Below are 230686 nucleotides of genomic sequence, written 5' to 3'. Positions count from 1 at the left end.
CGAATATGCTTATGAAGGAGAAAACACGGAAGGCCTGTCGCCGGAGAAGGCTCCACTGGTGGAAAACTACAAGTATTGCCGGAAGCCTTTGAAGGAAGGATATCTCTATGTTTACAACGAGAAGGGTAAGCATCAGGGAATCTGGTATGAATATGAAATCGTATATGGCAGACTCGTTATGGTGGTATGGGAAGGAGAAGACAAGGATGTACGACAGCCGAAATCGGGTACGAAAGCCGTAGACAGCCTGATAGTAGACAGGAAGGGATGCGTGAATATCGCTTATTCTCCTATACAGTGGTCTGCCAAATATACGCGGGAAATCATGGACAGCGAGCAACTGCGCAACCGCAGGATGCAGAAGATAGATATCGAAGAGTGGTTCCGTTGCTTCTCGCTGCCGGACACTGTCGATATAGATAATGCTTCGGTCGTGTTGACTTGCTCTGGAGACGACGGTGATATCACCAACAAGAACAGAGTGATGAGGGACATACGGATAGATAAAAATGCGCAGGATAAAAACTGGTCACTCTACGTCACTCTTCACTCTCCGCTTGATTGCGCTGAAGACGTATGCAGGGACATATACAAAAATAACAGGGAGTTAAGCCAACTGATAACGCCATCGGAAGATTTTAAGGACACAGCATCGGAACGTTTCCTGCTACAGGCTCACGCCATCGCATTTTATCAATTGCTCTACGGTAAGGAGAGGGATAATGATAAGTTAAAGAACTTGCAGGATGCTATCGTATCGGAAGATTTCCTGAAAAAAATGCTGGATGTGGAAAAGAGGGGAGTGATTAAGAACAGGATTAATGAACGAAGAAAATCCCTTCTACAGTTTATAGACAGCGATTATTACAGGATGGTAATGGAAGAGCTTGGCAAACAGACTCCGGACAACCGGAACCGCATGGATGAGATGATTATCAACCAGCATCTCACCTTACAGATGGATCCTTCTTCAATGGACAGGCATCTGGATGTCAGTTCTCCCCCACCACCGGTAAATAAGGATATCAATGCTTATCTGAACTGTATCAAAGAAGAGGATACACACCCTGTTTCAGAGTATATTTTTCAACCGATCGCCTTGGATGAGGTGGAGGATATGGAACTCGTAATCAAAAACCAAACAGGGTTGTTTTCTTTGGCTACCATTGCGCAAAGGGCGGATATTATTTCTGCAAATACACAGTCGGGAGTGGCGGGAACAAAAATCGAATATACTCACAATGTCACTCAGACAGTGACTATTCCTAAAAAATGGCTCAGTAAAGTATATATCTCACAAAAAGCCATCGGCGGAATAAAACAAGATATATGGATAGTGGATAAAATGGAACTGACCGAGATACTTGAAAAATTAGGCAGGACACGTACTAAAGCTTATGTAGGCGGTATGGGAAGAGGGAGAATAGGTGAAGTAGGAATACCGGTTTGCGAAGTTGACAATTATGTGTTGGAAGGGTGTATCAAGTTAAATGCTAAAATAGATCCTCAAAAATCCGCACTGACAAAGATTAATAGAAAACTGGAAAAGCTGTTCTTCTGCAAGCCGTTACTGTTATTGTCAGGGACTATTGCTTGTTTTAATTTGATGGGGACGCTGAATGGAAAAACAAAAACGTGGATAGAAAGGATTTCTATTGGTGTAAATGCCATCGCAGTAACAAGTGAAATAACCTGGTTTAGTTTAAAATATACCGAGATACATGTCGGGGGAAATAAAATAGACAAAGCTGTCGGGATTACAGGAAATGTCAATTTGGCTCTTACTATCATAGCCAATCTAGCCGATGCATTCAGAACTTATAATACGAGAGATATGGATACTTGTACCGCATATATCATTTCTGCTGCAAGTTATTCCGCAGCATTATATTTCTCGACAGGCTATGGGCTGCAAGCCATGGGGAGATTTGCCCTGCAAACAGGCATTAAAGCAACCAGCTTATCAAAAGGAAACAGTGTCTTATTTATCGCCATAGGAGCTATAATATGTTGCTATATTATTCCTGTATATTGCCAGGATATTCCAATTGTCGCCTATCTAAAGAACTGCATCCTATGTAATAAGGCAGAAAAGAAGATCAAAAATTGGAAATCATTATATTCGAAAAGCTTATTCGATGCATTGTTAGAAAGAAAAGACGACATTATATCATCCGGTTTTATAGAATGGAAAAACATAAAGACCTCTTATGAAGAATTTTTATTGCTCACAACTATTTCGGAAATAACACCTGAATATGATGTATCATATAAAGCCTATTTGGGGTATAACATAGAATATGAAAAGATTAATAAAATAACAATTAAAAGTAACTTCTCACGTATTTATTTCGATACCCGAATAGAGTTTTACCTTATAGTATTCTATCGGCGAACGCCAAATAGTGAAATACAGAGTAGAAAGTATGAGAAGAAAGATTTTCACAGTTCAGATTTCCACATAGAAATGGAAAAAAATTATATTCTAATTGAATTGAAGCATGTATTTTCCAATTTGGAAAGTTATATTCAGGAAGCTGACCAGGTAAAAGGATTTATCTGTCAACGACTTCTGTATGCCGATGGAACAACTTTTCCCTATGATGACAAGTTTCTAACGGCTAAAGTCAATATAAAGTCTGCTGCACAAAAAAATTCCCTAACACCAATAGCCAAGATGTTTGAGGATGCCAAAGATTATGATGAATATTGTAATCATCAGAACAAAACAATGATAAGCATGGAAGAATTAAAAGAACTAATTTATAAAAATGGATTAATATGAACTGGTTTAGAAAAAAGACAATTCATAGAGAAGGACGTGAAGGAGGCAGAAGGATAACACTTTTTCCTTCCGAGAATACTTTTGAGGCCATAAATGCTTTTGGAAAAAGTATTGACGACGAGAAACTGATTATTGATAATACATGGTTAAGGGGTGAAAGCCTTGTGGCAAGTATTATTTTTTTTATTATAGACAGTTATTTCGTAGATATAGTTATTGATATTTTATTTGCAATTAAAGAATTTTATGATGTGCAGGTATTAGCCATAGCATTATCCATATCTCTACTTTTTGGTATTTTGGGAATTAAATACTTACTACGTCCCAAACGACGTTTTACATTCAATCGCTTGACAGGGATTGTAAATGTTCCCAAACGAGGATTTAAAGGTTGGAGAGGCGCAACAAGAGCTGTCCGGTATGAAGAGACGGATTTTGTTATCGCAGGATGGCGTTCCTTTTATACCAGTATAGATGACCCGGGAACACCTTTTTTATTCAGACCTCCATTATTCTACTCATTTGACAGAACCGGTACTACATTATATGAGGCAGGGAGCTTTATTGACTGGTATATGGACAAAAACAGGCAGTTACCACCGGGAAAGGAATTAGATCCATACAGGATGAAAGATTACCTGCGTAGAGAAGCAGAAGGGTTTCCGGAACCATTGTACCCGGCATTAGTAAAAATACCCGATAGAAAAATAAATCCGGCAATGAAAGAAGAAATAAAGAAAATAAAGAAAACGAAGAAAGCACCTAAATAATTTTCAATATGACAGGTTCGATAGAAACCATTAGAGACATGGTTAGAAAAAAGACAATTCATAGAGAAGGACGTGAAGGAGGCAGAAGGATAACACTTTTTCCTTCCGAGAATACTTTTGAAGCCATAAATGCTTTTGGAAAAAGTATTGACGACGAGAAACTGATTATTGATAATACATGGTTAAGGGGTGAAAGCCTTGTGGCAAGTATTATTTTTTTTATTATAGACAGTTATTTCGTAGATCTCCTTTTTGATGTTATATTTTCGATTAAAGAGTTTGATGATGTAATACTATTAGCCATGGTATTATCTGTATCTCTACTTTTTGGTATTTTGGGAATTAAATACTTACTACGTCCCAAACGACGTTTTACATTCAATCGCTTGACAGGGATTGTAGATGTTCCCAAACGAGGATTTAAAGGATGGAGAGGCGCAACAAGAGCTGTCCGATATGAAGAGACGGATTTTGTTATCGCAGGATGGCGTTCCTTTTATACCAGTATAGATGACCCGGGAACACCTTTTTTATTCAGACCTCCATTATTCTACTCATTTGACAGAACCGGTACTACATTATATGAGGCTGGAAATTTTATAGACTGGTTTATGGACAAAAACAGGCAGTTACCACCGGGAAAGGAATTAGATCCATACAGGATGAAAGATTACCTGCGGAGAGAAGCAGAAGGGTTTCCGGAACCATTGTACCCGGCATCTGTAAAAATACCCGATAGAAAAATAAATCCGGCAATGAAAGAAGAAATAAAGAAAATAAAGAAAACGAAGAAAACATCTAAATAATTTTAAATATGACAGGTCCGATAGCAACCATTGGAGACATGCATACATGTCCCATGGTGACAGGAGTAGTACCTCACGTGGGAGGTCCAATAATAGGTCCGGGATGTCCCGGTGTAACAATAAACGGCAAGCCGGTCGCCTTGATGGGCGATATGTGTACGTGTTCCGGTCCTCCGGACACTATAGTCACAGGGTGTCCCGGCATAACCGTAAACGGCAAGCCTATCGCAACCATTGGGGACATGACTGCCCACGGTGGAGTCATTGTGACAGGATGCCCCGGAGTGGCCATCAGTACAGCGACTCCTGTTCCCCCCGTTATGATACCTATCAGCCAGATTCCCTTTCCGAAAATATCCGCCCCAAACAGAATGAAAGCGGTACTTACCGGAAAGGGAAAGCAACTGAAAGAAGCGGAAGCCAGACAGGAACTCATTAGGGATATGTCAAATACGCCTACTCCGAGTATATTCAACCTGCAATGGATACGAAAGGAAACACCCATTCAGGAAGGGTATTCAAAGGAAATACTAGTGCTGCATGCCGATACAAACGGGTACGCTGAAGGGGAAACGGTGCAACTATCTGTTCATGCTACACAAGGCGATGAACAGATTATTAAAGAGTTCTCAGGAGTAGTGAAAAATGGAAGTATAGATATAGAATGGGAGGTTGACACAGATAGTGTAAAACCTTAATATTAAGTGAGATTAAGTTCTCTTTTAATTAGAACCAAGTTAATGAAGAGTGTGCTATTAAAAAAATATTGTTCATAAAATAAAAGTAATATTATGATAATAAGAACAACTACAGAAAGAATGGATGTTGAATTAGATACTGAAGAGAAAGTCATATGGGTGATTCAACGATGGAAATGCCGTTTTGTTTCAGAACGGTATCGTGACAAATGGAAGGAGCAGGAAAAAAAGAACTTTAGGATAAATACAAGGGGCTTTATTGAAGCAATATGGGGAAAAGCCGCCCATTTTACTGTTGAAAGTTGCTCGGGTAATAAATTTAATGTGATGTATGGAGGAACAGCATTTTTAGTTAAAGTCAGATTAGAGTTTGTTGAGGCAGGGGAACATTGGACAGCCGTAATTTATAAACAATACAATCCTATCCAGTACGGATTTGTAAGTTGGTTTCATAGGGAGATTTATTTAACAGAGAAGCCTTGGACAAATCCATTGGGAGTAAGGAATCCTGATGGTTCTGAAGCAGCTATGCAAATTATTGTTGCTCATGAGTTCGGGCATACAATAGGCAATTCTGGGGATCATGTGATGGGATCTGGCAAGAATCAATATACAGGAGACGAGTACAAACCGGACAGTGTATTTTATAAAGATAAATGCAGTATAATGAATGAAGGCTCCGAACTTCGTTCGCGCCACTTTATATATTTACGAGATCTTCTACATTCTATGGTACCGGGAACTCAATTCTCTTTGACTATGGGAGGAGTCGTAGATCTAATTCCATGGGATTAATGGCATGATGGAGTGATTAAATTTTGATTTATATTATCCATCTGCTTCCCTTTATTGTATTTTTTTTGTTGCTTTTGGGCTGATTTTCGAGCCAAAGTCCTTTCCTAGCCTATTGTCGTGCAGATAATAGCTTGTATTTTCATGCACAAAAACAATGCTGCATCTTTGCATCGTTAACGTTAGCGAAGTAATAAACAACAGTATTCATTAAAAAAGAAAGGACGATTATTATGGCAATTAGATTTAGAAGAGTAACGCGCTTGTGCAATCCGGCAGAAAAGGATGGAGCAACTAAAGTGTATCCATCAATTTCATACAAGTATGACACCAGTGCCACTTTAGAAGAGTTTGCTAAAGAGATTTCAATGGCATCAGGCGTAAGCGAAGGTGACGCATATAGCATACTGAAAGATTTCCGTGCACTACTACGCAAGATTCTGTTATCCGGTCGTTCGGTAAACATCAAGGGATTGGGATATTTTTTTCTTGCAGCCCAAAGTAAGGGAACGGAAAAAGCTGAAGACTTCACAATGGCAGATATTACCGGCCTGAGAATATGCTTCCGCGCCAATTCGGATATCCGAATCCATACAGGAACGAATACACGTACGAATGGACTTACATTTAAAGACCTCGACCTTATCAAAAAGAACAGCAATAACGCTGGTGAACCCGGAATCGGGGATGATGACCCAAATCCGGACGATGGTTCGGGAGATGATGAAACACCGGATCCGGCTGCTTAAGGGATGAAAAGGCGCTAGCTTTAAAACTGATGATAAGAATGGGGCTTCGGTCCCATTCTTTCTTTATAAATAACCACATAAATATTTGAGTATGCAAATATCTACAATGCTCGCTATCATTACCGCCATGGGTGGTTTGGAAGCTGTGAAATGGATAGTACGTTATATTACTTGCCACAAAACGGATGCACGGAAAGAAGAAGCTTCTGTTAATAGCCTGGAAGAGGAAAACCGCCGCAAAAAGGTGGATTGGCTGGAAGAACGCCTTACCCAACGTGACGAGAAAATAGACGGGCTTTATATTGAACTACGAAAAGAACAGGAAGAAAAAATCGACTGGATACATAAGTGTCACGAAGTGGAATTAGCACAAAAGGTATCGGAAGTCAAAAAATGTGAGATCAGAGGATGCGCGAAGCGTATGCCTCCTTCAGACTACTAACCAATCGATTAATCAATAAAAAATGCCATGAGAAAAATAGACTCTATTATAGTACACTGCTCGGCTACGAAAGCCGGACTGGATTTTAACGCTTCGGATATTGACCGCTGGCATCGTGAACGTGGGTTCGACGGTATCGGATACCACTATGTGATCCGTTTGAACGGGATGTTGGAGAAGGGACGGGACATTGCTTTGGTCGGTGCTCATTGTAAAGGTTGGAATGAAAGAAGTATCGGAATATGTTATATAGGCGGGTTGGCTGCGGATGGTAATCCGGCAGATACCCGGACTACTGCACAGAAACGGGTGCTATACCAGTTGATTATGGATTTGCAAAAGGAATATGACATACTTCAGGTGCTGGGACATCGGGATACTTCACCGGATATGAATGGCAATGGAGTGATTGAACCTTATGAATATATAAAATATTGTCCTTGCTTTGATGTGAAGGAATTCATGAAGAGTGGACGGGAGTTATTATTCATATTGCTTATTAATCTTGCTATCCCCCTGTTGTCTTCATGCCAAAGCACGAAGAAGATTATCTCCGATAGTCATATAACGCAAGAGGATTCAGTATCTACGGTAATCCGTGGAAAAAATATGGTTAATAAGAAAACTGCTTCCGAAGAGATGTCGACTCTGATCACGGAACTGAAGGAAGAAACCACTATCCTACTTCCTGTAAATGACTCACTCATGATGAAGCAGGGAATCATAATTAGGAATGTGACCCAAAGAATACAGGAAAAAGAGACTAAAGGCTTCAACAGTGAAACGTTAGCGAAAGAGGATTTTTTATCGGGACAGTACAAAGTAAAGGTACGCAAAGAAGAAGAAGCAAAAAAAGAAACTGCAAGTGTAAAACTGCGGAATGGATGGTGGAACCTTTGTCGGATATTATGCATCATCATTATTTCATTTGCCTGTTATATTCGCTTTCGGAGAAAAAAAAGGACTTGATATTTCCTAAAAAAGAAGATAAAAAGTAATGCTTCGTGTACAAATATCTCATGCTATTTATTTATCTTTACCATCAATTCTAAATTTAAACATAAACAGTATATGGAAATTTTATTTTTGCAATACCCGGCATGCAGTACCTGCCAAAAAGCCAAGAAATGGTTAACAGAAAATAACATTGAGTTTACAAACCGCTTGATTGTAGAAGAAAATCCTACGGTAGAAGAGTTAAAAGCATGGATTCCCCGTAGCGGCCTGCCTATAAAGAAATTCTTCAACACTAGCGGATTAGTTTATAAAGAGTTGAAACTGAGCGAGAAGCTACCAGGCATGAGTGAAGAAGAACAAATAGCCTTACTGGCAACAAACGGCAAGTTGGTGAAACGCCCATTGGTAGTGACAGACAGCCTTGTCCTGATCGGTTTTAAGCCCGATGAGTGGGAAAAATTAAAATAATTCAAAACTTATTTACCCGAAGATTTGGAGATTCAAAAGTTTATACTACCTTTGCAGCCGCAAACACGGGAGTAGCTCAGTTGGTAGAGCACCGGTCTCCAAAACCGGGTGTCGGGAGTTCGAGCCTCTCCTCCCGTGCAAGATCAAACAGCTGTAAGTTAATAACTTACGGCTGTTTATCGTTTACAGGTCGGACATAATTCGGACACCAATAAACAAAAAATTAGGCTCCCATTTCATGGGAGCCTCTACTTTATCAAATTTTGCTTCACGCCAATGAAGCAGTAAAAGAAGGAGTATCGGCTTCCTTCTAGCTGTGTTACTTTACTTGATGTTTAATATGGTTTCCGATAACTTATTCTTTATATCATTAAGTGCAAACTTCAATATTTCCAATTCACTTTCAGTAAAAGCACTTGGTTTTCCATTCACTATATTCCCGTTTACACGCTGTGCAAGCCAACTACGATCCTTTTGAAAATAGTGTCGCGCTATATAGGACAAGGAAAGAACATCACATAGTTCACCCATGTCAGTACGAACATTAACGTCTACACGCTTTCTTCGTTCTCGTACTTTCCGCATTTCATCACTTAGTATCCGCCCCGCCTCTCTTCGTTCGTCAAGAGGAATCTCCGCATTTAAATCTTTCCAGATCTTATCAAACTCCTCACTACCCTCTTTAGTACGTAACAGGCTAAATTTAGAAACTAAGTTTCTAATTTTGTTCTCTACTTCCTTATTCATATCTCACTTTTATAATAAAAACAAAGAAGATGTTGATAAGGTTGATGAAAGGGAACCTATAATAAGGTTCCCTAACTTTCATTCTTCTTTGAGATCATCAGCAATCATAATGATTATACTAAATAACTCATCATAGAATTCCGATTCTGAGAAAATCAACCCATCATTAAGGATTTCTTCTTCGTATCGGATGAGGAATCTCAAATGATCAAGCATTTCCTCACGGTCATTTAGACCTTCAACCTTATCAAACATCTCTGTGTCGTAACACGCTACAAAGTTAATAACGTTTTCGTTATTACCCAACAAATAAGGTATTATTTCCAGTAATAACCATCTTTTTAACACCAATGATTACCTGCGGTTTTTCTTTTATACTTTATTTACTCATTCCTTTAGCAGTCTCAACCAAACGGATAAATTCTCTTCTATATCCTTTATCATCATTGTTCAGTCCTTGTTTTGCCAGGTTTATCACTTTGTCATAACTGGCATTTCCTTTGAAGTCAGAGTCCCGGAGCAACTGTCCGAACATCGCTACGGCAGAAGCAAAACGAAAATCGGAAGATACATTATTTCCTTTGTTATCAACGAATGGAAGTTCCATTCTCTTGCTGATATCTTTATCCGGGGCTTTGTAGCGCAGCTTCACAGTCAGGAGCTCATTAGAGCCTGTTGGCTTCACTGTTACTTTCCCTTTCTTCTGATATTTCAAATCATCCACTCTCCCTACATAGTTATTCTTCACCCCTGTGGGAATTACTTCGTAGAAAGCAGTGACTGTATGTCCTGCACCCATATCCCCGGCGTCCTTCGCGTCGTTATTGAAGTCTTCATCTTTCAGCAGGCGACTTTCGTAACCTATTAAACGGTATGCCTGTACTTGTGAAGGATTAAACTCTACCTGTAATTTTACATCTTTCGCAACTGTATGGAGAGTAGCACCAAATTCACCGACCAAGACACGGTTGGCTTCTTGTAAATTATCTATATAAGCATAGTTTCCATTACCCTTTTCTGCCAAAACCTGCATCTTTTTATCTTTATAATTTCCCATTCCATAGCCCAATACGGTAAGGAACACTCCATTCTTCCGTTCTTTCTCTATCAGTTGTTCCAGTCCTTCTGACGAAGAAACACCTACATTGAAATCACCGTCGGAGCAAAGAATGATACGGTTATTGCCATTAGAGATAAAATTTTTCTTTGCTATTTTGTATGCCAGCAAAATACCGGCACCACCTGCGGTAGAACCGCCTGCCGTCAGTTCGTCTATCGCTTCGCGAATCTTCTGTTTGTCGCTGCCCGGAGTTGCTTCCAGTTTCACACCTGCACTGCCTGCATAAGTCACGATAGCTACTTTATCTTTATCACGTAAGTTATTGACCAATAATTTGAGAGATGACTTCACCAATTCCAAGCGATTGGCTCCCCACATAGAACCGGAGACATCAATAAGAAAAACTAAATTGGATGCAGGCAGATTATCCGTAGGAATTTCTCTCGCTTTCAATCCGATACGTACCAGGCGGTGAGAATCATTCCAGGGACATTCTCCGGATTCCATGGTAATCTTCACAGGGTCACTGCCGGTCGGTTTCGGGTAATCGTATGAGAAGTAATTCACTAGTTCTTCCGTGCGGATAGCATCAGCAGGCGGCAGTTCCCCTTTATTGATAAAACGGCGCATATTACTGTAAGAAGCGGCATCCACATCAATGGAGAAAGTTGAAAGGGCGGCATCCGATACATTCTTGAAGCCGTTCTCCTGAATCTGACCGTATTCCTCCGTATTTGCATTATCATACATGACTGCCGGGGTTGGACAAATTGCCATATAAGAGCCGGTCATTGCTTTAGTTTTCATTGTGCCATAACCCACTACCATACATTCTTCCAATACAACATTATCCGCTTTCAACTTCACATTCAGTTGTGCTAATTTAACTACTCTTTGTTCCTGTTGGTATCCGATGTAATTGAACAACAGCGTTTCCCCTTTTTTAGCCTGAATAGAATACTGACCATCCATATTGGTTATTACACCATTGGTAGTTCCCTTAACCAGGACTGAACAACCAATAACCGGATTTCCGGTTTCCGCTTCCGTCACCGTGCCCGTCACTGTAATAGCTTGTGCACTCACTGTACCCAAAGAAACAACTGCCATTAGCAGTACGAGCATCATCGCTCTGAATTGATTTACTTTCATAACTTTATCGTTTTAAAATGTTACAATTAACTCGCTTTTACTATAGAGATGCAGATTTCACACAGATTCCACAAACCAATCAAACTTTTTTTTATCTTATCGCAAACAGGCGTATTTCAAAATTCTTCCTCATTCCTTTGCAACTCTTAATATGATGTGTATATTTGCGAACAATAAACATCCACAAAAAATGAAAGACGAAGTAGATGGACGGCGGGAAATAGCCTCACGAAACACTGCCTGGGCTAATATTATTGCCCGCAAACTCACTCGATGGGGTATCACCCCCAATCAAATTTCCATGATGAGTGTATTTTTTGCTCTGATGGGTTGCGTTCTGCTTATCAGCACAGTTATCTATCCCGATTTTAATAAATATGTAGCCTATATTCTGTTTATTGTTTGTATGCAATCACGGTTGCTATGCAATTTGTTTGATGGAATGGTGGCTATCGAAGGGGGAAAGAAAAGTGCTAACGGCGACCTTTACAATGATATGCCCGACCGCTTTGCCGACGCCCTGTTCATCATTCCTGTGGGTTATGTCGCAGGTGGATTCGGGATAGAATTGGGATGGCTGGCTGCCCTGCTTGCCGTGATGACTGCTTATTTCCGTTGGATAGGAGCTTATAAAACACAACAGCATTTCTTTAACGGCCCGATGGCAAAGCAACACCGCATGGCGTTACTGACATTTGCCTTTGTAGTCGCCACTTGTACCCTGCATTGGGGATATGAACAAATGGTATGTCTGATTATTCTCATAGTTATGAATATCGGCCTTATCGCCACTCTTATATATCGACTATACCTCATGTCACACACATCAAATCATGAAATAAAATGAAAGAACTACTAGATAAAATCTTTCCGACGCTGAGCGATGAATTAATCATCGTCATCTCTCTCATTATCGGATTACTTGCCACAGCGAGCATCCTTCTTTTTCTTGTAAAGAAGCTATCTCCGAAAACTAACATCAGCGAACTCACCGCCCGCACCCGTTCCTGGTGGATTATGGCGGCAATGTTTATCGGTGCCGTATTTATCAGCTATGATATCTCTTATTTCTTCCTCGCCTTCCTCTCTTTTATAGCCTTCAGAGAACTTTATTCTGTATTGGGATTCAGAGAAGCAGACCGCGGGGCACTGTTTTGGGGAATACTGGCTATTCCTATCCAATATTATCTTGCCTATATAGCCTGGTATGGAGCATATATCATCTTCATTCCGGTAGTTATGTTCCTCGTACTCCCTTTCCGGCTCGTCCTGAAAGGAGAGACACATGGCATCACCAAGTCGATGGCACTATTGCAATGGATACTGATGCTTTCCGTATTCGGTATCAGCCATCTTGCCTATCTCCTCTCGCTTCCCGAACTGCCAGGCTTCAATGCGGGCGGACGCGGATTATTGCTATTCCTTGTATTCCTTACGGAAATCAATGACATCATGCAGTTCGTATGGGGAAAACTTTTCGGACGACATAAGATTCTGCCTAAAGTAAGTCCCAACAAGACATGGGAAGGTTTCCTGGGCGGTGTAATCAGCACTACCATTATCGGTTATTTTCTGGGCTTCCTCACTCCGCTTTCCGGTCCTAATGTAATCCTGGTAAGTGCACTCATTGCCATTGCCGGATTCTCGGGAGATGTGGTTATCTCCGCCATCAAGCGGGATAAAGGAATCAAGGACATGGGAAACAGTATCCCCGGACACGGCGGCGTATTCGACCGCATAGACTCTCTGTCCTATACCGCTCCCGTATTCTTTCATTTAGTGTATTACATTGCTTATTAGGCGGAAACGATGAAAAAGAGATTCATTCAATCTGCCGTTATGCAGATTATATATAAAGGTATTTGCCACTGGTTCCTGAAGTTAATCGTAGGAGTCCAGTTCACTGACTGCCGGTTTCTCAGAAAGGAAAAGCAATTTATTATTCTTGCCAACCACAACAGTCATCTGGATACCTTGAGCCTGTTATCTTCCCTGCCCGGCAATCTTTTGTGGAAGGTAAAGCCCGTAGCCGCAGAGGATTATTTCGGCAGAACCCGCTTTCAAGCTTCGATGAGCAATTATTTTATCAATACGCTTTTAATCAGAAGAAAAGGAGAGAAAGATTCGGAACACGACCCTATCCGCAAAATGCTTGAAGCCATTGACGCCGGATATTCACTCATCCTTTTCCCGGAAGGAACAAGAGGAAAACCGGAACAAATGGGAAAGATAAAATCCGGCATAGCCCGCATCCTTTCCCTGCGTCCTGAACTGAAATATGTCCCTGTATTTATGACGGGGATGGGGCGTTCCTTGCCCAAAGGAGAACTCTTACTGTTACCCTATAAAGCATCCATCCATTACGGCACGCCCGCATTAATAAAGAGTACGGATACGCAGGAGATTCTGAATCAGGTAACAGAGGACTTTGAAGAAATGAAAGAGAAATATCAGGTTATTATAGAAGAAGACGAAGAATAGATGCTGTTTTTCAAAAGAAACATATCGAAGCTATCGGACGAAGAGTTACTTATACATTATATTAAGTCCGGGGATACGGAGTATTTCGGTGAATTATACAACCGATATATCCCGTTATTGTATGGACTTTGCCTGAAATATCTGCAAGATGAAGACCGTGCGCAGGAAGCTGTGATGCAGTTGTTTGAAGACTTATTGCCGAAAATGGTCAATTATGAGATAAAGATCTTCAAGCCATGGCTCTACCGCGTAGGCAAGAATCATTGCTTGCAGCTTCTACGGAAAGAAAACAAGGAAATTCCGTTAGATTATAGCATTAATGTTATGGAATCCGACGAATTTCTGCATCTATTAAGTGAAGAGGAAAGTTCGGAAGAGCAATTGAAGGCATTGCATCACTGCCTCGAAAAGTTGCCCGAAGAACAACGGCTCAGCATTACGCGTTTCTTTCTGGAAGAGATGTCCTATGCAGACGTTGCCGAGCAGACCGGATTTACTCTGAACAATGTGAAAAGCTACATCCAAAACGGAAAGCGAAACTTAAAAAATTGCATTAAGAAACAGACCCTATGACACTATTGGACTACATACGAGGACTCCGCAAAGGAAAAGAGGCACACCGGCTGGAAAAAGAGTCGATGAAAGACCCTTTTCTGGCTGATGCTATGGATGGATACAGCCAGGTGGAAGGGAATCACGAAGAACAGATAGAGAAACTGCGGATGCAGGTTTCAGCTCATACAGCAAGGCATACGGACTCTTCAAAGAAAAAGAATTCGTATGCCATCACTTGGAGCATTGCTGCTTGCCTGGTGATTGGAATCGGTATCAGCACTTATTTCCTGTTCCTTAAAAAGAGTATGGCAGATGATGTGTTTATTGCTAAAGAAGATATTCCTTCGGCAGTGTTCGAGCCTGTCACCCCGAAAGAGGAGACTTCCTCTCTGGCTGAAGCGAAGATGAAGCAAGATTCTACTCATGAAGTTATCGTAAAGCAAGCAGATAAAAAGAATATAGTAGCCAAAAGCAAAACGACTCCTAAACCGCAAAGTGCACCGGTAGCAGCAACACCGGTTATAGAAGAAGCTACCGGAGAGGAAACTGCCGGACAAGCGATAATGCTGGAAGAAACAATAGTAGCGGATACAGATACTTCTCGCTCCAAGGTTCATCAGATAAAAGTGGCAAAAGCAGCCATTCCTAACCGGAATCTGATTAAGGGCAAAGTGACGGATGAAAAGGGACAACCAATCATTGGAGCCAGTGTAGCATATACCGGAACGAATACAGGTACAATCACAGACCTCAACGGTGAGTTTGCATTGAAGAAAGAAGAAGGCAACAAAGAACTGACAGCACAGTTTATCGGTTACGAACCGGTGGAAATACCGGTAGATACCAGCCGGACAATGTTGATTGCCATGAATGAGGATAAGCAAACGCTTGACGAAGTGGTGGTAGTGGGAACAAAAGATAAATACCAGACTCCGCAGCCGGTAATAGGCAAACGTAAATATAAGAAGTATTTGGAAGAAAATCTTATTCGCCCGAATGATGAAAAGTGTAAGGATGTGAAAGGCGAGGTAGTTCTTGCTTTCTTTGTTGACAAAGAAGGAAAGCCACAGAATATCACTGTCGTTCATGGTTTATGCGAATCTGCCGATAAGGAAGCAATCCGGCTTGTCAAAGAAGGTCCGAAGTGGACGTTCGGAAACCTTCCGACAAGGGTAACGGTACAGTTCTGATTTCCTATATCAGTTCATAACTCGCCATTTGTATCGGCATATCCAGATTATGAAGAACTTTCTCCAACAGGATACCTTCGCGGTTGTCATATTCATAACCGAAAGTGGCGCGGATACCTTGCAGGATAAACTGCGTAGCACGGTCTAATGCCATCGGAAGGCTGTCCCCCTGCATCAATGAACCGGTAATCACGCTGGTAAAGGTATCTCCCGTTCCGGGATAATGGGCGGGCAGATAAGGGCAGGTCACTTTCCAATAGCGGTTTCCCTGGCGGTTGTATGCATAAACGGAAGTTTTATGTGGTTCATCATGTACGGGGACACTGGTAATGATAACGACTTCCGGACCCTTATCGGATAAAAGCCGGAGATATTCTTTCAATTCCTCATCCGTATTATCTGCCTTATAAGGTCTGTCCAGCAAATAGAACAGCTCCGTCAGATTAGGAGTAATCACATCTGCCTTAGTTATCAGGTGACGCATTTCTTTTACCATCTCCATATCAAAGTTGGTATACAGGCGGCCATTATCCCCCAATACCGGGTCGGCTACTACCAGGCTATCCGGCTGGCGGAAGTCTTTGATAAAATCGGAAACAATCTGTATCTGCTTCGGAGAACCGAGGTATCCGGTATAAATGGCATCGAATTGTACTTCCAGCTTCTTCCATCCAGCTATAATCTTCGGCATTTCATCAGTGAGGTCTAAAAAGGAAAAGCCGGGATATTGTGTATGATTGGACAACACTGCCGTAGGAAGCGGACAAACCTGAAAGCCCATTGATGAAAGAATAGGAATAACGACAGTCAGAGATACGCGCCCCATCCCCGAAAGGTCATGGACAGCAGCTATTTTCTTTACTTTATTGGCATACATATTATTTATATTTAAACAGTTTATTCTTCTGAATCAATGAGCTAAAACAGAGGCTCTATTTACACCAAACGGAGCCTCTATTTGTGGTAAACAGAGGCTCCGTTTTATTGTAACAGAGCCTCTGTTTTGTTTGTGCTAACAAAAATAAAGCTCCATTGTTTTAAAACCAAATTTATTTTAGAATAATAAACAGGATACTACATTAATATTACTAATACATCCCGCGCACCATGCGCTCCCATCACCAATGCCTGCTCGATGTCGGCTGTCTTGGAAGGACCGGAGATGAACGTACCGAACTTATATTCCTGTCCGTCCAGTTCACGGTAAGCATCATACATGGTATTCACTATTTTATTCCGGTCGAGCAGGATAACCAACTTCTCCGAAATAAAATAAATAGCTTTATACTTCACTGTCTGCGGAATCCAGATGGCTCCGTTCTCGGCTACGCCGATTTCCCCTTTCACCACTGCCACGTCCGTACCGTCCAATTCTTTCGGGTCGTCCAGGTTATCGGGATTGAAAGTAGCGCAAGAGATGTCCGGCAATACGGAAGCAATGCGCATAGCATCGGGATATGTCCTGCGTATCACGGCATTCACATCTTCCCCTTCGCCTAGTATGACCGCTGTGCCGCCAACCGCACGGCTGATAGCACAAAACTGTTCTATCTTATCCGGATATGACAATCGTTTCATATCCGCTATATCCGGTTTATCATAACGTACTTGCGTATTCTTGCGAATACTGGCTAATATTTCTTCTCTACTGCTCATTTGGATTCCTCCTTTCCCTGTACCTTGTTTTTCTTCCACATTTCATTGAATGACTCTTTTGCAAATTCCGGCAGTTCGCGCCCTTTGCCCCAATCATCGAAATCATTGTATTTCATAAAACGGGGCAGGCTGTTTATCACCGGGGCTGCCCACAAAGCAGCGTTGAACAACGCCGGACGTTCCATCAGGAACTTCATACCGCCGGACATTATCTTCTTTCCTGTATTTGCCTTTCCAAGCCCGTCCAAATCCTGACGCCATTTATAAATCTGTTCGGCCAAATCGACTTTCACCGGACAGACGTCGGAACAGGACATACACAATGAACAGGCAGAAAGATTATCATAATACTTCTCCGGATTATGCGCCATTCCCAAATTGATTCCGATAGGACCGGGAATGAAATAAGTATAAGAGTATCCGCCACTCCGGCGATATACAGGACAGGTATTCATGCAGGCACCACAGCGGATGCAGTTCAGTGTCTTGATATGGTCGGGCTTGGAAAGCAAAGAACTCCGCCCATTGTCTACAATGATGATATGGTATTCGCCACCTTCACGCGGACGACGGTAATGAGAAGTATATGTCGTCACCGGCTGTCCGGTAGCCGAACGCGCCAACAACCGGGTAAACACGCCCAGCGCATCCAAATCCGGTACAATCTTTTCCATACCGAAAGCGGCAATATTCAGTTTCGGATACGAAGTGCCCATATCGGCATTGCCTTCATTCGTACAGACAACGATGTCTCCGGTAGAAGCCACGGCGAAATTGGCTCCTGTCATGGCAGCTTCGGCATTGAGGAAGAGATGGCGCAGATTCTTGCGGGCAGCATGAGTCAGGTATGTCGGGTCAAAGTTTCCTTTTTCCGTTCCCATTTCTTTCTCAAAAAGTTCTCCTACCTGCTCCCGCTTGATGTGGATGGCAGGCAGAACGATATGGCTGGGCTCGAGATGCATCAATTGCAGGATACGTTCGCCCAAATCGGACTCCACGACGTCAATGCCACGCTCCATCAGGAAAGGATTCAGTCCACATTCTTCGGCAAGCATCGACTTGCTTTTGATGAAATGGTGCACGTTATGTTCGTTCAGTATCTCGTAGACGATGGCACAGTATTCATCGGCATCCTTTGCCCAATGAACGATGGCACCGTTGGCAGTAGCATTCTTCTCGAATTCCAGCAAGAGTTCTTCGAGGTGGCTGTTGGAATACAGTTTCAGTTCACAAGCCTTGTTGCGCAACTCTTCCCATTCGGGAACTTCCTTACTCATCTTATCCCTTTTGGCACGGACCATCCAAAGGGTTTCGTTATGCCATGCTGCCATCTTGCTGTCCTGCAAGAACTTTTCGGCAGCTTTTGAATGTTTGGTACTCATGATTGCGACGCTAGAATTTCTACAATATGGATAATCTGAATAGGCAGGTGCTCCCGTTTGATGACTCCTTGCATATGCATCAGGCAAGAACTGTCCGCTCCGACAATGTATTCGGCTCCGGTAGCCATGTGGTCTTTTACCTTATCCCGCCCCATGCAGACGGATACTGCTTGTTCTTCCACGGCAAACATACCGCCGAAGCCACAGCATTCGTCAATATGGCTGGGCTCGAATACCTCGATGCCTTCGACCAGGTCGAGCAAATCACGCAATTTATTATAATAAGGAATATTTAACTCTGTGGGAGCCGAAATAAACAGTTCGCGCACTCCATGACAGCTATTGTGAATACTGACCTTATGAGGAAAGCGAGCAGGGATTTTCGAAGGTTTCAGCACATCGTGAATAAAGTCACATATGTCATAAATCTTTCCCGCGCTCTGGCAGACATGACCTTCTTTCTCAAGGATGCCGGGATGGTTCTCTTTCACAAAAGCCACACAACTGGCGGAAGGACCGACAATGTAATCGTACTTTTGGAACAAATCGTCAAAACGGAGTGCTAACTTCACCGATTCGTCTTCAAAACCGGCATTTGCCATCGGTTGTCCGCAACAGGTCTGGTCTAACGGATAATCGACGTCTACTCCCAAACTTTTCAATAGTTTATACGATGCCACTCCCACATTGGGATAGATAGCATTGATATAACAAGGAATAAACAAACCTACTTTCATAACTATATTATGTAATAATTTAAGCTTCTTCCGCTACATCCGTCTATCAGTCTAGCGGATGTCGATTAATTTGTGTGTTTGCAGGCTGAGTCTCCATTTGGGATGTCGCATTACACAGTCCACTGTAGAAGCAGTGTTATTACAAGAACAAGGCTGAAGGAAAAAATGTTCGGCAGGAAGTAGTTCATAAATACTTATATTTTGTCCTTCATAGACTACTTTCACTTCATCCATCCGGTCAAGAGCCAGTTTCACGCCTTGTTTGGGCGAGCAGGTCACCCAGTCGATAGCTTCGGGCAAGGGGCGTGTACCGTTCGTTTCGATACAAACATATTTACCTGCCCGGTGCAGGCGGTCGATAAATTCGTCGTCTATCCACAAAGAGGGTTCACCACCCGTCAAGATGACGGTAACGGCAGGATATTTTTCTACTTCGGAGATAATTTCGTCGTCAGTCATCATTGTTCCTTCTTCGTGTTGTGTATCGCAAAAATCACATTTCAGGTTGCAGCCGGAAAAACGGACAAAGATAGCCGGGGTTCCGGTGTGGTATCCCTCGCCCTGCAAACTGTAAAAGATTTCATTAATCTTTCTCATCGTCGTATGTATTTTGTTTGCTACTCTTTCTCTTCTCCTGTTGTAGAGTCTTTCTCGTAGATGACAATGTTTCCTTCCGACTCCTGCACCTCTACTTTATAACATTGGGGAATCTGTTTACAAACCCATCGGGCGATATTCTCGGCGGTGGGATTAAAGGGAAGTACTTCGTTCAGATTCTGATGGTCGAGTTTCTCCATGACCACTTCTTTGATGCGGGTAAAATCGACCACCATTCCTTCGGAATTGAGTCGCGTGGAACGACAATAAACGGTGATAATCCAGTTGTGACCGTGTAGACTGGCGCATTTACTGCGATACGGGAGTACCAGCTTATGGGAAGCTGAAATCTCCATGCGTTTGATTACTGTAAACATTGCTGTATGTATTTTAATAGTTACACGCATCTAATGTCACCTCGATGCAACGGCAAAGGTAATACAAAATTGAGTTTTCATTCAGCAATGACAGTTATTTTTTCCTATTTTCGTACTATCTTTGCCGCATGAAAACTCTGTATATTGTTTTAGGAAGCATTTCCCTGGCACTCGGTATTCTCGGCATCTTTCTGCCGTTATTGCCCACTACCCCCTTTCTGCTACTCACGGCCGCCCTTTACTTCAAGGGTTCGCCCCGATTATATAACTGGTTGTTGAACCATCCGCATTTCGGCCCTTATATCCGTAACTTCCGCGAGAATAAAGCAATTCCACTACGAGCCAAGATTATCTCACTTGTACTGATGTGGGGGACAATGCTGTATTGCATATTCTTCCTGATTCCTTTTATATGGGTAAAGATTCTCCTGGGATTGATAGCCGCAGGAGTCACTTATCATATTCTTTCTTTCAAGACATTGAGGTAGTCGGAAAGTCCCTGACGGGCATCTGCAAGTTTATCTTCCCAATGTTTCACGGAATTCTGGCCGATAATGTCAGTGACGTATTTCACGGAGATAAACGGAATTTCTTTCGAGCGACAGACGAATGCCTGCGCATAAGCTTCCATATCCACCACGTCTCCGGTGACATGAGTCAGTTCGGTCAAAAAACCATCGCCTGTATTACAGATTCCATTCTCCGTCCAGTGTTCGCAATATCCTTTTGCTTCAAGCAAAGCCGTAGAGTCGATTTCACATTCCATTCCCAATCCTGCGAGCTTCTGCATATCACGGTCTACAAACTTCCGGCAGACGAAGATATCTCCTACCTGATGGTTGACTGTTCCCGCACTTCCGATATTTAAAACCAAGTCGGGTTGTACCTGACGAATCGCTTCTGCCAAATGAAAAGCGGATTTTACTTTGCCTATTCCTGTGCGGATATAGTACGGTTCTACATCAGGCCACTTTATCTCTACAAATTCGCCTTGGACGGCGTAGGTTACTAATATTTTCAACATAGGTTTCCTTCATTTTATTGAAATGCAAAGATATATCTTTTCCTGAGCATTACTGGTTTTACAAAGTAATTATTGCCACAGAACTCCCCTCTTTCTCTCGTCCAACCCGCTATTTTGCGCTAAAATACACATTTTATCCCGAAAAGTTTTTGTAATATCAGAGTTAATCGTATTTTTGTGTACAATTTTGGTGTAGTAATGACAGAAGAAGAAAAAAAGTTATTGAATACCTTTGAGACGCAGCTACGGCATTTAATCTATCTGCACGATGAGTTAAAGCGTGAAAATGCGGAGCTGAAGAAACTTCTCGATATTGAAAAATTAAAGAATGAGAAGGTACAGGCGCAATACGATGAATTGGAAGTCAGCTACACAAACCTAAAAACAGCTACGGCAATCAGCCTTAACGGCAGCGACGTAAAAGAGACGAAGCTGCGATTGTCTAAATTAGTGCGTGAAGTCGATAAATGCATCGCTTTGTTGAATGAATAAGAAGAAGATGTATGAACGATAAAATAAAGATAAACCTGCAGATAGCAGACTCAAACTACCCGTTAACCATCAACCGTGAGGAAGAAGAAATGGTGCGGGAAGCCGCCAAGCAGGTAAATATCAGGCTTAATAAGTACCGGGAAGTTTACAAGAACCTCGAACCGGAAAAGATTATTGCCATGGTAGCCTATCAGTTCTCGTTAGAGAGACTGCAATTATTGCAACGTAATGATACCAGCCCCTATACGGAGAAGGTAAAAGAGCTAAATGAATTGCTGGAAGATTATTTCAAAGAGGAATAAACCAGACCGGCTATTCGCTGATAAGAGAAAAACAACCACGCACTGCACAATATCCAAGCAAGAACCTGCTTAGATATTTGGCGGTGCGTTTTTATTTATATATTAAATTAAATGTAGAATGATAGCAATAATAGCAACAGCAATTGCTTGCTTCATCGTAGGTGGAGTCTTTTCATACATACTATTCCGGTATGCTCTGAAATCCAGATACGAGAATGTCCTGAAAGAAGCAGAGACGGAAGCGGAAGTAATTAAGAAAAACAAGCTGCTGGAAGTGAAGGAGAAGTTCCTGAACAAAAAGGCAGACCTTGAAAAGGAGGTAGCCCTGAGGAATCAGAAGATTCAGCAGGCGGAAAACAAACTGAAACAACGCGAAATGGTGCTCGGACAGCGCCAGGAAGAAATCCAGCGCAAGAAGATGGAAGCCGAAGCTGTCAAAGAGAACCTGGAAGCGCAGTTGGTGATTGTCGACAAGAAGAAAGAAGAACTGGATAAACTGCAACAACAGGAAATTGACAAGTTGGAAGCAATCTCCGGTTTGTCTGCCGAAGAAGCGAAAGAACGTTTGGTGGAATCACTGAAAGAGGAAGCTAAAACGCAGGCTCAGTCATTCATCAACGACATCATGGATGATGCCAAGCTGACTGCCAACAAGGAAGCAAAACGTATTGTCGTTCAGTCTATCCAAAGGGTAGCTACGGAAACTGCCATCGAGAACTCTGTTACAGTATTCCATATCGAATCTGACGAAATCAAAGGACGCATTATCGGACGCGAAGGACGTAATATCCGTGCACTGGAAGCAGCCACAGGTGTTGAAATCGTTGTAGACGATACTCCTGAAGCTATCGTGCTTTCAGCTTTCGACCCGGTTCGCCGTGAAATTGCACGCCTGGCCCTGCATCAACTTGTTACTGACGGACGTATTCATCCGGCACGTATCGAGGAAGTAGTAGCTAAAGTACGCAAACAGGTGGAAGAAGAAATCATCGAAACCGGTAAACGTACTACAATTGACCTCGGTATCCACGGTTTGCATCCTGAATTGATTCGTATTATCGGTAAGATGAAATATCGTTCTTCTTATGGCCAGAACTTGTTGCAGCATGCGCGTGAAACAGCCAACCTTTGTGCTGTGATGGCATCGGAATTGGGACTGAATCCGAAGAAAGCAAAACGTGCAGGTTTGCTGCATGATATAGGTAAAGTGCCTGATGAAGAACCGGAATTGCCACACGCATTGCTGGGTATGAAGCTTGCAGAAAAATATAAGGAAAAACCGGATATCTGCAACGCTATCGGTGCTCACCATGATGAAACGGAAATGACCAGTTTGCTGGCTCCTATCGTGCAGGTATGTGACGCTATTTCAGGTGCACGTCCGGGCGCACGCCGCGAAATCGTTGAGGCTTATATCAAGCGTTTGAACGATCTCGAACAATTGGCTATGGCTTATCCGGGTGTAACAAAGACATATGCAATCCAGGCAGGACGCGAACTTCGCGTAATCGTTGGTGCAGATAAGATTGATGATAAGCAGACTGAAAACCTGTCGGGCGAAATCGCTAAGAAGATTCAGGATGAAATGACTTATCCGGGACAGGTGAAGATTACCGTTATCCGTGAAACACGTGCGGTCAGCTTCGCTAAGTAAGACCAAAGACTTAAAAAAGAAATCAAAGATAGAAGGGCGAAGCGATTCGCCCTTTTTTAATAAATGAGTATTCCTTTTTAATAACAGCAAACACTTTTCATTTCTTTCCTTTTTATTCATCAACTTATGAAAAAATACCAATTCGAAGTTTGTGCCAACTCAGTAGAAAGTTGCCTCGCTGCACAAGCAGGTGGAGCCAACCGTGTAGAATTATGTGCGGGTATTCCCGAAGGTGGAACAACACCTTCTTACGGAGAAATTTCTATGGCTCGTGAAATACTGGATACAACCCGGTTGCACGTCATTATCCGTCCTAGAGGTGGAGATTTTCTCTACTCGCCTATCGAAGTAAAGACAATGCTGAAAGATATAGAGATAGCCCGGAAACTCGGAGTTGACGGAGTTGTTTTTGGATGCCTGACTGCTAATGGAGAGATTGATTACGCCGTCATGCAAGAGTTAATGCTAGCCTCACAAGGCTTGTCTGTCACCTTTCATAGGGCTTTCGATGTTTGCTGCAACCCCAAGGAAGCACTGGAACAAATTATTGAACTTGGTTGCAACCGGATTCTGACTTCCGGTCAGCAGGCTACTGCCGAACAAGGTATTCCCTTACTCAAAGAGCTGCAGGAGCAAGCAGCAGGAAGAATTATCCTACTTGCCGGATGCGGTGTGAACGAAAAGAATATTGCCCGAATCGCCCAGGAAACAGGGATACAGGAGTTCCATTTCTCTGCCCGCGAAAGTATTAAAAGTGAGATGGAGTACAAGAATGAATCAGTATCCATGGGCGGCACTGTACATATCGACGAATATGAACGAAATGTAACGACCGCCCGGAGAGTTATGGATACGATTCAAGCTATATCTTTATAATTCAATCTATATTTTATAAATAAGGTATGACTGTGATATAGATGCCTGTAATAATAGCCGAAGTAATTACGCCCGAGATATTGGCTCCCAAGGCATCCCCCAAAACAAATGAGTCCGGATTGTCTTTGCTGACAATCTTTTGGGCTACTTTGGCGGTAGTAGGCACACAGCTTACGGCGGCAATGCCAATCACCGGGTTATAATTCCCCCGTTTGATAAAATACATGATATAACCGCCCAAGATTCCACCGATACCGGAAAGCAGCAAGGCTACGACACCCAAAACTAATAATTTAAGAATCTTCGGGTCGAGCAGTAGATGTGCGTCACAAAGCACACCTAATAATAGTCCCAACATAAAGGTAGAACCGTAAAGCAACGGCCCGCTTACAAAGTCATAAATATGCTTCATACCGGATTCGCGAACGGCAACTCCTAGAAATAAAGAGAAGAATAAAGGAGAAGCAACCGGGAACAAGAAACAGAGAACTGCACAAAGAACAGCGGAGAAAGCCAGTTTCACTTTAGCGTCATAGTTTTTCGGTGCTTTCTTCGTCACCATTTTGATAGACCGGAAGCGTTTGGGAACCAGAAGTTTCACCAGATAAGGGTAGCCACCGTATGTCAGTCCCAAATAAAGATAGGCTACCACTGTGATAGGAACAAACAGATGTTTTGCCAAAGCCAATGAAGTGAACAATACCATCGGGCCATCGGCGCCACCTACCATGGCAACAGAGGCACTTTCTTTCAAAGTCAATCCGAGAGCGGCGGCAATAGGCACTGTTAGGAAAGTTCCCAACTCTGCACATAGGGCAAGAAAGATACTTGCAAATGGTTTCTGAAGCAGGAAGCCGACATCCAGCAGTGTCCCGATACCCATAAAGACAAAACAGGCTATCAGCCCGTTACTGAACGTAAGTGTGTAGACAGGTTGCAGAAAGTCTATCTGCATCGTATTCATCAATGCGTCGGTATCCGAAAGCATCGGGTCGAGAAAAAGGTTACCCAATGTGCCGTCGGGCATAATCAGTGTTCCACAGTTGATGGCTACCATCCCCAGTCCCATCGGAATCATAACCATAGGTTCGAGTACGCCTTTCCAACCCAGATAAATAAGTAACAAACCAAGAAGTACCAAAAAGATTCTGGCAGAAGCAAGAAACCAGCCGCTTGCCATCATTGTACCAATGCCTTGAAATAAAGTCGCGAAATCTATATTTTCCATAATGAGTGTCTTTTTTATTATTTGTCAGTGGCTGACTTCTTTGAGTTTTTCTTGTTGATATGCGCCCGTTCTTCTTCCTTAAGAAAGAACTCCCGGGTATCTCGGGGATAATAATAATCCAGCAGGGTTTCGTCCGAAGCTCCGGGGCTTACGCCATGATAATAACCTGCATAACCGGTAAAATTACGGTTGATGCCACGGCTGAAGTCTTCACGGTAATCTCCCATAACTTCTTCCGCTTCAAGCGGTATCTGCCTGACGAGCCTTTCCACTTTCTGACGATGCTGCCGCCAGCGATGCAGACGAAGTAACTCCAACCGATGGGAACTATAAAAATCAAATGAATCGGCAGCATAAGCTATTAACTTAATAACTGCCGCAACGAAAAAGCCTATGAGAAAGGTCAACCCCATCATAGCCAACGTAGATAGTAATAAATGAATCATAGTAGTATAAAAAAACAGATTGTATAATCATTCATGCACACATACGACATGCCCGGAAATTTATATCATTCGGACCTGTTAAACATATTTGTGCAAATTCTCAGGAATACTCAGAAAGAAAGAATGGCTAAATCAAGATATGTGCCAAGGTATAAATGTAGTACCTATTAGAATATTTCAGATAATTAGTGTCGGAAAGAAGAATCTTCCTTTTGTCTTCGGGCAAACGGAAAGAGCGTAAACTTAACAATTGGACAATGACGGGAATATCATTAAACTTCAATGTCCGCACAGGAGTGATGTTTCGTGGAAGCGAAAAGGTAGTCAGGATTCCTAAAGAATGGCTTTCTTCGGGGGTTGAAGCGAGTGTTGTAGTAGCTGAAATATCACTATCCACAGAGATTACGGCCGTTTCCCGAAATCCCTGAGCATCTTCCTTATGGGTCGACAGACTACCCCCAATAAGTAAAAATGCAAGTGACAGTATGCACAAAAGATACTTCATCATAACTCTCCTACAAACGTAACAATTAATTCGCATAAAAGTGCGCTCTATATAGAGAATTAACGATTATTGCATACTGTCACACGATATTACTACCTGCTACTTCTTCTTTATCTATGCTTTCTACAATCCATGAACGGTTTTCATTAATTGTTCACCCAAGCCGATGGTATATCCTTGAGAAACAAAGACTACACGGTTGAATGTATCGGCGATAATAAACATGGGAAGAATATTCTGATTGGAGAGATTCATAGATTTAGCGATTTGTTGCTGAATACTATTATCCATATCTATACCATAAGTAATGGTAGATGGTAATCCTTGAAACTCAGCGGCATGGAACTTCTTATATTGTTCTTCGGATGGAAAAAGAAAAACTATTTTCCTGCCCCATTTCTCAAAATCACTACCCAAGGCAGCTATATCTCTTAGTGCATGATTAGTAGGTTCCTGCCCTACTCCCAACACACCAACAACAAAATAGCCTCTTCCACAAGTTTGAAGAAGGCTCTGTGCTGTAGATAAGCTATCGTTCGACACAGGAATATACAGTGATTCCGAATTGAAATTTCCAATCACCTGTACCTGTTCGTCACTTTCTCTCATCACCAAATCAACGGTTGTTGTCTTGCCCGGCTCTATAGTGAAGAAAGTTACTTTGGAGAGTACGGCACCGCTTGCCATACGCGTTCCGGTGACCAGCATATAATAACCGGTATCCAGTTGAGTGCCATTCTTCAACAGATTTGACCATGTAGTACCTGCACCCATATCGGCATCCCCTTCGTCATAGTTCAACAATTGGAATACACCGTCCTTGAATTTGGAAAGAGTAAAGTGGGAATAATACTTCGGATCGGGTAATGAACGGATTGGTTTGTAAGTGGCACGCAACAGTCCGGTAGCAGCCTGCGCCGGCGTACTTTCCGCAAAATCCACATCTATAGTATGTCCTTCTTTATTCATATACTGTACTTTTCCCGTCACCTTATCTATTTGAGCAGGTATGCCGAAAGTACGAGCCATTGCCACAAAGAAAATATCACGTGACTTTTCATCTGCAACACGAGCTTTCCATACTCCTACCGGAGAAATAGGGATACGCTGGGAGTTCAACTCATTATTAATCTTAATCTCTTTCTTACACCATTCAACCAAACGGGATGGCTCTTCTACAAAAGATTCTACCTCTTTTTGTGGAAAGGCACTATTGAAAAAACAGCGGTAAGCGGTCAACATTTCATTTTCTACACGCGGATTGACCAATTCCGCACTAGCCTGTACTCCCAACTTCTGAAAATCAGGAGTCTCAATTAAATAATCCATCAAGTCAATCAGTTGTACATCCCGCCAGTCTTTGGCAGAAAGTTGTTGCAGCAATGCCAAAGCGAACTCTTCTTTCTTATCCACAGTAGCCAGTTCCATAAAAGCAAGCAATGTCCTATAGTTTCCCCGGGAAGCAACCAGCATCTTTACCATTTTCTCTTTATCTTCATTGCTTAGGTTGAATTTGGCAAGTGCATTTTTCGCACGCTCTTCAGTCATCATAGTTGCTACATAAGCATTGCGAATAGAATCTTCCTTGGCCAGTCGTAAATCATTCTCTTTACGTTGTTCCGGGGTTACTTCCGGCAGGTTCACTCCTTCCGCGGGTGGAACAATATCCAAATCGAGTGCATATGATTCCCCCTCTTTCTTATCCAAAGCGAGAACCAACTTGTCATCTTTGCCAAAAGACAGTTTAGCATAACCGAATTTACCATCTTTGGAACCCCATACCAACATATCCCCCTTTCCGGCTGTCAACGAAACCTGACCGTCCGCACCGGTATATTTAGTGGCAACCGTATAAAACTCGGCATAATTATAAACTTTGAAATCCACTTTCGCACCAGTGACAGGCTGACCGTCAGCATCAGTCACCATAACCACCGCCTTTCCCGTAGGAGCATAATTATCTATCACATTAATCTCGGTATAATTCGGAGTCTCAAGCATAATCTCTTCCGGCCCGTTATAACGACCGAAAACCTTTGTATGCATCAACATTCCACGGCTTGCAGGCGCATTGAACCAACCGAGGTTCAGCACCGGTTCGGGTTCACAAGCACCAAAGAAATACCACTTGCCATCTGCCCAGGCTTCTACCCAGGCATGGTTATCATCCGTATGTGCCCAACGGGGAGTATATACCTGACGGGCAGGAATCCCGACGGAACGTAAGGCAGCAACAGTGAAAGTAGACTCTTCTCCGCAACGTCCATAGGCCGTTTTCACCGAAGCCAGCGGCGAACTGGTACGGGCATCACTCGGACGATATACCACTTTCTCATGGCACCAGTGATTTACCTCTAAAATCGCATCCTTCATCGAAAGCCCTTTCACGCGTTCCTTCAGTTCTCCATAAAATACTTCCCGGGATTCATCCAGATTCTCATTATTCACACGGACAGGCAGTACAAAATGCCGGAACAATTCATCGGTAACAGTCTTTCCCCAAGGCATTTCACGACGGGCCTGCTCAGAAAGGCGAATATTTCCCAGGTAGTATTCACCGGGATAATCTGCAATATCCCCTATCGGCATATATGCATACAGAAACATCAGCGCTTCGCGTTCGGAGAGACTCAAACTATCTCCCGAAAGGATGGCAAACAGATTCCCATCGGGAAGAGCCTGTTGTTTCTGCTCAAAATCCTGAAGTACCTGATTACGATAAGCTTCTTCTTTCAAAAAATGAGATTCACTGCATGAAAATAATAGTACAGAGAAAAACGGGACAAGCAAAAGACGGACGAGTGTTTTCATATTTATGTGTTAATTAAATAAACGATAGTCAAATAAATATGCATACTAAAGTACACATTCACAAAATTACAAGTTTTTTTTCTGAAAGACGGCACAAGTAGCTGTAAATGTTTGTAATAGGTTTGTAACATCTACTGTGTTCGAACCTCTCTTAAAAAGAAAAATCAAAATAAAAAGAAGATTTCTATGTTTTACAGCATATAATTCAAAAACATTTTGTACCTTTGCAGTGTTAATAAAGAAAACAAGATGTAAAACCGCTCTTCAAAACGTGGAGGGCAAAAAAAGAGGAAACAAATTATGAAAAAGAATGCAAATGAAAAAATTATGATGTTACAGTACCGTATTAAACGCTATCAAGCAATGGGAAATGGTGCAATGTGCCAAACCTTGAACGGTAAACTTCAAAAACTGCTGTCACAGCAGGTTGCCATGTAAATAAACACACTAATTATATTAAATTGAGCGAGGAACTTTCGAGTATCCTCGCTTTTTTTATACTTTTGTAGCTGAATAGATAATAAAACACATATATCATGAAGAAATTATTAATGTCGGTTGCGTTGCTTCTCTTAGCTGCAACCTCTTTTGCACAAACACCCGGTTATGAATTCACAACCGTTGTATCCCACAAAGCGACTCCCGTCAAGGACCAGGGTTCCACAGGTACTTGCTGGTGCTTTGCCACCACTTCTTTCATGGAGTCCGAACTACTTCGTATGGGCAAAGGAGAATACGATCTCTCGGAAATGTACATCGTCCGTCAGAAGTATATGAATCAGATGGAAGATAACTATCTCCGTCGCGGAAAGGGAAATATCGGAGAAGGCAGCCTGGCGCATACATTCACAAATGCCTACAAGCAAGTAGGTATCGTTCCCGAAGAAGCATATTCCGGTTTGCTCAATGATAGCAAAGACCATAATCACGGAGCACTGACACGCTATTTCAAAGCTTTGGTGGATGCCAATATCGCTTCCAAGAAGCGTACGCCTGAATATAATGCTCTTATCAATAATCTGTTTGACACATACCTGGGCAAGCTTCCCGAGAAGTTTACTTATAAAGGAAAGGAATATACTCCCCAATCTTTCACAGAAAGCCTGGGGCTGGATATGAATAACTACATCGAGTTGACCAGCTTCACCCATAAGCCTTATTACGAAACTTTCTCACCCGAAGTTCCCGACAACTGGGAAAACCAGCCGATGTATAATCTTCCTTTGGACGAGTTGATTGGTGCTATCGACCACGCACTGAACAGTGGATATACCGTATGTTGGGACGGTGATGTCAGCGAACAGGGTTTCTCTTATAAGAACGGAATTGCCATCAACCCGCAGGTGGAAGATGTAAAAGACTACTCTACTACCGACCGTGCCCGTTTCGAAGCAATGCCGAAGTATCAGCGTATGGAAGAAGTATTCAAGTTTGAACATCCTTATCCTGAAATCAACGTGACACCGGAAATCCGCCAGGAAGGTTATGAGAAGTTTGTGACAACCGACGACCACCTGATGCATATCACGGGCATCGTAAAAGATCAGAACGGAACCAAATATTATATTACCAAGAATTCCTGGGGAGCGGAAGGAAATAAATTCGGCGGTTATCAGAATATGTCCGAAAGCTATGTACGTGCCAAAACAATCAGCGTCATGGTACACAAAGACTCTCTCCCGAAAGAGCTGAAAAAGAAACTCGGGATTAACTAAAAGAGAAGATAGAAAAGAGATAGGGCGACAAAGTATCACTACTTGATCGCCCTATATTTTTTATTAACTTATTATTTTAAACCCCTTTTCTTTTATTTCTTTTTCAATGTCACATCACTGATTTCTACAACACCGCCTTTATTCAGCGAAAGGATGGCTACATAGCAATCCTTCAGGATAGCAGCGTCATCGTCCGTATCAGATACTTCCAGGTCGGCATTGGCTTTCTTGCTGCTGATAGCATTCACTACTTGTCCCATATCGTAGTAAACCACTACTTTAGTCCACTTATCAGCATCTTTAATCTTGAAGTTATATTGTGCGCCTGATGCGTTCGGCTGTGCATCGGCATCGTAGTCTCTGCGCATGAAGAAGGTAGTGTTATACTTACCGTTATCATTCTTTTCTTCGTTAGTCTGCTTGATGTACACACTTACCGGAGTACCTGCCTCTTTTGCTTTTGCGTAGAAAGTAAGGACATAGATGCCTTTATCCAATCCGTCTGTAATACGTTGTCCCAGGAATGCTTTGTACCAGGAGATGTTCTTTGCAGCACCCGAGTTGTCTATTTTCATAGCATTAGGATACTTTGCGTCGCCGGTTTGTTCCCAAGCGATGGCAGTTGCTCCGTCGGCTTCGTTATTCATGATAAACCATTCGCCGGCAGTAGCCTTGTTGGCATTGGTCACCTTGTTCGTTACTTCTGTGGCAAACTTTTCGTTTTTAATCAGATTTTGAGCGCTTACAGTCACTCCTGCAATAGCCAAAAGGCCGGCAAATAATACTTTTTTCATCTTACTGTGATTTAATTAATTATACCAATATTTCTTCTTCTAATTTTTAATATCTACTTCACTTGTTGGATAACAAATCCATATTTTCCAGTCACCTTCTTTTCGTCCGTCTTCAGTGTGATGCGGTAAATCTCCTTGCCCCATACGTTAGACAAGCGCGGATCATCTAATTTAATAGTTTCCAGTCCGGCTTTAAACTGAGGTGGATAATGCATTTCTACCTTTTGGTCTTTTACTTCAATCCGAATCTTTCCGGCTGATGGGAAAGTAACATTCCCCCAAGTTAAGAAATTCACTTGATTAGGGGTAATAGCCTCATCCAAGGTATAAACATCACCGATAATGAGCTTATTATCATCAAGTGCATAAGCACGAACCCAACTTTTCACTTTCGCCTCCGCCGGATAAACGGCAGCTATATCCGTAGAGAAAACACGTTTCTTCTCGTTGCAAACCGTATTTGTAGCCTTATACTGCTGCCCGAATTTCTGTGGTACACCGTTAATCATCGGCAAGTTGTGATAATTGCTTTGCATCGTCCAAATCGTATAACGGTCTTTGCTGAATGTCTGTTTTGTATAAGTACCTACGCCTGCATCAATAATCACAGGAATCGTATTAACATACAAGGAGAATGTTCCTACATCATTATGATTGTGGCTTTCATTATTGAATCCGCCTTTGGTAGCAACAAACATACCATTCTTATTCTTCATGTAGCAGAATTCCGTTTCGGGATACCAAGTCACGTCCGGCATATCATGTTTCGGAGTTGCTTTCGCCATATCATTGCAACAAAGCAGGGATTGAAGCGAACGGAAAGCATCATTGCCCATTGTAGCATACGGCTTCCTGCCATTCAGCAAGTATGCTGCAAAATGCATCATTTCATCGCTGTTTACGGCTTTACCGAAACGGTAAATCAACAGAGGATCGCCACCGCCTTTTGCCGAAGCATCAGCAAAATTCACTACCCAGCCATCACCAACGTAAGAGCGGGACATATATTCTCCCATGCGGCGAATCATCGGTTCGTTAAAAAGAGATATTTTACCACCTGTACCATCGGAAAGGATTTGAAGATAGTCATAGAGTTTGCCGGCAGCATGTCCCCAGTAAGATGTTCCCTCTTCGCAAGCCCCGTCGGATTTCACGAAATTAATGAACTTATCTACCGACTTCATGGAACGATAAACCGCTTTTGCCAATTTCTCCTTATTGTTTTCCATCAGGAAGAAACATTGCAGGGCGTTGGAGTTACACCAAGGATTCCAGTTATTGATAATTTCTCCCGGATTCCAGTTAAAAGCCATCCACCACATATCATCGTCGTTCATATAAGGGTCGAGGATACGTTCTTTGATAACTTTACGCATTTGCAGGGATACGACGGGATTAATCTTATCGAATGGCTTGCGGAAGAAATAGTGTACCCAAGCCATCAAAGCTCCGTAGCCACCTGAGCCAAGGTCGATAATCTGTTCGCGGAAGTCGGGAAGAGAGCGTTTGCTGCTTTGTCGGGGTAAATGTGCGGACAAGACCCATGAATTCATTTCGCAACTCATATAAGCTCCGTTCAGCAGTTGGTCGATAAAGCGTCCTTTGCCTTCGGCCAATTCGGCAAGCATCAGAGTATTGAGTGCCTGACGGTTGGCATCATAAGGGACTTCCATCACTTTCCGGTTACCGGTGCGTTCGTATTCCAGATAGGCAGTGGCAGGAATCAGTTGCCATTTGTAGTTGAGGAGTTTCTCACCGGCTTCGATAAGACGTTGTTTGTTAGGTCCCATCAGTGAGTCCCAGGCGGCGCGGTCTGTGTAAGCAGGATAAGGCACCCAGGCTTGTTTCATTACTAACACGTTTTTCAACGTAGTTTCGTCTGCCGCTTTTTGCAGCATATTGCGTTCAGTGTAAGCGTTGGCTTTGAAAGAAAAACTTCCTAAAGCTGCTACTAGAAGAACACAAAGCAAATGTTTCATTCGATTCATGGTATTTTATTCATTTAAGCAGTACAAAGATAGTGCATCTCTAAAAAAACAAGGTGAGCAAATCATACGAACCTGATGACAAAAAAGTACATACTTCAAAAATCGTACTACTCCCAGTCACTAAATTCAAAACTCAACTGCTCCCACGTCCGATGTTGCTCGTCCGTTTCTTCTTTCGGATTGGAGACGGAGAGCCCGATAAGCCGGATTGGGTGTTGCGCATATTCCACACTTTTAAGTAATTCCTTTGCAAGCGGAAGTACCTTGTCCAAAGTTGTCAGTTCCTGTGATTGAGTAATGCTCCGGGTTATCTGGCTAAAATCATGGAACTTGATTTTCAGTGTAAGGGTATTCCCCTTGAAGTCTTTACGGTTCAGACGTTCAATCAGTTCTACCGCCACGTGATACAGTTCGATAATGACAGAAGAATGAGCCGAAATATCCCGTTCCAACGTACGTTCGCACCCGATGGATTTACGGATACGGACTGCTTCTACCGGACGCTCGTCAATACCTCTCGCACATTCATAGTAAAGTGCTCCCACTTTGCCAAAATGTGCAGTCAGCATCTCAAGAGAGCATTTCCGCAATTGAAAACCGTTGCCAATACCTAGCATATGCATCTTTTTGGCAGTCACAGGACCTACTCCCCAAAATGATTCGATGGGAAGGCGTGCGATAAAATCAAGAGCTTGCTCCGGATGAATGGTGCACAATCCATCCGGTTTACGATAATCCGAAGCTATTTTTGCCAGGAATTTATTATAGGATATTCCGGCAGACGCTACCAAGTTCAGTTGTTCGCGAATCTTCTGTTTAATCTCTTTCGCTATATCCACAGCTAAGGAAATGCCTTTCTTATTTTCTGTTACATCGAGAAAAGCCTCATCCAAAGAGAGAGGTTCGATAATATCGGTATATTCATGGAAAATCTCATGTATCTGCCGGGAAACGGATTTATAAACGTCCATCCGCCCATGCACAAAAACCAACTGCGGGCAGAGCCGTTTCGCTTTCTGCGAAGACATAGCTGAACGCACTCCATAGCGCCGGGCTTCGTAACTGGCAGCAGCCACGACTCCCCTCTCTTCCGCATGACCCACCGCCAATGGTTTGCCACGAAGTTCCGGATTATCACGCTGTTCTACTGAAGCGTAGAAGGCGTCCATGTCGATATGTATAATCTTTCTTTGAGACATCTTTGGGAATTAGCAGAGCAAACTTACTATATTTTTTCGAATAATCATCATTCTTTAAACGACAGACAGGATAATCATAATAAAAAGTTATTTCACCCCAGCATCGGTAAGAACAAAAATTATGTGTAGATGAACTTGTTGAAACCTGTACTGAAATAAGCCGAACCATGTATTAGACTTACTCATGTCTCCTACATCATTTCATTGAGTGTAGTACTTGTTCCGCTCAATTCTACTACTAAATAATAAAAGTAAAAAAACGCCTTCAGCTTTCAGTTCTTCCAAAAAGCCCCTTTTCATCGAAAGTTTTGGCTGAAAGCGAACCTGAATGCAGAAGTGTATGTCATAGTATAATTTTAGTTCCCTTTTTTGATACTATACCTGTTTGAAACAGAGACTCTGTTTTAGCGAAACGGAGCCTGCATTTCATGTAAACAGAGCCTCTGTTTCCTCAAGATAGAGGCTCTGTTCTGTTCAGCCCACGTGCCGATGAATTTCAGTCGACAGGTAAGCGGTTCTAAGCCCATATGTCACCCGCTTTCACCTATGTGGTGAATCTATATACCCCGCCTGGTGGACATATAGATTCAGTATGGTGAGTATATATGTCCACCATGCTGAATATATAGATTCACCGGCAAGGCTGAAAGCGCTGAATGCACTATCCCTTGCTTACAGCATATTCCTGCAGGGGATGATTTTTTCCACATTCAGCCGCTATCTCCTTCTATCAAGGCGTTTGCTGACAAAACTGAAACGACTGAAACCGGATAATAACATGAATATCTACAAACTATCTCTCCTTAACAACGCTTCAAGAAAGTAGTAATCAGCATATGAGATAGGGACGTCTATTTCGTCTTTCGATGGCATGTTGCCTACAGAGTGCAACAGCAGAAAGCCTTTATCCTTCCCTTCTTCCACCAAATAGTTCTGTAAGAGACTTGCTAGAATCCGGTCAGCCCATGTCACATACTGTTCTTTTCGATTTGAATCGTACGTAGCCATTTCATACAATGCTGAAGCACAGATACATGCTGCGGATGCATCACGGGGAGAATCGGGTATTTTCGGATCATTAAAGTCCCAATACGGAATGAAGTCCGACGGCAAATTAGGATGAGTGAAGATAAACTCAGCTATATGTTGTGCCTGGCGAAGGTATTTTTTATTTTTCGTGTACCGGTATGACATAGCAAAGCCATACAATGCCCAACTTTGTCCGCGAGCCCATGCAGAAGAGTCATCATATCCCTGATGTGTCTGTTTAAGTCGTGCCTTTCCTGAAATGGTGTCATAGTCTACTACATGCCAAGAAGAATAATCCGTACGGAAATGATTTTCCAAAGTAGTTGTGGCATGCGCATTGGCTATATCATAAAAGGTTTTGTCACCAGTCAGCAGAGATGCCTCGAAAAGAAGTTCCAGATTCATCATATTGTCTATAATAACCGGATACTGCCATTTATGCCGATTGAAATCCCATGACCGGATTACTTTCAAATGTGGATTATAACGGCTGGCAAGACTATGGGCAGCTTTCAACACCACCTCACGGTATTCGTCACTTCGGGTTTCTTTGTAGGCATTACCTGAAGAGCAGAATACTTTGAAACCAGTATCGTGAGAGAATACGTGGTCTTTGGCCTTTTTTACGGGTTCGGTGTATCGAATGGCAAGTTCTTTCAGAGCGTCGTCCTTCGTATAGTGATAAGCCATCCATAGGGAACCGGGAAAGAATCCTGAACACCAGTCTGCCGGATTGACTAAACGGAGACTACCGTCCTTATTGAGACAACGAGGAATTACAGCACCCTTTTTCGGAGAAGTGGAAATGATACTGTCTGTGCAAAGTGATGCATATTTAAGTTGTTTGTCTACATAAGAGAAAGCGTCTCTTATCGGGTCCGGGGCTCCGTAAAGCAGACGGTTACGGTCGTTCAACCCCTGCTTGCTATATTGCTTATATAGTTTCAGATAGTCTTCCCGTGAGGGTGCTATATCAGCCATGCGGTAAAGCTGTTTGCATAAAGCCTGTAAACTATCTTCCCATCCGCTTATCTGCTTATAAGGCCATGCAGACACGTCTTTCCCTAAATAAGGAGTTAGAAAATCAACTGCCTTGCAGACATTTCTTCCATCAGGAGAGGTTGCCTTGCAAAGCTCGATTCCCTGATTACGGGCAATGGCGCACATGTCTACGAAGAATTGGAGATTATATACAGAGTAATGAAAAGCCAGGGTTCGGTGTAGTTCCCGAGGTTGGCTCCCGTCAGGTTGTATTTGTTTGTAAAGCCGGCGGGCAGGGAATTCATTGATAAGTTGTCGAGCAGTAACGGTGTCACCACAAAAAAGGAGAAATACAGTGAGCTGCATATCATACGTGGTGCCATGATTGTTGCCTTGTGTTCGCTCCACCTTACCTAAGTCGCTATTTTGCCACCATGCGGCAAAGCAGGAGAACCATTTTTCCAGCCCCGAACGGTCTTGAGCGGTATAACTTCGTGAACCTTCGAGCAACTTGACAGCATTTAGCATAGTTACAAAGGAATAGCTATCAATAAGTCCCGACGGCCTTCCGCTATCACCCTGTGTGCCGGGAACGAACTGAGCATAATTCAGGTTGGGATTCATCCGTGTCTTTTTATCGAGAAACCAAACACGAAGTAACTTCACAGCCTTACGGGCATAACGTTCTTCACCACTGTAATACCAAGCCAGAGACAATGTTGTCACATTGCCCGCCATCTCCCCTAGAGGAATACGGTCATAGTTCTCCAACTCAGGATTGGATTCACCGTCACGATAGATATAAGGCAGCCCATTTTCCTTTCTTGGATCAGGCCAAAAATAACGACTTAAACTGACATAATCGTGAGGATCTTTACCAGGAGCCGCTTTTTGCTTGAAAGTAACGGAGTAAAAAGGTGCTTCCATTGCTTTCTCGGCATCGTCTATCAATTGACGGTAAGCATTCGCATAGGTGAATGAATGAATTTCTTTTTTTATTTCTTCCAATTTATTTCTGTCCCATATCCACTGAGCATGCATAGAGATACTGAAGCAGGAGATACAAAGGAAGAGAGAGAATGCTTTTTTCATAATTATGAGCATTATTATTATTTCATTTAAAGGTAAAATGACATTCCTATTTACCGGAGACTTCCAATCGGAAAGCAAGTGGTTCATCACCACCTACGTATTTACGAGGAACGGTAAGGATAACTTTATTATCTTTTATTGTCCATTTCACCTGTTGTCCGGAAGCCAACAACTTTATTCTGCTATTTTTCGCAGGGATATTTCCTTCCCATTCTATACAGTCAGGTATTCTCTCACCTTCCGACAGAGCATAAAGCGCATAAAGCGTTTTTTCCGTTTTTGTTCGCAGTAAACCACACTTTTCCAGAACGATAATTAGAGGTGATACGGGTATTGTATATACCTTCTCCATTCTTTTGCAGCCAACATCCTATCTTGGTAAGACGTTCTATGGCAGGCTGTTCGATAGTACCGTCCGCGGTGGGTCCTACCCCAAGAAGCAGACTGCCACCTTTGGCAACCACTTCCATAAGCATGGAAATAACTTGATTGGGAGTTTTGTATTTGGCGTTCTTCACCCATCCCCAGTCTGAGGTCAGGGTAATACAGCTTTCCCATGGAAAAGGAAGTTGTGTCTCGGGTATCGACCGCTCGGGAGTTTGATAGTTTTCATATCGACCATGTATGGTACGGTCCACTATCAATATACCGGGCTGCTTTTCTCTTGCCATATTGGCTATTCGTGGCATATCAATATCCTGTTTGTTGCGGGGAGACACCCAACCGCCGTCCAACCAAAGGATATCTATCGGCCCATAGCCGCTCATAAGTTCTTCGATTTGGTTATAAGTAAAGTTTTTGAAAGCTTCCCATTTTTCGGGATGGCGATCAATCTTGTAGTTTACGTTTCTGTTAGGAGTTGCGAAATAATCCCACCAATAATCCTGGTTATGCCAATCCGGTTTGGAAAAGTAAGCACCCGTCATGAAACCCGCCTTATGAAAAGCGTTAAATACATGGCGGGCAACATCGGCTTTGAGATTCTCCTTAAAAGGACCTTTCGCGATGGAAAAATCTGTATATCGGCTGTCGAACATACAGAAACCGTCATGATGTTTGGTGGTGAACACCATATATTTCATTCCCGCCTGTTTCATGATATCAGCCCATTGCGTGGGGTCAAAATGGATGGGATTGAACTGCCGGCTCAGTTCGTTCCAATACCAATTCTTGAATTCTTGGTAGTTGTTATGTCCATAGCGGCTGATCCAGTCTACATCTTCGGAACAGAGTGCCCACGATTCGACGATACCGGGCACACTATACAGCCCCCAATGGAAGATAACTCCGAATTTCTGGTCTTGCCATTGGTCTAACTTTTTCAATACTAATGAGTCCGTAGGCCATTCATAGTTATGTGAGCGTTCATGTACGAAAAGCTCTTGACTCTTTGATTCTGTCAGACAAAATAATAAAATAATAAATGATATAAATTTGTTCTTCATATAATAGAATGTTTTTCAGAATTAAATCACCCTGTAAAGTTATGCTTTATCTGTGAAAATAGAAAACAATTAATATATAATGTAAGTGTATTCGGAGTTATCTTTTTATTAAACGAACTTCTTCATCATAGCCATAACTTACTTTTTAAGTGCATCATTCAGTACTGTCCTGATGTCCGGAGAAGATGGGCGGGGAGCATTGGCAGAAATCAGATTTCCATTCTTATCTACTAAAACGAAGCGCGGAATACCACTGATTTTATAAGGTTTCATCAACTTTTCAGAAGCGTCGTCGCCTGCGAATATCTGAATCCCCGGCAGCTTTTCCCGTACGAGAAACTCTTTCCATTTTTGCATGTCTTTGCCTTTGTCTACACTGACACCGATAAATACAATATTGGCATTGTCTTTATATTCAGCTTCCAGCTTCTTTAAGTGAGGCATTTCTTTTTGGCATGGACCGCACCACGTAGCCCACACATCCACATAAACCACTTTCCCTTTGAAATCAGACAGAGCATGAGGTTTTCCGTTCACGTCTGCAAAAGTGAAATCTATCGCAGGATCTCCTTTGGTATTTTTAATGAGTGAGAATCTTTGCTCTTTGAGCCTCTGTCTTTGCTCGTCCGTCGTAAGGTATTTGCTATACAAATCGGCATATTGGTCAAACACGACCAGCACTTTCTTGTTTTTGGCATACAATAAGACCAATTCGGCCCTGACTATCGGGTCTGCCGCATTCATCAGTTCTTCATTATCAATAATGCCGGCTTCGGGAGAAGCTGTAAGGTCATTCCCTGTTTTTATATTCTTGCTTTCGCCTGTCCATACCGGAAGAATTTTACTTCGCCCCACAAGTGACAAGCCATGTGGGTAATCCAAAACAAAAGGATCAGCCAACATCTTCTTTAAGTCTATTTTCCTGAAATAATCCGGGAAATCTTCTCGGCGGGGATGTGCCGTGCGAGGAGCAAATAAAAAATTCATGGCTATATCAAGAAGATTCAACTCTCTGTACTTGATGAATGTATTGTTAAACACCTTGTTCGGAGTGTTTATTTTATAATTCATCTCCTTTTCTGTTTTTTCGAGTAAAGGAAAGAAATCAAGGTATGTAGCACGCGAACGCTTCCGCATCTCTTTCAGAGGGGTGGTGAGTTGTTCCCAATTGGAAAGTTCCTTATTCTCCGGCGTATTTTTGCCTGTCAATTCATAACTGCCATCGGTTATCTTCACAGAAAGCTTATCACCCGGCTTAAAATAAAAGTTGTAATTATCAAGTATATAAAATCCTTCCTTAGCGGGATAAAAGGCTAAAATAAACCGGCCGTTTTCATCCACCCTAGAGGATGCCACTTCTTTATAATTACTGTTTTCAATGGCAAATAATTTGATATTTTTAGATTTGCCTTTTTCCCAAACTCCTTCCACAGTGGAAGATATTTGTGCGCTCACTGAAAAAGTGAGCATAAAAAGTGCAAAACACAGAAGACTTCTTTTCATATTCAAAACATTTTATCTATTATATTATCATATATCGAATCCACATTCAATCGGATGCACCTGTATGCATCCTGTGGCTTAGCCTTAAATGAGTGGATCAGGTTGCGAATCATTAACTGTCGGAGTGATTAATCCACCCTTATATACCACATCTATCACTTCGCCTACTCCAGTGAAAACATTAGTCTTTTCATTTTCTGTTCCGGCTAAAGGAAGCAGGCGAGGCACCAGATCGTTTTCCGTATAATTAAACTGGAAAAACTCCATTTTGCCATTTTTCCCCTTGGGCAAGTTAGGATTCACTGTGCCGACAATTACTGTTCCATATTTTGAGCCTCGCGATTGCTGTATTTTCAACCAGTATGAGGAATTCATACTTCCAAGATTATGGTCATCTACAGATTTCATGCAAGTAACCTCTGTATATCCGTCTTTTGTGAATTTGCCGGTTACATCTTCATAGCTGCCCTTGCCCCCGGCATCCCAAAAGCCATCGTCTTTCCCTTGAGGCTTCGACTGGTTGTTTACAGTCAATCCCTGCAATTTAAATTTGTAAATGGTGTTGTCATCCGTTACACAGTATAGGGTCAATGCTCTCTTAAACCAGATTTTAATATTCTTATTCGTCAACACAGAGGGGAAATAAAACCTGCTGAATCCGGCTGTTATCACCCCGTTATTGTCTGTTCTGAACAGCACACCCCGATAGTCCCCTTGAGAACCTTGGAAAATAGCGAAATTATCTTGTACTACCGAATGAGAGGTGCTATTATAGGTCCGGCTCCGGATGTCATCAGCCAAATATACCAATTTCTCGTGAGGGTCTGCCACTTCCGCGTCAGTGAACATCATTTTATCATTAAGCTCTGTTTTGATATCCTGTGTGTAAAAGATATCATTACGTTTATCAGGCTTATTAAACTTATGAAAGACAAATTTCTTATCAGTCTCATTGTACAAGACGCTGACACCGTTAGTATTGTTTGCATTCATAGCAACGAACGGAGCCGGTTTGTAATGCTTCGTTTCGATTATTTGTCCTTCATCATTATATACAAGCATACGGTTGATCGGTTGATCGATATAATACCAGGAACCACTCGTGTTTTGAAAATACCAGTCGTCGTTATACAGGAAATAAGCACGCGTCTGGATTCCTGCCGTATTGGGGCCTCTCGCCACTATTTTTTTGGCTACTACATTCTGATTGGCCAACGGAGACCATGGCTCTATTATGGATGAAATGGAATATTTGTCATCATATGAATAATCACCGGGAGCAAGCCGGGTTGTAATTTTGTCCGTCAATACATAAAATGCGTAATTATCCCGCCCTACTTCGGGTGCTGTGATGTCCCATAACGCTTCGATACCATAAGGTTCGGCCGAAAGGTCCAGATTCTTGATACTGCTGAACAAATCAGTCACTAAATGATATTTCAATTCATTCTTAGCTACTACATCAACATCAAATCCGTTTTCTTTTTTACATAAAGCCACATATCCGTATTTTGCACGGGAATGTACGCTGACCCTAAACATCCATATTCTCTTGACTCCGGTTTGGTTATTGACTGCTTCAAAAGTGAATGAATAGACTCCCGATTGAGATGTGGTTTCCATACCCCATTCTTCCGCCATAGGGTGCATAAGATCTTTCTCTTCTGAAATAACTTGAGCGTCTTCCGGTTTGGTCTTACCTCGCAGATAACCGTACCATTTGAATGAATAATCCGCCTGATCGTCTGATATGAAAGCTAATTCCGGTATTAATACCAGATTGTCGCCCGCTTCTACAGTAACATTGTAAAACTCCTCGTTTTCTCCTATGCTGATATAATCACCGGTGGCATCTTTCACCTTAAACTCTGCTATGTCAATATCATTAATTTCCGAATAATCATAGTTCCCTTTGTCTTCGTTGCATGAAAAGAAGAACAAGAGTACGCTCAGCAAGAGTACACTCCTATTGAATAGATTAAATTTCTTTTCCATATTACTTCTTATTTATTTATCTACCTTAAACTTTTAATTTACTGCCGGTGTATGAAGTGTATTCCACCAAACTCCCCATTGAATGGGTTCCGGATATTTATCTTCATTATCTTGTAAATAGAATTGCACCAATGCTTTCCATCTGGCGAATATTTTTGTTCCACCAAATCTACTGTTGAATATCCTTTCGGCTTTCTTGTAAATCTCTTTATCGGGCTGTGCATCCAGTTCTTCTTGGGTATACTCTAAAGAGGCAAGTGACAGTCCGGTAGCCGCCAGAAATATTTCTAGTTTCTGAGGGGTATATTCTCCCAGATAAGCCTTCATTCCGACTCTTGAACTTTCATGATAGAATTCTTCCCACATGCGTGGCGGAACATTTATTGAGGAAAAATAAAAGACTCTGAATTCCGTACTGTTTTTGATCTCTTTGTCTCTATTTCCTTTTTGCCTGTTATAATCTGTAAGGAACATATCATTTTCCAGTAGTTTAAGATAGGCAATCAGTGTATCCCCATTGTTTTTCAATTTGCCGGAATTCAATAGTTGTACTTGAACGATACCTTTGCTTGCTCCCGCTGCTACAAATGCCTGCTTGATTATAAAATCGGCTCCTTTTTTTGCCATATATTTTTTCCCATCGGCAATGACTGTGTCTTTAAGCTGCACATTGATAGGACGGTCGATATCGGCAATCCCCCCCAATAATGAGATTTCAATATCAATAATAGAGTCTTCTTTAAATTCAACAGTGTTCATCTCTTTTAAATTCACATACATAGAATCTACTTTGCCATTATCTCCGTGTTTAAAGTAGACCCGATCCTGCACGGAATAGCTTACTACCTGTTCATGTTCGCATGCAATCAAAAAGGCAGCCAATAAACTTAATACTATATATTTTTTCATAATCATGCATCTAAATGTTAGTTTCTATAGTCGGTATGTCTATGATGTACGCTTTTTCTTTATCCTGAATTTGCAACATTGAATTTGCGGTATTCGAATCACAGAATGTATTCTGTTGTCGTCTTTTGTTGAAGAAAAACAATTGTCCTTCCCCGGCAAATTCACAGTAATATTCTTTCCGGATAAAATCCATTAAAGCATTTTTAATTTCGGGATCACTGGTATCGATTGGGTTGTTGGAATGACCGAAACGATAGATTTCATTGACCATTCTGCGTTCCATATGTTCATTGAACATTGCTACGGCATCATCGTAAAGCCCGGCTTCAACTTTAGATTCGGCAACAATGTAAAACATCTCTGCCAAACGGATAAGGGGCTGTTGGTATGCTTTTGATTGTGTTGTTGAGTTTGCCGGCTCTTTAAAGCGTTTTTGGACAAAAACCTTGGTCACCCCACTCCCTTCGCCAAATATATTGGTACCTGTCCCTACGTCTGTTCCGTTATTTTCCGTCCAGCACTCTCTTCTGAAATCACCGAGTGCCACATCCGGATTATCATGCCCGGAAGGTTTGGCAAACATATAATTATTCAGCATTTGTTGGGACACAAAATAACCGCTTAATACTTTTGACCCATAGTAACGGCTATTTCCGTCTGTGTACATATTTAAGTAGTGGATTCCAAATATCACTTCTGAGAAGAATGTATAGTCAGCTTCACGTAAAGCTGTATGCCATTGGAATGGTTTTCCTTCTCCTACCGCCTTAAGTACTTCTTCGGCAGCCACAACCGCTTCTTCGGTATTACCCATATATTGCAATACTCTGGCCTTAAGCGCCAATACGGCATAGTAGTTCATCCTGCGGTTTCTATTCATATAAAAATCATCGATTACCAAATCCGCCGTGACAGCATCAGGATTGGTTAGTATAGGATCTGATTTTTCCAACAGGCTTTCTGCCGTCCGAATATCTTTCAGCAGTTTCTTAAAGAAGTTCTCTGTGGTTTCTTCCCGTAAAGAATACAATTTATTGACTATTTCTTCTGATTTGTCGGTAAAGTCCAAATCATTATAAGGCAACCGCTCTTCCTGCAAGTTTTTCGGTTCATAAGTTTTGCCGAAGATTCTGAATAAATCAAAATGAATATATGCGCGGATTGCATAAGCTTCTCCTAAAAGAATATTCTTTTTGTCGGTATCTATCGGGAGATTCATCTCTGCGATTGACTTAAAGTAATTGTTTATTCTGAAAGACAACGTGTATCCACTTTTCCATATAGCGCTGAAAATAGATTCGATATTGGCTTCTGTGTATCTGTGGTTGCTCAATTCTTCAATCATCGTAGCCGCATTTTCAGAGGTGTTGATTCCCCTGTCATTATATACAAAACGATTGGCCATAGCTTCGATAGCGGTCTGACTTAAATAAGCGCCGTACAAATTGGAAGACATCATTTCACGGTAAAAACCATTCAGTACTCTCTCCGTACCTTCGAGCGTAGTAAACTGGGTCTTTTCTGTCTCATTTCCCAATTGTGCTATATCAAGCCAATCGTTACAACTTGCAAACAGCATACCCAGCAATAGAATGAGATTATATTTGATTGCTTTCATTTTTCTTTCATTTGTTTAAATTAAAATCTTGCACTGATACCTGCCGAAAATGATCGTTGGAAAGGATAATCCAATCCACGTTCCTGCTTCATGGAACTTATCACGAATAACTCCTGCATGGAAAAATGGACTCTGAAATCTTTGAGATACAGTTTCTTGATCCACTTGTCTTTGGTGAAATCGTAGGAGATTTTAAAGCTTTCTCCCCGAAATTGATTGTCTTTTTGTATGAAACGGGATGAAACCGGCGTATTGGGAGTAGAACCTGCCACGATATTCTTAAATTGGGCAATGTCTCCGGGTTGTTTCCAGCGGTCATACAAGGCACGACGGTCTTGATTATATACCAAAGAAGTTTTTCCTATGTTTTCCACTTTTTGATACAGAGCTCTGTTGAAGTTGTAAGCACCCAATTTGTAACGGAAGAACATAGAAACTTCCAATCTTTTATATGTGAAACTTGTATTGAACACTCCTTGAATATCCGGACTACTATTTGCAATAGGCACACGGTCGTCCGCATTATAAGTGAATGTAGGCTTACCGTCTTTAGTTAAGAATATTTCGTTTCCGGTGGCAGGATCGATTCCTAACGAACGTACCGCCCATAGGGTGGAAGGACTTTGTCCATCTTCATATTGGAGCAGTGAATTGATGTTCTGACTGGCGTTTGTTCCTTCTTCTTCAGAAGCTCTTTGATATGCCCGGTTCAGTTCTGCCAGTTTATTATCAAAATTGCCATACTTGGAAGATGTTGTCGAACCGGTTAATCCAACGCGTAGGAAAATCCGTTCTTTTGTATTTCGGATGATGTTATAATTGATTTTAAACTCCATTCCTTTCGTATCCAGAAAGCCTACGTTGATAGGGAGACTTCCCACACCAGTAGAAGGGCGTTGTGCCAGACTAACTACCAAAGGATTTGTTTTTGTCTTATACACATCAAATGTAACATTCAAACGGTTGTTGATCGTTGTAAAGTTCAAGCCTGCCGAGAATTTCTTGGCAATCTGCCATTTCAGGTCGGGATTAGCATATTGGCTCAAATAAGAAGCCAAGCCGAAAACATCATTGCCGGGATAGTATTGGTAAACATCCTCATTTACATTGCTTACATTCTGGTTACCGTTGATTCCATACGTCGTTCTGAGTTTGAATTCCTGCAACCATTTCCAACTTTCCGCAAAAGCTTCCTTGTGTATATTCCATCCCAATCCTACAGACCAGAAATCCTGAAATTTCTTGTTTTTCCCAAAAGAGTTTGCCCCGTCTAAATTGTAGTTGAAGTCAAAGAGGTAGCGATACTTATAATTGTAGTTGAACGCCAACAAGAAAGAAGCCGATCTGTTCTTTCTTATGTTATATCCGGGTTTGCCGTTTTCCGGATAACCGGTAGCATAACTTGGAATCCCCATCACTCCTTCGGGAAAACCGGTCACTGAGAAGTTTTTACCGTTTTTATTCATTTCTTCTATGGCAGCTCTTCCTATAAAGGTCAAGTTGTGTGACTCCAGAAACGATTGCCCGTAGCTGATGCTAGTATTGGCACGATATCCCCAGTCCGAATTGTACGAACTATTATAATTTCCTTTTTTCGTATAATCGGTTTGATCTCTATAATCACTGTGACGCGGATCTTTGAATGATTCCGAGTCCGCTTTGGTTGTAAAAAGGCTTAACGATGCCTGCCATCTCCATTGGTCGTTTATGAACCAGTCGAATGAGGTATTATTGGTTAAGTTGAAAGAGCTGCTATTGTTATACCCAAAAAGCATCGCATTATAATAAGGATTGACAGCAGAGGCTGAATGGGTATCGGTCTGACCGTTCATGATTTTAATCTCATCCAACATCATTGGAATGGTTCCGTCGTCATTTTGCATTCTAAAATACGGATTCGCATTGGCAAAGGACTGGAAAGAGCCCCAGTTGCCATTGTCCGAATTGGTAATGCCCACGGTCAAGTTGTTGGCGATATTTACTCTACCGGTACGATAGCTTACCCGTACGTTTCCACCGAATGATTCACGGTCGGAGCCTTTCATGACTCCTTCTACTTTTCTGTAATTAACACCTATCTGGTATAAAATAGATTTGGAACCACCAGAGATATTTAAAGAGTGGTCATGTGTGAATGCAGTCCGTATGGGTACTTTAAGCCAATAAGTGTCTATGCCCTGTGCCAAGCGTGCCAGATTATCATTATAAAGTTTGATATTACTGCTGTTATTCAGGAAATCATTCAAATCTCCATAACGTCCGGCCAGTGCTTCAAACTCTAGTTTTTCCTCTGCATTCATCATGCTGTATGCACTGAGATCGGCTATTGCAAGTTGGAAATTTGCGCTATAATTGACCATCAATTCACCTTCTTTAGGCTTTAAGGTTTCTACTACCACTACACCATTGGCACCTTTTGCACCGTAGATAGCGGTAGAACCGGCGTCTTTTAGTAAAGTAATGGATTCTATGCGGTTAATGTCCAAGTCATTAATGGTTTCCAGTGTAGTCTCAAACCCGTCCAAGATATACAAAGGTTGATTGGAGTTGGCACTGTAATCATCGATGTCGGTTTTAAAGTCGACCGTAGTACCTCCGCGCATGGTTATGGTAGACATGGTATTAGGGTCTGAACCTGCCAGATTGTTATCCATTATTACAAAGGATGGATCCAGGGACTTTAATGCCTGAACCAGGTTTATACCACCTACGGATTTTAATTCCTCTTGACTGACAGTGGTATATGAACCCGTAAATCCCAGTTTATTTCTTGAAATAATACCGGCATTTATCACGACTTCATCCAACATTGCATTAGGCTCCAAAGTAATCCTATAATATGAAGTTCCTTTTTGGAGTTTTATTTCCTTAGTTGTCATACCAACGTATGAAACAACTAATATTCCCGGGTCTTCAGCAGCAATCGTGAATTTCCCGTCCATATTGGTAGCCGTGCCGATTCCCGTATTCTTTACTTGAACAGTCGCTCCAATAATCACTTCTCCTTTCTCATCCCTGACAAGCCCCTGGATTAGTTGCTTCTGTTTAGCTTGTTGCGGAACTACTTTCTGTTCGCCTGCACTTTTTTTCAGAATAATCTGACGGTCATTTATTTCATAGGTGATAGCCGTTCCTTTCAACACCTGTACTAGGATTTGCTCCACACTCTGCTTCTCTACTTTTACAGATACTTTTTTAGATGTATCAAGTAGATCTGTACGATACATAAAAATGAATTCACTATGTTTTTCAATATACTGAAAAATCGCTTTAATAGAAGTTTGTTTAAATTCAAAAGTGAATTTTTGATTTTGTGCGTATAGGGAATTGCTCGAATAACTCCAGACAGAAGTCAATAAGAATCCCAGTACAAACATAATTTTCGTTAATCGATTCATTATGATTGCGTTTTTCAACTTTATTTCCATAATTTTGTAAGATTGATATAATACCAGAATCTGGTGTTTTTCACTTGATCCGGGCAATATTTGCGGTATTGCCCGGATTGTTAATTAGATAAAATTTTCATGTTATCATACGTATTCCTTTTTTAAGATTAAACATTCAGTTTCAGATTTTATTGTACGATTGTCTCTAGAGGCGTTAACATATAAGCATTCTCCTGTTTTGAGAATGAGAATCTCCCTGTAACGGATATTCTTTTCAGTGCTTCATCTATTCCACATTCCAAATCTATTTTACCCGCTATTTTTATATCTGAAATATTATCTGCACAATGAATATCAACTCCGTAATACCGGCTCAATTTTGCCAGAATTACATTCAACGGATCATTATTCAAAGACAATATACCTTTAGTCCAAAGTATATATTCTTCTGCATCTACCGAAGATTTTTCAATCAATCCGTCAGATAAAATTACGGCTTTGTCATCAGGAGAAAGAGACATCTCTTTGCCCGATTTGCTTTTCACATTTACTTTGCCACGTAGTAAGACAACTTCTGCATTTTCGAATGTGTTACTATAAGCCTTTATATCAAAAGCAGTTCCCAACACCTGTACTTCAAATTGTGCTGTTTTCACGATAAAAGGAGCAGACTCATCCCGTTTTACATCAATAAAGATCTCTCCATCTACAAAGATTTCACGTTTTTTTTTCTCAAAATGCTTGGGATAAATCACTTTTGTACCTGCATTGATATGCAAACTAGAACCGTCAGCAAGAATCAAACGGGTATATTTACCTTTAGGAACAATTATCTGGTCATATAGGTCTTCCGTTGTATTCTTAGCAACCTTTTCTTTATCCACACTCACAATTCCATCTTGTGAATAAGCTACCGTAGCTCCTTTCTTCACATGAAGAACTTCTTCCTGAGAGACAATTAAACGGATATCCTCTCCTTCTATAGTTTCATTTGACATTTGGGCTGCTACTACGGAAATATCCGGCTTATCATTCAAAGAACACCATTCAACTCCCACCCATATACAGCCAACAAATGCAGCAGCAGAAGCTAATGTCACAAGTATATATTTCTTTTTCCTTCTTTGTTTTTTCTTTTCAATGCCTTCTTTTATTTTACCCCATATCTCAGCCATTTCCTCTTGAGAAGGAGTTTCATTCTGCATTTTAAAATAATTTATAAGATTGCGTATAGTGTTTCTGATATCCATTCTATTATATTTCATTTTTATCCTCTTTTATAATTAGAATGGCATTAAAAGAAAAACCTACTCACTAATCGAGCATTTTTTTCAAAGAAAGTTTAGGAGAAGTGCAGTCGTTTTTATATTCATCTAATAATCAGGATGATATAATCACTATTATCTTATAGATAATACTATTTTTATAAGGAACAATTGACATATACCTAACGCACATGCATCTTGAACCATTAAACTACGTAATTTCGCCAAGGCCCGACTGGATAAGTTCATTGATGATTGTATATTCATATTCATGACATCGGCAATCTCTTTATACGAAAGGTCTTCCACATAACGTAAATAAAGAACAGTCTTTTGATTTGGAGATAACTGCGAAATTGCCTCTAATAGACGGTGAGCCAACCATATATCACGATCATTTTTAGGAAATAGCTGATCAAACAGGTCTTCATTGACCGGAATATGGAAAACTGAATTATCCAATGAATCGGCCTCTTTATCTGACATCAATTTATAAGTAAGATTATTCCTTAAAGCCCTTAACAGATAAGAGCGAACTGTTACGCTGGTAACATTGATACGAGTATTCTGATATAAATTTATAAAAAGGTCTTGAATACAGTCTTTTACCAATTCCCTGTCTGTACTACACCTCAAGCCATAATTCAACAGAAGAGGGTAATATCTTTGATAAAGTATCTCCAAAGCCTTTTGATCACCTTTTATCAAAAGATTCCACAGAACTTTATCATCCATTTTATTAGAGGCGGTCATGCTTTCGTTGTTTTAATTGTAATGCATTGCAAATATATTCCAATATTCAAAAACAAAAAACTTTTTTATTATAATTAATCATGATAGCTTTAGAATTCCGGCAATCATTAGTACTTCAAATAGTTGGGAGAGTAAAAGAGGGGGCATTAAAAAAAGAAAAGTTCCTGAATTATTAAAATTCAGGAACTTATCAAACCTATTATTTAGACTTTGTGGAGCTGGAGGGAATCGAACCCTCGTCCAAACGAGGAAATCATAAGCTTTCTACATGCTTATCTTTGCCTAAATTTTCGTGCAGGAACAGAACCAAAGCCATCAATTCCTGCCTTATCCTCTAAAGTTTCATCAAAAGTGCGAGGCCGCCTTTGACTATCCCCGATGTGACTGCACCACTGAACCGGAATGCTTCGGAGCAACAGCTTCCGAGTGATGTCTCGTCCTGGCACCTAGTGCCTGGATTAAGCTAATCTACTGTGATTCGATTAAGCAGCAAGAGCGTAATTAGTTTCGCCAGATAAAATTTTGATAACTGAGATTTAAGTGGAAATTACCGACCCACTGCATGCTTACCTACCATTTCTGCCCGCTGTCAAATCCAGTCAACCCCAAATTCTTATTCGTACAGAATAGCGATTGTTCAGAACGCTTTCCAAGGGTACAAAGATAGGAAATGTTTTCGGAATTACGAGAAGACGTTAGCAAATATTATATCAAAGCACTATCTTTACGGGGTAAATTTATTCTTAACACAAAAAAATATTATGAAGAAACTTTTACTTACCAGCTTATTTCTAGGAAGTTGTGCACTCCTCCCAGCACAGAAAACGACTAGAATACCTGCTATTTATAAACCCGTCCGTACGGAAATGTACAAGAAAGGATGGATAGACTTCAATAAGAATGGAGTCAAAGATACCTACGAAGACCCGACAGCACCTATCGAAGCACGTATAGAAGATTTGATCGGCCAAATGACACTGGAAGAGAAAACATGCCAAATGGTGACTCTTTACGGATACAAACGGGTCTTGAAAGATGATTTGCCTACTCCCGAATGGAAAAACCAGCTTTGGAAAGACGGTATCGGAGCTATTGACGAGCATCTGAACGGTTTCCAGCAATGGGGACTTCCACCATCGGATAATGAATATGTATGGCCGGCCTCTAAACATGCCTGGGCGCTGAATGAAGTGCAACGTTTCTTCATTGAAGAAACACGGCTCGGAATTCCTACGGACTTTACGAACGAGGGTATTCGGGGAGTAGAGAGTTATAAGGCTACCAACTTCCCTACCCAACTGGGATTGGGACATACATGGAACCGACAACTTATTCATCAGGTAGGAATGATTACCGGACGTGAAGCACGCATGCTTGGATATACCAATGTATATGCCCCGATACTCGATGTAGGACGCGACCAGCGGTGGGGACGCTATGAAGAAGTATATGGGGAATCTCCTTATCTGGTTGCGGAATTAGGTATAGAAATGGTGAAAGGTATGCAGCACAATCACCAGGTAGCAGCTACCGGAAAACACTTTATCGCTTATAGCAACAATAAAGGCGCACGTGAAGGAATGGCCCGTGTAGACCCTCAGATGTCACCACGTGAAGTGGAGATGCTCCATGTCTACCCTTTTAAAAGGGTTATCCGCGAAGCGGGATTGCTCGGTGTGATGAGCTCTTATAACGACTATGACGGCTTTCCGATTCAGAGCAGCTATTACTGGCTGACTACCCGCTTGCGCGGTGAAATGGGATTCCGTGGATATGTGGTTTCGGACAGTGATGCCGTAGAATATCTTTATACCAAACACGGGACTGCCAAAGATATGAAAGAAGCCGTTCGCCAAAGTGTGGAAGCCGGACTGAATGTGCGTTGTACATTCCGCTCTCCGGATTCGTATGTATTGCCGTTAAGGGAGTTGGTGAAAGAAGGCGGATTGAGCGAAGAAATTATCAATGACCGTGTACGCGATATTCTGAGAGTGAAGTTCCTTGTCGGCTTATTCGATAATCCTTATCAGACTGATTTGAAAGGAGCTGATAAAGAAGTAGAAAAGAAAGAAAACGAAGAAGTCGCTTTGCAAGCCTCCCGCGAATCTATCGTACTCCTGAAAAACGAGAAGAATGTACTGCCGCTGGATGCCTCAAGTATCCGAAAGATAGCAGTCTGCGGGCCGAATGCGGATGAACGTTCGTATGCGCTGACTCATTACGGCCCTTTGGCAGTAGAGGTTACTTCTGTCCTAAAAGGTATTCAGGAAAAGATGAAAGGCAAAGCGGATGTACTTTATACTAAAGGCTGCGACCTGGTAGATGCCAACTGGCCGGAATCCGAATTGATTGACTATCCTCTGACGGATGAAGAGCAAAAAGAAATAGATAAAGCTGTCAGTCAGGCAAAACAGGCAGATGTAGCTGTCGTAGTGTTAGGTGGTGGACAACGCACGTGCGGAGAAAACAAATCCCGCAGCAGTCTCGACTTACCCGGCCGCCAACTTGATTTACTAAAAGCGGTAGTGGCTACCGGCAAGCCTGTCGTGTTGGTTCTTATCAACGGACGTCCCTTATCTATCAATTGGGCAGACAAGTTTGTCCCAGCTATTCTTGAAGCATGGTATCCGGGGTCTAAAGGTGGGATAGCAGTAGCAGATGTACTCTTTGGAGATTATAATCCCGGTGGTAAACTGACTGTAACTTTCCCAAAAACCGTAGGTCAAATACCCTTCAACTTCCCTTGCAAACCCTCTTCCCAGATTGACGGCGGCAAGAATCCGGGAGCGGACGGCAATATGTCTCGCGCCAACGGTGCATTATATCCTTTCGGATACGGGCTAAGTTATACCACTTTCGAATATTCCGACTTGAAAATCTCTCCGGCCATTATCACTCCCAACCAAAAGACTTATGTCTCTTGTAAAGTGACCAATACCGGAAAACGGGCAGGAGACGAAGTGATACAACTGTATGTGCGTGATGTACTGAGCAGCGTCACTACTTATGAGAAGAACCTCGCCGGATTTGAGCGGGTACATCTGAAACCGGGCGAGACAAAAGAAATCACTTTCCCCGTCGACCGCAAGGCACTGGAGTTATTGAATGCCGATATGCATTGGGTAGTAGAACCGGGTGATTTCACATTCATGCTAGGAGCCTCTTCTACGGATATTCGCCTGAACGGAACGCTGACTGTTGTTGAACCGGGGCAAACACCTGCTGCAAACACTACCAAAGACAGTAGTCCTGTCAGCGCCAGCACCAACGCAGAAACAGCAGATAATGTAATTGATAATAATTTAACTACGTCCTGGGAAGGCAATAAAGGAGATTACATTACCTTTGCCTTACAGAACGGAGCCAAAATAGACGGAGTATCCATTGCCTTCTCCCGCGAGAACGGACTGGAGACAGACTTTGAGATACAACTGTCCAGTGGCGGCGGACAATTCCTCACTGTATATTCCGGCACTGTGAAAGAGTACAACCAACTGTTGGACTTCCGCTTCAAAGGAACTACCGCCAGCGATTTACGCATTGTATTAGGTAGTGACCGGGTGGGAGTAGCAGAGGTAAAACTGCCTCAATTAAAGAAATAATAATCAATACAAGAACAATCCATATGATAAAATTTATCGCCACTATCTGTATAATCAGTATGACCACCATCAGTTGCACATCAAAAAAAACTGCCCGGACTGAAAGTTCCGAACCAGTGAATCAAGAGTTAACAATGCTCGTAGGTACATATACCGCAGGAGACAGTAAAGGAATTTACAGCTTTCGTTTCGATGAAGAAAACGGAACAGCCACTGCACTCAGTGAAGCAGAAGTAGAAAATCCCTCTTATCTCGTACCTTCTGCCGACGGGAAATTTGTGTATGCAGTCAGTGAGTTCAATAATGAACAGGCTGCCGCCAACGCATTTGCCTTCGATAAGGAAAAAGGGACTTTCAAATTGCTGAATTCACAGAAAACCGGTGGCGAAGACCCTTGCTATATCATTACGAATGGAAAGAATGTGATAACCGCCAATTATAGTGGCGGCAGCATCTCCGTTTTTCCCATTGCAAAAGATGGTTCACTCCTGCCCGCTTCCGATATTATAAAATTCGAAGGTTCGGGAACTGACAAAGAACGGCAGGAAAAGGCACACTTGCATTGTGTCCGTATCACTCCGGATGGTAAATACCTGTTTGCCGATAATTTAGGGACAGACCAGATACATAAGTTTATCATTAATCCGGACGCAAATACAGAGAACAAAGAACGTTTTCTCAAAGAGGGTTCTCCTGCCGCTTTCAAAGTGGAAGCCGGTTCAGGCCCCCGACATCTGACATTTGCCCCGAATGGCAACTATGCTTATCTGATAAACGAACTTTCGGGCACGGTAATCGCTTTCGAATATAAGGATGGAAACTTGAAAGAGATTCAGACAATAGCCGCCGATACAGTCGGAGCAAAAGGAAGCGGTGATATTCATATCAGCCCGGACGGTAAGTTCCTATATGCCAGTAACCGGCTGAAAGCGGACGGTATCGCTATCTTCCGTATCGACTCCGAAAACGGGAAGTTAACGAAAACAGGTTATCAACTGACAGGAATTCATCCGCGTAACTTCATCATTACACCGAATGGAAAATATCTACTGGTGGCTTGCAGGGATAGTAATGCGATTCAGGTGTATGAAAGGGATGCAGATACGGGATTACTATCGGATATACACAAAGATATAAAGGTAGACAAACCTGTCTGTCTAAAATTTGTGCCGTAACTTACGGTATAACTAACAAAAAAAGCTAGCTACAGCCTATTCAGACAAGGGATTATTCTCACCACAGTGGGAAAAAATACTCATTGCAATGAGAAAAAATTCTCACTACTATGAGTATTTTTTCTCATAGTAGTGAGAATACTTGAGAATTTTTGATAGGGAGTTCACTTGACTGTCAACGGAACAATAAATCTATTCTTTCTACAACAACTCCCTTATTCTTCTGATTTCCGATATTGTACAATTCCTCTCGAAGTGAAACTTGAACAAAGTCGATAATCTTCCAATCCAACGCAATACCATTATTCTCTTGTGCAGAAGCCGGATACCAATAAGGATTCACTCCCGGCCAATCCTGCGGTAACATAGCCGCCTTAGTCGGTACAAGGTCGGATACCGGAATCAGAATATCCGATGCTTCAGCTTTCAAATTAAACGCAGCACCATATCCTCTTCCCTCTTTATCTACAAAATTGCAAATGGCTTTATCAGTATTGTTCAATCCATAAGCGCGAATACGAATATATGCAGGAGCCGTCTTACTTTTACTCCGACAAGCTATCCGATCACCTATATAATGGGAAAAAGTCACATCACAAGGAGCTATATAATCTTCCTTTTTCTCCAAATCAGGAACAGAAAGCTGAAAGGCAGGCAGCAATTCCGGTCCTGATACTACCGAGCTGAATTGTGATTCAGGGCTCCTGAACGTGCGTGTACGACGGATATGCTTCCAATTGTCCTGTGGTCCTAAAAGAGACAAAGGAGTTGTTTCGTTTATCAGACGCATGGCGTAAGTAGCTTGTTCATAATAGTCCCACCGTTCAGGAGTGCAATACGTCTTTTCCGGAAACAAGATTGTATCATCTCCCGTATCTATGCCGAAATGATACTCATAATCCCCCTTAGCAAGCCAGCTTATATCGGCTTTCGCCGTATAGAAGAAGCCGTCTTCCGCCGTCATCGGTATGCGCTTGCATCCCCAAGGTTTCAGCATCAGATAAACATCTACCTGTTGAGGACGTTTGGGGCCGAACACCTCACACCGGAATGTCACCTCTTTATCAGCAGTAAACTCTGGCCATGTATGATTGGCTATTTTCCACTCTTTCATCGGAGTCTGATAGAAATCTTTGGCAGGAAGTTCTTCCCTGCTAACTATCTTTCCATCTGACAGCAGATATTTTCCGGGCAATACAGTCATTTCAGTTTCCAGACCGGGAAGCTTTATTTGAATGTTCCGTTCATTGTACGCTGATTTTCTTGACACCCTGTGTTTATTCAGCATTTTATAAGGATCATCTATATCCATTATATCAGGGTAGATTTCCAGTTGCCAAGTATTATCATCCTTTTTGTCAAGAAAATAAATACCTGTTCCCGAATAACGGACTACCGGAGAAGAGCCTACCCCGGCAATATGCTTCAATGCTACCGGATTTTTGGGACGGGCGGACGTAGTATTTGAATAATAGAACATATCTCCGGAGTTTAATTCGCTCAACTGCTCATCGTAATTCACCCGGAAATCGCCGAAAGTTCTGTTGTCCGGATAATACCCGAAGTGTTTGCCACGCGGGATACGACGCATCACTTCAGCGGCAATCATACTGCTTACCGCCTTTGAAGGAGTAAAGACCATATTGAAAAAATGAGTCTGCCAACCTAAATTCATCGGGGCTGTACGCAGCATATCATAAGAAAAGATGGCAGCAAACTGGATACCGCCCCTACGGAATTCACGTGCCATAGCCGGGAGCATAAAACCGGTAGCCATATCCGTTGCATCAAATTCATAAACGATTTTTGCTTTTCCGCGTAAATCAGGATAAAGCATCTGCTCGTAACGGTCAACGAACAACAAGCCGTTTCCTTCAATGGAATAATTGTTATTCAACGCACTCGGATACCAGGCATGAGTAGAACCTTGTATATCCGATTTCCGAATAGCAGGAGCTACACGGAAGTCCTGACTGACATTGTAGAAAGTCAGTTTTTTACAGCCCGTACTGCGGATTGCCTTGCACATCCGGTTGATATAACGCACCATACCGGAAATGTCTTCCGGGAATTGGGTCGGTTCGTTGATAAGTTCGACAAACAGAATGTTCGGTTCATCCTTCAGGCAGCGACCGGTGTAAGGATTACGATGATTGAGCAGTTGCTTCATGTAATTTTCCTGTGCACGAATAGCTTGCTCGTTGTGTATCAGTGTATTTTTAGGATAATATTTGGCCAGACCGGTATTTGTTGTATCACTCATTTCCGGCCATTGCGAATTATAGGTCACGATAGGGCTAAGCAACATATAAATATCCCGTTTATCCGCTTCGGCAATCAGATAGTCCAACAGATGCAAATGTTCATTCTCTTGCAGATTACCCTCACGATCCGTATTCTGATAGTCTCCCCAAAAGCAGAGACGTAATCCGTCCCAGTTCATTCGCTTGAAATGTTCCAGGTCTTCCACAATCATTTGCTTACGTTCACCGCCAACATAACCTGCCGCACGAAAATCGCAAGCAGAAGGCAGGCAATAATTGGCACCGAACAAGGCTACTTCCTTTTTATTCTCCGTCCAACGTACCACGCCTTGCTTGTCCATATATACCTTCTCGGCACAATACCCCATTGTGCTGAGAAGAGTTACTAATAATATTAATAAGCTTTTCCTCATAAACTTATGAACTATTTACTTATCCTCACTTGATATTGAGGAATAATCTCCACGTTCTTAATTTCAAGCACTTGGTTATTTCCTTTAAAGTCAGGAATAGCAGACTGGGGCAAATCTTGCAGACAAGTAGCATCCGAACGCAAAGGACGGAAGTAGAACGACATAGCTTCTTTGTTCATCATCTCTTTATGGCGGTGAAGACCAATCATCCATGGTTGGGCATGCCAGAATTCATCCTGTACCATCTTTCCACCGAGGAAGGCCATTGCCACATCACCCGTGTAATCTATCTTCATGAAGTATTCATTCACTTGCGGGGTATGAACGGTATCACTGAAAGCTACGGTAATACGACGAGTGGTTATCTTCTCTACACGACATTCGGGGCTGACAGGCTGAACCTGTACTGTTTGTGATTGCCATCCTTTTGCCGAAGGGTACAAGATATAATCAAAGGCGTTATTTCCAAGTTGTTGCAGGGTGATACCTTCTGCCGTCGGTAATACGGTAGCTGTCGTTATCAATAGTTGCCCGTCCACCTTGATGGCATTAAGTGCCTGTTCATGATTCAGTGTCGTAATTTTTATTTTCTTACCGTTACGGGGTGTGACAGTAATAGTACTTTTCAGACCGCTTGTGACGGTGTATTTAGCCTTACCTTTGACGGTGCGGGCATCAAAACAATATTCCGGTTTCATACCTTCCGGGGCGAAGAAAATATAATGGTCGATACCGTTATCATTGATTTTCATCAGAGGTTGTGCCGTTGCATAACGGAGTCTGGCACTTCCGAGCATCAAGTTGAATGGCAGAACCATGCTTTCATCTTTCGGCAATGTAAAAGTTCCCTGTTCAGGTATGCGTAGTGTTTCATTCCGAAGATTCAGTTGCAGTTGCAGACCGTCCATATCATGCCGCAATGTGTCATGGTCCTGAAAGTTTATCATGAAAATGAATCCGCTGTCGTCTTTCATCCGGGCAGCATAACGCAAGTCATCACGATTTTCGGGTGTCATTTTATCCCAACCTTCCGGTAATACGGTTTCCATAGGAGCAAGATTACTGCCGAAGTCGGCAAGAAACGAATGGATGGTGCGCAGGTAACGATAAGACGGATGCTCCAGTCCGAATTCGCCAAGAGGAGCCTGGAAATCATAGGAAATCTTGGGCATACCCATCGGCTCATCTTGATAGCTTCCTATGTTATCTTGACGTAGCGGAGTGCTTCCTCCGTGATACATATAATATCCAATGCCGTTGCTTCCGCTACCGAGCGTACGAATCATCAACGCCTGTGCCGCACGTGCCGTAACGATAGGTCTGCGTCGGTAAATCATCTGTATTCCTGCACCCATTTCCGCACAGAACGAAGGAAATCGTTCTGCGTCGTAACGCACCGGAGCATAATCAGGCACACGGTGTATGTCTTTGAACATGCAGAACGGCGACATTTGCGGTTCTTCCCAGAAAGGATACGTGTAGGCGGATGTCACGGGGATTGCTTCATTGTCGATAACAGCCGCATTTCCCCAGCCGGTAGCTGTATAGAACGGAGTGATAATACCTTCTTCTTGTGCCATTTTTTTAAGGGTACGCATATGTTCCTCTCCAAGTTCGGCGGTAGTGACTTTCTTGTCCATCACACTTACGCCAATCATAGCATAGTCTATGTCATAACTTGCCACTGTAAAGTCCAACGGTTCGCCGGGATAATTCACTCCCCAGGGAGATGCAGAATGCTGCATCTCATTTTCCAACTGGCAACCGATGATCGGACCGCCATCCTTATAATACAATCCTTGCAGTTGCCGGCCTATCTCGCCATAAAGTCTTTTTACATAAGAGAGATATAAGGGTTGATTGCTACGTACATCCACCGGACGGGCGAAAAGCCAATCGGGTATGGAGCCGTTACGTATTTCACCGTGGCAGAAAGGACCTATGCGTACTATTACCGGCATGTCATGTTTCTTGCAAAGTTCTATAAAATGGCGTAAGTCTTTATTGCCGCTCCAGCAGAACCTGCCTTCCTCTTCCTCATGTAATCCCCAGAAAATATAGGTTGGCAATACATTCACCCCACCGGCTTTCATCTTTACAATCTCCTGTTCCCACTGTGCACGGGGATAACGGGTAAAGTGGAACTCTCCCATAACAGGTATCACAGGCTTTCCGTCGATAGACATATAATAGCTGTTTACGGAAATATTTCCACCCGACGGGTTACTGCCCCCCATCTTGAGGTGTCCCGTATATATAGTCTTCTCTTTCGCCGGAGCGGAAAGCTCATAAATCTGCTGTGCATGAAAAGTGGTTGCATATAGAGCAAACGCTAAAGCTGCATAAATTTTCTTCTTCATAATATGTGTTTTTAATGATGTAATTCTTATGTATAAGTCTTATTACTATCTATCATAATCATTTTGCTTGATAGCCCCTTTCGACTCATCAATAAAACTCTGTGGAATCCAGAAACGGTTGTGTCCTTCGTGCACATTGAAATAGCCGCGACCTTCGGATTTATTAATGGCATCAATGCGATTATTGGCATATTCCACATACTTTCCGAAACGAATCAAATCTTGACGGCGAAGCCCTTCGAGATAGAACTCATGACCGCGCTCCAAAAGGATGGCTTCATTGAAGCTTTCACCGGAAGCTGTTTGAGCATCCTCCAGTTCCGGCAATCCGGCACGCTTGCGTACACGGTTTACCAAACCGACGGCTTCCGTCGTAGGACTGCCCTCATTACGGTTGATACACTCGGCAAGTGTCAACAGCACATCAGCATAGCGATAGATAACCACGTCAATGCCGCTTTGTCCGTCTTTCATATCCGGATCCATACCGTATTTCAAGGGTAGCGCACCTTTTGCCAACTGAGCGCTGTTCGAGCGGTCTATCTTTTCTCCATTTTTATTCGTATAAGCAGTCACTACGTTCTTCAGACGCAAATCGCCTTCTTCAAATGTACCATAAAAATCCCAAGGCATTACATATCCACCCCAACCGGTAGCCTTTTCAGCCCAAGGATAATCGGCGGGAAGCACTTCAGCAGTCATGTAGTTGGAGTACCAACTGGCGGTATTATTACAGGCCAATTGCAGAATCACCTCATTGTTGCCTATTCCCTCTTTGGAGAAGATATAGTTATAATCAGGTTGCAGGCTGTACACACGTCCTTCCATCTCTAACAATTCACGGGCTAAAGTTTCCGCTTTATCAAAGTAGCCTTTTATCATGTAATATTTCAACAGAATCATACGTGCCGCCCCTTTCGTCATACGTCCGCGTGTCTCCGCCACTTCGGGCAAATCACGGATTGCATCGCGCAAGTCCGTTTCCATCATCGCGTCATATTCTTCTTCCGTCAGACGGGGAAGATAGACAAAAGTCTGCGGGCCGTCCAACACCTCATCCGAAGCCACCGGCACAGGACCGAACATATCATAAAGGTAAAGCCCCATCCATCCGCGCAAAGCCTTCGCCTCACCTGAATAAAGCGCTTTTGCGTCTTCACTCACCGGAGAGTTTTCAATACGACGAATGGTATTACGTGCTTTCGAAAGAAAATTATAACGCTCGAAATTTGAGTAAGCATGATTCTGAATACTGCCTCCCACAGTAGCATACCACTGCTGGAAATAAAGTTCATCTGACTCCCACGCCCAGCAACACCAAAGCACATCAGTCGTCATATCACCTATTACTTGATACCCCATATAATCTGCCGAATAAACAGCCTTGAAATCACCGGGATTAAAATCATAGTAAAGCGAGTTTACCGCCAGTTTCAAGTCAGTCTCCGTCTTAAAGAAGTTTTCCGGAGAGATTTCGGTATAGTCCAAACGTTCCAGTTCACAGGAAGTCATCGATAACAGCATCAAGGCTGTTGCTATATATTTCATTGTTTTCATACCCAGTATATATTAGAATTTCACATCCAGACCAATAGCAAATGAAGACTGATTCGGATAAGCTCCGATACCGTTTCCAGTTTCAGGATCCATTCCCTTATAAGGAGTAAATACGGCCAGATTGCGCCCCGCGGCATACAGCCTGACTGAACGAATCTTATTCTTAAACCATTGGGCAGGGAAAGTATAACCAATTGACACATTATCCAAACGCAGATACCAAGCCTTTTCGAGGAAAAAGTCACTCTTCTTGGGGTCAACGCCCGAAGAAGCTTCCGCCACACCCGGCAATGTACCCATAGGATTGGCAGGCGACCAACGGTTCTTCACCTCATCCAAAACATTGACGCCATACGTTATGTCTTCGATACCATAAATGGACTGCAACTTAATATCGTTCACCTTCCATCCGTTCAGCGAACCATAGAGGTAGATGTTGGCGTCCCAGTTTTTCCAGCGGAAAGTGTTGTTGATACTGAAAGGAATCGGAGTACTATTTGCCAGTACCACCATGTCAGCTTCGTCGAGCACGCCATCCTCTCCCGTTGTACGGATATAACGTCCTTCACTATCACGCATTTTTTCTCCCTTCTCATCGAGTTTGTAACCGTTCAAATCCTGATACAGAATAGCTCCGGCACCGGATTTCTGGAGATGGTTGTAAGTGTGGTCCATCTGAATCAGACCATTCGTTCTGTATCCGTAGATGTTGTCCCATCTTTCCACATAATCCTGGTAGACAGCAGGAATGAAGTCCGGGTCGCGTTTTGTTGTGTGATTACGGTAATAGGAGAAATTGATGTCGGTAGTCCAACCAAAGTTCTTATTATCGAAATTCACGCTGTGGATACCAATATCTATACCACGGGCACGATAAACGGTCGCCGAATTGTAATCTATCTTCTTCACTTCCTGATAGGACATCAAATTTTTCTCCAGAATGACATCCTTACGCAGACGTTGGTAGAGGTCGACAGACCCGGACAGACGGTTGTTGAAGAAACCGAAATCAATACCGAAGTTATAGTCGGTCAATGTCTCCCATTTCAATTTATCATTGCCCAGTTTGGAGATAGCCATACCGTTTACCAGGCTTCCGTTAGGTGCAAATGCACCTTGCGAAACTTTATAATAGGTATTGATACCGGTGAGGTTACCCGCATTACCAGTTTGCCCCACACCCGCACGGAGTTTCAGGTTGCTCAACCAACCGATATTCTTCAGCCAGTTTTCTTCATTCATACGCCAGGCTGCCGATACTCCCGGAAAAGCGCCCCATTGATGCTCCTTCGAGAAGTTGGACGAACCGTCTACGCGAAGATTGACAGTCAGGATATATTTGGATGCCAGCGAATAATTCAGACGTGCAAGGAATGAAGCCATCTCACTGGCTCCCTTATACGAGCTGATAGTCGGTTTTTCCTGCTCACTTGTCCCGATATTGTTCATCAAAGAACCGTCATACGGGAATTGTGAAGCGACAATACCCATCCCTTCCCAAGACGACTTCTTATATTCAAAACCAGCCATCAGGTTCACGTCATGTATTTCATTGAATACTTTCGTGTAATTGGCAATCACATTGAACAAGTTCATTTGAGATTTCGCGTTTTGCTTGGAAGCCTGACCATCCACACTATATCCTTTTTTGGTCGTGGTAGGAATGTATTGGTCGGCCTGCACATCTTTCATATCAAAACCGACAGTAGCTTTCAGCAACAAGTCCTTGATAGGCCGGAACTCCAGATAACCACTGACAAAAAGGTCACGGCTCACTGTCTGGTCAGTAATATCCAATAACGAAACCGGATTCGGATAGATGTCACGAATCGGATTAACGGAATATTTACCCTCTTCATCACGTATCGGTACGGTAGGAATAAATGTCATAGCCGAATATATCAATGCTGAATTATCCTGCCGGGCATCACCCAACGGTACATCATGATATTTTATCTGCGAGAAAGTAGAATTAATACCGGCTTTCAACATACGGTTGATAGTCTGGTCAACATTCAAACGCCCGGTGATACGGTTCATCGAGTTATTCTTTGCGATTCCCTGATGGTCATAATAACTCAATGAGAACAAGTATTTCGTGGCGTCCGTACCAGCAGAAACCGAAAGATTATGTTCATTAACGATACCTACACGGGTTACTTCATCCATCCAGTTTGTTCCATCACCTACGAAATTAGCAATCTGCCCGTCAGTATATTTCTTTTCATCCCCACGCCCCAGTTCATCAAACACTTTATTCTGTTCAATCATGAAATCACGTGCCTTCAAGAAATCCGGCGCATCCTTGATATACTGGAAAGCAACCGAACCGGAATAAGAGATATCGGGCTTACCAGTTTTTCCTCGTTTGGTGGTAATCAGAATCACCCCGCCCGAAGCATCCGAACCATAAATAGCAGCAGCCGAAGCGTCTTTTAAAATATCAATTGTCTCAATATCATTGGGATTAAGGTTAATCAGGGCGTTGTCTTTTTCACCGCCACTATATGCCGTTCCTGCTGTCACTGTTTTTGTTGACAACTGCGGCACACCGTCAATGACGATCAACGGACTTTGTCCCGAAAGTCCACCACGAATGGAGATATTCATCGAACCACCCGGATTGGCACTGTTTTGTGTGATATTCATTCCCGACGAACGTCCACGCAACATGGAACCTACCGAAGCAGATGCAGCCGTCGGCAATTCATCGGCTTTTACGGAAGCTACCGCACCGGAGATACTACTCTTTTTAGTCGTACCATAGCCGACTACTACAATCTCATCCAATGTTTTAGTATCTTCTTTCAAGATAAACTCCATCGGTGTAGCGGACACTTTCTTCTCTTGAGAAATGTAACCGATATACGAAACGGTAATCGTTGCTCCCGAAGGTACGTCCGACAAGCTGAACTTACCGTCCAAATCGGTAATGGAGCCGTTGGTAGTACCTTTCACGACTACACTCGCACCAATAATAGCTTCACCAGCCGGGTCTTTCACCAGTCCCTTCACTTGGATATGTTGTGCCATCAGTGAAGTTGCCAATAACAGGAAGGTAAAAAAGAATCCTGTCCTCGCACATATTGAATATATTGTTTTCATAGTTGTTCTCTTTTTATTCTGTTACTTTCTTGATTGTAGCCCAAAGAATAGCTGTATCGAAGGTGATTTGCACTGCACCGTCATAGTCGCTTGCATAGCTTGCCACACTGCCACCTGCGCTTGTAGTATCTTCCCACCAGCCGCATCCGGTTGTGTCGCCCCAATAGCGGAGAACATATCCCCAGTCGGACACACGGGCTGCATAGTATTGGCGCGTACCTGAATAACTGCCGATTTGGTGCAAAGTATAAGTATAGCGATATCCATTACGCGCCATCTCTGTAGCAGGCGTACCCCAATCGGCAAAATCACTGAAGCCACAGCCGGACACTGTGAGCGAGCCTGTATAGGTTGTCGCTGAAGTTTCTAGTTTCCACATGCTATAAGTATGTGCCTGCAAATCAATCCAAACGCCATAATAACCTGACTCAGCAACCGTAACAGGTACCACATAATCATTGTTATTCATCAGTTTTGAATTAACGTAAGGACTTACACCGAAGAGGTCACCGTCCATTGTCTTCTCCGCCGTAAAATAGATTTGAAAGTTCGCCTTGTCTGCATAAATTTTTCCTTCATATTGGTATTCTCCCTTGCGGGTCATCGGTGCATAGTAACCGTCGAGGTAGTCGTCAGCTTTCTCTGAAGCATTAACCACCCACATTACAGGGTAATCTTCGAATGGGTCTTCCTCCTCTGCCAACATAACAACAACCGTAGTAGTGACAACAGTTTCATTGTCTCCGGCATCCGTTATCGTCAAAGTGACAGGAAATTCTCCCGTAGTAAAATCAATAGTACGTTTCAATTCTCCACTACGCCCGGTTACTTTTACCGTCTCATCTATTTGCATACTGGGGATTTGAAGACGAATATCTTTCAACTCGCGGTCATCGGTGAACTTCACATTCAGATTCCAACTTCCTTTATTTGCAACCGCGTCGAAATCCACTGCTATCCGCGACGGCAGTTGAGTTTGCATAACCGGACTCTCCATATCCGCTACATAAGTCAACAGCACCTTTTTCTTGCTTTCCCGACCGTCTACGTCCCGGATAGTAATCAATAAATGTTCTTCAAAACTAGCGTTTTTCGGCACAATGAGTTGATAATCATAATTAAATACTTTAGGCTTTTGCACACCCAATTCATACACCTTATGAATCCCCCATTGTTCACAACTTAATGTGACACTTTCCAATCCTACATAATTAGATGCGGTTCCTGATACCAAAACGGTGTCACCGGGAAACGTCTCTATCTCATCACTCATTACATAAAGACCGGGAGCCACATCTTCCTTATCATCATCGCAACCGACAACAAAATACATAAGTGCCAGCAACAAACTGATTTTTCCGAATCTACTTAAAATATTCTTCATGGCATCTTCCTTTTAGTTGTTATATTTGAATGCATCCAATACTTCCAATCTATTTCCTTCATAACCAAACAAGGTGGTATTGCTCACATAATTCTTGGCACCCAGTTCCCATCCCATGCCTTCCACTTCGATGAAGATAGGATCCCAATAAAGAAAACCAAGTATGCGGCAGTCTTTCGCTTGCTTTATTTCTTTGATTTGTTCAAGCATGAAGTTTTTCTGTCCAAGCGGGGAGAAATCCAAATACGGCCCGTTGTCCGACAACTGTCCCTGAGTTCCGTCAGGCAAAGTCTTGTCCCAGCTATATCCTGTTTCCATAATCAAAATATCCTTATCAAATTTGGCTGTGATATAATCCGCCCATTCACGCATTTGTGCTGCCGTATTTTTCGTCCAGAAAGGATAATAAGAAGTACCGATTATATCATATTTCGTATTTCTTTTTTTCAGTTCACCATAATACCAGTTATACAAGTCTTTATCTCCGGCACCTGCCGAGTGAATAATGACCTTTGAATCCGGTGATACAGCTTTCACTGCATCATAACCAGTATTGAATAGTTCGGAAAGCTGTGCAAAATTGTCACAACTTCCATCCGGATATAACATGCCGGCTTGTACTTCATTACCCAACGAGACAAATTCGGGAGTCGTCCCCTGTGCTTTCATCTTATTCATGAAATCAAAGGTAAAATCGTAGAGTGCTTTTTTAAGTCCTTCAAAGTCGAGCCCTTCCCATTCATGAGGTTTGTTCTGGTCTTCTCCATTTGTCCAGTAATCACTATAATGGAAAGTCAACTGTATCTGCATACCGGCTTGTTTGGCTCTTTTTGCCAGCCGCAAAACATCTTCCGGCCCTGAAATACCTGCGGGCAAACGGTTGGAAGGAGAATAATCCGGATTTCCCGGGTCATTATACAGACGGAGACGGACAATGTTGAAACCATTATTCTTCAATATTTCGATACAGTCCTTTTCTTCACCGTTTTCATAGAATTTTCCACCCATCTGCTCCACGTAAGTCAGCTGTGAGATATCACCGCCTTTCAGCAAATTATACTCCTTCTCTGTTTTCTTCAAACGCAGTCCGTCAAAGCGACTCCAGTTTCCTTCAGCCGATTCGCTGTGGATTTCAATATCACATTTACCGCCTTCTACTTTTATTCCACGCACATAGGAGCGAACCCAGGTAGAGGGAGATGCTTGTAATGAAGTCATTTTCTTAGTATCAGCACCGGCTGCCACATAACAGGATATTTGTCCTCCGGTACTCTTATAATAGAACTCAAGGTCATAAATACCATCTTCCAAACCGTTGACAGTCTGACGGGTGGATACCGTATATGACGCAGTTGCTCCATAATGTAAAGCATAGTTGCCTTCACATCCCCCTTGCACCACTTTTGCAGCAGAATAATCCCCGTTTACTGTCCAACCTTTAGGAGAAGCTATTTCGGCAGCGTCTTCTTCAAAACTTCCGTTAGGTACTTTCACCACTGTAACAGCAGGTTCGGGGTTAGCGACTGCTACCGGGTCGTCCGAACATGCAGCCATACTGCACACAACGGAAAAGCTAATTGCAATAAAGCCTGTGATTTTCATGATTAAACTGTTTTTAATATTTCTCATGTCATTGTTATTTAAGGTTTATATAAAAAGGAGCTTGTGACGATGCTTACAATAAAACATCGTCACTAAGTTGTCCTATCCTATCAGGCTCCGGAAAGCCTGAATCCCCTGATGATTAATATCCAATCTTTCTACCTCACTTAATAACCGGAGGGATTTCTCCTTCTGGTCCAGTCCCCAATATCCTAATGCCATCATATATTTGCAGTGAATTACGTTTCTTATCGTCAAGTCATCCTCCCAAATCAACAAGTCGGGTAGCGACACTGCAAAATAATCCATTTTAATCTTGTCAAACAAGTGTTTTTCGCCGTAAGAGGTCAATTTATGAAAGCGGCCGTTAGCCTCATCCACACGCCCGAGTTTCAATAATGCCAAACCTTGATAGAATATTTTATCGGGTTTCGCATCGTTGTAGTACATAGCAGCAGCCGGTTCGGTAGGCCCGATGATTGCCTGTTCCCAACACTCCACAGCCTTGTCATGTTGCCCCAATCCTTCGTAGGCACAACCCAGGAAGTAGTAAAAATCGTTTTCCTGTGCACCATACAATTTGCCTTCACCAAGATGATGCGGATATTCCAGGCATTCTTCCAATAATGTGATAGCTTCCTTATAATTACCGGCTACCAATGCCTGTTTTGCTAATTCCACACGTGCCAGTTGATACTGGGCAGGCACTTTTCCTTCACCGCCCTCCCAGGGATGGAAGTTATGCGCATCCAATACAGCTTTCGCCTTTTCGTACTCTCCCGTCTGATTCAATAAGGTGATTTCTTCCAATATGAGGTCATCACGCTGCTTAATCAAATCAGGATATTGTTGTAGGAAAGCAAGACGTTCTTTGTGTGAACGACGGACACGTTTGTAAAGTTGGTCGAGTTCCATCAAGATACGTGCGTCGGTTGAGTCAAGGCGGAAAGCACGTTCCATACACTCGATGGCTTTTGCCTCCTCATTTTTCTTATTGAAGAATGCCAGAGCCAGGTTACGCCATACAGTCGGGAAGCTATCGTCCAGTCTTGCGGAAGTTTCCCATGCCTCCATAGACAAGTCGTACTGGCGCTTGTCGTAGTAAAGATTGCCCAAATAGTAAGGAGCTCTCGCATCGTTCGGATTTTGTTCCATGGCACATTGCAAGGCAAGAATTGCTTCCAACCGGTTGGGAAAACAGTAATCGGGACATGCCTTGACTGCATCGTCAAATGCTTGTTTCACTCCGGGCAGTCCTCCCTGATGCAGGCACCAACCCAAGTAATAGTAAGTCATCGGAGTAACAATACCCTCGGCAATAGCTATATTCCATAAGGAAGCAGCTTCCTGCCAGCAACCTGCGGCACAGTAGTCGAGAGCTATTTCATCATAGTTGTGAGGTTCGCCACGCATCATCTCTTTCATGACAGACAGTTCATCGGCTACGTTCGTAATCAGGTATTTCTCATAACGACAGCCAAAGTTGAATTTATCAATAGCCAATGAATCTTCAATCAGTTGCAGGGCCTCTTCGGTTTTGTCCATCCGGCGGAGAATAGCAGTTTTCAGAGCACGGGCTTTATGATTATGCCAGTTGCGGATAAGCGAGCGGTCTATTTCGTCCAGTGCATCCTCCAAACGACTTTGCATGGTAGAAATCTGCGCGCAGGCAAAGTATCCCGCATCCTGCCAGGCGGCATTCCAACAAGATTTATAGAAACGGTCGTAAGCCTCATTATAGCGTCCTTGGTATTTCAGAGCAAGACCGAGATTATAAATCGGTTCTCCGTCGTATGGATTCGGATTGCGTTTCTGTAAAGTCTTTACGGCTGTAAGCAGGTATTGCTCCGCTTTATGGAAACGGCCTTTACGGATATACCACAGACCAAGCGCGTTGTTATTACGCACATCAATCGGATCACGGCGCAATGCTTCTTCGTAGTATTCTACGGGATTGTATGTGGCGTGTCTGTACTGTTCCAAGTGTAAGCCGGTCAGATAAAGCTGTTCGGTAGTCTTTATTTCTTCCGGGAGCAGGGCTGCTTCAGCAGCGTCAGGAATCGGCTTCACTTCTTCCGGTTCCGCATGCCAATAAAGTAATTCCTTTCCGTTTGCTGTGATTTCAAGAATCAGTTTATCGAGTTTCTCACCTTTCACATTTACTGTTTCATCCAGTAGTTCTTCCGGGGTGATAGTCACTTCCTTACTATAATATACTTTACCGTCTTCTCCTTTCAACACAACATTTACCGTTTGGCGTGAGGTAGCAAATATCTTGAAACGAACGCTGTCCTCCCCTTCCGGTTCAATGTTCATCAACAAGTCTCTGCTGGCATTCTTCACCACTCCCAATTCCCGGTAAGGCAGGAAATATTGAACGAAGTTCTTTTCTTCGTAAGGTTGCAGCCAGGTAAAGTCCGGTTGGTTTTCGGTATATACACCTGCCATTAGTTCAATGTATGGCCCGTCCTCGTCAGTCAGGTTACGATCCCATGCGCGACCGAAATCACCATTTCCCCAAGTCCATTGTTTCTTGCCCGGAGAAATGTGGTGGTTGGCTACATGAAGCATGCCGGCACGGGTATCGTTCTCATATCCGCCCTCGAAGTTAAAACGGGAGTTGACGGCCATATAGGAAGTAGGAACCTTGATATTCTTATAGTTCGAGATATCTACTCCGGCAGAATAGTCCATCTTGTAGTACGTACCCGTTGCGATGGGGAAACTGGACACGGCACGTTTTCCATGGTCGAACACGGCATTGATATCGGGCGGGAATACACTCTGATAATAGTCGTTCACCGCTACGGCAGGGTTTGCCCACCACAGGAAGGTCTGCGGCACTTCGGTACGGTTGTAAAGCACCCCTTTGATTTCAAGAAAAGCATGTCCCGGACGAAGCGTAAAACCTGCCATTCCTTTCTGGTGGAACATACGTTCCATTTCATTCACCCATACCGTGACACTTCCGTCGGCATTTTCTTCAATAGTCGTATCTACGGGCATGTAGGTGCTGGGGCGGTGATGTTGAGGCCAGTTAAACTCAATGCCACCTGAAATCCACGGTCCCGCAAGCCCTACCAGAGCAGGCTTTATCACATGGTTATAATAAATGAAATGACGTTCCTTTATTTTATCGTATGCCATCTGTACACGTCCGCCTAGTTCGGGCAGAATCATGACCTTAATGTATTCGTTCTCGATAAAAATAGCATTGTATTCCTTATCCACTTTCTCATCGGACATCGATTCAATCACAGGATAAGGATATACGACCCCGCTGCTGCCTTGATACACACGCTTCTCCAAGAAGATTGGATTCTTCTCTGGTTTGCCTACTTCATAAGTAGGAATAACCACTTTTTCTTTCCATGCTTTTACCATCGTATTATTGATTATAAATTTGTTTTTTTATTCGTTGACAAAGAGATCAAGAGACAAAGAGGGTCAGGGACAGAGAGATCTTACATTCTCCCTGCCTGATTGATGATGTTATCCAATACCTATTTACTTACTTGTTAATTTGCCAACCTATTGTTTTTTTATTTGATTAAATCCTTTTCCAATGCTTCCAGTGATTTGCCTTTCGTTTCGGGCAACGCACGGAAGAAGAACAAATAGCCGACAGCACAAATGGCCGCATAAATCCAGAATGTACCGCTGCTTCCCAATAAATTATTCAGTAGCGGGAAAGTGTATGTCAGCGTGAAACTACCTACCCACAAAGCAAACGTACAGGTTGCCACCGCAACGGCACGCACCCGGTTCGGGAAGATTTCGGCAAGCAGCACCCAAGTGATAGGTCCCAATGACATTGCATAGCAAGCGATAGCCAGAACTACGAGTACCACCATAAAGAATCCGCTTACTTCGAAGAAATAACAAGTGCCAAGAATGAGATAAATGCCTGCCAGCCCTCCGGCTCCCAACAGCATCAAGACACGACGTCCCAAACGTTCGACTGTATAGATAGCCACAAAAGTAAAGATTACATTTGCCACACCCGTCACCACAATATTAAAGAGAACATCTCCCAACGAATATCCTGCAGACTGGAATATCTCCTGCGCATAATTGAAGATTACATTCGTACCGCACCATTGCTGGAATACAGCCACAATAATGCCTAAAACAAGTACCTTGCGGAACGGACGACTGAATAATAGCCGCAATCCTCCTTCCGACTTCGAAGAACCGGTTTCTTCCACCAGACGAAGTTCCTGGTCGGCATAATCGTCACCGCCTATTTTACTAAGCACATTCCATGCTTTCTTTTCTTTTCCTTTCATCGCCAGCCAGCGGGGACTTTCGGGGATGAAGCATGCCAACAACAAGAATATCGCAGCAGGGAAGGCAGCCGCCCAAAACATCCATCGCCATCCCATCTGCCCGTTCCATGAAGCACAAATATCCACAGGGGAAAAGTCAGCGGGAATAGGTTCTGCAATCAGCCAGTTAGTGATTTGAGCGCCCAGGATACCGAGTACAATCGTCAATTGATTCAGCGAGACGAGTTTTCCCCTGATTGACGTAGGAGCTACTTCGGCAATATACATGGGAGAAAGTCCCGAAGCGATTCCGATTCCGATACCGCCTAAAAAACGGGCTGCCAAAAACCAACTAAATGCGGAAAACGCTCCGGTAGCGTAAGCGGAAGACAAGAATATGAAAGCAGAAATTATCAGGAGAGGCTTACGTCCATAACGGTCTGCCATCATGCCTGCCACCATAGCGCCAATCAAACAACCGAGCAAAGCCACGCTCATGGCAAGTCCCTGCATGGCAGGTATATCAGCAATATCAAAATAGAGTTCGTAGAAAGGCTTCGCTCCCCCTATCACCACCCAGTCGTAGCCAAAGAGAAGTCCGCCCATCGCAGAGACTAAACATATAAAATAGACAAACTTTTTATTATAACTTTTCATACCATTAGAAGATTGATTAATTGATACTGCAAAGATAGAGCATGTCAAGAGCATAAAAAATAGAATTTCATTCGATAAAGATGGACAATCTTATTTTTTGCAGTTTATTTGATAGATAAGATACATTGTTATATATTTGCGCAGAACAGTCGAATCATATACTATGAGATTATGGTAAAGTTGAAAGATGGATTTACCGGGGAAAGAGCTTTAGTGCTTCCCCGCATTATCGTTGACAAAATGGAAGAAGACCCTCTCACTTCCATGCTACACATTACTGACATCGGATATTATCCGAAAGCCAAGCATCATTTCCGGGAACGGAAAGAGCCTGTCAACCAATATGTATTTATCTATTGCATAGACGGAGCCGGATGGTATCGCATCGGTGACCAGGAATATACGGTATCCGCCAACCAGTATTTTATCCTCCCTGCGGGAGTTCCCCATGCCTATGCTTCCGACAAATCGTGTCCATGGACTATCTACTGGATACACTTCAAAGGTATCCTTGCACCGTTTTATGCACAGGAAGCCGGCAGACCGATGGATATTCAGCCCGAACTACATTCACGTATCAGTACCCGGATTAACCTGTTCGAAGAAATATTCAACACACTGAAAAACGGATATAGCAATGAGAACCTGCGCTATGCGTTCTCCATGTTCCATTTCTACCTGGGAACATTACGGTATATACAGCAATACCGTAACGCCGCAAACAATGATTCACAGGAAGACGAGAATATAAGCGAACTGGCGATTCATTATATGAAAGAAAACATGGAGAAACATCTCACCTTACAGGATATAGCCGACCAAATCGGGTATTCTCCTTCTCATTTCTCCATGTTGTTCAAAAAGAAAACGGGGCATAGCCCACTGACTTACTTCAACCTATTAAAGATACAACAAGCCTGTCTGCTGCTCGACACAACAGACATGAAAATTAACCAGATATGCTATAAGATAGGTATAGAAGATACCTATTACTTCTCCCGCCTGTTCAGCAAAATCATGGGAATGTCGCCACGGGAATACCGCAAGTCGAAGAAAGGGTAATTACATCCCCTTTTCTATCGTCAGCACGAACTGGCGCAGATACACTTCCTGTTCCTCATTGCCCGTATTGGTAAACCGGACAAACTTCACCGGAGCTTTCTGCAATCCCGCTGTAAGCTTGCTGCCTTTTTGTTCCAGGTCTATCGCCTTCCATTCCTTACCGTTTACGGAGATTTCAAAACGTCCCCATACAGATGGTTCTTTCTTTCCGAAGTCGATTTGTATACTCTCTGCCGGATAAGTATTATCCAGTTCTATTTCAAGCATTTTTCCCGCTCCCCATTTCACCACTTCATTGGCGGGTGAAATAAGCACCCGGTTCACTTTTACTTGCAGCGGCAGGTTCTTTATTTGTTCCACATCACTAATCAGTTTATGCGGCATATAGTCTGTTATAGCATCCAGAGAAGTTCCGTTCTTTTGATTATAGCGTTCGACGGTAATTGCAAAGGTACGGTCAATCAGTGGTTTTATCACTCTTGTAGCCGTCTTTACTCCCGGTTGGTAGGGATTCTGATTATATGTCTGGTCAATGTCAAACATTTGTTGCTGTAAGGCTTTCACATGGTTGTACTTCCGAAGGAAATAAGAATGAGAGAAGTCACCCCAGCTCTTTACCATATTCAATACCTCTTTTCCCGTTTCAGCCAGCAGTCTGAACTGATACAGCCAAGGGGTTATCTCTTGAATCAAGGGTTTATTTTCTGTATTAATCAACAGAATATCAGCGGACTCTGCCATGCGTTCGAATGTATTCTGCAATGCTTCGAAATCCGCCGTTTCGTATTTTCCATTCTCCACATAGCCCTTAAGGAAACGTTCGACAGCAGGTTGAATGTCCTGTGATTCTTCACGGCGGTACAGATGTCCGTTGACACCCAAGTCGGAATTATGTATAGCGAAACATTCAAGCTCTTCCGCAGCATCCGGCAGGATAGTACGGATAGCATCTTTCCACGTCTGCCAGGTATCATACTTCGTTGGGTTCCAGGCATAGCTTGCCACACTGTAAATAGCAATTTTAGACGCTTCGGCATGCTCCATCGGGTTTGTGACGAAGCCGGACATCTGACCGGAAATCGTGGTGTCGTTACCATAAACCGGACCGAGAAGCAGATGGTCGCGTACATAATCGGATACAGGGAAATTCCACCAAATGTATGCCGGACGTTTGATGCGTTCGTTAATCCAGGAGATGCCGTCACGGGTAATGTCGGAGACTACACGGTCGCCCGTCCACATGATTTGGATGGAAGGGTTCAGTTTCTCTCCTAAGGTAGTCAGGTAGTTACCTTTCGGGTTCGACCAGCTTTTATTATATTCGGTGGGACACATGATAAGCGGAGTCACGTCCGGTTTCGTCTGTACAAAGTTCTCGTCGATATAGTTCAGAAGTTCCGCCTGCTTCTGCGGATTGGTTCCTTCGCCGGAAATATCATCAAAGAAGACGGCGAATGAACGGACTCCGAGTTGGTACATTTTCTCGAACTTAGTCAGCAGTATATCGCGGTCCTGCTGATTCCATTTGATATCCTGTCCCGGATGGATGGCCCATACAAAATCAACTTCATTGCTATTGGCTACCGCTACCAGTTCCTGCAACTGCACAGCTTCCTTTTCGGGATAAGGCAAACGCCAATTAGGGGCGCTGTGATACGGGTCGTCTTTCGGACCGTATATATAGGTATTCATTTTGTTTTTGCCATAGAACTTCAGTTGGCTGAGACGCGCCTGATGACTCCAGGGAGTCCCATAAAATCCTTCCACTACACCCCGATAACGGACGGAAGGATAATCCTTAATCTCCACTTCCGGCAATTTTCCATCTTTCAGCAGTTGCGCAAAGGTCTGTAAAGCATAATAGGTACCCCGTTCGTCACTTCCAGCCAGTACGATTTCCTTGTCGGTCACTGACAGATAATAGGCTTCATCACGATTAGGAATCAAGCGGCTATACTTCCGTACACTCTTGTCACCTTTCTCACCGATATAGATACGGAGCCCTTGTTTGGTGCTTTGCTTACCTGGAAGCAGTTCTTTAAGGACTTCCACAGCATGCGGACTTGCTTCTTTTTCACCTTCCAGTTGATAGATGGCAGGCAGGTCGATGGTCTTGTCACGGGTAATAAGCTCTTGGGGAGCAGGTTGTAAGTTAATATTCTGCGAAAATGCAGTTACGGCGCATAGGAGACAGGCTCCCAGAAAATAAATCTTGTTGTTCTTCATAAGTAGTAATATGGGGGTTAGTTATTAGAACATAAACAGTTACACAAAGGAATACAAATTAATCAAAAATAGCAAGTTTATCGGATATAGATAATACAGAGTTTAAGACAAAAAAAGATTTATTACTTTCATTGTCCGTTCACCAACCATAAAGATGCACTCTTCATTACTTTTTAATCTGATTATTCTGTGCGACACGGTTATCGGGAGTATGCGTTTTCACAACAATCCCATTCCCGTTTTTCGTACACTTAACGCATCCTTTCCGCAAGGTCTTTTCTTTCATGTCGAAGATAAGGTTCGGGTTGAAGTGCTGTCCGTTGATACGGGTTTCAAAGTGTACGTGCTCCGTAGTGGCACGACCGGTACGTCCCGTCAGTCCGATAGGCTGTCCGGCTTTTACGGTATCGCCGCTTTGGACGAAGTTCTTGAAGTTATGGCTGTAAAGAGTTTCCAGTCCGTTGGGATGGCGGATGACAACCAAGTTTCCATACGCATAATACGGTTTCGACATGCGCACTATGCCGTCGAAAGCAGCACGAATCGTATCTTTCGCGCACGTTTTGATATCTGCGCCCGAATGTCCCCCACGAGTTCCGTAGGCAGAGATTACTTTACCGCCAGGCAATGGAAAGGCATATTCGTGTTCCTGCAAAGAATCCAGATGCAGGTAGAGATGGTTGCTTTTAGCAAATAATCCGGGAGTAGCCACCCGGACATCTTTTATCTCCCTGGCAGAGAAAGGAGATTTATTCTGTGCGTGGATGATAACAGGTAATAATAAGACTGTAAGTGAGATAAGTATGTTCTTCATGTATTTTTTCTTTTTTCAAATGCGGCAGAGGTGATTATTCAAAGAATAAAAGCTCGCTGCCATCCGATTCCGCATAGTCTTTCAATAAGGACTGAATCATTTCAGCAGCTTCTTTCAAACCTTCTTTTCCATTGTAACCGTTGACGATAGCAAGGATATGAGTAGTCCCGATATCCATCTTTGTACGCTCATGGTCGCTTGTAGGCGTTCCGATTCCGCCAAAAGAATCACGATATACGGGCAGCCCTTCGATATTCAACACTCCGCGTCCGATGCCTTCGAACGGTTCTTCCGCTTTTCCGATACCGAGTTCGAGATGCGTGCCTTGTATCTTATCGGCATCGAAACCACCGATAGAGTGCCCCGTGCGGAGAGAAACAAGATTGATAAGGTCTACCAACGTATCAATCTGATATAAAGGAATCCCACGCATCAGGCGACGACGCAAAGCCTCTGCCGACGGACGGTAACGTCCGGGGTCTTTTCCGCAACGCTTGTACGCTTCGCGGGTGGCTGCAATTACCGGTTGACGTTTAATGTCTTCCATTTGCGTAGTGGAAGTCAGTTGTTCGGTGAAAGTATTGATTTCCTGCCAAAGACCTTCGCAGTAAGCAGTGTTCTTCACTGCGGCATATACGGCTGCCCCGGCAAAAACCGGACATGCATCCTTTATTTCCTGAGATACTTTTATTTCAAACATAACTTATCATAAACCAATTATCAGCGTAAAAAGACAAAGTTACAGACGCCGAATCTTACTTTTTAATCATTATTCCCGACAAGATACGACCGGAATCAATACCCAGTCTGCGTGCCGAAAAGAATTCATCATGATGAATATAGGTGCAGATGCCGGCTACTTCAATCTGTTCCGCAGGCACTCCCGCATCAAGCAGTTCAATCCGGTTGGCTTCCCACAGGTCTATATGATATTTGCCCGTTTCCTTCTTTTTAATAGAGATGGCGGACATGTCAAAGCCGCTTTCCTTAAAAGCTTTATAAACCTCATTACCCACTTCAAAGGATTCAAGCGAGATGCTCGGACCGATACAGGCTACCACATCTTCACCTTGAGTTCCGAAATACTGGCTCATATGGTCCATAACATTGGCAACGATATGCTTCACCGTTCCTTTCCATCCTGCATGGACGGCAGCTACTACATGTTTTCTTTTGTCGTATAGCAACACAGGTACGCAATCCGCCGTCGTGACACAAACACAATATCCCGGCACATTGGTAATCAATGCATCTACTCCCCGCAGAAGGTGCCGTCTTATTTCCAATGAGTCTTCAAGAAAAGATTCATTGATTATCAGACTGGCGCAACCATGCATCTGCTCCGGAATAAATAATTCCTTAATCTGATGCTTCATGATTTGAAACAACCAACTCTGATTGCGATAGACATTCATGCATGAGTCATTGGTATAAGGCGAGCAGTTGAATGAGGCATAAGCTCCCGTACTTATACCTTTGTGACGTGTAGTGACGAAATGAGCTACTTCGGGATATACATCCAACGATTTATATCCCTTCAACTCATTATTTTTCGTAAGTGTAATCATTTATCTTCCCAATCTTCTTCTTCGTATTCATAATCGAGGTCATCATCCTCATCGTCCACGTCTTCGCCATACTCATAGTCGATGTCTTCATCTTCGCCCATGTCTTTAAGTTCCTGTTGCAGACGGCTCACGTCCTTCGGACGGTGAACGATTGCTTCTATCTTGTTGCTTTCCTTGTTCAATTCTTCCCAAAGAATGTCCTTCAATACGGAAATTCCCAAACCGGAAACAGAAGATATGAATACGTGTGGTATGCCTTCGGGCAGTGTAGGTTCAATCTCGTCCATCAATTCCTGGTCGAGCATATCGCTCTTGGTGATAGCCAGCACACGTTGTTTGTCCAGCATTTCAGGATTGAAGGTACGCAGTTCGTTCAGCAAGATATCGTATTCTTTACGAATATCGTCGCTGTCTGCCGGAACCATGAACAGCAGTAATGAGTTACGTTCGATATGGCGCAGGAAACGCAGTCCCAAACCTTTGCCCTGACTGGCTCCCTCGATAATTCCCGGAATATCAGCCATCACGAAAGATTTTCCACCATGATAGGAAACGATACCCAGATTCGGTTCGAGCGTAGTAAACGGATAATCGGCGATTTTTGGTTTTGCCGCCGAAATGGAAGAAAGTAGTGTAGACTTTCCCGCATTGGGGAAACCTACCAAACCGACATCGGCAAGCAGCTTCAACTCCATGATAACGGTCATTTCCTGCATCGGTTCTCCCGGCTGCGCGAAACGCGGAGCCTGACGGGTTGCCGTCTTGAAATGGCTGTTGCCCTGACCGCCGCGACCGCCTTTGAGCAGAATCACTTCCTGTCCGTCTTCCGTCACATCACAAAGATACTCTCCAGTCTCGGCATTGTAAACCACCGTTCCGCAGGGTACTTCTATTATTTTATCCGCGCCGTCTTTTCCGAAGCTACGCCCCTTGCTTCCCGATTCGCCATGACCAGCCATTGCATGACGGTCATACTTCAAGTGAAGCAATGTCCAGTAGTTGCGGTTACCGCGCAGGATGATATGACCTCCTCTTCCGCCATCGCCCCCGTCGGGACCTCCGTTAGGACAATATTTCTCGCGCCTCATGTGCGTAGAGCCTCTTCCGCCCTTACCCGAGCGACAGTATATCTTTACGTAATCAACAAAATTCGATTCAGCCATATTCTTTCAGTTAGTTAAAATGGTCGGTAGCCAAAGCGATATACTCCGGCTACCGACTTATTTGTTTATTATTACAATTTGTCTACTGCTTCGCAGATTTCTGCAAAGATACCTTCCATAGTACCCAGACCGTTGATGTGTTGGTACTTCTCTTCGTTCTTGTACCAGTCGATTAGCGGTGCAGTCTGTGAATGATATACATGCAGACGTTTTTTGATAGTCTCTTCGTTGTCGTCCGCACGACCGGAGTCTTTGCCACGTTTGATAAGACGTACCATCAGTTCCTCTTCGGGAACATCGAGGTCTACCATAACCGAAACATCCTGTCCTCTTTCAGCCAACATTTTCTTTAATGCTTCCGCCTGTGCAATTGTTCTCGGGAAACCGTCGAAAATCACACCTTTGCTATCCTTGAAGCTATCGAATACGCTTGCCAGAATATCAATCATCAATTCGTCAGGAATCAATTGACCTTGGTCGATGTAACCTTTAGCAGTTTTACCCAGCTCTGTGCCGTTCTTGATTTCTGCACGCAATACATCTCCCGTAGAGATGTGGTTGATTCCATACTTTTCTACAATACGTTCGCTCTGTGTTCCTTTTCCAGAACCCGGAGCACCGAAAATTACAATGTTCAACATCTTGTTATTTACAATTTAACGATTTACTATTTACCATTTAACTGGTACCTATTTACTATTAATCTACTACTGTATAAATGTCGGGATAATTACGCCCGAAGCCGTCATAATCGAGTCCGTAGCCTACGATGAAGTCATTCGGGATTTCCATCGCCACATATTCAATGTTCAAGGCTACTTTCAGTTTTTCCGGTTTTACCAACAGGGAAGCGATATGAATTGATTCGGGATTGCGCGTGCCCAGTGTATCCAACAAGCGTTGCATAGTCAGTCCCGTATCCACAATATCCTCTACAATGACCACCGTACGTCCGGCGATGTCTTCATTCAGACCGATAACCTCTTTAATCACTCCGGTGGAAGTCACCCCTTGATAAGAAGCCAGCTTCACGAATGAGATTTCGCAAGGAATTGTGATATGCTTCAACAAATCAGCGGTAAACATGAACGAACCGTTCAACACACTAAGGAAAAGCGGATTCTTACCTGCCAAGTCGCGGTTAATTTCGTTCGCTACGCGAATCACTTCTTTCTGAATATCTTGTTCCTTAATAGAAACGGTAAATAGCTTGTCTTTTATCTGAATGGTATCCATAACCGGTAATTTTAAAAAAGTTGTCGCAAAAATACAATTTTTTATTCTACCCCGTGCATCATCTTCTGCAATTTCTTCAATAATTAATATACCGATAAAATCTCTTTCATTTCTTGGCGTAACAAGTATGTATCAAATTAAAGTGCTTGAAGGCGGTTATGGTTCTTCTACTTTTGTCATTATAACATCAATAGGAACAGAAAAGCCAATAGGTGTAGCATCAGGTAGCACCATATCCGTATCACCCAAATCTCCTTCCGTATAGTCCCATATGCCTTCTTTCTCATTTAATGTCCAATGAAGTTTATTAGGAGTTATCAGCTCCATTTTTCCTCCCACTAATCCTCCGCCATTAAAATGTTGTTTACGTTGATCGTAAAAAACAAAACCTACAGCACTAGGGGTTGTTCCACTAGCTGCTAGATAAATATTATTTTCTGGTGCCCTACCATTATCCCAAACAGAAGGCATCGGTTTGATATAGTCTTCTTTTACAACTCCATTGACACTAAGATAATATCCTCCAAAAAGATTTTCACCACTAGCAAAATGCCCTACCCATGTTCCCTTTTGTAGCTTAATCTTAAATATACTATCATTATTTTGATATATCCAGGTTCCTACAAAAGAATCATAATTCGCCTGAGAAAATACGCTTGTATATGTAAATAATAAGACTAAAACTATATATATTCTTTTCATCTTAATAAGTTGTTAATTATATGTTCGGCAAATGATCTGAATGAATCCTCCGAATCAATCATCAAAGATGATTGATTATTTTATAAGACGAACATAACATCAAGTTGTAATCGCTTATTTTATTTTTTACGGACAAGTTAAAGCTAAATATCTGTCTACTTATATAAACTATAACCAAAAGAAATATAATCTAAAAGGGGTACGTTTCTCCATGCCCCCCTTTATTGACCAGAGATGGATGGTAAATGTGCCGTTATATGCGGTGAAGAGTTATATTCAGTCTTTACAAATTGAATAAATAACAGAATGTTCTGGAATTTAAAATAGAGTTGGTCGGCAGGAATAATAAATAAAATAGAGAGCATGTCAAAAGTCTTCAGTGATGAGTTTTGACATGCTTCTCTATTTTTAAGTATCTTCGTTAAATATAATGAAAGGGTTAATTATAACCAGTATCCCAATAGAGGCTTTACTGATTCCAACCTTTACCTGGAACAAAGGTACAATATTGAATTTCGACTCCCATAATGCCACCGGATGTACTGGAAATATTTCTAACTACATAAATGCCTGTATAACAGTAATCCAGTTCACCATGATTATTATTTGGACATCTTGTTATATATGCCTGTCCAGGCTTACATGCTACCTTAGACGCCCAACCACTTTCAAGAACTTCGTTAGTGTTAATAACCCCTAAACCACTTTTTTTACCTAGAGATATTATTTCTGCACTGTAAAGTTTCTGTCCAACACTTATATTCATTGCAGCATTCCAAAAATTGTTAGTAGAAGATTCCCAAGCCAAATATCCATAGCTTTTTCCACCGATAAATACATGAACTAAATTATTTTCGGTTGTTAAATTAACCGTTATCGTCCCTTCCGGAGCATTTCCAGAACCACCCTCATCGTCATCATCTCCACAACTTACTGTAACTAATGATGTCATGACTATCATACACATCATCCAAAACCATTTTATTTTCATTATTTAATCAAGTTTTGTTTGCTTTGGTTCCTCAAGCGAGTAAATAATTTGTTTTTCTTTGTGTGATAAGGCATAAATACAAAAATGACGTGGAACCGAACTTTATCATTACCGAGGCTCTGGAATGCCTGTACTACCAATAAAGTTAAGCCCACGTCAAAGAAACGCAGGCGTTATAACTCTATATTCTTGGTAATACATTGAATTTTCCAGATTCCGGTAACTAAGAATAAAAGCTAACGCTTTTTATAAATATGTCTTTTTAATTGCTTCTTTTTAATTTACCATAGGCTATTACCTTTAGATTGTTCACCACAAAAATATAAAAAGTAAGTATTGATTGCAAATATTCGACTACTTTATTAAAGTACAAGAGAAAGAAAACAAAAAAACAGCACGAGTTACCGGCTAATTTTATAATTCACAGAATGAATATCAAGAGAAAAGAATGAACTACGAAAAGACTAGTAGAAGATAGGGAATAATAATATTTCAAGCGCAGATACTCCCACCTATCCACTTCATTAAGTTTTCAACAGCGTAAATAATCAAGTGGAGTCCACCTTAAATGTAAATTAGTCATCACTTTAGCCAAAAGTAAATTCGACATTTTCGATACTGGCGAAGAGCATTCCTTCCCTTTTTCTCAAAAAGATTTTACTTTCCCTAGCCAGCCAACCAATAGCAAGAGCTACGTCTTCAAAAGTCAAACCTAACTCACGGCACAAATCGAAGATTGAAAGTTCACCCTTTTCATTTAAGATGCGCCATACTTTTCCTGCATTCAAGCCAATTTTTGTCTTTTCCATAATGCAAACTTTTAGGAGATTAAACAATCTATTATTTATGATTTAATCATTGTGAGCATAGGAAAATAATGTTATTCGCATTACCTACTTACAAAGATAACATTTTTTTCGAAAAATGCAAATAACCAAAAGCAATCGTAGCAAAAGTTTGTTTCACTTCTCGTTTCAGTTTTGATTCTTTTCACCACAGAGGACACAGAGGACGCAGAGGTTATGATTATCTCTGAATTAGAACTCTGTGTCCTCGGTGGTGAAATAGTTTATTTCCGTACAGTAATGAATAATTAATTGATGCTTCCTGCTTTCACAATTGAGCATGATTAGTAAAGCTATTTCGTAATTAGTTTCAACCCTGTTTGAAACACTTTGTTTCTCGGTGTGAAACGAAGTGTTTCATTGCTTGAAACGAAGTGTTTCACACCGAGAAACAGATAGTTTCACTGGGAGAAACATTTTTTGAAACTAACCGCATACATGTGAAGTTGTTGCTCTTTAGCCGCAATCCCTTTATTCATCGGATAAACAGGATAAAGGTGATGTGGGAGATAGAAAGATTGAGAATAAATATCCAGTGGGAAAATGCAGTTGCTTCCTGTAAAGATTCAATACCATACTGAAATGAACTGTTTCACGACAAAGGACACAGAGTTCTAATTCAGAGATAATCACAACCTCTGTGTCCTCGGTGGTGAAATAGCTCATTTTCGCACAGTTTTAAACTAACTTTTAATGTAGTCAGCCTACCCATAGACAATCCAGCAATATCTTACACCCTATCCAACCGAGATTTACAAGTTTTCTTCCCGCAACAAACGGGAAAAGTCAGAAGAATCATGTACATTTGTGGTTCGAAAACTAAAAGAACATTGTAATGAAAATATTTCCAAGCAGCAGTATCAAGAAATTAGACGCTTATACCATTGAGCACGAACCGATTGCGTCAATAGACCTGATGGAACGTGCAGCAACAGTACTAACCAAAGCTATCACAGACAGATGGGGTACGGAAACACCCGTCACTGTTTTTGCAGGACCGGGGAATAACGGTGGAGACGCCCTTGCCGTAGCCCGCATGATGGCTGAAAAAGGATATAAAACAGAAGTATATCTCTTTAATACGAAAGGTAATCTTTCGCCCGACTGCCAGACGAATAAAGAACTGGTGGAAATGATGGAAGAAGTGACATTCCACGAAATCAGTACTCAGTTCGTACCGCCGGTTCTGACACCGGACCATCTGGTGATTGACGGATTATTCGGTTCAGGACTGAACAAACCGTTGAGCGGGGGATTCGCGGCCGTAGTGAAATACATCAACTCTTCTCCTGCTATGGTAGTAGCCATCGATATTCCTTCGGGACTGATGGGAGAAGAGAATACGTTTAACGTCAAAAGCAATATTGTGCGTGCAGACGTTACTTTCAGCCTGCAACTGCCGAAACTTGCTTTCCTCTTTGCAGAAAACACCGAGTTCGTAGGAGAATGGGAATTGCTGGATATCCAGTTGAGCGAAGAGGGAATCGAAGAGACGGAGACAAACTACGAAATGCTGGAGATTGAAGAAATCCGCTCGCTTATCAAGCCCCGCAAGCAATTCGCCCATAAAGGAAACTTCGGCCATGCACTGCTGATAGCCGGTTCGAAAGGGATGGCGGGTGCATCCGTATTGGCTGCCCGTGCTTGTCTGCGTTCCGGTGTAGGATTGCTCACCGTGCACGCTCCGATATGCAACAACGACATTCTGCAAACTTCCGCACCCGAAGCAATGGTAGAGACTGACGCCAGCGAAAACTATTTCGCCGTACCTACCGACACTGACGATTACCAAGCTGTCGGCATCGGCCCGGGACTGGGACGGAACGAGGAAACGGAAGCTGCCCTTATTGAGCAACTGGAACATTGCCAAACTCCCGTCGTACTGGATGCCGATGCACTGAATATTCTCGCCAACCACCGCCACACACTTACACACCTGCCGAAAGGCTCTATCCTCACCCCTCACCCGAAGGAATTGGAACGGCTGACCGGAAAATGCCAGGATTCTTATGAACGCCTGGTGAAAGCCTGCGAACTGGCTCACGCCGCCCATGTCCACATTATCCTGAAAGGTGCTTATTCCGCCATTATCACTCCCGAAGGCAAATGCTACTTCAATCCGACAGGGAATCCGGGAATGGCAACCGGTGGCAGTGGTGATGTACTGACCGGGGTTATCCTGGCATTGCTGGCACAAGGATATCCTACCGAGGAAGCTGCCAAAATAGGCACTTATATCCACGGATTAGCGGGAGATATAGCCCAAAAGAAACAAGGCATGATTGGATTGATAGCAAGTGATATCGTCACCTGCCTGCCCACAGCCTGGCGACTTGTAAGCGAATAAAAGTTAAGAACTTACAGTTTTTTCAATAACTTCATTAACTTTGTTTTCAAAACCAGTTAAAAGAGAACCGAATATGAAAAAGTTGATTATAGCAGCGGGGCTACTTATGGCAACTTCCGCTTATGCACAAACCGAAGTACTGACAGGCGTCACCCGTGGAAAGGACTACGGAGTGGTATATAGCCTTCCAAAAACCCAGATAGAACTTGAAATTAAAGCTAATAAGGTTAACTATACCCCGGGTGAATTCAGCAAATACGCCGACCGCTACCTGCGATTGAACAATGTATCCGCCGACCCCGAAGTGTACTGGGAACTGGCTAGCGTAAAAGTAAAATCGGTAGGAGTGCCGAACAGCGAAGCTACTTACTTCGTAAAACTGAAGGATAAAACGGTAGCCCCTCTCATGGAACTGACCGAGAATGGCTTGGTGAAATCTATCAACGTGCCTTACAGTCAAAACAGCTCCACGAAGAAAACTACCCCGACCACTCCTGCTCTTCAAAAGAGCGCGAATCCCCGCGACTTCCTGACCGAGGAAATCCTGATGGCAAGCTCTACCGCTAAGATGGCAGAACTGGTAGCCAAAGAAATCTACAATATCCGCGAAAGCAAAAATGCCTTATTACGCGGACAGGCAGACAATATGCCCTCGGACGGCGCACAGCTTAAAATCATGCTCGACAACCTGAATCTACAGGAAGATGCCATGACCAAAATGTTCTCCGGCATACAGGACAAGGAAGAAAAGACGTTTACCGTCCGACTTACGCCTGACAGGGAATTCAATAATGAAGTTGCTTTCCGTTTCTCCAAGAAGTTGGGTGTGGTAGCCAATAATGACTTGGCCGGAACTCCGTTCTATATCAGCCTGAAAGACCTGAAAATAGTCAAGATGCCACAAGAGGACGGAAAGAAGAAAAAGGACTTGGATGGGATTGCCTACAACGTCCCCGGACAAGCATTGGTTACACTGACCGACGGCAAGAGAAAACTATACGAAGGCGAACTTCCTGTCACTCAATTCGGTATAATAGAATACCTGGCTCCGGTATTGTTCAACAAAAACTCTACCATCAAAGTGTATTTTGACCCGAATACAGGCGGATTAGTCAAAGTAGACAGAGAAGAAGGCAAATAAGAAACTTTTAAAAAGAAAAGAATATGGGCGGTGAAGGATATATGCTCGATATGATACGCCGATTAAGCGAAGGGCGGGAAGCTTCCCGCCTACGGCGCGAACGCACCAACGAAAGGTTGAAGCATATGAACCAAGCCGGCGAACATTCCTCACTGCCTGACACAACGCCGGAAGAAATGGAGCACATTATCAAAGACTCCGAAAAGAAAAAGGAAAAGGACAGCAACTATTTCGTATGGGGAACGCTCATCATTATGGGCATACTGGTTGCAATAGCCGTAACACTTTGGGCTGTATTCATTAAATGATAATTTAGGGGCGTAGCGCCCCAGCAAGGTTTCCATGCGGGATGTTGCCATTTTAGGCACGGATTACGCGGATTACGCTGTTGCTTTATGCAATCATATTTCTAAAAACCGTGAAATCCGTGTTATCCGTGCCTAAAAAATTCCCATTTATACAACTGGCGTCATTAGCTTTATAAATCCATCTTTCTGCATCTGATAAAGAAAAGCAGATATACGCGACTCGTAGCCCGCTTCATTTTGAAAATGGTCTGCGAGTTCTTCTATAATCTCACGAACCGTGCGCTTCCCGTCTATCAGTTCCCATACAGCCGTACCGTGTTCTTCCAAATGCACATGATGTTCTTTCGACATTCCCTTTGGTACAAGGAAGCGTTGCATCCACGGATACTTAAAACGGGGAAAGGAGAGCACAATTGTCTCCCCTTCCCGTTCTGCTGTAATATGTTCACTGCGACAGGGAATGACCTCTAACAGGTTTATTTTCTCTCTAGCAGCCATAGTTTTTTTATTTTTATTCCAGCATAAATACTGATTATTTCAAATACGAATGATTATTTGCAAATGCAAATTGTTACTTCTGAATATTCGCTTCTTCCAGACCGTAGCCTTTCTTCTTGTTCTCTGCCTTCAACATCAAAGCAACAATCAAAGCCAATACACCAAAGAGAGCAAAAATACTCATCGGCAGTGTATAGTCATAGGTTTGTGCGCCGTCTACCACCGGGCCTTTGCAGTAAGAGTTCAACACCCATCCGATCAACAAAGGTACACCCATCAATCCCCAGTTCTGCACCCAGAAAATCAGAGCATAAGCCGTACCCAACTGTTTTTCCGGGATAATCTTCGGAACAGAAGGCCACATAGCCGAAGGCACCAATGAGAAAGCAAAACCCAGGATAATCATAATAATGGTAGCAAACCACCATACATTCAAAATAGGCAAAGCAAACATCGTATGTACGAAAATCAACATGATAGAACCAATCACCATCAACGTAGCTCCCTTACCGATACGGTCATAGAGCGAACCGAACAACGGAGTCAATATAATAGCGCCAATCGGCAACAGTCCGGGGATTGTTCCTGCCAGTTTCGGATCTACATTGTATTTCTGCACCATCAAATCCGCCGCATACTTGATAAACGGGAATACTGCCGAATAGAACAATACACATAATAATGCAATCAGCCAAAATCCCTTATTTGTGATAATATAGACAATATCTTTCATGCGGAACGGCTCTTCCGGCTCCAAACCCTCTGCATCCAAAGACGCATCCAGCTTCTTATCATAGAAAGTATAAATAAAGAAAGCAATCGTACCTACACACAACATAATCAGACAAAACAGAATTGGAGCAGGAATATTGGTATGGAATGCACCACTCTCGTCCGTATATCCGAAAAAGTCTGCCAAAGGTACTGTCAGCACCATTGCCAAGGTTGTTCCAATACGTGCCGTAGCCATTTCAAGTCCCATAGCCAACGCCATTTCCTTGCCTTTGAACCACTTCACGATAATCTTGGAAACAGTGATACCCGCAATCTCCACGCCAACGCCGAAAATTGCATATCCCAACGCAGCCAAAGTGACCTGCATCTTGAATCCGAAAAGCATGGCTCCTTCCGGGAAAGTAGTAGAAATCGCATAGTATTTCAATCCGCAGCCGAATACCATCAACATACATGCTCCCATTCCGGTGAAACGGACACCCATCTTATCCAAGATGATACCGCCGAAAATCAGCATCAACAGGAATACATTAAACCATCCGTAAGCACTTGTGAAGAAACCGTAATCAAGGCTGTCCCATAATAATTCTTTCTCGAGCATGGGTTTTAGCGGAGACATTACGTCGGTGAGGAAATAGCCGCATAGCATAGTAAACGCGACCAATGCTAGAACACTCCAGCGTAGCACTGCGGAGTCATTCAATTTCTGTTTCAATTGTTCTGTCATTGTTATATTTAAAAAGTTATTAATAATCTCGTACGGTCAACAAAGGTAGTTAAATCTTGTTTGTTTTCACTACAAAGAGATTGTTTTTAAAAGAAAAAGTTAAGTGCGGATTACACTGACTACGCGGAACATTGAAAATCCGTGTAATCTGCGTAATCCGCACTTAAATATTAAAGAAGACATCATCGGACAATCTTCCTTTAAATGGTTTTACCCAAATAGCCTTACTGCTGTGTCCGGAGCAAATTACTCTGCCGCAGGAGCAGGAGTTTCAGCAGCCGGTGCCGGAGTTTCTGTAGCAGGTGCGTTAGTAGCAGGAGCTTCAGACTGAGGCGCAGCCGTACCTGCGGGTAAGTTATACGGGTTAGTTTGTTGTTCTTTCTGTGCTTGTTCCAACACTGCGTCTGTAGCAACAGCCGAACGGGGAACAACATAAGCGGTAGCAATGCTCATTACAACCATGAAGATAGCCAGACCCCACGTTGCTTTTTCCAGAAAATCTGTAGTTTTGCGTACGCCCATAATAGCGTTAGATGAAGAAAAACCGGAAGCAAGTCCGCCCCCTTTTGAGTTCTGAATCAACACGATGAAGCACATCAACAAGGCTGCAATCACCATTAAGATAACGAATAATAAGTACATCTTTAGTTATTTTGAATTAGCGTTAATAATCAATTTCTCCAAAAATCTGATTTGGTCTGCAAAGTAAGCATTTTTTTTTGGATATTTCAAGCTTAATTTTTTAATTATTTCAAGAGCTTTTGAATATCGTTGCTGTTTAACATAGATTTTTGCCAAAGTTTCTGTAAAACAGCTATCATCATCCTCTTCTTCCGCACTTGCTTCGTCGGAAGGAGTAACGGATACTTCCGCTTCTTCCCGCAAAGGTTTCATGTAGAGAGGAGAGTCGCTTTCGCTCTTTTCGATGAAGTCGTCGATCAGTTCAAAGCCTTTCAGCTTGGGCGTTTCATCCGTTGCTTCATCCGTAGCGGGAGTCTCTTCAAGCAAATAAGAGGTATAATCCATCGAGTAGTCGAATCCGGTCTGTGCAGTCACCTCTTCCGGAGCCGTAGACAGGAAAGCATCGATTAATGCCAGTGTACGATCTACGGATGGTTCGTCTTTCAGCACTTCCGTCAGCGCCACTCCCTTTTTCCGGGACTGAAGATCGAAACGGCTGCCTTCAATCAGTTGAAACAACTTCCGCCGGTCGGCAATATAAAGAACGGCTTTCCGCAGTTCCCCTCCGAAATTAATATCATGGAGAATATACAGATTTTTGAGATACAGCAAGCGGAGCGACTGAAAATACGGATATCTTGCAAGAAGATTGCGCATTTCGTACAAAGTGTCCCTATTCAGCGTTTCAGGATGCTGAATCCATTGTTGAAAGTTAACAGAAGTCATTTATATTACCAGTTTGCTACGGTTGCATTGAATATTTGGTCGGTTATCTCTTTAGACATTTCGGCAATTAACCCGTCCTGTACGGCAGTCAGCAGCTGAGTGGAGTCGTAGACACGGAAAGCGGAGAATTGTTGTTCGAAGTCTTCGGCGTGATTTGTGTTGTTGACAAAGCGTACATTGACTGTTATGGTCAACTTCGTTTCCGAAGAATAACCATCGGCGGATACTGCCTGGTTGTACTGATTGTATCCCGTGATTTCTCCGTCGATCTGTAAGTCCGCATTCTGATTCGGTTTCAGCAATTGCAGGCGGGTCTGACGGATAAATATATCTTTCAGGTCTTCATTGAACTTCGTCGCCAACGGAGCATACACGTACTCCGACTTAATCGGGAAGTCGGCAATGGAAATCGTCTTCACCTTATCATAGTTGATAGATGAACCGTTAAACTTATAGGAAACAGTGCACGCTATAACCACTACCGGCAAAACGACCAGCAACAGAGGGCGTGTTATCTTCTTAATCCAAATCATATTCTTTTATTTTTCTATAAAGCGTACGCTCTGATATATTCAAATCTTTTGCCGCACTCTTCCGTTTTCCGTGATGTCTCTCAAGTGCCTTGCGTATCATTTCTTTTTCTACTTCATCCAGCGACAGTGGTGGTTCTTCCACATATTCTTCCGTATCCTGTATATCGTCATCGTCCCTGCGCACAGCCGGTTGAGCTGGTTGCACGGCATGAATAATGGCAGGTACGGAAGGCTGATGAGCCGCCACCACCGGAGTAGTTACCACGGTTCCCACCTGACTTACCTGTCCGGCACGTTCAGCCATCATGTTGTGTACCATCTTCTTCAGCTCGGCCACTTCCTGACGCATATCGAACAGGACGGAATAAAGGATTTCCCGTTCGCTTTCAAAGCCTTTACTTTCACGCGTTCCCATCAATGCCGGAAGGCGTTGCATATTTTGTGTCGGAAGATAGGTCTGCAAGATAGCAGCGTTAATCTCCCTGTTCGTTTCGATAATCGAAATCTGCTCCGTGATATTCTTCAACTGGCGCACGTTGCCCGGCCATGAATAAGCCAGTAATTCCTTCTTTGCATCCTCTGTCAACTGGATAGCCGGCATCCGGTATTTCTCCGCAAAGTCCGCCGCAAACTTACGAAACAGCAGAAGCACATCTTCTCCCCGTTCACGCAAAGGCGGTATCTGAATGGGCACGGTGTTCAACCGATAATATAAATCCTCACGGAAACGCCCTTCTGAAATAGCCTGCACAAGATTGACATTGGTAGCTGCCACAATACGCACATCGGTCTTTTGTACCCTTGACGAACCTACTTTCAAGAATTCGCCGCTCTCCAGCACACGAAGCAGACGCGCCTGGGTAGGCATCGGCAACTCCCCTACTTCATCGAGGAAAATAGTACCGCCGTCGGCTTCACCGAAATATCCTTTCCGTTCGCCGATAGCACCGGTAAACGCGCCTTTCTCATGACCGAACAGTTCGGAATCAATCGTACCTTCCGGGATAGCTCCGCAGTTGACAGCAATATACTGTCCGTGCTTTCTCCGGCTATATTGATGAATGATCTGTGGAAAACTCTCCTTTCCGACACCACTCTCTCCGGTAATCAACACGGACAAATCGGTAGGAGCTACCTGAATGGCAACATCGATGGCACGTGACAATGCTTCGGTATTGCCAATAATACCGAAACGTTGTTTCACTTGTTGTATCTCCGCTCTTGTCATCACTCTTTTAATCCTCGTCTACTGTATCCAGTTTTAGTTTGTCACTATCGTCCCGTTTCTCGTAATATTGTTTCCGTAATGGATTCGCACGGGCTACTTTCTCCCGCTGACGATTACGGAATACATCAATAGCAACATAGATTGCCTGACGGAAAGAATCTTCACTTGCCACTCCCTGACCTGCAATGTCATAAGCAGTGCCATGAGCAGGAGAAGTGCGCACTACCGGCAGACCTGCCGTATAGTTCACCCCGTCGTCCATCGCCAATGCCTTGAACGGAGCCAGTCCCTGGTCGTGATACATAGCCAGGATGCCGTCGAAATGAGTATAATTGCCCGAACCCATAAAGCCGTCGGCCGCATAAGGACCGTAGCAAAGGATTCCTTTTTCTTCCATTTCCTTCATCGCAGGAATAATTATTTCCTGTTCTTCCATTCCCAGCAAACCACCGTCTCCGGCGTGAGGATTGAGGGACAACACTGCAATGCGCGGGGCACCGATACCGAAATCCTGTTTCAGGCAATGATGGAAGATCATCAACTTCTCCTGAATCAGTTCCTTGGTAATCGTAGTTGCAATCTCCCTGACGGGGATATGTGTCGTCACCAAAGCCACGCGGAAATCATTCTTCATCAGAATCATCAATGACTTGTCGCCATTACCCAAACGTTCTTCGATATATTCCGTATGTCCGGGGAATGAAAATTCTTCCGAATGGATGGTATGTTTATTGATAGGAGCTGTCACGATAACGTCAATCAGCCCTTCACGATATTCTTCGATGGCACGTTCCAATGCTCCCAAGGCAGCTTTGCCCGCTTCGGGGTCGGGTTTGGAAAATTCCACTTTCACTTCATCGTCCGTACAGTTCACTACGCTCAAACGGTTGTATCCCGCTTCGGAAGCCGTATTAACAATACTGAAGTTAGTCTGAATATCCAATGCTTTCCGATGATAAGCAGCCACTTTCGGCGAACCGTAAATTATCGGAGTACAAAGTTCTAACATGGTAGGGTCTGAAAATGTCTTTAAAATCACTTCATAGCCTACCCCGTTTATATCTCCCTGGGTAATACCGATTCTTATTTTGCTATCTTCCATTTCTTTACTTATTAGTTTTTTCCGCTTCCTTAGATACACCGCCCAATGGAATCTGATTCTGCTGAACTTCATTCGGAAGTTTCAGCGTGTAAAGAGATGCTTCCATCTGGCGAACCAGGTTGCGTTTCATTTTATCAGGTGAATAAACAAATATTTCTGCTGTAATAATCCGTTGGTTTTTCTCGTCCAGGCGAGTGTGTGATACATACGGGCCACCCATGAAGTCACCCTTCATGCGCCATAGTCCGCGTGCTTCCAGTGTGTAGCTGTTTTGTACATTGATTGGGCGTACATCCGTCAGCAGACTGTCAGTTGACATAAAAACGCCTTCCTTGAATCCGGGGATGTTGGCCTGCATCACAGAGTCACGTTTGTGCACGAAGTATTCTTTGGTGAAAGTATCCTTGTCGGTATAAGGATAAGAGTACATTACGAAATTCTGGTCGGCAGTACCTGTGTTGGTAGAAGCCCAGAAGAAATCTTCACCGGTTTTGGAGTTAGTCAACTCGGAAGGCAGCCAAATGTTGCATCCGAACAAGCTATCCACTTTGTTTAAGATAAAATTGCTATGCTTATTTTCGAGCAAAGTAATCTGACGGTTCATTTCCGCACGGGTAAAGAAATCGACAATCGTCTTTTTGTTTTCTTCCACGAACTTCTCGAACTCTTCTTCGTTCGGAGCCTGGATAGTCAAAATCATCTGCGGATTGGCATATACGTCTTTCGCATACTTGAAAGAGGCTTTCGTATATATATCCTGTATGTCTACAATAATAATGTTACGTATCAGTTTCAGCGTAGAATCATAATCTTTCGGTGAAGTGTACATGATACGGAAAGAAGGTTCCGATTGCGGCAAGCCGGGCACGTCAGAATCGAGTGCATCATGCAAAGCCCTTCCGGCCGCACGATCCCAAACACCGTGATCTACTACTACCAAAAGTTCGTATGCACGTCCGCTAGAAGTGTGGTTTCCTTTCAGACCACAAGAAGCAACAACAAAGGCTACCAAAGTGATGCTCAAATAAAAAAAGTACTTTTTCATGATGTTCGGTTTTATATATTAACTCTGATTATTTTCCTCTTGTTTCGCTGTCGACAACATACCGCAAGCCGCAAAAATATCTTCTCCCCTTGAAGAACGAATCGTAGTGAAAAGCCCGTGTGACGTCAGATAGTCACGGAAACTGGTCATCGTATCCATATCCGCCCCTTCAAGATTGACTCCCGGTATGGCATGGAAACGAATCAGATTCACCCTGCAATCCAGTCCGCGAAGAAGTTTCAACAACTCTTTGGCATAGACTTGCGAGTCATTAAGCCCCTTAAAAACAATATATTCAAACGAAAGTCGGCGCTGTTTACTAAAATCATAGTTTTTTAACAGTTCCACCATTTCAGTGATGGAGAACGCCTTTTCCGCCGGCATAAGTTCGGAACGTTGTGCAGTCACCGGAGAGTGCAGGCTGATAGCCAGGTGACAGTCGCTTTCTTCGATAAAACGTTGCAGTCCTTTCTGTAGTCCGACCGTAGAAAGAGTGATGCGCTTCGGGCTCCATGCATAACCGTAAGAAGCGGTCAGTATCTCCAATGCCTTCAATACTTCGTCGAGATTATCGAGCGGTTCGCCCATGCCCATCATCACTACGTTTGTCAGTTTGTCACGTTCGGGCAATGAATGGATTTGGTTGATTATCTGGTTGGCGGTCAGGTGTGCTTTAAAACCTTGCTTTCCGGTCATACAGAACTTGCAGTTCATCTTACAGCCTACCTGTGAAGAGACACAGAGCGTCGCCCGGTCATCATCGGGAATATAAACGGATTCTACAAAATGATTATCGCCAACCCTGTACAAGTACTTCACCGTGCCATCCACAGAACGCATTTCATCTACCGGAGTCGCTGCCCCTACCTCATAGTTCTGCTTGAGCAACTCCCGGTTCTTCAATGACAAATTAGTCATTTCATCAATCAAAGTCACCTTCTTCTCGTAAAGCCATTCCACAATCTGCTTGGCGGTAAAGCCGGGCATACCCAGTCTTTTCACCAGCGATTGAAGCTCCACAAGGTTCATTCCTAAAAGAGGATATTTAGACATTATTCTTTCCGTTCATGGTTTATATTTGCAAATGTAAGGAAATAAAGTCGATTTCCGTATAGCGATAATGTAAAAGTTAACAAAAAAGGTCGTTCCCGAAAGAGGAACGACCTTTTGCAGTTATCGTTTATACGATTTAATCTTAGAAGAACAGGAAGCGTGTATCTTTCACATTTGCTTTCAGATACAAGTCGTTCATCAGACGGCTGGCGAAACGTGCGTGCATGTTAGCCAGTGTAGCTTCTTCTGTTTTTGCATCGAATGTTTCGTTCAGTTTGTCCTTGCCATATACCTGCAGAACAAATACTCCGGCGTTACCTTTGATAGGTGCGCTCAGATTGTTCACTTCAGAAACAGAAGCATAAGCGCCTACCAGCGGTTCGCTGCTGCGCAATGCAGATACGTAAGCAGGAGCTGCGAATGTAACCATCTTCAAAGAGTCACTTACAGCGTTAGCCATAGACTTATACTGGTCGAATGAAGTTGCGTTGGCAGCTTTCATGTCAGCCATGATCTTTTCAGCTTTCTTATCTTTAACGATTTCAGCTCTCAACTGTTCCTGTACGGCTTTCAACGGACGGTATCCTTCCGGTTTGATGTTCACCAGACCCACTACGATCATATGGTCGCTTTCGCCACATTCGTACAAACCTGATACTTCACCCGGTTTAGCTTTATCAAATGCCCATCTCAAGGCTTCTTTTGTACCTCTCACGCCACCGATACCATGTTCAGAGCTATTCAAGTCAGCTCTATCCAACAGTCTGTATCCGGCTTCTTCAGCGCTAGCTACCATCTTCTCAACAGTAGGATTAGCAGCGATAAACTGGCTGAAATCGTTGTAAGCACGGTTGTAAGTTTCTTTGCTGAACTCTACTTCACGCTTGATAACAGCTACTTTATATTTATCTTTTACAGCCTTCTTGTTAGTCACTTGAAGAATTACGTTAGCTTGTCCCATCGGCAAGTTTACCAGTTCGTTCACACCTGTATTATTGATGGCAGAGATGAATTTCAGGTTGTCACCGTCAATCTGTGCACCTTCATACTGTGCAGCAGTCATCCAGTTAGAGTCACCTGTCTGACCATATTTCTTAGCCAGGTCTGCGAAGTTTGCACCACCTTTAAGAGCATTGTAGATACTATCCGACAATGCCTTAGTCTTCAATGCATCCTCAGCATATACCTGAATCTGACGGAATTCCACAGAGTCGGCAGCGGCAGCTTTAGCTACAATCTTGAAAGAGTTGATAGTATTATCACCACCATTGTAGTAAGGACCGTAAACAGTACCTACAGAAGCAGAGTCCAAACGAGCTACTACATCCGACGGGAATGCTGTCTTGTTATAGAACAGGTCTACATAAGGAGCTTCAGAACCTACCGAACGAACAAACGATGTGTAATCATCTGTTGTAGTAGCCAACTGTGCAGTTGCTTCATCTACTTCTTTCTGGATAGCAGCTCTGTCTTCTGCGCTGGCAGTCACCTGAACATCAATGTATTTGATGTCACGAGTTTCCTGATATTGCTTGAACTGTTCTTTCTTTTTGTTGTACAGGTCTTTCAATTCCGATTCTTTCACTACGATAGTAGAGTCTACTACTGAAGAGTAAGGAACGCCTGCCAGCAATACATTGTATTGGTTCACGCGTGCGTCGAAAGCATCCTGTGCTTCTACCGGATTAGAAAGAAGAGCTTTAGAAACCAATGCCTGGTATTTTTCAGCCAAACGGCTTTGGATCAATGTCTTCTGGATGAATGACCAGTATTTATACATATTGTTGTATTGTTCTGCATACTGTGCCGGCATCTGTGATTCGCTCATCTTAGCATATTCAACGAGGAATTTGTTCAACATATCCTTGTCGAAGTTGCCTGTTTGCGGATTCTGGAAAGGAGTCTGACGTAGCAAAGGATGAACTCCAGCTTTCAGGATGTCCTGAATTTCAGCAGTAGAAACAGTCAGTCCCAATGCTTTAGCTTCTTTTTCAATCAGTTTATTGTTTACGTAGGAACGCCATACTTCGTCGCGCACCTGATTGGACTGGTCGTCGTTCAAGGCGGTCACTCCTCGCATGAGTTTCACCACTTCGGTATATTCTTCTACCAAATTCTGATACTCTTGAGCGGAAAGAGCGTCTCCGTTCACCTCACCTACGTCATGTGCCTGATGCGGCTGCATCACCTTCCATGCGTCACCCGCAATGAAAGCAAACAGCGCCAAGCCGATAACAATCACCAATAGAGGTCCTTTCGACCTAATGTTTTGTAACGTTGCCATTTTGATTAATACGATTTATGTTTATTATTATTTCTTTCTTTTGTCGTTTTAGCGCACGAAGATACAAAAAATGCTAATATGCATCTATTTATTAGCCAAAAATTTCTTGATTATCGCTATTATTCCAAGACTTTCAAGCGCACAAGTTCTATTTTTGTCGCTGTGACCTTGATTATCTTGAACTGATAGCGCCCTACCTGAATGATTTCATGCAACTTCGGGAAACTCTGATATTGGTTAAGAATCAACCCGCCCACCGTCAGATATTCGTCTGATTCGGGCAAATCCAGCCCGAATGTTTCATTCACTTTCTCTATTTCCAAACGGGCGGACAACACATACTCATGTTCCTCAATCTGCTTGCAGATATAGGAAGTATTGTCGTGTTCGTCTTCTATATCACCGAAAATTTCTTCTACCAAATCTTCCAGCGATACAATACCGGACGTCCCGCCAAATTCGTCCACCACCACGGCAATCGTTTTCTTCTGCTGCATGAACAGCTTCATCAATTTGTGGGCGGACATCGTTTCAGGCACAATCGGCACCTGTTTCACATTATCATGCCAGTTCTTCGGAGCACGGAACATTTCCGACGAATGGATATAACCGACCACATTGTCGATATTTCCGTCATATACGATAACCTTGGATATACCGGACTCTATAAATCGACTTTTCAGTTCGTCCAGCGAAGTGGTCAGGTCAACAGCCACCACTTCCGTGCGCGGAACGATACAGTCACGGATTTTTATATTCGAGAAATCAAGCGCATTCTGAAAGATTTTCACTTCCGTATCCAGCTCTTCTTCATTCTCGGCATTGTCAATACTACTTTGTACGAAGTAATCCAGGTCGACTTTCCCAAAAGCAATGTCGGACGCATCCTTGTTCACTTTCATTCCGAAAAGACGAAGGAACAGACAGGATACACCGGAAGCAAACTTCGATATAGGATACAAAATGACATAACAAACAATAAGCGGAACGGCAAAGACATTCAAAACCAGATTTGGATTGATTTTGAACAATGTTTTCGGCAAGAACTCTCCCGTCACCAATATAATCAAGGTAGAAATAATAGTCTGCGCCAGCACCATAAGGAAGTGGTTGTCAATGAATCCCGCCAACAGGTTGTCACCGATGACTTGCGCCATCAGGATACCGTAGATTACCAAAGCTATATTATTCCCCACCAACATGGTAGAGATAAATTCATTCGGATTCCTGAAAAAGATAGATAGAATACGAGAGGTGATTCCCCCTTTACGTTCCATTTCAAAACGCAGTTTGTCTACCGAGACAAAGGCAATCTCCATTCCTGAAAAGAAAGCGGAGAAGACCATGGTGATTATTAGAGAGATATAAATATTCATAAGTTTTGATTTACGATTAGACGATTTACGAGGTACAATTGATATTACTTCGCCTATTTCGCAGCATCTTTATTCACAGAATCCGGCAGTGCTTTTGTTTCCGGTTGGGGCGGACCACCCGCTTCATCGTCCACATAGAAAATACCTTCTATATTATGAATGGTATAAACAGTCATTTGTTGGTTGGAGTCGAAGCCATGTCCGGTGATAATCCTGTCAGGTTGTTGGATACGAATGAACTTGTCGGAATACACTTTCTGGGTGGCTTCATTCCAATAGAGCAGTTCCGTATTAAACCGTTCGCCTTTCCGGTTTTGTATATCTACGTTCCCTATCAGCTTCCAAAGCCTTTCTTTGTCATAGTAATAGGCAGTATCCGCTTTGATACTGGCTTCTACATGAAAGATAGAGTCGAACTGTTCGAGATATACTCCTTTTTCAAATGCCCAATAAGAAGGTTTCTTGCGGTCATAAACATCCCACGCTTCCGTATTCACCCTGTAACGTGTCACTCCAGAATCGGATATAAGGGTAGTGACCCCTAATGTCTGCATTACGGGAAGAGAATCGCGTTCGGTGATAGCCTCACCCACCGCTTTCGTCTTACCGCCGCATGAGGGAAATAAAAGAAGCATAACAATTGTCCCAAGGACAATTGTTATGCTCATGCTTTTATGCAACAAACGTTTACTTCGTTTTCGCAACATACATTTATCTAATCGTTGTAGTCTCTCCGATCCAACCGCCGATAGTGATGCGGTCGCCTTGCTTGTAACCTAACATGAAAAGGTCCTTAGCTTGCGGAGTATGACCTGAATATCTGCCAATTAATTTGTTTGCTTCTTCAGCTACACTTGGGTCTACTTGTTTTGCACGTTGTAATTTGTCGATTACTGCAAAATAGGTACACTTGTTCAAAGCGTTTTCGTCGCTCCAGTTAGGACTCATTGCATAAAGATTAGCAATCAGGATGTAAGGAGCACCGTAGTTTTCGTTGAAACCGATAGCTTTCTGGCAGTAAGCTCTAGCCTGAGACAGTTTTTTGGCAGAAGCCAATACGGCAGCAGCAGCATATGCTTTTTCAGCTTTCGCCACATTGTCTGTTTCCAGATTCACTGCTTCATCAAAGAACTTCACAGCACCGTCAATATCACCCTTCTTGAATGCCTGGTAAGCACATCCGGTAGCAGCTTCTGCAGTCGGCTCTATCTTGTATGAATAATAAGCAGCCTGCTGGTAAGCTTCGCTTTCAGTACATTTCATCATTTTCATGATGTCGATAACTTTCTTCAAGTATTCCAAATCTGTTTGGTTAGCTTCCACTTTCGGGCCATAGATACCTTGCAATGATTCGCAATCAGCAGTACCACTGTTTACAAACAGAGCAACCAGATTGTCTTTGATACCTTGCAGGTTTTTCTTCTTCGCTTCGCTAGTTTCAGCAGCAATAGCAGCATCAGCATATTCGGAAGCGGCCAGATAATCCTGGATGAATTGTTCCTTATGGCTAGGATCTGCTTTCAGTTTATCCAATGACATTTGCAGGAAATAGAAGATAGTAGCAGCAGCCGATTCGGCTTTCACTGCGTTAACTGACTGGCTCAACCATTGATAAGCCTGATTAACGTCAATTTTCGGAGCCAAAGCGATATAGTCTACAGCTTTGATACCCAGTGCTTCGTCAGCAGAAGATACTTTTGTACCTTTAGCGAGGAATTCATCAGTGTACTTGATACGCAAATCGTGCGTATTCATCAGTTCATCAAAATATTTCTTGTATTCCGGATTATTCTTGTCCTTGATTTGTGCCATCAAGCCTTTCAGAATTTTATATCCGTCAGTAAAGGTATAGAAACGAAGTGTCGGACAGTTTTCCAACACAGCTTTCCAAGGAGTATACGCATCTTTAAAATTACCTGCACGCACAGCTTCATGCGAAATACTACTGTTTGAATTACAGTTAGACGCATCCTGTGCTATTGCAGTGGTTGCCCCTGCTGAAAGGACCAACATAGCCACAAGCGTTTTAATCTTCATTGTATTTAAATTTTAGTTGTTATTATAAAGTCGTCTATTCTCTCTCACTTTGTTTCAACTTAATTATTCTACCCTGCGTTTGAAGAACCAACGTTCGTTGAACGTCAATCCGATACTCACACGGAAGATATTTTCGTTCACAAAATTCGTTTCCTGTCCACTTACACGGACAAACTGTCCGCTGATGCTAAGGATAGAACGTGAACGGGGTACAGGCAAACCGAAACCGGCAGTTACGCCATATTCGCGGGCAGCCTTTTTACCGTCAATCTTATAATATGGAGTCGTATAATAAGCTCCCAGACGGTATTTGATGTGGGATAGGTAAGAACGTCCTATTAAATTAGGAATGTATTCCGCACCCACTGAGATTTTATGACGGTCATTATAAGCATAAGTTTCCTCAAATTCTGTACGTGTAGCATCATCTGCGGTAGCTACACCGAATTTTGCCTTAGACCATTGTTGCAAACTATAATCCACACCGACTGTCAACCGTTTGTCATAATTGTATGTAAAACCGACTCCGAACATGTTCGGAAGTTCCAGCGTAGCATCCAAATCATGACTGTTAGTTGTACTAGCTTGTGTCGTTATAGTATAATCATTATTCAGCTTATGTTTTGGAGAAAAGACTGCTCCAATTGTCACTGAATGTTTTTTACTTAATTCCTGCGTATATTGTGCACCGAAATCCAGTTTATAGTCCGAAACAGATACCCCTATCTGCTGTATATAAGAGTAAGATTCCGATGTCCCGGGATAAAGAATAGTCCGTGTACGGGTTATATCACCCCAAAAATAAGAAGCATTCACTCCCAGCGAAAGATTCTTTAGTACTTTCACACCGATACCACCATAAAGCTGGTGCAATCCCCCATCTCCTGTAAAACTCCGGGTCTGACCGACTCCGTTTTCAGTTTTACTATCAGACACACTGTATCCCACATTAGAGAATGGCAACAAACCTACACTCATCGCTACCCTTGGATGCAGACGAAACTGCATGGCCAAGTAGTCGAAACTAGAGTTCTTGGCGTTCAGTTTTACACCGCCACCACTAACATTCATATTTTGCAGACTGACGCCCCCTTCAAACAGGAAAGTCAACGAATCAATGGCTGTATACGAAGCAGGATTCAAAGGATTGATCTGTGCTCCATCCCGGAGTCCGAAAGCAATCCCCCCCATCGCCTTGCTATTCCCGAAACTCTGATCGGACAAGTCGCCATAGCCATATCGTGTATAAGGAGAGTTTGTATTATTTTGAGCGATTGCCACTCCGGTAACCATCGTGAGCAAAAGCGCACATAGTGTGTGTTTAAATCCTACCATTATTATAGTTTAAAATTCTATTTAATCCTTTCAACACTAAAAATCTATCTGCAAAGATGACACTTTTTGCGCTGCTATCAAAAGAAAAATCATCTCCGCCCGTTAAAAAAACCAAAAGTTCAGGATATTTATGCTTCATAGACTCAATATAACCTGAAATTTCGTATTCCATGCCTTTCAACACTCCGGCGCGTATAGCGGTTTCGGTGTCCCGTCCCATCGGAAGTTTACGCCCGTTGGTATCTACCATGGGCAAGCGTCCGGTAAACTGGTGAAGTGCCTTGAAGCGCATCTGCATGCCGGGAGAAATATTACCACCATGATACTGCCCTTTCGAGTCAATAAATTCATAAGTGATACAAGTCCCTGCGTCAATGACTAATATATCGTTGTGGGGAAACTGCTCATTAGCACCTATCACAGCAGCCATACGGTCGTATCCCAATGTTTCGGGAGTCTCGTACAAGTTGACCACCGGTAAGGGCGTTTTGTAGTTGAGCCACAGCAAAGGAAACGGCAAAGCTGCCAAATCGGCAAGTATCCGCTCACTCAAATCAATAACAGTAGCCACAATCCCCTGCTCTATCGGGTATTTGGAACAAAGTGTTTTCAGACAATCCAATGATTGATTGGATTCAGTCAACACTTCCACCATCTCCCCATTATTGAAGAGGGCGACTTTCGCCATTGTATTCCCTATGTCGATAATTAAGTTCAATGCATTTTCATCTTTAGCGGGCGCAAAGGTAAAGTAAAAAAAGAGAAGATGAAGCATACAGCCCCAATTATCTTCTTTTTTTTACCTTATCAACACAGAAAAAGTGTGTCGCTCGAACAATATTTATATAGATTATTATATTTAGTATTTATATATGTTCGCCTGGTGGCTCGCCTTGTTTTTCAACAGCCTCATAACACGCTTATTTACAAACAATTATTCACATAAAAGGGTGGCTCTTTTTATGGCTCGGCTTTCAAATGTTTTTTTGGCTCAAACAGAGCGTCTATTTACCCCAAACGAAGGCTCTATTTCACCCAAACAGAGGCTCTATTCAGATAAAACAGACGCTCTGTTTCCCGAATCCAACAAATCTTCGTATATTCGCTGCCAAAATAAAACGAGCCTACTAATGAAACGGTCTTTTTTACATATAGTTTTTTCTTTTTGCCTGTTGCTCCTGCCCTTCGGACAAACAACCGCCAACAGCAATGACTCCATCCGTCTCAGCCTACTGACTTGTGCGCCCGGAGAAATAATATACACCTTGTTCGGACACACCGCTATTCGTTACGAAAATCCCTCACAAGGGATTGATGTCGTATTCAATTACGGATTATTCAGTTTCGACGTCCCTAATTTCGAACTCCGCTTCTCTCTTGGAGAAACAGACTACCGACTAGGAGTTGTCGACTACCCCCATTTTGCAGGAGAATACGCATTCTTTAACCGCAGCGTATGGCAGCAGACTTTAAACCTGACCAATGAAGAGAAAATCAAATTAATCCAATTGCTACAAGATAATTACCGTCCCGAAAACCGGGTGTACCGTTATAATTTCTTTTACGATAATTGTGCGACCCGCCCTCGCGACAAGATAGAGGAAAGCATTGCAGGCAAAGTAATTTACCCCACAGAACCGCAAGACGGTTCACGTTCTTTCCGTGACATTGTACATCAATATTGTAAAGGGCATCCATGGGCACGTTTCGGCATTGATTTATGTATCGGAAGCGAAGCAGACCAACCTATCACGCAACGGCAGATGATGTTTGCACCTTTTTATCTGATGGACGCTTTCGCCGGAGCGCAGATTCAGAATGACTCTATCCGGCGTCCGCTTACAGAAGCCAGTGAATTGATCGTAGACGCGACTCCCGAAGAGGATGAAAGCGGTTGGATACCCACTCCGCTACAATGCGCATTACTATTATTTATACTAACAGCCGGCGCTACCATCTACGGTATCCGGCGGAGAACCGGATTATGGGGAATCGACCTGTTTCTCTTCGGCGCGGCAGGTATCGTGGGATGCGTCCTTGCTTTTCTTGCCCTCTTCTCCGAGCATCCGGCTGTCAGCTCCAATTTCTTGCTGTTTGTCTTTCATCCGGGACAACTTATTTTCCTTCCATACATCATTTATTGTGTCCGAAAAAGGAAGAAATGTTGGTATTTGACCCTGAATCTAGTCGTTTTAACACTTTTTATAGTGCTTTTTCCACTAATTCCGCAGAGATTTGACTTTGCTGTTGTACCTTTGGCACTCTGTTTGCTGATACGTTCAGCGAGCAACTTAATAGTGACATCTAAAAAGAAATAATGAAAGGACTACTAACTTCCCTTATCACCGTACTTACCTTCACAGGGCTACAAGCTCAGTCGCTGCCTACCGCCCCTAAACTTGTGGTAGGATTGACGATTGACCAACTGCGTACGGACTATCTGGAAGCATTTTCGTCACTCTACGGCGAGAAAGGCTTCAAGCGTCTCTGGAAAGAGGGAAGAGTATTCTATAATGCCCAATATACTTTCAGCGGTGTAGACCGTTCTTCGGCTATAGCCGCCATTTACAGCGGCACGACTCCATCCATGAACGGAATCATTTCCAAACGATGGATGGATGCGTCTACCCTGCGCCCCGTCAACAGCACGGACGACACGGCATTCATGGGTTACTATACCGACCAGACGTGTTCGCCCAGCAAATTATTAACTTCCACCATTGCCGACGAGCTCAAAATAGCTACCCAAGGCAAAGGACTCGTATATGCCATCGCCCCCAAATGCGACGCAGCTATTCTTGCCGCCGGACATGCCGGGAACGGTGCTTTCTGGATAAATCCCAACACGGGAAAATGGAGCGGAACCACTTATTACGGAGAATTTCCCTGGTGGGCAAGCCAGTACAATGACCGTCAAGCCATTGATTTCCGTATTGCAAACATGACCTGGGAACCTATTTACCCACGTGGAATGTACACTTTCCTGCCAGATTGGCGGGATATGGTTTTCAAATATAAATTTGACGACGACCGTAACAATAAATACCGACGTTTCATCACCAGCCCTTTTGTGAACGATGAAGTAAATGCGCTTGCCGAAGAAGCATTGAATAAAAGTTCGATTGGCATGGATGATATTACTGACTTATTGGCACTGACTTACTATGCCGGCAACTATGCACATAAATCCGTACAGGAATGTGCCATGGAAATGCAAGATACGTATGTACGTCTCGACCGCAGCATTGCCAACCTGCTCGAAGTGCTAGACAAGAAAGTAGGTCTGCAAAATGTACTTCTTTTCGTCACCTCTACCGGATATACGGACAGCGAATCGGCCGATTCGGGACTTTATAAGATTCCCGGCGGAGAGTTTTACCTCAACCGTTGCGCAGCCTTGTTGAATATGTACCTGATGGCTACCTATGGCGAAGGCAAGTATGTGGAAACGTATCATAATCAGCAAATCTATCTCAACCATAAGCTACTGGAACAAAAACAACTGAACCTAACGGAAGTACAAGAGAAGTCCGCCGAATTCCTTATGCAATTCAGCGGGGTGAACGAAGCATATTCCGCCAACAGGCTTTTACTGGGTTCATGGACACCGGAGATTTACAAGATACGTAACGGATACCACCGCAAACGTTCGGGCGACCTGGTGATTGACATCCTTCCCGGCTGGACGATGGTGGACGAAAACAGCAGCGAAAGCAAAGTAGTACGCCATTCATTTATTCCTTCACCGCTGATTTTCATCGGTCACTCGGTGAAACCGGCTATCATACAGACTCCTGTAACTATCGAACATATCGCGCCTACACTGGCACATTTCATGCGCATCCGGGCTCCCAATGCCTGTTCCGCCGCACCCATTACCGACTTACGGTAAAAGTTTACTCATAAAAACAGGGTGCAAAACATTAATAAATCAGCATTTTAATGTAACTTTGCGCAAGAAATTTTAAATAGATAAATAATAAACATACTTATACAAATGGGATTTAATGAAATTTTAAGCTCGATTTTCGGAAACAAATCCACGCGAGACATGAAAGAAATCAAACCCTGGGTAGAGAAAATCAAAGCTGCTTACCCGGAGATTGAAAAACTGGACAACGACGCACTCCGCGCCAAAACGGAAGAAATCAAAAAATACATCTTTGAATCGGCTGCCGCCGAACGTGCGAAAGTGGAAGAGTTGAAAGCGAGTATCGAAAGTATCGAACTGGAAGACCGCGAAGAAGTCTTTGCACAAATAGATAAAACAGAAAAAGAAATTCTGGAAAAATATGAAAAAGCACTGGACGAAGTTCTGCCCGTTGCTTTCTCCATCGTGAAGTCAACTGCCAAACGTTTCGCAGAAAATGAAGAAATCGTAGTGACTGCTACGGATTTTGACCGTCAGCTTGCTGCTACAAAGGATTTTGTACGCATCGAAGGTGACAAAGCGATTTATCAGAATCACTGGCTAGCCGGCGGCAACGACACGGTGTGGAATATGGTTCACTATGACGTACAGTTGTTTGGTGGTGTCGTTCTGCATAAAGGTAAGATTGCGGAAATGGCAACCGGTGAAGGTAAGACGTTGGTAGCTACTCTCCCGGTATTCCTGAACGCATTGACCGGAAACGGTGTGCACGTGGTAACCGTGAATGATTATCTGGCAAAACGTGACTCCGAATGGATGGGTCCTCTTTATATGTTCCACGGTTTGAGCGTAGATTGTATCGACCGTCATCAGCCGAACTCCGACGCACGCCGTCAGGCATATATGGCTGATATTACTTTCGGAACGAACAACGAATTCGGTTTCGACTACCTGCGTGACAATATGGCTATCAGTCCGAAAGACTTGGTACAGCGTCCGCACAACTATGCCATCGTCGATGAGGTTGACTCCGTATTGATTGACGACGCACGTACTCCGTTGATTATCTCCGGTCCTGTGCCGAAGGGTGACGACCAACTGTTCGAGCAACTCCGCCCGTTGGTAGAACGCCTGGTAGAAGCACAGAAGGTATTGGCAACCAAATACCTGTCGGAAGCCAAGAAACTGATCGCATCGAATGACAAGAAAGAGGTGGAAGAAGGATTCCTTTCCTTATATCGTAGCCATAAATGTCTGCCGAAGAACAAGGCTTTAATCAAGTTCCTTAGTGAACAGGGTATCAAGGCCGGTATGCTCAAGACGGAAGAAATCTACATGGAGCAGAACAACAAGCGTATGCACGAAGTGACTGACCCGTTGTATTTCGTTATCGACGAGAAGTTGAATAGTGTAGACTTGACAGATAAGGGTGTAGACCTGATTACCGGTAATTCTGAAGATCCGACCTTGTTCGTACTTCCTGACATCGCCGGACAACTCTCGGAACTGGAAAATGTGCCGAATCTGACTAACGAAGAAAAACTTCAAAAGAAGGATGAGCTACTGACTAACTATGCGGTTAAATCGGAACGCGTGCACACGATCAACCAGTTACTGAAGGCTTACACGATGTTCGAAAAAGACGACGAATATGTAGTTATCGACGGACAAGTGAAGATCGTAGACGAACAGACTGGCCGTATCATGGAAGGTCGCCGTTACTCTGACGGTTTACATCAGGCTATTGAAGCTAAAGAAAATGTGAAAGTGGAAGCTGCCACGCAGACTTTTGCCACGATTACTTTGCAGAACTACTTCCGTATGTATCACAAGTTGTCCGGTATGACCGGTACTGCCGAAACGGAAGCAGGCGAACTTTGGGACATCTACAAACTGGATGTTGTCGTTATCCCGACTAACCGCCCGATTTCAAGAAAAGATATGAATGACCGCGTTTACAAGACTAAACGTGAAAAATATAAAGCTGTAATCGAAGAAATCGAGCAGTTGGTTCAAGCAGGACGTCCGGTACTGGTAGGTACTACCTCGGTAGAAATCTCCGAAATGCTGAGCAAGATGCTTACCATGCGTAAGATTGAGCACAGCGTATTGAATGCGAAGTTGCACCAGAAAGAAGCTGAGATTGTAGCGAAAGCCGGTTTCAGCTGCGCAGTGACAATCGCTACCAATATGGCGGGTCGTGGTACCGACATCAAGCTGAGTCCGGAAGTGAAAGCTGCGGGCGGTTTGGCAATCATCGGTACAGAACGTCACGAATCCCGTCGTGTAGACCGCCAGTTGCGTGGTCGTGCAGGACGTCAGGGCGACCCGGGTTCTTCCGTGTTCTTCGTGTCACTGGAAGATGACTTGATGCGTCTGTTCTCTTCCGACCGTATCGCAAGCGTTATGGATAAACTCGGTTTCCAGGAAGGCGAAATGATCGAGCACAAGATGATTTCCAATTCTATCGAGCGTGCTCAGAAGAAGGTGGAAGAAAACAACTTCGGTATCCGTAAACGTCTGTTGGAGTATGATGACGTAATGAACAAGCAGCGTACCGTTGTTTACACAAAACGTCGCCATGCATTGATGGGCGAACGTATCGGCATGGATATTGTGAATATGATTTGGGACCGTTGCGCCAACGCTATCGAAAATAATGATTTCGAAGGTTGTCAGATGGAACTGCTTCAGACATTGGCTATGGAGACTCCGTTCACAGAAGATGAGTTCCGTAACGAGAAAAAAGAGGTGTTGGCCGAAAAGACCTTCAATATTGCGATGGAGAACTTCAAGCGCAAGACCGAACGTCTGGCTCAGATTGCCAACCCGGTTATCAAGCAGGTATATGAGAACCAGGGACATATGTATGAGAACATCCTGATTCCTATCACGGACGGCAAACGTATGTACAACATCTCCTGTAATCTGAAAGCGGCTTACGAATCGGAATCCAAAGAGGTGGTGAAATCGTTCGAGAAATCAATCCTGCTTCACGTAATCGACGAATCATGGAAAGAGAACTTGCGCGAGCTGGACGAACTGAAACATTCTGTACAGAATGCCAGCTACGAGCAGAAAGACCCGCTGTTGATTTACAAACTGGAGTCTGTTACGTTGTTTGACGCAATGGTCAACAAGATTAATAATCAGACCGTATCTATCCTGATGCGCGGACAAATTCCTGTACAGGAAGCTCCGGACGAACAAGCCGCACGCCGTGTAGAAGTACGCCAGGCTGCTCCCGAACAACGTCAGGACATGAGCAAGTATCGTGAAAACAAGCAGGACTTGAATGATCCTAATCAGCAGGCTGCTGCCAACCAAGATACTCGCGAACAGCAGAAACGTGAACCGATCCGTGCGGAAAAGACTGTAGGACGTAATGATCCTTGTCCTTGCGGAAGCGGTAAGAAGTACAAAAACTGCCACGGTAAGAACGCTTAAATAATTTACTTCACTTTATTCTTTCAAGAGGGTGTGTTCAAAAAACAACACACCCTCTTTTTTTACATTCTTAGTAATATAAGGTAAAATCACCGTTGGGCAACGATGATTTCACGATTGCCCAACGGTGATTTTGTCATTGCCCAACGGCGAATTCACCATCAGGATGGAGTTTTTTGCTATATTTTCTGACAAGACATACAGAAAGGCCTATCATCCTTTGTCATTTGTTGTCTGATATTTTTCAAAAGCATTATATATAAAAGAAAGTCTCAAACGGTTAAAAACTGTTTGAGACTTTCTTTTATTCTTTCAAAATAGTACTTTTGTTCAAATTACTAAATAGAACAAAACTATGGCAAAATCTTATTCACTGGCTTTCGTTTCTTTGTTCCTGTTGGCATTGAGCAGTTGCCAAAGTCTGGAGCAGATTTCCATTGATTATCTGCAAGCTGCCGACCTGAGTTTTCCGCCTCAACTTCGGAAAGTGGCAGTCGTGAATAATACCAGCAGTACGCCGGATAACAAACTGATAACGCAATCTGATAAAATCAAAGAGAACTCGCCGATAGTAAGCCGCGCAACGGCTTATGTGAACGGAGATACTAAAGTCGCAACAGAGTCGCTGGCTGAAGAGATTGCGCATCAGAACTACTTTGATGAAGTGGTGATTTGTGATTCCGCTTTGCGGGCAAACGACAAGTTGGCTCGTGAAAGTACGTTGAGTCAGGAAGAAGTCCGCAAACTGGCTTCGGATTTGAATGTGGATTTAATCATTGCCGTAGAAAATCTGCAACTCAAAGCGACGAAGACTGTCCGTTATCTGGATGAGTTCAATTGTTTTCAAGGAGCTGTGGATGTCAAGGCTTATCCTACTGTCAGAATTTACCTGCCCGAACGGAGCAGACCGATGAATACGCTTCACCCTAACGACAGTATCTTTTGGGAAGAATTCGGTGCTTCGGCAGTAGAAGCTGCCACGCATATGATTCCCGACAAGGAGATGTTGCAGGAAGCTGCCGAATTTGCAGGAACGATTCCGGTGAAGTATATTGTTCCGGTGTGGAAAAAAGGAACACGGTATCTATATACCGGCGGTTCGGTACCGATGCGGGACGCAGCCGTTTATGTACGCGAAAATTCGTGGGATGACGCATACGAACTTTGGCGCCAGGCTTTCGAAGGTACGAAAAGTGAAAAGAAGAAGATGCGGGCTGCTCTTAATATCGCGGTTTACTATGAGATGAAAGACAGCCTGCCCCAAGCACAGGAATGGGCTGAAAAAGCACAGCAGCTAGCCAAGAAGATTGAGAAAAAAAATGTATCGGAGAATATGCATGCCACCATTGACGATGTGCCGAATTATTATCTCACCAGCCTGTATTTGGCGGAGTTGAAGGAGAGAAACAGCCAATTGCCTAAGTTAAAGATGCAAATGAGTCGATTTAATGACGATTTTTAAGGAAATCGTGTATCAAATCTTATTTTTTTTATACCTTTGAACTAATAAAAAGAAGGAACCCATGAAATTGAGCCAACAATCACTATCTATTATCGAAGCGGCTATCCAAAAAGCGGTCGCTAAATATACATGTAACTGTGAACAAACGACTGTTACTGACATCCATCTTCAACCGGACCAGACTTCGGGACAACTTACTATTTACAATGATGATGATGTAGAATTGGCAAACATCATGATAGAAGAATGGACTACGTATGACAGTGATGATTTTCTGGAAAATGTAGAACCTTCCCTGCGCAATATCCTCTGCAGGATGAAAGATGCGGGTGACTTCGACAAGGTAACGATTCTGAAACCTTACTCGTTCGTTCTGGTAGATGAAGATAAAGAAACGGTGGCTGAACTGTTGCTGGTAGACGACGATACGATACTGGTGAATGACGAGCTACTGAAAGGATTGGATAAAGAGTTGGATGATTTTCTGAAAGAGTTGCTGGAAAAGTAAAATCTAATATATGGCAATAAAAAAGATTCTGTTAGTAGCTTCTTTTTTACTTCTGCTTCTATCGACCCATGCGAACACTGCTTATTTCAAACATTTAAGCGTGCAGGATGGTTTGTCACAGGTCAATATAATATCCATTTATCAAGATGAGACGGGAGCATTATGGTTTGGTTCTTTTGAAGGAATCAATCGATATAATGGCCAGTCCGTCACTGTATTTCACCCTTCCCAAGACAACATAGGTCTGACCGAAAATGAAATTATGGCCATTTGCGGCAATAAAAAAGGGAATGTATACATACAGGCACTGCATGACTTGGTGTGCTACAATACCCGCACACAACAGTTTCATAAATTACGCGCAAATAATGTCTCCAACATATACTACAAGAACGATACGCTTTGGATTGCCGGGCGTAACAAACTGGAGTTCCGGGTGGAAGGAGACTCTACTATCCGCCTGCTCACCACTTTCAAAGAAAATATAAGAGTTTCTTCACCTATCTGCTGCACTGATGACGGATATATATACATAGGTATGAACAAGGGACTTCTACGAATCGACCGTGCACAACCCGAACGCCAACACTCTCTCCTGCCCGACATCAAAGTGCAAAGTCTTTATCAGGATTCTCAAAAGAACTTATGGATATGTACCTCCCACCAGGGAGTGTATCGGCTGGCTCCCGACGGTTCTATCCTCAACTTCCGCAACCTTCCCGATAATACCAACTCATTATCGAACAACGATGTGCGCTGTGCTATCGAAGATGACTTAGGAAATCTGTGGTTCGGCACATTTTATGGACTGAATAAATACAACCCGTCAACACAAGTATGGGAGAATCATGTTCATCAAAATAATATATCCCATAGTTTGAGCCACTCATCCATTTTCGCTCTCTACAAAGATACGCAAGGAGGAATCTGGATAGGGACTTATTTCGGAGGTGTCAACTACTACAACCCCACTGATGATCATACCAGCTACTACGAAGCCAATCCCGATATTCCTCATGCACTCAGTTTCCCCGTTGTAGGTAAAATGCAGGAAGATTCCGAACATAATTTATGGATATGTACCGAAGGAGGAGGACTGAATTTCTTAGACCGGCAAACCCGGCAATTCACCCGATATGTCCACAACAAGGGAGGCTTGTCTGGAATCGGGCACAATAATCTGAAATGTATCTGGCTGCGCAAAGAAACCGGACAACTGTATATCGGTACGCATACAGGGGGACTCACGATCTTTGATACTCGAAAGAAAACGGCACATACACTCAAAAATATCCCCGACAAAGCCAACTCTTTACCCAGCAATGTGATAAATGACTTACAACCCTATAAAGGAAAACTCGTCCTGTCTACCCAAGCAGGAATCGTAGCCATGAATCCGGAAACGGAAACTTTCGAGCCGTTATCCGCCCTGCCGGACGTCCGGAGTCTTATAGAGGACTATATTTATGTAACATTTCATATCGACCGGAATGACAATATCTGGTTAGCCAACGGCAACGGTGGAATGACCCGGGTGAACCTGTTGACAGGAAAAAGACAGAATTACCGGCATGACCTCAAAAAAGAACATAACATCGGACGCTTCAAGGTGTTACATATCTTCGAGAACCACTTGGGCGAATTATTCTTCAGTACGGCAGGATCCGGATTATTCAAGTATGAACCGGAAACAGATTCTTTCTTCCGCTTCGCCATGGAGGACAATCTTCTAATGAGTAATTATTGCTATTATGTCGCCGAATCGCCTTCACACGAATTGTTCGTACTCCACAACCGGGGGATCTCCTGCCTGAATTCTGAAAAGAAGGAACTCACATATACATACGTTATTCCATATATGAGTTTCGGACAAGGCTCATGTATCTATTTTACTCAAAGCGGAGAATTATTCCTCGGTGGAACCAACGGCTTGGTTTCTCTGCCGGGAATACAGAATCTCCCCACATCGAATGATCATCAATTCTACTTCGACCAACTGATTATCAACAATAAAGTGATACAACCCGGAGATGAGTCACACATCTTGTCACAAACTATGCCTTATACGGAATCTATCAAGTTGGCACACAATCAGAACAGTCTTATCCTGGAAGTAGCCACCTCCAATTATACACAAAACAAGTACAAATATGAATATCAACTGGAAGGGTTCGACCGGGCATGGCTTCCGCTACACTCCCCGAAAATAGTATATACCAACCTCGACCCGGGACATTATAAACTGACTGTACACGAGAAAAACGATTCGCAAACAATCTGTGGTGAACGTTCGCTTCATATCTATATCCGCCCCCCTTTCTATGCCAATCTCTATGCCTATTTATTATATATACTGATTCTCTGTCTTGTACTGTATGCTATCATCCGTTTTAACACCCGGCAAGCTAAACTGAAAGCATCATTGGAATTTGAGAAGAAAGAAAAAGAAAGAATCAAAGAAATGAACCAGGTCAAGCTGCGTTTCTTCACAAATATCTCACACGAATTCCGTACTCCACTAACGCTTATCATCGGACAAATAGAGAACTTATTGCAATTAAACAAGCTCTCTCCCTCCATGTACAACCGTCTACTGCGTATTTATAAGAACGCCAGCCACATGCGCACGCTCATCTCCGAGCTGTTGGATTTCCGTAAACAAGAGCAGGGTTATCTGAAACTGAAGGTGGAATGCCGTGATATTGTCGTCTTCACCAAGGAAGTTTACATGTCATTCTATGAATACGCACTCAAGCATCACATCGCATATCGTTTCGAGACTTCCGAACCAAATATTAATCTATGGTTCGACCCGGTGCAGATGCAGAAAGTTATTATCAACCTACTATCCAACGCTTTCAAATATACTCCCGCAGAAGGAAATATCACAGTCAGTATCCGCATGCACTCCCAGCAGGTATTGCTCCAAATCAAGGATAGCGGAACCGGTATCCCACAGGAGTCAATCCATAAAATATTCGACCAATTCTATCAGATAGACGGACAAAGATCCAATTTATCTTTGGGAACGGGCATCGGACTGACCTTGAGCAAAAATATCGTGGAATTACATCAAGGAAATATCCGTGTAGAAAGTAAGGTGGATGAAGGAAGCTGTTTTACCGTAATCCTGAAAACAGGCAACAGCCATTTTAAAGCGGACCAGCTACAAATGGAAAATACATCGGCGTGCATGATTAGCACGGAGCTGATTCCACTGGAGGAACTGCCATTGGAAGAAGAAACAGCAGAACATACACTCACAGAAAAGCCGGTCATACTGATCGTAGAGGACAACGACGATATTCTGGAAATGCTGAAGGAAATATTTCATCCCATTTATGAAGTACATACCGCCGGAAACGGAAAAGAGGGATTTGAACAGGCGTTGACAATACAGCCGGATATTGTACTAAGCGATGTCATGATGCCCGAAATGTCCGGAAAGGAAATGTGTTATAAGATAAAGAACACGGTTAACCTGTCACATATACCTGTCGTACTATTGACTGCGCAGACATCTGTGGAATATACGATAGAAGGATATATGTATGAAGCGGACGACTATATCACGAAGCCGTTTAACGTAAAACTGCTCGTCTCACGCTGCAACAATCTGGTGAAAAGCCGAAGAAAGCTGATTGAGAAGTTCAGAAATCAACAGCCGGCCACTGTGACGGATATTGCCGTCAACCAAGCCGACCGGGAACTTATCAAGAAGGCGACAGAAATCATTTCCAACAACTTTGAAAACCCGGAGTTCAATATGAATGTGCTTGCCGCCGAACTAGGATTGGGACGCAACAAGCTATATACACGTATGAAAGAGATCACCGGTCTGACTCCTAACGAATTTACGCTTAAAATGAAACTCGACGAAAGTATGCGCCTGCTCAAAAACAACCCGGAACTGAATATCTCCGAAATATCCGACCGATTAGGATTCTCAACGACCCAATATTTCAGCAAATGTTTCAAATCCGTCTTCGGAATGGCACCGCTTACATTCCGAAAGTCCAATTCCGCCGCAACAGATACATCTGACTAATCCAATAAAACATGATTTATCTTTCCCGAGGACAATAACACTGGACATTCGGGACAATTTTGTATGTCCCCTACACAATAAATACGCAATCTTTGCACCATTAACTAACAAAAACCTAAAAATATATGAAACTAGTATCCATTCTATCTTTTTACTTATTGTCAACATTTTCGACTCTGTATGGCAAAGGTGATAATAAAATAATCACCCATTCTTTTGACCGGGCAGAACAACAATATACTGCCATGCTGAAGGCCTTACCCGAACCAACCGCTTATCCGCGTACTACCGATAACAACGGAAAGTTGCGTACCACTCCGCTCAATGACTGGACGGAAGGTTTTTATCCCGGCAGCCTTTGGTATATTTACGAAAACAACGGGCAGAATACATGGAAACAGGAAGCAATCCGCTGGACAGAAGCCTTGGAGCCGCTAAAGAAACAGAAGGAGCACCATGACATCGGCTTCCTTATTTATTGCAGCTTCGGCAATGCATACCGCCTTACAAAAAAGGAAGAATACAAACATATCATCATAGAAGCAGCAAACTCACTCTGCACGCGTTTCAGCCCGAAGACAGGGTGTATCAAATCATGGAATTACCGGAAATCATGGAATGGTAAAGACGAGTGGTTCTACCCCGTTATCATCGACAATATGATGAATCTGGAATTACTTTATTTCGCCAGCAAAGTGACCGGTGACCCGCATTATGCAGAAATAGCCAACTCGCACGCTATCACCACCGCACGGGAACAATTCCGTGAAGATTACAGTAATTATCATGTAGTCAACTACGACCCGGAAACCGGGAAAGTACTCCACAAACAAACCTGTCAGGGATTCTCCGACAATTCCGCTTGGGCACGCGGACAAGCATGGGCCATTTACGGATACACAATGGCTTATAGAGAAACAAAGAAACCCGAGTTTCTGGAAATGGCACAGCACACCGCCGAATTCTGGCTCAACCACTCCAATCTGCCCGAAGACATGGTGCCCTACTGGGATTTCAATGCCGGACAGGAAGGCTATGTCCCCGAATGGGAGTATGACGCAAACGACTTCAAAGAGATACCGAGAGACGCCTCAGCCGCAGCTATCACAGCTTCCGCCCTACTTGAACTTTATCAATATGTAGATAAGAAAACAGGAAAAAGATATTACCAGGCAGCAGTGAAAACGTTAAAATCATTGGCTTCGCCAAGTTATCTGGCTACCCAAGGAACCAATGGTAACTTTCTCTTAAAACATTGCGTAGGAAGTATCCCGCACAAAAACGAAATTGACGTACCGCTGGTATATGCCGATTACTACTTCCTGGAAGCACTACACAGATATAAGAATTCAAAAGGTATAAAGTAAGCTTTTTGACAGAATATTAGAATAAGAACTTAACACAGAAAGAAGGGTGGTCCCCCTATCCACCCTTCTTCCACAAAAGAGGCCGGAAATGTTATCACATCCGGTCTCTTTTACGTTTATCCCCATAGAATTAAGCATATACAATTGTACCCCATGACAATTTTACCCTACTTTCGGTACAATCTTCCTAGGCAATCTACCTTCAAATACACAATCTTTGCACTATCATTAATCATCTGAAAAGAATCATAATTATAAAACATACTTATAACTAATTTTTAAATTATAAACTTATGAAGAACAGCACTCAACGAACGTCATGCGTTCACAACTCAAAAAAGAGTGATGCATTATCCGGAATAATGCAACTCTCAATGGCGATACTATTTGCTTTTAGTATCACGACACAGGCGGAAGCCATAGAATATCCGTCTGCAAAAGTACAGACTGCAATCAACCAGCAAAGTAAAATCAAGATTACAGGCACAGTTGTTGATCAGGCAGGAATTCCCATTATCGGTGCTAATATAACCATTAAAAACCAAACCGGTACCGGAACGATCACCGATATCGACGGCCGGTTCACATTGGAAGTCCCCGCCAATTCTACCCTTTCGATATCCTATATCGGATACAAGAATCAGGAAATAAGAGTCACAAGCAGCAAACCACTTACCATAAAACTCCAGGATGATGCCGAAGTATTAGATGAAGTTGTAGTAACAGCTTTGGGTATCAAAAGAGAGGAAAAGGCATTGGGGTATGCCGTACAGAAAGTTAGCGGCGACCAACTGACCACCATAAAAAGCGTAGATGTGACTTCCGGACTGAACGGTAAAATTGCCGGATTGAAGGTAGAAAACAGTACGGAATTCAATGAAGCCCCCAATCTAAAGCTGCGCGGCGAAAACCCGCTGATTGTTATTGACGGGGTTCCTTACAAAAATATGTCGCTACGGGATATCGCTTCGGATGATATAGAATCTATTGATGTACTGAAAGGGGCTACGGCTTCCGCCTTGTATGGTGCGCGGGGTGGTTCGGGTGCCGTCATGATTACCACCAAAAGAGGAAAAGAAGAAGGGTTGCAGGTAACCGTAAACAGCAGTACGATGTTCAATGCCGGATATTTAAAATTGCCGGAAGTACAAACATCTTACAGCTCGGGAAAAAATGGTATATACAATGATAACTCCAGTTATGTATGGGGAGCCAAACTGGACATCGGCAATGAAGCCATGCAATACAACCCGTATACTCAAGAACGGGAAATGACAGAACTGACTTCCAGAGGGAAAAATAACCTGAAAAACTTCCAGGAACTGAGTTTCATCACCAACAACAACGTAAGCGTCACTCAGAAAGGCAAATATGGAAGTATCCGTACCTCATTGACACACGTCTACAACAAAGGCCAATGGCCCAACGAGAAATTAAACAAAATAACTTATACCGTATCAGGAGACATGAAATATAAGAAATTCAGTTCCGAGGCCGGAATCACTTACAACAAGAGATTCTATCCCAATATGGGCGGATCGGCCTATCACGGTACAGGCTATATTTACAATCTTCTAGTATGGTCGGGCAGTGAATACGATATACGGGATTATAAGAATTACTGGAAAATAAAAGACGAACAATCCAATTGGTGGGATCGGGGCGGTTGGTATGACAACCCTTATTATATAGCCAACGAGTTAACAAGTTCGGACAATTACGATGTAGTCAATGCCTTTGTCAATGCTTCTTATGATATTACTTCCTGGTTGAAACTATCCCTGCGTTCGGGTGCTGATATGTATACGGAGAAAAGCGAAACTAAAGCTCCGGTAGGTTCCGTGACCGGCAAGGGAGAGAAAAAAGGATATTATTCTGTCTATCAAAAAAGAGGATTCAGTACCAATAATGATATTATGCTGACTGCCGAACATAAATTCGGTGATATCAGTGTGGACGGATTCGTCGGAGGAAATATTTACTATTACCAGAATGACAATTTAAGCTCAAACACTGCCGGCGGATTAATCATTCCGGGGTATTATTCGCTAAAAGCATCGGTAGACCCTGCCGAAACCAGTAAAACTTATAACAGCAAACAAACGAATTCCATTTACGGAAAAATAGGCTTAGCTTATAAAAGTGCGGTCTTTGTAGAAGCAACGGGACGTAACGACTGGTCGTCAACCTTACCGGAAGAGACTCGTTCTTATTTCTATCCGGCTGTTTCCGGTAGCGTAGTGCTCTCCGAATTCATCAAAATGCCCAAAGTTATCGACTTCTGGAAAATAAGAGGTTCGTGGACAACCACCAAACATGATATGGATGTATATGCTATCAATGATGTTTATTCTATCAATACCGATGTATGGGACAACATGAGTGCCGCCTACTCTCCTACAACAATTCGAAACAGCCTGCTTTCTCCTTCCCAAACACGTTCATACGAACTGGGTACAGCCATTCATTTATTTGGGAACCGCCTGCGTCTGGATTATACATATTATAATACACTCAAATTTAACAATACCCGGAACGCCGGACTCAGTTCTGTAAGCGGATACAGCAATACACAAGTCAACATGGACGAAGAACAAGTAAGAAAAGGAATGGAACTCTCCATTTCCGGTGATATCATAAAGAATCGGGAATTGACATGGTCTGCCATGTTCAACTGGTCACGCGACCGCTACTATTACCATAAAATAGACCCGGTATACTCTACTCAAAAACCTTGGGTAGCCGAAGGGGAACGTTGGGACTGGGTAGCAATTTACGACTACCAAAGGGATCCGGCAGGAAATATCGTACACGGAAGTGACGGATTCCCTCTCGTCAATAAGTTTACGACACTCAAAGGATATAGCGAACCTGATTGGATATGGGGACTCAGCACATCGGTCAACTGGAAGGGAATCACCCTGAGTATCACCATTGACGGACGTGTAGGAGGTGTCGGTTATTCTATGACAGACCAGGCCATGTGGAATTCCGGCGCACATATAGACAGTGACAATCAATATCGTTACGAAGAAGTAGTCAACAACAATAAGACATTCACAGGCCAAGGGGTCAAAGTGGTATCAGGCAAAGCCGAATGGGATGCAAACGGAAATGTAATTATGGACAACCGTGTATTTGCTCCCAATGATAAAGTCGTTTCGTATCAAGACTATATGATGAATACTAATCCATACGCATCGGGTGATAATAAAAGAGCGCAAAACTGGTTCGACAAGACGTTTATCAAGCTTCGCGACTTATCTATCAGTTACGAAATACCACAATCCGTTTGCCAGAAAATAGGAATGAAAGGTGCTTCAGTCGGCTTTGTCGGACAGAACCTGCTGATGTGGGCAAAAGAGTTTCGCTTCAGTGACCCCGATAAAGTGCAGGATGCACTAACCTCACCTTCTATCCGTTACATGGGATTTAACGTTAAGTTTGACTTCTAAAAGAATGAATAATATGAAAGCAATAAAATATATCGCGAGCCTGCTCGCCGGAATTACCCTATTTTCATGCGATAACTTTGAGGATATCAATACGAATCCGGACTCTGTGACCAAAGTATCACCCAAGCTTCTGGCAACGGGTGCCATTGTAGGGCTTATGAAACCTTCCCAAAAGAAAGATTTCGTTTATAATCAAATGACCTGCAAATATATCGGCTGGTCGGAAGCATTGGAAGGAACGCAGTATAACAACTTCGGACGCGAAAGTTTCAGCGGCTACACCTCGCTGACCAACTATAAGCTCATGGCGGAACTGACAGACAAAGACGAGACAATGAATGAAGATAAAAGGAACGCATACAAAGGTCTGGCACTTTTCCTGAAGGCTTACCGGCTATTCGAATACACTCTCAATGTAGGTGATATTCCCTATGAAGGAATCCTCGAGGGCAAGGAAGGAAATCTAACTGTAGCCTACAACACACAAGAGGATGTTTTCAAATTCCTGCTCAATGATCTGGATAAGGCACACGAATACTTCCAGAACGCCAACCAGACAACATTTGACGGTGATCCTATCTTTGGCGGAAAGGTAGAACAGTGGCACAGAGTATCGAATGCTTTAGAATTAAGAGTTCTAATCAACTTATCCAAGAAGATTAATTCCACTGACATCAATATTAAATCCAAATTTAATGAAGTACTCGACCGTAACTTGTTGTTACGTTCCAACGCTGATAATTTACAAATCACTTTCTCCACGAAAGAAGGACAGCTATATCCATTTAATGAATCATTGCATTCCTACAAACAATACGTAATGATATCCGGTCTGGTTATTGACGCACTGAAAGCCAATGAGGATTATCGCCTCTTTTATTACGCAAATCCTTCCGAAGGGAAATTAAATTCCGGTAGCCAGGAAAATGACTGGGATGCTTACATAGGAATCGACCCGTCGGATCCGATAGACGAATTAAAGCTAATAGCCGATAAGACGAAAGAATTCTGCCAGTTCAACAACAGGTATACTTCTTACGAACCCGGAGAACCTTATATCCGTATAGGCTATGCCGAACAGAATTTTATTCTCGCCGAAGCGGCATTACGCACATGGATCACCGGAGATGTAGCCGAATATTATAAAAAAGGAATTGAAGCAAGCATGAAATTCATTGCCGACAATACGCCGGATGAACAGAAGTATCATCACGGACGCAAAATGACTAGTGACATCATTACCCAAACATTAGCAAAACCCGGTATCCAGCTTAATGGAACTTTCGAAGAGGATCTCAAAAAGATCATAACTCAAAAATATCTGGCCAATTTCATGCAGTCACCCTATCAAGCCTATTATGACTACAGAAGAACCGGTTATCCTGAATTCCCGATCAATCCGCTGACCAACCAGAATCCCAACGAACCAACCAAAATGCCGGTACGCTGGTTATATCCCAGTGCAGAATATGATTATAACAAGGCAAATGTAGAAGCGGCTGTACAAAGGCAATTCAACGGTTCGGACGAAGTAAACAAGTTGATGTGGATTCTACAAGAATAAAAAAGAACGGTATGAAACTAAATTTTTATATACTACTCTTATGCCTTAGCAGCATAGGAATAACAAGTTGGGGTCGCAATGCGACCCCAACCTCTCATCTCACCGTCCTACAACTCAACATCTGGCATGAAGGGAGCATCGTGGAAGGAGGATTTGAAGCCATAGCCGATGAAGTGGCACAAGTTGATGCCGATATCGTTTTTTTCAGCGAAGTCCGCAACTACAATGGCACCTTCTTTATATCCCGCATCATTGAGGCACTTAAGAAACGTGGAAAAACTTACTATGGAGAACATAACCCTCTGGATGTAGGCATCTTATCCAAATACAATATAAGCCAGCAGGAGATTATCTATCCAAAGGACAGCGGTTGCGGCTCTATCCTAAAAGCAACTATCGGCATAGCCGGACATACTGTTGCCGTTTATTCCGCCCACTTGGATTATAAGAATTATGCTTGTTACTTACCTCGTGGTTATGATGGAAGTACCTGGAAGAAAATGACACAACCTGTTCATAATGCGGATTCCATTTTAGCGGCCAACCGGATCGCCTTTCGCGAAGAAGCCATTGAAGTATTCATCGAAAGCGCACGACAAGACATTGCCGAAGGAGCCATTGTACTATTAGGAGGAGATTTCAACGAACCTTCTCACCTTGACTGGCAGGAAGACACCAAGCATCTATGGGATCACAACGGGACGGTTGTCAACTGGGATTGTTCAAGTATGCTCTACAAAGAAGGATTCAAAGACATATATCGGACTCTATATCCTAACCCGGTCACTCACCCAGGATTCACATTTCCTTCCGACAACGACAAGATGCCTGTCAGCAAATTAACTTGGGCACCCGATGCGGACGAAAGAGACCGGATTGATTTTATTTACTTTTATCCCAATCAAGGCATTACACCACTATCAGCAGCTATTCTTGGACCGTCCCGTTCCATTGTCAGAAGTCAGCGTATAGAAGAGAGTACAGAAGACTGCTTCATCACTCCCAAAGGTGTATGGCCTTCTGATCATAAAGGAGTACTGGCTACTTTTCACATATCGCCTGAATAAGGATATGCAATAACCGAATCATATCAACATATTCAATGATACGCGGATCGGGTTATAAAGATATAAGTAAATGAGGGTATCAAGATAATCACGTATTTATTCCAATCTTCAAATCCCCCTACATTCTTAACCGGCGGTTCACCGCTTCACCTTATTACTGAAAGGCCGATGAATAAGGACATAGCGGGTGAAGGCAAAGAGTAAAACCAAGAAAGAATCACCCTTCACCGCTTTCACCTTCATTATCGCTTCGCTTGCAATGACTATTGGACATATAGATCCAAGATGGTGAACATATATAGCTGAGATGGTGGGCATATAGATCCAACACGTCAGCTATATATACTCAATATATCAAGTAGTACTACCTGATAATTAAGCTATTAATACTTGACAACTCAACTATTAATGCTTGACAGCCCAACTGTTAATGCCCTAATTTGATAGATGATTTGCTATTACCTAATTTCTTTTTGCTTATAGCATATTTCTTTTTGCTTATAGCATAATTGAATTAGCTCATAGCATATAGAAAAAACAAAGATGAAAGCGAAAAGAACGGTTCCAACCGGAATTTTCTCTTCCCTTTCACCCTATATTTCCTTATTCATCGGCATTTCAGCGACAAGATGAATCCGGTGAACCCTCGGTAAGAGTATAAGAATAAATTGTCACTATCTCATACTTTTAAGTTAATATCCATGAGATTTCTCCGCCCAAGCTTTCTCCATTCCATAGAAATTAATCGCTTCACCGGCAGATTTACCATCCAGTTCCTGTTGTTTCTGCTCAAAGAAAACTTTCCAACGCGGATAATACAAATCTTTCAAAAGACCACTCCATTCACGATGAGAATAATCATGCAACCCCCCCTGATTGGCAGCGATGCTGTCACCCCAGACTGTGATTAATGCAGACGCATTCCATTCGTAGAGTTTCTTTTCTGCGTCGGTAGTACCTAAAGAACGTGCGGCAGCCAGCCAAGAAGATACGGAGAACTCTTTCCGGGTAGACAATAAGCTGTCTTGCGATTGAATGAGTTCAAGAAATTGCCGCGTCTGCTTCCGGAAATTCTCTTTGTCTTTCCGGTCATAACTTTGGGATATATCTTCAAGCAATGCATTGCCTTTATCAGCATTACTCTGACGTACGATATCCACCAAGTCATATTCAAAATTGTTGTTGCCCTTATATTGTTCGGCCACAGAGAGCATCAAATCCGCAGCTTTCGAAGTAGAATCAGGCGAATAGAACAGTTTGGAATATCCCCATGTAGATGTCCTGTCCAAATGGAAACCCGGACGGGCACACAAAAGAGATTCTATCGTTCCCTCGCCCGGAGAGTTCTTGGGAGCATTATAAACCGTATGTTCCAACGCTCTCCATGCTTCCATAACTTCTGATGACAGTTCACCACCATAACGGGCTTTCAGATATCCTTGCAACCATGCGTCCGGTGAAAAGCGTTCCGCACGCCACGGCAATTCATATAAGAGTTCAAACATAACCGGATTATTCTCTATCCCCTCAGGGGTAGCCCCTACGCCACGCAATTTTTGCCCATTTACGTGTGCACACGCATCGTAATATCCGTTCACCAACTGATCCATCCGCCCATGCAGACCGACATTTCCTCCGAAGTTCAACAACATACAATAAAGCCAGTCATGTTTGCCGAACCCTTTCTCACGATACCACATCGAATCCGAGTCTCCCCATTGCGGACGTTTCTCACTATACAAATCCAGTACCAGCATATCACCCGGATTCAAAGATTCTATCATTGCCGGACGCGGATTCGCCTGCCATGCCTGAATCACCCAGACAGCTTCCGGATTCGCTTTCTTCATGGCTTTCATAATAGAAGCTCCGGCTTTTGCCAAGTCTACTCCTTCCGTGTTGCCACCTTCATGGAATGGATCCATACTATAATATGTAGCTTTTCCGTAAAGTTTCTCCAATTCTTCATAGTACATAGCTGCAAAGGAATCGAAATGCTCGTCTTCCGAAGAAAGGAAAGCCGGACGGGGGAAGCCGCACCACTTGCCGGGATCGGCAATCTGATAACCTAATTTCTCTCCGATATTGCGGGGAACCATTCCTGCATAACCCGGAAATACGGGTTCAATACCCAACTCACGCATACGGGATATTATCTTCTTTTGAAGCACCTCTTGTTGTTGATACCAACTGTCGGGATTAGGTCCGCCCCACCCTTCCAGATTATTCATCTGCCACCACGCCATGAAAGCCGGACCGGAGATAAATTCATTGATTTCTTCCGTTGTGTATCCGACACGTTTCAGCAGGTTGTACCAGACTACTTCCATTCCGGTAATGCTCAAAGGCATATTAATGCCATGCAATGCCATCCAGTCTATCTCTTTCTCCCAACGTTCCCAATCCCAGAAAGCCATAGAGTAGGAATAGGTACAATAATTCAGGTAATAACGGTTTTGCATAGCCGTCTCCTGATGGATTTTCTCTTTGGGAAGAGGTAGTACTTCCGGCAATTTCTGCGACGGATTATTCCAGGAAAGATGAATACCGGCTACATATTTCAGATACCAGTTCAGCCCCGTCGCCAATGATAAATCGGAATTTCCGGTTATCAGGACTTTGCCGTCTTTGGTGGTTATCTCAAAGTAGTCTTTAGACACACCGTTCTGTTCCGGCATCATCTGAAAAAGGATTCGTCCTTTCGAGGTTCCTTCCGTTACACGCTCTGCTAAAGAATTTACCGGTAACAGCTTCGGCTGGCAGCTACAAAATAGAGTCACTCCAAGTAATAAGGTTATCAAAATGCGTATGTTCATAATCGTGTTTCTTTAGATTTTTCAAAGATAGTAAATAGAAATCAAAATACTCTTCTTCTGTACGTTTTTATCAATGAAACAAGAAAAATTGCGGACGGCCATATACGTTTATCTCCTTCACTTTTCCTGATAAAAAAGCGCCTTTACGAACCTTGAAACGAAGGGCTGATACTTTATAAATTTCCTTTATATCGATAATGACACGATGTGGCTGTCCGGGTTCCGTTGCCGGATCTGTATGCCAGAATGAAGAAATATCTCCATCGAACAAATTCTCTGCCACGCCCAGATTCTTATCTGCCTGCTCGCTACTTACATAGATGGCTTCCCATCTGGTCTTATCAACCGGTTGCCCTTTATCATCCAACAATTCCACTTCTGAAATGCAGGATTGGTTGTCTTCCGTATATGAAGAAAGCGTTTCAACGCAGAAATGGCGCAGAGTGCTCACAACTGGTAAATCGAACTGCTGCCAATCGTTCGTCTCCGCCAAAGTGGTTTTCAGAAGAATATCTCCTTCTTCCAGAACAGGACTACCTGTTTGATTGCGCTGCTGTTTCTCCGGTTTGTTTTTATCTGCACCCAAACTGTCGAGAACCGGCTTGTCCAATCCTTGCAAGCTCCTCTTTCCCGTATCTTCCATTTCGAAAACAACAATTTCATTCTCGCCTGTTTTCAACCAGGGAGCAGGTATATAGAGGGTCTGTTGAGGACCGATATTCCAGAAACGCCCCAATGATTTACCATTTACCCAAACGGCTCCTTTCCCCCATTGACTCATGTCGACAAAGCAATCGCCCTCCTGTTCTATAGTAAACGTCCCCCTATGAAATGCCGGAACTCCTTTGATTTCTTTACCGAAAGACAGAGAAGACACCTTTTCTTTATAAAGAGGAAGCGGAGTGACTGCCCAGCCTGTCAATTTCTCATTACCCCAAAGTACCTGACTTGTAATCCCTTTACGATTAAAAAGAATATCAGGACCATAATTTACCCGTCCGGTATTCTCAACCAGAATTTCCAATGCAGCAGGAACTTTATGAATATCCAACGTCGTGCTGTTCTGATTATAACGACGGTCTAAGCTGGCTACTTGTTTGCCATCTACCAATATAACAGCATAATCACGCAAATCCTGAATAATCAATTTCTGCTTTCCTGCTTTTTGAATCGTTGTCTGATAATGAATATATCCGAAATCAATGCCTACATCTTCCATTGACAGCACCTCTTCCGATTGCGTAGTCTGATGGAAAGCGGCAGTCAAAGGGGCACTTTCCTTTAATTCGACTGTCGCGAAAGTGGTAGTCGGATTATCGGCAGGCACGTCCGGCAATACAGTTCCTTCGGGCAAGTATTTCTGAATCACTTCTCTGAATGCATGGTATTTGGGATAGCAATTTCCCCATTCGCCCAAAGGTGCGTCATAATCGTAACTGGTAGGTTGGGGACGAAATCCGCCGCTGGTATTGGCACCGTTCATATACCAGAAATTTGTTCCGCCATGAAACATATACATACTGACAGACACTCCGTGGCTCAGCATCCAGTCCAACTGTTCGGCAGGACGCTCATAGGCAACAGACGAATGGCGTTTTCCCCACTCATCAAACCAAGCCGGGTAGAACTCCGCCACAAAATAAGGACCGCCCGGATGGTATTTATCCACTACTTTGAAAATATCTTCACCGAACACACCGTTCAGTGTAGGCAATGCGCCGTCAACGTGTCCGGCTTCCACCTGTCCGCCACCGTCACAGGTGAACAACGGGACATTAAACCCGGCCTCTTTTATCATATCACGAATAGCGGTAAGGTATTCTTTATCTGCTGCATACGAACCGTATTCATTTTCTACCTGCACCATGATAATATTACCGCCATTGTTGATAGTCAGAGGGGACAGTTGCTTGCCAAGTTCCTTGATATATCGCTCGCAATATGACAAAAAACGAGGGTCTTTGCTACGGTAGGTCATATCTTTTTCTTTCAGAAGCCACGAAGGGTATCCGCCGAAATCCCATTCCGCACATACATACGGTCCGGGACGCAGAATGACATACAGACCTTCTTCTTGTGCGGTACGGACAAATTCGGCAATATCCGCCTGCCCGGTAAAATCAAATTCACCCGGCTGCCGTTCGTGGAAATTCCAGAATACGTAGGCGGAGACAGTGTTCAGCCCCATTGCACGCGCCCTATGCAGACGGTCACGCCAATACTCATGTGGAATACGGGGATAGTGCATTTCTCCACAAATCAATTGCACCTCTTTTCCGTTGATAATAAAAGTGCCATTTTCTATTTTAACATGCTCTGTGGGGGCAGAACAGCCCAAAATCAGAAATGGCACTAATAAGTATATAATCCAATATCGTTTTTTCTGTTTATTCATCAGTATGAAATTGTAGTAACTTATACAATCTTTTTCTTATGAAGAAAGTCCCCCGACATTTTGAAGAACTTCCTTCATAGACATTATAAATAAAATTATCCTATTGTTTTAGAATGTAACTTCACCTATCACATTTATACGGTACTGCGTATCTTCAATCATTTCCGTATTAGCGAACCGAACCGCATATTCAGGAAGCAACTGCAACAATTCAGTAGGATCCGGCAACCATAATCCGACTTTATATTTGCCTGATATACCCGGTGCGACACTACCCTCAACGTGATGAACCAAAGATTTGTACTCTTTTGTCTCCACATCATAGGGCTGCCAATCTCTCGGACTAACATCAAGTTTCTTTTTAAAAACAACACGGTTACTTTCATCCACTAACACTATATATACAGGCCGTGGATTTTTAATAGCGGCAAAACCTACATTACGTAATGGAATATCAAAGTCCAGATTTCCATTTTTCGCTTCCAACGAAACATCTTCAGAGTTGACATAAAGACGATAGCCTAAATGGTCACGAATAAATTCATAGGCAGAACGCGCTACTTTATTGCCCTCTTCATCTTTGAAATAACTTTCATCAAAGAGAATCTTATTATCCTGACACCAGTCAGAACTTATCTTATAACTTTTCCAAGCATAAATATTCAATTCATTATTCTGAGTAATATCCAAAGCATCATAATGATGCTCCTTCAATATCTTGATTGTATTAACGACTGATATTTCCTTACTCAATCCCCATTCGGTATTCTCATTATAAGGAATCTCCGCACGCACTTTTACATATGGGCTGGCATTGGCTACAATTGTATAGTCTTCCGAGCCAAACGTATAGTCATTGTCCGGTGCAAGCGGATGTTCGGAAGCTGTAAAGAAGTCATTCGCATAGCCGACACGCGCCTTTTCAGCCTCAGTAAGCATCGGGAAATTATGTATATGGCGAGGATAGCGCAAAGTCATAAAACGATCCGGATACATACTCAGGATTTCTTTTATCATCTTACCTTTATTCGTCCAATCATCTCTCAACGGAGTTGAATTACCCTCTCCCCACGCACCAATAAAGCCCATTTGCCAAAGGTCAATCAAGCCGATGTTCTTTTGAATAAAAGGCTTCAACTGTTCAAGATGTCTGAATATATCAGTGAACTGCACATTTGTCGCCCCGGCGTTATGGTCATACGCGAATATCAAGTGTATCTTATATCCCAGTCTCTTTGTATCATCAAACAACATCTGCATATTATCAAATGCCGCCTGATCCAAATCCTTACCTACATACTGCGTCAGATAAAGATATAATTGGGATAAGGTTACACCATCATTCTTCGCGCTATTTTTCCGTTCAATCTCGGGAATCCAAAAACTCTCCCAACTGCCCTCATGCCAGGGATTCTTCAAATTATCAACAAAATAATTACTCTCCAGATGATAACCCCTTTCCGGATTAACCAATGCCTTGATCGGAACAATTTCGAGTTTCGTCAAATCCCGGCTATAATCTACATATTGACCGGCAGAAAGCATTACCTCATCTGTGCAAGCCATACCCAGCACACAACATACAAACAAAAATAAATATCTCAAGCTTTTCATAATTTCCAAGTTTAATCTTCATTATAAATCAATCTCACAGAAGCAAAAGTTGACCCCGTCGGGAATGTCTGATAACCATCAAACAAGTAAGACACAGTTTGGTCGGAAGTCAGGAGATAACAATATCTCGTCATCGCATTTGTTATCGTGCCACCGCCTGTCCATCCCTGGCCGGCAGGTATAAAGTTCATCTCCCAAGTATTAAAAGTCGGGATTTGTGCTTCCGTAACCCCCAATTCCCCCCAAAACAATGGATCATAATACATAATACAATAGCATTTAGCCGATTTAATCCCTGCCAACGCAAACAATTCATCATATTCAGCTTGTGTCGGAAGTCTCCATCCTTCGGGCACAATACTATTCTTTATATTCTGAGGATAATAAGCACCAAATAACCTTACCATCTCTTCCGTTGGTTGAGGAACATTATCCCCCCTATACGCAGGTATAATATTCTCCCCTTCTATATCTGTACCATCAGGATATTTCTTCGCCCGCAGATTTTCACACAACCAAATCTGAGATGAACCATCCCTGAATTCAATCCTTCTTACAGGATAGCTTTCGACTTCATCCCCCCGTTTGTCATTGAATATCATCATGCCTGTCAAATCAATACTTTTACACATACGGGATACATTTTCACCGGTCGCCTTATTACGGACATTCCAATAAACCTTCGAAGCAGTGAAAAGCTTCAAATGCAAATCCTCAATCACTGCCTGCAATTGCGCATGTGTCACTTCAGTCTTATTTTCCGTACCTGCCGCAATGACCAACGGGTCTTCAAAATTCATATCCGTTGAGAACAATAATTCGTATCCTTGTCCGGCAGCCCCCCTTTCTTCCCATTCGAACTGCACTTTCGTGTCCTGCGCATCCGCATTCAAGACATAACGTTCGGCATCTTCGGGCTTAGTCAGGAAGTTGTGCATCCGTTTCATTGAGATTGTACGGATATCAGATGCCGCCACCTCAAGTTTTCCTGTCGGTTTCACACTCCAGTAAATGGTATGCATATCTTCCCCACTCATGTTCAAGGCAGACATGGCTATATCCAATTGATCCGGTGAAAGTTTTATTTGCGTCGTACTACCAGCCTCCACCGCATAGTAGGGTTCAAACACACTGTTAGGGCTGAAAAGTATTGTGTATGAATCATGCCCCGCATCACTCCATGAAAAACGATATGTATCCGCCACATCATTCAAATCAAAAGAGGCTTGATTGGAAGGTACCGATAGATTAACCCCGGACATCGGTATATCGACTTTCACCTCTGTCTTTTCAACACAAGCACCCAAAATGAGGCAAAGCCCCAATCCTATAATAGTTTTCAAATTTTTCATCTTCTATGTTTTAATGTATTAGTAAAACATCTGATTAATATCCCGGATTTTGTTCGATCAGTCCCATCCCCTCATTAATAACCTTCGGTGGAAGAGGGAACCGTTCGTATTTATAATGCCCGTTTACCTGAGTAGCAATCTTACCTGTCGGCTTGCCTGCAAATTCAGCTTTCTTTATTGCATATTCGATAAACTTGCCATGACGAATCAAATCCTGACGACGCACGCCCTCCATATAGAATTCGTGTCCGCGTTCTTCCAACAACTTATCCAGAAATGTCTCTACATTAGGAAAGTCACTCAACTGATACCCCTTGCCCGGAAGGCTTCTTGTACGCACATCATTCAATAAGTTGACTGCTTCTTGCGTCAGCTTATTTCCATTACGCACGATAGCTTCCGCCAATAATGTCAAGACATCGGCATATCGGTAAATCGGCATATCTATTTCGCAGTTATATCCTACCACGCCTTCTACCTTGTATTTCATCGGAACCGCACCATAATATAGAATAGAAGTGGATTTACCGTTTACGCGATCTTTCTCGTAATTATGTACCGTTCCGTCTGCCGCTGTATATTCGCCATACAAACGTTGCAGACGCTTATCATCCTTATCATAACTCTGATAAAAAGGCCAGGAAACTTTATAACCGCCCCATTTCTGAATATCTTCCGAAGTCGGAAAATCTGCTGGTAGTACGTGCGCAAACCACTGTGTCTCCATATATCCCCGCTTGGCTATCACTGCAAAAATGGTTTCTGTATTTCTTTCTCCCGCAAGAGTGAATATGGAGTTATAATCATCTACCAGTTTATATCCATACTCCGCTTTTTGCAGTTCGCGCCCAACTTCTTCAGCCTTTGCCCACTCACCTGTCTTCATATAGAACTTCAACAGCAATGTATTCGCCAGCCCTTTTGTAAATCTCCCATACTCGCTTTCATCATATTTATATGGCAAGACATTCCGGGCAGCCAATAAATGACTTTCAATATACTCGCGCATCTGTTCCTCAGTCAGCCGTGGAAGAATCTTTTCGGCTCCCGGCTCTTTCAAAGTCTCCAAATCGGCTACAGGAATCGGGCCATAAAGGTCATACAGCAAGAATGCCAAAAATCCCATACCGCAATCCAGTTCCGCATTATAACGTTCTTTCAAGTCCTGGCTCATATTCACATCTTTGATACGATCCTTGGCAAGGCACATGGATGACAAATAATTGTTAAATGTATAAATAGCCCGCGTATCGCCGGATACATGCCAGTCGTCCGCTTCATAAGAGTTGTACACAGTAGTCCACTCCCAACTACATTCCACATGGTCGGTAGACATATCAGAAGTCAATGTATATCCCCAGGCTATATTGAAAATACCCGGATTGCTCTTGTTCTTATCCAATGCATCATAATCCTGCGGATTAAATACATTGTACGCACTGGCTGTTACCAAAGCCTTCGCATCCGCCGCATTTTTAGGAAATACAGTAGGGTTGATTTTATCATAAACTTCTGTCTCCAGCTCGCATCCGGCCAATCCGAGCATCAGTAATGACAATAAATATATTTTCTTCATTTTCATAGTAACTTTTTTAGAATGTAACATTAAGGCCAAAGCTATAAGACGTAACATTAGGGTAAGAGAAATTACCGTTATCTGTTTCCGGATCCAATCCATCCCAATTGGTTATCACAAACGGGTTGCTCACTTCAGCAAAAACACGAAGATTCTTGGCGTATTTCTCTTTTACGGGAATCTTATATCCCAGGCTGATACTCCCACAACGCACATAATAAATGGACTTATTATAATAATCTCCCCAGTTGTTGCCACTACCCAAAATATAAGTAGGGTGTGTAGCAGTGGTATTTCGACTATCAAAAGACTCAACGGCTTTTACTGAAACATTTTGCCCGGTACTGATACGGTTCCACTTTTTCAGATAGCTGGCTCCCACTTTCCTGCCGGCTTCACCATAAAAATAGATGGAGAAATCGAAATTCTTGTAAGTAAAAGCATTATTCATACCATAAATAATCTTAGGATCTCCATTACCTTGATAAACCATGTCACGTTCGTCCAACACACCGTTTCCATCCAAATCAGCCAGTTTTACCATACCCGGCAACAAGTCTGCCTGAGCAGCGGGAGCCTTTTCACCTACCTGCATAATACCGATTGCATGGTAATCCCACCAGGCACGTATCGGGTCATTCTTGCTTTGATAAGCAGCAGGTTTCCAGTTCGGGTCACGTTCTTTCCAACGGTCTTCATAATGAGAAAGTGTCAATGTAGTAGTCCACGAGAAATCCTTCCGGTCGAAGTTTACTGTATTCAAAGTCAGCTCGTAACCCTTACTCTGCGTAGAACCGATATTTCCTGCGATTGTAGTCACTTCATTATAAGAAGGAATAGGCTTGGAAGTGACCAGCAAGTCAGAAATAGTACGATTAAAATACTCAGCCGTTACACGCAAACGGTTATTAAAGAAGCCAAGATCCAAACCGACATTATATTCTGTAGTTGTCTCCCAAGTTATAGCAGGATTACCCAACTCTGAAGTATATACACCAGTGCTCAGTAAATCACCCAATACATATCCGTGTCCTACCGAGTAGTAAGTATTCACCCGGTTTCCGACATTCGAATTACCAGTCTGACCGTAAGATGCTCTCAACTTGGCATAAGGAAGCCATGACAATTTTTTCATAAACTTCTCTTCACTAATCAACCAACCGGCCGATACCGACGGAAAATATCCCCAACGATGTTCCGGTTCAAAATTCGAAGCACCATCTATACGTAATGAGCCTTCCAGCAGATAGCGACCTTTCCACGAATAGTTCACACGTGCAAAATAAGAGCCTAAGCAATTCAACCAAGCACCGGAACCTACCGTCGGCTTGGGATTAGCCCCGGCCGACAGGTTATTATATTCAAATCCGTCAATAATAAAATCCGAATTGCCCGCTCTAACCGAATTGCCCGTAAACCTTTGATATGAATATCCCACCAACGCCTTTAAATTATGTTCACCCAGTGCCTTGCTGTAAGTCGCTGTCAAGTCCATCAGATAATCAGTTGAAGACTCTTGGGCTATGTTGGCTATACCGTTTTCATTTGCTCCGGACAGTGTACTCTTCGGCACGTAACTATTTCTCTTCTGACCACGGCGGTCGGCTCCCAACTGCGCTTTCAGTTCCAACCCTTCCAAAGGTTTTAACAATGCATAGGCAGAAGCCATAATTCTGTCTTTTACAGTATTGTCTTTTATCTCCAACAATGATACCGCGTTAGGAATGGAAGAGCGAGCCGGATCAATATAATAATCACCATTTTCATCGTAGACCGGCGTAGACGGATTAGCTTGAATAGCAGCAGTCAGCACCCCAGCATTCTGGTCGACTTTATCTCCTAAAGGAACATTGTCATATTTATTCTGCGCATAAGAAGCACTTAATCCGACAGTCAGCATCTTATTTATATCCTGATCCAAGTTAACACGGGCGGATAGACGAGTGGCAGCATTGTTTTTCACCACACCGTCCTGATGCATATAGTTCACAGAAACCAAATAACGTGTACTTTCTGTTCCACCATTGATAGAAAGATTATGTTGCTGCATATATCCCGTACGTGTCACCTCGTCCAACCAGTCAGTACCTTTCGCCTGGTTAATTTTATCGTAAGAGTAGGTAGGAGTAAATGTTCCGATTTTCTCCGGTTTGCTGACGTATCCTTCGTAAATGCCCAATCCGTTACTTGCCAGATAGTTTTCATAGTCTTGTTCGTTACGTTCAAGCATGAATGATTTCACATCCAGCATTTGATATTGGGCACGAATCTTCTGCACAGACCCCGAACCTGAATAAGAAATTCTCGGTTTACCGGATTTACCACGTTTAGTAGTGATAAGAATAACACCGTGCCCGGCTCTGGAACCATAAATGGCTGTGGATGCCGCATCTTTCAAAACTGTGATTGATTCAATATCATCAGGACTCAATGATTCCAAAACATTATCCGTAGTGCCCGCTTCGTAGATATTTCCTGAGTCAAGGGTATTGGATGAACTCACCGGAAATCCGTCAATTACGAAAAGCGGCTCATTACCCGCTCCCGTAGAAGCCTCACCACGGATACGGAACTTGGAACCACCGCCCGGTTGGGCTGACACCTGATTGACACGCAAACCTGCGGCCTTACCAGCCAGCGCGTGTGCAACAGTAGATACCGTAGAAGTTTCCATATCTTTCATATCCATGACTGATACAGCACCAGTCAACGTTTTCTTATTCTGCGTACCATATCCCACAACGACAACCTCATCCAACTGCTTAGCATCTTCCAGCAACGTTATATTAAGTTCCTTTCCTGCCTGCACAATAACCGTTTGTGGCTGATAACCAATATAAGTAATATCCAGTTGTGCTTTTGAAGAAGAAACTGAAAGTTTAAAACGACCGTCAACATCGGTTATCGTTCCGTTACCTTTCACTCCTTTCTCCAATACACTGGCTCCGATGATTGGCTCTCCTTTAAGATCCAACACTGTACCCGATACTGCAACTGTCTTTTCTTGTTGTGGCGACTGCGCCTCAACAGACAATATAATCTTCTTATCCAATACTGAATATTTCACATCCGTACCGGCAAAGATTTCTTTCAATACACTGAAGATATTACTCTTATCAGCCGAGACTGATACACGGCGGTTCAAATCCACATGTTTGTTGTTAAAGAAAAAGTCAAAGTCCGACTGTTCTTCAATCTCTTTCAGAATATCCTCTACACGCTGATTGCGGGCATCGATACTAATCATAGCTTTCTGAGCGTAACTATCGGCCGCATAACCCAGTCCGATAGAACATACTAAGAACAAAACTAATAGTCTCATAGATAATGGGATTTTTTTTGAGGTTAGCCAAAGCGACTTTACCACCCATAAAAATTGGATGCTAAAATAATTTTGCATAAATTTGTAATGACTTAAAGTTAATAAAAAGTTTATCTAAGCTTGTCGCCAAACAAGCATCAAAAAGATTTACCGATTTCCATACGGGAAGATACGCCAATATCATCCCGTATGTTTTTTATTTAAGGGGGTCTGTCTTTCATTGCATTTCTGTATTAAGGTTATTCAATCAATATATTTCAATCTTACTCTTTTCATCTGTTATATCCGGAGAATCAAGATAACGCCAGCGGATTTGAGAAGAAAGCTGGAAGTATTCAAGGATACGTTCCAGGCGTTGGTTGGTGAATGTACCTGTAAATGAATCTCCTTTCAAACGATTGTTTTTAATGATAAACTCTACATTATACCGTTTTTCCAACATTCGCAAGCCTTCTTCCAAAGGAGTGTTTCTGAATATAATCTTACCTTCCTTCCAAGCTGTCTCCGATTCACCGGAAGTGGCATAAAGTTGTACCTTACTGTCTTTCGAGTCATAGATCAGTTTTTGGCCGGGAGCCATTAATACTTTCTTAGAAGCATTATCGCATTTATAGATAAAACCGATTTTCCCTTCTACCAATGTGGCCGAAACTCTATTTTCTTTTTCGTATGCTTCTACATTGAAATGAGTACCCAATACTTCTATTTGCGACTGATGGGAAGTAGAAACGATAAACTTCTTTTCCGGATTCTTGGCTACTTCGAAATAAGCTTCTCCCTGTAAGTTTACGTTTCGCGTATCCCCGTCGAAGCATGACGGGTAACTTAGTGTTGATTCTGAATTCAAGAATACAAGTGTACCGTCAGGTAATGTTAATGAAGTAGTCATTCCGGGATTAGTCTTTATCTCCATCATTTGTGCCAGCTCTTGCTCATCATTTCCCCAATGCTGCACCATCAAAGTGACGAGAAGTGGAATGAACAGAACTGCTGCCGCACGTTGTGCCCATTCCCACCACATCGTTTTCTTCTTACCTGTCATCCTGCTTTTTACCCTTGACAAAGCTTTCTCCGTGTCTACTTTCTTCATAACATGAAGTGTATCCGTAGCCAAATAAAGTGCATGAACTTGTTTTGCCGTCCGCCGGTTCTCTTCCGATTCATCCATCCAAGTTTCGACTTGCAGGCGTTCTTCCTCCGTTGTCAGTCCTTCACAATAACGGGGAAGCAGTTCTTCTATCGTATTTTTACCTGTATTATCCATATGCTGTTTTTATTGCCTTTTATTATAAGACAAGAGAAAACCGGAAGACTCCTAAACTAAAAACCATTTTTTTTCAGAAAATCTTTGTTTTCTTATAAAAAGGCTATATTTGCAGTGAAATAACAAAACTAATGCATGAAAGAAACCTACCAATCAAACAACGATTTCCTGTTATCAGCCGTCCAACACGGGGACTTGAAAGCATTCGACATACTGTTTCGGAGATATTATCCGATATTGTGTGCGTATGGTCACCGGTTTGTCGACTTGGAAGATGCGGAAGAGATTGTGGAAGATTCTCTTTTATGGATTTGGGAAAATCGGGAAACACTGGTTATTGAATCTTCTCTGAACTCCTACCTTTTTAAGATGGTGTACCGCAGGGCTTTAAACAAGCTCGCGCATATTGACGCCACCCAACGAGCCGACACCCGTTTCTATGAAGAAATGCAGGAAATGCTGCAAGATACAGACTACTACCAGGTTGAAGAACTCACCAAACGGATTGAGGAAGCTGTCGCGGCACTGCCCGAAAGCTATCGGGAAGCCTTCGTGATGCACCGTTTCCGGGACATGAGCTACAAAGAGATTGCGGAGACACTGGGTGTATCACCAAAAACGATAGATTACCGCATTCAGCAGGCATTAAAGCAACTGCGTGTGGATTTGAAGGATTACCTTCCGTTACTACTACCACTTTTATTTCCTTGAGGCAGGCTAGATAGATAAAATTCCGCCGGACATTGTCTTGTTTACCACTATCAGTCAGGTGAAAGCATAACGCTTCACCTACCAGATACTTATGAGATTAATAAACAACTGATTTTATTCCTTCCGGTAAGGCAGAGTAAACCAAAAAGTAGAGCCTTCGCCTTCTTTTGAGTCCACTCCTATTTTTCCTTTCAAACGGTCAACAATCGTATGGCAAATAGAAAGTCCCAATCCCGTGCCTTGTATGAAAGGATTGTATTTCACAAATCGCTCGAATACATGGGCGCATTGCTCATGCGACATTCCACAGCCGGTATCCGACACATAAAAACAAATCGTTCCGGCATCTACCATGCGGTATCCCATACGGATATTTCCCACCTTAGTAAATTTGATCGCGTTGATTGCGAAGTTGGAAAGTAATTGCATCAGACGGTTCTTATCTATATAAAAAGTACATTCCGGTAACCGTTCGGTAAATGTGAAAGTAACAGTGTCGCTTTTCAGACGCAACTGCATACTCTGCTCGATTTCCGTCAGAGTCTGATTCACATCAATTAATGAAGGGCAGAAGTCGAATGTTCCCGCCTCAATCTTCGATAAGTCCAGAATATCATTAATCAATTGGAGCAACAGGTCTGTATTGGTTTCGATGATGTCCGCATATTCGCGCATCTTTGCGCGGTCTTCTATTTCGGGAAGCATATTTGAGAAACCGACAATCGCATTTAATGGCGTACGTATCTCGTGGCTCATATTGGCAAGGAAAGCGGATTTCAGTTGGTTGGCCTGCTCTGCTTTCTCCATCGCTTCGTGCAGGCGGCTATATGCTTTCCGAAGAAGGCGGATATAATAGGTAATAGCGGCGACCAACACAAATAAGAAAATGGCACCGGAAAGGATTTCGGTACGATATTGCTGGAAAAAAGTTTTGGGTTCATTGACGTAAAAAGCATCCTTCGGATAAAGGTATGAAGGGATATTGTAAGATTTCAACACCGGATAACAGAGATAAGCACTTCCTTCCCCACCCACTCTGCCCGGGATATTCCGCGCTTGCTCTCCATTCAATATGCGTTCAAGGGTTTCTAACAAGGAATCACAAAAAGATTCAGTTGAAACATAATAGCCACCGGCATAAGTATTGTTCGACAGGTCTTCGGGAGAAAGCAGGAACAGAGGGGACGGAATGAAATTGGTGATAATCTCCTGGATATGGTCGAAAAGGTAGTTGTTATCGTTTTCGTTGTGCGACTCAAACCATGAATAATAGATGATTCCCGTATTCGGTTTATAACTGCGTAAAGTATCCAGTAGCATTTCTGTCGACAAGTGGGTGGTGGAAAGAAGATCCAGTTGCAAGTCAGGGAAGTTTTTCTCTACCGCTTCTTTTACGTCTCTACGGGTTTCCTCACTGATATATCTGTCATCTGAGATGAATGCCACCCGCTCCATATCAGGTATCAGTTGATAAATCAGTTCGATTGTTTCCTTGGCATAATAATGCTGCTTTAAGATTGTCATGTTATATCCCCGTCTCCATTCTTCACCGGGGACGCTGTTCGTTTCCGTCAGTGGGGCATGAGACAACAGAATATCCAGAGATGCAGGCAAATGGTCGCGGGCATTTGTCACAATCACCGGGACATCTTTCCAAACATCATCAAACAGTTCGCGGCATACAATCCATCCCGGATCTCCAATCAATACAACGGCTGCGGGCGGCACAGGATATTTCTGGCGCAAATGGTCGACTACGGCCTTTGCTTCCATCTCGTTCGCTAAAGCAGGTACACAAAGTGACTCCGCTTTGGCAGAGATGCCTTTTTTCTGAAGGGCATCGTGCACATACCAATAAAAGTTTTTAGCCCAGGGAAGATTAAAATTAATGGAGTTCAATACCAGTACTTCTTTATTTGAACTTTCGTCCCGAGCGGACACGGGCGATAAGATTCCCTCGATAATAAGGAATAATCCGAGAAATGAGATAATCCGTAGCGCTTGTTTCATTTGTGATATTCTATAATAATAGCGGAAGCAAAGATAACATTAATTTCTTTTTTCAAAAAGAAAGGCATCCCAAATCTAATTGAGATGCCCTATATTACATAAAATTAAGTATCAGAGAATTATGCTTTCTTCAAAGCAGCAATACTTTCCTTCAAAGAGTTGATGATACTTTCAGCGTCCGCCTGTTTCTTGCGTTCCATTTCTAGAACGGCTGCCGGAGCATTATTAACAAACTTCTCGTTGCTGAGTTTCTTCAACACTCCCTGCAAGAACCCTTCTTTGTGTTTCAATTCGGCTTCCATACGGGCGATTTCTGCTTCTACATCAATCATATTGCCCAAAGGTACGGCAAATTCTGTCGTGCCGACCATGAAAGATGCGGCACCTTCCGCCTTGTTTTCAACCACCTCAATAGAAGAAAGATTGCACATCTTCTGAATGACCGCATTGAATTCTGCAACCGGATTCTCACCCAATACTTGCAACTCAAGCGCTTCTTTCTGTGCTATATTCTTCTGAAGACGGATGCTGCGGATATTACTGATGATATCTTTAACGACTTCAAACTGTGCAACATCGTTGGTATCAACATATGTATCCATATTTAAAGCACTCACCATCAAACTTTCTCCCTCTTCTGCATTGCGTTCATACATCTGTTGCCATAACTCTTCGGTGATAAACGGCATAAACGGATGGAGAAGATGCAACAAGTTATCCAAATAACAGAGGGTAGCGTTATAGGTAGCACGGTCAATGCCTTGTCCGTAAGCGGGTTTAATCATTTCCAGATACCAGGAAGAGAATTCATCCCAGAATAATTTATAAACAGCCATCAATGCTTCGCTCAAACGGTACTTCTTGAACAAGTCTGCCACTTCTGCCGCTACTTCGTTCTGTTTGGACTCGAACCAGTGGGTAGCCAGTCTTGCCGCTTCTGTGGCTTGAAGGCTATCGTCAACTGTCCATCCTTTAATCAGGCGGAAAGCATTCCATATCTTGTTGCAGAAGTTACGTCCCTGCTCGCAAAGCGCGTCGTCGAAAAGGATATCGTTTCCGGCAGGAGCCGCAAGCATCATACCCATACGTACACCGTCCGCACCATACCTTTCAATCAGTTCCAACGGGTCGGGAGAGTTACCGAGCGACTTGGACATCTTACGTCCCTGCTTGTCGCGAACGATACCTGTGAAATAAACGTTCTTGAACGGCATCTGTCCTTCGTACTCATAACCTGCCATAATCATGCGGGCTACCCAGAAAAAGATAATATCCGGCCCTGTCACCAGGTCACTTGTCGGATAGTAGTATTTGATTTCTTCATTGCCCGGGTTGTTGATTCCGTCGAACAGAGAGATAGGCCACAGCCAGGAAGAGAACCAGGTATCCAAACAGTCTTCATCCTGACGGAAATCGTCTATTGTCAGGGCTGCGTTACCTGTCTTTTCTTTGGCTTTTGCCAAAGCTTCTTCGGGAGTAACGGCTACCACATAACCGCCTTCGGGCAGGAAGTAAGCAGGAATACGGTGTCCCCACCACAACTGACGACTGATACACCAGTCTTTGATGTTCTCCATCCAGTGACGGTAAGTATTCTTATATTTTGCAGGATAGAACTTCAGGTCGTCGTTCATTACAGGCGGCAATGCCATATCTGCAAAATGCTCCATTTTGAGGAACCACTGCATAGACAGTTTCGGTTCGATCACTACATTCGTACGTTCGGAATATCCTACCTTATTCGTATAGGCTTCCGTCTTTTCCAACAAGCCGGCGGCTTCAAGATCTTTTTCGATTTGCTTACGGACATCGAAACGATCCATTCCGATATACATGCCGGCAGCTTCGCTCAATGTACCGTTATCGTTGAAGATGTCGATGCTGGGCAGATTGTATTTTTCACCCAACATATAGTCGTTTACATCATGAGCCGGAGTCACTTTCAGGCAACCTGTACCAAATTCGATGTCTACATAGTCGTCTTCAATCACCGGGATGGCACGGTTCACCAACGGAACGATTACTTTCTTTCCTTTCAGCCATGCATTCTTCGGGTCGTTCGGGTTGATACACATTGCCGTATCTCCCATGATTGTTTCGGGACGGGTAGTTGCCACTACTGCATAGCGGCCTTCTGCGTCACCTTCTACTTTGTAACGGAGATAATACAGTTTTCCATGTTCTTCCTTGTAGATAACTTCCTCGTCAGAAAGGGCGGTCAGTGCTTTAGGATCCCAGTTTACCATGCGGACACCACGATAGATCAATCCTTTGTTGAACAGGTCTACGAAAACTTTGAGTACGCTTTCGCTACGTTTCTCGTCCATAGTGAAGGCTGTACGATCCCAGTCGCAGGACGCACCGAGTTTGCGGAGCTGTTTCAGGATGATGCCGCCGTGTTCGTCTGTCCAGTCCCAGGCATGTTTCAGGAACTCGTCACGCGTCAGGTCGGTTTTCTTGATGCCCTGAGCGGCGAGTTTGTTTACGACTTTCGCTTCAGTGGCGATAGATGCATGGTCAGTCCCCGGCACCCAGCAGGCATTCTTGCCTTCCATACGGGCGCGGCGAACCAAAATATCCTGGATGGTATTATTAAGCATGTGTCCCATGTGCAACACACCAGTGACGTTAGGGGGCGGAATGACGATGGTGTAAGGTTCACGACCATCGGGTTTCGAACTGAATAAATGATTGTCCAGCCAATACTGGTACCACTTTCCTTCCACGTCAGCGGGATTGTACTTACTTGCTAATTCCATATTGTTTTATGTATATGATAGATTGTATATTCAAAAAAATAACGGGTGCAAAATTAATAATTTAAATTCAAATCTTGCCACCCTCAGGCCGATTCTGTGCACGGAAAGAGAATTTATATCCTTCGTAAACGGCGAATCCGTAGAATAATGCAGTCATGGATGCCACGTTGTTCAGTATAAGGGTGAATATTTCTCCATAATCCGCCTCCGCCAAGACTTTAAAAAACGGCATTTCATAATCCTTGGAAATATAGCCGATAATAGAGAAGAAATCTCCTAACACACAGCTGAACAAAGCCAATGCGGCACCAAGAATCCCGAAGACGGGACGTATCCCCTTCCCCTGACGCATGGCGAACCCCACCAAAAAGCCGATGGCAATAGCCATATATCCGATCTGGTAACCGGTAGATACTGAAATTAAGCCCCATGCCACCGCACCTATGAAAGCCGCAGCCACTCCACACAGCAAACCTTTAGGCAGATTTTCCTCGGCAAGCAACTCTTCTCTTGTCATGGACACCGGAAAATCTTCCGGCTTCGGGGGAGCCCACTTTTCCAGTTCTTCGTCGTTTTCGAAGTTCTCACATTCTTCTTCAAAATCAGGAAGTTCTCCTGTCCGATAACAAACTAATCCCTTTTCATTCACGAAATCGCGCGACAGGCAATTCCGGCAATACTTTTCAATTTCTTCAGTTGTAGCCATCTTTTATCCGGTTTATGTTGAATAATTCTCTCTATCAGATTGATTATAAAGTCTGTATTAACAGATTTTTTGCAAATATAGAGGTATTTTTTCGCGTAACGTCTATTAAATGCATATTTTTGTTGACCAAAATCTGAATGAATGATGAAACGGTGGTTGAAAAATAGACATATAGTATTGGGAGTATTACTGCTTTTAGTATGGATGACGCAGTTGATTCCTGCTTTGGCAACCGTATATTCTCATACAATCTATCCCTTTATTTCTTATGGTTTATCGGCTATTTCCAATCTATTCCCTTTTGCGATAGGAGATTTATTTATCTTCCTCAGTATCATAGGGGTTATCGTTTATCCTTTTTACGGTCGTTTCCGCAAGAAATTGCCTTGGAAGAGAGTTTTATTACGTGACGGAGAATACCTGTTATGGATTTACGTGTGGTTCTATCTTGCCTGGGGACTCAATTATTCCCAAAAGAACTTTTATCAGCGGACTGAGATTCCTTATACAGCCTATACGCCGGAGAATTTTAAAGAGTTTGTGAATGATTATATCACGCAACTCAATCGTTCCTATACTCCGGTAAATAGTATCAATCAGGATTTGGTACGTGAAGAAACCGTACGGCTATACAATCAGTTAAGCGACAGCCTTCGTGTGCACCGTCCGCCACACGAATCTCCTAAAGTAAAGACTATGCTGTTTACCCCGTTTATTTCAATGGTGGGCGTAACCGGCAGCATGGGGCCTTTCTTCTGTGAGTTTACTTTGAACGGGGATTTGCTTCCCGCTAACTATCCGGCCACTTATGCTCACGAACTGGCGCATCTGCTGGGTATTACAAGCGAAGCGGAAGCCAATTTCTATGCTTATCAGGTTTGTACCCGTTCTCAAGCTATGGGGATTCGTTTCTCTGGTTATTTCTCGGTATTCGGTCATGTACTGCGAAATGCGCAGAGACTACTTTCCGAAGAAGAATATACGCAGCTTTTCAATCGTATCCGCCCGGAAATCATCCAACTGGCAAAAGATAATCAAGCGTATTGGTCAGCCAAGTATAGCCCGGTAGTGGGTACTGTACAGGATTGGATATACGACCTTTATCTGAAAGGGAATAAGATAGAAAGCGGTCGGCAGAACTATTCGGAAGTGGTAGGACTGCTGATTTCTTATCGGGAGTGGAAAAAACAAATTAGATAAACTGCACTATGGAAGTGCATAAAATAGTAACTTTGTGCACTTTTATAGTGCAATATTTATAAAATCAAAAAAGATATAACGATGTCACATACCAGACAAGAACAGATGGAAGCTTTCGGACGCTTCCTGGATATTCTCGACGAACTGCGTGTCAAATGTCCCTGGGATCGCAAACAGACGAATGAGAGCCTGCGTCCCAATACGATAGAAGAGACTTATGAACTTTGCGACGCATTGATGAGAGATGATAAAAAAGACATTTGCAAAGAATTGGGAGACGTATTGCTGCACGTTGCTTTCTACGCCAAGATAGGTTCGGAAACAGGAGATTTCGACATTAAAGATGTTTGCGACAAGCTATGCGACAAACTGATTTTCCGTCATCCCCACGTATTTGGAGAAGTGAAAGCTGAAACGGCAGGAGAGGTATCCGAGAACTGGGAACAGTTGAAATTAAAAGAAAAAGATGGTAATAAGAGTGTATTGAGCGGTGTTCCCGCTGCCCTGCCCTCACTTATCAAAGCGTACCGCATGCAGGACAAAGCCCGCAACGTAGGCTTCGACTGGGAAGAACGCGAACAGGTTTGGGATAAGGTGAAAGAAGAAATCGGAGAGTTTCAGGAAGAGGTAGCCAATATGGATAAGGATAAGGCGGAAGCCGAATTCGGAGATGTCATGTTCAGCCTTATCAATGCGGCACGCCTTTATAAGATTAATCCCGACAATGCACTGGAACGTACCAATCAGAAGTTTATCCGCCGCTTCAATTATCTGGAAGAACATACCATCAAAGAGGGAAAGAACCTGAAAGACATGACTCTTGGAGAGATGGATGCCATTTGGAATGAAGCAAAGAAAAAGGGGCTGTAAGCCCCTGACTATTGCAAAAAAATAGAGCCTCTATTTCCACTGAACAGAGGCTCTATTTTACTCAAACAGAGCGTCCGATTCATATGAATAGACGCTCTGTTTTTCTTCTTTTATTTTCTCTTTATTTCTTCTTTGAATCTTTACCGCGGTTCATTCCTTTTATCATCTCCCGATGGAAACGCATTTCCGCCCGCTGTACGAGAAATATCTTCTTGCTGGAAAGAATCTTCTTGAACTTACCCAAGTAGGTTTTATCAAGCTGGTCGGCAGCAATACGGTTATTGGCGACTTTCTCGTTGATTTCTTCGTATTGGGCTTCCGTAGTCTTGTCATCCTTACCTTTGCGCATCAAATCCCACGATTCGTCATTCAGTTTTTTCTTTTTATCCTGAAGTTCAAAATAAACGGGGAAGAACTTGGCAGCTTCGTCTTTTGTCAAATCTGCCTGTTCGATAATATACGCTTTCTGTTTTGCTCTGAACTCTTCACGGGACAAGTGCTGGTCACATCCATCAGCAGCCCAAAGAACAGGCATAAAGCCACATAACAAAACGACTAATGCGATTACTTTTCTCATTTTCTGTATTCAATCGGTTTTAATAAATCATTCTACACTTGCGTCACTCAAATAAACATATAACGAATAATCATCCAGCATGGCACGATCCAGTGCTACATCAATCATTTCATCAGATATTACTTCAGTATCTACTTCTGTCACTGCTACCTCGTCTACTGTAACAGGTTTATGGTCTGTCGACGCTACCCGGATAATCAAGGCGGCACCTACAAACATGGCTGCCATATAAAGCAATGGTTTCAGTCTTGTCCATGTGCTGACAGGCTCTTCCTTAAAAACGACTTTCTCTTTTTCAGGAAGCTTGTTCATCACTTCCGAAGTCAGGTTTTCAAAGTAGCTATCAGGAACTTTGAAGGAATTTTCCTTACCAAGTTTCTTCAATAGGGTATCTTCTTCTTTCATACGTTTTTCTCCTCTCTTGTTCTTAGACGTTGCACGTTCTAAAAGGTTTAATCAATTTCTTCTAAAAACTTCTCTATTTTCTTCACCGCATGATGGTAAGATGCTTTCAATGCGCCAACCGACGTACCGAATACTTCCGACATCTCTTCGTATTTCATTTCCTGATAGTACTTCAGGTTGAATACCATGCGTTGTTTTTCCGGCAGGGTCATCAATGCTTTCTGTAAACACAGTTGCACCTGGTCGCCCGAAAAGTACGGGTCGCTTTCCAGCTTCTGCACCACCATTGCTTCCGGGTCGTCGATGGCAACGGTAGTCATGGCACGTTGTTTGTTCAGGAAAGTGAGACATTCGTTCAGCGCGATGCGATAGAGCCAGGTAGACAGCTTCGCCTCGGCGCGGAAATAGTCGATATTTGTCCATGCCTTGATGAACGTGTTTTGCAGGAGATCGTTCGCATCCTCATGCGACAGCACCATCCGGCGGATTTGCCAATATAATTGCTCGCTATACTGCGCCACAATCATCTCGAATCCTTGCCGCTGGGTACTCTCCTCTTGAAGAAGTTTCAGAACTTCGCGTTCGTTATAAGGGGTCATAATCTCTTGTTATCTGTATGTTTATTTATGGTTTCAAATTTTGGTCATTCATTGCCTTTAGTATAGACGGATCATATTTGTATATGTCCTCACAATAACTCAATTTATTATCTGCTGACAGATAAACAGTCTGATAATCTATAAATAAAGGTATATATTTCTCTAAGCTATAATGTTTCAGTTCACGATAAGCCGCACTGATAGGCAGTTTCTTCCCTTCCTCACTCACAGGCTTGATGTCCATTGCGATGCGGATACGGTCTTCAAGCAACGAATCCTGCTTATTCAACAGGAAGAACGAAAAATCGAGTGCTTTCTGAAGGCGTACACAACCATGGCTTACCGCCCGGTTCTTGCGTGTGAAAGCCCAGCGGGAAGGCGTGTCGTGCAGATAGACAGAGTGAGGATTGGGGAAACGGAAAATGATCCGTCCTAACGAGTTTCCTGTTTTATTGTCCTGCTTCACTGTATAGGGTACGCCCTTTCCTGCATACTTAGCCCATTTGATGCTGTGAGGGTCTACTTGCAAACCGGTCTTGTTATCATATACTTTCATACGGTTACGAGTGAAGTAAGTCGTATCTCTGCGATAAGTAGGGATAATCTCTTTCCGGATAATACTTTGAGGGACATTCCAAAATGGATTCAGTTCCATATAGTAGATTCTGCTCGACAGCAAGGGTGTCTTGTTCTTTACGCTTCCCACGCAGATACGCATTTCGAGGATAGAGTCCGTCTCTTCATTGATAGCTTGCAACATGAATGCCGCCACATTGGCTACTACATATTTCTTTCCTTTATCCAAGGCATATTGCCAACGTGCCCGTTCCATATTTACCAATAGACGGTCGCGGTAATAATCCGTAGTATCCGTTTCACCCCAGGTATTCACACGTGCCAGTTCTTCCTGCATCTTCAGGTAAAGCCGGGAAGAAGGCTGTATTTGATGGAAGGCTGTATTTGCATTCATCCGCAGAGAATCCAGAGCAGCCGTTGCGAAGTCCTTATCATAATTTTTCAAAGGTATCCGGCAGATAGAGTCGTTCCACCTGTCCTCTGAAGGGAGAAAGCCGAATTTCAACTGGCACACATAGGAAAGATAAGCAGCCGTCAACTGATATTCCACATCTGCCAGCAGTCGGTTCATTGTCTTTCCTTCCCGCAATTGCAGCGTACGTATCTGCTGCAAGTCTTTACGAATACTGTCCGTAGGATAAAGGCGCGGATTAATGCCATGTTGTGAGATATTCTCCAACCAATACAGCATAGAGTCTGCCACTTGTACGGCAGGTTTATCTGACACCAGCGAATCATTCAACCAAAAGAAATCATCACTCTCTTGATAGTGAGCTACCAAAGCCGAATCCCAAGGAGTCGCCTGTTTGTTCTCATTCAGATAAGAATGAATAATCAGATGGATACTGTCCGAACTAATCTGATAGGCGGGATTGAGCAATTCCTGAAGACTGGCTAAAGAATCTGGTATCGGAGACAAAGGTTTCTCCTTTTTGCATGCAGCCAAACAACTGATACTAACAATTATAACTCCCCAAAGTAAGCATTTACTTTTCATATGCAATTCCTCCATCAACGTCGATACATAAATTCTCTTTCGCTAAAATTGTTTGCGGGAAAATGGCGGATGCTTCATTGAGCAAAATAGACTCATCCTCATAGCGGGCGGAAAAATGTCCGATCACCAATTGCCTTACATCAGCATCCAAGGCAAGTTGCGCTGCTTGTGCTGCCGTTGTATGGTAAGTTTCTTTCGCCCGTATCTCCTCTCCCTGCGCAAAAGTCGCTTCATGGAAAAGCAGGTCTACATTCCTGATTTGCTCCGCAATCACCGGACGATAAATTGTATCGGAGCAATAAGCATATTTTCGTGCCGGAGCCGAAGGTCGGGTCAGGCGTGAATTAGGGATTACCTCTCCTTCGGGAGTAAGAAAATCAGCTCCGTTTTTGATACGGTTCAGCTCATAGACGGGGACTTTATAAAAGTCTACCATGTCTCTGATAATATGACTGGGACGTTGTTTTTCTTCAAAAAGGAAGCCGCAACAGGGAATACGGTGCTTCAAAGGAATTGTAGTTACGGCTACTGAACGGTCGTCATAAATAAGGGTCGGTTCCTTCGTTTCGAATTCATGAAAGAACACCTTATAAGACAGCATCTTACAGAAGAAGGCAAGCATCGGTGCAAATAACTCTTCAAGTCCTTTCGGGGAATGGATATGCAAATCGGCTGTCCTTCCCAACAGACCGAATGTTGAAATCAGTCCTAACAGGCCAAAACAATGGTCGCCATGCAAATGAGAGATAAAGATATGGTTCAATCGGGAAAATTTCAGCCGGGAACGACGTAATTGCATCTGAGCACCTTCCCCACAATCAATCATAAATAGTTTTTCGCGCAGGTTGACGACTTGGGAAGTCGCAAAATGTCGTGTGGTAGGCAAAGCGGAGCCGCACCCTAATATATGTAACTCAAATTTTTCCATGGTATGCAAAGATATAGTATTTCAGATTCAATCCGGCAATCGGGACATGTTTTTTTTCACCACAGAGGACGCAGAGGGCACAGAGGGGATATAATTTTAGTATTAATACCCAATCCACCTCTGCGTCCTCTGTGTCCTCTGTGGTAAATAGAAAAAGGCGCCCCCGTTTGGGAGCGCCTTCATTAGAAAATATTCTGTTCAGATTATTTCTTTCCTTCCAACTGTTCTTTCAATGCAGCCAGAGCGTCGAAGTCGCCCAGTGTAGTTGAAGCAGCCTGGTTTTGGATCATCGGAGAATCTTCTCTCTTGCCACTGTTTGATGATTTCTTAGCACCGGAAGAAGCTTTCTTTTCTGCTCTTTCTTCTGCTTTAGCAACATCTTCGAAGATACGGCTGTGAGACAGGATAATTCTCTTAGCATCTTTGTTGAACTCGATCACTTTGAATTCAAGTTTCTCGTCCAACTGAGCTTGTGCACCGTCTTCTTTTACAAGGTGTTTCGGAGTTGCGAAACCTTCTACACCATAAGGAAGAGCTACAACAGCACCCTTATCCAACATTTCGATGATAGTACCTTCGTGTACAGAACCTACTGTGAATACAGTTTCGAACACATCCCAAGGATTTTCTTCGAGTTGTTTGTGACCAAGGCTCAAGCGACGGTTTTCTTTGTCGATTTCCAATACCTGAACTTCGATGTCAGCACCAATCTGAGTAAATTCTGACGGGTGTTTCACTTTCTTAGTCCAAGAAAGGTCAGAGATGTGGATCAAGCCGTCTACACCTTCTTCGATTTCTACGAATACACCGAAGTTAGTGAAGTTACGTACTTTTGCAGTATGTTTAGAACCTACAGGATACTTCTCTTCGATAGTTTCCCATGGATCTTGTTTCAGTTGTTTGATACCCAAAGACATCTTACGTTCTTCGCGGTCGAGTGTAAGAACAACAGCTTCTACTTCGTCGCCTACCTTCATGAAGTCCTGAGCAGAACGCAGGTGTTGGCTCCAAGACATTTCTGAAACGTGGATCAAACCTTCTACGCCAGCAGCGATTTCGATGAATGCACCGTAGTCAGCCATAACGACAACTTTACCGTTCACCTTGTCACCAACCTTCAAGTCAGTATCAAGAGCATCCCATGGGTGCGGAGTCAGTTGTTTCAGACCCAGAGCGATACGTTTCTTTTCGTCATCGAAGTCAAGGATAACAACGTTAAGTTTCTGATCCAGTTCAACAACTTCTTTCGGATCGCTAACGCGTCCCCAAGAAAGGTCAGTGATGTGAATCAAACCGTCTACGCCGCCAAGGTCGATGAACACACCGTAAGATGTGATATTTTTAACAGTTCCTTCAAGAACTTGTCCTTTTTCGAGTTTACCGATGATTTCTTTCTTCTGTTGTTCCAGTTCAGCTTCGATAAGAGCTTTGTGAGATACAACAACATTTTTGAATTCCTGGTTGATTTTAACAACTTTGAATTCCATTGTTTTGCCAACGAATACATCATAGTCGCGGATCGGTTTAACGTCGATCTGAGAACCCGGCAAGAATGCTTCGATTCCGAATACGTCTACGATCATACCACCCTTAGTGCGGCATTTGATGAATCCCTTGATAATTTCTTCATTTTCCAGAGCAGCGTTCACGCGATCCCAAGAACGAGTAGCGCGGGCTTTTCTGTGTGACAGGACGAGCTGTCCTTTTTTGTCTTCCTGGTTTTCGATGTACACTTCTACTGTATCACCTACTTTCAGGTCAGGATTGTAACGGAATTCATTCAAAGGGATGATACCGTCTGATTTGTAACCGATGTTCACAACTACTTCACGCTTGTTCATTGCGATTACGGTTCCGTCAACAACCTCACGGTCGTTAACTTTGTTAAGCGTACCGTCGTAAGCTTTTTCTAAGTCTTCGTGGCTTGCGCTTGTTACTGCTTCGCCGTTTTCATAAGCATCCCAGTTGAAATCTTCAATAGGAGCTACGTTCTTTAAGTTTTCCATTAATAAATAAATTGTTTAATACTTTAATTAAATAAGACATTATATTTTCTATAAATCGGGCGCAAAGGTAGGAATATTTTCTTGATTGACAAAAGAATGACTGAATAAAAGATGGTTATATCCGTATTTTTTGTAATATTGCAAGCTTTAATTTATACAGTTTTTGCCATGGACGAGAGATTGGACAAAGTCAAGGTACAATTCGGCTATTTGCCGCTCATTAATTTTGCGATACAACAAAACAGTGCACCGGTCATTCATCAACTTTCTATTGAGAACATAACCTCTGCCCCGCTAAAGGACATACAAGTGCTAATCACGACTGAACCGGCTTTCGGCAATGCTGTCCCGACGGTTATCGAGCAGATTCCGGCTAACAGTACGGTATCTCTGCAATCACCCAGTCTCACGTTATCTGCCAATTATTTCACGCAACTGACCGAGCGTTTATCCGGTAACTTAAAGATAGAAATCACTTCCGAGGCAACGCTGATATTTACCCGGACCTACCCTATCGACATGCTGGCTTATGACCAATGGGGCGGACTCAATGTGCTCCCCGAAATGCTGGCCGCCTTTATCACTCCCAACCACACGGCTATCTTACCTATTATAAAAAGGGCGGCTGCCATCTTAGGACAGTGGACGGACAGCCCGTCTCTCGACGAATATCAGAGCCGTAACCCGGACAGGGTAAGAAAGCAAATGGCGGCTATTTATACCGCCATCTCAGAACAGCAGATTATATACAGCACCGTTCCCGCAAGTTTTGAGGAGTACGGGCAACGTGTCCGGCTGGCAGATTCCGTAATGGCTCAGAAGTTGGGAACTTGCCTGGATATGTCCTTGCTCTATGCTTCGTGCCTGGAAGCTATCGGGCTGAACGCGCTTGTCATCATTACCCAAGGGCATGCTTTCGCAGGAGCCTGGCTAGTGCCGGAGACTTTTCCCGACCCTACGATAGACGATGTTTCTTTATTAACAAAAAGGACGGCGGAAGGAATCTACGACATCACTTTAGTAGAAACGACCTGTATGAATATGGGGCATCAGTCCGACTTCGACGATGCCGTGAAGAAAGCGGACGGCAAGCTGAAAGAAGGTACTCATTTCATACTTGCGGTAGATGTGAAGAGGGCGAGACACTCGGGAATCCGCCCTATCCCCCAACGCATATTACACGGACAGACTTGGGAAATAGACGAAAACTCACTGACTATTCAGAAGAATACGGTTCATATTACACCGCAAAGTATCAATCCTTATGATTTATCAGGCAGCGATACCCAGACAGCCATAACCAAACTGGTAATATGGGAAAGGCGGCTCCTCGATTTAAGCCTGCGCAATAACCTATTGAATATCCGTATTACTAAAAATACGCTCCAACTAATCCCGGCAAATCTTGCCAGTCTGGAAGATGCTTTGGCAGACGGGGAAGAGTTCCGTATCCTTCACCGCCCTGCCGACTGGGAAAGTCCGGCTATGGAGTTCGGCATCTATTCCTCTGTTTCCGAGTCCAATCCGATTGTTGATTTTGTCAATTCGGAGCTTTCGCAGAAAAGATTACGTTTTTACTTATCGGAGAATGATTTAGGCAAGGCATTGACGCATCTCTACCGTTCTTCGCGGACATCTATTGAAGAGAATGGAGCTAATACGCTTTATCTTGCGTTGGGATTGCTAAAATGGTATGAGACTCCTTCCAGCGAACGCCCGCGTTATGCGCCGATACTGCTGCTTCCGGTCGAAATCATCCGCAAATCGGCAGCTAGAGGATATGTCATCCGTTCCCGCGAAGAGGAAACTATGATGAATATTACATTATTGGAGATGCTCCGCCAAAACTTCGGCATCAGCGTGCCCGGATTAGACCCGTTGCCTACCGACGGAAGCGGTGTAAACGTAAAGTTAATCTACTCCATCATCCGAAACTGCATCAAGAACCAACGCAAATGGGACGTTGAAGAGCAAGCTATTTTGGGCATATTCTCTTTCAATAAGTTCATCATGTGGAATGATATTCACAATAATGCCCACAAACTGGTTCAGAACAAGATTGTATCCAGCCTCATCAACGGAAAGATAGAATGGGAAGCTGCTACGGAAGAGATAGACGCAAGTTACATGGACAAGCAACTGTCTCCTGCCGATATCGTATTGCCTATCATCGCCGATTCTTCCCAATTGGAAGCCATATACGAAGCGGTGCACGACCAAACTTTTATCCTGCACGGCCCACCGGGAACAGGTAAATCACAAACCATCACCAATATTATCGCCAACGCACTTTATAAAGGAAAGCGTGTGCTATTCGTAGCGGAAAAGATGGCTGCCCTCTCTGTTGTTCAAAACAGATTGGCCGCCATCGGTCTTGCTCCGTTCTGTCTGGAAATCCACTCTAACAAAACAAAGAAATCTGCGGTTATCTCACAACTGAAAGAGACGACTGAAATTATCAGGCAGACGCCGCCCGAAGAATTCAAGAAAGAAGCGGAACGCTTACTTGGTTTACGGGCAGAGTTGAATAAATACATCGAAGCCTTGCATAAAGAGTATCCGTTCGGCATTTCATTGTATGATGCGATTATTCATTATCAATCATCGGATGCCGAGCCTTGTTTCGATATTCCCCTATCCTATTTGGAGACATTGGATAAAGAAACATTTACCCAATGGGAAGACGCCATTGAATCTTTGGTACGCACAGCCAATGCGTGCGGACACCCTTACCGGCATCCGTTGACGGGTATCTCTATTTCAGAATATTCTTCTGCCGGAAAGGACGAAGCCGAGCGTTCACTCACCGACTTTACAGACTTATTGCAAGCTATCCGACAGAAATTAACCGCGTTCTCCGCTCTTTTGGCAGATACGGAAATGCATCCCACACGCGCTGACTTTCAAACGATTGCGAACATTATCCGAAACATACTTGATATTCCCGAACTTACTCCCGGATTATTGACTCTTCCATCACTGAACGAGACTCTTGATGAATATCGTGAAGTAGTGAACCATGGGCGCAAACGTGACGAACTAAGAAAGACGATTGAAACCGGATTCACTAAAGAAATCCTGCAAGCGAACGCCAAAGCAATGTTAACCGAGTGGAACCGGGTATCTGCCCAGTGGTTTATTCCCAGATATTTCGGACAAAGAAAAATAAAGAAAGCACTCCATGCATATGCGCTGAAAGCCATCGAGCCGGATACTATCAAACCGTTGCTCCACCAGATTGTCCAATACCAGGAAGAAGCAGAAGCCGTTCAGAAATACGCAAGTCAACTGCCTGCCCTATTCGGACGATTCGGCAAGAATGAAGATTGGAATACAATTGAACAGATTATCAATGACATGGTTTCTCTTCATTCGCATTTGTTGAGTTATTCGAAAGATATCGCCAAAGTCTCACAAATCAAACGCAACCTGTCTGTACAACTGGCTGAAGGAATACAAACATTCAGAGATATTCATACCCATTCTCTCGATGAAATCTACCGGTATTCGAATGAACTCGTGAACATAGAGCACAAACTTTCCGGCACTCTAGGCATTTCAATAGTAGAGCTTTATATAAATTCTACCGATTGGATAAACACAGGCATATCAAAAGCTCAAACATGGAAAGAGAATTTGGATAAGCTCAAAGACTGGTATCAGTGGCTACAAGCTTACCGGACGCTCGACAGACTTACTATCGGATTTATAGCTACGGAATATAAAGAGAAGAATATCCCTACCGCTCAACTTACCGGCAGTTTCTACAAGAGTTTTTATCAGGCAGCCATTCAGTATATCATTTCCAAAGAACCGACTTTGGAGTTATTCAATGGCAAAATATTCAATGATATTATAGCGAAGTACAAGCTAATATCCACTCAATTCGAAGAAACCACTAAAAAGGAATTGTTTGCCAGGTTGGCTTCCAATATTCCATCCTTCACTCATGAAGCTATTCAAAGCTCCGAAGTTGGCATACTCCAGAAGAACATCCGCAACAATGCACGCGGTATATCCATCCGTAAGCTGTTCGACCAAATTCCGACGTTGTTGTCGCGTATGTGCCCGTGCATGCTGATGAGTCCTCTTTCCGTTGCCCAATTCATTGATACGGATGCGGATAAATTTGACCTGATAGTCTTTGACGAAGCATCGCAGATGCCGACTTATGAAGCCGTAGGCGCCATTGCCCGAGGGAAGAATGTGGTTATTGTAGGCGACCCGAAACAGATGCCACCGACAAATTTCTTCTCGGTCAATACCACTGACGAAGAGAATATAGAAATGGAAGATTTGGAGAGTATCCTTGATGACTGCCTCGCCTTGTCCATTCCTTCCAAGTACCTGTTGTGGCACTATCGAAGCAAACACGAGAGCCTTATCGCTTTCAGCAACTCCGAATATTACGACAATAAGCTGATGACGTTCCCTTCTCCGGACAATATCGAATCCAAGGTCAGAATGGTGAATATTAACGGTTATTATGACAAAGGAAAATCGCGTCAGAACCGGGCGGAAGCACAAGCAGTAGTCGATGAAATAGCAAGAAGGCTGAGTAACGATGAATTAAGGAAGAAAAGCATCGGCGTAGTCACTTTCAGCATCGTCCAGCAGGCTTTAATAGAAGATTTACTGTCCGACCTCTTTATCGCCCATCCCGAACTGGAAACTCTTGCCTTGGAATGTGAAGAGCCGCTATTTATCAAGAACTTGGAGAATGTGCAGGGAGACGAACGGGACGTGATTCTCTTTTCGGTAGGTTACGGCCCGGATGCCGCAGGACGTGTCAGCATGAACTTCGGCCCGCTAAACCGTGCGGGTGGAGAAAGAAGACTCAACGTAGCAGTCTCCCGTGCCCGGTACGAGATGATTATTTACTCTACTCTACGGTCGGATATGATAGACTTGAACCGGACTTCTTCCATTGGAGTAGCCGGACTAAAACGTTTCCTTGAATACGCAGAGAAAGGAACAAGGAATGTAATCAACAGTTCAGACAATTCACTATCAGAAACATCTGCTTCTATCGAAAACATCATTGCCGACAAGTTGCGTTCACTGGGATATACCGTGCATACCGACATCGGATGCTCAGGTTATAAAATAGATATAGGCATAGTAGATACCCTAAACGAGTCTAATTACCAACTAGGCATTATCTGCGACGGGAAGAATTACAAGCGTACTAAAACCGCACGCGACCGGGAAATTGTTCAGAATAATGTCCTGAAAGCACTCGGTTGGAACATCTGCCGCATATGGACAATGGACTGGTGGGAAAAACCGGATGAAGTAATTGCGTCCATACAGGAAGCAATCTCCCAAAAGAAAGCATCAAAAGCAAGTAGTGAAACCTATAATGTTAAGACAAATACTACTCCGGCGGTCATAACAGAAGAGAAACAAAACAAGGAGTCTGTTTCACCCCCCGAAGGGAATACAAATGAGCTTTCATTTCTTCTCAAAGCATCTCCAGTTGCTGCTGAAAAACAACCGACTGCTGTTCCCGTTGCCCCAAGCAGGCAACAGAAGTATAAATCCGCCGAAGTGACTCCGGACAAATATCTGTCCGAAGATTTCTTCCTCACGGAAAGTTCCCCCATCCTTACTTCCCAAATACGGAAAATTATAGAGAACGAAGCTCCTGTCAGTAAATCGTTACTTTGTAAGAAGATTCTAGCTGAATGGGGAATCAGCCGTCTGGGGCCACGGATAGAAGCTCACATAGAAGCTATTCTTGATACACTGAATATCTGCCGCACGGAACATGACGGATATGTTTATTGTTGGAAAGATAAAGAGCAATGTTGTTCGTATCCGGCTTACCGCCCGGTTTCCGACCGGGATGTAACAGATATTCCCCCTGAAGAAATAGCCAATGCTATCCGGCAGATACTAACCGACTCCATCAGCCTGCCTGCAGCAGATTTGGTAAAAGCATGTGCGCAGACATTCGGTTTTCCCCGCATGGGTTCGACCATAGACGCTGCCATGCAGAGAGGAATCCGCGAAGCTGTGAAAAGAAATTATGCAAAAATGGAAAATGAACGGGTAACGATTGCCTATTAATACCGTTTAAGGCTGACTAATACCGTTGTTCCAAACGTTTCAAGGCAATAATAGAATCGGATACATAAGCGTTGTCCGGTTCTATCGAGCGCCAATAACAAAGTTCCCCGATAAGCCGTTTCAAATAGGCAGGGTCGTTGGAACCGATTCTACGTTGATGTTCCGCCAATCCCTTTGTCAGAATGAAATAAACATTCTTCCGAATCTCCCGCTTTCTTGTTTTGGGTATCGTCAGTTTCACACCGGAACTTATAGATACTCCCGTGATAATCTTCCTGTCATACCCATGCAAGAAACGAGTCTTTTTATGATTCGGTTCAAATTTCTCGTCACGGATTATTTGTTTAATCCGGGGAATTATCTGGTCTTTTGGAAACACATCGCCGGAGAAAGTCAGGTCATCGGCATAGCGGGTATATGTCAACCCATACTCTGCTGCCAACGCAGATAATTTCTTATCCATCTCATAGCCGACAATATTGCTCAATGACGGACTTGTAGGAGCTCCCTGAGGTAAACAATTACGCAGGCAACACAAGGTTCTAAAGACTTTCGCCACGTTCGCCGGATAGCCCATCATCTCGAATGTATTCTTCACTCTCGGACTTCGTATAGAAAAGAAAAAATCATGAATATCCATTTTCAACACATACCGCTTTCCCAAATGAGGGCTGGCATTGTCAACCACCGAATGTCTGCACCGGAAGCCGACTGATGCCGGATGGATGGTAGTCACCGATGATAAGATTCGGGAGTTAATAGTCGTTTGGATAGATTGTAGTTCTTTACGCGGAGCGGAAATCATCCGATACCCGCCTTTTCTTTTTCTCACCCAAAACTCATGGTAATGGGCAGGGATATTTTCAAGTATTTCTTTCAGCTTGTTTGCTTCTACGCCCAATAGCCTGGCGCACCAGACGACTGCTTCTTCATCAAACTTGGGAACATACGGAGCACGCGGAACTGTCACTCCTAAAGCTCGTCGAAGCCAGGCTCCATGCCCGGATTCAGATTTAGATTTGGAAAAATCTTCTTCCTTCCCACCGCCTGCTGTCGCTTTCCATCTTTTATACCCTTCTTGTTTCCTGCTCGAAGAAATCATTTTATAAATCAGGAAACCTGTGATTATAAGTATGGTTATTAAAATACCGTCCATTTTGTATTATGTATATAAAAAAGAGAGAAGAGGATGAGTTATTTACTAAAATAAATTTAGGTATTTATACCTAAGAATTTATTTTCTAGGAAAATACCTGTGCTTATGAGGCGACTACACCTCTTTTGTGCTAAATTTTGCCCTCATCCTCTTCTATACAAAGGTAGAAAAATCTTTCGATTTATGCAACAAGAACGTAGAAAACTATCGGTTGAATAACTCGAATGTAAATTTACAGCCTATTCCACCGAACTTCCAGTTCTCACTGCTCACAAAAACTCCGACATCAAAAATATGTGTGCCGATGCCGTATCCTACTTCCAGATAAGGCTGAAGATGGGGCATGGAGAGGGCGCTAACATAAATACGCTCATTCTGTACATAACGCGTATATTTCATCAGATGCTTCAGTATAAGGAATGGCGCTTCATAAGTGAAATGCCCGCGTACATAACGACGGGAAGAGTTGTACCAACGTCCGTCGAGCACTTGAAACACTCCGCCGATTTCATCGTTCCATCCCACGGGAAGATTACGACGGGAAAAATTGGCGAAATCCACGAAATACAATTCATCCTGATTGGTGAACGCGCCAAATCCAAAACGATAATAGATATTACGCATCAGTCCCAACCGGATTTGATGTTGAAGGTCAAACTCTATTCTTTCGTATTCACCCGTACTTTTGAATACCCCTTTAATACCCCGTTCGTAATCGACTGAGAACGTAGGATATAAGGAACGGAGATTTATTTTTCGTTTTCCATTCATATAATAGTAAAGTCCCGGCGTCCATTCCACCCGGATACGGGGAGCAAAACTGATATAGGTATTCTTGAATTTCTCCATAAATTCCGGGGGCGGCATCGGATAATCACCGGTTATCACAAAGCGCGAAGGCTCTACGGCTGTCCTCTTATGAGCGGAGAACCCCAAGCTTATATCCAGACCGTTGACTACTTCAACCGTATGGCGGAAATTAAAATACAAGTCTTTGAAATAATCGAGATGAATCAAATCGAAATTGAAAATGCTGTCCGGCATAGCTTTCAACTCGTCCAGCACCTTACTGCTATAAATACGGTTACCATTACCCACATTCAAGCGGAAGAATCCCCGTTTTTGCGGCCAGTACTCAAAGTCGGCATTCAATGACCAATAAAACTCTTTGCGGGTGAAATTATATCCGAGTTTAGGAACAATACGGAGCAACTTATCGCCCCTGAAAAGACGGTTGTAGCGAAAATCCTGCCGATAAGACAAACCGTTGCTTCCGCTATAACTGAACAGGAGCGGATTAATAAACGGAGAAAAACGGACACTTCCGATATTAGAAAGATTGAACTTATAATCTTCCACCATCAGGTCACCCATTGTTCCCCAAAAAGCCTGGCTCTTGGATGGCTTCTGTATAGTAGCCGTATCACGCCTCAGCCTGTTATCAGTGTATAGTTTCTTCTCACTTTCAGTTAAAGGAATAGGTCGCATGATGGCAAAGGTCGAAGCATCTGTCTTATAGGCATTCGTATCACATTGCAAAGAGAATGATTCTGAGAGATTATAATTTGTCTTCTCTTTCTTGCGCACTTTCTTTTCTTTCAATTCGATGGATTTATAATCCAAAGAAGCAGCGTAGTTGCCATCAACCTTATTTCCGAGGAATTTAAAAAGGGCTTCCACATCATAACGCACAGGCAAAAATTCATTTTTCTTGCCTACATCTCCCATCTTAATCCAGCAGGTGAATGTTATAAGTTCCGACCGTCCCGAAAAACGTATTTCCCGAACACTCCATACATTACTACTGACAATCATGTAACCGCCTACCAACTGGTCGCTCTTTGTACGAGGAATAAAACGTACCCGGTAATCCAGATTATTCGGATCTCCCATCACACTGTCTATCCGGTATTTATAGTATTTTTGCCCGTTCTTGGCTAGTGGTGACAGCAACCGCTCGTCATTCAGCAGAGAAGAAGAGTAGATATTCACATTAAAATATTCGAGCAATCCCGGAAGTCCTCTGTTTCCCCTTACAGTTCCTTGCGAGGCTTTTACTTTCTGGTCGTATATATTGGGAGCGGTATAATGAAGGTCACTATAAGTTTCGAGAAGATACTCGCGCACCCCCTTTTGCAAACGGAACATAGAAGGTACATAGCGAAGGATAAAATTCTTTTTCTGAATATCCATCTTACCTTTTATATATAGGTTGGCACGATAGTCACTGACTATCGTTTCATATAAAGGCGCGAAAGTCATGACACGCTCAATGATGGAATCGGCAGAAATACTTTGACGCGTATAAGGATTCATTATATAGTTACTGGCTGCCCCCTTTAAAGTAAAAGAGAACATACATAGTATGCATCCTATCAGTATTTTATCTCTCAATCGTCGTATCTCCTTCATTAACGTAGGCAAATATAAAAAAGAATATCGAAAAGCAAGGAGATTGGGGTACTAAAAAGAGTTATTGAAGAAAACTACCTGTAAAAAAGGGACTATCCGAAATGCCAGACAGTCCCTTGCGGTTCTCTTTTTATGCCTTACTCTACAGGTAATGATGACATATCCTATTAGCATAGTGAGGCCACCAACTATCATATCTATAAATATCGGTAGAATCACCAACACCTCAATCATTAACACTTAATATATAAGCCATTAATACTTGACATGCAAACCATTAATAGCCAACAACTCAGATATTAACTATTAAAAGAGGAAACTTTAATATCAATGCTACCATTCATTAATCATCCATCTAATCAATCATACAACCCCTCATGAATGTTAAATACTCACATCTGCATAAAATAAACATCAATTAATTTGCCTAAACGCAACTTATACGTTACATTTGTATTATGAAAAAATACAGAAATGTAATCACATATAAGAATTTCTTTGAGGACTTTCTTAGTCAGCAGCAACCAAAGGTAGTAAGTAAAATATTGCAGATATTACGTATTATCGAAGAAGTGGAACGAGTGCCCGTTAATCATCTCAAATATATTGAAGACACAAACGGACTATTTGAAATACGTGTAAAATTCGGCAGTGATATATTTCGTGTTTTTTGCTTTTTTGATGCAGGTAAACTGGTAGTTTTATTAAGTGGATTTCAGAAAAAGACACAAAAGACTCCACCTGAAGAAATAAAAAGAGCAATTCGTCTTATGAATGAATATTATAAAGAAAAGGAGGAACGAAAATGAAAACAAAAACATTATCAGAATTGGAAGATAAGTTTATCGGAGAAAAAGGAACCCCATCCCGTGATGCTTATGAAAAAGAACTATCTGATTTGATGATAGGTTTTCAAATAAAGAATGCCCGCATGAAATTAGACGTTACACAAGAAGAACTAGCCAACCGTATCAATAAAAAAAGAGCTTTTATCTCACGTATAGAAAATGACGGTAGCAATCTTACCATAGGGACATTACGTGATATAGTAGAACGTGGACTTGGTGGAAAACTTAGCATCGAAGTTCAAATATAACACCTATAATCTAAATAAACAACGCTTCCGCCCATATCCGGAAGCGTTACTTTTTATCCAATATTACATATCCATTTTATATTGCCGCATCCATTCTTTTTTTCTACCTTTGCAATATTATAAACGACAAGATGTTTTTACCAATTCATAAGGAAGAATTAATCATTTCTACCGCACAGATTAATAATTCCCCCTTATCCTTTAGCAATTTCATCCGCTTGAATTAATCTGTTGCACTTGAGCAACTACCCGGATACACTTGTGCAACAGCACAGTTACACTTGTCCATTCCGGTGAATGCCCAACTGCAAGCAAATAGTGATAATCTAAAAGGAATTATTATGAGCATACTTTACAAGACAACCCGCTTTGCGGATACTTTCAGTGGTGACAAAGAAACAAATGTACGGGTGCAGCTATTATCATGGGATACGCTGGATACCAAAGCCTTTGTAGAATATCTGGCTTTCAAGAACAACATTTCCAAAGGCGATGCATACAAAAACCTCAGCATGATATTGGAAGGTATAGAAGCCATTCTGAAAAATGGCAATATTCTCAATCTGGACGATTTTGGCAGTTTCTCCCTGAACGGCAGTTTCTGTGAAGACAAAGAACCCGGCGAAAGCCACCGGGCGGAATCCATAGAAGTGAAGAATGTTGTATTCAAGGCGGAAAAGCGCCTGAAAAGACGGATAACTGCGGCAGGATTTGAGAAGTATAATCCTGAAAGACATAACAAACGAAAATACTAGAACAATATGGAATACGACAGAACCTACTCCATCCGAAAAGGCGAATACTTTGCGGATGCATTGAAACGTGCCGGTAAAGACTTTATCCCGACCAATTGCATCATTAACAAGTTACTGCCCGGACTGGGAGCTACGCATTGCGAACTGACAGCACCGCGGAAATCTATCATTATCGAGCCTAATGTGCCTGTTATCGAGTCGAAAGCGAAGAAACATAAAAATGCACTGGCTATCTATAAAGGGGTGACTATCCGGAAAGTGGCTGATTTTCTGGAAGAAAACCGTGATAAGCATTACAAGCTGTTGACCACTCCCGAAGGTTTCACGAAAATCAAGGAAGCGATGCAAGCGGTGGGGATAGATATGTACACAGAATGCTTCATCCTGTTTGATGAATGTGAGAAGTTAGTGCAGGACGTGCATTACCGTGATTCTATCCGCGAACCGATGAACGATTTCTTTCATTTCCAAAACAAGGCACTGATATCCGCCACCCCTATCATACCCGAAAAGGACAACCGCTTCGACGGCTTTATGCGCGTACTGATTAAACCGGATTACGCATATCGCCAAAAACTGAAACTTATCACTACGAATAATGTACTGGAGACATTGCAGGAAGTGATTGAAGCGAAGCGAGGAACGGTCTGCATCTTCTGCAACAGCATTGACTCAATAGACAGTTTTTACCGATTGATACCCGAACTGAGTAATGCATGTACTTTTTGCAGCGAAGACGGGCAATACAAACTATGGAAAGGCAACCGACGCAAAAAATCAATGATGATTACCGAACTGGAACGTTACAACTTCTTCACCTCACGTTTCTATTCGGCAGTAGACATCGTATGCAAAAATCCCCCGCATGTGATTTTCATCAGCGATTTATACGGTGCCGCACAATCGGTTATCGACCCGGCTACCGAAGCTATTCAAATCATCGGGCGTTTCCGGGGCGGAGTAAACAGTGTGACACATATTGCTTCTATCCGGCCCGAATTGGAATGTATGTCTTCGCCGGAGATTGACCGCTGGATTCAAGGTGCAGCCACTGTTTTCAACGGATGGAAAGCACAACTGGCACGGACATCGAATATCGGCGAACGGACATTATTGCAGGAAGCTATCGGAGAAAATTCCTATCTTCCTTATCTGGACGAGAACGGAAAACCAGACCCGTTCCTGATAGCCAATTTCTATGAGAAAGAACAAGTGAAACGTCTATATACATCTACCGAACTGTTGTGTAATGCCTATCAACAAACCAATTATTTTGAGTTCTCACATGAAGAACGCCTCATGCCGGTTTCGGACAATGAGCGTATGGCAATCCAGCACCGTCTGGCAAAGAAAAAGCGGGCGGAGCTTATCGTCCGCAAACTGGAAGAGATGGAAAAGATGGGCAGAGCCACTGACAAGAAACTGCAAAAGCGCTATCAACGTATGTTGGGAAATCTCATAACTTCTACTGCCGACAGATATATATACGATTGTTTTTGCCGGTTTGGTGGTGAATTTATCCGTGAATCCGACTATAATGAGAATAAGTTGCGTACAGCATTAAATGTCAGCAGCGAACAATCCATTAAGAAGTCGGGACAGATGAAAACCCGTATCCAACGAACTTTCCCCATAGGGACTGAATTGTCGGTTCAGGAAGTAAAGAGTATGCTCAAACAGGTATATAAGAAAATGGGACTGAACACCGGACGAGGTATCACGACTAAAGAACTGGAACAATATGCAGAGGTGGAAAATTATAGAAATCATGAAACCAGAACAATCAAAATACTGAAATTCAAATAATTAAAAGAAAAATGCAGTTTTTATTCCGAAAAAGATAAAAACTCCCTATTGTTTTTTGCAAACTTATCTTAAAATCAGACTATTTTTAAAGATAAGGCATTGATAATAAGCTCTGCGACATTTTTGTTTTTCCCCGTATAATACTTAGAATACAAACAAAAATGTCACAGAGAATTTTCCAAGTTATCTAAATACCTTACCGATGTGACCTGTACAAAACTTATATGTTTACCAGTGTTTTTTACGTCGCGACCATAAAGTTCAGCCTTCCCCCTTAAGTCCGAAGGGGGCATATTCAAAAAAAACATCTTATTTTTCAAATTACCCCCTAAAAAATAGGGGTACTTTCAGAAAAAACATATAATTTTGCGCCATCAACCGATAAACAACAGACCATTTATGTCTAAAATGAGATTTTTTGCATTACAAGAGCTTTCCAACCGGAAACCTTTGGAAGTAACTGCTCCTTCCAACAAACTCTCTGATTATTATGGCAGCCACGTGTTCGACCGCAAGAAGATGCAGGAGTATCTTCCGAAGGAAGCCTACAAAGCTGTGACCGACGCTATCGAAAAAGGTACGCCCATCAGTCGCGAAGTGGCAGACTTGATTGCCAACGGCATGAAAAGCTGGGCAAAGTCACTCAACGTCACTCACTACACACACTGGTTCCAGCCTTTGACGGACGGAACAGCCGAAAAGCATGACGGCTTTATCGAGTTCGGTGAAGACGGTGGAGTTATCGAACGTTTCTCCGGAAAATTACTTATCCAGCAGGAGCCGGACGCTTCTTCTTTTCCCAACGGCGGCATCCGCAACACTTTCGAAGCACGCGGCTATACGGCATGGGACGTTTCTTCACCAGCATTCGTAGTGGATACGACTCTTTGTATCCCTACCATCTTCATTTCTTATACGGGCGAAGCGCTGGATTACAAAACTCCGTTATTAAAAGCACTTGCCGCCGTAGACAAAGCGGCTACGGAAGTTTGCCAGTTGTTCGACAAGAACGTGACACGCGTCTACACGAACCTGGGATGGGAACAGGAATATTTCCTTGTCGACTCTTCCTTATATAATGCACGCCCCGACCTCTGCCTCACCGGACGGACACTGATGGGACACTCTTCCGCCAAAGACCAGCAGTTGGAAGACCACTATTTCGGCTCTATCCCGCCACGCGTCACCGCCTTTATGAAGGAACTCGAAATAGAATGTCACAAGCTGGGCATTCCCGCCAAGACCCGCCACAACGAAGTAGCTCCCAACCAATTCGAGTTGGCTCCTATCTTCGAGAACTGCAACCTGGCGAACGACCACAACCAACTTGTCATGGACTTGATGAAACGTATTGCCCGCAAGCATCACTTCAACGTGCTTCTGCACGAGAAACCTTATAGCGGTGTGAATGGTTCGGGTAAGCACAACAACTGGTCGCTTTGCACCGACACCGGCATCAACCTGTTTGCTCCGGGCAAGAACCCGAAAGGAAATATGCTGTTCCTGACTTTCCTGGTGAACGTACTGATGATGGTTTATAAAAACCAGAACCTGCTGCGTGCTTCCATTATGAGTGCCAACAACAGCCACCGCCTGGGAGCCAATGAAGCTCCGCCCGCCATTCTTTCCTGCTTCCTGGGGTCGCAACTTTCGGCAACGCTCGACGAAATTGTACGCCAGGTAGGAAACGAGAAAATGACACCGGAAGAAAAGACTACATTGAAACTGGGCATCGGACGTATCCCCGAAATTCTGCTCGATACGACCGACCGCAACCGTACTTCTCCTTTTGCTTTCACCGGCAACCGGTTTGAGTTCCGTGCCGCAGGCTCTTCTTCCAACTGTGCCGCCGCAATGATTGCTATCAACGCCGCCATGGCAAACCAGTTGAACGAGTTCCGCGCATCCATAGAAAAATTAATGGAAGAAGGCGTAGGCAAAGATGAAGCTATCTTCCGGTTGCTGAAAGAAACAATCATCGCTTCCGAAGCAATCCGTTTCGAAGGCGACGGTTATTCCGAAGAATGGAAACAGGAAGCCGCCCGCCGCGGACTGACCAACATCTGCCACGTCCCGGAAGCCCTGATGCACTACGTTGACAACCAGTCTAAGGCCGTACTTATCGGCGAACGTATCTTCAACGAAACGGAGTTGAACAGCCGCCTGGAAGTGGAACTGGAGAAATTCACCATGAAAGTCCAGATTGAAGGACGTGTATTGGGCGACCTTGCCATCAATCACATCGTTCCGACTGCCGTTGCCTACCAGAACCGGTTGCTCGAAAATCTTCGCGGGCTGAAAGAGATATTCCCTGCCGAAGAATACGAAGTGCTGAGTGCCGACCGCAAAGAGCTGATTCGTGAGATTTCGCACCGGGTGACTTCAATCAAAGTACTGGTTCGCGAGATGACCGAAGCGCGAAAGGTAGCCAACCACATGGAGAACTACAAGGAAAGGGCATTTGCCTACGAAGATAAGGTACGCCCGTATCTCGACCAGATCCGCGACCATATCGACCGTTTGGAAATGGAAGTAGACGACGAAATATGGCCGTTGCCCAAGTACAGGGAGCTGCTGTTTACCAAATAAAATGTCCTCAAGATTGCACGAAAGCTCCCACTTTTGTGCAATCTTTTTATAGATTCGTGCATTTTTTCATTTTTTATTTCTACTTTTGTGCTGTATAACACAGTTTTGTAGCACCCATGGTAAAAATGAATATGTCAGACATAGATATTTCGGAACCGTTATCCGACATGTTAGCTCCTTTAAATGACGAGCAAAAGGAGTTTCTGATGAACAATTATACGATACAGACCTACAAAAAGAATGAAACCATCTATTGTGAAGGAGAAACACCATCTCATCTGATGTGCCTTATCAACGGCAAAGTCAAAATCTTCAAAGATGGCGTAGGGGGTAGAAGTCAGATTATCCGCATGATTAAACCACGCGAATATTTTGCTTATCGTGCCTATTTTGCCAAAGAGGATTTTGTAACTGCTGCGGCAGCTTTCGAACCTTCTGTTGTCTGTCTGATTCCTATGAGTGCCATTGCTACCCTGATTGCCCAGAACAACGACCTGGCAATGTTCTTTATCCGCCAACTTTCTATCGACCTCGGCATCTCCGACGAACGCACTGTCAACCTGACTCAAAAACATATCCGCGGACGTCTCGCCGAATCCTTGATTTTCCTGAAAGAAAGTTATGGGCTGGAAGAAGACGGCTCAACCCTGAGTATTTACCTGTCACGCGAAGATTTGGCAAATCTTTCGAATATGACTACTTCGAACGCTATCCGCACGCTGTCTCAGTTTGCCACGGAGAGACTGATTACTATCGACGGAAGAAAGATAAAAATCATCGAAGAAGAGAAGCTGAAGAAAATAAGCAAGATTGGATAAAAACAGTATCCAAATTAAAAGGATAAACATTATTTTAAGTTCCGGAGCCTTTCAAGTTCCGGCTTTTTTTATTTCCATATAATTGGAACTTATCATTTAAACAAGTACATTTGTCCTGTCAAATTTATTTATAACTTAACACACATTATGACCATGAAGAAAAGTATTTCTCTTCTTCTTTTGTCTTTGCTAATGATTACCCCCAGTTGTCAAAAGTCAAAAGAAGTGGCGAACGAGTACAACATCGTTCCCAAACCCAATCAAATTATCCCAAGGGAAGGGCGTTTTAAATTAAGCAATAAGGTCAGCCTAATAGTTCCTCCCCATGCGCCCGAAGTAAAAGAAATCGCTAATGGTTTAGCCCAACAACTGGAACTGACAGCAGGCATTTCTCTGAAAGAAGCAGAAAGCGCAGATGGAAAACCGGCAATCTGCTTTGTTATCGAGGAAGGGATGCCGAAGGAAGGCTACAAGCTCTCTGTTACTTCTGACCTCATTACACTCAGCGCTTCCCAACCCAACGGATTTTTCTATGGCGTACAGACCATTTTCCAACTGCTCCCCCCGGCTGTTTATGGAAAACAAACGGATAAAAAAGCAAACTGGTCAGTTCCCGCCGTAGAAATCGAAGACGCTCCGCGCTTTGTTTATCGCGGACTGATGCTGGACGTTTGCCGCCATTACGTACCGATAGATTATATTTATAAGTTCATCGACCAGTTGGCTATGAACAAGATGAATACTTTCCATTGGCATCTGACAGACGACCAGGGATGGAGAATTGAAATCAAGAAATATCCCAAACTGACTGAAATCGGCTCCAAACGTGAAAAGACGTTGATAGATTATTACTTCGTAAACTATCCGCAAGTATTTGACGGAGAAGAGCATGGCGGATATTATACGCAGGAACAAATCAAGGATGTAGTAGCGTATGCTGCAAGCAAATATATTAATGTCATTCCCGAAATAGAAATGCCGGGACATGCATTGGCTGCACTCGCTTCTTATCCTGAACTGTCTTGTGATCCTACACAAACATATAAAGTCTCTCCTACCTGGGGTGTATTCGAGCAAGTATTCTGCCCGAGCGAAACGACTTTCAAGTTCTTCGAAGGAGTGATGGACGAAGTGGTAGAGCTATTCCCCAGCGAATATATCCATATCGGTGGCGACGAATGCCCCAAAACGGCTTGGAAGAACAGTGCTTTCTGCCAGCAGTTAATCCGCCAGTTGGGCTTGAAAGACGACGTGACTCCGAGCAAAGTGGATGGAGTGAAACATAGCAAAGAAGATAAACTGCAAAGTTACTTCGTCACCCGCATGGAAAAATACTTGAATGGCAAAGGACGAAACATTATCGGCTGGGATGAAATCCTGGAAGGCGGACTGGCCCCGAATGCAACCGTTATGTCATGGCGTGGTGTGGAAGGTGGGCTGAATGCCGCCAAAGCCGGTCATAATGCCATTATGACTCCTATGCCCTATGCTTATCTGGACTTCTATCAGGAAGACCCGGCTATCGCCCCGACTACCATCGGCGGATACACTACTTTGAAAAAGACGTATAGCTACAACCCCGTCCCGGATGATGCCGACGAATTAGTGAAGAAACATGTCATCGGCATGCAAGGTAATATTTGGAGAGAATATATGAAAACCTCCGACCGCACGGATTACCAGGCTTTCCCGCGTGCAATGGCTATCGCGGAAACCGGATGGACATTGGATGCCAACAAAGACTGGAAGAATTTCTGCGAACGCATGGTTGCCGTATTTGAGCGTTTGGAAATAATGGATACAAAACCCTGCCGTAACTTCTTTGAAGTAAACGTTAACACGCATGCAGACGAAAACGGTCCGTTAATGGTATTGTTAGAGTCTTTCTATCCGAATGCAGAAATCCGATATACAACAGACGGCAGCGAACCATCTACAACATCCACCCTATATGAACAGCCTTTCGTACTCGAAGGAAACATCGACTTGAAAGCTGCCGCTTTCAAAGACGGGAAAATGCTAGGCAAAGTTACTCACAAGCCGCTATATGGCAATTTATTAGCAGGAAAACCGTTTACTGTCAATTATAAGATGGGATGGACGGGCGATATATTCGACGAAAATGATGTGATGGGAGCAGACAAGACTACTTTCGGTCTGACTAACGGAAAACGAGGAAACGGTGCTTCTTATAATCCTTGGAGCAGCTTCGCCATTACTGAAGGGAAAGATTTAGAATTCACTGTAAATCTGAATCAACCGACCCAAGTAAGCAAGGTCGTCTTCGGTTCTTTGTTCAATCCTGCCATGAGAATGCTTCCCGCCGGTGGGGTTGCCATAGAGGTATCTGCTGACGGTAAAGAATATACCCAGATAGCCGAAAAAGCCCTGCAACACGATTATCCGGAAACAGGAAGAATCGCTTTCACCGATTCTATCGAATTTGAACCGACACAGGCTACTTTCTTGAAAGTTAAGATTAAAAGTGGCGGTACATTGCGCAATGGAGTTAATTTCGAGAAGAACAACGGTCCGGAAGTTATTCCCGCCGAATTGTGGATTGATGAGATTGAGGCTTATTAAGCATCAATGATCCTATAAAATCAGATATAAAAAATGGTGGGCAGTAGTTTCAAACTGATGTCCACCATTTTATTCTAAGAGTTATCACACCAAAATAGCACGATTATCATTCATCTATTTTTATCTCTAATATATCAAACGATATATTTATCAAATAACCCCTTTTGCAGAAAGATAACGTTCAGCTTCGATAGCAGCCTTACAACCACTACCTGCCGCTGTAATAGCCTGGCGATAATGAGGATCGGCTACATCTCCCGCAGCAAATACTCCGGGGACTTTCGTACGAGGACTATCTCCATCAGTAATAATATAACCCACTTCATCCGTGTCGATATAATCCTTGAATATATCAGAATTCGGCTTATGACCGATAGCCAGGAAAAAACCATCAATAGGCAGGCTGTATCGTTCTTCGTCCGATTCACCCCAACGTTTCACAAGATTCATACCCTCTACACCATTGTCGCCAAACAAGCCTACTACATTATGCTCAAACAAGACTTCAATCTTTTCATGCTTCTCCACACGCTCCTGCATAATCTTCGATGCACGCAAGAAAGGCTTGCGGACAATCAGATATACTTTTGACGCAAGTCCCGCAAGATAAACCGCTTCTTCACAAGCCGTATCACCGCCACCAACAACGGCAACCACTTTCTTACGATAGAAGAAACCGTCACAAGTAGCACAAGCACTGACTCCCATTCCGGCATATTTCTTTTCGTCTTCCAGCCCCAGATACTTAGCTGTCGCTCCCGTAGAGATAATCAATGTTTCCGCTTCGATTTCTTTCTCTCCGTCAATCGTTATTTTATAAGGAGCCTTACTCAAATCTGCCGCAGTAGCAATACCAAAACGAACATCTGTCCCGAAACGGCTCGCTTGCGCCCGCAAATCTTCCATCAACTGCGGACCACTGATACCCTCCGGATAACCGGGGAAATTTTCAACATCCGTAGTCGTAGTCAACTGACCACCGGGCTGCAATCCTTCATAAAGCACCGGACACAAATTTGCACGTCCCGCATAAATTGCTGCCGTGTATCCGGCAGGTCCTGAACCAATAATCAGGCACTTAACTTTTTCTATTTCTGCCATTTTATTATACTTTTATTGTTTTGTTATTCAAAAACACTTTATCTCAAATCAATAACCTCTGCACCCGGATATTGCTTTCTATTGAAAACAAAAATACTATCCGCGTAATTCTGCCGTGTCTGATAACTTGTAATGGTTATTTCATTACGCGTCTGTTGCCCACGTTGTTGAAGCAGAATATACAGAGGTTCGTAAGCATCCTTCGTCACATAAAGAGTAATGCGTTCCAACTCTTGCTTCTTATCCTTTGCCGTGAGGATCACTTCCCAGACAGCCTTTCCCTGATATGTTTTTGCAGTTCCCAGCTTATAGGAAAATCCTTTCTGATACATATAGAGGAATGTATAAGGGTTAATCTGCTGCAACTCTTCCTGAGTTGGATTGCTGACATTCACTTCATCATTCTTCGGCACATAACTCCACTGTGTCTTTCCGTCAAACCAAGTAACGATATCAGAGGTTTTCAGCACAAACTTCTCTCCTTTCAATTGAATGGTTCCGTTTTCCGCTCCTTCCGCCAAACCGTTCGTTATAGCTTTCACCGTAAAGTCGGCCTTCACGCCACCCGCTCTACGAAATGCTTCGGCTGTTTTATCAAGAACAACTTTAGCCTGCGACTGCTGTTGTTGAGCAATCACAGGCAATGACAGTAAAGCTATTAAAACACTAAAAATGTATTTTCTCATTTGATTAATAAACGATTGATTACTGCAAATTGTTCAAACGCATTTCGAGGTCATTATCGTCGATACAAAGCACGTCACGCGCTTTACTTCCCTGCGTAGGTCCAACGATTCCTGCTTTTTCGAGCTGATCCATGATACGGCCGGCACGATTATAGCCGATAGCAAATTTACGTTGAATCAACGAAGTGGAACCTTGCTGATGAATAACGACCAACCGGGCAGCATCTTCGAACAACGGATCAAGACGTCCCATATCAATGTCCCCCACTTCACTACCGCTATCCTCACTCACATATTCGGGCAGGAAGAACGGAGTAGGATAACTCTGCTGACGGGCAATAAACTTCGTAATCTCTTCTACTTCCGGCGTATCAATAAAGGCACACTGCACACGCACCGGGTCAGCTCCCTGCAAGAAAAGCATGTCTCCCTTTCCAATCAGACGGTTTGCCCCCGGACGGTCAAGAATAGTACGGGAGTCCATCATAGCAGATACACGGAAAGCGATACGGGCCGGGAAGTTTGCCTTAATCGTACCTGTAATAATATTAGTAGTCGGACGCTGCGTAGCGATAATCATGTGAATACCGACAGCACGCGCCAATTGGGCGATACGGGCAATCGGGAGTTCCACTTCCTTGCCTGCCGTCATAATCAAATCACCGAACTCATCAATAACGACTACGATATACGGCATAAATTTATGCCCCTTCTCCGGATTCAGGCGACGGTTGACAAACTTCTCATTATATTCTTTGACGTTACGCACATGCGCCATTTTCAACAGATCATAGCGTGTATCCATTTCCACGCAGACAGAATTCAGGGTTTGCACTACCTTCGTCACGTCTGTAATAATCGGTTCACCACCGTCGGGAAGCTTGGCAAGGAAATGATTTTCAATGACTGAGTAAATGCTGAATTCCACTTTCTTCGGGTCGACCAGAACAAATTTCAGTTCGGCCGGATGCTTCTTGTATAATAAAGACGTAATAATCGCGTTCAGTCCGACAGACTTACCCTGACCAGTCGCACCTGCCACCAACACGTGCGGCATCTTGCAAAGGTCGAACATAAAGACTTCATTTGTAATTGTCTTACCCAATACAATAGGCAAATCATATTTCGATTCCTGGAATTTCTTGCTACCGATTACACTCTGACCGGATACTATTTTCGGATTCTTGTTAGGAACTTCGATACCTATGGTTCCTTTGCCCGGTATCGGAGCGATGATACGGATACCGTCAGCAGACAGACTTAGCGCAATATCGTCTTCCAATCCGCGAATCTTGGAAATACGCACACCTTGCTCGGGAGTGATTTCATAGAGAGTGACCGTAGGACCTACCGTTGCCTTAATCGTACTGATTTCAATACCGAAGCTACGTAGCGTATTGATGATACGGTCTTTATTCGCATTCTGCTCATCCATATCAATCGTCGGGTCGTCATTCTCGAAATGCTTCATCAAGTCAATGGTAGGGAAACGATAATTCTCCAAATCCTTGGTCGGATTGTAAGGCTCCATCTCCGGTCCCTGATATTCTTCTTCCGAAGCGGCCGGCTCTACCTGAAATCCAGGTTCTTCGTCCTCAGTAGTTTCCTTCGAAGCTGATACAACAGAATCAGAAGCAGCCGGTTCAAACACCATAGTCACTCCTTCGCTTTCGTCAGATAAGGGAGAGGATTCTTCCGTTTCCGGTTGATTCACCGGAAAGTCTTCCTCTTCTTCACGCTCTTCAGATTGTATATCCATCACAGGCACCGGCGGCGTCTGCTTATAGGTTCGTTTCAAGTTAAATTCTACTTCTTGCGGTTGAGAGGTTGTAAATTCCGGATCACCCTCTCCTGCCGGAGCTGCCTCCACTTCTTCTCTCTTCTTACGTTTCAAGAAATTCAACGCGAAAAGTTTGCGCAACCAGATAACCGTACGCGCACTGATATATATAAAGAAACAGATAGCCGTTATCAACAGAATCATCCATACTCCGGGCACACCCACCTGGGAAATCAGCCAACGGCTGACATTGTATCCGTGCATACCGCCCAAATAGATAAAAGAATCCTGATAATGATCCATAAAGGCAAATCCGAAGAATACGGAGAACCAGACCAGCAGCAGTGTACATCCGATAAACCATTTCCATAGCCGGACAATACGCACACGCATCAGCTTCAATCCCGCCACAGCCAAAAAGACAAGGATAAAGAAAGAAGAGATGCCAAAACAGTCATTAATCAGATAACTCGCCAACTGTGCTCCGCGCGAACCGGCATAGTTCTTCACATGATTGTCAACTACCGACAGGTCTGCCGGATTTCCGCTGTCAATAATACTTTGGTCGGCTGCTCCCGTGAAAAAGAACGAGGAAAAAGCCAACAATAAGTAAACGGAAAAGATGACCAGCATCAGTCCGATGACAAAATGAACAGTTTCATTCTTAAATATTGCAACGATTTTACTTGGGGAAGAGGGAGTACGCTCCGTCTCCTTATCTAATTTCTTCTTTGCCATGAGTTTTTATTCTTTTTATAAAATTGGAATCATATTCTAAGCCGCAAAAATAATAAAAAAATAACGAGCGCTACGCTCATTCAATCCTTTTTCTTACCTTTGCGTTTCAAATCAATACTGATTATGGAAAAAGAAAGCCAAACGATATTTGATAAGAATGTAATTGAGTTCGTAACGGTAGCCGCCGAATTTTGCGCATTTCTCGAACGTGCCGAACGCATGAAGCGTAGCGACTTCGTTGATACATCCCTGAAAATACTTTCCCTGCTCTATCTCAAAGCATCTATGCTCCCGAAATGTGAGACTATCGGGGATGAAGTACTCGAAACGTATGTGACAGAGGAGATCTACGAGATCCTGCGCATCAATATTGCGGAGTTGATGGGCGACAAGGATGATTATCTGGACGTATTCGTACAAGATATGGTTTATAGCGACCAACCCATCAAAAAATCCATTTCGGAAGATTTGGCAGATATCTATCAGGATATCAGAGATTTTATCTTCGTATTCCAACTGGGACTGAACGAAACTATGAACGACTCATTGGCACTCTGCCAGGAGAACTTCGGAATGTTGTGGGGGCAAAAGCTGGTAAACACACTGCGTGCGCTCCACGACGTGAAGTATAACCAACAAGAAGAGGATGACGAGGCGACAGAGGGCGATGAAGAAGGATTTTACGAACCAAGCGATGGCGACAGTTGTTGTGAAGAAGACGGTTGTCATTGCCACGATGACGATTGCCACTGTCACGAAGACGGCTGTCATTGCCACCACGAAGAATAAATAAGAAATGATTGTAAGAAGAACCATAGATAAAGATGAATTAAAGGAGCTCCCGAAAACTATTTTCCCGGGACGAATCCATGTTATCCAATCGGAAGCAGAAACGGAGAAGGCGGTAGCCTACCTGCAATCCCAACCTGTGATAGGTATCGATAGTGAAACACGCCCTTCCTTCACGAAAGGACAATCGCATAAAGTAGCACTCCTTCAGATTTCTTCCGAGGAATGTTGTTTTTTGTTTCGTCTTAATATGACAGGGTTAACCCAACCATTAGTCGACCTCTTGGAAAATCCGGGCGTGATTAAAGTCGGCCTTTCACTAAAAGATGACTTTATGATGCTGCATAAACGTGCACCTTTCACTCAGCAGAGTTGCATCGAGTTGCAAGATTATGTACGTCAGTTCGGTATCCAGGACAAAAGCCTGCAAAAGATTTACGCAATCCTGTTCAAGGAAAAGATTTCCAAATCACAACGCTTGTCCAATTGGGAAGCCGACGTACTGAGCGACGGACAAAAACAATATGCCGCCACCGATGCCTGGGCTTGTCTCAACATCTATAACCTGCTACAAGAACTGAAGCAGACGGGCAATTATGAAATAGCCCCGGAAGAAAAGAAAGAAGAACATTTAATTGAATCAGATAAATAAAACATCATGCATAAAGTATACCTCAAACCCGGCAAAGAAGAGTCTCTCAAAAGATTTCACCCCTGGATTTTCTCCGGTGCAATCTCCCGTTTCGACGGAGAACCCGAAGAAGGTGAAGTCGTAGAAGTATACACCTCTAAAAAAGAATTTATCGCCGAAGGACATTTCCAAATCGGAAGTATCGCTGTGCGTGTACTCTCTTTCCGCCAAGAACCTATCGACCACGATTTCTGGAAACGCAAACTGGAAATAGCATACGACATGCGCCGAGGTATCGGTATCGCCACCAATCCGACGAACAATACTTACCGTCTCGTACACGGTGAAGGTGACAACCTTCCCGGATTGGTTATCGACGTTTATGCCAAGACCGCTGTCATGCAGGCTCACTCGGCAGGAATGCACGTAGACCGTATGGCAATCGCCGAAGCTTTATCTGAAGTAATGGGGGATAACATTGAAAACATCTATTATAAATCAGAGACAACGCTTCCTTTCAAAGCCGACCTTTTCCCTGAAAACGGTTTCCTGAAAGGCGGAAGCAGTGATAATATCGCGCAAGAATATGGTTTGAAGTTCCATGTAGACTGGCTGAAAGGTCAGAAAACCGGTTTCTTTGTAGACCAGCGTGAAAACCGTTCTTTATTGGAACGCTACGCCAAAGACCGTTCGGTACTGAATATGTTCTGTTACACCGGCGGATTCTCATTCTATGCCATGCGCGGCGGCGCGACGCTCGTCCACTCTGTCGACAGTTCTGCCAAAGCAATTGATTTAACAAACAAGAATGTAGAACTAAACTTCCCCGGCGACCCTCGTCACGAGGCTTTTGCCGAAGACGCATTCAAATACCTCGACCGCATGGGCGACCAGTATGACTTAATCGTTCTTGACCCGCCAGCTTTCGCCAAGCATAAAGATGCTTTGCGCAATGCCCTGCAAGGTTACCGGAAACTGAATGCCAAAGCATTCGAGAAAATCAAGCCGGGCGGCATCTTGTTTACTTTCTCCTGTTCACAGGTAGTAACCAAGGATAATTTCCGTACTGCCGTATTTACCGCAGCCGCCATGTCGGGACGTAGTGTGCGTATCCTGCACCAGCTAACTCAGCCCGCCGACCATCCGGTAAATATCTACCACCCCGAAGGGGAATACCTCAAAGGCCTCGTACTTTACGTAGAATAGCCTCAGCGACCAAAGAGACGCTAGAGACAGGATTCCATTCGGATGGAAAAAATTACTTTATTGTGGTTAGGTGGAAGGTTCTAACAGAAGATCAGAAGTAACAAAGTTAATTAGAGTTAACAAACAAAAGATTTATAGCAAAACATTATGTTGTATAACATAAAACCTCTTATCTTTGCACTGTGTTTTTCATGGTATTAGATTTAAGGTTAACAAAGATTGGCTGTCTGGGATAGATAGCCTTCTTTTTTTTATACCCCCCTCTCAGTTTTTCTACTGCAAATCTCTCCGTTTCTTCGTATTTATCCCTTTTTTATCCCCTTTTTATCAAATTACTAGTCCACCTATTCAATGAAAATATTATATTTGCATCTATTATCAATAAAAGAGAAACACAAATTAAAAAAGTCATGAGTATAAAAGTTCGTTTGATTATTATGAACTTCCTGCAATTCTTTGTATGGGGGTCATGGTTAATATCTCTAGGTGGTTATATGGGTAGAGAACTCCACTTCGAAGGTGGGCAGATCGGAGCCATTTTTGCCACTATGGGTATCGCTTCATTGGTGATGCCTGGTATTATCGGTATCATTGCCGATAAATGGTTTAATGCAGAACGTTTATACGGACTTTGCCATATTGCGGGAGCAGCTTGTCTCTTTTATGCTTCTACGGCAACCACCTACGATCAAATGTACTGGGCTATGCTGCTCAACCTGTTGGTATATATGCCGACTTTATCACTGGCCAACACAGTATCATACAATTCCCTGGAACAATATAAGTGCGACCTTATCAAAGATTTTCCTCCTATCCGTGTATGGGGAACAATCGGTTTCATCTGCGCCATGTGGGCTGTAGACCTTACGGGATTCAAAAATTCGAGTGCGCAGCTTTATGTAGGTGCCGTATCCGCATTACTACTCGGATTCTATTCTTTCACCCTCCCGGCTTGCCGGCCTACTAAGTCGGAAAACAAATCCTTGCTTTCTGCTTTCGGGCTGGATGCATTAGTACTGTTCAAGAGAAAGAAAATGGCTGTTTTCTTCCTTTTCTCGATGCTTTTGGGTGCAGCATTACAGATTACCAATACGTATGGCGACCTCTTTTTGGGTAGCTTTGCCAGTATCCCGGAATTTGCGGAATCCTTTGGGGTAAAACATTCGGTGATACTCCTATCCATTTCACAAATGTCCGAGACACTGTTTATTCTCGCTATACCTTTCTTTTTGAGACATTTTGGTATCAAGCAAGTAATGTTAATCAGTATGTTCGCATGGGTATTCCGTTTTGCTTTGTTCGGCTTCGGAGATCCTGGCAGCGGGCTATGGATGCTTATCCTTTCCATGATCGTTTATGGCATGGCCTTTGATTTCTTCAACATTTCCGGTTCGCTGTTTGTTGAACAAGAAACCAATTCTTCCATTCGTGCCAGTGCGCAGGGGTTATTCTTTATGATGACCAACGGATTGGGAGCAATCATCGGCGGATATGCCAGCGGTGCTGTAGTAGATGCATTCTCCGTATATGCCGACGGCAAACTGATAAGTCGTGAATGGACAGACATATGGCTGATATTTGCAGCGTATGCACTCGTCATCGGTATTCTGTTTGCCTTGGTATTCAAATACAAGCACCAGCGAGAGAGTCAAACAAATTAAGTAAGAAGCAATGGACAAAAAGGTAGAATTACAAGTTATAAATATCACAAACAGCCAGGCGCAAGTAGGCGCATTTGCTATGTTATTAGGCGAAGTGGAAGGTGAAAGGCAATTGCCGATTATCATCGGTCCGGCGGAAGCCCAGGCTACCGCTTTGTATCTGAAGGGAATCAAGACACCTCGTCCGCTAACACATGATTTATTCATTACCACTCTCACAGTGCTGGGAGCGAGCTTGATACGTGTGTTAATCTACAAAGCAAAAGATGGTATTTTCTACTCCTATGTTTACCTTAAAAAAGACGAGGAAATCATACGTATCGACGCACGCACTTCGGATGCAATAGCTCTGGCAGTGCGTGCCGACTGCCCGATTCTGATCTATGAATCCATCCTTGAACAGGAATGCCTGCATATATCTACCGAAGAAAGAAATCGCTCCGAAGAAACAGATGATGACGAAGGCTCCGAAGAAGAGCACAGTTCTTCGGCTCCCGCTTCCATCTCTCTCGAAGAGGCATTGCAGCAGGCTATCAAAGATGAGAATTACGAATTGGCCGCACAGATACGGGATCAAATCAATTCAAGAAATAAAAATCAGTAACTATTATTATGCACGTATTTTATACTCCCGATATACAAAAAAGTAATGAACTTCCAGAAGAGGAAGCACAGCATTGCACCCGTGTTCTGCGGTTGAGTATCGGAGATGAGATCACCCTTACCGATGGCAAGGGTAACTTCTACAAAGCGGAAATCACGGCTGCGACCAACAAACGTTGCCAGGTAGCCATCAAAGAGACAATCTTTCAAGAACCGCTTTGGCCCTGTCATTTGCATATTGCCATGGCACCGACCAAGAATATGGACCGCAACGAATGGTTTGCAGAGAAAGCTACCGAAATAGGCTTTGATGAGCTGACTTTTCTCAACTGCCGTTTCTCCGAACGTAAAGTTATCAAGACCGAACGAATCGAGAAAATTCTCATTTCAGCAATCAAGCAGTCACTCAAAGCCCGTCTGCCCAAGCTGAATGAAATGACAGATTTCGATAAGTTTATCACCCAGGATTTCAAGGGACAGAAGTTCATCGCCCATTGTTATGAAGGCGAGAAACCCATGTTGAAGAATATCCTGAAACCCGGAGAAGACGCACTCGTATTGATAGGCCCCGAAGGAGACTTCAGTGAAGAGGAAGTGAAGAAAGCCATCGGACAGGGATTCGTTCCCATCAGCCTGGGCAAGTCACGGCTTCGTACAGAGACAGCGGCACTGGTAGCTTGCCACACGCTGAACCTGCAAAATCAATAACCATAGTAACCGTCCGAACCAATGATTATACAACTTTTAAATAACATAAGTATGGCAAAGAAAATGATTTCACGACTCTCGGTACTGGCAGTACTGATTGTTTTTCTGGCAGCATGTTCCAAGACATCAGAGTACACTAATGTGATACCGGCTGATGCTTCGGTAGTCGCTTCTATTAATCTCAAGTCCCTCGCCGGCAAAGCAGGACTGGACGACAAAGAGAACGAAGCTGCCAAACAAAAAGTATTGGAAGCACTGAAAAGCGGAATGAACGCCGCTACTTTCCAGCAATTGGAAAAAGTCATGAAGAATCCCAGCGAATCGGGCATTGACATACAATCCCCATTCTATGTATTTTCTTCATCTTCTTTCCCATATCCGGCCGTAGTAGGTAAAGTGAGCAATGAGGATAATCTGCACGCTTCACTAGACGTGATGGTTAAAGAACAAATCTGTCAGCCAGTCAGCGAAGCAGACGGATACAGTTTCACTACCATGAATGGTAGCCTGCTGGCTTTCAACAATTCTACTGTAATGATTGTTACTGTAAACGGTACTTCGCAAACAGATAAAGCGAAAGAAGGCATCACTGCCCTGATGAAACAGACTGCCGACAACAGTATCGTGAAATCCGGCGCTTTCCAGAAAATGGAAAAACAGAAGAGTGATGTCAACTTCTTCGCTTCTATGGCAGCTATCCCGGCAACCTACCGTAACCAGGCAAGTATGGGTCTGCCCGCCGAAGTAAAACCGGAAGACATTACCCTCGTAGGCGGACTGAATTTTGAGAAAGGAAAGATTGCTCTCAAATCAGAAAACTACACAGAAAACGATGCTGTTAAGGCATTGTTGAAAAAGCAAATGGAATCGTTTGGAAAAACTAACGACACTTTTGTCAAATACTTCCCGGCTTCTACACTGATGTTCCTCAACGTAGGCGTAAAAGGAGAAGGACTTTACAACCTGTTAAGTGAAAATAAGGAATTCCGAAACACAATATCCATCGCCAAGGCTGATGAAGTGAAAGAATTGTTCAGTTCGTTCAACGGTGATATTTCTGCAGGATTGATTAACGTTACCATGAACAGTGCTCCGACATTCATGCTATACGCAGACGTAAAGAACGGAAACGCACTCGAAGCTCTTTACAAGAACAAACAATCACTGGGCTTGAAAAGAGGGGAAGATATTCTGGAACTTGGAAAAGACGAATATGTCTACAAAACCAAAGGTATGAATATATTCTATGGAATCAAAGATAAACAGATGTATGCTACCAACGACGAGTTACTTTATAAAAACGTAGGTAAAGCAGCAGACAAGTCTATCAAGGAAACTCCTTATGCATCGGAGATGAAGGGTAAAACGGTATTCTATGCTATTAATGCAGAAGCAATTCTCGAACTTCCTGTTGTCAAAATGCTGGCAGGTTTCGGTGGTAAAGAAGTAAAGACTTATCTTGAACTGGCTAACAAAGTATCCTACCTGTCTATGAGTTCCGAAGGAGAAGTTAGCGAAATCGACCTCTGCCTGAAAGACAAAGACGTGAATGCCCTCAAACAAATTGTAGACTTTGCCAAGCAATTTGCCGGCATGTAATCTGTAAACAAACGGTATGAATAGTATTCACCTACAGCAAACACTTCCCCAAGTGTTTGCTGACCGTAATTCGGTGACTTCAGATGTATGGCATCAGGACCTTTTCTTCCGGAAAGGAGAAATGTATCTGATTGAAGCTGCTTCCGGCACCGGAAAATCGTCATTGTGCAGCTATATCTATGGCTACCGCAACGACTATCAGGGGATTATCAATTTCGATGAAACCAATATCAAAGCATACTCCGTGAAGCAATGGGTCGATCTGCGAAAACATTCACTGAGTATGCTTTTTCAAGATTTACGCATCTTCACCGAGCTTACCGCTCTTGAGAATGTGCAACTGAAGAATAACCTCACCGGCTGCAAGAAGAAAAAGGAGATTCTGACATTCTTCGAACAACTGGGGATCGCGGATAAGATAAACGTCAAAGCCGGCAAACTCTCTTTCGGACAGCAACAGCGTGTCGCCTTTATCCGCGCACTCTGCCAGCCGTTCGATTTTCTGTTTCTGGACGAGCCTATCAGTCATCTGGATGATGACAACAGCCGCATTATGGGCGAACTCATCATTGCCGAAGCCGAAAAGCAAGGAGCCGGAGTAATCACGACTTCCATTGGCAAGCATATCGAGCTGCCTTATCATCACACTTTCAAATTATAATGCTGTGAAAAAATATATCATAAGAATTAGGCACGGATTACGCGGATTACACGGTTTTTACTACTGAGAACCGTGTAATCCGCGTAATCCGTGCCTAATTTTTCCATCTTAAAACAATTAAGTATAAAACAATGAATACCCTTGTCTGGAAACTTCTCCGTCAACATATCAGTATCGGCCAACTGACCGGTTTCTTTTTAGCCAATCTATTCGGTATGATGATTGTATTGCTTAGTGTGCAGTTTTATAAAGATGTTATCCCGGTGTTTACCGAAGGCGACAGCTTTATGAAGCAAGACTTCATCATCGCTACAAAGAAAATCAGCACACTCGGTTCTTTTGCCGGAAAGAACAACACGTTTACCGCCGAAGACATCGCCGACCTGAAAAAACAACCATTCACCAAGACCATCGGAGCTTTTACCCCTTCCCAATTCAAAGTATCGGCAGGGCTGGGAATGAGAGAGGCAGGCATTCATCTTTCCACCGATATGTTTTTCGAGTCCGTTCCCGACGAATTCGTTGACATCAAACTCGACAAATGGCACTTTGACAAAGAAACTCACACCATCCCCATTATCATCCCGCGCAACTATCTGAATCTTTATAATTTCGGTTTTGCCCAAAGCCGCAGCCTGCCCAAACTATCGGAAGGATTGATGGGACTTATCCAAATGGACATCATGATGCGCGGTAACGGACGGGTGGAACAGTATAAAGGAAACATTGTCGGTTTCTCCAATCGTCTGAATACGATTCTTGTTCCTCAATCTTTTATGAAATGGGCTAATGAAAACTTTGCCCCGAACGCAGAAGCACAACCTGCCCGGTTGATTATCGAAGTCAGTAATCCGGCAGATTCTTCCATCGCCAGCTATTTTCAAAAGAAAGGATACGAAACGGAAGACGGAAAACTGGATGCCGGAAAAACAACTTATTTTCTCCGCCTTATCGTAGGCATCGTATTGGGAGTAGGCTTATTTATCAGTATTCTTTCATTCTATATCCTGATGCTGAGCATTTTCTTACTGCTGCAGAAGAACACGAGCAAGTTGGAAAGCCTGCTACTAATAGGATACAGCCCCAACAGAGTGGCATTGCCTTATCAGATACTCACAGTTGGACTAAATGTTATCGTACTCGTCCTGTCCATCGGATTAGTCTGCTGGCTACGCGGTTATTACATAGACAGCATCCGATTACTTTTCCCGCAACTGGAAACAGGAACGTTATGGGCTGCTATCAGTATGGGAATCCTGCTATTCATCATAGTATCGGTAATCAACATATTAGCAGTCAAAAGAAAAGTTCTTTCCATATGGATGCATAAAGCATAGATGTAAAATACTCGTTAAAGCTTGTAATATCATACACATTCAGTATTGTTTCGACAAATCCTTTTTACGATTTCGAAATAAGTGCTATTTTTACGCAGTTTTCACAAAGACATATAATATATGAAAAGCAAAACTACGTTTTCTATGGACAGAAGTTCAATGATTTTCCTTATCGGAATGTTATTGTGCTTCTCCTCGTTATCTGCATCCGCACAAAACATGCAGGATACGATTATTGCTCACTTCAAGATATTGGAACAAGTTCCTCAGGAAAAGCTATACTTGCACCTCGACAAACCCTTCTACGGAGCCGGAGAAAAAATATGGTTCAAAGGATATTTGGTAAATGCAGTTACGCACCAGGATAATACGCAAAGTAACTTTATTATTACTGAACTTGTCAATCGTTCCGACTCTCTTGTGGAACGAAGAAAAATCCGCAGGGATTCGTTAGGCTTTCAAAATGCTTTCACGCTTCCTCCTACCCTTCCTGCCGGGGATTATTACCTGCGGGGATACAGCAACTGGATGCTCAACCAGGAACCGGAATTCTTTTATTCACGTAATCTGAAGATTGGTAATTCAATCGACAATACCATCGTTTCAACTATTGAATACCAACAGGAAGATGAGACACATTATACAGCTAAAGTTAAATTTACGAGCAATACCCAGGAAGCCTTCAAAAATACGACCGTCCGTTATCGCTACATCGAGAATGAAAAACTAAAAGATAAGGGTAAAAGAAAAACAGACGAAAACGGACTGATTTCTATCTCACTACCCGATTTAAAGCCTGCCGCCACCCGTCATATCGAAGTCGAGTTTGACGATCCGCAATATATTTATAAAAAGACTTTCTACCTGCCTTCATTCAACAAAGACTTCGATATCAAGTTCTTCCCGGAAGGTGGTGCTTTACTGGCTATCACTCATCAAAATATAGCATTCAAAGCCCAGGGCACAGATGGTTTTTCAAAAGAAATAGAAGGCTTCCTGTTCGACGCTAAAGGAGACACATTGACCGCTTTCCGTTCGGAACATGACGGCATGGGAGTTTTTACGTTAAATCCAATCAACGGAAATTCCTATTATGTGATCGCTACGACCAATGACGGTATCAGCAAGCGATTCGATCTGCCTGCTGTAGAACCCAAAGGTTTCGGACTTTCCATGACGCACTACAAAAAAGAGATACGCTACGAAATTCAGAAAACAGAAGCTACCGAATGGCCTCAAAAGCTATTTTTGATAGCACACACCCGTGGCAGACTGGCCATTCTTCAGCCCATCAATGCTGACAGGACTTTCGGAAGAATGAATGATAGCCTGTTCAATGCAGGCATTACCCATTTTATGCTAATCGACCAGCAAGGTAATGCACTCAGTGAGCGGCTAGTCTTTGTGCCCGACCGGACTCCTCATCAATGGCAAATCCTTCCCGACAAACCTGCATACGGAAAAAGAGAAAAGGTATCTCTCCAAATTTCCGCAAAAGATACTAACGGTAGCTCCATAGAAGGCAATTTCTCTATCAGCATCACTGACCGGAGAAGTATTCAACCGGATTCTCTTGCAGATAATATCGTATCAAACCTTCTGCTGACTTCAGATCTGAAAGGATATATAGAAAACCCCGGATACTATTTTCTTCGTCAAGACCTCAGAACCTTACGCACACTGGATTTCTTAATGATGACTCACGGATGGCGCAGACATCATATCAAAAACGTACTGGCTGCTCCTTCACTTAATCTCACTAACTATATGGAAAAAGGGCAAACCATCAGCGGACGAATCAAAGGCTTCTTCGGAAGTAATGTAAAGAAAGGTCCTATCTGTATCTTAGCCCCCAAACAGAATATCGTCACCACTACTACGACAGACGAGAAAGGAGAATTTATCGTGAATACATCTTTCAGAGACAGCACGACTTTCCTCGTTCAGGCACGCACCAAAAGAGGATTTGCCGGAGTAGATATAGAAATCGACACTCCCAAATATCCTGTGACCTCACATAAATCTCCTTTCCGTGACGGAACGGCAACCTTCATGGAAGACTATTTACTTAACACCCGCGACCAGTATTATATGGAAGGCGGAATGAGAGTGTATAATCTGAAAGAAGTGCTTATCACAGGAAACCGTGCCAAACCCCGTTCGGAAAGTATTTATACCGGTGGAATCAACACCTACACTATCGAGGGAGATAAGCTCGAAAGCTACGGAGCACACACAGCTTTCGATGCAGTCAGCAGGCTTCCGGGAGTCAGTGTGACCAACGGAAATGAGATTCACATCCGCAATAACCCCGAACAACCTGTCATTGTCATTGACGATGTTGTCTATGAAGACGACAACGATATACTGACTATGATACAAACCAGCGATATGTCAAGCCTGAGCCTGCTCCGTGGGGCAGATGCGGCAATATTAGGTTCCCGCGGTTCGGCCGGTGCCATCGTTATCACCCTGAAAACCGGAAAAGACCTTCCTGCAAGACCTGCACAAGGTATCATTACATACACTCCCTTAGGGTATAGCGATTCAGTTGAATTCTATCAGCCTACGTATGATACTCCCGAAAAGAAGGATGCACAACGTTCGGACTTACGAAGTACTATCTATTGGAATCCGTCACTGCAACTGGATGCAGAAGGAAAAGCAACCATCGAATATTATACTCCGGACAGCACTGCGCCGGAAGATATAACCATAGAGGGGGTAGATAAGAACGGCAAGGTATGCCGGATAGTACAAACGATTAATAAATAGCCGTCATCTTCACCTTACCAAGTAGGCATTGTTCTGCTAAGGTGTCGATATCCTTGTCTTATCAAGTAGGTATCGTTCCGTTAAAGCACCGTTATCTTTAGCTTACCACGGCCGTGGCAAGATGTTACCACAGCCGTGGTAGCTTCTCTTCACGGCCGTGGTAAGAAGTCGTCACGGCCGTGGTAAGCTAAGAATCACGGCACCTTGACAGAACAATACCGGCATCTTAAAGCAACGTTACCAGCATCCTAACGTTACCCTGCCGGTATCTTGGGGCTGACTTACCTGTATCTCAACTTATTTCTCAAGACACATGAGCTACTCTTCATAAAGAAAACGAGTCGGTGTCCCCGTCTGACTATCTGTAGAAACCCAAACTTGAAACTCTCCGGCTTCCGCCTTCTTCATTTTCGCATTCTGCCAAAATGCTAAATCATCAGAAGTCAATTGAAAACTGACCGTATGAGTTTCACCTGCTTTTACAAACACTTTCTTGAATCCCTTCAATTCACGAACCGGACGAATTAACGAAGCTACCCTATCGCGTATATAAAGTTGCACCACTTCACTGGCATCATAATTCCCTGTATTTGTAATATCACAGGTGACAGTTAATGTATCCCCCTGTTTCAGTTTCCCGGAAGAAAGCCTCACATCGCCATATTGAAATGCCGTATAAGACAGTCCATACCCAAAAGGAAACAAAGGTCTGTCTCCCGCATCCAAATGGTAACTGGTAAAACCGATAGACGTCTGCTTGGCCCCGATTTCAATGTCATCCATCAAAGTGATATTACTTGCAGGACGTCCTGTATTTTTATGTGCATAATAAATAGGGACTTGTCCTACCATGCGCGGTATAGTTACAGGAAGTTTTCCCGAAGGGACGGATTTACCAAATATCAAATCGGCTAAAGCCGGTCCTGCCATTGTGCCACCATGAAAAGCATACAAAATGCCATCCGCCATTTCCGCTTCCCGAGTAATCGCCAGAGGACGCCCCGCCATAACTATCATGACAACAGGTTTTCCTGTCCGTTTCAATGCTGCCAATAATTCGGTCTGCTTGCCTGGCAAATCAATATCCGCCCTGCAACGTGCTTCACCGGATAATATAGCTTCTTCACCCACAAAAGCCAGTACGACATCTGCCTGTTCAGCAGCCTTTACTGCTTTCGCGATTCCTTCTTCACTCTTGTCACGGCTATATTGCAACCCCAGTTCCGCAATTATTTTCACTCGCTTGCCATATAAATCGCGCAAAGCCGCCAAAGGTGTCACAGCCCTTTCCGGCTCTGCATCAAAACACCATGTACCCAACTGGTCAGCCGGAGCATCCGCCAAAGGACCTACTACGGCTATTGTTTTTATGTCTTTCTTTAAAGGCAATACTCCATCGTTTTTCAGCAAAACAGCACTTTCCGCAGCGGCCCATTTTGCCTTATCCAATGCCTTATCAGTATAATAAGGCAATTTCCCTTCAACCTTTGTATAAGGATTGTCAAATAGTCCCAGCCTGAACTTCAGACGAAGGATATTACGAACAGCCTCATCCACTGTTTTTTCACTAACTTCCCCACTCTTCACCAGTTCTTCCAAGTGTTTAGTGTAAGCATAGCCCATCATGTCAATATCTACTGAAGCATTGGCCGCTTTCATAGCCGCTTCTTTTAAATCGGCACAGAAGCCATGGGGAATCATTTGCTGAATAGAGCCCCAATCACTAACCAAAACTCCGTCATAATGCCATTCGTTACGTAAAATCTGTTGATTCAGATAAGGATTTCCGGAAGATGGAATGCCGTTTATATCATTAAAAGAACACATAAAAGTTGCTGCTCCGGCTTTTGCTACGGCTTCAAACGGGGGGAGATAGACATCCCTAAGCAAGACTTCCGGAATCCAGGTTGTATTATAATCTTTACCGGATTCGGATGCCCCATAAGCGGCAAAGTGTTTGGCACAAGCAGCGATACTTGCGGGAGCCGACAAATCCGCCCCTTGAAAACCTTTCACCATGGCTACTCCCATGACAGAAGTCAAGTAAGGATCTTCCCCACAAGACTCAGCGATACGTCCCCACCGGGGATCACGTGATATATCAATCATCGGTGCAAATGTCCAGCGAATCCCCGTAGCACTCGCTTCCACAGCAGCTACCCGGGCACCTTCTTCCGCAACTTCCGGATTCCACGAAGCGGCTTGTCCCAAAGGTATGGGGAAAATAGTCTTAAACCCGTGAATAACATCACGAGCTACGATCAGAGGAATATGCAAACGACTCTCTTCCACAGCTATGCGCTGAAGCTCGTTCACCACATTCACATTCAACTCATTCAAAATCGTCCCGACCTTACCTGTCTTAACTGATTCTTTCATGTTTTTTGAAAGTCCCATGCCTGTCAACTGGTTCATCTGCCCGATCTTTTCCTGTAAAGTCATTTGCGAAACCAGTTCGTCAATTCTCTCCTCAACAGGATTGTTACCCTGACCAAAAGCAGTCAGGGTAAAACAACTCATTGCAAATACAAATATCTTTATTCTCATATACAGCATCATTGTGGCATTGTCATTCCATTGGCAGGAGCAGCGTCGTCATTCGGATGAATCGTTGCATAATAATCTCCCAAAGAAGTCAGTTTACCGTCTTTATCAACTAACATTGAAGTCCACAGGCCTGCCATTGTCGGACTTCCGCTGAACCAAGCATAACGAAAGACTTCATCCATATTCTCATAATCTGTCAGTACCGGCTCTATAAAATTATTACGAATCCACTCTTCTGAGACTTTATTGGTTTCTGGCTTTCCGGACGTCGCGCTGTCATCTCTGGGCGCAAACTCCGTAATCCAAATCTTCTTGCCATAAGTAGAGAATATTTTCTTTACCTGATCTGAATACGTTTTGGGAGATTGCCCCATATAAATATGAAGGGCAATATAATCCATTCGCAGATTCTGGCTTTGCACACCTTTCATAAAGTCATTGAACCATGCAGCTCCGGGCCAGGATACAGCCGGACTTACCAGTTTTATACCCGGGTCAAGCCCGTCCGAAAGTTTCTTCCAGTCTTCCAATGCCTGTTCTACGGTCATATTCCCTTCAGAAGATAAATCCGGTTCATTAAATCCAAGCACATAGAATATCTTTTTCTGGCGATACAAGTCATTCACCATATCAATGTTGGACTGAGTTACGTTCGTATGTCCCCAGAACATCGGAACAAATTCTACATTTTGCGGGGCATATGGGTCCTGACAGCCAGTCAGTCCCCATGTATAATACCAGTTTGCCTTCAGATTTATAATATTCGCCCACCACTGCCCCGTGCTTGTACCCAAGCTAAATCCACAGCCACGCTTATAGATGGTTGCCTTGTTGGAAGAAGTAGCAGTTCCATCTTCATCCGTAAGGTCAGTAATCATTTGGTCTTTGGTGCAAGCACTGAACAAGGTCAGTATGCACATGAATGTAAATATCTTATTTATCCTTTTCATAATTCTTCTCATTTACGTTTATAACCAACATTCTTAAGAGACAGTTTTCCATCTTTCCATTCCCAAACAGTCATATCAAACCCTAATGATTCATACCATGACTGGTTTATCTGACTCGGGGTCACTTTTCCACCGTCCAAGCCTGCCGCATCATCAGTTGCGGAAGAACTTATATCTTCATTGTTCCCGTCGAGAAGTGTGACATTACATGTCCAGTTGTTAGCCAAAGGATCACCCGGATTGCTGCTCACAGTTGCAGGATTGATAGCAGAAATGCGCTGTACCTTAGCACCTTTTATTGTAGCAGACTCTACCACACAACCGTTGGCGGTTCCATTATTCTGATAGTTTCCATTAATTCCGGAAACAGCCTTACCAGTTCCAACGATTCCGGATATTTCAGCATTGCGAACGATACAGTTAGTAGCATACTTTTTATTAGTACCGCATACGCCTGCTGCATTTCCGTTAGAGCCGCTTACCGTATTGCTTACCGAGGCATTTTCAACCAGACAGTTTCGCACATTAACTCCTACTCCGGCAATACCTCCGACATCATTTCCACTCTTCACAGTTCCGGTAAACATACACTCCTCAATCTTCATGTCATTGTTATTGTTGGCTCCGAAAATTCCTCCAACGCCATTAGCTCCGGAAGTAGTAGCGGTAATTGTCATTGAAGAAAGACATCCCTTTATCAAGTCCGGTCCTTCGCCACGCCCTACAATACCGGCGATACGTGTTTTAGAAGCGGTGACAGTCAAAGTTCCTTCCGATGTACAATTGCGTACTATGGCACCACTCCCCGTACCTTTGTTACGACCGGCAATTCCTCCAACCATACCGCAAATGGCTGTCATATCCAAATTTACATAACAGTTTTCAATAACGCCTTGCGCAATATTATCTCCAACAATACCACCCAACAAATCACTAGTATGCGTGCTAGCTATTTTACCGGATACTTCTATATCACGAATTGTTCCTTGATTAATTCCGGCAATTGTTCCGAAAGATTGTGTGGTGGTAATATCTACACCTACAAATTTAAGGTCATGGATAATCCCCTTATTTGTTTTCACAAATCCGGAACTAGCTGTTGTTGCGTTTATCTTCAACCCTGTTACAGCATATCCCTTGCCATCCAAATCGCCTGTAAATTCTGCAACGGGCAGCCACTCACCAGACAGCAGAATATCATTCTGCAAGACAATGTAACTGGAAGGAGCATTTGTCATCATTGCTGCCAACTGTTCTCCATCCGCTACAATATACGGAGAAGCTTCAGAACCATCGCCACCTTCATTCATCCTCTTTGAAGCAATCGTTATCGTCTTTGCCAATGATACGACATTTGAACCGCTTCCGGTCTGCGCCAGTTTCAGTTCAACCGTAATATCACCGCTTTCAAATCCACCATTCGTTATATCGGCAGTAATTTTCCCATTAGAGCTATCGTAGGAAATATTCGCGTTTGTGACATTCTCCAATACATTTACAGATATGTCCATTGGAAGAACATCAAGCAATTCGCTAGCCGACGTATCTCCTATAGTGATATTAATCAGCGTTGGGAAATTCTTACCAACTGTCAAAATACGATTATCTTTTCCATCACCGGAAGCAACCAATACGGCAAGATGATTTTCTCCTTTGACAAGCACATCGTCCGCATTACAGTTCTCCAAAGGCACAGCACTGCTGGCAGCCACTCCGGCAACGATAGTACGTCCTGTTACTTCTCCGCCAAAATTCAGATTCTTCACTTCCGCACCGGCACCTACAACTCCGAAGAAAGCTTGTGAGTCACTTGACGGTGCATTGATATGATATGTAATCCTGTGGTTATCTCCATCCAAAGTACCAGCGAACGGTGATTCGGTCGTTCCTACCGGTGTCCAGTTTGCTTCTATTTCTACATCATCCGTGAGAACAAATGCCTTATCCAAACCGAACTTTAATTTGTTCAATCCGTCGGCATCTGATACTTTATAAGGAGATTCCGCCGTGCCCTCTCCTTCTGTGAATGCACTTACGCTGATTTCTTTCACAATCGGCGTACGGGCTCCGAACGATGCCGTAATCTCCAATGTCCCTGACAATAATTCAGCAGTAGGAGTTAATGTCACTACCCCCTGTCCGGTATTCAAATCCTGTGTAATCTTCACATTCAATCCCTGAATTTCGGAAGCCGTAACCGCAGACATAGTAGGCACAACGGTAAATGGAATTTCAACGACTGACTTCATATGGGTGATTGGGCTGGTTTCCATCTGGAATTCAATACTTCCCGAAGGATCCGTATCTTCAAAGATTACAACAGATACCGTCGTCTCATATTTGTTGCCCATATACTCTACCAATACAGGCAAATACATAATTCCCAATTCAATAGGTACGCCCGTAATCCGCAGTTTCACAGTACCGGTTTTACCATCCAACGGCAAAGAAGTTTTCTCAATACGAATGCCATTCACCTCTTCCGAGCTGAAAGTAGCCGTACCACCTGCCGCATTCACATAAGAGATTGAAGCCTGGCAACTGGAAAGCAATTCTGCCCCCTGCACGAAACTGCCTTCTACGCTGTTATGTTCGGTATCCAGCGCAAAAGATATATAGCGGTTCTCTTCATCCTTGCTACACCCTACTAATAAAATAAGACCCAGCAAATATAACAGTATATTATTTTTCATTTCTATCAATTTTAATAGTCAACATTCGCTTAATTGGCAGGAGCCGTCGCCGCTTCCGGGTCAATCCATCCTTTCCGGATCATCACAATCTGACGGGTAGCTCCGTCCGAGCAACTTTTCCATACTACCATCTTATCGTCCGTTATTGATTTTATCTGATAATTAGCACTCCAATCCGTAAAATAGAAAAGGAACCCGCCATTGCCATCCGCTGTTTTAGGCAACAATAAGGAATAATTGCCTGCACCGTCCTTCAAGATAGTCCATGTCATTTTATCGGGCGGAGTACAACGTACAAGATAATCCCCACAACCGCCGGGATATACAGCCGAGATTTTATCGGCCCGGGTAGTTTTCCATGCAGGATCCGTGACCAGCAGAGAATAAATCCCCGCCCCGGCACTCGGGTTTCCGGCAGCAATCGGATTAGAAGCCGCACAACTGGAACCATTGTTCTCATAAATAAAGGCAGCTCCATCCTTGTCTGTCAGCTTGAAAGTTATTTCATCATCATACATGCCGCCACCAGTCTTGTTGTTGGCACGATTCAAATGTCCTGCTATTTGGGCAGACCAATCACCATTCCCTCCATTATTCAAGGGATTTTTAACCAAATGCCCCGGAAGCAGGGAATCAACCACCCATGTTTTTCCAGCTTCATTATTAATGCCACCCGTCAGTTTCTCATAAATCGGGTCGCTTAATAAATCATAATTACTTTTTATGACAGGAAGGACAATAGAAACCGAATTGGTCTGTCCGCCTTGTCCGAAAGCCTTCAATGTAATTGAATAATTACCGGGGAAAGGAAACTCACCTTTCACGGAACTGACTCCGTCAGCAACTACTCCATTTCCCAAATCCCAAAATCCAATCACATCAGCAGGCGTTGTCTTGAAGGTATATGTATTGGGCTGTTCGCCTGGAACAACAACAATCTTCAAATCTTGAATCGGAGCCTCCAGTCCCATCCGGTCGTCCGGTGAGCAACTGCCCAAAAAAGACAAGGCAACTAGGGCGATATATAAATATTTATTTCTTATCATAGCTTTTCTTCTTTAATGGTTAATATCCCGGATTCTGTTTCAATGAGCCTTTCGACTGGCTGATGTCGTACTGCGGAATCGGCATTAATCCGGCTCTCGCTTTATTGTACGTCACACTAAATTCATTCGATTCGCCATTAGTCAGTGTTCTATCGGCATACTCTTGTCCGCGACGAAGAATATCCCAGTAACGGTGTCCTTCCAGAGACAACTCAAAGATTCTCTCGTTATCAATCATATCCAAAGTCAGTTGGTTTTGGGAGATATTCACACTCCCTGCTCCCATCGCCCTCTCGCGCACACGTTTATAATAATCCAACGCTTTCGCTTTGTCTCCATATAATAATTCCAGTTCGGCTCCCATCAACAGGACATCAGCAAAACGAATCATCGGATAGTTATTCCGGTAATTCAATTCCCGCGTGCCGCCGTAACGAGCGTTATTTGCAGTTAGAGGCGTGAACTTGCGGTTAAAATACCCGGTGTTCTGATATCCTTTTGTATAGTTGAGCCCCTCTCCGTCATTGTCCCCCACAGCAGCCTCAGCATTGATAAAAGTAGCAAGCCGGCGCGGATCGTTTGAATCGAACCTGTCGAAAAGTCTTTTACTTACAGGAGCGAATGACCAGCCGGAAGCATACAGCCCGCTTACATCGCGCATTCCCCAAAGTACAACCGCTTGATTACCTAAACAGCCTTGCCGGTTACTCCAAGAACCCCATTTTGACAAATCGGTGTACTGAATTTCAAAAACTCCTTCTACATTGTTTTTATTGGCGACATCAAACAAAGGCGAAGTTTTGCCGGTTAAAGTAGCTTCTCTGTCATATGCATTTGGCATCAGGCTGTGCCCGCTGTTTTCTATCACATCTTCAATTTGTCCGACAATATCCCGGGCACTGACTCCGGGAAGTTCATTTTGTTGATAATATCCTGTATAGTACAACCATACTCTAGCCAACAAGGATTGGGCTGCTGCACGTGTAACTCTCCCTTTATCGGCAGCAGCCAGTTGCAAGGAAGAAGCCGGAAGACTGTAGTTTCCTTCTGAATCTTTTGCCTGAATAGCTGCCAACAAATCGTCTGCAATCTGTTTATAAATAATTTCCGGTGCCATTTGTACCTGCGCATAATCGGCAGGAGTTATCGGAGTCAAAATCAAAGGCACATTTCCGAATAGGCGAACCAGATCAAAATAATAATTAGCACGCAGGAACAAGGCTTCCGCTTTATATCGGGCTCTCAAATTCTCTTCTGCAAATTTAATTCCGTCAATTTTCACCAATAATTGGTTAGACCGGTAAATGCCCGTAAAGTATTTATTCCACAACGCTTCCGGTGCCGGGTCATTCACACGCATTTCAAAAGTGTTGATACGTCCCGTGGTAGGAATGTCATTGGCATTGGCACCACCGGCATAACAGGCATCTCCCAAGATCTCGCTTACCACCTCAAAAGCACAGTTTTGCGGACTGCCGGAAGCCGTGCTCGGAGCACTCCAATTCAATATATTATAAGCAGATGTCAAAGCTTGGAAAGCATCCTTCTGATCTCTGTAAAAATTCTCGGTCACCTGTGTCATAGGCGGTTCCAAATCCAACAAATCACCACAGGCAGTCGTAAGCCCCAACGTAAACACCAATATAGATGATTTCAATATATTATTTCTATTCATAATCGTATGTTTTTATCAGAATGTTACATTAATACCAAAAGATACTGTGCGAGGATGAGGATATACACCTGAATCAACTCCCGTACTCATCACTCCACCTCCTATTTCAGGATCATAACCTTCGTATTTAGTAAAAGTAAACAAGTTATTTACCGAAGCATAAACCCGCAAGCTCTCGATATAATAGTTCTTCAACAACTTGGTCGTATAGCCCAGCATAATGTTTCTAACTCTGAAATAACTGCCGTCCTTCACATGAAAATCGGATGGTTTACTCCAGGATTGATTCGTATCATTGGTTGTCACACGAGGAATTGAGTTGGACGTCCCTTCCCCATGCCAGCGTCCTAACGCCCATGACTGGTAATTGCTCATTGGCAAATCCATGCGGCGCAATACGCTGAAAATTTTGTTGCCGATTGTTCCGCTCGTATTCACAGTCAAATCAAAGCCCCGGTATTCAAGATTCAGGTTAAATCCATAAGTTACGTCAGGATAAGGATTGCCCAGGTTCTGACGGTCGTTATCGTCAATAACTCCATCATTGTTCGTATCCTGGAAGCGGAAATCACCGGGTTTGGCATCCGGCTGGATAAGTTTCCTGGTTCCGTCTTCATTGGTATGTACATAGGAGTTTATCTCATCTTGATTCTGGAAAATCCCCATTGTCTTATATCCCCAGAAATACGCCATAGGATACCCTTTCTCCATTCTTGTGACAGCACCAGACATACCCTGCACGGTAGTTCCTGCCACAAACCCGGTATAAGTGCCTACGTAAGTCACTTCATTCTTATTATAAGCCATGTTGGCACTTACTGTCATATTCAGTTTGTTGATTCGTTGCTTGTAGCTGACAAAAGCCTCGAAACCTTCATTGCGAACTGATCCCGCATTCATTGTCGGGAAAGTATTTCCGAGGAATAAAGGAGTCGGAGAAGTCAATAACAAGTCTTTGGTATTCTTGCGATAATAATCGAGGTTGACAGTCAGGCAATTGAACAAAGTTGCATCCACTCCGATATTAGTCTGTTCGATTGTTTCCCATTTCAGGTCGGGACTCAAGACCTTGGTAGGAGCAGCACCCGTGGAAATAGCCTGCCCATCAAGCTGGCTTCCGAAAGCATATCCCAAGCCATAAGTGGAAATAGTAGACATGTATTGGAAATCACCTATATTTTCGTTACCATTACGTCCCCAGCTTGCACGCAGTTTCAATGCGTTCAACCAATTGAACTTCGACATAAAACGTTCGTTCATTAAGTTCCATCCGACAGAAACAGATGGAAAAGTACCAAAACGATTGTTGGGTCCGAAACGGGACGAACCATCCCGACGTAAGGTAAAGGTCATCATATACCGATCGTCATAGGAGTAATTGGCGCGACCAAAATAAGAAAGCAGACGTGACGGATTGCGCATACCACCGGATACTCCGGCAGTAGCAGCCGTAGCCATACTCAAATAAGCATACTCCGGATCATCAATAATCAGATCATTGCGATTACCTGACATGAACGTAGCCGAACGGTCGATATAAGAAGTGCCTATCAAAGCGGATATATTATGAACACCATATACGTGTCCCCAATTCAAAACATTCTCATAACTCATAGACCAGGAATTCTCCATACTCTGACTTGCTCCATTGGCGGTCGTATTTCCTGTCGTTGAATTCAGTCTGTACAAAGGAGTATAACCATAGGAGACATTCCATGTACGTTCCGTACCGATAGAAAAACGATATTTAAAGTCTTTCAGAAAGCTGATTTCCGCAAAAGCCGAACCAATCAATTTAAAGTAATTAGAGTTTCCATAGGAATAATGGATACGTGCCACAGGGTTCACTATTTCCTGGGATACATATTTCGATGAACCAAAACCACCATAAAGCGGATCTTCATTCTTTGGATCATACACCGGAGTCAACGGATCCATATTCAATGCACTTACCAACGGGCCTGCCGTCAAACTGTTCTGTGTGACCGACTGCCGCTCTACTTTCGACAAGGATACATTTTCTCCCACTTTCAGATGATCGTCGAAGAAACGCCGTTCTGAATTCAGGTTCACTGTGATACGTTTGAAATTCGATTTCCCTTTTGCTAAAATACCATCCTGATTAAAGTAGGAAGCGGAAGTAAGAAAAGAACCTTTCTGATCTCCTCCGGAGAGGGATACTTGTGCCTGCATCGTAGGAGCATTGCGATAAAGAACAGCTTCCTGCCAATCCGTACCTTTGTTATACCGGGCTATTTGCTCATCTGTAAAGGGTAAAGGCTGTCCCCCATTTTGGGCTGCTTCATTCTGAAGAATACAGTATTCTTTCGCATTCAGCACATCCACTTTCCGGGCAAGGTTCTGGATACCATATGAGAAGTTTGCAGTAACCGATGTTTTACCTTCGCTTCCTTTCTTCGTGGTTACAAGAATAACTCCATTACCACCACGAGCTCCATAAATAGCTGATGATGCGGCATCCTTCAAAACCTCAATAGATTCAATATCCGCTGGATTCAGGTATTCGATATCTCCTACTGCCATTCCGTCAACAATATAAATAGGCTGCGCCGTACCATTCGTCCCGACACCACGGATACGGATAGCAGTCCCCGTTCCCGGCTGTCCGCTATTGGATATAATCTGCACACCCGGAGTCTTTCCTTGCAAAGCGTCGTCCGCACGCATGATACCGGTCATTTCCAGTTCACTTCCCTTGACGGAAGCGATAGCGCCTGTCACCAAGCTTTTCTTCTGCACACCATATCCGACTACCACTACCTCATCCAGCGCCATAGCGTCTTCTTTCAACTTTATATTCAGATGATTGCCCGACGCAGTCAGTTCCTGTTGTGAGTAACCTATATAAGAAACAATAATCACCGGATTCTTAGCCGTAACCATCAATGTGAACTGTCCGTCCAGGTCTGTTATCGCCCCTGTAGTAGTTCCCTTCACTTTCACATTCACGCCAATCAAAGGATCACCCGTTTTGTCATCCACCACCTGACCGGTGATTTTCCGCACTTGTTGCTGTGCACCTTGCGCAGTCAACGTCTCTGTTTTGCTTACCTGCTCTCCCATAGTCTGTTGCAATGGCAACATAGCCAGCAACAGAGAGAAAGAGCATAAACATACATACGACACCTTTTTCATAATACTACTTTTGGTTAATTTATCAAAGAAAATATACTTTATCACTTATTCCGATACCACTCTTGAAGTATATAGAAAGCCTTCTTCTTCTGTCCGCGATTGGAAATCAACCCTTTCCGGTTGAATCCATCCTGAATTTGCGGAAGCAATCGCCTCGGAGAACGGAAATCCATCAATATCCAGGGAGAAATACCCGCTACCGGTGGCATACGTTCATCAATCATTCTCAATGTTTTCCTATATAGTTCTTCCTGATATTCTTCCGTCCAAATCTGTGTCTTATCTCCGTGGTATCCGGCAACTGCGGCACCGCCCATCTCACTGAACACCAAAGGCTTCTCATAATCTACTTCCCAGCGCACACGGTCAATCTTTTCATTTAACCCGTCATACCATCCCAAATATTGATTGCAGGAAATAATGTCCACATATTCGCTCATCCTGTCTTGAATGGAAAGTACCGTAGCCGATTTATCCGAACGTTCCATCGCCATGCTCAATAAACGTGAGTTATCCTTTTCACGGGCAGCTTTCGCCAAATTGGACAAGAAGCGGTCACGGGCATCCCCATGCGGTGTTTCATTGGCTATCGACCAAATGATAACTGCGGCACGGTTCTGGTCACGTTCAATCATTTCCATCAACTGGTTGTGCGCATTCTGATAAGTTCCTTCATTTTCCCATTGGATAGTCCAGTAGACGGGAATCTCCGACCATACCATCAGTCCCATCTTTTCAGCCAGACGAACCATCTTTTCGTTATGGGGATAATGCGCCAGTCTCACATAATTGCAACCCAATTCTTTTGCCCAATTCAATAATGTCAGGTCTTCTTCTTCCGAGCAAATACGGCCGGAACGGAAAGGAGCTTCCTCATGGATGCTGATACCTTTCAGAAATACCGGTTTACCATTGAGAAGAATCTGACGCCCTTTTGTCTCAATCGTACGGAAACCAATTTCATCTACTACTTTATCTGCATTTGTGCTCAAAGATACTCGGTACAAATAGGGATTTTCCGTACTCCATAAGACAGGTTTTGCCTTTATTTCAAAAGAAGCGTAACCTTTCGCATCCGTAGTCAATTCCTTTTTAATCTTCAACTCAGGAATTTCGAGTTGTACTTTTTGCGAAGTTTCTGTTCCGTCCATCTTCACGTAGCCGGTCAATGTATCTTTACTTCCTTTCTTGAGCTGCACACGGTAATTGCTGATATAGGTTCGGGGAACTTCCACCAACATAACGTCACGCGTGATTCCACCGAAGTTAAACCAGTCGCAATTCAATGTCGGCACTCCTTCGGCAGTACGTTTATTGTCCACCTTTACTACCACAAAGTTCTCTCCGTCTTTAATCTGTCCGGTAACTTCCATATTGAAAGGTGTATATCCCCCGATATGCTCGCCAACCTTTGTGCCGTTCAAATACACTTTCGCATCATAATTTACAGCTCCCAAGTAAAGATAGACTCTGTTGTCTGTTTTTTTATAAAGAAATTTATGCTTGAACCACATCGTTCCCTCGTAAAAGAAGAAACGGTCTTCCCATGTATTCCAATCTCCGGGAATGGACATCACAGGTGCGGAATCAAAGTCATATTCCTTGTAAACAGTCACGTTGTCCACCATAGGGTCTTTAAAGAATCCGTTAGGGTCGGGAGTACGGCGATAATTATAATATCCCACTTCCAACTGGTCCAACAGATAACTCCAACTGCCATTCAGTGAAATCGTTTTTCTTCCATACACATTTTGGATTAGAGGATCCAATTTCGGATTACTCTGTGCACATAAATCCTGTCCTAACGGAAACAGCATCCACAACAAGGATGTGAACATCCAAGTTAATTTCAAATAATCTCTCATAGTATCTATATTAGTTTTCTATATTAATTTTCTGATAAATAGTACCAGACAATCTTATCTTCAAGCCACTCATCCCCTTGATAAGCAAAAGCCTCTGCATGATTCACCCCAGGCTTTAATACGACCTTTTCTGATAGATAGATGTGGTTCTCCCCTTTCTTTACTGGAATTTCTTTCCCGTTAAGTTTAAAAATCACTCTTTCGCAATTGGAATAAAGTTTCAGAGTCGTTTCCGGTTGAGTACGATTGACAAACCGCCGCTCACAGATATACACCATCGGCTCCGGATTCCAATTGACTTTATAAAAATAATAGGCATCTTTCTTTATTTGCCTGTCATGAGTAATCAAGCCTTTGTCATTGATTCCCGGCTGATTTCCTTCATTACGACTGTCCGAAGCAAAATCATAAGCAGCCCATACGGAAGTGCTCCACAGATAAGGACGTTGCTGGATGGCTTTCAGGTAGCCTTCATGAAAATAAGTCTGATAACCTTCCGGATGCCAATGTCCGTCGACATCCGGTTTTCCTTTCCCTTCCTGATGATGATACGGATGCGCTCCTGCCCCGTATTCACTAAATCCGATACATCTCTGCGGATATTTCTGATGGAGTTTATCGGCAAATGTCCCTATCTCTTCCACCGTGTTATAATACCATCCGTCATAGCGATTGTTAGAATACACATCTGTGATAAAATTAGTCGGTCTTTCGGAAAACATGGCAGCCAATGTGCTGGGACGAGTCGGGTCTTCCAAGTGTACCAACCTATTCAGTCTTTCAATCAACGGAACCGGATTAGGCCCTTTTCTATAATTTATCTCATTGGAAACTCCCCATACCACTATCGAAGGGTGATTATACAACTGTCGAATCAGACTTTTCAATCCGTTTTCGCAGTTAACGGCAAACTCTTCCGTATCTTTTATCTTATTGATGACGGGAGTCTCTGTCCAACAGATAATTCCTAAAGAATCCAGGTAGCGATAAGTAAAATCACCGTGTTGATAATGAGATAAACGGATATAGTTGCTTCCCATGGCTACTATCCTGTCAATATCTTCTTTGCGTTCGGTATCGCTTACCGCATTCCCTTTATCTCTTCTCTCCTCATGTAGCGATACTCCCCGCAAAGGATATGAATGTCCATTCAGGATGAATCCTTTATCCGGATCAATGGAATAATAGCGGATTCCTAAAGGACAAACATAGTTATCCGTAATCTTCGAACCTATTTTTACCTGTACTTCCGTAGTATATAAATACGGATCTTTCTTACCATTCCACAAATGCGGATGATGCATCCGTAAAATACTTGTAACGGGCATCGTTGCATCGGCTTCAATAGTTACTTCCTGTTTATGCTCTTCCAGTACCTTGCCATCTTGTTCTTTAATCAGAAAAGAAACGATTACTTTTCGAGCCTTTGTTTCCGTATTACGGACTTTCGCAGTAAAAGACAGCGTCGCTTCGTCATTCGTTACTTTATCCTGACGAATATATACACCATCCGACCCATAATCTTCGGCTGTGATATGTACTTTATTCTTTTTAATTAACTCTACGCCACGAGTCAATCCCCCGAAAAAGGTGAAATCGGCAGAAAGAGGGGGAATCGGTAATCCTTCTGCATTACTCACTTTCACCGCTAATTGGTTGGATACGCCATAGCGGACAAACGGAGTGATATCAAACGTAAAAGCTGTGTACCCACCCGAATGTGTACCAACAGATACGCCGTTCAAATATACTTCCGTAAAGTAATTAGCAGCTCCGAAACGTAAATAAATACATTTTCCACGGTCATTCTCATCTATCAAGAGGTCGCGCATATACCAACCTGTACCCCGGTAATAATTGTCGCCACCATCCTGCCCGTCCTGCCCGTTCCAAGTATATGGAAGGGTAATATCAGTCCAGGCCGCTTGCTGAGTAAGTATAGAAAAATCCATGTCGCCTTTGGCAAACTTCCAATGCTCATTGATAGAAATCCGTTGCGCATAAGCAGAACTAAGCAGCGAACAACAGAAAATACAAAAGATATAAATCTGTTTCATAGTATCCAGTACGTTTTTAATTAATTAGAATATACACGTACCCAGTCAATGACAAAGTCTTGTGGAAAGATAGAATTGTCTATTCCCATTTTTCCACCCCAAACACCACCTACTGCCAAGTTGAATAAAATATAATGTGGCTTGTCAAAGGGCCAGTTCTTTGATGTTTTCGTTTCCGGAGCATACACATAGAAAGGTTTTTCAGGGTCATCAATATAAAACTCAATCTTGTCTTTATCCCAATTGATACCATAAATATGAAACCCTTTCTCCAAATCTTTCACTTCCACATGTTTTTTATTAATCGTACCGCCATGACTGGAGCGTGTATGCAGAGCCGAATGTGATACTCCCGGCTGATAACCTACATATTCCATAATATCTATTTCACCACCATCCGGCCAGCCGCCTTCCGACCCGAGCATCCAAAAAGCAGGCCATACTCCCTTGCCTGTAGCCAGTTTCATGCGGGCCTCGATACGTCCATACAAGAAAGTTTGTTTATTCTTAGTTGAAATGCGGGAAGAGGTATAATCTCCTCTTTTCTTGCTCTCACCTACTTTCCTGGCAGTAATGACCAGTTTTCCTTTTTTAAAAGAAATATTATCTGAGGTGTAATTCTGAAGTTCCTTATTTCCCCATCCGTCATTTTGTGAACCGTGCCCCAATGCCATAGTCCAATTACTTTCATCCAATTGTTTGGAGTTAAATTCGTCACTCCATATCAGCCGTTGCTGACTATAAAGAGAGGTGATTTGAAATAACGACAGGCAAACTGCACTAAAAAGAAGTTTTTTCATACTATTACTTTTTTTGGTTGGTGCAAATATAGGAGCGTCCCTTTCACTTCCCAAAAATCAAAGCCCTACAAACACTATACAACCTAAAAAAAGTAAATTGTCACCCCCCTACAATTCCTTGACAGCTAATTTATAAAGCACTATAATTCAATAATATAATCAAAAGCATTCCCCCTACAAATCAATTATTAACGAACGATTTTAATGTGGCGATAACTTCCGTCAAATAATAAGGTAAAGCGACAGATTCGTCCAATTCCAGTTTTTTTCTTAAACGATATTTAGCCATTTCTACGGAAGAAGAAGATACATTCATCAAAGATGCTATTTCTTTCGTACTTAAATTCAAGCGAATATAGGCACATAACCTTAAATCACTATTAGTCAATTTAGGATGTTTCTCTATCAGACGATCAAAGAAGCCATTGCAGGTATTATTAAAATGCTCGGCAAAGTTATCCCATCCACTTTGGTCGTTCAACTGCCGCTCAATATCTTTCACCAAACGCTGTACCTGTTGTCTGGTAGCAGGAGACTGACTTGTATCTATCTCTAATATGGCATCTTTTATCTTTTTAAGGAAGGTATTATTCTGTACGCCTAGCATTGTGATGCTCATTAATTTACTATTCTTATTACCTAATTCTTCCTGAAGACAACTCAACTGATAACGTTCCATTTCCTCTTTCCGCTTTCTTTTCTCATTCAAGCGAATCTTCTCTTCTTTTTTTCTTGTTTGAATGAGTATTACTCTATATATAAGGAATACAATAGCGATAACCAACAAGCCATAAAACAGATAAGCATAAGTAGTGGCATACCACGGTGATGCTATATGCAACATGATTTGATTGGTATCCGAATAAATACCATATCCGTTACTACTCCTTATCTCTAAGGTAAAGTCTCCCGAATGAAGATAAGACAACTGCACGTAACCAACAGAAGAGGTTTCCCATTTGTCGCCACGTTCTACGATACGATATTCCACTTGCTGACCTCTATTCAAAGAAGTGAGCCACAACCGTACCATATTAATATGTGCAGGAATGAAAAGATTACCCTCCTTCAAACTTAAAAGTCGATTTTCCGATTCTCCTACAATTTCCGCTTTCCTTATACGTGGCTGTTTCATAGGCGACTGCCCATTCAATGCGGCAATATTCATGATTCCCAACCCATTCTCCAGTCCAATGGCATAGATACTATCTTGTAGCTGAATAACCTTACGGAATCCTTTGGGGATGAATTTATCTTTCATACGTGCAAAAAGTCCGGCATTCACCATTACTTTATTATAGTTTTTCTGTAAGAGACAGACGCCATCTTCATTGATTTGCCAAAACCTGTCATCAAAAGCCTGAACTTTCAATATATTCCGGTTTATTGCTTCCAGCAAAGTAGCATAATATTCATCGGGTTGAAGTGTATTATTCAACTCATTATATTTATAGACACCTCCTTCGTTATTCATAAAGATAAGACCATTGCCCACCTTTACTAAAAAAGCACGTTTAGATACTGTTGTAGGCACAGTGTATGTTTCAGACTCAACAACAGAGGTATAATCATCATTAAAACGAAGTCGCATATATTCTCTCCTCGAATGAGTAATCCACAAGTTTCCATCTTTATCAAACGCACAGTTCTGCACTAAATCCCCGTAACCGGATATGTTGTTACGAAACATCAGTTTACCATCCTTCATTTCATACAAAGACAGACCTACATAATTCCCACTAATGTAATATCCGGGACGGGAAGGAACCGGAACCAATACATAGACTCCACTATGTTTTATTTCGCGGAACGTGCCATTAAATACGCTGAACAATCCTTTATTATGAGCAACAATCACTTCATCACCTATATTATATAGATTCCAAACCTGTCCTTTGGATTCAGGGACTAATACAAAGTTGACTTGCTTATCCGCTTTGTTTACACGAAAGAGCCCTTTATTAGTGCCGACATACAACTGTTCCTTTTGATTGACCGCACAATAGACGTAGCCGATATTTTCTTTGGGATCAAGCAACAAAGATTCTTCCCTGACACTTTCCTCAATCATCATAATTCCGCCATTCAATCCCAGCCATATATCCCCTTTATTATTTACTCCGACACTTAACACCGTATTCTTCAATCCCATTTGCTCTCCTACCCTTGAAAGAACAGTTCCTTCTTCATCCATTCTGTAAAAGCCGGTATTGCCGGTACCGACCAAATAATCATCTCCCAAACGGCACATGGAAGTAATTCGCATATCTGTTTCGTAAGGTATGCGTTTTTCAATATTCCCTTTTTCATCCAATAATAACGAACCTTTTTCCGAGCTGAAAAGACGAAGCTTGCCGTTACCGTTTAAAGCCATATAAACCGAATAGAAGTTTTCGAGCTGATCTGTTACTACCCGTTTCTCATATCCATCCAGTCGATAAAGATAATTACTCTGTTGTACATACACGTCATCACCAACAATAAACAGGAAATGAAACCTCATCCCATCATCTGCCAAGGGTGTTGTTTTACCAGTTTGTGTGTCATACACTAAAAGCGACAAGGGAGACTCAAAATAAACCAAGTGACTTCCCGGCACTTTGGCTATTTTCCAAAACTCCTGAGTTGGCGCACTTGGAGAATTCTCATATAAAAGAGTGTATTGCAAATTTCCGTATTCATCATATTTCCAATATCCGAATTCATTCACACCGCCACTATACGCTACTTTGTTTTCTTCATCATAAAAGACGCTCCGCATAATACATTCATTCGGAGTGACATATCTCTCCCACCGTACTCCGTCATAAAGCACAATGCCTTCATTAGTCGCAAAATATACATCATCATACTCTCCTTTAGATATACTCCACACCTGCGCATCGCTTTTATATTCAGAAGGAGCATAAAAGCGAACGGGCTTGCTGATTATCTCATTTATAGAGTTCGGGTATAAATTTGCACACCAAAAAAATAAAAAGAATAGCAAGTAAATTCTTATCATACGATTAGATTTAAAATCCAGCGAACTACACACTGACTTGTCTTAAACAAAGGCAAAAATACTCATTCCTGCCTTTTCTACAAATTTCCGGGACGCTTATCTCGATAAAAAAGCTACTGAATCCCAAACAAGTAAAATTTATTTCATAATTTTGCGGATATAAAAGAATGAAGCTATGCCAGATTATGATTTAATTGCCATACTCGGGCTATAGCTTTAGGTATGACAATATTGGAGATAAAAAGAATTATAAACATTTTACCATAAAAGTCTAAAACAATGACTTACTGTGTTTTTTTAATCAGTTATATTTTCTACTAATATTTTTCTAAAAGGAAGCATTATACGTTGGAAAAGAGACAAATCTTTTGTGACTATTTCTGCTTTTCCTTTCATTTCCGGATAATAAGGCAATTCCTTTTTATAACTTGTCATCAACCTATCAGGTAAGGAAATCTCAACTACATAGACGGTAATATTGTCTGAGACTGAGGGTAACAACGAGATATTCTTTACATATCCTCTTATAACACCGAACTCATTGTCCGGAAAATTCTCACAATGCAAATTAACTCTCTGATTGACCTCCACTTTACCAGATCTTGTAATTGGCAAGAATGCTTTCGCAATCGGTTGACTATTATTGGCAGGCACAATATTGAAAACATCTTCTCCTACAATGACATTCTGATGTTCTGACCAGTAATTATTGAACGAAACTGTCCCAACTATAGGGGACTTTAATACATAATTCATTTCCCAAGTTTGAATTTCCGCTAAAAGTTCAAGCGCCTTACTCTTTATCTGCTCGACATATGAATTCTCTTTTTCAATAAAGTCATTTTCTACATCAATAAGTGAACCCTGCATCTCTGTCATAGAAATCTTGAGATTGTCAATATCTGTATTCGTAGCAAGCAGATTTAGTCGTGCATTAAGATAATCAACCTTCGTATCTTCCATATTAAATTCCGAAATAACTCCTTTCGAATAACAAAGAGATGAATCTCTTCTAAATTGTTTCTTTTTCAAAAGAAATTGCTCACTTTTGGCGGATAACTGTTTCTGTAAGTCATCATGGTAGTTCATATTATAGAGAATCCGTTCTTTCAAGACTTTAATCTTTTTATTATGATAATTATTCCCTTTAAATTGTTGATAGTTAACCAATACTTGATAGAATGACAAGTATATAGTCTGCAAATCTCCTAGTTCGAGTTTCTTTATTGGGAGATTAACGCATAAAGAGTCTTCTTTCAGGAAATGCTCTACAAAGGATTTAACATAATAAACATCTTCTTCTTTTGCAGAGTTCTCGATAATAGCTAAACATTCATTTTCTGATACATTTTGATTATCGGTTACATATAATTTAGTTAACCTTCCCGATTGTTTCGCTTTTATCCTTGCCGGGGGATTTGCTCCGGTAATTATAAACGAAGCAGAAATAGTATCCGGATATTTAAAGATAATAGAACCGGCAATGAACAAAACAACAATGAATAGAATGAGACATAATCCCCAACGAAATATCCAATTGGGCGTTTTTATAAAAATATGATTAATCTCTTCATTCCTTAGCTCTATATCCTCTTGAATATTATTCTCTTCTTTGTTCATATCAAGCATCTAATTCTAATTGGTTTCTAATTAAATCATAATATACTCCCTTCTTTTCAATCAACTCTCTATGATTTCCTTCTTCGATGATTCTTCCTTTATCAAGAACGATGATGTTATCAGCATTCTTAACAGTACTCAATCTGTGAGCAATAATAACTACCGTTTTATTCTCAAAAACCTGACTGAGATTATTTATTATTGTTTTTTCATTGATGGAATCTAAGGAATTGGTAGCTTCGTCGAGAAGCATAAAATCGGGATTCTTATATATAGCTCTTGCTATAAGTAACCGTTGCCGCTGTCCCTGGCTAACCCCTGAGCCTTCCATTCCTATTTTTGTATTGTATTTTAAAGGAAGTGAATCTATAAAATCTTTTATATTGGCCAATTGCGCCGCATACGCCAATCTCTTTTTGTCTATTTCTTCTTCTCCAGGAGCTATATTATAAGCTATAGTATCTGAAAACAGGGTACTTTCTTGTAAAACAGCTCCGACTTTCTGCCTCCATAAATGAGGGTTTATAGAATCAAGCAGAATCTCTCCTACCGATATTTCACCTTTCTGAATGGTATAGAATCCGAGTAACAGTTTCACGATGGTAGTTTTGCCGCTTCCACTTGCTCCCACTATGGCCGTTACTTTATTTTGCGGTATTTCTAAAGATAAATTATCAAGTACATAGTCTCTCTCGGAACCACTATAACTAAATGACACATTTTTAAAGCATATATTTCTCAATGTCGGAAGCTCTGCCATTTTATCTGATATATTTTCATCTTCATCCTCTTTATTATGAATCTCATTCAATCGTTCCAGACTTATCTTTGCATCTTGAAGTGAATGTGTCAATCCTAGAAATTGTCCGATAGGTCCGGATAATTGCCCGATAATATAACTGATAGCCATCATCATGCCTAATGTAATCTCGCCATTAACAACTAATTTAGCTGAAATATAGGAAATTGAGACATACGTTATCTGTGAGAAAAATAAAGAACCTACTGCCTGAATCTGCCCTAATGTAACACTCTGCACCCCAATTTTGAACAGTTTTATTTGGATTCTTTCCCATTTCCAGCGTTGTTGATGTTCGCAGTTGTTGAGTTTTATATCTTGCATACAAGTGATAAGTCCGAATAGATTTCCTTGTTCGGCAGAAGCTTGGGCAAATCTGCGATAATCCAATTTACGCCTATATCTCATAAACAACAGTATCCATGCAACATAAAAGACATTACCAATCAGAAAGATCGTCAATATTTCCATATTATAATAAGCCATAATTCCACCAAAAATGAAAAAGTTGGCTAATGAAAACAAGGTTGTCAAAGAGGAACCTGTAAGAAAATCTTCAATCCTGTCATGGTCACCTATACGTTGCAGTATATCCCCTATATTCTTAGTATCGAAAAATCTCAAAGGTAGTTTCATTAATTTACTCAGGAAATCAGAGATAAGAGAAATATTGATTTGAGCATTGACATACAAGGAAATCCACGATTGGATGAATCCGACCAACATAGAAGTGACACAAATTATAACTTGTGCAATCAATACCAAAGTGATAAAATCAAGATCGTTATTACCTATCCCCTGATCTACAATAGACTGCGTGAGGAAAGGGGCTATTAAAGACAGAATAGTGCCGATCAACATTCCTATCATTAATTGAAAAAACTGCGTTTTATGAGGAATCAGATAACTGAAAAAATAGCGAAATCCCTTACCTTTCTTATCATCATCAAATTCATATTCATAAAACTCAGGGGTGGGAGTCATCAATAATACCGTACCGGTTTCCTTGCCATTTGAGCGGGTACTAATCCAGCATCTTTTGAATTCAGCCTCATCCATTTCGTACTTTTCTCCCATTGGATCTGCTATTTTAATCTTATATTGACAGCGATTGGACAAGAAGTTCTTTTGTCTTTTTATATCATAACATACTACAAAATGATTTTGATTCCAGTGCAAAATACAGGGTAAAGGGGCTTCTTTTACAAGGTGATCGAAATCGCTCCGAACATACATTGTCCGGAATCCGATATGCTCCGCTGCATCACTGATGCCAAGCATTGATACGCCCAAACGTGTGATAAAACACTGTTCCCTTAAGAACTGTAAACTAAAACTTCGTCCATAAAACTTGGCAATCATACGCAGGCAAGTCGGACCGCAATCCATTAAATCCAGTTGTGTGTAGTGAGGAAATATCTTTTTCACTGTGGTTCGATGTTAATCCTGACTCATGAAACGATTATTAATATCAATAACACGCTCAATAGTATATGGAAATATAGTATTATAATGCTGTTTACGCTCCAGAATGAAATGTCCTTCATTCTCGACTAACTCATTTATTATTTCTGACACATACTGAGCTCCGCATTCAGCTCTGTATTTATGTAATATTTTTAGTTTCATATCAAATCCTAAAAATAGTTCTGTTACAAATAATAGATTTTTCAAGAAGTCTTTTGGCCGGACTTCGTATGGCACAGGCATAGCTACCCTAAATATGTGACCGAATTTAATATCCTTCAACAATCGACATCGCCCACCATCCAACCATACCTTTATGCTGATAAGCTGCTCGTCAAATCCATAAGACTTCAACCCATTAAGTCCGTCAAGATATAGCCAATACGACTTACTACAAGCATAAGAAGCCCCCATCACACAAGGAATATCTATGATTCTGTCGTCCGAATTGTCAACTTCATCTGTCATCCAAGGAGCATTTAAATCCTGAAAATCAATACGAGAACCATATCCTAAATTATCAGCATTCTGCACACCATTTTTGTCAAGGCTCAGAGTGGATGCACAAAATAGGCACTTACGCTCCTTTTCAAGTTCTCTAACCAATATTTCCACCCAATCTCTTTGATAAACCCTCATATGTGCATCCAAAAACAAAAAGAATTCCGTATTGCATTTATTAACTCCCTCATCTCGGGAGGCAGCAACTCCCATTCTTTCGGAATGCTCAATATACTTGGTACCAAAGTCTTCCGCCACTTTTTTATAATCATATCCATCCGTTGAACAATCATTAATCAAGATTATTTCAAAATCAAAATCAGAATTCTCGCGTAAACTTTTCACTGTGCTACGCACCTCTTCCTTTTCATTTAAAAAAGGAATAATCACGGTTAGTTTTGTATCCATATCGTTTTTATTTATTCAATAGCTTCAAGACGCATATTATCTAAATCCAGCAAAACTTTTTTCCCTATTCTTTTAAAGAAATCATAGCCTATCACTCCATCGAAAATTTTCATAGGCCAAATAGGCTGCATTGAGAATATTCTTATAGGATTATCTTTTTCTGTAGGAACGAAGACATTTTTATTATTGAAAGTTATTATTGGCTTTTCTGGAATTTCATAAGGTATATCAACCCATGTACGATGAAGCATGGCAAAATTAAACGGTGTCTTTACTGATATGGTATCTATGGGTATGTCATTTTTATTTTTATCATAAAATACAGAATCAATTGTAATATAACCATCACATCCTGTATCTAAGGTACCAATGAATCCTCTTTCATTTAGTTTGATTTGAGTATATATATCACCACCATAGAAAAAAATATTAGGTTCTTTCAATGTTTCATGATTAATATCCAAACTTGGAAAAGATATTGTGTTGTTTCCATAATCAATCAAGACTTTTCCTATTAATTGCATTACCGGAAAGCCTATAATTGGGCCCGCTACATCATTCATCACAGAATCAAAATGTTCCATTTTTATCGAATCGTTTTTAATTGAGTCCGGTAAGTATTGACTTATATCATGTTCCAGTAATAAAATAGGTATATTGTATAGTATTACATTTCCAATTTCTATAGAGTCCATAATAACCTGATATACTTGCATATCAGTACCATTAAATGGTTTCTGTATCATATTATGTGCATCGCAGTTAATGCCCATTTTCTCAGCATAACCTCTGCTCATAGTACAATAACACCCCAGTCCCGTATCAAAAATAGCTTTATGAACTATTCCGTTGAACTTAGCATTGAACCGTAGCCTTTCACCGCTTTCTATCTTTAAAGAATCCCCCATTTCTTTTCTTTTCAAAGTTATTAAAGGCCCGTTTATGACTTGATTGAAATAAGCAAAGCGTTCTGTGACAAAGTTTCTCCATAAACCGAGTTCCCTTTCGTTAATGTCATATGGATTATCATCTAAATATTCTTTCATAAGTTCGTAAATACGCATCCCCTGTTGACGGTTAACCAAATCGGTGTATAGAATAAATAATTCCGCATATATATTTATAGCTTGATTTCCTATAAATTCCGGATAGTATTCAAGCAACTGTTCCAGACAAAAGGCAACACTGTCCTTTCGATTCATAAATAAATGCATACGATATTTATAATATAAGTCTTCATCATAATCAAGAGTATTGTGTATCTCCTGATACAATTCCTTTGATTCAAAATATCGTCCTTCATTCAATAAGTTAAGAAGCATCTGTGATTTTTCATTTTGCCCGTAAGCAGAAAGAAAGACAAAAGCAAAGAATATTATATATAGGCATTTCCAATTGTTCATAGTCTTAATATATTGTGTTTTCATTCGGTTATTCTTGAACATCAAGACGCATATTATCTAAATCCAACAGTACCCTCTTTCCTAATCTTCTAAAACAATGATAACCAATGAGACCATCGAAAAACTTAATAGACACAATGGATGATACTGGATATATCTTAACAGACCGCTTTGTTAATATCCTTATAACTCTATCCTCAAATCTTAAAATAGGACTGTTAGGAATCATGTATGATATATTATTCCTTACATGAGACAATGTAACGTAGTTAAAAGGCATTATGGCTGTAATTGCATCTATCTTTATATCCTCTTTGTGTTTCTCATAGAACACTGTATCAATTGCAATAAACTCATCGGCTCCTGTATCTAAATACCCAATAAAGTCTTTTTCATTTAATTTTAAATGAGTATATAAGTTTTCATTATACACAAAAAGATTTGGCTCTTTCGAACAAGATTTATATTTATCAGAGACTGGGAAGTTTAATTCCATATTTTCGTTATCGATCAAGAATTTTCCAATCCATTGCATTAATGGTAATCCGACAATAATTGAAGTTACAAAGCCTGAATAAGAGTAGTTCATAGACTCCTTTGTTTCAGAATCAACGCTCAAAGAATCTGATAAATAAGGCAATGTATCTGGTTCATAGACTTCAACAGGTATATTATATAATGTAACATTACCTATTTCAATAGAATCTACTATAGCTTTATTTATTGGAATATGCTCATTTATGTTCCCGCTGCTTATTCCAGAAGTATCGCACTTTACTCCTATATGTTCAGCCATGCTTTTACTCATGACACAAAAACTTTGTAATCCTGTATCAAAAATTATTCTGCATGGAGAATTGTTAAAATGAGCCCATACTTGAAGTTTTAGTTTGTTTATTAATCTGATAGTTTCATCTGTTTTTTTTCTTTTTATTCTGATTGGAGGCTGCTTAATTGCGGATTTTAATTGGGATAGTCGATATTCATTATCATCACTCCATTCCAACAATTCGTCTTGAGGTATTTTATATGGATTTTGTTTCAAATGTTGTTTTATATGCTCATAGATAAATAATCCTCTTTCCATGTTTCGAAAATAGATATAAGTATCAAATAATACCCCATACATATTAATTGTTTCATCCCCAAATAAGTCAGGATATTCACTGAATATCTTTTCCAAATATATTTGAGCGCTGTCTTTCTTATTAATAAATGTTGCCATTCGAAATTTATAATATAAATCTATATCAGGACTTATCGTATCGCATAGCAGACTGTACAATTGTCTTGATTTGTAAAATTCACCATCATTCAGCAATTTAACAAGTTCAAGTGATTTATTCTCTTGTCCAAGCATACTGATTGAATTAATGATTAGGATTATGTATCCAAATAAGGAAATTTCCCAGTGTTTCATAGTTATAAAGTACTTATCATAGAATAGGCATAAATGCCTATTCTATGATTTTAATTAATAGTTATTACTATTTACCCCCGAAAGTATAACTTCCCGTTACATTACCGGTCCATCCTGTCTTTGTATTATAACTCGCTGTTCCACCGTATGTCCATTTACCATTTTTCACAGTATAGGACATATTAAAAGTCGTGGATTTGTTCGGCTCTGATTTAATTCCACCTGAAATTGTGTGTTGAGGAGTTTTCTTCGGAATTACAGGTGTTGACCCTATCGAATCATTCTTATTTACCGGTATCGAATCTGTCGGCATCGGAGTTGTCGGCGGGTTGTCACCTGTTCCACCATACAACTGAGACGCTTCAACAACTGTCAATCTTTCAAAATTTTCAAAAGATACTTTTCTAAGTGTTTTCATAATTCTACGAATTTAATTATTAAATACTATTTGAGTCGTGTTCTTAATTAATAATAGTTGCTGCATATTAGTTTCCACCTCCTTTCTGTAAATACGAATTGCTATACAACTAATTCTGTATTAATTACACTAACTATCTCATTATAATCATCTGATAAATAAAGGAGTTTTTCAAATCGGAGATTTTCAAGCGTATTGATTATCTCAATCTCCATAAACTCTTTTTTTATCTTGTCTTTAATTTCTTTCAAAAGAAATTCTATACCAATAACTTGTCTATTTGCACTTTCAAGTATGAACCAATCCATTTCGTCCAATTCAAACTCATTAATCACATTATTGTTAAATAGCTCTTTATAAAGTATAGTATGATTAGCTTTTCTATATATCTTATATTCGAATCTATTTTGTATAAAATATGATTCTGCTTGCTTAAAGTCATCCCAAAGAGGATTTGAGCGAATAGGCATAAGATTCAGAATATTTCCATCTTTACCTGCCGAACGTAGATAATCGGAAGGAAGAAATCTTTTAAAAGAAGGATAAATATCCCAATTCATTTTATCCGCTTTCACTTGTTTATAGAATTTATCATGACGCATTGCTTCCATCTTTCGTAATTGGTGGCGTAATTGCCCACCCTTGAAAAAGAAACGCAAATAATATAAATTAGAAATAGCTTGTAGGATATCTTCATCCGCTTCCCCGGGAATACCGATTATCACATCCGTTTCAGTCAAAGTGATATTATATAATGAAGTAAACTTGACAAGCAGAAGATTATCGGCAAATGTGCTTTTAGCTTCATACTTATTTAATAGATTTTCACTACCGGAAACATACTCTATCTGTATGGAATAAAAACCTGCCATCATCATTTTGCGTAAAGCAGCAGGAGTAATTGTTCGTGTTACGACCGGGAAAAGACTGATACTAAAATCCGGATATTGTTCCTTGACCAGAATAAGCGCATCAAGAAGTTCATAAAAGTGCGAGCAATTATTATCTGTCAATTCATATGCGGTGAAGTGGAAAGCGGTGGCATGATATTCAATGATAAAATATATTATTTCATCAATTATTGTTCGCACAGGCTTGTATCTACTCTGCCTATTCACTTCAAGACCTAACACAGATACACAAGGAGAAACTGCTATATCATTGCTTTGAACCTGTTCGATTAAATCCGAAAAATCGGGTCTTAATGACTGTTCTGCAAGAGAAAGGCAACACTTTTCTTTGCAAGAAGAAGTGATCACTTTATTTTCATGGCGGAACGCAAGTTGTGGTATGTCACAGCATGCCTTATTTTCCTCTGTCAGTTTTTTGCATAAGTCCACCATTGCTTTTTCAGTATCTCCCCATATAGCGAAATCAAATTGGCTAAACATTCGAAGATATTCTACAGCCTGATTTTTGTATTCCAGACCTCCCACTACTATGACACTTTCAGGATACTGCTGTTTTATCCTTTCAGCAATAATAGAGGCACATATCCATTTATATTGGCTATCAATAAAAAAGAAAAAACAGACTATTTCATCTGAATATATTTCTGTAAGATAATCAGATATCGCTTCTTCTAACTTCTGCGCCAAAACTTTCATATGCTTGTTGTAAAAAGCAACTTCAGAAGTTGCATGGTTGGGCTTAAGGCTCATTAGCCTCGCTTTTATATTAACGACCGCCTTTTCATCCTTATATTTCCATGCGAGATAGTTATAAAACAGAAGCAGGCTATTATCATCATTTCCTGTATTTGAAGTGTTCCCCCATACAAACAAATTCTGCAATTCTGCTAATCTGGAATTCCAATCAATGACATTAGCCGTCAAATGATGACATCCCAGATAGTTTTTCAAGATAGAAGGTGCAGGAAGAACTATATTAGCATTCCCCGGTGGTATCTGATTTATAACTACAATGTGTGTTTTCATTTGCATGTGATTTTAAATTAAGCAAATAATTATGCCTTTGATACTAAATACACCACACCTAATCTCATCCCCACATCCACGAAAAAAAATTCAACAACATTTAACACAACACTACTTTTCATGAAGATATTAATGTCGCATCTCAAGCAAAAAAAGCAGCCGAATCCCAAACAAGTAAAATTTATTTCGTAATTTTGCAGATATAAAAGAATGAAGCTATGCCGGACTATGATTTAATCGCCATACTCGGGCCCACAGCCTCGGGTAAAACTCCCTTTGCCGCTGCATTGGCCTATGAACTCAACACGGAAATTATCAGTGCCGATTCCCGTCAGATATACAAGGGAATGGATCTCGGCACAGGAAAAGACCTGGCTGATTATACGGTAAACGGGCGCACAATCCCTTATCATCTGATTGATATTGCCGAGCCCGGATATAAATACAATGTATTTGAATATCAGCGTGATTTCCTGATTCCTTACGAATCAATCAAACAAAAAGGCTGTCTCCCCGTTTTATGTGGAGGGACAGGTATGTATCTTGAATCCGTTCTGAAAGGATACAAGCTCATGCCTGTACCGGAGAATCCGGAATTACGGGCTCGTTTGGCGAATCATTCGCTCGAAGAATTGACGGAAATATTGAGTCAATATAAAGCCTTACACAACTCTACTGACGTAGATACCGTGAAACGTGCTATCCGTGCCATAGAGATTGAGGAATATTATGCTGCCAATCCGGTGCCCCAACGGGAATTTCCGGAGTTGAACAGCCTTATTATCGGTGTGGATATTGACCGGGAATTGCGTCGTGAAAAGATTACCCGGCGGCTGAAGCAACGCTTGGATGAAGGCATGGTGGATGAAGTACGGCGATTAATCGAACAAGGCATCGCGCCGGATGATTTGATATACTACGGACTGGAATACAAATATCTGACTCTTTATGTCATAGGAAAATTGACTTATGAAGAGATGTTCAGCGGTTTGGAAATAGCGATTCATCAGTTTGCCAAACGGCAAATGACCTGGTTTCGCGGTATGGAAAGAAGAGGATTTACCATCCATTGGGTGAGTGCCGAACTGCCAATGGAAGAAAAGATAGCCTTTGTAAAAGAAAAACTGGAAGGGAATTAGTATCTTTGTCAGTAATTTATAGTGAGATTTTTAATACAGTAGGATAGAAATACGGATATGAGTGTAGAACCGAAGAAATGGGGTGTGATTTATAACCCGAAAGCCGGTACCCGAAAGGTAAAGAAGCGCTGGAAAGAAATCAAGGAGTACATGGACAGCAAAGGTGTTGACTATGACTATGTGCAATCCGAAGGTTTCGGTTCAGTAGAACGTCTCGCCAAGATTTTAGCAAACAATGGCTATCGCACGATTGTCGTTGTGGGTGGTGATGGGGCTTTGAACGATGCCATCAACGGTATTATGCTATCCGATGCCGAAGACAAAAATGATATCGCTCTCGGTTTTATCCCAAACGGCATCGGGAACGACTTCGCCAGGTATTGGGGACTCAGCACTGAATATAAACCCGCGGTAGACTGTATCATCAACCATCGGTTGAAGAAGATAGACGTAGGATACTGCAATTTCTATGATGGAAAAGAGCATCAACGTCGTTACTTCCTCAATGCCGTCAATATCGGACTGGGTGCGCGAATCGTGAAAATCACCGATCAGACCAAACGTTTTTGGGGAGTGAAATTCCTGTCGTATGTTGCCGCCCTGTTCTCACTTATATTCGAGCGGAAACTATACAGGATGCACCTACGAATCAATGACGAACATATCCGCGGACGTATCATGACGGTATGCGTGGGCAGTGCCTGGGGCTGGGGACAGACTCCGAGTGCCGTTCCTTACAACGGATGGCTCGACGTATCCGTAATCTACCGCCCCGAATTTCTTCAAATCATCTCCGGTCTGTGGATGTTGATTCAAGGAAGAATCCTAAACCACAAAGTAGTGAAAAGCTACCGGACGAAAAAAGTGAAAGTACTCCGGGCACAAAACGCGTCTGTGGATTTGGACGGACGTTTATTGCCTAAGCATTTTCCTTTAGAGGTGGGAATACTTCCTGAAAAGACGACACTTATTATTCCGAATTAATAAATCCAGGCACGGATTACGCGGATTGCACGGTTTCCTGTAAATCAGAATCTGCAAGAACTGTGTAATCTATCCGCGTAATCCGTGCCTAAGAAATAAACTTATAATAGTATCAAAAAATGATAGAACTTAAAAACAATCCTGCCGATAACTTCTTTCTGTTGGCCGGCCCATGTGTGATAGAAGGCGAAGAGATGGCAATGCGCATTGCCGAACGAGTGGTGAAAATCACCGAAGCATTACAGATTCCTTATGTATTCAAAGGGTCTTACCGCAAAGCAAACCGTTCGCGCCTGGATTCGTTTACAGGTATCGGCGATGAGAAAGCACTGAAAGTACTGCAAAAGGTACGCGATACCTTCGGAGTTCCTACCGTATCCGATATTCACAGTGCGGAAGAAGCTGAAATGGCAGCCGAATATGTGGATATTCTTCAGATTCCGGCTTTCCTTTGCCGCCAAACAGATTTATTGGTTGCCGCCGCCAAGACCGGAAAGACGATTAATATCAAGAAAGGACAATTCCTCTCCCCGCTGGCGATGCAGTTTGCTGCCGACAAAGTGGTGGAAGCCGGAAATAAACAGGTGATGCTGACCGAACGCGGAACGACTTTCGGTTATCAGGATTTGGTAGTCGACTACCGCGGTATCCCCGAAATGCAGACATTCGGCTATCCCGTTATTTTGGACGTCACCCATTCATTACAGCAACCCAACCAAACCAGCGGAGTGACCGGCGGAATGCCTCAACTGATAGAAACTGTAGCCAAGGCAGGTATAGCCGTAGGCGTTGACGGAATCTTCATCGAGACACATGAAAATCCTGCCGTAGCTAAGAGCGATGGTGCCAATATGCTCAAATTAGACCTATTGGAAGACCTGCTTACTAAGTTAGTACGCATACGTGAAGCTATAAAATAACGTTTTTTCCTGTCTATTTGTGATTTGCAACCAAAAACAACGACAAATTACTCAGAAACATTTATTTAAATTAAATAGAACATGAAACATTTATTACGTGGATTATTTATTGCAGTCCTTATCATATGCTGCAATTTCCAGTCCGTCCTTGCACAACCCATGCAACAATTGCCCGTGGACAAGAATGTCCGTATCGGCAAACTGGACAACGGGCTTACTTATTACATCCGACACAACGCACTCCCGGAGAAACGGGTAGAATTCTACATCGCCCAGAAAGTAGGTTCTATCCTCGAAGAACCGCAGCAACGCGGTCTGGCTCACTTCCTGGAGCACATGGCTTTCAACGGAACAAAGAATTTCCCGGGCGACGATACCGGACTGGGTATCGTGCCCTGGTGTGAAACCAAAGGTATCAAGTTCGGAACGAACCTGAATGCATATACCGGCGTCGAACAAACTGTCTATAATATCAGCAACGTACCGACAGAGAATGTCAACGTCGTAGACTCCTGCCTGCTTATCCTTCACGACTGGTCGAATGCCATCAACCTTGCCGACAAAGAAATCGACAAAGAACGTGGTGTCATCCGCGAAGAATGGAGAAGCCGCAACAGCGGTATGCTCCGCATCATGACAGACGCGCAGCCCACCCTGTACCCCAACTCCAAATATTCCGACTGTATGCCTATCGGAAGCATCGACGTCATCAACAACTTCCCTTATCAGGACATCCGCGATTACTACGCGAAATGGTATCGCACAGACCTGCAAGGAATTATCATTGTCGGCGACATCAACGTTGACGAGATAGAAGCGAAACTGAAAAAGGTTTTCGCCGACGTGAAAGCTCCGGTGAATCCTGCCGAACGCATCTACTATCCGGTAGCTGACAATCAGGAACCGCTTATCTATATCGGTACCGACAAAGAGGTGAAGAATCCTTCTGTCAACATCTTCTTCAAGCAAGACGCTACGCCGGATTCCATGAAGAATACCATCGCCTATTATGCTACCCAATACATGCTTAGCATGGCTATGAATATGCTGAACAACCGTCTGAACGAACTTCGCCAGACAGCCAACCCGCCTTTCACCAGTGCAGGTGTAGGATACGGTGAGTTCTTCTTAGCCAAGACCAAAGAAGCATTCAGCCTGAGTGCAGGCAGTAAAATAGACGGCATCGACCTGGCAATGAAAACCGTATTGGAAGAAGCTGAACGCGCACGCCGCTTCGGATTCACTGCCACAGAATATGACCGCGCACGTGCCAACTATATACAAGCTGTAGAATCTGCTTACAACGAACGTGAAAAGACAAAGAGCGGCGCATACGTTGACGAATACGTGAATAACTTCCTTGACAAAGAGCCGATTCCGGGCATCGAATTCGAATATATGCTTGTCAATCAGATGGCGCCGAACATTCCGGTAAATGCAATCAACCAGCTTATGCAACAGTTAATCACAGACAACAATCAAGTGGTTCTGCTTGCCGGCCCCGAAAAAGAAGGCGTGAAATATCCTACCAAGGAAGAAATAGCAGCCCTGCTGAAAGAGATGAAGTCATTCGACCTGAAACCGTATGAAGACAAGGTTTCTAACGAACCGCTTATCTCCGAAGACATCAAAGGTGGAAAAATTGTATCCGAAAAAGCAGGAGACATCTACGGCAGTACGAAACTGGTACTTTCCAACGGAGTGAAGGTATATGTGAAGCCGACAGATTTCAAAGCAGACCAGATTATAATGAAAGGTGTAAGCTTCGGTGGTACAAGTCTATTCCCGAACGAAGAAATCATTGACATCTCCCAGTTGAACGGTGTAGCACTGGTAGGTGGAATCGGTAATTTCAGCAAAGTAGACCTGGGCAAGGCTCTTGCCGGTAAACGTGCGTCTGTAGGTTCAGGCATCGGCAATACAACCGAAAGTATTTCCGGTAGCTGTTCTCCGAAAGATTTCGAAACAATGATGCAACTTACTTACCTGACATTCACTTCTCCGCGCAAGGACAACGAAGCATTCGAATCTTACAAGAACCGCTTGAAAGCGCAACTTCAAAATGCGGATGCCAACCCGATGACTGCATTCAGCGATACAGTGACACGTGCTTTGTACGGCAACCACCCGCGTGCTATCAAGATGAGAGAAAACATGGTAGACCAAATCAACTACGACCGTATCATTGAAATGTACAAAGACCGTTTCAAAGATGCAAGCGACTTTACTTTCTACCTGGTAGGAAACGTGAATCTGGAACAGATGAAGCCGATGATTGCCAAATACTTGGGCGCTCTACCGTCTATCAACCGTAAAGAGACTTTCAAGGATAACAAGATGGATATCCGCAAAGGACAATACAAGAATGAATTTGCCAAGAAACAGGAAACTCCGATGGCTACCATCATGTTCCTTTACAGCGGCACTTGCAAATATGACTTGCGCAACAACATCCTGCTCAGCTTCCTCGACCAGGCTTTAGACATGGTTTACACTGCAGAAATCCGTGAAAAAGAAGGTGGTACATATGGCGTAAACTGTAGCGGAAGTCTTAGCAAATATCCGAAAGAAGAACTTGCTCTTCAGATTGTATTCCAGACTGACCCTGCCAAGACAGAAAAATTGTCTGCCGTTGTGGTGGAACAGTTGAACAAGATGGCTAAAGAAGGCCCGTCTGCCGAACACATGCAGAAGATTAAAGAATATATGTTGAAGAAGTACAAAGACGCTCAGAAAGAAAACGGCTACTGGCTCAATAATCTGGACGAATTCTTCTACACCGGTATCGACAATACAAAAGACTATGAAAAGTTGGTCAACAGCATCACAGCCAAAGAAGTCCAGGATTTCCTTGCCAAGCTGCTGAAACAGAACAACGAAGTTCAAGTCATTATGACCATGCCGGAAGAAAGCAAATAATATTCCTCTAGTATATCAACAGAATGATGATACTCAACGAACTACGCAAACATGGAAGGCTCGCCGCCAAACGGCATCCGATGTATGAAAAGAACAAAGTAGCTAAAATACTCGGTTATGTCATGGGCGCATTTTGGGCTGGTTACCTGATATTCTTCGGTACGACGTTCGCGTTCGGATTTTCAGATATGGTTCCCAACCGGGAACCATATCATGTAATGAACGCAGTTGTCCTGATATTTATCCTGGCACTCGACTTCCTGATGCGTGTTCCGTTACAAAAAACACCGACGCAAGAGGTAAAACCTTACCTCTTGCTGCCGGTTAAACGGAATCGTGTCATCGACTTCCTGCTTATCCGCTCCGGACTTAGCCTGTTCAACCTGTTCTGGTTGTTTCTCTTTGTCCCTTTTTCCATCATTACCATTACCAAGTACTTTGGTATCCTCGGTGTTATCACCTATCTTATCGGTATCTTGCTGCTGATTCTTGCTAACAATTACTGGTACTTATTGTGCCGCACACTTATCAATGAACGTATTTGGTGGCTTCTATTGCCCATCGCCTTCTACGGTGGAATAGGCTGCCTTCTTTTTATTCCCAAAGATAGCCCGCTCTTCTATTTCTTTATGGATTTGGGCGACGGATATATCCAGGGAAACATTCTTTATTTTCTCGGCACTATACTTGTCATCGTCATTTTATGGCTGATTAACCGCAAGATTATGTCCGGGCTTATCTATGCAGAGTTAGCAAAAGTAGATGACAGCCAAATCAAACATGTCTCTGAATACAAATTCTTCGAACGCTACGGAGAAGTTGGCGAATACATGAGACTGGAACTGAAAATGCTTTTACGCAACCGTCGTTGCAAAGGTTCGCTACGCAGTATAGGTTTCGTAGTCCTGGCTTTCTCCATCGCCCTCAGCTTCTCAAGTGTCTACGACGGAAACTTCATGACTTCCTTTATCTGTGTTTATAACTTTGCCGCATTCGGAATGATTATCCTTTCGCAGCTAATGTCGTTCGAAGGCAATTACATTGACGGACTGATGTCCCGCAAAGAGTCAATAATGAGCCTGCTGAAAGCAAAATATTATACATACAGCATCGGCGAAATCATACCTTTCATATTAATGATTCCCGCCATCATCATGAACAAGCTCACCCTGCTAGGTGCTTTCGCCTGGTTTTTCTATACCATCGGCTTTATCTATTTCTGTTTCTTCCAACTGGCAGTCTACAACAAGCAGACCATCCCCCTGAACGAAAAAGTGACAAGCCGACAAACCAACAGCGCGATACAAATGCTCGTAAACTTCGGAGCTTTCGGTGTGCCGTTAATTTTATTCAGTGCGCTGAATGCATTGTTAGGTGAAACAATTACCTATATTATCCTGTTGGTGATTGGACTGGGATTTACCCTGACCTCTCCTTTATGGATAAAGAATGTATATCATCGCTTCATGAAACGCAGATATGATAACATGGAAGGTTTCAGAGACAGCCGCCAATAGGCTCACGGGCATTAACTATATAAACATTGAAAATCATGATTACCATTGACAAACTTAAAAAGAATTTCGGTGAGAAAGTTGCCGTAGACATAGAACACTACGAAATCAATCAAGGCGATATGCTCGGATTGGTGGGAAACAACGGTGCGGGTAAAACGACTCTCTTCCGATTGATGCTGGACTTGCTGAAAGCGGACGATGGAAAAGTGATTATCAACGACATCGACGTAAGCCAAAGCGAGGACTGGAAAGCATTTACCGGTGCTTTTATTGACGATGGTTTTCTGATTGATTATCTTACCCCGGAAGAATATTTCTATTTCATCGGAAAGATGTACGGATTGAAGAAAGAAGAAGTAGACGAACGTCTCGTTCCTTTCGAACGTTTCATGAACGGGGAAGTTATCGGAAACAAGAAGCTAATCCGCAACTACTCTGCGGGTAACAAGCAAAAAATAGGCATCATCTCTGCCATGCTTCATTATCCGCAATTATTGATATTGGACGAACCTTTCAATTTCCTCGACCCAAGTTCGCAATCTATCATTAAGCATCTGCTCAAAAAGTATAATGAAGAACATCAGGCAACGGTTATCATTTCCAGTCATAACCTGAATCATACGGTAGATGTATGTCCGCGAATTGCTCTGTTGGAATACGGAATTATCATCCGTGACATTATCAATGAGGATAATTCAGCAGAGACAGAACTGGAAGCCTATTTCAATGTAGAAGAGTAAGGGGATTTACGATTTGACAATTTACGATTTACGATTGAAGACAAATGATGAAAGTTAACTTCAAACTATTTTTCATATTGGCAGGATTGGCCGCCATCCTCAGTTCCTGTCGCACGTCCGCTCCCCGTCTGGACTATCAGGCATTGGCGCGGGCTTCTCTCCTATTGGGTGTAGACATCAATCTTGAGGACAATCATAAACTCTATCTGGAAGCAGCCGACTGGATAGGCACTCCTTACCGTGGCGGCGGAGACTCGAAAAGGGGAACCGACTGTTCGGGCATGGTCTATCAGATATACCGGAAAGTATATCGTACCCAAGTGCCGCGAAACTCGGAAGAGCTGAAAGACAAAAGCAATAAGATAGCCAAGCGTAACCTCAAAGAAGGTGACTTGGTTTTCTTCAGCAGCAACCGTTCCAAAAAGAAAGTAGCCCATGTAGGCATCTATCTCAAGAACGGGAAGTTTATTCATTCCAGTACAAGCAGAGGAGTAATCGTCAGCAGGCTAGGCGAAGATTATTACAGCAGGCATTGGATATGCGGTGGCAGAATACGTTAACAATCAAATCATCAACTCTAAATAATACAGCATTATGAAGTCGTTTATCGGAGCAGTAATATTTATCTGCGTGGCATTCAGCGCAAACGCACAACTTTTGTGGAAAGTATCCGGCAACGGGATGGAACAACCTTCGTATATCATAGGTACGCACCATCTGGCTCCGTTCAGCATCATGGACAGCATTGCCGGACTTCAAAAAGCGATGAAAGAAACCCAACAGGTATATGGCGAACTGAAAATGTCCGAAATGCAATCACCGGCTACCATACAGAAGATGCAGCAGGCTATGATGATTGCCAATGACACCACACTGGCTTCACTCCTATCGCCCGAAGACTTCGCAACTGCCAACAAATTCTGCAAAGAGAACCTGATGATAGATTTAAACGCAGCCCCAAAACTGAAACCTGCATTCCTATTGAATAATGTAGTAGTGGTAGCTTATGTAAAACATATAGGCAAATTCAATCCGCAGGAACAACTCGACACCTTCTTCCAGTCTCAAGCCACCCAAAACGGGAAAAAAGTAGACGGACTGGAAACCGCGGAGTTCCAATTTGACCTGCTCTTCAACGGTTATTCCTTGCAACGGCAAGCGCAACTGCTAATGTGTACGCTCAACAACATCGACACCGAAGTAGAAAGCCTGAAAAAGCTCACCAACGCCTACATGAAACAGGACTTGAATGAAATGCTTCGACTCAGCGAAGAGCGCAGGGGCAATCAATGCGACGCGACTCCCGGTGAGGAAGATGCCATGATTTATAACCGCAACAAGGCATGGGCTGGAAAACTACCGGCTATCATGAAAGCTGCTCCGACTTTTGTTGCTGTCGGCGCTCTGCACCTTCCCGGCGAAAGAGGATTGCTTAATCTACTAAAAAAGCAAGGATATACGATAGAACCTGTGAAATAAGAGTCGAACCTGTGAAATAAGAAAAGTATTTAGTACTTTTGCGGAAAAGTTTTCCCCAATGAATTACAAAACCTATTTATTCGATTTCGACTATACCTTAGCCGATTCGTCACGCGGTATCGTTAAGTGTTTCAGAATTGTGCTCACCCGCCACCAGTATTTAACCGTTACCGATGAAGCTATCAAACGCACTATCGGCAAAACACTGGAAGAATCTTTCAGTATTCTCACCGGAATCAATGACCCGGCACAGCTTGAAGCCTTTCGACAGGAATACAGAAAGGAAGCCGATGTTCATATGAATGTAAACACACGTCTCTTCCCCGACACGTTATCCACCTTGAAAGAGTTGAAGCAACGGGGTGCCCGCATTGGAATCATCTCTACCAAATATCGCTTTCGGATATTGAGCTTCCTCGAAGAATATCTGCCAAAAGATTTTCTTGATATTATAGTAGGCGGAGAAGATGTAAAAGCAGCGAAACCTTCACCGGAAGGAGTACAGTTTGCTTTGGAACATTTGGGAAGTACACCACAAGAGACGTTGTATATCGGAGACAGCACCGTAGATGCGGAAACTGCCCGGAATGCAGGAGTGGATTTTGCAGGAGTGCTCAACGGGATGACTACCGCAGAAGAACTTCAAGCTTATCCGCATCGGATGATTATGGAAAATCTTGGAGAGTTAGTTTAGCCCTTTTCTCACACAAGAATATTTACGGTCAAAAGCAATAAGAGCACCATTAGAATCATATGGAAGAACTATTGAAAGAATTGCAAGAAATGAGTGCATTGAAAGACGATGCCAGTTTGGAGAAAGCTAGAGAAATTAGAGCTAAGTATAATAGCTCTGAAAAAAGAGAGTTCATTACTAAATATATGAATGGAGAATTAGACTACATTGAAAACGAAATTAAGATAGTTGATGCAAAACTTGAGCGTATGTTACGCTATCAAAGCCCAAGTTAAAGAAATCAGTGAAATAGTGTCATTGAAATATATAGCAAAGAACTATTTCGGGAAAAGTGCATCATGGCTTAGTCAGCGTATTAACGGAAGCCCTGTTAGGGGAAAAATTTACTGTCTCAAAGAATCTGAACTTGATACATTAAATTCAGCAATACAGGACATTGGTAAAAAACTAGGTTCACTTTCTATCGGATAATTGTCTGTTCTCTTACGTTGCTCCTATCGCTAAATTAAAATATGAGTCCTCAGTATAATTCTGAACGAAAAAAAGTTTAATAGCGATTTTACCCTCATACCCTCATAATTCGCTTGAATCCCTTTATTCATCAATGTTTCAGCTATGAGAGTAACTATGAGGGCAGTATGAGAGTAACTTTTACCCTCATACCGTCCCCAAGAACACCTTGACACAAATTCAGAGCATTAATATTTGATTTACAGGGCATTAACAGTTATCACCTCAGCTATTAACAGTTGACATTCCAACTATTAATAGCTGAGAAGTCAAGTAGTAATAGCTGATAAATGACCTGTTTACATCCAATAAATGATATAGCAATACCCAAAAAGTGGATTAGATGGTTTACTTTTTATTTTCATCCATCCACTTCTTCAACATTCCGGACTCTTCATGGCAAAAAGTAGTTAATTGACTTATCAACCGACCGGATTGTGATAGAAGAACCACGGCGGACATCAGTTCTGAAGTAAGTTTCAGTGCTTTCAGGCGGGTATTCGGTTCGTTCATATGAATGAAATAGAGCGAAAAAGCCTGATAAAGTATCGGAATATAACGTTCCCACGGAAGCTCCAAACTGGAAAATAATGCTTTTGATTTTTCTAGTTTACGAAAAAGATAGTGGGGTAAATCATCGCCCGAGTTAAGTTTACATCGGGAAGAGGAAAGCATTTCTTGAGCAAAACGTTCAAAATAAGCCTTTAGAGCGGTCATTTCTTCTGCTGAAATAGAGTCCACCAAAATAGATTCTGCAGATTGGTCTACGACAACATCTGTCGGATTAACTTCGGGACACATTGTGTGTTCTGTATCCATAATAATAAGGTATTAAATAGGCAGAAAAAAAGAGCGGTTCCGCCTGACCCGTTACCTAACACTCTCGCAAGCTGGGGGCACATTAATGCTCCCCACGGGGGTACGAAACCGCATATCACCAAACAGCAGCAGACATAAAAATGCCTGCTACCGAATCTGAAGCAGATTCACCGCTTACGAGATAGAATGTTAGGTATTGCAAATATACTATCTTTTTTTAAAACAATCACATTGTATAAAAATAAAACATCGCATTTTTCTTGACTTAATTATAGGGCTATCAATGCCCCATGTATTGGGAAAAGTCGTAAGACTACACTTGAGTTATAGTTTCCTACGCTGAAAGTCCAGGTTCAAGGCTTGAAACACTTTGTTTCTAGGCTTGAAACACTTTGTTTCACGGTGAGAAACACTTAGTTTCAAGTAATGAAACACTTAGTTTCAAGCCTTAGAAACACTTAGTTTCAAGGGATGGAAACTAAAGTGCCAAGCGCTAGAAACTAAAGTTTCCTGCCGGGGAAATAATGGTTTCATGGCAGGAAACGGAATGTATCCCCTATTAATACTTCCGTTTGCACGTGGGCTTCTGTTTGTATGCCGG

166 protein-coding genes, 1 tRNA gene, 1 other RNA gene and 1 pseudogene (1 of these 169 cut by a window edge) are annotated in these 230686 nt (G+C 42.8%); 71 read left to right on the top strand and 98 right to left on the bottom strand.

The window, feature by feature from the left end; translation table 11 throughout:
- The 10 genes from BacF7301_RS12085 to BacF7301_RS12040 form a co-directional block, all read left to right on the top strand.
- Positions 1–2785: the 3' portion of a toxin VasX gene (locus BacF7301_RS12085; protein WP_167963116.1), read on the top strand. Its footprint begins 155 nt before the window's first position; the window shows 2785 of its 2940 coding nt (coding positions 156–2940); the start codon falls outside the window, past its left edge; the stop codon is at positions 2783–2785.
- Entirely contained in the window at positions 2782–3555 is a 774-nt protein-coding gene (locus tag BacF7301_RS12080; protein WP_167963114.1) for a hypothetical protein, read from the top strand. The genes BacF7301_RS12085 and BacF7301_RS12080 overlap by 4 nt, the downstream gene beginning before the upstream one ends.
- 8 nt (positions 3556–3563) lie before the next feature.
- On the top strand, positions 3564–4361 hold the full coding sequence (locus BacF7301_RS12075) for a hypothetical protein (RefSeq protein WP_167963112.1): 798 nt from the start codon (positions 3564–3566) through the stop codon (positions 4359–4361).
- 8 nt (positions 4362–4369) lie between these two features.
- Positions 4370–5059, top strand: a complete 690-nt coding sequence (locus BacF7301_RS12070) for a PAAR domain-containing protein (protein WP_167963110.1) — start codon at positions 4370–4372, stop codon at positions 5057–5059.
- A gap of 93 nt (positions 5060–5152) precedes the next feature.
- Positions 5153–5854, top strand: coding sequence for a hypothetical protein (locus BacF7301_RS12065; RefSeq protein WP_167963108.1), 702 nt, complete (start codon positions 5153–5155; stop codon positions 5852–5854).
- A gap of 230 nt (positions 5855–6084) precedes the next feature.
- Positions 6085–6600 (top strand): HU family DNA-binding protein, encoded by a 516-nt coding sequence (locus BacF7301_RS12060; protein WP_167963106.1) that lies wholly within the window; start codon positions 6085–6087, stop codon positions 6598–6600.
- A 91-nt stretch (positions 6601–6691) separates the two neighbouring features.
- A complete protein-coding gene (locus BacF7301_RS12055) occupies positions 6692–7042 on the top strand; it encodes a hypothetical protein (RefSeq protein WP_167963104.1) in 351 nt (116 codons plus the stop codon).
- Positions 7043–7069: 27 nt separating this feature from the next.
- Positions 7070–8011 (top strand): N-acetylmuramoyl-L-alanine amidase, encoded by a 942-nt coding sequence (locus tag BacF7301_RS12050; RefSeq protein WP_167963102.1) that lies wholly within the window; start codon positions 7070–7072, stop codon positions 8009–8011.
- 102 nt (positions 8012–8113) lie between these two features.
- Positions 8114–8467 (top strand): arsenate reductase family protein, encoded by a 354-nt coding sequence (locus BacF7301_RS12045; protein WP_167963100.1) that lies wholly within the window; start codon positions 8114–8116, stop codon positions 8465–8467.
- Positions 8468–8532: 65 nt separating this feature from the next.
- Positions 8533–8605, top strand: a tRNA-Trp gene (locus tag BacF7301_RS12040).
- Between the two features lie 186 nt (positions 8606–8791).
- On the opposite strand, the gene BacF7301_RS12035 is transcribed toward BacF7301_RS12040, so the two are convergent.
- Positions 8792–9214 carry a DUF5053 domain-containing protein gene (locus tag BacF7301_RS12035; protein WP_167963098.1) on the bottom strand — a complete coding sequence of 141 codons (423 nt, stop codon included), beginning with the start codon at positions 9212–9214 and terminating at the stop codon, positions 8792–8794.
- 379 nt (positions 9215–9593) lie between these two features.
- Positions 9594–11426, bottom strand: a complete 1833-nt coding sequence (locus BacF7301_RS12030; RefSeq protein WP_167963096.1) for a vWA domain-containing protein — start codon at positions 11424–11426, stop codon at positions 9594–9596.
- Positions 11427–11616: 190 nt separating this feature from the next.
- Between BacF7301_RS12030 and BacF7301_RS12025 the strand changes: the two genes are divergently transcribed.
- Genes BacF7301_RS12025 through BacF7301_RS12005 form a run of 5 tightly spaced genes read left to right on the top strand, consistent with a single transcriptional unit; the run spans position 11617 to position 15652 of the window.
- On the top strand, positions 11617–12273 hold the full coding sequence (locus tag BacF7301_RS12025) for a CDP-alcohol phosphatidyltransferase family protein (protein WP_167963094.1): 657 nt from the start codon (positions 11617–11619) through the stop codon (positions 12271–12273).
- A complete protein-coding gene (locus BacF7301_RS12020) occupies positions 12270–13226 on the top strand; it encodes a phosphatidate cytidylyltransferase (RefSeq protein WP_167963092.1) in 957 nt (318 codons plus the stop codon). Before BacF7301_RS12025 ends, BacF7301_RS12020 begins: the two co-directional genes overlap by 4 nt.
- Before the next feature lie 9 nt (positions 13227–13235).
- A complete protein-coding gene (locus tag BacF7301_RS12015; protein ID WP_209319524.1) occupies positions 13236–13907 on the top strand; it encodes a lysophospholipid acyltransferase family protein in 672 nt (223 codons plus the stop codon).
- Positions 13908–14480, top strand: coding sequence for an RNA polymerase sigma factor (locus BacF7301_RS12010; protein WP_167963090.1), 573 nt, complete (start codon positions 13908–13910; stop codon positions 14478–14480).
- Entirely contained in the window at positions 14477–15652 is a 1176-nt protein-coding gene (locus BacF7301_RS12005; protein ID WP_167963088.1) for an energy transducer TonB, read from the top strand. Before BacF7301_RS12010 ends, BacF7301_RS12005 begins: the two co-directional genes overlap by 4 nt.
- Before the next feature lie 4 nt (positions 15653–15656).
- Here the strand turns inward: BacF7301_RS12005 and BacF7301_RS12000 are convergent, their stop codons facing one another.
- The 6 genes from BacF7301_RS12000 to BacF7301_RS11975 all read right to left on the bottom strand — a co-directional run bounded on the left by BacF7301_RS12000 (position 15657) and on the right by BacF7301_RS11975 (position 20401).
- Positions 15657–16529 carry a pyridoxamine kinase gene (locus BacF7301_RS12000; protein WP_167963086.1) on the bottom strand — a complete coding sequence of 291 codons (873 nt, stop codon included), beginning with the start codon at positions 16527–16529 and terminating at the stop codon, positions 15657–15659.
- A 197-nt stretch (positions 16530–16726) separates the two neighbouring features.
- Positions 16727–17308 (bottom strand): LutC/YkgG family protein, encoded by a 582-nt coding sequence (locus BacF7301_RS11995; protein WP_167963084.1) that lies wholly within the window; start codon positions 17306–17308, stop codon positions 16727–16729.
- The gene (locus tag BacF7301_RS11990; protein WP_167963082.1) at positions 17305–18690 is read right to left on the bottom strand and encodes a lactate utilization protein B; all 1386 of its coding nucleotides are present in this window, start codon (positions 18688–18690) and stop codon (positions 17305–17307) included. Before BacF7301_RS11990 ends, BacF7301_RS11995 begins: the two co-directional genes overlap by 4 nt.
- The gene (locus tag BacF7301_RS11985) at positions 18687–19427 is read right to left on the bottom strand and encodes a (Fe-S)-binding protein (protein WP_167963080.1); all 741 of its coding nucleotides are present in this window, start codon (positions 19425–19427) and stop codon (positions 18687–18689) included. Before BacF7301_RS11985 ends, BacF7301_RS11990 begins: the two co-directional genes overlap by 4 nt.
- Before the next feature lie 51 nt (positions 19428–19478).
- Entirely contained in the window at positions 19479–20024 is a 546-nt protein-coding gene (locus tag BacF7301_RS11980) for a 7-carboxy-7-deazaguanine synthase QueE (RefSeq protein WP_167963078.1), read from the bottom strand.
- A gap of 20 nt (positions 20025–20044) precedes the next feature.
- Positions 20045–20401 carry a 6-pyruvoyl trahydropterin synthase family protein gene (locus BacF7301_RS11975; RefSeq protein ID WP_167963076.1) on the bottom strand — a complete coding sequence of 119 codons (357 nt, stop codon included), beginning with the start codon at positions 20399–20401 and terminating at the stop codon, positions 20045–20047.
- Between the two features lie 128 nt (positions 20402–20529).
- Here BacF7301_RS11975 and BacF7301_RS11970 point away from each other — a divergent pair, with 128 nt between their 5' ends.
- Positions 20530–20889, top strand: a complete 360-nt coding sequence (locus BacF7301_RS11970) for a YbaN family protein (RefSeq protein WP_167963074.1) — start codon at positions 20530–20532, stop codon at positions 20887–20889.
- Here the strand turns inward: BacF7301_RS11970 and BacF7301_RS11965 are convergent.
- Positions 20859–21425, bottom strand: coding sequence for a 5'-methylthioadenosine/S-adenosylhomocysteine nucleosidase family protein (locus BacF7301_RS11965; protein WP_167963072.1), 567 nt, complete (start codon positions 21423–21425; stop codon positions 20859–20861). The two genes, BacF7301_RS11970 and BacF7301_RS11965, sit on opposite strands and share 31 nt — an antisense overlap.
- Before the next feature lie 198 nt (positions 21426–21623).
- Between BacF7301_RS11965 and BacF7301_RS11960 the strand changes: the two genes are divergently transcribed.
- The 4 genes from BacF7301_RS11960 (at position 21624) to BacF7301_RS11945 (ending at position 24749) form a co-directional block, all read left to right on the top strand.
- Complete coding sequence (locus tag BacF7301_RS11960; protein WP_128824435.1) at positions 21624–21917, top strand: coiled-coil domain-containing protein; 294 nt, start codon at positions 21624–21626, stop codon at positions 21915–21917.
- 11 nt (positions 21918–21928) lie between these two features.
- On the top strand, positions 21929–22219 hold the full coding sequence (locus BacF7301_RS11955; RefSeq protein ID WP_022138753.1) for a cell division protein ZapA: 291 nt from the start codon (positions 21929–21931) through the stop codon (positions 22217–22219).
- 118 nt (positions 22220–22337) lie between these two features.
- A complete protein-coding gene (rny, locus tag BacF7301_RS11950; protein WP_167963070.1) occupies positions 22338–23873 on the top strand; it encodes a ribonuclease Y in 1536 nt (511 codons plus the stop codon).
- Between the two features lie 126 nt (positions 23874–23999).
- A complete protein-coding gene (locus tag BacF7301_RS11945; RefSeq protein ID WP_167963068.1) occupies positions 24000–24749 on the top strand; it encodes a copper homeostasis protein CutC in 750 nt (249 codons plus the stop codon).
- Between the two features lie 13 nt (positions 24750–24762).
- Here the strand turns inward: BacF7301_RS11945 and BacF7301_RS11940 are convergent, their stop codons facing one another.
- The 4 genes from BacF7301_RS11940 to BacF7301_RS11925 all read right to left on the bottom strand — a co-directional run bounded on the left by BacF7301_RS11940 (position 24763) and on the right by BacF7301_RS11925 (position 29739).
- Positions 24763–25977, bottom strand: a complete 1215-nt coding sequence (locus BacF7301_RS11940) for a sodium ion-translocating decarboxylase subunit beta (protein WP_167963066.1) — start codon at positions 25975–25977, stop codon at positions 24763–24765.
- 17 nt (positions 25978–25994) lie between these two features.
- Complete coding sequence (locus BacF7301_RS11935) at positions 25995–26423, bottom strand: LapA family protein (protein ID WP_167963064.1); 429 nt, start codon at positions 26421–26423, stop codon at positions 25995–25997.
- 127 nt (positions 26424–26550) lie between these two features.
- Positions 26551–26931 (bottom strand): DUF8440 family protein, encoded by a 381-nt coding sequence (locus BacF7301_RS11930; RefSeq protein ID WP_245208450.1) that lies wholly within the window; start codon positions 26929–26931, stop codon positions 26551–26553.
- A 120-nt stretch (positions 26932–27051) separates the two neighbouring features.
- Positions 27052–29739: a transglutaminase domain-containing protein gene (locus BacF7301_RS11925; protein WP_167963062.1), complete on the bottom strand. Its 2688-nt coding sequence runs from the start codon at positions 29737–29739 to the stop codon at positions 27052–27054.
- Positions 29740–30039: 300 nt separating this feature from the next.
- Between BacF7301_RS11925 and BacF7301_RS11920 the strand changes: the two genes are divergently transcribed.
- Positions 30040–30177, top strand: a complete 138-nt coding sequence (locus BacF7301_RS11920; RefSeq protein WP_004301914.1) for a hypothetical protein — start codon at positions 30040–30042, stop codon at positions 30175–30177.
- Between the two features lie 98 nt (positions 30178–30275).
- Positions 30276–31454 carry a C1 family peptidase gene (locus tag BacF7301_RS11915; protein WP_167963060.1) on the top strand — a complete coding sequence of 393 codons (1179 nt, stop codon included), beginning with the start codon at positions 30276–30278 and terminating at the stop codon, positions 31452–31454.
- Positions 31455–31546: 92 nt separating this feature from the next.
- Here the strand turns inward: BacF7301_RS11915 and BacF7301_RS11910 are convergent, their stop codons facing one another.
- The 3 genes from BacF7301_RS11910 to dinB form a co-directional block, all read right to left on the bottom strand.
- The gene (locus tag BacF7301_RS11910) at positions 31547–32248 is read right to left on the bottom strand and encodes a BT4411 family hyaluronic acid-binding protein (RefSeq protein WP_167963058.1); all 702 of its coding nucleotides are present in this window, start codon (positions 32246–32248) and stop codon (positions 31547–31549) included.
- Positions 32249–32301: 53 nt separating this feature from the next.
- Entirely contained in the window at positions 32302–34236 is a 1935-nt protein-coding gene (locus BacF7301_RS11905) for a heparinase II/III domain-containing protein (RefSeq protein WP_167963056.1), read from the bottom strand.
- 107 nt (positions 34237–34343) lie between these two features.
- Complete coding sequence (gene dinB, locus BacF7301_RS11900) at positions 34344–35435, bottom strand: DNA polymerase IV (protein WP_167963054.1); 1092 nt, start codon at positions 35433–35435, stop codon at positions 34344–34346.
- Positions 35436–36027: 592 nt separating this feature from the next.
- On the opposite strand from dinB, the gene BacF7301_RS11895 reads away from it, so the two are divergent.
- Positions 36028–36261: a hypothetical protein gene (locus tag BacF7301_RS11895; protein ID WP_167963052.1), complete on the top strand. Its 234-nt coding sequence runs from the start codon at positions 36028–36030 to the stop codon at positions 36259–36261.
- Here the strand turns inward: BacF7301_RS11895 and BacF7301_RS11890 are convergent.
- The 10 genes and pseudogenes from BacF7301_RS11890 to ssrA form a co-directional block, all read right to left on the bottom strand.
- Positions 36222–38537 carry an alginate lyase family protein gene (locus BacF7301_RS11890; protein ID WP_167963051.1) on the bottom strand — a complete coding sequence of 772 codons (2316 nt, stop codon included), beginning with the start codon at positions 38535–38537 and terminating at the stop codon, positions 36222–36224. The genes BacF7301_RS11895 and BacF7301_RS11890 overlap by 40 nt on opposite strands.
- Positions 38538–38583: 46 nt before the next feature.
- Positions 38584–39982 (bottom strand): annotated as a pseudogene (locus BacF7301_RS11885) (alpha-L-fucosidase).
- A 138-nt stretch (positions 39983–40120) separates the two neighbouring features.
- Positions 40121–41485 (bottom strand): TlpA family protein disulfide reductase, encoded by a 1365-nt coding sequence (locus BacF7301_RS11880; protein WP_167963049.1) that lies wholly within the window; start codon positions 41483–41485, stop codon positions 40121–40123.
- Positions 41486–41569: 84 nt separating this feature from the next.
- On the bottom strand, positions 41570–43480 hold the full coding sequence (locus BacF7301_RS11875; RefSeq protein ID WP_167963047.1) for a PKD-like family lipoprotein: 1911 nt from the start codon (positions 43478–43480) through the stop codon (positions 41570–41572).
- Positions 43481–43513: 33 nt separating this feature from the next.
- Positions 43514–44389 (bottom strand): hypothetical protein, encoded by an 876-nt coding sequence (locus BacF7301_RS11870; RefSeq protein ID WP_167963045.1) that lies wholly within the window; start codon positions 44387–44389, stop codon positions 43514–43516.
- A 10-nt stretch (positions 44390–44399) separates the two neighbouring features.
- Complete coding sequence (locus BacF7301_RS11865) at positions 44400–46007, bottom strand: RagB/SusD family nutrient uptake outer membrane protein (RefSeq protein ID WP_167963044.1); 1608 nt, start codon at positions 46005–46007, stop codon at positions 44400–44402.
- A 20-nt stretch (positions 46008–46027) separates the two neighbouring features.
- On the bottom strand, positions 46028–49234 hold the full coding sequence (locus BacF7301_RS11860) for a SusC/RagA family TonB-linked outer membrane protein (RefSeq protein ID WP_167963042.1): 3207 nt from the start codon (positions 49232–49234) through the stop codon (positions 46028–46030).
- A 350-nt stretch (positions 49235–49584) separates the two neighbouring features.
- On the bottom strand, positions 49585–50661 hold the full coding sequence (locus BacF7301_RS11855; protein ID WP_167963040.1) for a FecR family protein: 1077 nt from the start codon (positions 50659–50661) through the stop codon (positions 49585–49587).
- A gap of 135 nt (positions 50662–50796) precedes the next feature.
- Positions 50797–51414: an RNA polymerase sigma factor gene (locus BacF7301_RS11850; protein ID WP_167963038.1), complete on the bottom strand. Its 618-nt coding sequence runs from the start codon at positions 51412–51414 to the stop codon at positions 50797–50799.
- Between the two features lie 210 nt (positions 51415–51624).
- Positions 51625–52021, bottom strand: a transfer-messenger RNA (tmRNA) gene (gene ssrA / locus BacF7301_RS11845).
- Between the two features lie 154 nt (positions 52022–52175).
- Here ssrA and BacF7301_RS11840 point away from each other — a divergent pair.
- Positions 52176–55016: a beta-glucosidase gene (locus BacF7301_RS11840; RefSeq protein ID WP_167963036.1), complete on the top strand. Its 2841-nt coding sequence runs from the start codon at positions 52176–52178 to the stop codon at positions 55014–55016.
- A gap of 23 nt (positions 55017–55039) precedes the next feature.
- The gene (locus tag BacF7301_RS11835) at positions 55040–56191 is read left to right on the top strand and encodes a lactonase family protein (RefSeq protein ID WP_167963034.1); all 1152 of its coding nucleotides are present in this window, start codon (positions 55040–55042) and stop codon (positions 56189–56191) included.
- Between the two features lie 175 nt (positions 56192–56366).
- Here BacF7301_RS11835 and BacF7301_RS11830 read toward each other — a convergent pair whose 3' ends face one another.
- The 8 genes from BacF7301_RS11830 to BacF7301_RS11795 form a co-directional block, all read right to left on the bottom strand.
- A complete protein-coding gene (locus tag BacF7301_RS11830; RefSeq protein WP_167963033.1) occupies positions 56367–58868 on the bottom strand; it encodes a glycoside hydrolase 5 family protein in 2502 nt (833 codons plus the stop codon).
- Between the two features lie 11 nt (positions 58869–58879).
- On the bottom strand, positions 58880–61228 hold the full coding sequence (locus BacF7301_RS11825; RefSeq protein WP_167963031.1) for a beta-galactosidase: 2349 nt from the start codon (positions 61226–61228) through the stop codon (positions 58880–58882).
- A 45-nt stretch (positions 61229–61273) separates the two neighbouring features.
- Positions 61274–62785 carry a RagB/SusD family nutrient uptake outer membrane protein gene (locus tag BacF7301_RS11820; RefSeq protein WP_167963029.1) on the bottom strand — a complete coding sequence of 504 codons (1512 nt, stop codon included), beginning with the start codon at positions 62783–62785 and terminating at the stop codon, positions 61274–61276.
- 12 nt (positions 62786–62797) lie between these two features.
- Positions 62798–65890: a SusC/RagA family TonB-linked outer membrane protein gene (locus BacF7301_RS11815; RefSeq protein ID WP_167963027.1), complete on the bottom strand. Its 3093-nt coding sequence runs from the start codon at positions 65888–65890 to the stop codon at positions 62798–62800.
- A 13-nt stretch (positions 65891–65903) separates the two neighbouring features.
- Positions 65904–67274 (bottom strand): hypothetical protein, encoded by a 1371-nt coding sequence (locus BacF7301_RS11810; protein ID WP_167963025.1) that lies wholly within the window; start codon positions 67272–67274, stop codon positions 65904–65906.
- A 12-nt stretch (positions 67275–67286) separates the two neighbouring features.
- Positions 67287–68903 carry a glycoside hydrolase family 53 protein gene (locus tag BacF7301_RS11805; RefSeq protein ID WP_167963023.1) on the bottom strand — a complete coding sequence of 539 codons (1617 nt, stop codon included), beginning with the start codon at positions 68901–68903 and terminating at the stop codon, positions 67287–67289.
- 75 nt (positions 68904–68978) lie between these two features.
- Positions 68979–72260 carry a DUF5107 domain-containing protein gene (locus BacF7301_RS11800; protein WP_167963021.1) on the bottom strand — a complete coding sequence of 1094 codons (3282 nt, stop codon included), beginning with the start codon at positions 72258–72260 and terminating at the stop codon, positions 68979–68981.
- Positions 72261–72418: 158 nt separating this feature from the next.
- Positions 72419–73801: a sugar porter family MFS transporter gene (locus BacF7301_RS11795; protein ID WP_167963019.1), complete on the bottom strand. Its 1383-nt coding sequence runs from the start codon at positions 73799–73801 to the stop codon at positions 72419–72421.
- A gap of 171 nt (positions 73802–73972) precedes the next feature.
- Between BacF7301_RS11795 and BacF7301_RS11790 the strand changes: the two genes are divergently transcribed.
- Positions 73973–74863: an AraC family transcriptional regulator gene (locus BacF7301_RS11790; RefSeq protein WP_167963017.1), complete on the top strand. Its 891-nt coding sequence runs from the start codon at positions 73973–73975 to the stop codon at positions 74861–74863.
- Here BacF7301_RS11790 and BacF7301_RS11785 read toward each other — a convergent pair whose 3' ends face one another.
- The 10 genes from BacF7301_RS11785 to BacF7301_RS11740 form a co-directional block, all read right to left on the bottom strand.
- Complete coding sequence (locus BacF7301_RS11785; RefSeq protein ID WP_167963015.1) at positions 74864–77089, bottom strand: beta-N-acetylglucosaminidase; 2226 nt, start codon at positions 77087–77089, stop codon at positions 74864–74866. It lies immediately after the preceding gene.
- A gap of 166 nt (positions 77090–77255) precedes the next feature.
- Complete coding sequence (locus BacF7301_RS11780; protein WP_167963013.1) at positions 77256–77903, bottom strand: M23 family metallopeptidase; 648 nt, start codon at positions 77901–77903, stop codon at positions 77256–77258.
- A gap of 34 nt (positions 77904–77937) precedes the next feature.
- Positions 77938–78603, bottom strand: coding sequence for a B3/B4 domain-containing protein (locus tag BacF7301_RS11775; RefSeq protein WP_167963011.1), 666 nt, complete (start codon positions 78601–78603; stop codon positions 77938–77940).
- A gap of 55 nt (positions 78604–78658) precedes the next feature.
- Positions 78659–79471: a peptidoglycan editing factor PgeF gene (gene pgeF / locus BacF7301_RS11770; RefSeq protein ID WP_167963009.1), complete on the bottom strand. Its 813-nt coding sequence runs from the start codon at positions 79469–79471 to the stop codon at positions 78659–78661.
- A complete protein-coding gene (gene obgE, locus BacF7301_RS11765) occupies positions 79468–80634 on the bottom strand; it encodes a GTPase ObgE (protein ID WP_167963007.1) in 1167 nt (388 codons plus the stop codon). Before obgE ends, pgeF begins: the two co-directional genes overlap by 4 nt.
- 71 nt (positions 80635–80705) lie before the next feature.
- Complete coding sequence (locus BacF7301_RS11760; RefSeq protein ID WP_044655680.1) at positions 80706–81275, bottom strand: adenylate kinase; 570 nt, start codon at positions 81273–81275, stop codon at positions 80706–80708.
- A gap of 58 nt (positions 81276–81333) precedes the next feature.
- Entirely contained in the window at positions 81334–81870 is a 537-nt protein-coding gene (gene hpt / locus BacF7301_RS11755) for a hypoxanthine phosphoribosyltransferase (protein WP_167963005.1), read from the bottom strand.
- Positions 81871–82026: 156 nt separating this feature from the next.
- Positions 82027–82572, bottom strand: coding sequence for a DUF6705 family protein (locus BacF7301_RS11750; RefSeq protein WP_167963003.1), 546 nt, complete (start codon positions 82570–82572; stop codon positions 82027–82029).
- A gap of 469 nt (positions 82573–83041) precedes the next feature.
- On the bottom strand, positions 83042–83563 hold the full coding sequence (locus tag BacF7301_RS11745; RefSeq protein ID WP_167963001.1) for a hypothetical protein: 522 nt from the start codon (positions 83561–83563) through the stop codon (positions 83042–83044).
- A 587-nt stretch (positions 83564–84150) separates the two neighbouring features.
- Positions 84151–84375 (bottom strand): winged helix-turn-helix domain-containing protein, encoded by a 225-nt coding sequence (locus BacF7301_RS11740; protein WP_209319532.1) that lies wholly within the window; start codon positions 84373–84375, stop codon positions 84151–84153.
- 868 nt (positions 84376–85243) lie between these two features.
- Here BacF7301_RS11740 and BacF7301_RS11735 point away from each other — a divergent pair.
- From BacF7301_RS11735 to BacF7301_RS11725, 3 genes are all read left to right on the top strand, one after another.
- The gene (locus tag BacF7301_RS11735) at positions 85244–86755 is read left to right on the top strand and encodes an NAD(P)H-hydrate dehydratase (protein ID WP_167962997.1); all 1512 of its coding nucleotides are present in this window, start codon (positions 85244–85246) and stop codon (positions 86753–86755) included.
- A 73-nt stretch (positions 86756–86828) separates the two neighbouring features.
- Entirely contained in the window at positions 86829–87896 is a 1068-nt protein-coding gene (locus BacF7301_RS11730; protein ID WP_167962995.1) for a DUF4831 family protein, read from the top strand.
- A 23-nt stretch (positions 87897–87919) separates the two neighbouring features.
- Positions 87920–88204, top strand: coding sequence for a hypothetical protein (locus BacF7301_RS11725; RefSeq protein ID WP_167962993.1), 285 nt, complete (start codon positions 87920–87922; stop codon positions 88202–88204).
- A 147-nt stretch (positions 88205–88351) separates the two neighbouring features.
- Here the strand turns inward: BacF7301_RS11725 and BacF7301_RS11720 are convergent, their stop codons facing one another.
- The 15 genes from BacF7301_RS11720 to BacF7301_RS11650 all read right to left on the bottom strand — a co-directional run bounded on the left by BacF7301_RS11720 (position 88352) and on the right by BacF7301_RS11650 (position 104339).
- Positions 88352–88702 (bottom strand): PqqD family protein, encoded by a 351-nt coding sequence (locus BacF7301_RS11720; RefSeq protein WP_167962991.1) that lies wholly within the window; start codon positions 88700–88702, stop codon positions 88352–88354.
- Positions 88703–88775: 73 nt separating this feature from the next.
- Positions 88776–90164 (bottom strand): MFS transporter, encoded by a 1389-nt coding sequence (locus BacF7301_RS11715; protein ID WP_167962989.1) that lies wholly within the window; start codon positions 90162–90164, stop codon positions 88776–88778.
- A 246-nt stretch (positions 90165–90410) separates the two neighbouring features.
- Complete coding sequence (gene secG, locus BacF7301_RS11710) at positions 90411–90806, bottom strand: preprotein translocase subunit SecG (protein WP_044656265.1); 396 nt, start codon at positions 90804–90806, stop codon at positions 90411–90413.
- A gap of 6 nt (positions 90807–90812) precedes the next feature.
- The gene (locus BacF7301_RS11705) at positions 90813–91571 is read right to left on the bottom strand and encodes a DUF8458 domain-containing protein (RefSeq protein WP_167962987.1); all 759 of its coding nucleotides are present in this window, start codon (positions 91569–91571) and stop codon (positions 90813–90815) included.
- A 5-nt stretch (positions 91572–91576) separates the two neighbouring features.
- Positions 91577–92104 (bottom strand): LPS assembly lipoprotein LptE, encoded by a 528-nt coding sequence (lptE, locus tag BacF7301_RS11700; RefSeq protein ID WP_167962985.1) that lies wholly within the window; start codon positions 92102–92104, stop codon positions 91577–91579.
- Positions 92091–93332: a sigma-54 interaction domain-containing protein gene (locus tag BacF7301_RS11695; protein WP_167967182.1), complete on the bottom strand. Its 1242-nt coding sequence runs from the start codon at positions 93330–93332 to the stop codon at positions 92091–92093. The genes lptE and BacF7301_RS11695 overlap by 14 nt, the downstream gene beginning before the upstream one ends.
- A gap of 7 nt (positions 93333–93339) precedes the next feature.
- Positions 93340–94434, bottom strand: a complete 1095-nt coding sequence (pdxA, locus tag BacF7301_RS11690; protein ID WP_073347862.1) for a 4-hydroxythreonine-4-phosphate dehydrogenase PdxA — start codon at positions 94432–94434, stop codon at positions 93340–93342.
- A 4-nt stretch (positions 94435–94438) separates the two neighbouring features.
- Positions 94439–95479, bottom strand: a complete 1041-nt coding sequence (locus BacF7301_RS11685; protein WP_167962983.1) for a DUF4837 family protein — start codon at positions 95477–95479, stop codon at positions 94439–94441.
- An 18-nt stretch (positions 95480–95497) separates the two neighbouring features.
- Positions 95498–96532, bottom strand: a complete 1035-nt coding sequence (gene rlmN / locus BacF7301_RS11680) for a dual-specificity RNA methyltransferase RlmN (RefSeq protein ID WP_167962981.1) — start codon at positions 96530–96532, stop codon at positions 95498–95500.
- A gap of 142 nt (positions 96533–96674) precedes the next feature.
- Positions 96675–98816 (bottom strand): peptidylprolyl isomerase, encoded by a 2142-nt coding sequence (locus tag BacF7301_RS11675; protein WP_167962979.1) that lies wholly within the window; start codon positions 98814–98816, stop codon positions 96675–96677.
- A gap of 119 nt (positions 98817–98935) precedes the next feature.
- On the bottom strand, positions 98936–100192 hold the full coding sequence (locus BacF7301_RS11670) for a hemolysin family protein (protein WP_167962977.1): 1257 nt from the start codon (positions 100190–100192) through the stop codon (positions 98936–98938).
- Between the two features lie 53 nt (positions 100193–100245).
- The gene (gene lptC, locus BacF7301_RS11665) at positions 100246–100860 is read right to left on the bottom strand and encodes an LPS export ABC transporter periplasmic protein LptC (protein WP_167962975.1); all 615 of its coding nucleotides are present in this window, start codon (positions 100858–100860) and stop codon (positions 100246–100248) included.
- Positions 100861–100903: 43 nt separating this feature from the next.
- Entirely contained in the window at positions 100904–102229 is a 1326-nt protein-coding gene (locus BacF7301_RS11660) for a hypothetical protein (protein WP_167962974.1), read from the bottom strand.
- Positions 102230–102292: 63 nt separating this feature from the next.
- Positions 102293–103564: a BamG family beta-barrel-assembly machinery protein gene (gene bamG, locus BacF7301_RS11655; RefSeq protein ID WP_167962972.1), complete on the bottom strand. Its 1272-nt coding sequence runs from the start codon at positions 103562–103564 to the stop codon at positions 102293–102295.
- On the bottom strand, positions 103551–104339 hold the full coding sequence (locus BacF7301_RS11650; RefSeq protein WP_167962970.1) for a type III pantothenate kinase: 789 nt from the start codon (positions 104337–104339) through the stop codon (positions 103551–103553). The genes bamG and BacF7301_RS11650 overlap by 14 nt, the downstream gene beginning before the upstream one ends.
- A 355-nt stretch (positions 104340–104694) precedes the next feature.
- Between BacF7301_RS11650 and lnb the strand changes: the two genes are divergently transcribed.
- The 10 genes from lnb (at position 104695) to BacF7301_RS11600 (ending at position 124353) form a co-directional block, all read left to right on the top strand.
- Positions 104695–105882, top strand: a complete 1188-nt coding sequence (gene lnb, locus BacF7301_RS11645) for a lipoprotein N-acyltransferase Lnb (protein ID WP_167962968.1) — start codon at positions 104695–104697, stop codon at positions 105880–105882.
- Positions 105882–107456 (top strand): alkaline phosphatase family protein, encoded by a 1575-nt coding sequence (locus BacF7301_RS11640; RefSeq protein WP_167962966.1) that lies wholly within the window; start codon positions 105882–105884, stop codon positions 107454–107456. The genes lnb and BacF7301_RS11640 overlap by 1 nt, the downstream gene beginning before the upstream one ends.
- A 105-nt stretch (positions 107457–107561) precedes the next feature.
- Positions 107562–110882, top strand: coding sequence for a preprotein translocase subunit SecA (gene secA / locus BacF7301_RS11635; RefSeq protein ID WP_167962964.1), 3321 nt, complete (start codon positions 107562–107564; stop codon positions 110880–110882).
- Between the two features lie 355 nt (positions 110883–111237).
- A complete protein-coding gene (locus BacF7301_RS11630; RefSeq protein WP_167962962.1) occupies positions 111238–112344 on the top strand; it encodes a DUF6340 family protein in 1107 nt (368 codons plus the stop codon).
- Between the two features lie 61 nt (positions 112345–112405).
- Positions 112406–112852, top strand: a complete 447-nt coding sequence (locus BacF7301_RS11625) for a hypothetical protein (protein WP_167962960.1) — start codon at positions 112406–112408, stop codon at positions 112850–112852.
- Positions 112853–112862: 10 nt separating this feature from the next.
- Entirely contained in the window at positions 112863–116900 is a 4038-nt protein-coding gene (locus tag BacF7301_RS11620; RefSeq protein WP_167962958.1) for a two-component regulator propeller domain-containing protein, read from the top strand.
- A gap of 125 nt (positions 116901–117025) precedes the next feature.
- Positions 117026–118267 (top strand): glycoside hydrolase family 88 protein, encoded by a 1242-nt coding sequence (locus tag BacF7301_RS11615; protein WP_167962956.1) that lies wholly within the window; start codon positions 117026–117028, stop codon positions 118265–118267.
- A 293-nt stretch (positions 118268–118560) separates the two neighbouring features.
- Positions 118561–121722 (top strand): SusC/RagA family TonB-linked outer membrane protein, encoded by a 3162-nt coding sequence (locus tag BacF7301_RS11610; RefSeq protein WP_167962954.1) that lies wholly within the window; start codon positions 118561–118563, stop codon positions 121720–121722.
- A gap of 13 nt (positions 121723–121735) precedes the next feature.
- Positions 121736–123286: a SusD/RagB family nutrient-binding outer membrane lipoprotein gene (locus BacF7301_RS11605; protein WP_167962952.1), complete on the top strand. Its 1551-nt coding sequence runs from the start codon at positions 121736–121738 to the stop codon at positions 123284–123286.
- An 11-nt stretch (positions 123287–123297) separates the two neighbouring features.
- A complete protein-coding gene (locus BacF7301_RS11600; protein WP_167962950.1) occupies positions 123298–124353 on the top strand; it encodes an endonuclease/exonuclease/phosphatase family protein in 1056 nt (351 codons plus the stop codon).
- Between the two features lie 692 nt (positions 124354–125045).
- On the opposite strand, the gene BacF7301_RS11595 is transcribed toward BacF7301_RS11600, so the two are convergent.
- The 7 genes from BacF7301_RS11595 to BacF7301_RS11565 all read right to left on the bottom strand — a co-directional run bounded on the left by BacF7301_RS11595 (position 125046) and on the right by BacF7301_RS11565 (position 138692).
- The gene (locus BacF7301_RS11595) at positions 125046–127169 is read right to left on the bottom strand and encodes an alpha-N-acetylglucosaminidase (protein WP_167962948.1); all 2124 of its coding nucleotides are present in this window, start codon (positions 127167–127169) and stop codon (positions 125046–125048) included.
- A 70-nt stretch (positions 127170–127239) separates the two neighbouring features.
- The gene (locus BacF7301_RS11590) at positions 127240–129564 is read right to left on the bottom strand and encodes a beta-galactosidase (protein WP_167962946.1); all 2325 of its coding nucleotides are present in this window, start codon (positions 129562–129564) and stop codon (positions 127240–127242) included.
- A gap of 108 nt (positions 129565–129672) precedes the next feature.
- Positions 129673–131178 carry a DUF4874 domain-containing protein gene (locus tag BacF7301_RS11585; RefSeq protein WP_167962944.1) on the bottom strand — a complete coding sequence of 502 codons (1506 nt, stop codon included), beginning with the start codon at positions 131176–131178 and terminating at the stop codon, positions 129673–129675.
- Between the two features lie 11 nt (positions 131179–131189).
- Complete coding sequence (locus BacF7301_RS11580; RefSeq protein WP_167962942.1) at positions 131190–132530, bottom strand: SusE domain-containing protein; 1341 nt, start codon at positions 132528–132530, stop codon at positions 131190–131192.
- Positions 132531–132564: 34 nt separating this feature from the next.
- Positions 132565–134106: a RagB/SusD family nutrient uptake outer membrane protein gene (locus BacF7301_RS11575; protein WP_167962940.1), complete on the bottom strand. Its 1542-nt coding sequence runs from the start codon at positions 134104–134106 to the stop codon at positions 132565–132567.
- Positions 134107–134122: 16 nt separating this feature from the next.
- A complete protein-coding gene (locus BacF7301_RS11570; protein WP_167962938.1) occupies positions 134123–137506 on the bottom strand; it encodes a TonB-dependent receptor in 3384 nt (1127 codons plus the stop codon).
- A 169-nt stretch (positions 137507–137675) separates the two neighbouring features.
- Positions 137676–138692 carry a FecR domain-containing protein gene (locus BacF7301_RS11565; protein WP_167962936.1) on the bottom strand — a complete coding sequence of 339 codons (1017 nt, stop codon included), beginning with the start codon at positions 138690–138692 and terminating at the stop codon, positions 137676–137678.
- 135 nt (positions 138693–138827) lie between these two features.
- Here BacF7301_RS11565 and BacF7301_RS11560 point away from each other — a divergent pair, with 135 nt between their 5' ends.
- Positions 138828–139403, top strand: coding sequence for an RNA polymerase sigma-70 factor (locus tag BacF7301_RS11560; protein WP_167962934.1), 576 nt, complete (start codon positions 138828–138830; stop codon positions 139401–139403).
- A gap of 114 nt (positions 139404–139517) precedes the next feature.
- Here BacF7301_RS11560 and BacF7301_RS11555 read toward each other — a convergent pair whose 3' ends face one another.
- The 3 genes from BacF7301_RS11555 to BacF7301_RS11545 form a co-directional block, all read right to left on the bottom strand.
- Positions 139518–141413 (bottom strand): sensor histidine kinase, encoded by a 1896-nt coding sequence (locus BacF7301_RS11555; RefSeq protein ID WP_167962932.1) that lies wholly within the window; start codon positions 141411–141413, stop codon positions 139518–139520.
- 119 nt (positions 141414–141532) lie between these two features.
- Positions 141533–144172 (bottom strand): valine--tRNA ligase, encoded by a 2640-nt coding sequence (locus tag BacF7301_RS11550; RefSeq protein ID WP_167962930.1) that lies wholly within the window; start codon positions 144170–144172, stop codon positions 141533–141535.
- A 67-nt stretch (positions 144173–144239) separates the two neighbouring features.
- Positions 144240–144878: a hypothetical protein gene (locus BacF7301_RS11545; protein WP_167962928.1), complete on the bottom strand. Its 639-nt coding sequence runs from the start codon at positions 144876–144878 to the stop codon at positions 144240–144242.
- A 141-nt stretch (positions 144879–145019) separates the two neighbouring features.
- On the opposite strand from BacF7301_RS11545, the gene BacF7301_RS11540 reads away from it, so the two are divergent.
- Both BacF7301_RS11540 and mazG read left to right on the top strand, forming a co-directional pair.
- On the top strand, positions 145020–146078 hold the full coding sequence (locus BacF7301_RS11540; RefSeq protein ID WP_167962926.1) for a DUF3810 domain-containing protein: 1059 nt from the start codon (positions 145020–145022) through the stop codon (positions 146076–146078).
- Positions 146079–146159: 81 nt separating this feature from the next.
- Entirely contained in the window at positions 146160–146948 is a 789-nt protein-coding gene (gene mazG, locus BacF7301_RS11535; protein ID WP_167962924.1) for a nucleoside triphosphate pyrophosphohydrolase, read from the top strand.
- Between the two features lie 121 nt (positions 146949–147069).
- Here the strand turns inward: mazG and BacF7301_RS11530 are convergent, their stop codons facing one another.
- From BacF7301_RS11530 to rpsA, 6 genes are all read right to left on the bottom strand, one after another.
- Positions 147070–147525: a hypothetical protein gene (locus BacF7301_RS11530; RefSeq protein ID WP_167962922.1), complete on the bottom strand. Its 456-nt coding sequence runs from the start codon at positions 147523–147525 to the stop codon at positions 147070–147072.
- A gap of 27 nt (positions 147526–147552) precedes the next feature.
- Positions 147553–147930, bottom strand: a complete 378-nt coding sequence (locus BacF7301_RS11525) for a hypothetical protein (protein WP_167962920.1) — start codon at positions 147928–147930, stop codon at positions 147553–147555.
- A gap of 47 nt (positions 147931–147977) precedes the next feature.
- Positions 147978–148529 carry an RNA polymerase sigma factor gene (locus tag BacF7301_RS11520; protein ID WP_167962918.1) on the bottom strand — a complete coding sequence of 184 codons (552 nt, stop codon included), beginning with the start codon at positions 148527–148529 and terminating at the stop codon, positions 147978–147980.
- A 25-nt stretch (positions 148530–148554) separates the two neighbouring features.
- Positions 148555–150102: a L,D-transpeptidase family protein gene (locus BacF7301_RS11515; protein ID WP_209319523.1), complete on the bottom strand. Its 1548-nt coding sequence runs from the start codon at positions 150100–150102 to the stop codon at positions 148555–148557.
- Positions 150092–151030 carry a ribonuclease Z gene (locus tag BacF7301_RS11510; RefSeq protein ID WP_167962914.1) on the bottom strand — a complete coding sequence of 313 codons (939 nt, stop codon included), beginning with the start codon at positions 151028–151030 and terminating at the stop codon, positions 150092–150094. The genes BacF7301_RS11515 and BacF7301_RS11510 overlap by 11 nt, the downstream gene beginning before the upstream one ends.
- Before the next feature lie 203 nt (positions 151031–151233).
- On the bottom strand, positions 151234–153036 hold the full coding sequence (rpsA, locus tag BacF7301_RS11505) for a 30S ribosomal protein S1 (protein WP_167962912.1): 1803 nt from the start codon (positions 153034–153036) through the stop codon (positions 151234–151236).
- Positions 153037–153204: 168 nt separating this feature from the next.
- Here rpsA and proA point away from each other — a divergent pair, with 168 nt between their 5' ends.
- Positions 153205–159108 carry an anti-phage protein ProA gene (proA, locus tag BacF7301_RS11500; RefSeq protein WP_245208448.1) on the top strand — a complete coding sequence of 1968 codons (5904 nt, stop codon included), beginning with the start codon at positions 153205–153207 and terminating at the stop codon, positions 159106–159108.
- A 16-nt stretch (positions 159109–159124) separates the two neighbouring features.
- On the opposite strand, the gene BacF7301_RS11495 is transcribed toward proA, so the two are convergent.
- Together BacF7301_RS11495 and BacF7301_RS11490 are read right to left on the bottom strand one after the other, a co-directional pair.
- A complete protein-coding gene (locus BacF7301_RS11495; protein ID WP_167962908.1) occupies positions 159125–160264 on the bottom strand; it encodes a retron St85 family RNA-directed DNA polymerase in 1140 nt (379 codons plus the stop codon).
- Between the two features lie 204 nt (positions 160265–160468).
- Positions 160469–162676 carry a DUF5686 family protein gene (locus BacF7301_RS11490; RefSeq protein ID WP_369805651.1) on the bottom strand — a complete coding sequence of 736 codons (2208 nt, stop codon included), beginning with the start codon at positions 162674–162676 and terminating at the stop codon, positions 160469–160471.
- 458 nt (positions 162677–163134) lie between these two features.
- Between BacF7301_RS11490 and BacF7301_RS11485 the strand changes: the two genes are divergently transcribed.
- From BacF7301_RS11485 to BacF7301_RS11455, 7 genes are all read left to right on the top strand, one after another.
- Positions 163135–163485: a type II toxin-antitoxin system RelE/ParE family toxin gene (locus BacF7301_RS11485; RefSeq protein ID WP_167962906.1), complete on the top strand. Its 351-nt coding sequence runs from the start codon at positions 163135–163137 to the stop codon at positions 163483–163485.
- A complete protein-coding gene (locus BacF7301_RS11480) occupies positions 163482–163772 on the top strand; it encodes a helix-turn-helix domain-containing protein (protein WP_167962904.1) in 291 nt (96 codons plus the stop codon). The genes BacF7301_RS11485 and BacF7301_RS11480 overlap by 4 nt, the downstream gene beginning before the upstream one ends.
- A gap of 341 nt (positions 163773–164113) precedes the next feature.
- Positions 164114–164527: an HU family DNA-binding protein gene (locus BacF7301_RS11475; protein ID WP_167962902.1), complete on the top strand. Its 414-nt coding sequence runs from the start codon at positions 164114–164116 to the stop codon at positions 164525–164527.
- Between the two features lie 6 nt (positions 164528–164533).
- Entirely contained in the window at positions 164534–166333 is a 1800-nt protein-coding gene (locus tag BacF7301_RS11470) for a hypothetical protein (protein WP_167962900.1), read from the top strand.
- 399 nt (positions 166334–166732) lie between these two features.
- The gene (locus tag BacF7301_RS11465) at positions 166733–168922 is read left to right on the top strand and encodes a glutamine synthetase III family protein (protein ID WP_167962898.1); all 2190 of its coding nucleotides are present in this window, start codon (positions 166733–166735) and stop codon (positions 168920–168922) included.
- Positions 168923–169038: 116 nt separating this feature from the next.
- Positions 169039–169740 (top strand): Crp/Fnr family transcriptional regulator, encoded by a 702-nt coding sequence (locus BacF7301_RS11460; RefSeq protein ID WP_167962896.1) that lies wholly within the window; start codon positions 169039–169041, stop codon positions 169738–169740.
- 153 nt (positions 169741–169893) lie between these two features.
- The gene (locus BacF7301_RS11455; protein ID WP_167962894.1) at positions 169894–172323 is read left to right on the top strand and encodes a glycoside hydrolase family 20 protein; all 2430 of its coding nucleotides are present in this window, start codon (positions 169894–169896) and stop codon (positions 172321–172323) included.
- Positions 172324–172473: 150 nt separating this feature from the next.
- Here BacF7301_RS11455 and trxB read toward each other — a convergent pair whose 3' ends face one another.
- Genes trxB through BacF7301_RS11440 form a run of 3 tightly spaced genes read right to left on the bottom strand, consistent with a single transcriptional unit; the run spans position 172474 to position 176628 of the window.
- On the bottom strand, positions 172474–173424 hold the full coding sequence (gene trxB / locus BacF7301_RS11450) for a thioredoxin-disulfide reductase (RefSeq protein ID WP_167962892.1): 951 nt from the start codon (positions 173422–173424) through the stop codon (positions 172474–172476).
- 38 nt (positions 173425–173462) lie between these two features.
- Positions 173463–174110 carry an outer membrane lipoprotein periplasmic chaperone LolA1 gene (lolA1, locus tag BacF7301_RS11445; protein ID WP_167962890.1) on the bottom strand — a complete coding sequence of 216 codons (648 nt, stop codon included), beginning with the start codon at positions 174108–174110 and terminating at the stop codon, positions 173463–173465.
- A 19-nt stretch (positions 174111–174129) separates the two neighbouring features.
- Complete coding sequence (locus BacF7301_RS11440) at positions 174130–176628, bottom strand: DNA translocase FtsK (protein WP_167962888.1); 2499 nt, start codon at positions 176626–176628, stop codon at positions 174130–174132.
- 123 nt (positions 176629–176751) lie between these two features.
- On the opposite strand from BacF7301_RS11440, the gene BacF7301_RS11435 reads away from it, so the two are divergent.
- From BacF7301_RS11435 to BacF7301_RS11390, 10 genes are all read left to right on the top strand, one after another.
- Positions 176752–177417, top strand: coding sequence for a DUF5063 domain-containing protein (locus BacF7301_RS11435; RefSeq protein ID WP_167962886.1), 666 nt, complete (start codon positions 176752–176754; stop codon positions 177415–177417).
- Positions 177418–177424: 7 nt separating this feature from the next.
- Positions 177425–178069, top strand: coding sequence for a 3'-5' exonuclease (locus BacF7301_RS11430; RefSeq protein ID WP_167962884.1), 645 nt, complete (start codon positions 177425–177427; stop codon positions 178067–178069).
- Between the two features lie 6 nt (positions 178070–178075).
- Positions 178076–179254 carry a class I SAM-dependent rRNA methyltransferase gene (locus tag BacF7301_RS11425; RefSeq protein ID WP_167962882.1) on the top strand — a complete coding sequence of 393 codons (1179 nt, stop codon included), beginning with the start codon at positions 178076–178078 and terminating at the stop codon, positions 179252–179254.
- A 410-nt stretch (positions 179255–179664) separates the two neighbouring features.
- On the top strand, positions 179665–180915 hold the full coding sequence (locus BacF7301_RS11420; RefSeq protein ID WP_167962880.1) for a nucleoside permease: 1251 nt from the start codon (positions 179665–179667) through the stop codon (positions 180913–180915).
- A gap of 10 nt (positions 180916–180925) precedes the next feature.
- On the top strand, positions 180926–181519 hold the full coding sequence (locus BacF7301_RS11415; protein ID WP_167962878.1) for a bifunctional nuclease family protein: 594 nt from the start codon (positions 180926–180928) through the stop codon (positions 181517–181519).
- 8 nt (positions 181520–181527) lie between these two features.
- Positions 181528–182226 carry a 16S rRNA (uracil(1498)-N(3))-methyltransferase gene (locus BacF7301_RS11410; protein ID WP_167962876.1) on the top strand — a complete coding sequence of 233 codons (699 nt, stop codon included), beginning with the start codon at positions 181528–181530 and terminating at the stop codon, positions 182224–182226.
- Positions 182227–182277: 51 nt separating this feature from the next.
- A complete protein-coding gene (locus BacF7301_RS11405) occupies positions 182278–183825 on the top strand; it encodes a DUF4836 family protein (protein ID WP_167962874.1) in 1548 nt (515 codons plus the stop codon).
- Positions 183826–183841: 16 nt separating this feature from the next.
- Positions 183842–184486, top strand: coding sequence for an ATP-binding cassette domain-containing protein (locus BacF7301_RS11400; protein WP_167962872.1), 645 nt, complete (start codon positions 183842–183844; stop codon positions 184484–184486).
- A 131-nt stretch (positions 184487–184617) separates the two neighbouring features.
- The gene (locus BacF7301_RS11395) at positions 184618–185823 is read left to right on the top strand and encodes a transporter (RefSeq protein WP_167962870.1); all 1206 of its coding nucleotides are present in this window, start codon (positions 184618–184620) and stop codon (positions 185821–185823) included.
- Positions 185824–185943: 120 nt separating this feature from the next.
- Positions 185944–188598, top strand: a complete 2655-nt coding sequence (locus BacF7301_RS11390) for a TonB-dependent receptor plug domain-containing protein (RefSeq protein ID WP_167962868.1) — start codon at positions 185944–185946, stop codon at positions 188596–188598.
- A 318-nt stretch (positions 188599–188916) separates the two neighbouring features.
- On the opposite strand, the gene bglX is transcribed toward BacF7301_RS11390, so the two are convergent.
- The 17 genes from bglX to BacF7301_RS11305 form a co-directional block, all read right to left on the bottom strand.
- Positions 188917–191118: a beta-glucosidase BglX gene (bglX, locus tag BacF7301_RS11385; protein ID WP_245208478.1), complete on the bottom strand. Its 2202-nt coding sequence runs from the start codon at positions 191116–191118 to the stop codon at positions 188917–188919.
- A gap of 35 nt (positions 191119–191153) precedes the next feature.
- Positions 191154–192095: a glycosyl hydrolase gene (locus tag BacF7301_RS11380; protein WP_245208446.1), complete on the bottom strand. Its 942-nt coding sequence runs from the start codon at positions 192093–192095 to the stop codon at positions 191154–191156.
- An 8-nt stretch (positions 192096–192103) separates the two neighbouring features.
- Positions 192104–194788, bottom strand: a complete 2685-nt coding sequence (locus BacF7301_RS11375) for a M26 family metallopeptidase (RefSeq protein ID WP_167962864.1) — start codon at positions 194786–194788, stop codon at positions 192104–192106.
- A 29-nt stretch (positions 194789–194817) separates the two neighbouring features.
- Positions 194818–195834, bottom strand: coding sequence for a hypothetical protein (locus BacF7301_RS11370; RefSeq protein WP_167962862.1), 1017 nt, complete (start codon positions 195832–195834; stop codon positions 194818–194820).
- A 19-nt stretch (positions 195835–195853) separates the two neighbouring features.
- Positions 195854–197509, bottom strand: a complete 1656-nt coding sequence (locus BacF7301_RS11365) for a RagB/SusD family nutrient uptake outer membrane protein (RefSeq protein WP_167962860.1) — start codon at positions 197507–197509, stop codon at positions 195854–195856.
- Positions 197510–197524: 15 nt separating this feature from the next.
- Complete coding sequence (locus BacF7301_RS11360) at positions 197525–200665, bottom strand: SusC/RagA family TonB-linked outer membrane protein (protein WP_245208445.1); 3141 nt, start codon at positions 200663–200665, stop codon at positions 197525–197527.
- A 41-nt stretch (positions 200666–200706) separates the two neighbouring features.
- A complete protein-coding gene (locus BacF7301_RS11355; RefSeq protein ID WP_245208444.1) occupies positions 200707–202530 on the bottom strand; it encodes a glycoside hydrolase family 2 protein in 1824 nt (607 codons plus the stop codon).
- 23 nt (positions 202531–202553) lie between these two features.
- Positions 202554–204587: a glycoside hydrolase family 2 protein gene (locus BacF7301_RS11350; protein ID WP_167962858.1), complete on the bottom strand. Its 2034-nt coding sequence runs from the start codon at positions 204585–204587 to the stop codon at positions 202554–202556.
- 20 nt (positions 204588–204607) lie between these two features.
- Positions 204608–205387, bottom strand: a complete 780-nt coding sequence (locus BacF7301_RS11345; RefSeq protein WP_167962856.1) for a glycoside hydrolase family 16 protein — start codon at positions 205385–205387, stop codon at positions 204608–204610.
- A gap of 181 nt (positions 205388–205568) precedes the next feature.
- Positions 205569–208391, bottom strand: coding sequence for a helix-turn-helix and ligand-binding sensor domain-containing protein (locus tag BacF7301_RS25935; protein WP_245208442.1), 2823 nt, complete (start codon positions 208389–208391; stop codon positions 205569–205571).
- 297 nt (positions 208392–208688) lie between these two features.
- Entirely contained in the window at positions 208689–210011 is a 1323-nt protein-coding gene (locus tag BacF7301_RS11335) for an HlyD family secretion protein (protein WP_167962854.1), read from the bottom strand.
- A gap of 1 nt (position 210012) precedes the next feature.
- Positions 210013–212238: a peptidase domain-containing ABC transporter gene (locus BacF7301_RS11330; RefSeq protein WP_167962852.1), complete on the bottom strand. Its 2226-nt coding sequence runs from the start codon at positions 212236–212238 to the stop codon at positions 210013–210015.
- A gap of 12 nt (positions 212239–212250) precedes the next feature.
- Positions 212251–213186: a glycosyltransferase family 2 protein gene (locus tag BacF7301_RS11325; RefSeq protein WP_167962850.1), complete on the bottom strand. Its 936-nt coding sequence runs from the start codon at positions 213184–213186 to the stop codon at positions 212251–212253.
- Positions 213187–213197: 11 nt separating this feature from the next.
- A complete protein-coding gene (locus BacF7301_RS11320) occupies positions 213198–214613 on the bottom strand; it encodes an aspartyl protease family protein (protein ID WP_167962848.1) in 1416 nt (471 codons plus the stop codon).
- A 4-nt stretch (positions 214614–214617) separates the two neighbouring features.
- Positions 214618–216009: a retropepsin-like aspartic protease gene (locus BacF7301_RS11315; RefSeq protein ID WP_167962846.1), complete on the bottom strand. Its 1392-nt coding sequence runs from the start codon at positions 216007–216009 to the stop codon at positions 214618–214620.
- 67 nt (positions 216010–216076) lie between these two features.
- Positions 216077–216427 (bottom strand): hypothetical protein, encoded by a 351-nt coding sequence (locus BacF7301_RS11310; RefSeq protein ID WP_167962844.1) that lies wholly within the window; start codon positions 216425–216427, stop codon positions 216077–216079.
- 101 nt (positions 216428–216528) lie between these two features.
- Complete coding sequence (locus tag BacF7301_RS11305; protein ID WP_167962842.1) at positions 216529–218364, bottom strand: radical SAM protein; 1836 nt, start codon at positions 218362–218364, stop codon at positions 216529–216531.
- 218 nt (positions 218365–218582) lie between these two features.
- Here BacF7301_RS11305 and miaA point away from each other — a divergent pair, with 218 nt between their 5' ends.
- The 11 genes from miaA to BacF7301_RS11250 all read left to right on the top strand — a co-directional run bounded on the left by miaA (position 218583) and on the right by BacF7301_RS11250 (position 229227).
- Positions 218583–219503: a tRNA (adenosine(37)-N6)-dimethylallyltransferase MiaA gene (gene miaA / locus BacF7301_RS11300; RefSeq protein ID WP_167962840.1), complete on the top strand. Its 921-nt coding sequence runs from the start codon at positions 218583–218585 to the stop codon at positions 219501–219503.
- A 57-nt stretch (positions 219504–219560) separates the two neighbouring features.
- Positions 219561–220487, top strand: coding sequence for a diacylglycerol/lipid kinase family protein (locus BacF7301_RS11295; protein WP_167962838.1), 927 nt, complete (start codon positions 219561–219563; stop codon positions 220485–220487).
- A gap of 119 nt (positions 220488–220606) precedes the next feature.
- Positions 220607–221407, top strand: a complete 801-nt coding sequence (gene kdsA, locus BacF7301_RS11290) for a 3-deoxy-8-phosphooctulonate synthase (RefSeq protein ID WP_167962836.1) — start codon at positions 220607–220609, stop codon at positions 221405–221407.
- An 81-nt stretch (positions 221408–221488) separates the two neighbouring features.
- Entirely contained in the window at positions 221489–224326 is a 2838-nt protein-coding gene (locus tag BacF7301_RS11285) for a M16 family metallopeptidase (protein ID WP_167962834.1), read from the top strand.
- A 23-nt stretch (positions 224327–224349) separates the two neighbouring features.
- Entirely contained in the window at positions 224350–225843 is a 1494-nt protein-coding gene (locus tag BacF7301_RS11280; protein WP_167962832.1) for a DUF5687 family protein, read from the top strand.
- Positions 225844–225878: 35 nt separating this feature from the next.
- The gene (locus BacF7301_RS11275) at positions 225879–226583 is read left to right on the top strand and encodes an ABC transporter ATP-binding protein (protein ID WP_167962830.1); all 705 of its coding nucleotides are present in this window, start codon (positions 225879–225881) and stop codon (positions 226581–226583) included.
- Between the two features lie 47 nt (positions 226584–226630).
- Complete coding sequence (locus BacF7301_RS11270; protein WP_167967176.1) at positions 226631–227143, top strand: C40 family peptidase; 513 nt, start codon at positions 226631–226633, stop codon at positions 227141–227143.
- A gap of 34 nt (positions 227144–227177) precedes the next feature.
- The gene (locus tag BacF7301_RS11265) at positions 227178–228062 is read left to right on the top strand and encodes a TraB/GumN family protein (protein WP_167962828.1); all 885 of its coding nucleotides are present in this window, start codon (positions 227178–227180) and stop codon (positions 228060–228062) included.
- 58 nt (positions 228063–228120) lie between these two features.
- Positions 228121–228756, top strand: coding sequence for an HAD-IA family hydrolase (locus tag BacF7301_RS11260; protein WP_167962826.1), 636 nt, complete (start codon positions 228121–228123; stop codon positions 228754–228756).
- Between the two features lie 59 nt (positions 228757–228815).
- Positions 228816–229031, top strand: a complete 216-nt coding sequence (locus BacF7301_RS11255; RefSeq protein WP_167962824.1) for a hypothetical protein — start codon at positions 228816–228818, stop codon at positions 229029–229031.
- Positions 228988–229227: a DUF5053 domain-containing protein gene (locus BacF7301_RS11250; RefSeq protein WP_167962822.1), complete on the top strand. Its 240-nt coding sequence runs from the start codon at positions 228988–228990 to the stop codon at positions 229225–229227. Before BacF7301_RS11255 ends, BacF7301_RS11250 begins: the two co-directional genes overlap by 44 nt.
- A gap of 387 nt (positions 229228–229614) precedes the next feature.
- Here BacF7301_RS11250 and BacF7301_RS11245 read toward each other — a convergent pair whose 3' ends face one another.
- Complete coding sequence (locus BacF7301_RS11245) at positions 229615–230085, bottom strand: hypothetical protein (RefSeq protein WP_167962820.1); 471 nt, start codon at positions 230083–230085, stop codon at positions 229615–229617.
- Positions 230086–230686 lie beyond the last annotated feature (601 nt).

It is taken from the genome of Bacteroides faecium, assembly GCF_012113595.1.
GTDB classification, from domain to species: domain Bacteria; phylum Bacteroidota; class Bacteroidia; order Bacteroidales; family Bacteroidaceae; genus Bacteroides; species Bacteroides faecium.
Note: the sequence above shows the minus strand (reverse complement) of the source record. Positions and strands in the feature narration are given on the sequence as shown.

Bases quoted from the DNA above. Each gene is read 5' to 3' on its own strand.
- BacF7301_RS11915 (WP_167963060.1), top strand. From the start codon at position 30,276: ATGAAGAAATTATTAATGTCGGTTGCGTTGCTTCTCTTAGCTGCAACC.
- BacF7301_RS11620 (WP_167962958.1), top strand. From the start codon at position 112,863: ATGGCAATAAAAAAGATTCTGTTAGTAGCTTCTTTTTTACTTCTGCTT.
- rpsA (WP_167962912.1), bottom strand. From the start codon at position 153,036: ATGGAAAACTTAAAGAACGTAGCTCCTATTGAAGATTTCAACTGGGAT.
- BacF7301_RS11480 (WP_167962904.1), top strand. From the start codon at position 163,482: ATGAAAACAAAAACATTATCAGAATTGGAAGATAAGTTTATCGGAGAA.
- BacF7301_RS11510 (WP_167962914.1), bottom strand. From the start codon at position 151,030: ATGGAAAAATTTGAGTTACATATATTAGGGTGCGGCTCCGCTTTGCCT.
- BacF7301_RS11695 (WP_167967182.1), bottom strand. From the start codon at position 93,332: ATGACAAGAGCGGAGATACAACAAGTGAAACAACGTTTCGGTATTATT.
- BacF7301_RS11515 (WP_209319523.1), bottom strand. From the start codon at position 150,102: ATGAAAAGTAAATGCTTACTTTGGGGAGTTATAATTGTTAGTATCAGT.
- BacF7301_RS11830 (WP_167963033.1), bottom strand. From the start codon at position 58,868: ATGAGGAAAAGCTTATTAATATTATTAGTAACTCTTCTCAGCACAATG.
- BacF7301_RS11985 (WP_167963080.1), bottom strand. From the start codon at position 19,427: ATGAAAGTAGGTTTGTTTATTCCTTGTTATATCAATGCTATCTATCCC.
- bamG (WP_167962972.1), bottom strand. From the start codon at position 103,564: ATGGTAGGATTTAAACACACACTATGTGCGCTTTTGCTCACGATGGTT.
- BacF7301_RS11520 (WP_167962918.1), bottom strand. From the start codon at position 148,529: ATGACCCCTTATAACGAACGCGAAGTTCTGAAACTTCTTCAAGAGGAG.
- BacF7301_RS11610 (WP_167962954.1), top strand. From the start codon at position 118,561: ATGAAGAACAGCACTCAACGAACGTCATGCGTTCACAACTCAAAAAAG.
- BacF7301_RS11375 (WP_167962864.1), bottom strand. From the start codon at position 194,788: ATGAAAAATAATATACTGTTATATTTGCTGGGTCTTATTTTATTAGTA.
- BacF7301_RS11265 (WP_167962828.1), top strand. From the start codon at position 227,178: ATGAAGTCGTTTATCGGAGCAGTAATATTTATCTGCGTGGCATTCAGC.
- rlmN (WP_167962981.1), bottom strand. From the start codon at position 96,532: ATGTCTAAATATCCTCTTTTAGGAATGAACCTTGTGGAGCTTCAATCG.
- BacF7301_RS12065 (WP_167963108.1), top strand. From the start codon at position 5,153: ATGATAATAAGAACAACTACAGAAAGAATGGATGTTGAATTAGATACT.
- BacF7301_RS11275 (WP_167962830.1), top strand. From the start codon at position 225,879: ATGATTACCATTGACAAACTTAAAAAGAATTTCGGTGAGAAAGTTGCC.
- BacF7301_RS11420 (WP_167962880.1), top strand. From the start codon at position 179,665: ATGAGTATAAAAGTTCGTTTGATTATTATGAACTTCCTGCAATTCTTT.
- BacF7301_RS11315 (WP_167962846.1), bottom strand. From the start codon at position 216,009: ATGAAACACTGGGAAATTTCCTTATTTGGATACATAATCCTAATCATT.
- BacF7301_RS11685 (WP_167962983.1), bottom strand. From the start codon at position 95,479: ATGAAAAAGTACTTTTTTTATTTGAGCATCACTTTGGTAGCCTTTGTT.
- BacF7301_RS11540 (WP_167962926.1), top strand. From the start codon at position 145,020: ATGATGAAACGGTGGTTGAAAAATAGACATATAGTATTGGGAGTATTA.
- BacF7301_RS12005 (WP_167963088.1), top strand. From the start codon at position 14,477: ATGACACTATTGGACTACATACGAGGACTCCGCAAAGGAAAAGAGGCA.
- BacF7301_RS11840 (WP_167963036.1), top strand. From the start codon at position 52,176: ATGAAGAAACTTTTACTTACCAGCTTATTTCTAGGAAGTTGTGCACTC.
- BacF7301_RS12080 (WP_167963114.1), top strand. From the start codon at position 2,782: ATGAACTGGTTTAGAAAAAAGACAATTCATAGAGAAGGACGTGAAGGA.
- BacF7301_RS11435 (WP_167962886.1), top strand. From the start codon at position 176,752: ATGGAAAAAGAAAGCCAAACGATATTTGATAAGAATGTAATTGAGTTC.
- BacF7301_RS11960 (WP_128824435.1), top strand. From the start codon at position 21,624: ATGACAGAAGAAGAAAAAAAGTTATTGAATACCTTTGAGACGCAGCTA.
- BacF7301_RS11955 (WP_022138753.1), top strand. From the start codon at position 21,929: ATGAACGATAAAATAAAGATAAACCTGCAGATAGCAGACTCAAACTAC.
- BacF7301_RS11810 (WP_167963025.1), bottom strand. From the start codon at position 67,274: ATGAAGAATATTTTAAGTAGATTCGGAAAAATCAGTTTGTTGCTGGCA.
- BacF7301_RS11355 (WP_245208444.1), bottom strand. From the start codon at position 202,530: ATGAGAGATTATTTGAAATTAACTTGGATGTTCACATCCTTGTTGTGG.
- BacF7301_RS11295 (WP_167962838.1), top strand. From the start codon at position 219,561: ATGAGTGTAGAACCGAAGAAATGGGGTGTGATTTATAACCCGAAAGCC.
- BacF7301_RS11440 (WP_167962888.1), bottom strand. From the start codon at position 176,628: ATGGCAAAGAAGAAATTAGATAAGGAGACGGAGCGTACTCCCTCTTCC.
- BacF7301_RS11270 (WP_167967176.1), top strand. From the start codon at position 226,631: ATGAAAGTTAACTTCAAACTATTTTTCATATTGGCAGGATTGGCCGCC.
- BacF7301_RS11795 (WP_167963019.1), bottom strand. From the start codon at position 73,801: ATGAAAAGTTATAATAAAAAGTTTGTCTATTTTATATGTTTAGTCTCT.
- mazG (WP_167962924.1), top strand. From the start codon at position 146,160: ATGTCACATACCAGACAAGAACAGATGGAAGCTTTCGGACGCTTCCTG.
- secG (WP_044656265.1), bottom strand. From the start codon at position 90,806: ATGTACTTATTATTCGTTATCTTAATGGTGATTGCAGCCTTGTTGATG.
- BacF7301_RS11280 (WP_167962832.1), top strand. From the start codon at position 224,350: ATGATGATACTCAACGAACTACGCAAACATGGAAGGCTCGCCGCCAAA.
- lptE (WP_167962985.1), bottom strand. From the start codon at position 92,104: ATGATTTGGATTAAGAAGATAACACGCCCTCTGTTGCTGGTCGTTTTG.
- BacF7301_RS11730 (WP_167962995.1), top strand. From the start codon at position 86,829: ATGAAAAAGTTGATTATAGCAGCGGGGCTACTTATGGCAACTTCCGCT.
- BacF7301_RS11565 (WP_167962936.1), bottom strand. From the start codon at position 138,692: ATGGATAATACAGGTAAAAATACGATAGAAGAACTGCTTCCCCGTTAT.
- BacF7301_RS11735 (WP_167962997.1), top strand. From the start codon at position 85,244: ATGAAAATATTTCCAAGCAGCAGTATCAAGAAATTAGACGCTTATACC.
- BacF7301_RS11970 (WP_167963074.1), top strand. From the start codon at position 20,530: ATGAAAACTCTGTATATTGTTTTAGGAAGCATTTCCCTGGCACTCGGT.
- dinB (WP_167963054.1), bottom strand. From the start codon at position 35,435: ATGTCTCAAAGAAAGATTATACATATCGACATGGACGCCTTCTACGCT.
- BacF7301_RS12000 (WP_167963086.1), bottom strand. From the start codon at position 16,529: ATGTATGCCAATAAAGTAAAGAAAATAGCTGCTGTCCATGACCTTTCG.
- BacF7301_RS11975 (WP_167963076.1), bottom strand. From the start codon at position 20,401: ATGTTTACAGTAATCAAACGCATGGAGATTTCAGCTTCCCATAAGCTG.
- BacF7301_RS11715 (WP_167962989.1), bottom strand. From the start codon at position 90,164: ATGACAGAACAATTGAAACAGAAATTGAATGACTCCGCAGTGCTACGC.
- BacF7301_RS11475 (WP_167962902.1), top strand. From the start codon at position 164,114: ATGAGCATACTTTACAAGACAACCCGCTTTGCGGATACTTTCAGTGGT.
- BacF7301_RS11575 (WP_167962940.1), bottom strand. From the start codon at position 134,106: ATGAAGAAAATATATTTATTGTCATTACTGATGCTCGGATTGGCCGGA.
- BacF7301_RS11935 (WP_167963064.1), bottom strand. From the start codon at position 26,423: ATGATTCATTTATTACTATCTACGTTGGCTATGATGGGGTTGACCTTT.
- BacF7301_RS11460 (WP_167962896.1), top strand. From the start codon at position 169,039: ATGGTAAAAATGAATATGTCAGACATAGATATTTCGGAACCGTTATCC.
- BacF7301_RS11640 (WP_167962966.1), top strand. From the start codon at position 105,882: ATGAAAGGACTACTAACTTCCCTTATCACCGTACTTACCTTCACAGGG.
- BacF7301_RS11675 (WP_167962979.1), bottom strand. From the start codon at position 98,816: ATGGCAACGTTACAAAACATTAGGTCGAAAGGACCTCTATTGGTGATT.
- lptC (WP_167962975.1), bottom strand. From the start codon at position 100,860: ATGAGCATAACAATTGTCCTTGGGACAATTGTTATGCTTCTTTTATTT.
- BacF7301_RS11350 (WP_167962858.1), bottom strand. From the start codon at position 204,587: ATGAAACAGATTTATATCTTTTGTATTTTCTGTTGTTCGCTGCTTAGT.
- BacF7301_RS12030 (WP_167963096.1), bottom strand. From the start codon at position 11,426: ATGAAAGTAAATCAATTCAGAGCGATGATGCTCGTACTGCTAATGGCA.
- BacF7301_RS12060 (WP_167963106.1), top strand. From the start codon at position 6,085: ATGGCAATTAGATTTAGAAGAGTAACGCGCTTGTGCAATCCGGCAGAA.
- BacF7301_RS11410 (WP_167962876.1), top strand. From the start codon at position 181,528: ATGCACGTATTTTATACTCCCGATATACAAAAAAGTAATGAACTTCCA.
- BacF7301_RS11605 (WP_167962952.1), top strand. From the start codon at position 121,736: ATGAAAGCAATAAAATATATCGCGAGCCTGCTCGCCGGAATTACCCTA.
- BacF7301_RS11245 (WP_167962820.1), bottom strand. From the start codon at position 230,085: ATGGATACAGAACACACAATGTGTCCCGAAGTTAATCCGACAGATGTT.
- BacF7301_RS11880 (WP_167963049.1), bottom strand. From the start codon at position 41,485: ATGAAAAGAAGTCTTCTGTGTTTTGCACTTTTTATGCTCACTTTTTCA.
- lolA1 (WP_167962890.1), bottom strand. From the start codon at position 174,110: ATGAGAAAATACATTTTTAGTGTTTTAATAGCTTTACTGTCATTGCCT.
- BacF7301_RS11555 (WP_167962932.1), bottom strand. From the start codon at position 141,413: ATGAAACAAGCGCTACGGATTATCTCATTTCTCGGATTATTCCTTATT.
- BacF7301_RS11250 (WP_167962822.1), top strand. From the start codon at position 228,988: ATGCAAAACTTGAGCGTATGTTACGCTATCAAAGCCCAAGTTAAAGAA.
- BacF7301_RS11370 (WP_167962862.1), bottom strand. From the start codon at position 195,834: ATGATAAGAAATAAATATTTATATATCGCCCTAGTTGCCTTGTCTTTT.
- BacF7301_RS11630 (WP_167962962.1), top strand. From the start codon at position 111,238: ATGGCAAAATCTTATTCACTGGCTTTCGTTTCTTTGTTCCTGTTGGCA.
- BacF7301_RS11600 (WP_167962950.1), top strand. From the start codon at position 123,298: ATGAAACTAAATTTTTATATACTACTCTTATGCCTTAGCAGCATAGGA.
- BacF7301_RS11815 (WP_167963027.1), bottom strand. From the start codon at position 65,890: ATGAAAACAATATATTCAATATGTGCGAGGACAGGATTCTTTTTTACC.
- BacF7301_RS11345 (WP_167962856.1), bottom strand. From the start codon at position 205,387: ATGAAAAAACTTCTTTTTAGTGCAGTTTGCCTGTCGTTATTTCAAATC.
- BacF7301_RS12025 (WP_167963094.1), top strand. From the start codon at position 11,617: ATGAAAGACGAAGTAGATGGACGGCGGGAAATAGCCTCACGAAACACT.
- BacF7301_RS11430 (WP_167962884.1), top strand. From the start codon at position 177,425: ATGATTGTAAGAAGAACCATAGATAAAGATGAATTAAAGGAGCTCCCG.
- BacF7301_RS11850 (WP_167963038.1), bottom strand. From the start codon at position 51,414: ATGACCGCCTCTAATAAAATGGATGATAAAGTTCTGTGGAATCTTTTG.
- BacF7301_RS11580 (WP_167962942.1), bottom strand. From the start codon at position 132,530: ATGAAAAATTTGAAAACTATTATAGGATTGGGGCTTTGCCTCATTTTG.
- BacF7301_RS11895 (WP_167963052.1), top strand. From the start codon at position 36,028: ATGGTGAGTATATATGTCCACCATGCTGAATATATAGATTCACCGGCA.
- BacF7301_RS11825 (WP_167963031.1), bottom strand. From the start codon at position 61,228: ATGAAGAAGAAAATTTATGCAGCTTTAGCGTTTGCTCTATATGCAACC.
- BacF7301_RS11980 (WP_167963078.1), bottom strand. From the start codon at position 20,024: ATGAGAAAGATTAATGAAATCTTTTACAGTTTGCAGGGCGAGGGATAC.
- trxB (WP_167962892.1), bottom strand. From the start codon at position 173,424: ATGGCAGAAATAGAAAAAGTTAAGTGCCTGATTATTGGTTCAGGACCT.
- BacF7301_RS12045 (WP_167963100.1), top strand. From the start codon at position 8,114: ATGGAAATTTTATTTTTGCAATACCCGGCATGCAGTACCTGCCAAAAA.
- BacF7301_RS12010 (WP_167963090.1), top strand. From the start codon at position 13,908: ATGCTGTTTTTCAAAAGAAACATATCGAAGCTATCGGACGAAGAGTTA.
- BacF7301_RS12050 (WP_167963102.1), top strand. From the start codon at position 7,070: ATGAGAAAAATAGACTCTATTATAGTACACTGCTCGGCTACGAAAGCC.
- BacF7301_RS11485 (WP_167962906.1), top strand. From the start codon at position 163,135: ATGAAAAAATACAGAAATGTAATCACATATAAGAATTTCTTTGAGGAC.
- BacF7301_RS11725 (WP_167962993.1), top strand. From the start codon at position 87,920: ATGGGCGGTGAAGGATATATGCTCGATATGATACGCCGATTAAGCGAA.
- BacF7301_RS11335 (WP_167962854.1), bottom strand. From the start codon at position 210,011: ATGAACAAAGAAGAGAATAATATTCAAGAGGATATAGAGCTAAGGAAT.
- BacF7301_RS11360 (WP_245208445.1), bottom strand. From the start codon at position 200,665: ATGAAAAAGGTGTCGTATGTATGTTTATGCTCTTTCTCTCTGTTGCTG.
- kdsA (WP_167962836.1), top strand. From the start codon at position 220,607: ATGATAGAACTTAAAAACAATCCTGCCGATAACTTCTTTCTGTTGGCC.
- BacF7301_RS11925 (WP_167963062.1), bottom strand. From the start codon at position 29,739: ATGAAAACACTCGTCCGTCTTTTGCTTGTCCCGTTTTTCTCTGTACTA.
- BacF7301_RS11860 (WP_167963042.1), bottom strand. From the start codon at position 49,234: ATGTATCGTACAGATCTACTTGATACATCTAAAAAAGTATCTGTAAAA.
- BacF7301_RS11495 (WP_167962908.1), bottom strand. From the start codon at position 160,264: ATGGACGGTATTTTAATAACCATACTTATAATCACAGGTTTCCTGATT.
- BacF7301_RS11585 (WP_167962944.1), bottom strand. From the start codon at position 131,178: ATGAAAAGCTTGAGATATTTATTTTTGTTTGTATGTTGTGTGCTGGGT.
- BacF7301_RS11720 (WP_167962991.1), bottom strand. From the start codon at position 88,702: ATGGCTGCTAGAGAGAAAATAAACCTGTTAGAGGTCATTCCCTGTCGC.
- BacF7301_RS11400 (WP_167962872.1), top strand. From the start codon at position 183,842: ATGAATAGTATTCACCTACAGCAAACACTTCCCCAAGTGTTTGCTGAC.
- BacF7301_RS11760 (WP_044655680.1), bottom strand. From the start codon at position 81,275: ATGTTGAACATTGTAATTTTCGGTGCTCCGGGTTCTGGAAAAGGAACA.
- BacF7301_RS11455 (WP_167962894.1), top strand. From the start codon at position 169,894: ATGAAGAAAAGTATTTCTCTTCTTCTTTTGTCTTTGCTAATGATTACC.
- BacF7301_RS11835 (WP_167963034.1), top strand. From the start codon at position 55,040: ATGATAAAATTTATCGCCACTATCTGTATAATCAGTATGACCACCATC.
- BacF7301_RS11855 (WP_167963040.1), bottom strand. From the start codon at position 50,661: ATGAAATATAATAGAATGGATATCAGAAACACTATACGCAATCTTATA.
- BacF7301_RS11930 (WP_245208450.1), bottom strand. From the start codon at position 26,931: ATGATGAAGTATCTTTTGTGCATACTGTCACTTGCATTTTTACTTATT.
- BacF7301_RS11625 (WP_167962960.1), top strand. From the start codon at position 112,406: ATGAAATTGAGCCAACAATCACTATCTATTATCGAAGCGGCTATCCAA.
- miaA (WP_167962840.1), top strand. From the start codon at position 218,583: ATGCCGGACTATGATTTAATCGCCATACTCGGGCCCACAGCCTCGGGT.
- secA (WP_167962964.1), top strand. From the start codon at position 107,562: ATGGGATTTAATGAAATTTTAAGCTCGATTTTCGGAAACAAATCCACG.
- obgE (WP_167963007.1), bottom strand. From the start codon at position 80,634: ATGGCTGAATCGAATTTTGTTGATTACGTAAAGATATACTGTCGCTCG.
- proA (WP_245208448.1), top strand. From the start codon at position 153,205: ATGGACGAGAGATTGGACAAAGTCAAGGTACAATTCGGCTATTTGCCG.
- BacF7301_RS11920 (WP_004301914.1), top strand. From the start codon at position 30,040: ATGAAAAAGAATGCAAATGAAAAAATTATGATGTTACAGTACCGTATT.
- BacF7301_RS11465 (WP_167962898.1), top strand. From the start codon at position 166,733: ATGTCTAAAATGAGATTTTTTGCATTACAAGAGCTTTCCAACCGGAAA.
- BacF7301_RS11570 (WP_167962938.1), bottom strand. From the start codon at position 137,506: ATGCAAAATTATTTTAGCATCCAATTTTTATGGGTGGTAAAGTCGCTT.
- BacF7301_RS11865 (WP_167963044.1), bottom strand. From the start codon at position 46,007: ATGAAAGCAATCAAATATAATCTCATTCTATTGCTGGGTATGCTGTTT.
- BacF7301_RS12035 (WP_167963098.1), bottom strand. From the start codon at position 9,214: ATGAATAAGGAAGTAGAGAACAAAATTAGAAACTTAGTTTCTAAATTT.
- BacF7301_RS11650 (WP_167962970.1), bottom strand. From the start codon at position 104,339: ATGCTTCATCTTCTCTTTTTTTACTTTACCTTTGCGCCCGCTAAAGAT.
- BacF7301_RS11875 (WP_167963047.1), bottom strand. From the start codon at position 43,480: ATGGAAAAGAAATTTAATCTATTCAATAGGAGTGTACTCTTGCTGAGC.
- BacF7301_RS11305 (WP_167962842.1), bottom strand. From the start codon at position 218,364: ATGAAAACACACATTGTAGTTATAAATCAGATACCACCGGGGAATGCT.
- BacF7301_RS11525 (WP_167962920.1), bottom strand. From the start codon at position 147,930: ATGAAAGAAGAAGATACCCTATTGAAGAAACTTGGTAAGGAAAATTCC.
- rny (WP_167963070.1), top strand. From the start codon at position 22,338: ATGATAGCAATAATAGCAACAGCAATTGCTTGCTTCATCGTAGGTGGA.
- BacF7301_RS11590 (WP_167962946.1), bottom strand. From the start codon at position 129,564: ATGAATAAACAGAAAAAACGATATTGGATTATATACTTATTAGTGCCA.
- BacF7301_RS11705 (WP_167962987.1), bottom strand. From the start codon at position 91,571: ATGACTTCTGTTAACTTTCAACAATGGATTCAGCATCCTGAAACGCTG.
- BacF7301_RS25935 (WP_245208442.1), bottom strand. From the start codon at position 208,391: ATGATAAGAATTTACTTGCTATTCTTTTTATTTTTTTGGTGTGCAAAT.
- BacF7301_RS11660 (WP_167962974.1), bottom strand. From the start codon at position 102,229: ATGAAGATTAAAACGCTTGTGGCTATGTTGGTCCTTTCAGCAGGGGCA.
- BacF7301_RS11775 (WP_167963011.1), bottom strand. From the start codon at position 78,603: ATGTTTGAAATAAAAGTATCTCAGGAAATAAAGGATGCATGTCCGGTT.
- BacF7301_RS12075 (WP_167963112.1), top strand. From the start codon at position 3,564: ATGACAGGTTCGATAGAAACCATTAGAGACATGGTTAGAAAAAAGACA.
- BacF7301_RS11260 (WP_167962826.1), top strand. From the start codon at position 228,121: ATGAATTACAAAACCTATTTATTCGATTTCGACTATACCTTAGCCGAT.
- BacF7301_RS11405 (WP_167962874.1), top strand. From the start codon at position 182,278: ATGGCAAAGAAAATGATTTCACGACTCTCGGTACTGGCAGTACTGATT.
- hpt (WP_167963005.1), bottom strand. From the start codon at position 81,870: ATGGATACCATTCAGATAAAAGACAAGCTATTTACCGTTTCTATTAAG.
- BacF7301_RS11965 (WP_167963072.1), bottom strand. From the start codon at position 21,425: ATGTTGAAAATATTAGTAACCTACGCCGTCCAAGGCGAATTTGTAGAG.
- BacF7301_RS11890 (WP_167963051.1), bottom strand. From the start codon at position 38,537: ATGAAAAAAGCATTCTCTCTCTTCCTTTGTATCTCCTGCTTCAGTATC.
- pgeF (WP_167963009.1), bottom strand. From the start codon at position 79,471: ATGATTACACTTACGAAAAATAATGAGTTGAAGGGATATAAATCGTTG.
- BacF7301_RS11255 (WP_167962824.1), top strand. From the start codon at position 228,816: ATGGAAGAACTATTGAAAGAATTGCAAGAAATGAGTGCATTGAAAGAC.
- BacF7301_RS11310 (WP_167962844.1), bottom strand. From the start codon at position 216,427: ATGAAAACACTTAGAAAAGTATCTTTTGAAAATTTTGAAAGATTGACA.
- BacF7301_RS12015 (WP_209319524.1), top strand. From the start codon at position 13,236: ATGAAAAAGAGATTCATTCAATCTGCCGTTATGCAGATTATATATAAA.
- BacF7301_RS11745 (WP_167963001.1), bottom strand. From the start codon at position 83,563: ATGAAAATAAAATGGTTTTGGATGATGTGTATGATAGTCATGACATCA.
- BacF7301_RS11395 (WP_167962870.1), top strand. From the start codon at position 184,618: ATGAATACCCTTGTCTGGAAACTTCTCCGTCAACATATCAGTATCGGC.
- BacF7301_RS11595 (WP_167962948.1), bottom strand. From the start codon at position 127,169: ATGAACATACGCATTTTGATAACCTTATTACTTGGAGTGACTCTATTT.
- BacF7301_RS11820 (WP_167963029.1), bottom strand. From the start codon at position 62,785: ATGAAAACAATGAAATATATAGCAACAGCCTTGATGCTGTTATCGATG.
- BacF7301_RS11415 (WP_167962878.1), top strand. From the start codon at position 180,926: ATGGACAAAAAGGTAGAATTACAAGTTATAAATATCACAAACAGCCAG.
- BacF7301_RS11780 (WP_167963013.1), bottom strand. From the start codon at position 77,903: ATGAAGAACATACTTATCTCACTTACAGTCTTATTATTACCTGTTATC.
- BacF7301_RS11990 (WP_167963082.1), bottom strand. From the start codon at position 18,690: ATGAGTACCAAACATTCAAAAGCTGCCGAAAAGTTCTTGCAGGACAGC.
- BacF7301_RS11550 (WP_167962930.1), bottom strand. From the start codon at position 144,172: ATGGAATTAGCAAGTAAGTACAATCCCGCTGACGTGGAAGGAAAGTGG.
- BacF7301_RS11800 (WP_167963021.1), bottom strand. From the start codon at position 72,260: ATGGTAAAAGCATGGAAAGAAAAAGTGGTTATTCCTACTTATGAAGTA.
- BacF7301_RS11785 (WP_167963015.1), bottom strand. From the start codon at position 77,089: ATGAAGAACAACAAGATTTATTTTCTGGGAGCCTGTCTCCTATGCGCC.
- BacF7301_RS11670 (WP_167962977.1), bottom strand. From the start codon at position 100,192: ATGAATATTTATATCTCTCTAATAATCACCATGGTCTTCTCCGCTTTC.
- BacF7301_RS11560 (WP_167962934.1), top strand. From the start codon at position 138,828: ATGAAAGAAACCTACCAATCAAACAACGATTTCCTGTTATCAGCCGTC.
- BacF7301_RS11285 (WP_167962834.1), top strand. From the start codon at position 221,489: ATGAAACATTTATTACGTGGATTATTTATTGCAGTCCTTATCATATGC.
- BacF7301_RS11750 (WP_167963003.1), bottom strand. From the start codon at position 82,572: ATGAAAAGAATATATATAGTTTTAGTCTTATTATTTACATATACAAGC.
- BacF7301_RS11905 (WP_167963056.1), bottom strand. From the start codon at position 34,236: ATGAATCGAATGAAACATTTGCTTTGTGTTCTTCTAGTAGCAGCTTTA.
- BacF7301_RS11945 (WP_167963068.1), top strand. From the start codon at position 24,000: ATGAAAAAATACCAATTCGAAGTTTGTGCCAACTCAGTAGAAAGTTGC.
- BacF7301_RS11940 (WP_167963066.1), bottom strand. From the start codon at position 25,977: ATGGAAAATATAGATTTCGCGACTTTATTTCAAGGCATTGGTACAATG.
- BacF7301_RS11870 (WP_167963045.1), bottom strand. From the start codon at position 44,389: ATGAAAAAATATATAGTATTAAGTTTATTGGCTGCCTTTTTGATTGCA.
- BacF7301_RS11805 (WP_167963023.1), bottom strand. From the start codon at position 68,903: ATGAGAAATATTAAAAACAGTTTAATCATGAAAATCACAGGCTTTATT.
- BacF7301_RS11530 (WP_167962922.1), bottom strand. From the start codon at position 147,525: ATGAGAAAAGTAATCGCATTAGTCGTTTTGTTATGTGGCTTTATGCCT.
- BacF7301_RS12055 (WP_167963104.1), top strand. From the start codon at position 6,692: ATGCAAATATCTACAATGCTCGCTATCATTACCGCCATGGGTGGTTTG.
- BacF7301_RS11320 (WP_167962848.1), bottom strand. From the start codon at position 214,613: ATGAAAACACAATATATTAAGACTATGAACAATTGGAAATGCCTATAT.
- BacF7301_RS11390 (WP_167962868.1), top strand. From the start codon at position 185,944: ATGAAAAGCAAAACTACGTTTTCTATGGACAGAAGTTCAATGATTTTC.
- BacF7301_RS11365 (WP_167962860.1), bottom strand. From the start codon at position 197,509: ATGAATAGAAATAATATATTGAAATCATCTATATTGGTGTTTACGTTG.
- lnb (WP_167962968.1), top strand. From the start codon at position 104,695: ATGAAACGGTCTTTTTTACATATAGTTTTTTCTTTTTGCCTGTTGCTC.
- bglX (WP_245208478.1), bottom strand. From the start codon at position 191,118: ATGAGTTGTTTTACCCTGACTGCTTTTGGTCAGGGTAACAATCCTGTT.
- BacF7301_RS11545 (WP_167962928.1), bottom strand. From the start codon at position 144,878: ATGGCTACAACTGAAGAAATTGAAAAGTATTGCCGGAATTGCCTGTCG.
- BacF7301_RS11490 (WP_369805651.1), bottom strand. From the start codon at position 162,676: ATGAAGGAGATACGACGATTGAGAGATAAAATACTGATAGGATGCATA.
- BacF7301_RS11425 (WP_167962882.1), top strand. From the start codon at position 178,076: ATGCATAAAGTATACCTCAAACCCGGCAAAGAAGAGTCTCTCAAAAGA.
- BacF7301_RS11470 (WP_167962900.1), top strand. From the start codon at position 164,534: ATGGAATACGACAGAACCTACTCCATCCGAAAAGGCGAATACTTTGCG.
- BacF7301_RS11995 (WP_167963084.1), bottom strand. From the start codon at position 17,308: ATGAGCAGTAGAGAAGAAATATTAGCCAGTATTCGCAAGAATACGCAA.
- BacF7301_RS11790 (WP_167963017.1), top strand. From the start codon at position 73,973: ATGGTAAAGTTGAAAGATGGATTTACCGGGGAAAGAGCTTTAGTGCTT.
- BacF7301_RS12070 (WP_167963110.1), top strand. From the start codon at position 4,370: ATGACAGGTCCGATAGCAACCATTGGAGACATGCATACATGTCCCATG.
- BacF7301_RS11910 (WP_167963058.1), bottom strand. From the start codon at position 32,248: ATGAAAAAAGTATTATTTGCCGGCCTTTTGGCTATTGCAGGAGTGACT.
- pdxA (WP_073347862.1), bottom strand. From the start codon at position 94,434: ATGGAAGATAGCAAAATAAGAATCGGTATTACCCAGGGAGATATAAAC.
- BacF7301_RS12020 (WP_167963092.1), top strand. From the start codon at position 12,270: ATGAAAGAACTACTAGATAAAATCTTTCCGACGCTGAGCGATGAATTA.
- BacF7301_RS11325 (WP_167962850.1), bottom strand. From the start codon at position 213,186: ATGGATACAAAACTAACCGTGATTATTCCTTTTTTAAATGAAAAGGAA.
- BacF7301_RS11380 (WP_245208446.1), bottom strand. From the start codon at position 192,095: ATGAAAAGGATAAATAAGATATTTACATTCATGTGCATACTGACCTTG.
- BacF7301_RS11615 (WP_167962956.1), top strand. From the start codon at position 117,026: ATGAAACTAGTATCCATTCTATCTTTTTACTTATTGTCAACATTTTCG.